The sequence below is a fragment of the Pseudomonas sp. GM102 genome (assembly GCF_000282555.1).
In the GTDB taxonomy this organism is placed as follows: Bacteria; Pseudomonadota; Gammaproteobacteria; order Pseudomonadales; family Pseudomonadaceae; genus Aquipseudomonas.
The window spans coordinates 1-171,108 of sequence record NZ_AKJB01000045.1; the positions used below are offsets into that span (position 1 = coordinate 1).

At 58.9% G+C, this 171,108-nt stretch carries 157 protein-coding genes, 5 pseudogenes and 1 riboswitch; of the genes and pseudogenes, 92 read left to right on the plus strand and 70 right to left on the minus strand.

The features are described 5' to 3' along the window. Nucleotides 1-14: 14 nt before the first annotated feature. Entirely contained in the window at nt 15-650 is a 636-nt protein-coding gene (locus tag PMI18_RS21655) for a TetR/AcrR family transcriptional regulator (protein WP_007897682.1), read from the minus strand. A gap of 225 nt (nt 651-875) precedes the next feature. Continuing rightward, on the minus strand, nt 876-2,252 hold the full coding sequence (locus tag PMI18_RS21650; RefSeq protein ID WP_007897683.1) for a glutamine synthetase family protein: 1,377 nt from the start codon (nt 2,250-2,252) through the stop codon (nt 876-878). A 278-nt stretch (nt 2,253-2,530) separates the two neighbouring features. Between PMI18_RS21650 and PMI18_RS21645 the strand changes: the two genes are divergently transcribed. The 8 genes from PMI18_RS21645 to PMI18_RS21610 all read left to right on the plus strand — a co-directional run bounded on the left by PMI18_RS21645 (nt 2,531) and on the right by PMI18_RS21610 (nt 11,761). After that, the gene (locus PMI18_RS21645) at nt 2,531-3,307 is read left to right on the plus strand and encodes a gamma-glutamyl-gamma-aminobutyrate hydrolase family protein (protein ID WP_007897684.1); all 777 of its coding nucleotides are present in this window, start codon (nt 2,531-2,533) and stop codon (nt 3,305-3,307) included. A 37-nt stretch (nt 3,308-3,344) separates the two neighbouring features. After that, on the plus strand, nt 3,345-4,703 hold the full coding sequence (locus tag PMI18_RS21640) for a glutamine synthetase family protein (RefSeq protein WP_007897685.1): 1,359 nt from the start codon (nt 3,345-3,347) through the stop codon (nt 4,701-4,703). A 58-nt stretch (nt 4,704-4,761) separates the two neighbouring features. Then, nucleotides 4,762-6,126, plus strand: a complete 1,365-nt coding sequence (locus PMI18_RS21635; protein WP_007897687.1) for an aspartate aminotransferase family protein — start codon at nt 4,762-4,764, stop codon at nt 6,124-6,126. A gap of 182 nt (nt 6,127-6,308) precedes the next feature. Continuing rightward, nucleotides 6,309-7,406 (plus strand): polyamine ABC transporter substrate-binding protein, encoded by a 1,098-nt coding sequence (locus PMI18_RS21630; protein ID WP_033036089.1) that lies wholly within the window; start codon nt 6,309-6,311, stop codon nt 7,404-7,406. Nucleotides 7,407-7,655: 249 nt separating this feature from the next. Further along, complete coding sequence (locus PMI18_RS21625) at nt 7,656-8,753, plus strand: polyamine ABC transporter substrate-binding protein (RefSeq protein ID WP_007897690.1); 1,098 nt, start codon at nt 7,656-7,658, stop codon at nt 8,751-8,753. A gap of 61 nt (nt 8,754-8,814) precedes the next feature. Then, on the plus strand, nt 8,815-9,957 hold the full coding sequence (locus PMI18_RS21620) for an ABC transporter ATP-binding protein (protein WP_007897692.1): 1,143 nt from the start codon (nt 8,815-8,817) through the stop codon (nt 9,955-9,957). Between the two features lie 35 nt (nt 9,958-9,992). Beyond that, nucleotides 9,993-10,874, plus strand: coding sequence for an ABC transporter permease subunit (locus tag PMI18_RS21615; protein WP_177319017.1), 882 nt, complete (start codon nt 9,993-9,995; stop codon nt 10,872-10,874). Next, the gene (locus PMI18_RS21610; RefSeq protein WP_007897694.1) at nt 10,871-11,761 is read left to right on the plus strand and encodes an ABC transporter permease subunit; all 891 of its coding nucleotides are present in this window, start codon (nt 10,871-10,873) and stop codon (nt 11,759-11,761) included. The genes PMI18_RS21615 and PMI18_RS21610 overlap by 4 nt, the downstream gene beginning before the upstream one ends. A 123-nt stretch (nt 11,762-11,884) precedes the next feature. Here PMI18_RS21610 and PMI18_RS21605 read toward each other — a convergent pair whose 3' ends face one another. Continuing rightward, nucleotides 11,885-12,526, minus strand: coding sequence for an HD domain-containing protein (locus PMI18_RS21605; RefSeq protein ID WP_007897695.1), 642 nt, complete (start codon nt 12,524-12,526; stop codon nt 11,885-11,887). Between the two features lie 323 nt (nt 12,527-12,849). Between PMI18_RS21605 and PMI18_RS21600 the strand changes: the two genes are divergently transcribed. After that, the gene (locus tag PMI18_RS21600; protein WP_007897696.1) at nt 12,850-13,815 is read left to right on the plus strand and encodes a GlxA family transcriptional regulator; all 966 of its coding nucleotides are present in this window, start codon (nt 12,850-12,852) and stop codon (nt 13,813-13,815) included. A gap of 144 nt (nt 13,816-13,959) precedes the next feature. Here the strand turns inward: PMI18_RS21600 and PMI18_RS21595 are convergent, their stop codons facing one another. Together PMI18_RS21595 and PMI18_RS21590 are read right to left on the minus strand one after the other, a co-directional pair. Then, on the minus strand, nt 13,960-16,371 hold the full coding sequence (locus PMI18_RS21595; RefSeq protein WP_007897698.1) for a penicillin acylase family protein: 2,412 nt from the start codon (nt 16,369-16,371) through the stop codon (nt 13,960-13,962). A gap of 103 nt (nt 16,372-16,474) precedes the next feature. Beyond that, nucleotides 16,475-17,053 carry a DUF6436 domain-containing protein gene (locus PMI18_RS21590; protein ID WP_007897701.1) on the minus strand — a complete coding sequence of 193 codons (579 nt, stop codon included), beginning with the start codon at nt 17,051-17,053 and terminating at the stop codon, nt 16,475-16,477. Between the two features lie 97 nt (nt 17,054-17,150). Here PMI18_RS21590 and PMI18_RS21585 point away from each other — a divergent pair, with 97 nt between their 5' ends. After that, nucleotides 17,151-18,098: an alpha/beta hydrolase gene (locus tag PMI18_RS21585; protein WP_007897703.1), complete on the plus strand. Its 948-nt coding sequence runs from the start codon at nt 17,151-17,153 to the stop codon at nt 18,096-18,098. 102 nt (nt 18,099-18,200) lie between these two features. Here the strand turns inward: PMI18_RS21585 and PMI18_RS21580 are convergent, their stop codons facing one another. Beyond that, complete coding sequence (locus PMI18_RS21580; RefSeq protein WP_007897705.1) at nt 18,201-18,953, minus strand: DUF2059 domain-containing protein; 753 nt, start codon at nt 18,951-18,953, stop codon at nt 18,201-18,203. A 133-nt stretch (nt 18,954-19,086) separates the two neighbouring features. On the opposite strand from PMI18_RS21580, the gene PMI18_RS21575 reads away from it, so the two are divergent. Further along, a complete protein-coding gene (locus tag PMI18_RS21575; RefSeq protein ID WP_007897707.1) occupies nt 19,087-19,719 on the plus strand; it encodes a 2OG-Fe(II) oxygenase in 633 nt (210 codons plus the stop codon). 2 nt (nt 19,720-19,721) lie between these two features. Continuing rightward, on the plus strand, nt 19,722-20,207 hold the full coding sequence (locus tag PMI18_RS21570; protein ID WP_007897710.1) for a DUF523 domain-containing protein: 486 nt from the start codon (nt 19,722-19,724) through the stop codon (nt 20,205-20,207). A 123-nt stretch (nt 20,208-20,330) separates the two neighbouring features. On the opposite strand, the gene PMI18_RS21565 is transcribed toward PMI18_RS21570, so the two are convergent. Then, nucleotides 20,331-20,918: a transporter substrate-binding domain-containing protein gene (locus PMI18_RS21565; RefSeq protein ID WP_007897712.1), complete on the minus strand. Its 588-nt coding sequence runs from the start codon at nt 20,916-20,918 to the stop codon at nt 20,331-20,333. A gap of 135 nt (nt 20,919-21,053) precedes the next feature. Here PMI18_RS21565 and PMI18_RS21560 point away from each other — a divergent pair, with 135 nt between their 5' ends. Then, complete coding sequence (locus tag PMI18_RS21560) at nt 21,054-21,479, plus strand: DUF4399 domain-containing protein (RefSeq protein ID WP_007897714.1); 426 nt, start codon at nt 21,054-21,056, stop codon at nt 21,477-21,479. Nucleotides 21,480-21,570: 91 nt separating this feature from the next. Here PMI18_RS21560 and serA read toward each other — a convergent pair whose 3' ends face one another. Continuing rightward, entirely contained in the window at nt 21,571-22,800 is a 1,230-nt protein-coding gene (serA, locus tag PMI18_RS21555) for a phosphoglycerate dehydrogenase (protein ID WP_007897715.1), read from the minus strand. Between the two features lie 204 nt (nt 22,801-23,004). Here serA and PMI18_RS21550 point away from each other — a divergent pair, with 204 nt between their 5' ends. The 4 genes from PMI18_RS21550 to PMI18_RS21535 all read left to right on the plus strand — a co-directional run bounded on the left by PMI18_RS21550 (nt 23,005) and on the right by PMI18_RS21535 (nt 27,310). After that, complete coding sequence (locus tag PMI18_RS21550) at nt 23,005-24,399, plus strand: FAD-binding oxidoreductase (RefSeq protein WP_033036092.1); 1,395 nt, start codon at nt 23,005-23,007, stop codon at nt 24,397-24,399. A 37-nt stretch (nt 24,400-24,436) separates the two neighbouring features. Next, nucleotides 24,437-25,102, plus strand: a complete 666-nt coding sequence (locus PMI18_RS21545) for a fumarylacetoacetate hydrolase family protein (protein WP_007897718.1) — start codon at nt 24,437-24,439, stop codon at nt 25,100-25,102. Between the two features lie 263 nt (nt 25,103-25,365). Then, on the plus strand, nt 25,366-26,295 hold the full coding sequence (locus PMI18_RS21540; protein WP_007897719.1) for an SdiA-regulated domain-containing protein: 930 nt from the start codon (nt 25,366-25,368) through the stop codon (nt 26,293-26,295). A 97-nt stretch (nt 26,296-26,392) separates the two neighbouring features. Beyond that, nucleotides 26,393-27,310: an SdiA-regulated domain-containing protein gene (locus tag PMI18_RS21535; protein ID WP_007897720.1), complete on the plus strand. Its 918-nt coding sequence runs from the start codon at nt 26,393-26,395 to the stop codon at nt 27,308-27,310. Nucleotides 27,311-27,435: 125 nt separating this feature from the next. Here PMI18_RS21535 and rpiA read toward each other — a convergent pair whose 3' ends face one another. Then, nucleotides 27,436-28,110, minus strand: a complete 675-nt coding sequence (rpiA, locus tag PMI18_RS21530; protein WP_007897721.1) for a ribose-5-phosphate isomerase RpiA — start codon at nt 28,108-28,110, stop codon at nt 27,436-27,438. 276 nt (nt 28,111-28,386) lie between these two features. On the opposite strand from rpiA, the gene ilvA reads away from it, so the two are divergent. Both ilvA and PMI18_RS21520 read left to right on the plus strand, forming a co-directional pair. Next, nucleotides 28,387-29,901 (plus strand): threonine ammonia-lyase, biosynthetic, encoded by a 1,515-nt coding sequence (gene ilvA / locus PMI18_RS21525; RefSeq protein WP_007897724.1) that lies wholly within the window; start codon nt 28,387-28,389, stop codon nt 29,899-29,901. A 39-nt stretch (nt 29,902-29,940) separates the two neighbouring features. Beyond that, complete coding sequence (locus tag PMI18_RS21520) at nt 29,941-30,369, plus strand: DUF2269 domain-containing protein (protein WP_007897726.1); 429 nt, start codon at nt 29,941-29,943, stop codon at nt 30,367-30,369. Between the two features lie 99 nt (nt 30,370-30,468). Here the strand turns inward: PMI18_RS21520 and PMI18_RS21515 are convergent, their stop codons facing one another. Then, nucleotides 30,469-31,125 (minus strand): HAD family hydrolase, encoded by a 657-nt coding sequence (locus tag PMI18_RS21515; RefSeq protein ID WP_007897728.1) that lies wholly within the window; start codon nt 31,123-31,125, stop codon nt 30,469-30,471. Between the two features lie 143 nt (nt 31,126-31,268). Here PMI18_RS21515 and PMI18_RS21510 point away from each other — a divergent pair, with 143 nt between their 5' ends. Further along, the gene (locus PMI18_RS21510) at nt 31,269-31,748 is read left to right on the plus strand and encodes an RNA pyrophosphohydrolase (RefSeq protein ID WP_007897732.1); all 480 of its coding nucleotides are present in this window, start codon (nt 31,269-31,271) and stop codon (nt 31,746-31,748) included. A gap of 22 nt (nt 31,749-31,770) precedes the next feature. Next, nucleotides 31,771-34,050, plus strand: a complete 2,280-nt coding sequence (ptsP, locus tag PMI18_RS21505; protein ID WP_007897733.1) for a phosphoenolpyruvate--protein phosphotransferase — start codon at nt 31,771-31,773, stop codon at nt 34,048-34,050. Between the two features lie 159 nt (nt 34,051-34,209). On the opposite strand, the gene PMI18_RS21500 is transcribed toward ptsP, so the two are convergent. Beyond that, nucleotides 34,210-34,956: an NRDE family protein gene (locus PMI18_RS21500; protein ID WP_007897736.1), complete on the minus strand. Its 747-nt coding sequence runs from the start codon at nt 34,954-34,956 to the stop codon at nt 34,210-34,212. Nucleotides 34,957-35,090: 134 nt separating this feature from the next. On the opposite strand from PMI18_RS21500, the gene PMI18_RS21495 reads away from it, so the two are divergent. The 10 genes and pseudogenes from PMI18_RS21495 (at nt 35,091) to PMI18_RS21450 (ending at nt 46,050) form a co-directional block, all read left to right on the plus strand. After that, nucleotides 35,091-35,873, plus strand: a complete 783-nt coding sequence (locus PMI18_RS21495; protein ID WP_007897738.1) for a sulfite exporter TauE/SafE family protein — start codon at nt 35,091-35,093, stop codon at nt 35,871-35,873. A gap of 82 nt (nt 35,874-35,955) precedes the next feature. Next, nucleotides 35,956-36,762 (plus strand): prolipoprotein diacylglyceryl transferase, encoded by an 807-nt coding sequence (lgt, locus tag PMI18_RS21490; RefSeq protein WP_007897739.1) that lies wholly within the window; start codon nt 35,956-35,958, stop codon nt 36,760-36,762. A 64-nt stretch (nt 36,763-36,826) separates the two neighbouring features. After that, a pseudogene (thyA, locus tag PMI18_RS21485) lies at nt 36,827-37,495 on the plus strand (thymidylate synthase); the annotation flags it as partial. Nucleotides 37,496-37,870: 375 nt separating this feature from the next. Next, nucleotides 37,871-38,869, plus strand: a complete 999-nt coding sequence (locus PMI18_RS21480) for a tyrosine-type recombinase/integrase (protein WP_177319016.1) — start codon at nt 37,871-37,873, stop codon at nt 38,867-38,869. After that, nucleotides 38,866-41,214 (plus strand): site-specific integrase, encoded by a 2,349-nt coding sequence (locus tag PMI18_RS21475; protein ID WP_007897742.1) that lies wholly within the window; start codon nt 38,866-38,868, stop codon nt 41,212-41,214. The genes PMI18_RS21480 and PMI18_RS21475 overlap by 4 nt, the downstream gene beginning before the upstream one ends. Then, nucleotides 41,211-43,292 carry a tyrosine-type recombinase/integrase gene (locus PMI18_RS21470; RefSeq protein ID WP_007897743.1) on the plus strand — a complete coding sequence of 694 codons (2,082 nt, stop codon included), beginning with the start codon at nt 41,211-41,213 and terminating at the stop codon, nt 43,290-43,292. Before PMI18_RS21475 ends, PMI18_RS21470 begins: the two co-directional genes overlap by 4 nt. Further along, complete coding sequence (locus PMI18_RS21465; protein WP_007897744.1) at nt 43,289-43,795, plus strand: hypothetical protein; 507 nt, start codon at nt 43,289-43,291, stop codon at nt 43,793-43,795. Before PMI18_RS21470 ends, PMI18_RS21465 begins: the two co-directional genes overlap by 4 nt. Continuing rightward, complete coding sequence (locus PMI18_RS21460; protein ID WP_007897745.1) at nt 43,792-44,625, plus strand: thymidylate synthase; 834 nt, start codon at nt 43,792-43,794, stop codon at nt 44,623-44,625. The genes PMI18_RS21465 and PMI18_RS21460 overlap by 4 nt, the downstream gene beginning before the upstream one ends. 133 nt (nt 44,626-44,758) lie before the next feature. After that, nucleotides 44,759-45,742 (plus strand): hypothetical protein, encoded by a 984-nt coding sequence (locus PMI18_RS21455; protein WP_007897746.1) that lies wholly within the window; start codon nt 44,759-44,761, stop codon nt 45,740-45,742. Nucleotides 45,743-45,858: 116 nt separating this feature from the next. Next, nucleotides 45,859-46,050 carry an MbcA/ParS/Xre antitoxin family protein gene (locus tag PMI18_RS21450; protein ID WP_007897747.1) on the plus strand — a complete coding sequence of 64 codons (192 nt, stop codon included), beginning with the start codon at nt 45,859-45,861 and terminating at the stop codon, nt 46,048-46,050. A 72-nt stretch (nt 46,051-46,122) separates the two neighbouring features. On the opposite strand, the gene PMI18_RS21445 is transcribed toward PMI18_RS21450, so the two are convergent. Together PMI18_RS21445 and PMI18_RS21440 are read right to left on the minus strand one after the other, a co-directional pair. Then, nucleotides 46,123-46,278, minus strand: coding sequence for a hypothetical protein (locus tag PMI18_RS21445; RefSeq protein WP_157221666.1), 156 nt, complete (start codon nt 46,276-46,278; stop codon nt 46,123-46,125). Between the two features lie 54 nt (nt 46,279-46,332). Then, nucleotides 46,333-47,163: a hypothetical protein gene (locus PMI18_RS21440; RefSeq protein ID WP_007897749.1), complete on the minus strand. Its 831-nt coding sequence runs from the start codon at nt 47,161-47,163 to the stop codon at nt 46,333-46,335. 156 nt (nt 47,164-47,319) lie between these two features. Here PMI18_RS21440 and PMI18_RS21435 point away from each other — a divergent pair, with 156 nt between their 5' ends. Further along, complete coding sequence (locus PMI18_RS21435; RefSeq protein WP_007897750.1) at nt 47,320-47,991, plus strand: HNH endonuclease; 672 nt, start codon at nt 47,320-47,322, stop codon at nt 47,989-47,991. A 259-nt stretch (nt 47,992-48,250) separates the two neighbouring features. Here the strand turns inward: PMI18_RS21435 and serS are convergent. From serS to PMI18_RS21410, 4 genes and pseudogenes are all read right to left on the minus strand, one after another. Then, nucleotides 48,251-49,533 (minus strand): annotated as a pseudogene (gene serS, locus PMI18_RS21430) (serine--tRNA ligase). A 507-nt stretch (nt 49,534-50,040) separates the two neighbouring features. Next, nucleotides 50,041-50,505 (minus strand): DUF6957 family protein, encoded by a 465-nt coding sequence (locus PMI18_RS21420; protein WP_007897754.1) that lies wholly within the window; start codon nt 50,503-50,505, stop codon nt 50,041-50,043. A 392-nt stretch (nt 50,506-50,897) separates the two neighbouring features. After that, nucleotides 50,898-51,233, minus strand: coding sequence for a hypothetical protein (locus tag PMI18_RS21415; protein ID WP_007897756.1), 336 nt, complete (start codon nt 51,231-51,233; stop codon nt 50,898-50,900). Nucleotides 51,234-51,256: 23 nt separating this feature from the next. Next, nucleotides 51,257-51,985, minus strand: coding sequence for a metallophosphoesterase (locus tag PMI18_RS21410; protein WP_007897757.1), 729 nt, complete (start codon nt 51,983-51,985; stop codon nt 51,257-51,259). A 192-nt stretch (nt 51,986-52,177) separates the two neighbouring features. On the opposite strand from PMI18_RS21410, the gene PMI18_RS21405 reads away from it, so the two are divergent. Then, nucleotides 52,178-52,645 (plus strand): transcriptional regulator, encoded by a 468-nt coding sequence (locus tag PMI18_RS21405; protein ID WP_007897758.1) that lies wholly within the window; start codon nt 52,178-52,180, stop codon nt 52,643-52,645. A 150-nt stretch (nt 52,646-52,795) separates the two neighbouring features. Here the strand turns inward: PMI18_RS21405 and PMI18_RS31490 are convergent, their stop codons facing one another. Beyond that, the gene (locus PMI18_RS31490) at nt 52,796-53,218 is read right to left on the minus strand and encodes a hypothetical protein (RefSeq protein ID WP_007897759.1); all 423 of its coding nucleotides are present in this window, start codon (nt 53,216-53,218) and stop codon (nt 52,796-52,798) included. A 100-nt stretch (nt 53,219-53,318) separates the two neighbouring features. Then, the gene (locus PMI18_RS21395; protein ID WP_238542594.1) at nt 53,319-54,479 is read right to left on the minus strand and encodes a TauD/TfdA family dioxygenase; all 1,161 of its coding nucleotides are present in this window, start codon (nt 54,477-54,479) and stop codon (nt 53,319-53,321) included. Between the two features lie 75 nt (nt 54,480-54,554). On the opposite strand from PMI18_RS21395, the gene PMI18_RS21390 reads away from it, so the two are divergent. The 7 genes from PMI18_RS21390 to PMI18_RS21360 all read left to right on the plus strand — a co-directional run bounded on the left by PMI18_RS21390 (nt 54,555) and on the right by PMI18_RS21360 (nt 65,082). Next, nucleotides 54,555-55,520: a hypothetical protein gene (locus PMI18_RS21390; protein ID WP_085985575.1), complete on the plus strand. Its 966-nt coding sequence runs from the start codon at nt 54,555-54,557 to the stop codon at nt 55,518-55,520. Between the two features lie 2 nt (nt 55,521-55,522). Beyond that, on the plus strand, nt 55,523-58,828 hold the full coding sequence (locus tag PMI18_RS21385; RefSeq protein ID WP_007897762.1) for a UvrD-helicase domain-containing protein: 3,306 nt from the start codon (nt 55,523-55,525) through the stop codon (nt 58,826-58,828). 174 nt (nt 58,829-59,002) lie between these two features. Beyond that, entirely contained in the window at nt 59,003-59,803 is an 801-nt protein-coding gene (locus PMI18_RS21380) for an abortive infection family protein (RefSeq protein ID WP_007897763.1), read from the plus strand. Nucleotides 59,804-59,857: 54 nt separating this feature from the next. Next, nucleotides 59,858-60,973, plus strand: a complete 1,116-nt coding sequence (locus tag PMI18_RS21375) for a hypothetical protein (RefSeq protein ID WP_007897764.1) — start codon at nt 59,858-59,860, stop codon at nt 60,971-60,973. A 150-nt stretch (nt 60,974-61,123) separates the two neighbouring features. After that, the gene (locus PMI18_RS21370; RefSeq protein ID WP_007897778.1) at nt 61,124-61,837 is read left to right on the plus strand and encodes a hypothetical protein; all 714 of its coding nucleotides are present in this window, start codon (nt 61,124-61,126) and stop codon (nt 61,835-61,837) included. Nucleotides 61,838-62,265: 428 nt separating this feature from the next. Further along, entirely contained in the window at nt 62,266-64,302 is a 2,037-nt protein-coding gene (locus PMI18_RS21365) for a PIN-like domain-containing protein (protein ID WP_007897779.1), read from the plus strand. Nucleotides 64,303-64,536: 234 nt separating this feature from the next. Beyond that, nucleotides 64,537-65,082 carry a sce7726 family protein gene (locus PMI18_RS21360; RefSeq protein WP_007897780.1) on the plus strand — a complete coding sequence of 182 codons (546 nt, stop codon included), beginning with the start codon at nt 64,537-64,539 and terminating at the stop codon, nt 65,080-65,082. On the opposite strand, the gene PMI18_RS21355 is transcribed toward PMI18_RS21360, so the two are convergent. After that, nucleotides 65,079-66,143, minus strand: a complete 1,065-nt coding sequence (locus tag PMI18_RS21355; protein WP_007897781.1) for a beta family protein — start codon at nt 66,141-66,143, stop codon at nt 65,079-65,081. The genes PMI18_RS21360 and PMI18_RS21355 overlap by 4 nt on opposite strands. Before the next feature lie 253 nt (nt 66,144-66,396). Continuing rightward, nucleotides 66,397-67,455, minus strand: coding sequence for a hypothetical protein (locus tag PMI18_RS21350; RefSeq protein ID WP_007897782.1), 1,059 nt, complete (start codon nt 67,453-67,455; stop codon nt 66,397-66,399). 237 nt (nt 67,456-67,692) lie between these two features. Between PMI18_RS21350 and PMI18_RS30145 the strand changes: the two are divergent. Further along, nucleotides 67,693-68,010: pseudogene (locus PMI18_RS30145) on the plus strand (thymidylate synthase); the annotation flags it as partial. A gap of 114 nt (nt 68,011-68,124) precedes the next feature. Here the strand turns inward: PMI18_RS30145 and cadR are convergent. Continuing rightward, nucleotides 68,125-68,574 carry a Cd(II)/Pb(II)-responsive transcriptional regulator gene (cadR, locus tag PMI18_RS21340; protein WP_007897786.1) on the minus strand — a complete coding sequence of 150 codons (450 nt, stop codon included), beginning with the start codon at nt 68,572-68,574 and terminating at the stop codon, nt 68,125-68,127. Between the two features lie 84 nt (nt 68,575-68,658). On the opposite strand from cadR, the gene PMI18_RS21335 reads away from it, so the two are divergent. From PMI18_RS21335 to PMI18_RS21310, 7 genes and pseudogenes are all read left to right on the plus strand, one after another. Then, nucleotides 68,659-70,917, plus strand: coding sequence for a heavy metal translocating P-type ATPase (locus PMI18_RS21335; RefSeq protein WP_007897789.1), 2,259 nt, complete (start codon nt 68,659-68,661; stop codon nt 70,915-70,917). A 16-nt stretch (nt 70,918-70,933) separates the two neighbouring features. Then, nucleotides 70,934-71,797: a LysR family transcriptional regulator gene (locus tag PMI18_RS21330; RefSeq protein WP_007897791.1), complete on the plus strand. Its 864-nt coding sequence runs from the start codon at nt 70,934-70,936 to the stop codon at nt 71,795-71,797. 238 nt (nt 71,798-72,035) lie between these two features. Next, a complete protein-coding gene (locus PMI18_RS21325; protein WP_007897795.1) occupies nt 72,036-73,112 on the plus strand; it encodes a putative 2-aminoethylphosphonate ABC transporter ATP-binding protein in 1,077 nt (358 codons plus the stop codon). Then, complete coding sequence (locus PMI18_RS21320; protein ID WP_007897805.1) at nt 73,112-74,836, plus strand: putative 2-aminoethylphosphonate ABC transporter permease subunit; 1,725 nt, start codon at nt 73,112-73,114, stop codon at nt 74,834-74,836. The genes PMI18_RS21325 and PMI18_RS21320 overlap by 1 nt, the downstream gene beginning before the upstream one ends. 37 nt (nt 74,837-74,873) lie before the next feature. Then, nucleotides 74,874-75,899: a putative 2-aminoethylphosphonate ABC transporter substrate-binding protein gene (locus PMI18_RS21315; protein ID WP_007897808.1), complete on the plus strand. Its 1,026-nt coding sequence runs from the start codon at nt 74,874-74,876 to the stop codon at nt 75,897-75,899. Nucleotides 75,900-76,024: 125 nt separating this feature from the next. Next, nucleotides 76,025-76,557, plus strand: a pseudogene (locus PMI18_RS30155) (FAD-dependent oxidoreductase). Next, on the plus strand, nt 76,557-77,114 hold the full coding sequence (locus PMI18_RS21310) for a phosphonate degradation HD-domain oxygenase (RefSeq protein WP_007897819.1): 558 nt from the start codon (nt 76,557-76,559) through the stop codon (nt 77,112-77,114). The pseudogene PMI18_RS30155 and the gene PMI18_RS21310 overlap by 1 nt, the downstream one beginning before the upstream one ends. A 147-nt stretch (nt 77,115-77,261) precedes the next feature. Here PMI18_RS21310 and PMI18_RS21305 read toward each other — a convergent pair whose 3' ends face one another. After that, nucleotides 77,262-78,638, minus strand: coding sequence for a GTPase/DUF3482 domain-containing protein (locus PMI18_RS21305; RefSeq protein WP_007897822.1), 1,377 nt, complete (start codon nt 78,636-78,638; stop codon nt 77,262-77,264). Continuing rightward, the gene (locus tag PMI18_RS21300) at nt 78,631-80,010 is read right to left on the minus strand and encodes a DUF2868 domain-containing protein (protein WP_007897824.1); all 1,380 of its coding nucleotides are present in this window, start codon (nt 80,008-80,010) and stop codon (nt 78,631-78,633) included. Before PMI18_RS21300 ends, PMI18_RS21305 begins: the two co-directional genes overlap by 8 nt. An 85-nt stretch (nt 80,011-80,095) precedes the next feature. Between PMI18_RS21300 and PMI18_RS21295 the strand changes: the two genes are divergently transcribed. Continuing rightward, complete coding sequence (locus tag PMI18_RS21295) at nt 80,096-80,608, plus strand: dihydrofolate reductase (protein WP_007897826.1); 513 nt, start codon at nt 80,096-80,098, stop codon at nt 80,606-80,608. A gap of 110 nt (nt 80,609-80,718) precedes the next feature. Here the strand turns inward: PMI18_RS21295 and PMI18_RS21290 are convergent, their stop codons facing one another. Then, nucleotides 80,719-82,110: an L-cystine transporter gene (locus PMI18_RS21290; protein WP_007897829.1), complete on the minus strand. Its 1,392-nt coding sequence runs from the start codon at nt 82,108-82,110 to the stop codon at nt 80,719-80,721. Between the two features lie 238 nt (nt 82,111-82,348). Between PMI18_RS21290 and PMI18_RS21285 the strand changes: the two genes are divergently transcribed. Beyond that, nucleotides 82,349-83,410: a hypothetical protein gene (locus PMI18_RS21285; RefSeq protein WP_007897832.1), complete on the plus strand. Its 1,062-nt coding sequence runs from the start codon at nt 82,349-82,351 to the stop codon at nt 83,408-83,410. Between the two features lie 157 nt (nt 83,411-83,567). Here PMI18_RS21285 and ilvD read toward each other — a convergent pair whose 3' ends face one another. From ilvD to PMI18_RS21260, 5 genes are all read right to left on the minus strand, one after another. Beyond that, a complete protein-coding gene (gene ilvD / locus PMI18_RS21280) occupies nt 83,568-85,409 on the minus strand; it encodes a dihydroxy-acid dehydratase (protein ID WP_007897835.1) in 1,842 nt (613 codons plus the stop codon). A gap of 258 nt (nt 85,410-85,667) precedes the next feature. Further along, nucleotides 85,668-86,876 (minus strand): Bcr/CflA family efflux MFS transporter, encoded by a 1,209-nt coding sequence (locus PMI18_RS21275; RefSeq protein ID WP_007897839.1) that lies wholly within the window; start codon nt 86,874-86,876, stop codon nt 85,668-85,670. Next, complete coding sequence (locus PMI18_RS21270) at nt 86,869-87,846, minus strand: diiron oxygenase (RefSeq protein ID WP_007897842.1); 978 nt, start codon at nt 87,844-87,846, stop codon at nt 86,869-86,871. The genes PMI18_RS21275 and PMI18_RS21270 overlap by 8 nt, the downstream gene beginning before the upstream one ends. After that, on the minus strand, nt 87,843-88,922 hold the full coding sequence (locus tag PMI18_RS21265; protein WP_007897845.1) for a SagB family peptide dehydrogenase: 1,080 nt from the start codon (nt 88,920-88,922) through the stop codon (nt 87,843-87,845). Before PMI18_RS21265 ends, PMI18_RS21270 begins: the two co-directional genes overlap by 4 nt. A 437-nt stretch (nt 88,923-89,359) precedes the next feature. After that, nucleotides 89,360-90,556 (minus strand): class I SAM-dependent rRNA methyltransferase, encoded by a 1,197-nt coding sequence (locus PMI18_RS21260; protein ID WP_007897847.1) that lies wholly within the window; start codon nt 90,554-90,556, stop codon nt 89,360-89,362. A gap of 385 nt (nt 90,557-90,941) precedes the next feature. Here PMI18_RS21260 and PMI18_RS21255 point away from each other — a divergent pair, with 385 nt between their 5' ends. From PMI18_RS21255 to PMI18_RS21245, 3 genes are read left to right on the plus strand one after another with little or no spacing between them, the layout of a single operon-like run. After that, a complete protein-coding gene (locus PMI18_RS21255; protein ID WP_162131369.1) occupies nt 90,942-91,754 on the plus strand; it encodes an HDOD domain-containing protein in 813 nt (270 codons plus the stop codon). Nucleotides 91,755-91,784: 30 nt separating this feature from the next. Beyond that, nucleotides 91,785-92,597 (plus strand): bifunctional DNA-formamidopyrimidine glycosylase/DNA-(apurinic or apyrimidinic site) lyase, encoded by an 813-nt coding sequence (gene mutM, locus PMI18_RS21250; protein WP_007897851.1) that lies wholly within the window; start codon nt 91,785-91,787, stop codon nt 92,595-92,597. A 54-nt stretch (nt 92,598-92,651) separates the two neighbouring features. After that, the gene (locus PMI18_RS21245; protein WP_007897853.1) at nt 92,652-92,975 is read left to right on the plus strand and encodes a hypothetical protein; all 324 of its coding nucleotides are present in this window, start codon (nt 92,652-92,654) and stop codon (nt 92,973-92,975) included. A 114-nt stretch (nt 92,976-93,089) separates the two neighbouring features. Here the strand turns inward: PMI18_RS21245 and PMI18_RS21240 are convergent, their stop codons facing one another. From PMI18_RS21240 to PMI18_RS21220, 5 genes are all read right to left on the minus strand, one after another. After that, complete coding sequence (locus PMI18_RS21240; protein ID WP_003195146.1) at nt 93,090-93,341, minus strand: YfhL family 4Fe-4S dicluster ferredoxin; 252 nt, start codon at nt 93,339-93,341, stop codon at nt 93,090-93,092. A 148-nt stretch (nt 93,342-93,489) separates the two neighbouring features. Continuing rightward, on the minus strand, nt 93,490-93,969 hold the full coding sequence (gene coaD / locus PMI18_RS21235; RefSeq protein WP_007897855.1) for a pantetheine-phosphate adenylyltransferase: 480 nt from the start codon (nt 93,967-93,969) through the stop codon (nt 93,490-93,492). A gap of 115 nt (nt 93,970-94,084) precedes the next feature. Next, complete coding sequence (locus PMI18_RS21230; RefSeq protein ID WP_007897860.1) at nt 94,085-95,680, minus strand: GMC family oxidoreductase; 1,596 nt, start codon at nt 95,678-95,680, stop codon at nt 94,085-94,087. A gap of 147 nt (nt 95,681-95,827) precedes the next feature. After that, the gene (locus PMI18_RS21225) at nt 95,828-96,373 is read right to left on the minus strand and encodes a hypothetical protein (protein ID WP_007897861.1); all 546 of its coding nucleotides are present in this window, start codon (nt 96,371-96,373) and stop codon (nt 95,828-95,830) included. A 28-nt stretch (nt 96,374-96,401) separates the two neighbouring features. Then, the gene (locus PMI18_RS21220) at nt 96,402-97,832 is read right to left on the minus strand and encodes a coniferyl aldehyde dehydrogenase (protein ID WP_007897871.1); all 1,431 of its coding nucleotides are present in this window, start codon (nt 97,830-97,832) and stop codon (nt 96,402-96,404) included. A gap of 146 nt (nt 97,833-97,978) precedes the next feature. Between PMI18_RS21220 and PMI18_RS21215 the strand changes: the two genes are divergently transcribed. Both PMI18_RS21215 and PMI18_RS21210 read left to right on the plus strand, forming a co-directional pair. After that, a complete protein-coding gene (locus tag PMI18_RS21215) occupies nt 97,979-98,650 on the plus strand; it encodes a TetR/AcrR family transcriptional regulator (protein ID WP_007897872.1) in 672 nt (223 codons plus the stop codon). Nucleotides 98,651-98,683: 33 nt separating this feature from the next. Then, a complete protein-coding gene (locus PMI18_RS21210) occupies nt 98,684-99,538 on the plus strand; it encodes a sulfurtransferase (protein WP_007897873.1) in 855 nt (284 codons plus the stop codon). A 185-nt stretch (nt 99,539-99,723) separates the two neighbouring features. On the opposite strand, the gene PMI18_RS21205 is transcribed toward PMI18_RS21210, so the two are convergent. From PMI18_RS21205 to PMI18_RS21185, 5 genes are all read right to left on the minus strand, one after another. Next, on the minus strand, nt 99,724-100,566 hold the full coding sequence (locus PMI18_RS21205) for an AraC family transcriptional regulator (protein WP_007897875.1): 843 nt from the start codon (nt 100,564-100,566) through the stop codon (nt 99,724-99,726). A 3-nt stretch (nt 100,567-100,569) separates the two neighbouring features. Then, a complete protein-coding gene (locus tag PMI18_RS21200) occupies nt 100,570-101,580 on the minus strand; it encodes a hydrolase (protein WP_007897878.1) in 1,011 nt (336 codons plus the stop codon). A 73-nt stretch (nt 101,581-101,653) separates the two neighbouring features. Then, nucleotides 101,654-102,271: a 16S rRNA (guanine(966)-N(2))-methyltransferase RsmD gene (gene rsmD / locus PMI18_RS21195; RefSeq protein ID WP_007897880.1), complete on the minus strand. Its 618-nt coding sequence runs from the start codon at nt 102,269-102,271 to the stop codon at nt 101,654-101,656. Then, a complete protein-coding gene (locus PMI18_RS21190) occupies nt 102,271-103,761 on the minus strand; it encodes a M16 family metallopeptidase (protein WP_007897883.1) in 1,491 nt (496 codons plus the stop codon). The genes rsmD and PMI18_RS21190 overlap by 1 nt, the downstream gene beginning before the upstream one ends. Continuing rightward, the gene (locus PMI18_RS21185) at nt 103,754-105,109 is read right to left on the minus strand and encodes a M16 family metallopeptidase (protein ID WP_007897885.1); all 1,356 of its coding nucleotides are present in this window, start codon (nt 105,107-105,109) and stop codon (nt 103,754-103,756) included. Before PMI18_RS21185 ends, PMI18_RS21190 begins: the two co-directional genes overlap by 8 nt. Before the next feature lie 344 nt (nt 105,110-105,453). Between PMI18_RS21185 and ftsY the strand changes: the two genes are divergently transcribed. From ftsY to PMI18_RS21160, 5 genes and pseudogenes are all read left to right on the plus strand, one after another. Continuing rightward, nucleotides 105,454-106,980 (plus strand): signal recognition particle-docking protein FtsY, encoded by a 1,527-nt coding sequence (ftsY, locus tag PMI18_RS21180; RefSeq protein WP_007897887.1) that lies wholly within the window; start codon nt 105,454-105,456, stop codon nt 106,978-106,980. Next, nucleotides 106,977-107,648, plus strand: coding sequence for a cell division ATP-binding protein FtsE (ftsE, locus tag PMI18_RS21175; protein WP_007897888.1), 672 nt, complete (start codon nt 106,977-106,979; stop codon nt 107,646-107,648). Before ftsY ends, ftsE begins: the two co-directional genes overlap by 4 nt. Next, nucleotides 107,645-108,673: a permease-like cell division protein FtsX gene (gene ftsX / locus PMI18_RS21170; protein WP_007897889.1), complete on the plus strand. Its 1,029-nt coding sequence runs from the start codon at nt 107,645-107,647 to the stop codon at nt 108,671-108,673. The genes ftsE and ftsX overlap by 4 nt, the downstream gene beginning before the upstream one ends. Before the next feature lie 113 nt (nt 108,674-108,786). Beyond that, on the plus strand, nt 108,787-109,641 hold the full coding sequence (gene rpoH, locus PMI18_RS21165) for an RNA polymerase sigma factor RpoH (protein ID WP_007897890.1): 855 nt from the start codon (nt 108,787-108,789) through the stop codon (nt 109,639-109,641). A gap of 121 nt (nt 109,642-109,762) precedes the next feature. Next, nucleotides 109,763-111,093 (plus strand): annotated as a pseudogene (locus PMI18_RS21160) (IS4 family transposase). Between the two features lie 177 nt (nt 111,094-111,270). On the opposite strand, the gene mtgA reads toward PMI18_RS21160, so the two are convergent. Then, a complete protein-coding gene (gene mtgA / locus PMI18_RS21155; protein WP_033036105.1) occupies nt 111,271-111,993 on the minus strand; it encodes a monofunctional biosynthetic peptidoglycan transglycosylase in 723 nt (240 codons plus the stop codon). A gap of 71 nt (nt 111,994-112,064) precedes the next feature. Between mtgA and PMI18_RS21150 the strand changes: the two genes are divergently transcribed. The 4 genes from PMI18_RS21150 to trmB all read left to right on the plus strand — a co-directional run bounded on the left by PMI18_RS21150 (nt 112,065) and on the right by trmB (nt 114,317). Beyond that, nucleotides 112,065-112,436 (plus strand): DUF423 domain-containing protein, encoded by a 372-nt coding sequence (locus PMI18_RS21150; protein WP_007897895.1) that lies wholly within the window; start codon nt 112,065-112,067, stop codon nt 112,434-112,436. A 90-nt stretch (nt 112,437-112,526) separates the two neighbouring features. After that, nucleotides 112,527-112,727, plus strand: coding sequence for a sulfur carrier protein ThiS (thiS, locus tag PMI18_RS21145; RefSeq protein ID WP_007897898.1), 201 nt, complete (start codon nt 112,527-112,529; stop codon nt 112,725-112,727). A 60-nt stretch (nt 112,728-112,787) separates the two neighbouring features. Then, nucleotides 112,788-113,582 (plus strand): thiazole synthase, encoded by a 795-nt coding sequence (locus PMI18_RS21140; protein ID WP_007897902.1) that lies wholly within the window; start codon nt 112,788-112,790, stop codon nt 113,580-113,582. Between the two features lie 9 nt (nt 113,583-113,591). After that, entirely contained in the window at nt 113,592-114,317 is a 726-nt protein-coding gene (gene trmB, locus PMI18_RS21135) for a tRNA (guanosine(46)-N7)-methyltransferase TrmB (RefSeq protein ID WP_007897906.1), read from the plus strand. A 131-nt stretch (nt 114,318-114,448) separates the two neighbouring features. Here the strand turns inward: trmB and PMI18_RS21130 are convergent, their stop codons facing one another. The 10 genes from PMI18_RS21130 to PMI18_RS21085 form a co-directional block, all read right to left on the minus strand. Next, the gene (locus PMI18_RS21130) at nt 114,449-114,772 is read right to left on the minus strand and encodes a DUF3392 domain-containing protein (protein WP_007897907.1); all 324 of its coding nucleotides are present in this window, start codon (nt 114,770-114,772) and stop codon (nt 114,449-114,451) included. 9 nt (nt 114,773-114,781) lie between these two features. Then, nucleotides 114,782-115,987, minus strand: a complete 1,206-nt coding sequence (hemW, locus tag PMI18_RS21125) for a radical SAM family heme chaperone HemW (RefSeq protein ID WP_007897909.1) — start codon at nt 115,985-115,987, stop codon at nt 114,782-114,784. Beyond that, nucleotides 115,984-116,580, minus strand: coding sequence for an RdgB/HAM1 family non-canonical purine NTP pyrophosphatase (gene rdgB / locus PMI18_RS21120; protein ID WP_007897921.1), 597 nt, complete (start codon nt 116,578-116,580; stop codon nt 115,984-115,986). The genes hemW and rdgB overlap by 4 nt, the downstream gene beginning before the upstream one ends. Continuing rightward, a complete protein-coding gene (locus PMI18_RS21115) occupies nt 116,577-117,011 on the minus strand; it encodes a DUF4426 domain-containing protein (protein ID WP_007897924.1) in 435 nt (144 codons plus the stop codon). Before PMI18_RS21115 ends, rdgB begins: the two co-directional genes overlap by 4 nt. Before the next feature lie 26 nt (nt 117,012-117,037). After that, complete coding sequence (metW, locus tag PMI18_RS21110) at nt 117,038-117,658, minus strand: methionine biosynthesis protein MetW (RefSeq protein WP_007897927.1); 621 nt, start codon at nt 117,656-117,658, stop codon at nt 117,038-117,040. Nucleotides 117,659-117,665: 7 nt separating this feature from the next. Further along, on the minus strand, nt 117,666-118,805 hold the full coding sequence (gene metX / locus PMI18_RS21105) for a homoserine O-succinyltransferase MetX (protein WP_007897931.1): 1,140 nt from the start codon (nt 118,803-118,805) through the stop codon (nt 117,666-117,668). Nucleotides 118,806-119,012: 207 nt separating this feature from the next. Continuing rightward, on the minus strand, nt 119,013-119,309 hold the full coding sequence (locus PMI18_RS21100; RefSeq protein ID WP_007897933.1) for a DUF167 domain-containing protein: 297 nt from the start codon (nt 119,307-119,309) through the stop codon (nt 119,013-119,015). Further along, nucleotides 119,309-119,896 (minus strand): YggT family protein, encoded by a 588-nt coding sequence (locus PMI18_RS21095; RefSeq protein WP_007897934.1) that lies wholly within the window; start codon nt 119,894-119,896, stop codon nt 119,309-119,311. The genes PMI18_RS21100 and PMI18_RS21095 overlap by 1 nt, the downstream gene beginning before the upstream one ends. 24 nt (nt 119,897-119,920) lie before the next feature. Beyond that, the gene (proC, locus tag PMI18_RS21090; protein ID WP_007897936.1) at nt 119,921-120,739 is read right to left on the minus strand and encodes a pyrroline-5-carboxylate reductase; all 819 of its coding nucleotides are present in this window, start codon (nt 120,737-120,739) and stop codon (nt 119,921-119,923) included. A 36-nt stretch (nt 120,740-120,775) separates the two neighbouring features. Next, entirely contained in the window at nt 120,776-121,462 is a 687-nt protein-coding gene (locus PMI18_RS21085) for a YggS family pyridoxal phosphate-dependent enzyme (RefSeq protein WP_007897937.1), read from the minus strand. 56 nt (nt 121,463-121,518) lie between these two features. Here PMI18_RS21085 and PMI18_RS21080 point away from each other — a divergent pair, with 56 nt between their 5' ends. Continuing rightward, complete coding sequence (locus tag PMI18_RS21080; protein ID WP_007897938.1) at nt 121,519-122,553, plus strand: type IV pilus twitching motility protein PilT; 1,035 nt, start codon at nt 121,519-121,521, stop codon at nt 122,551-122,553. 144 nt (nt 122,554-122,697) lie between these two features. Here the strand turns inward: PMI18_RS21080 and PMI18_RS21075 are convergent, their stop codons facing one another. After that, nucleotides 122,698-123,318: a C40 family peptidase gene (locus PMI18_RS21075; RefSeq protein WP_007897939.1), complete on the minus strand. Its 621-nt coding sequence runs from the start codon at nt 123,316-123,318 to the stop codon at nt 122,698-122,700. Nucleotides 123,319-123,568: 250 nt separating this feature from the next. Here PMI18_RS21075 and PMI18_RS21070 point away from each other — a divergent pair, with 250 nt between their 5' ends. Continuing rightward, a complete protein-coding gene (locus PMI18_RS21070; protein ID WP_007897940.1) occupies nt 123,569-124,000 on the plus strand; it encodes an NINE protein in 432 nt (143 codons plus the stop codon). Nucleotides 124,001-124,097: 97 nt separating this feature from the next. On the opposite strand, the gene PMI18_RS21065 is transcribed toward PMI18_RS21070, so the two are convergent. From PMI18_RS21065 to gshB, 7 genes are all read right to left on the minus strand, one after another. Continuing rightward, nucleotides 124,098-125,369: a dihydroorotase gene (locus tag PMI18_RS21065; RefSeq protein ID WP_007897941.1), complete on the minus strand. Its 1,272-nt coding sequence runs from the start codon at nt 125,367-125,369 to the stop codon at nt 124,098-124,100. Then, a complete protein-coding gene (locus tag PMI18_RS21060) occupies nt 125,366-126,370 on the minus strand; it encodes an aspartate carbamoyltransferase catalytic subunit (RefSeq protein WP_007897943.1) in 1,005 nt (334 codons plus the stop codon). Before PMI18_RS21060 ends, PMI18_RS21065 begins: the two co-directional genes overlap by 4 nt. A 27-nt stretch (nt 126,371-126,397) precedes the next feature. Then, nucleotides 126,398-126,901, minus strand: a complete 504-nt coding sequence (gene pyrR, locus PMI18_RS21055; protein ID WP_007897945.1) for a bifunctional pyr operon transcriptional regulator/uracil phosphoribosyltransferase PyrR — start codon at nt 126,899-126,901, stop codon at nt 126,398-126,400. A gap of 99 nt (nt 126,902-127,000) precedes the next feature. Further along, nucleotides 127,001-127,438 (minus strand): Holliday junction resolvase RuvX, encoded by a 438-nt coding sequence (gene ruvX / locus PMI18_RS21050; protein WP_007897947.1) that lies wholly within the window; start codon nt 127,436-127,438, stop codon nt 127,001-127,003. Continuing rightward, nucleotides 127,438-128,010: a YqgE/AlgH family protein gene (locus PMI18_RS21045; protein ID WP_007897948.1), complete on the minus strand. Its 573-nt coding sequence runs from the start codon at nt 128,008-128,010 to the stop codon at nt 127,438-127,440. The genes ruvX and PMI18_RS21045 overlap by 1 nt, the downstream gene beginning before the upstream one ends. Nucleotides 128,011-128,225: 215 nt before the next feature. Next, a complete protein-coding gene (locus PMI18_RS21040) occupies nt 128,226-129,125 on the minus strand; it encodes an energy transducer TonB (RefSeq protein ID WP_007897949.1) in 900 nt (299 codons plus the stop codon). A 106-nt stretch (nt 129,126-129,231) separates the two neighbouring features. Then, nucleotides 129,232-130,203 (minus strand): glutathione synthase, encoded by a 972-nt coding sequence (gene gshB / locus PMI18_RS21035; protein ID WP_007897951.1) that lies wholly within the window; start codon nt 130,201-130,203, stop codon nt 129,232-129,234. 234 nt (nt 130,204-130,437) lie between these two features. Between gshB and pilG the strand changes: the two genes are divergently transcribed. The 6 genes from pilG (at nt 130,438) to PMI18_RS21005 (ending at nt 140,396) form a co-directional block, all read left to right on the plus strand. After that, the gene (gene pilG / locus PMI18_RS21030; protein WP_007897954.1) at nt 130,438-130,842 is read left to right on the plus strand and encodes a twitching motility response regulator PilG; all 405 of its coding nucleotides are present in this window, start codon (nt 130,438-130,440) and stop codon (nt 130,840-130,842) included. Nucleotides 130,843-130,899: 57 nt separating this feature from the next. Further along, nucleotides 130,900-131,265 carry a twitching motility response regulator PilH gene (gene pilH / locus PMI18_RS21025; protein ID WP_007897961.1) on the plus strand — a complete coding sequence of 122 codons (366 nt, stop codon included), beginning with the start codon at nt 130,900-130,902 and terminating at the stop codon, nt 131,263-131,265. A gap of 10 nt (nt 131,266-131,275) precedes the next feature. Next, nucleotides 131,276-131,827: a chemotaxis protein CheW gene (locus PMI18_RS21020; RefSeq protein WP_007897964.1), complete on the plus strand. Its 552-nt coding sequence runs from the start codon at nt 131,276-131,278 to the stop codon at nt 131,825-131,827. Between the two features lie 123 nt (nt 131,828-131,950). After that, complete coding sequence (locus PMI18_RS21015; RefSeq protein WP_007897965.1) at nt 131,951-134,008, plus strand: methyl-accepting chemotaxis protein; 2,058 nt, start codon at nt 131,951-131,953, stop codon at nt 134,006-134,008. Between the two features lie 36 nt (nt 134,009-134,044). Beyond that, nucleotides 134,045-139,948 (plus strand): Hpt domain-containing protein, encoded by a 5,904-nt coding sequence (locus PMI18_RS21010; RefSeq protein ID WP_007897967.1) that lies wholly within the window; start codon nt 134,045-134,047, stop codon nt 139,946-139,948. Beyond that, nucleotides 139,941-140,396: a chemotaxis protein CheW gene (locus PMI18_RS21005; RefSeq protein ID WP_007897969.1), complete on the plus strand. Its 456-nt coding sequence runs from the start codon at nt 139,941-139,943 to the stop codon at nt 140,394-140,396. The genes PMI18_RS21010 and PMI18_RS21005 overlap by 8 nt, the downstream gene beginning before the upstream one ends. A gap of 243 nt (nt 140,397-140,639) precedes the next feature. On the opposite strand, the gene PMI18_RS21000 is transcribed toward PMI18_RS21005, so the two are convergent. After that, a complete protein-coding gene (locus tag PMI18_RS21000; protein WP_007897971.1) occupies nt 140,640-141,017 on the minus strand; it encodes a DUF6124 family protein in 378 nt (125 codons plus the stop codon). A 537-nt stretch (nt 141,018-141,554) separates the two neighbouring features. Between PMI18_RS21000 and PMI18_RS20995 the strand changes: the two genes are divergently transcribed. The 11 genes from PMI18_RS20995 (at nt 141,555) to madM (ending at nt 150,095) form a co-directional block, all read left to right on the plus strand. After that, the gene (locus PMI18_RS20995; RefSeq protein WP_007897972.1) at nt 141,555-142,139 is read left to right on the plus strand and encodes a nucleotidyltransferase domain-containing protein; all 585 of its coding nucleotides are present in this window, start codon (nt 141,555-141,557) and stop codon (nt 142,137-142,139) included. 7 nt (nt 142,140-142,146) lie between these two features. Next, nucleotides 142,147-142,611, plus strand: coding sequence for a hypothetical protein (locus PMI18_RS20990; protein WP_007897973.1), 465 nt, complete (start codon nt 142,147-142,149; stop codon nt 142,609-142,611). A gap of 224 nt (nt 142,612-142,835) precedes the next feature. Next, nucleotides 142,836-144,506: a malonate decarboxylase subunit alpha gene (gene mdcA, locus PMI18_RS20985; protein WP_007897974.1), complete on the plus strand. Its 1,671-nt coding sequence runs from the start codon at nt 142,836-142,838 to the stop codon at nt 144,504-144,506. Then, nucleotides 144,506-145,381, plus strand: coding sequence for a triphosphoribosyl-dephospho-CoA synthase (locus PMI18_RS20980; RefSeq protein WP_007897980.1), 876 nt, complete (start codon nt 144,506-144,508; stop codon nt 145,379-145,381). The genes mdcA and PMI18_RS20980 overlap by 1 nt, the downstream gene beginning before the upstream one ends. After that, the gene (locus PMI18_RS20975) at nt 145,381-145,680 is read left to right on the plus strand and encodes a malonate decarboxylase subunit delta (RefSeq protein WP_007897982.1); all 300 of its coding nucleotides are present in this window, start codon (nt 145,381-145,383) and stop codon (nt 145,678-145,680) included. The genes PMI18_RS20980 and PMI18_RS20975 overlap by 1 nt, the downstream gene beginning before the upstream one ends. Next, on the plus strand, nt 145,673-146,524 hold the full coding sequence (locus PMI18_RS20970) for a biotin-independent malonate decarboxylase subunit beta (protein WP_007897984.1): 852 nt from the start codon (nt 145,673-145,675) through the stop codon (nt 146,522-146,524). Before PMI18_RS20975 ends, PMI18_RS20970 begins: the two co-directional genes overlap by 8 nt. Further along, complete coding sequence (mdcE, locus tag PMI18_RS20965) at nt 146,521-147,324, plus strand: biotin-independent malonate decarboxylase subunit gamma (RefSeq protein ID WP_007897986.1); 804 nt, start codon at nt 146,521-146,523, stop codon at nt 147,322-147,324. The genes PMI18_RS20970 and mdcE overlap by 4 nt, the downstream gene beginning before the upstream one ends. Beyond that, a complete protein-coding gene (locus PMI18_RS20960; protein ID WP_007897988.1) occupies nt 147,318-147,938 on the plus strand; it encodes a malonate decarboxylase holo-ACP synthase in 621 nt (206 codons plus the stop codon). The genes mdcE and PMI18_RS20960 overlap by 7 nt, the downstream gene beginning before the upstream one ends. Beyond that, the gene (gene mdcH / locus PMI18_RS20955) at nt 147,935-148,846 is read left to right on the plus strand and encodes a malonate decarboxylase subunit epsilon (protein ID WP_007897995.1); all 912 of its coding nucleotides are present in this window, start codon (nt 147,935-147,937) and stop codon (nt 148,844-148,846) included. Before PMI18_RS20960 ends, mdcH begins: the two co-directional genes overlap by 4 nt. Before the next feature lie 66 nt (nt 148,847-148,912). Further along, nucleotides 148,913-149,329 (plus strand): malonate transporter subunit MadL, encoded by a 417-nt coding sequence (gene madL, locus PMI18_RS20950; protein WP_007897996.1) that lies wholly within the window; start codon nt 148,913-148,915, stop codon nt 149,327-149,329. A gap of 1 nt (nt 149,330) precedes the next feature. After that, complete coding sequence (gene madM / locus PMI18_RS20945; RefSeq protein ID WP_007897997.1) at nt 149,331-150,095, plus strand: malonate transporter subunit MadM; 765 nt, start codon at nt 149,331-149,333, stop codon at nt 150,093-150,095. A gap of 149 nt (nt 150,096-150,244) precedes the next feature. Here the strand turns inward: madM and PMI18_RS20940 are convergent, their stop codons facing one another. Beyond that, the gene (locus tag PMI18_RS20940) at nt 150,245-151,159 is read right to left on the minus strand and encodes a LysR family transcriptional regulator (protein WP_007897998.1); all 915 of its coding nucleotides are present in this window, start codon (nt 151,157-151,159) and stop codon (nt 150,245-150,247) included. 219 nt (nt 151,160-151,378) lie between these two features. On the opposite strand from PMI18_RS20940, the gene trhA reads away from it, so the two are divergent. Continuing rightward, nucleotides 151,379-151,996, plus strand: a complete 618-nt coding sequence (gene trhA, locus PMI18_RS20935) for a PAQR family membrane homeostasis protein TrhA (RefSeq protein ID WP_007897999.1) — start codon at nt 151,379-151,381, stop codon at nt 151,994-151,996. 111 nt (nt 151,997-152,107) lie between these two features. On the opposite strand, the gene PMI18_RS20930 is transcribed toward trhA, so the two are convergent. Continuing rightward, nucleotides 152,108-153,022, minus strand: coding sequence for a LysR family transcriptional regulator (locus PMI18_RS20930; protein ID WP_007898000.1), 915 nt, complete (start codon nt 153,020-153,022; stop codon nt 152,108-152,110). Between the two features lie 108 nt (nt 153,023-153,130). Here PMI18_RS20930 and PMI18_RS20925 point away from each other — a divergent pair, with 108 nt between their 5' ends. From PMI18_RS20925 to PMI18_RS20915, 3 genes are read left to right on the plus strand one after another with little or no spacing between them, the layout of a single operon-like run. Then, nucleotides 153,131-154,372 carry a D-amino acid dehydrogenase gene (locus tag PMI18_RS20925; protein ID WP_007898003.1) on the plus strand — a complete coding sequence of 414 codons (1,242 nt, stop codon included), beginning with the start codon at nt 153,131-153,133 and terminating at the stop codon, nt 154,370-154,372. Nucleotides 154,373-154,390: 18 nt separating this feature from the next. After that, nucleotides 154,391-154,741: a RidA family protein gene (locus PMI18_RS20920; RefSeq protein ID WP_007898004.1), complete on the plus strand. Its 351-nt coding sequence runs from the start codon at nt 154,391-154,393 to the stop codon at nt 154,739-154,741. Between the two features lie 27 nt (nt 154,742-154,768). Beyond that, entirely contained in the window at nt 154,769-155,671 is a 903-nt protein-coding gene (locus tag PMI18_RS20915; RefSeq protein ID WP_007898005.1) for a transporter substrate-binding domain-containing protein, read from the plus strand. Between the two features lie 124 nt (nt 155,672-155,795). On the opposite strand, the gene PMI18_RS20910 is transcribed toward PMI18_RS20915, so the two are convergent. Together PMI18_RS20910 and PMI18_RS20905 are read right to left on the minus strand one after the other, a co-directional pair. Then, on the minus strand, nt 155,796-156,515 hold the full coding sequence (locus PMI18_RS20910) for a 16S rRNA (uracil(1498)-N(3))-methyltransferase (RefSeq protein ID WP_007898006.1): 720 nt from the start codon (nt 156,513-156,515) through the stop codon (nt 155,796-155,798). Nucleotides 156,516-156,714: 199 nt separating this feature from the next. Further along, entirely contained in the window at nt 156,715-158,121 is a 1,407-nt protein-coding gene (locus PMI18_RS20905) for an adenosylmethionine--8-amino-7-oxononanoate transaminase (protein WP_007898007.1), read from the minus strand. 222 nt (nt 158,122-158,343) lie between these two features. On the opposite strand from PMI18_RS20905, the gene PMI18_RS20900 reads away from it, so the two are divergent. Next, nucleotides 158,344-160,119 (plus strand): flavin monoamine oxidase family protein, encoded by a 1,776-nt coding sequence (locus tag PMI18_RS20900; protein WP_007898008.1) that lies wholly within the window; start codon nt 158,344-158,346, stop codon nt 160,117-160,119. Nucleotides 160,120-160,201: 82 nt separating this feature from the next. Here the strand turns inward: PMI18_RS20900 and PMI18_RS20895 are convergent, their stop codons facing one another. Continuing rightward, nucleotides 160,202-161,131, minus strand: a complete 930-nt coding sequence (locus PMI18_RS20895) for a YncE family protein (RefSeq protein WP_007898036.1) — start codon at nt 161,129-161,131, stop codon at nt 160,202-160,204. A 284-nt stretch (nt 161,132-161,415) separates the two neighbouring features. Between PMI18_RS20895 and PMI18_RS20890 the strand changes: the two genes are divergently transcribed. Together PMI18_RS20890 and PMI18_RS20885 are read left to right on the plus strand one after the other, a co-directional pair. Next, nucleotides 161,416-161,967: a cytochrome b gene (locus tag PMI18_RS20890; RefSeq protein ID WP_007898037.1), complete on the plus strand. Its 552-nt coding sequence runs from the start codon at nt 161,416-161,418 to the stop codon at nt 161,965-161,967. A 32-nt stretch (nt 161,968-161,999) separates the two neighbouring features. Next, complete coding sequence (locus PMI18_RS20885) at nt 162,000-162,593, plus strand: YceI family protein (protein ID WP_033036109.1); 594 nt, start codon at nt 162,000-162,002, stop codon at nt 162,591-162,593. 248 nt (nt 162,594-162,841) lie between these two features. Here PMI18_RS20885 and PMI18_RS20880 read toward each other — a convergent pair whose 3' ends face one another. From PMI18_RS20880 to ahcY, 4 genes are all read right to left on the minus strand, one after another. Continuing rightward, nucleotides 162,842-164,701: a DEAD/DEAH box helicase gene (locus PMI18_RS20880; protein ID WP_007898039.1), complete on the minus strand. Its 1,860-nt coding sequence runs from the start codon at nt 164,699-164,701 to the stop codon at nt 162,842-162,844. Between the two features lie 222 nt (nt 164,702-164,923). After that, the gene (locus PMI18_RS20875; protein ID WP_007898040.1) at nt 164,924-165,739 is read right to left on the minus strand and encodes a substrate-binding periplasmic protein; all 816 of its coding nucleotides are present in this window, start codon (nt 165,737-165,739) and stop codon (nt 164,924-164,926) included. A 188-nt stretch (nt 165,740-165,927) separates the two neighbouring features. Then, on the minus strand, nt 165,928-166,773 hold the full coding sequence (gene metF / locus PMI18_RS20870; protein WP_007898041.1) for a methylenetetrahydrofolate reductase [NAD(P)H]: 846 nt from the start codon (nt 166,771-166,773) through the stop codon (nt 165,928-165,930). A 195-nt stretch (nt 166,774-166,968) separates the two neighbouring features. Next, entirely contained in the window at nt 166,969-168,378 is a 1,410-nt protein-coding gene (gene ahcY, locus PMI18_RS20865) for an adenosylhomocysteinase (protein ID WP_007898042.1), read from the minus strand. Nucleotides 168,379-168,401: 23 nt separating this feature from the next. Next, a riboswitch (S-adenosyl-L-homocysteine riboswitch) is annotated at nt 168,402-168,504 on the minus strand. Nucleotides 168,505-168,695: 191 nt separating this feature from the next. Here ahcY and PMI18_RS20860 point away from each other — a divergent pair. Both PMI18_RS20860 and PMI18_RS20855 read left to right on the plus strand, forming a co-directional pair. After that, nucleotides 168,696-169,100, plus strand: coding sequence for an acyl-CoA thioesterase (locus PMI18_RS20860; RefSeq protein ID WP_007898043.1), 405 nt, complete (start codon nt 168,696-168,698; stop codon nt 169,098-169,100). A gap of 225 nt (nt 169,101-169,325) precedes the next feature. Continuing rightward, nucleotides 169,326-170,213 (plus strand): formate/nitrite transporter family protein, encoded by an 888-nt coding sequence (locus PMI18_RS20855; protein ID WP_007898044.1) that lies wholly within the window; start codon nt 169,326-169,328, stop codon nt 170,211-170,213. Nucleotides 170,214-170,269: 56 nt separating this feature from the next. Here PMI18_RS20855 and PMI18_RS20850 read toward each other — a convergent pair. Continuing rightward, a partial coding sequence (locus tag PMI18_RS20850; RefSeq protein WP_007898045.1) for an MFS transporter occupies nt 170,270-171,108 on the minus strand: 839 nt, incomplete at its 5' end.

Genomic DNA, 171,108 nt, shown 5'->3' on the forward strand with positions numbered 1-171,108 from the left:
GAGCGTGGGAACGATCAAAGCACTTCGCGCTTGGGCAAATAGGGTGGCAAATACAGCCCCAGATAAGCATCAAACACCCGCATCCCTTCCTCGGCCATGCGCGGCGTGATCTGCCCATGCTGTTGCACCGAGCGTGCATACACTCGGTCCCCCAGCTCCATGGCCAGCGCAAACACATCGACGTCACTTGGCAGCGTCGGCAACTCGAAGTGGTGGTCGAACAACTTGTGCATCAGGTCGCCGAGTTCGATGTCGTGCTGGCGGTCGGCCTGGGTGACTTCGGTCAGGCCATGCTGGGCGAGGATCAGTTGACGGGCGGCGGCGTCTTCGTCGTAGATGGCGAGCATGCGTTGTTCCACCAGTCGCGACAGATCGCGCCAGCCGTTGAGGGCGTGGTGGTCGATGGGCGCTTGCAAGCAGGCGCGAAACGCGGCGTGGACGTCGGCGGTCAGGGCTTCGAGCAGGGCCGGGACGCTGGCGAAAAAATGGTAGACGGAGGAGGGCGGAATCTCCGCGCGTTCGGCGACGCTGTAGATCGACAGGCTGGCCACGCCCTCTGCGGCCAGCAGCGTGCGGGCGGCATCGAGTATCGAATCGATCCGGGCCTGACTGCGGGCGCGGGGTTTGCGAGTAGTGGCGGTGCGCGTCATTGAAGTCTCCTGCGGGGCAGCAGGCATTGTACGAGTCGAGTTGTGTGTTGTCTTCTCGGCCGCCATCGCGGGCAAGCCCGCTCCCACAATGTCATGCGTTGAATGCAGATATTGAATACGCAGACGATCCCTGTGGGAGCGGGCTTGCCCGCGATCCGCCGTAGGCGGCCATAAAAAAACGCCGCTCGGCCTTATCAGCCGGCGGCGTTTTTTTACTGCAATCGCTTACACGGTATGCAGGTACCAGTTGTACTCGAGGTCGGAGATGGAGTGTTCGAACTCCTCCAGCTCGCTCTCTTTACAGGCGACAAAAATGTCGATGTATTTTGGATCGATGTACTTGGCCATGACTTCGCTGTCATCCAGCTCGCGCAATGCATCACGCAAGTTGTTCGGCAGGCTTTGCTCGTTCTGCTCGTAGGAGTTGCCTTCTACGGGTGCGCCCGGCTCGATTTTGTTGGTCAGGCCGTGGTGCACGCCCGCCAAAACAGAAGCCATCAACAGATACGGGTTGGCGTCGGCGCCGGCGACACGGTGTTCGATGCGTACGGCATCGGAGGAGCCGGTCGGTACGCGAATGGCCACGGTGCGGTTGTCCAGGCCCCAGCACGGCGAATTCGGCACGTAGAACTGTGCGCCGAAACGACGGTAGGAGTTGACGTTCGGGCAGAGGAAAGCCATCTGCGCCGGCAGGGTCTCGAGCACACCGCCGATCGCGTGACGCAGTGCGGCGTTCTGCTCGGGATCCTCGCTGGCAAAAATGTTTTTGCCATCTTTATCAAGAATCGAGATGTGGACATGCAGACCGTTACCCGCCTGGCCAGGGTAAGGCTTGGCCATGAAGGTGGTGTCCATCTCATGGTCATAGGCGATGTTTTTGATCAGCCGCTTGAGCAGGACCGCATAGTCGCAGGCCTTGATCGGGTCGGCCACGTGATGCAGGTTCACTTCGAACTGTGCCGGGGCACTTTCCTTGACGATCGCGTCGGCAGGGATGCCTTGCTCTTTCGCACCTTCCAGAATGTCCTGGAGGCAGTCGACGTATTCGTCGAGGTCGTCGATCAGGTAGACCTGTGTCGAATGCGGGCGTTTGCCGGAGATCGGCGAGCGCGGCGGTTGTGGGCGACCGTTCACGTTCTCCTGGTCGATCAGGTAGAACTCCAGTTCGAACGCAGCGCAGATGGTCAGGCCCATCTCGTCGAACTTGGCTACGACTTGTCGCAGGACTTCGCGCGGGTCGGCGAAGAAAGGATCACCTTCGAGTTCGTGCATGGTCATCAGCAGTTGCGCGGTCGGGCGCTTCTGCCAGGGCTCATTGCACAGGGTGTCGGGGATTGGATAGCAGATTCGGTCAGCATCGCCGATGTCCAGGCCCAGGCCGGTGCTTTCCACCGTCGAGCCATTGATATCCAGAGCAAATAGAGAGGCCGGCAGGTTGATGCCTTTCTCGTAAACCTTGTGGAGGCTGGTGCGTTCAATGCGCTTGCCGCGCACCACACCATTCATATCCGCAATCAGAAGGTCAACGTACAGAACCTCAGGATGTTCCTTAAGGAACGCGTTCGCTTCGTTAAGCTGAACGGCACGCGGGGGTACCGACATGATGCAACACCTTTGTTGTTAAAAATATCAATCATTGATCTCTTCGGATTCCAGTCAACCCGAACGGCATGCCGAAGTCAAGCGAGGCCTTTTTTGCCCTAAAAAAGCACTCGCGAGGCATTTTTGAGGCACTTTGGGGCGTTTTTTTGCCTTCAGTCTTCTTGGCGCCCGCGAGCTTGAGCGGGCCGTGTTGTATTTTTTACGGGGGTGTTGTGTAAAAAAATGAACAAGGCTAAGCTCGATTTAAACCCATAACAGCAATAATACCGGGGTGCTTCATGTCTCGCCTGCCGTTAATCGGCGTCACCGCCTGCTCAAAGCAGATCGGTCTGCATGCTTATCACATCAGTGGCGACAAATACGTACGCGCCGTGGCATCAGCTGCCAAAGGCCTGCCGTTGATTCTTCCATCCCTGGCGGATCAGCTGGCGCCGTCCGATATTCTGGACGCTCTGGACGGCATTCTCTTTACAGGCTCTCCTTCTAATATAGAACCGTTTCACTATAACGGCCCGGCCAGTGCGCCGGGTACCGCTCATGATTCTGCACGCGATGCCACCACTCTTCCGCTGATCCGCGCCGCTGTCGAGGCCGGTGTTCCCGTGCTCGGCATTTGCCGCGGCTTCCAGGAAATGAATGTGGCGTTCGGCGGCAGTCTGCATCAGAAGGTCCACGAGGCCGGTCCATTCATGGATCACCGTGAAGACGACAGCCTGCCGCTGGAAGGGCAGTACGCCCCCAGTCACCCGATGCATGTCCAGCCGGGCGGTGTGCTGGCCGGGCTGGGCCTGGCGAGCGAGATTCAAGTCAATTCGATTCATGGCCAGGGTATTGAGCGTCTGGCGCCGGGCCTTCGTGTGGAAGCCGTGGCGCCCGACGGGTTGATCGAAGCTGTCTTTGTTATCGAAGGCAAGGCTTTTGCTTTAGGTGTGCAATGGCATCCCGAATGGCAGGTAAGCTTGAATCCGGACTACCTTGCGATTTTCCAGGCATTTGGCGATGCCTGCCGCAAGCACGCTCTACAACGCGACGCCGATGCGTCAAACAACGCCTGACTTATAAGAGTCAGGAAACTCAGCCTAAGAGGCATTTATGAGTAACAACCTCGACCAGCTCACCGATTGGTTGAAAGACCACAAGATCACAGAAGTCGAATGCATGATCGCCGACTTGACCGGGATTACCCGGGGCAAGATCTCGCCGACCAACAAGTTCATTGCCGAAAAAGGCATGCGCTTGCCTGAAAGCGTTCTGTTGCAGACCGTGACGGGCGACTATGTCGAAGACGACATCTATTACGAACTGCTCGACCCGGCCGACATCGACATGATCTGCCGCCCCGACCAGAACGCGGTGTTTCTGGTGCCCTGGGCCATCGAGCCCACCGCCCAGGTGATCCACGACACCTACGACAAGCAGGGCAATCCGATCGAGCTGTCGCCGCGTAATGTGCTCAAAAAGGTGCTGAAACTCTACGCCGACCACGGCTGGCAGCCGATCGTGGCGCCGGAAATGGAGTTCTATCTCACCAAGCGCAGCGATGACCCGGACTACCCGCTGCAACCGCCGATCGGCCGCTCTGGTCGTCCGGAAACCGGTCGTCAGTCTTTCTCGATTGAAGCTGCGAACGAATTCGATCCGTTGTTCGAAGACGTCTATGACTGGTGCGAACTGCAAGAGCTGGACCTCGACACACTGATCCATGAGGACGGCACCGCGCAGATGGAAATCAACTTCCGTCATGGCGATGCCCTGTCCCTGGCCGACCAGATTCTGGTGTTCAAGCGCACCATGCGTGAAGCCGCGCTCAAGCACAACGTGGCGGCGACCTTCATGGCCAAACCCATGACCGGCGAGCCGGGCAGCGCCATGCACTTGCACCAGAGCATCATCGACATCGAGACCGGCAAAAACGTCTTCTCCAATGAAGACGGGACCATGAGCCAGCTGTTTCTCAACCACATCGGCGGCTTGCAGAAATTCATTCCTGAGCTGCTGCCGTTGTTCGCACCCAACGTCAATTCGTTCCGCCGCTTCCTGCCGGATACCTCGGCACCGGTGAACGTGGAGTGGGGCGAAGAGAACCGCACCGTGGGCCTGCGGGTTCCGGATGCCGGGCCGCAGAATCGTCGGGTGGAAAACCGTCTGCCGGGTGCCGATGCCAACCCTTACCTGGCCATCGCCGCCAGCCTGTTGTGCGGCTTTATCGGCATGGTCGAAGGGCATAACCCGAGTGCTCCGGTCGTGGGTCGTGGTTACGAGCGGCGCAACCTGCGCCTGCCACTGACCATTGAAGATGCCCTGGATCGCATGGAAAACAGCAAGACCATCGAAAAGTACCTGGGCAAGAAATTCATCACGGGCTACATCGCGGTCAAGCGGGCCGAGCATGAAAACTTCAAGCGCGTGATCAGTTCGTGGGAGCGGGAATTCCTGCTCTTCGCCGTCTGATGCGCCGGGCGCCGCTGTTCCTGGCGGCGCCCTCCACTCGAATCTTAGGAGAATTCGCATGACCAGCAACAACCCGCAAACCCGTGAATGGCAAGCCCTGAGCAGCGATCACCACCTGGCCCCGTTCAGCGACTTCAAGCAGCTGAAAGAGAAAGGCCCGCGCATCATCACCAGCGCCAAGGGCGTTTACCTCTGGGACAGCGAAGGCAACAAGATCCTCGACGGCATGGCCGGCCTGTGGTGTGTCGCGATCGGCTACGGTCGCGATGAACTGGCTGATGCCGCCAGCAAACAAATGCGCGAACTGCCTTATTACAACCTGTTCTTCCAGACGGCTCACCCGCCGGTGCTGGAGCTGGCCAAGGTGATTGCCGACGTTGCGCCTGAAGGCATGAATCACGTGTTCTTCACCGGTTCCGGTTCCGAAGGCAACGACACCATGCTGCGGATGGTTCGCCACTACTGGGCGATCAAGGGCCAGCCGAAGAAGAAAGTCATCATCAGTCGCAAGAACGGCTATCACGGTTCCACCGTGGCCGGCGCGAGCCTGGGTGGCATGACGTACATGCACGAACAGGGCGACTTGCCGATCCCGGGCATCGTCCACATTGCCCAGCCGTATTGGTTCGGCGAAGGCGGCGACATGACGCCGAACGAGTTCGGTATCTGGGCGGCCAATCAGCTGGAAGAGAAAATCCTGGAAGTCGGCGTCGACAACGTCGGTGCCTTTATTGCCGAGCCGATCCAGGGCGCCGGCGGCGTGATCATTCCGCCAGACAGCTACTGGCCGCGCATCAAGGAAATCCTCGCCAAGTACGACATTCTGTTCGTGGCCGACGAAGTGATCTGCGGTTTCGGCCGTACCGGTGAGTGGTTCGGTACCGATTTCTACGACCTCAAACCCCACATGATGACCATCGCCAAAGGCCTGACCTCCGGCTACATCCCGATGGGTGGCCTGATCGTGCGCGACGACGTGGTCGAGGTGCTCAACGAAGGCGGTGATTTCAACCACGGTTTCACGTATTCCGGGCACCCGGTGGCCGCTGCGGTAGCGCTGGAAAACATTCGTATCCTGCGCGACGAGAAAATTGTCGAGCGCGTGCGCACAGAAACGGCACCTTATTTGCAAAAGCGTCTACGGGAACTGAGCGATCACCCGTTGGTAGGGGAAGTGCGTGGGGTCGGTCTGTTGGGGGCCATCGAACTGGTTCAGGACAAAGCCACCCGCAAACGTTACGAAGGCAAGGGCGTTGGCATGATCTGCCGCACGTTCTGCTTCGAAAACGGCCTGATCATGCGCGCCGTCGGCGACACCATGATCATTGCTCCGCCACTGGTGATTACACCGGCTGAAATCGACGAGTTGGTGACCAAGGCGCGCAAGTGCCTGGACCTGACCCTGAGTGCGTTGCAGGGCTAAGTGCTAGGCTCTGAGCGAGGTGTGAAGATTGCACTTCGCTCAGTGCAAACAAAGGATGGGTCTTTCCTTGAAAGCCTGCCTTGGATCTTGCCAGACTAACGGTTGTTCGGATGCCCGGTAACAGGCCGCTGAGCACGTGGTTAAAAAGAAAAATTGGAGCATTACCCATGAAGGCATTAGGTATGAAGATAGCTGGCAAGACCCTCCTCGCCATGTCCCTGATGGGCGTGATGGCGGGCGCCGTTCAGGCGGACGACAAAGTGCTGCACGTGTACAACTGGTCTGATTACATCGCACCGGATACCGTCAAGAAGTTCGAAGCCGAGTCGGGTATCAAAGTCGTCTACGACGTGTTCGACAGTAACGAAACCCTTGAAGCCAAGTTGCTGGCAGGCAAGTCCGGCTACGACATCGTTGTGCCGTCGAACAACTTCCTGGCCAAACAGATCAAGGCCGGCGTTTACCAGAAGCTGGACAAGTCCAAGCTGCCTAACTGGAAAAACCTGAACCCGGACCTGCTCAAAGCGGTATCGGTGAGCGACCCGGGTAACGAACACGCGTTCCCTTACATGTGGGGTTCGATCGGTATCGGTTTCAACGCCGAGAAGGTCAAGGCTGCACTGGGTGCCGATGCACCGACCAATTCCTGGGACCTGCTGTTCAAACCTGAAAACGCCGCCAAGTTGAAGTCGTGCGGTATCAGCTTCCTCGATTCGCCAACCGAGATGATTCCGGTGGCGTTGCATTACCTGGGCTATCCAACCGACAGCCAGGACAAGAAACAACTGGCTGAAGCCGAAGCGCTGTTCCTGAAGATTCGTCCTTCGGTGGGCTACTTCCACTCGTCCAAGTACATCTCCGACCTGGCCAACGGCAACATCTGCGTCGCCGTGGGTTACTCGGGTGACATCTACCAGGCCAAGGCTCGCGCCGCTGAAGCCGGTGACAAGGTGAAAGTCAGCTACAACATTCCCAAAGAAGGTGCCGGCAGCTTCTACGACATGGTCGCCATCCCTAAAGATGCCGAAAACGTCGAAGGCGCCTACAAGTTCATGACCTTCCTGCAGAAGCCGGAAATCATGGCCGAGATCACCAACGCCGTGCGTTTCCCGAACGGTAACGCGGCGTCCACCGCACTGGTCGATAAAGAAATCACCAGCGATCCAGGCATCTACCCGCCAGCGGCAGTGCTGGCCAAGCTGTACGCGATTGCCGACTTGCCGGCCGCGACCCAGCGGATCCTGACTCGCAGCTGGACCAAGATCAAATCCGGTAAATAAGTAATAAACCCAACCCTGTAGCAGCTGCCGAAGGCTGCGTCCAACCGCGCAGCGGTTGCGCTCTCAAGAACGCGGGAAGGTCCTTCGGACCTTAACGCAGCCTTCGGCAGCTGCTACAGGGTTCTGCATAAAAGTTTTGCTGGAACGGTTTTTCGAGGGTAAGTTGCGCGCCGGTTTTGTTGCCAGGCAGCCATGGCTGTCATGTAACGCGGGGCAACTTGGGCCCAACTAATTTTAGAGGACCTCCACTTGCCTATTTTTTCTTTGTTGCGCAATGCCCTGCTGGTCGGCGCCGGGCTGACACTCGCTGTCAGTGTTCAGGCCGCTGGCACAGTGCATATTTATAACTGGTCGGACTACATCGGTGAGACCACCCTGGCCGACTTCCAGAAAGAAACCGGTATCAAGCCGGTGTATGACGTATTCGATTCCAACGAAACCCTGGAAGGCAAGTTGCTGGCCGGGCGTACCGGTTATGACGTGGTCGTGCCGTCCAACCACTTCCTTGGCAAACAGATCAAGGCCGGGGCTTTCCAGAAGCTCGACAAATCGAAGCTGACTAACTATTCCAACCTCGACCCGGTGCTGCTCAAGCGCCTGGAACAGAACGATCCGGGCAATCAGTACGCCGTACCCTATCTGTGGGGCACCAACGGCATCGGTTACAACGTCGACAAGGTCAAGGCAGTGCTGGGCCTCGACAAGATCGATTCGTGGGATGTGGTGTTCGAGCCGCAGAACATCAAGAAGCTGCACAGCTGTGGCGTGGCGTTCCTCGACTCCGCCGATGAAATGATGCCCACGGTCCTCAACTACATGGGCCTGAACGCCAACAGCACCAACCCTGAAGACTACAAAAAGGCCGAAGCCAAGTTGCTGGCAGTGCGGCCTTACGTGACGTATTTCCATTCCTCCAAATACATCGCAGACCTGGCCAACGGTGACATCTGCGTGGCGATCGGTTTTTCCGGCGACATGTTCCAGGCCAAGGCCCGCGCGGCTGAAGCCGGCAAAGGCATGAACATCGCCTACTCGATTCCGAAAGAGGGCGGCGCGCTCTGGTTCGACATGCTGGCTATCCCCAAGGATTCCGCCAACGTCAAGGAAGCCCATGCCTTCATCAACTATTTGCTGAAACCCGAGGTGATTGCCCAGGTCAGCGATTCCGTAGGCTACGCCAACCCGAACCCCGGGTCGGACAAACTGATGGAACAGTCCATACGCACCGACGCATCGGTATATCCACCGCAAGCGGTCCTCGACAAGACATACGTATCCATCGAGTTGCCACCGAATATTCAACGTTTGATGACGCGCAGCTGGACCAAGGTCAAGTCGGGCAAATAGCTTCAAACTATCCAGGTTCGCCACGTTGAGCGAACTGCAAATTCTGTTGGGAGTTTCGTAAATGGCAGTTGCCTCCGGCGCCTATAAGAAAGCCCTCGAGGGCGACCAGACACCTAAACAGGTGCTGGTCAAAATCGACCGGGTCACCAAAAAGTTCGACGAGACGATTGCCGTGGACGACGTGTCCCTGGAAATCAAGAAAGGCGAAATCTTCGCCTTGCTCGGTGGCTCGGGTTCGGGCAAATCCACCTTGCTGCGGATGCTGGCAGGTTTCGAACGGCCCACGGAGGGGCGCATTTACCTCGATGGCGTAGACATCACTGACATGCCGCCGTACGAGCGGCCGATCAACATGATGTTCCAGTCCTACGCCTTGTTCCCGCACATGACCGTGGCGCAGAACATCGCCTTCGGCCTCAAGCAGGACAAGCTTCCTGCCGCTGAAGTCGATGCACGCGTGGCCGACATGCTCAAGCTGGTGCAGATGAGCCAGTACGCCAAGCGCAAACCCCATCAGCTGTCTGGCGGCCAGCGTCAGCGTGTGGCGCTGGCGCGTTCTTTGGCCAAGCGACCGAAGCTGTTGCTGCTCGACGAACCGATGGGCGCGCTGGACAAGAAACTGCGCTCGCAAATGCAGCTGGAACTGGTCGAGATCATCGAGCGCGTCGGTGTGACCTGCGTGATGGTGACCCACGACCAGGAAGAGGCCATGACCATGGCCGAGCGCATCGCGATCATGCACCTGGGCTGGATCGCCCAGATCGGCAGCCCGATCGACATCTACGAAACCCCGACCAGCCGTCTGGTCTGCGAGTTCATCGGCAACGTCAATATTTTCGACGGTGAAGTGATCGACGACGCCGAAGGCTACGCGACCATCACCTGCAAGGACCTGGACCGGCAGATTTATGTGGGCCACGGCATCAGCACTTCGGTGCAGGACAAGTCCGTGACCTACGCGATCCGTCCGGAAAAACTGCTGGTGACGCCGACCATGCCGACCTGCGAATACAACTGGTCCAGCGGCAAAGTGCATGACATCGCCTACCTCGGTGGCCACTCGGTGTTTTACGTCGAACTGCCGAGCGGCAAGATCGTCCAGTCTTTCGTCGCCAACGCCGAACGCCGTGGCCAGCGCCCAACCTGGGGTGACCAGGTTTACGTGTACTGGGAAGACGACAGCGGCGTGGTACTTCGCTCATGAACATGCGCAAATTCAAACGCCGGCTCAATCGAATAATTCCCGGTGGCCGTCAGTTGGTCATCGGGGTTCCGTTCATCTGGCTGTTCATGTTCTTCATGCTGCCGTTCTTCATCGTCTTGAAGATCAGCTTCGCCGAAGCCGACGTGGCCATTCCGCCGTACACCGAGATCTACAGCTTCATCGACCAGAAGCTCCAGGTGCTGCTTAACCTGAGCAACTACGCGATGCTGGGCGATGACGAGTTGTACATCGCCGCTTACCTCGGCTCGTTGAAGATGGCGCTGATCAGCACCGTCCTCTGTTTATTGATCGGCTACCCGATGGCCTACGCCATTGCCAGCGCCCGCAAAGAGCTGCAAACGGTGCTGGTGCTGCTGATCATGATGCCGACCTGGACCGCAATCCTGATCCGCGTGTATGCGTGGATGGGCATCCTCAGCAACAACGGCCTGCTTAACGGCTTTTTGATGAGCATGGGCTGGATCGACGAACCGCTGCAGATCCTCAACACCAACCTCGCGGTCTATATCGGGGTCGTTTACTCCTATCTGCCGTTCATGATCCTGCCGCTCTACGCCAACCTGGTCAAACACGACACCAGCCTGCTGGAAGCCGCGTCGGACTTGGGTTCGAGCAACTTCAACAGTTTCTGGAAGATCACCGTGCCGCTGTCGAAAAACGGCATCATTGCCGGCTGCATGCTGGTGTTCATCCCGGTGGTGGGCGAGTTCGTGATCCCGGAGCTGCTCGGCGGTCCGGAAACCCTGATGATCGGTAAAGTGCTCTGGCAAGAGTTCTTCAACAACCGTGACTGGCCGGTGGCGTCAGCGCTGGCGGTGGTGATGCTGGCGATCCTGATTGTGCCGATCATTCTGTTCAACCGTAGTCAGGCCAAAGAAATGGAGGGCAAGGAATGAAGCGCTTCCGTTTCTCAAGTTTCATGCTGGTAGCGGGTTTACTGTTCATCTACGCGCCGATGCTGATCCTGGTGATCTACTCGTTCAACGCCTCGAAACTGGTGACGGTGTGGGGCGGCTGGTCGATCAAGTGGTACGTGGGGTTGATGGACAACACCCAGCTGATGGGCTCGGTGGTGCGCTCGCTGGAAATCGCCTGCTACACGGCGATTGCAGCGGTGGCACTGGGGACGCTGGCGGCCTTCGTGCTGACGCGGATCACCCACTTCAAGGGCCGCACGCTGTTCGGTGGCCTGGTCACCGCGCCGCTGGTGATGCCCGAAGTGATCACCGGTCTGTCGCTGTTGCTGCTGTTCGTGGCCATGGCGCAGATGATCGGCTGGCCGCAGGAACGCGGCATCGTCACCATCTGGATCGCTCACACTACGTTCTGTGCGGCGTATGTGGCGGTGGTGGTGTCGGCGCGCTTGCGTGAACTGGACCTGTCCATCGAAGAGGCAGCCATGGACCTGGGCGCGCGGCCGTGGAAGGTGTTCTTCCTGATTACTATCCCGATGATCGCGCCGTCGTTGGCGGCGGGGGGCATGATGTCGTTTGCCCTGTCGCTGGATGATCTGGTGCTGGCGAGCTTTGTGTCGGGGCCAGGTTCGACGACGTTGCCGATGGAAGTGTTCTCGGCGGTGCGTCTGGGTGTGAAGCCTGAGATCAATGCCGTGGCCAGTCTGATTCTGTTGGCGGTATCGCTGGTGACGTTCCTGGTCTGGTACTTCAGCCGTCGTGCCGAAGAGATTCGCAAGCGTGCGATCCAGCAGGCCATCGAAGAAGGTGCCGCCGACTCCTGGAAACAACCGGACGTGCGCCGGGCGCAGGCGCCGGAAGCGGCTTGATCCACGCATGATCGTTCCCACGCTCTGCGTGGGAATGCCTCAACGGACGCTCCGCGTTCGGCTCTTGATGGGACGCGGAGCGTCCCGGGCTGCATTCCCACGCAGAGCGTGGGAACGATCAGGTCAAGCGACCCAAGGCGATTTGCGGATGATCTCGACGAAGTTCATCGGCTTGAAGCCCGGCTCGCTGTCCACCAGTACATCCGCGTTCACGGTGCCAAACGTGCTGTCCGGCTTATGTTTGAAGCCGTTGGCGAACGCACACAGGATGCACTCCTTGAACTCCTCACCCCGTGGATGCGCATGCACCACTGCTTCACGCTGCACGGTGGAATACGCCGCGTAGTCGATGCCCAGCACATCCATCTCGACGCCGGCTGTCACCAGCGCCACGTTGGGCCGCAGGTGTTGCGGCACGCCCGGTGTGGTGTGCAGGGCGATCGACAACCAGACCTGTTCGATATCGTCGTCAGACAAACCGTAGGGTTTGAGGAACGCTTTGGCTGCATTGGCACTGTCGACTTCGAAGCGCTCGTCATCGCTGCGGTGACCTTCCACCAGGCCCAAATCATGGAACATCGCGCCGACGTAAAGCAGTTCCGGATCGTAGGCCAATTGCTTGCGTTCACCGCTCAAGGCACCAAACAGAAACACCCGGCGTGAGTGATGGAACAGCAGGTCGGACTCGACGTCGCGTATGTATTCAGTGGTGGCCTTGGCCAGCGCGCTGTCGGGGATTTTGATACCGGCGATGATGCTGCTCATGGTGCTTTCCTCATGGGGAACGCCGTGGCGGCGCTGATGGGATCAGTCTGTTCGCGCAGCCGAAACCGGACAATCGATGCATGGCTGCGATCCCGGCCAATGAGCCTGCATATCGCGCCAACCTCGCTTGTTGGGCCTGGATTGGCTAGGGTTGAGCGCGGTGATTACGCTCTTGTGGCGAGGGGGCTTGCTCCCGTTGGAGTGCGCAGCACTCCCATCCCCGTACATGAACCTGAAATGGGGCCGCTGCGCAGCCCAACGGGGGCAAGCCCCCTCGCCACAAGTGAGTGTTAATCCTGATTAATTGAGGGTGGTTTCCTGCCATGCACAAAACCGTTGCCATCGTGGTATTCCCAGGCGTCCAGTCACTGGACGTCACCGGCCCCATGGATGTGTTTTCCGAAGCCAATCGTTTCCTGGCCCCGGAGGATCACTATCGGCTGGAGGTGATCGGTATCGAGCGTGGGGTGATGGCGTGTTCCAACGGTTTGTCGCTCAATGCCCACCGGCATTTCAGTGAAGCGCTAGAGGCTTATGACCTGCTGTTGGTGGCGGGTGGGCCGCAGTTGCCGTTCATCAATTTTGGTGCGGCGTTCGATACCTGGTTGCGCGATGCCTGCGGGCTGGCGCAACGGTTTGGCTCGATCTGCAATGGCGCCTTCATGCTCGCTCGGGCCGGATTGCTCGACGGGCGAACGGTCACCACTCATTGGGGCGACGCCGCGGCATTGGCGGATTTGTGTCCGTCGACTCAGGTCGAGGCTGATCGTTTGTACGTGCAGGACGGCGAGCTTTACACCTCGGCCGGGGTCACGGCGGGAATCGATCTGTCGTTGTATCTGCTGGCCCGGGATCACGGGCCGGACGTGGCACTCAGCGTGGCCAAGCGGCTGGTGGTGTTCACTCAGCGCTCGGGCGGGCAATCGCAGTTCAGCCCGTTCCTCACGCCCCACGCCGAACCGACTTCGGCGGTGGCGCTGGTCCAGCTCTACGTGCTGGCTAACCTCAATGGCGACCTGACCATTGCCGATCTGGCCAATTCCGCCAATATGAGCACGCGCAACTTTTCCCGGGTGTTTGCCAAGGAAGCGAAAATCACCCCGGCGGAATTCGTCGAACGGGCGAGGGTGGACGCGGCGCGGGTGATGCTCGAAAGCACCCATGCGCCGCTGAAAACCGTGGCGTACCAGTGCGGGTTTCGGGATGCCCAGCATATGCGCAGTGTGTTCAACCGCAGGCTGGGGGTTACGCCGCAGCAGTTCAGGTTGAATTTTGCGGTGATGGTTTAGCGGTAATTTGTGTTGCCTGTGCGGGCCTCATCGCGAGCAGGCTCGCTCCCACAGGATCTGTGGCAGACACAAAATTTATGTTCACTGGAGATCCCTTGTGGGAGCGAGCCTGCTCGCGATGAGGCTCGCAGTCACACCACAAAACTAATGAGCAGCCCTAGTCGGCAACAGCTTCAACGTACTGCGGGTATTGGCCGTCACTTCTTCATCATTGAAATGCGCCTGGTAGTAAACCCCTTCGATATACGCCTCAGCCTGGTCGGCATAGTGGCTGTCGAACGGCACGCCGCTCTGGCCGACCGGGTTGATGGTCAGGCTGTGGGCCGGGTCGGCGAAGTCGATCAGCCGCCGCGTCGACGGCCCATAAGTCACGGGCCACGGCGCCGGGCCGATCTTGGCCGAGAGGTTGTTCGGCACTTCGTGGGTGCCGGGTGCCGCGAAGGGGCCGACGTTGAAGATCCGCTCCAGCGGTTTCTGCATCCCCAGCGGATGACCGTGAGTCAGGGTGTGCGCCTTGCCCCACTGCCATTGCGCGAAATCGGCGCCCAGAGTGGTTTTGAGGTGAGCCATGCTCGCTTGCCAGGCCACCTTGACCGTATCGGCGCGGGTTTCCTTGCCGGGGGTGTTGCGGTTGTCCCACCACGGTGAATCGGCGGAGGCTGCCAGGCGCGGCAGTGCGGCATCGATCACCCGGGTCGGGAGCAGCGTTTCGAAGAAGTCATTGCCCAGTTCATCGCGCATCGCCGCATCGGTGAGGTTGAACAGAAACTGGTTGAACAGCGTGGCGTTGATGGAGTCCAGCGGGTAATCGCCGCTCCACTGCGCCAGTTGCTCCACCAGTTTGAGCTCGGCGGGATCGCTCACCACTTCACGCAGTACCGGTAGCAACGGCGCGAGCAAACGCGGACCGTATTCGGTGGTGGTGCCCAGTTGCAGCTTCTGGTTGGACTCGTTGTCCCACTTCACGTTTTTGTCGCTGAGTTGCCGATTGAGCTGCTGACCACGATCGGCAAGGTTGTAGTAACCGGGAATCTCCATGCCGGTCGGCGACACCGGCTGGAAGTTGGCCGAGACGATATAGCCTCGCGCCGGGTTCTCTTCCTGTGGGTTGGCGCTGAACGGGTAATAACCTTCCTTGTCCGCCTGAGGGGTGCTGCCGTCGAGGATGAAACCGGGCTTCACCCCGGCCGGGCGCTTGGGCAGCAGCGCCGAGGCCCACCAGCCAATGTCGCCCTTGGCGTTGGCGTAGACGATGTTCAGCCCCGGTGCCTGAACCTTGGCCGACGCGGCGCGGGCCTTGGCCAGGGTGTCGGCGCGGTTGAGCTGGTAGAAGCCGTCGAGGATCGGATTCGGCGTCTCGAGGAAGGCCCACCACATGGCGACCGGTGTCTTGCCGGCGGCGGTGCCGAGCGCATCGTTGATGATCGGGCCGTGGGGGGACTGGCGCAGGGTCAATGTCACCGGTGACTGACCTTTCACGGCGATCTGTTGTTCGCTGTTGATCATGTCGACCCACTGGCCGCGATACCAGACCTGGTTCGGGTTGTCCGGGTTGACCTTCTCGGCGATCAGGTCCAGATCGTCGTTCTGGAACATCGTCAAGCTCCAGCCGAAATCCAGGTTGTGGCCAAGAAACGCAAACGGCACCAGCGCCTGATGGTAGCCATACAGCTCGAAACCCGGCGCTGACAGATGCGCTTCGTACCACACCGACGGCACCGAGAAGCGAATGTGCGGGTCGCCGGCCAGCAGAGGCTTGCCGCTTTTACTGCGGTTGCCGGAAATCACCCAGGCATTGCTGCCTTCGAATTGCGGCAGGCCGTTGTCGGCCAGGGCTTGCTCACTCAAACGGGCGAGGGCATTCAGCCCCTTCCAGTCATTGGCGGTGAGGGTCGGCGCAGGGTTGGCGCGCCCTTTGGCCAATACGCCCTTGGGCTGCCAGTCGAGATCGAAGATGTTCAGGTACTCGGGGCCCAGTTGGTCACGCACGTAAGTCAGCAAGGGTTCGGTGCGAAACGCCGCGGCAAAGCTGTAGGCCATGTAGCCGGCGATGCTGATGCTGTCTTCGGCGGTGAAAGGGCGCTTGGGGATCCCCAGCACATCGAACTCTATCGGCGCAGCGTGGCTGTCCTGATATTGATTGATACCGTCCAGGTAGGCTTGCAGGGCCTTCCACGCCGGCGACTGACGATCCAGCGCGGCGACGTAGCTTTCAGCCCGCTCGCGGATGCGCAGGCTGCGAAACAGTTTGTCGGTGTCGACCAGTTTCGGGCCAAGGACTTCGGCCAGCTCTCCACGGGCCAGGCGCCGCATGGCTTCCATCTGGAACAGTCGGTCCTGGGCATGCACATAGCCGAGGGCGCGGTAGAGGTCGGTTTCGTTTTCGGCGCGGATATGCGGCACGCCGCGCTCGTCGTAGCGCACGGTCACCGAACCTTGCAGGTGCTGCAATGCCACCTGGCCCTGGCGCGTCGGTTGCTTGCTGTACACATACCAGCCGCCCCCGGCGGCGAGTACGACAATCAGCAAGGCAAGTACGGTCAGGACGCGTTTCATGGTGACTCCTTGTTCTTTCGGGATTGCCGCCTGTGGGGGCTGCAAACGTGTAGCACAGACCTCCTGTGCCGGGCATCGCGGTCCTGGAAAAGTCAGGAATGCCTTACTTCACCTCAGCAGGCCACGGACAGTAGCAACCCACCGCCAGCGTGTGGGTGGCGTTTACCGCGCGGCCTTCATTCAGCGTTTGCAGAATGGGCTCGATAAAGCTGTTGCTCGAATTGCAGGTCAGGCCTTCGCTGTACGGCCCGAAATACGCCAGCTTGCCACTGCGGTCCCAGATCGCCACCGCCGGGCTGGCAGGGATTTGTTCGGAACCTGGCAGGACAGTGATGGTTTTAAGGCGACTCAACGTGCCGGGCAATTGGCCGTGGCTGCCGGGTTTTTGGACCGCATAGAACTCGACGCCCTGCGGTACATACTGCTCGACCAGTTCGGTCAGGTGTTGTTGGTTGCCGACATTGCACGGGCAGGCCGGGTCCCAGAAGTGCACCAGGCGAATGGCGCCGGGGCCGGCAAGTTCGTCTGGCAGGCGCAATGGGTCGCCGGAGAACACCGCAGTGTGCGAGCTGAAGGCGCGCAAGTAGCGCCCCTGAAACCAGTCATAGGCGGCCCACAGCACGCCGGCACACACAAGGGCGAGCAGGCTGGCAAGCAATGTGGTGCGGTAGGCCGGACGCATGGGTTTCAATCCTCGAAGGTCGGCTAGCTTGCCATGCTTGCCGCGACAGATGAATATCGCAGGCCCATAAAGTCCGTTTCGCGCTCTGGAATAGCCCATGTCTGTCACTTTCGACCCCGATCATTTGCGTGCCAGCCTGCGGCCATTGGCCGAGTGGCAGCCGCTGTCGACGGAAGCCATGGCCTATCAGCATTTTTATGGGCTGGATTTTCCCCGGCGAACCTTGCGCAGTGGCCTGGGGCGTTTCGAGGTCGATGGCTATGAAGTGGTCAGCCAGCTCTGGTGGCCCGAGCGGGCGAAGGCGACGCTGTTTTTGTTTCACGGTTTCTATGATCACACCGGGCTCTATCGGCATGTGATCGAGTGGGCGCTGGACCAGGGCTTTGCGGTGATCGCCTGTGACCTGCCGGGGCATGGCTTGTCCAGTGGCGAACGGGCGAGCATCAAGGACTTCGCCGAGTATCAGAGCGCGCTGCAAGGGCTGTTGGCCGAGGCGCAATCGCTGGGCCTTCCACAGCCCTGGCACCTGTGCGGGCAAAGCACTGGCGGGGCGATCGTGATCGATCATGTGCTCAATCAGGGCGCGAGCAGTCCGGCCCAAGGGCAAGTGATTCTGCTGTCGCCACTGGTGCGACCGCGAGCCTGGGGCTGGTCGCAGCTCAGTTATTACCTGCTCAAGCCGTTCGTCAAAGGCATCGCCCGGCGTTTCAGCGAGAACTCCAACGACCCCGACTTCCTGACGTTCCTGCAAGCCGATCCGCTGCAGCCGCTGCGTCTGCCGACGGCTTGGGTCGGTGCGCTGGGGCGGTGGATCAAGCGTATCGAAGCGGCACCAAGCAGCCCACGGCGGCCGTTGATTGTGCAGGGGCAGGCGGACATGACGGTGGATTGGAAGCACAACCTTGATGTATTGCGGGGCAAGTTCGATCGGCCTCAGGTGCTGATGCTGCCTGAGGCGCGGCATCATCTGGCGAATGAGTCAGCGGGATTGCGGCAGGAGTATTTCGGGTTTTTGAGCAAGCGGATGAGTCGGGATCGGCGGTGACATTTCGATTGGCTTCGCGGGCAAGCCTCGCTCCTACAGGAATTACGCTATCCCTGTAGGAGCGAGGCTTGCCCGCGAAGGCGATTTCGCAGACGCCAAAAATTACTGGGCAAGGCTCGACGTACTCTGCCCCACCGCCAACCCCGCCCGAATCGCCGCCAAGGCCGCTTGATAGTAAGCCTTGCCTTCAATGGACTCGGCAAAGGTGGCGAACTCTTCCAGCTCGTCATCCGACAGGTCGCGATAGACATACAGCAGCGTATTGTTCAGGTCAGCCCCGATCTGCTCCATCAGGCGCTGGCGCTGGCCGTTCAGCATGCCTTGTGCCTGACCGCCACCGAGCAGGCCGGGAATCATCGAGCTCAGGCTGTCGGCCGCCACGCCCGCAATCGCCAGACTGACTTCAGCACCGGCCTCGCGAGCGGGCAGGGCCTGGGCGAGGTGGCCGATGATCAGCTGACGGGTATCGCTGGCCTGCATTTTCGGCAAGCCCTTGGCGTTTTTCGCCAATTGATCGCGACGGGTCGCCAGCAGTTCGGCAGCGACGATTTTCTTGCCCAAGGGCGATTGGAAGAAGGTTAATGCAGGTTTCGGATCGGCAAGTTTTTTGCGCAGCTGCGCTTCGGCACGCTGGTCCATGGCCTTGGGGGCGAAACGCTGATTACTGTTGTTGACCAGGGCCTGAAACACCGCCGGCGGCAGGCTATTCTGGTAACGCTGTTGAGCGGCGGAGAGAGCATCGTTGAAATGCGCGCGTTGTTCTGGCCAACCGGCGACCTTGTACAACTGGTCGTGGCCGTCCGCCCAGGCGGGCAAAACACAGAACATCAGCAGTGAAAAAAGCAAACGGCGCATAGGGACTCCTGTCAGCAGGCGACTATTCTCCGTGCGGCATTCGTACTTGTCGAGAATTCGTATCAGGTTGCGTACCTTATCCGACCAATACTCCGCTGCGCGGCTCTGTCGGATTTGCGGGCACAGGAATACTATGCGCGCCATGCAAATATCCTCTGATCATCCGCTGCTGTTACGTATCGTCGACGACCTGGCTGAGCGCGGCTGGTCGCAGCAGAATATTTTCCTGCCTCTGGATCTGACCCGGGCGCTGGCGGCCGAGTGCCGCAAACGTGCAGCCGAGGGTGAGCTCGCCCCGGCCGCCGTGGGGCGCGGGCCGTTTTCGGAGATCCGCGAGGGCATTCGTGGCGACCATATCCAGTGGCTCGAACCCGGTCAGGTCGAGGCCTGCGACAGTTATCTGGGGTTGATGAACAGCCTGCGTGAGGCGATGAATCGCAGTTTGTTTCTGGGCCTGGAAGATTTCGAAAGCCATTTCGCCCTCTACCCACCTGGCGCTTTCTACCTCAAGCATGTCGACCGTTTCCGCGATGACGACCGGCGCATGGTCTCGGCGGTGATCTACCTCAATGACAGCTGGCTGCCCGAGCATGGCGGTCAGTTGCGCATGTACCTAGACGAAGGCGTCGAACACGATGTGGTCCCCTCCGGCGGATGCCTGGTGGTGTTCCTGTCGGGCGAAGTACCTCACGAAGTCCTGCCCGCGACCCGAGATCGCCTGTCGTTGACGGGCTGGTTCCGGCGCCGTGGCAATGAGCCGTTCTGATCATGCAAAAGATTCTGGTAAGCCGCTGTTTGCTCGGTCACCGCGTCCGTTACGACGGCGGCGCCAGTGGGCCGTTCAATCTGTTGGAGCAGTGGATTGCCGAAGGCCGGGTGGTGCCGTTGTGCCCGGAGGTTGCCGGTGGTTTGCCGACGCCAAGAGCCGCGGCGGAGATTCCGGGCGGGCAGGGCGGTGAAGTGCTTGATGGCCTTGCATCGGTCATCACCACCGAGGGCGAAGACGTCAGTGCCGAGTTTCTTTCGGGGGCTTATCAAGCGCTGGAGCTGGTGCAACAGCACGGCATCCGCATTGCCGTGCTCAAGGCCAACAGCCCGTCTTGCGGGAATCTGTTGACCTATGACGGGACGTTCAGTGGCGTGAAGGTCAGTGGCGAGGGGGTTACCGCGGCATTGCTCAAGCGTCATGGCGTGCAGGTTTTCAGCGAGCTGGAGTTGGCTGAAGCGGCGCAGGCACTGGCAACCCTCGACTAACGACTAACCCAAATCCACTGTGGGAGCGAGCCTGCTCGCGATAGCGGTCTTACATTCAACATCAATATTGACTGTTATGACCCCATCGCGAGCAGGCTCGCTCCCACAGGTTTCTCCGCGATTTCAGGGTTTCGGCGCCACACTCGTATCCGCCCCGAACCATTTCTGTTCCAGCGTCTCCAGCCGGCCATCAGCCTTGATCCGCTGCAAGGCGTTCTCCAGGCTGGCATGAAACGCCGGGTTACCCTTCTGAAACGGAATGGCCAGGCTCACAGCCGGGGCGGCTTTCGGCTTTTCCTCCGTCAGCGACTGCACCAACAGGATTGATCGCGGTTGCTCTTCTTTCTGCGCGATCAACTGCGCATTGGTGTGAATGTAAGGCTCGCTGAAGTCGAAACGATCCTTCAGGTCCGGAGTTGGTGCTACGTGATTGATGGCGACGTCGTATTTGCCGCTTTCGACGCCGGTCAACAGATCGTCGGAATCGGTGACGACGAAGTCGGCCCGCACATCCAGCTCATCGGCCAGCAGTTGACCCAACTCGACTTCGAAGCCGGTCAGTTTGTCGTCGTCCTTGAAATTGAAGGGTGGTGTATTAGCCTCAAGGGCAATGCGCAATTCGCCGCGGTCGTTTACATCGTCAATCAGTTCGGCATGAGCCAAAGGGCTCAAAAGGGGTAGCAGGCAGATCAGGCCAGGCAAAAAACGCATGGTCACTCCTTTGAATTCATTTATCGCGACGCGCTGTTCAGGCTCGCTTTGCTATGGTTGTCGTGTGCCTTCGACAACGAATGGCCGTGAAGTTGTCACGGTCGAGCGAATTTTACGGAAAAACTGGAGAAGAGAATGAAAAGCTTTATGTCACGTGCAGCGTTGGCTGGCCTGTTGCTGGGTGCATCGATGCTGGCAACGGCTGCTACACCGGCTCCCAAAGGTGCAGAAGTGTTCATCGTTTCTCCTGCGGACGGAGCCACGGTTCCGCAAACCGTCGTCGTCAAGTTCGCTGTTGAGAACATTGCGTTGGCTCCGGCGGGCGATGTCACCAAGAACACCGGCCATCACCATTTGCTGATCGATGTCGATAAGCTGCCAGCCGCTGGCGCCCCGATTCCGAATGATGCCAACCATTTGCACTTTGGCAAGGCGCAGACCCAGGCTGAAGTCAAATTGACACCGGGCAAGCACACCTTGCAGCTCGAGCTGGGCGACAGCGGTCACATGCCGTTCGATCCGCCAATCGTTTCGAAGAAAATCACCGTGAATGTGAAATAACTTTTCCACCGGCATGAAAAAGCGGCCATGAAAAAGCAGCCGTAAAAAAGGGAGCTCCGAGGAGCTCCCTTTTTTGTCGCTCAAGTAGCGATCAGAACAACACGCGGCAACGAATGGTGCCGTTGATGTGCTGCAGCTTCTCTTGCGCCATTTCCGAGTACTCGGCGTCGACGTCGATCACGACGTAGCCGACTTTCTCGTTGGTCTGCAGGAACTGACCGGAAATGTTGATGCCGTTTTCGGCGAAGACCTTGTTGATCTCGCTCATCACACCCGGAATGTTCTCGTGGATGTGCAGCAGACGGTGCTTGCCAGGGTGAGCCGGCAGGGCCACTTCCGGGAAGTTCACGGACGATACCGACGTACCGTTGTCGCTGTACTTGACCAGTTTTTCCGCCACTTCCAGACCAATGTTGGCCTGCGCTTCAGCGGTGGAACCACCGATGTGCGGGGTCAGGATCACATTGTCCAGGCCGCGCAGCGGGCTTTCGAACTCTTCTTCGTTGGAGCGCGGCTCCACCGGGAATACGTCGATGGCCGCGCCGATCAGGTGCTTGTCCTTGATCGCGTCCGCCAGGGCGTCCAGTTCAACCACGGTGCCGCGAGCAGCGTTGATCAGAATGCCGCCCTTCTTGATGGCGCGGATTTCCTTCTCGCCGATCATCCACTGGGTGGCTGCGGTTTCCGGAACGTGCAGGGTGACGATGTCGGACATGCCCAGCAGCTCGTGCAGGTTGCCGACCTGGGTGGCGTTACCCAGTGGCAGCTTGGTCACGGTGTCGTAGAAGTACACCTGCATCCCCAGGCCTTCAGCCAGAACCGACAGTTGGGTGCCGATCGAGCCGTAACCGACGATACCCAGCTTCTTGCCCCGGATTTCGAAGGAGTTGGCTGCGCTCTTGATCCAGCCGCCACGGTGGCAGGAAGCGTTCTTCTCAGGAATGCCGCGCAGCAACAGGATCGCTTCGGCCAATACCAGCTCGGCTACGGAGCGAGTGTTGGAGTACGGCGCGTTGAATACCGCGATGCCGCGTTCGCGAGCCGCGTTGAGGTCGACCTGGTTGGTGCCGATGCAGAAACAGCCGACAGCCACCAGCTTCTTCGCGTGATCGAAGATCTCTTCGGTCAGTTGAGTGCGGGAGCGAATGCCGATGAAGTGAGCATCAGCGATCTTTTCCTTGAGCTGGGCTTCCGGCAGAGAACCTGTGAGGTACTCGATGCTGGTGTAGCCCGCCGCCTTGAGGACGTCGACAGCCGATTGGTGGACGCCTTCGAGAAGAAGGAACTTGATCTTGCTCTTATCGAGAGAAGTCTTGCTCATCTGCGTAAACCTGTATCCCGGAGAAATTTGGCAGGAAATGGTCAACAGATGCTGACCCGGACGGCAAGAAAGCCGTCGCCGCAGGACAGCCGTTGGGCACTATGCTGCGGGGTCGATATGCTAGCATATGCACCCCGCTAAACACTCATTCCTGCGACGTGAAGCGTTCTCAGGATGACCATGAATTGTTCGAGAGTTCTATCGATGACCAATCCTGCGCTGATTGATGAGCTGAAGACCCTGGTTGAGCCTGGCAAGGTGCTGACCGATGCCGACTCCCTGAATGCTTACGGTAAGGATTGGACCAAGCATTTTGCCCCGGCCCCGATGGCCATCGTGTTCCCCAAGACCACCGAGCAGGTCCAGGCCATTGTCCGTTGGGCCAATGAACACAAGGTGGCGCTGGTGCCGTCTGGCGGTCGTACCGGGCTTTCGGCTGCGGCCGTGGCAGCCAATGGCGAAGTGGTCGTGTCCTTCGACTACATGAACCAGATCCTCGACGTGAACCTGACTGACCGCACGGCCGTTTGTCAGCCAGGCGTGGTTACCGAGCAATTGCAGAACAAGGCTGAAGAGCACGGTCTGTACTACCCGGTGGACTTCGCGTCGGCAGGTTCCAGCCAGATTGGCGGCAATATCGGCACCAATGCCGGCGGGATCAAGGTCATTCGCTATGGCATGACCCGCAACTGGGTGGCCGGCATGAAAGTCGTCACCGGCAAGGGCGATCTGCTGGAACTGAACAAAGACCTGATCAAGAACGCCACTGGCTACGACCTGCGTCAGCTGTTCATCGGCGCCGAAGGCACGCTGGGGTTTGTGGTCGAGGCCACCATGCGTCTGGACCGTGCGCCGAAAAACCTCACCGCAATGGTTCTCGGCACCGCCGATTTCGATTCGATCATGCCTGTGCTGCACGCATTCCAGAGCAAACTTGACCTGACTGCCTTCGAATTCTTCTCCGATAAGGCTTTAGCCAAGGTTATGGCTCGTGGCGATGTGCCGGCACCGTTCGAATCCGATTGCCCGTTCTACGCGCTGCTGGAATTCGAAGCGACTACTGAAGAAGTGGCCAACCACGCCCTGGAAACCTTCGAGCACTGTGTGGAGCAGGGCTGGGTGCTGGACGGCGTGATGAGTCAGAGCGAAACACAGTTGCAGAACCTGTGGAAATTGCGCGAGTACATCTCCGAAACCATTTCCCACTGGACACCCTACAAAAACGACATTTCGGTCACTGTCTCGAAAGTCCCGGGGTTCCTGAAAGAAATCGATGCGATCGTCGGCGAACACTACCCGGATTTCGAAATCGTCTGGTTCGGCCACATCGGCGACGGCAACCTGCACTTGAACATCCTCAAGCCGGACAACCTGAGCAAGGACGAGTTCTTCGCCAAGTGCGCGACCGTCAACAAGTGGGTGTTCGAAACCGTCGAGAAGTACAACGGTTCGATTTCCGCCGAACACGGCGTTGGCATGACCAAGCGTGACTACTTGACCTACAGTCGCTCGCCGGTTGAGATCGAGTACATGAAAGCCGTCAAAGCAGTGTTCGACCCGAACGGCATCATGAACCCGGGCAAGATTTTCGCTGTTTGACTTTTGAATTTAAGAGCTACGAAACAGGAGTCGGTCAATGAGCTATCAGCACCAGTATGTCGACGGTACGCGTATTCATTTCCCGCTGGGGAAAGTGGTGTGCATTGGCCGTAACTACGCCGAACACGCCAAGGAACTGGACAATCCGGTGCCTACCGAACCACTGCTGTTCATCAAGCCGGGCAGTTGCGTGGTGCCGCTGGAAGGTGGTTTCAGCATTCCGACCGAGCGGGGCTCGGTGCATTACGAAGCGGAAATCGCCGTGTTGATTGGCAAGCCACTGTCGACCAAGCCGAGCCGTGAAGAAGTGCTGGATGCCATCTCCGGCATCGCCCCCGCCCTGGACCTGACCCTGCGCGACAAACAGGCCGAGTTGAAAGCCAAGGGCCTGCCGTGGGAAATCGCCAAATCCTTCGACGGTGCGGCGGTCATTGCGCCGTTCGTGGCGGGCAGTACCTTTGCCGACCTGACCGACATCGGTATCCGCCTGACCATCAATGGCGAAGTCCGCCAGGATGGCAACAGCAAGGACATGCTGAATCCGATCGTGCCGATGATCCAGTACATGGCCGGCTGCTTCTCGCTGCAGGCCGGTGACGTGATTCTGACTGGCACGCCGATGGGCGTTGGTTCGTTGAATGTCGGTGACGAACTGGTACTCGAATTGCCGGGCGCCAGCCGCTTCACCAGCAGCGTGCGCTGACCCAACGCAAAACCCAGTGTGTGCGGGCTTGCTCGCGAAGAGGTCGTCAAATCCAGCATCAATGTTGGATGACAGACCGCATTCGCGAGCAAGCCCGCTTTGGTTTGTGATCCTTCCTGGGAATCGCATCTGCCCGCAAAGGGCAATCCCGCCATTTCCCGTTTTTTTCACATTTTGTCCGGATAATTCTTGGGCTTCTGGCGTCTGAGCCAGTCCCAATTGTGCTATTACCCATAGCCTGAATTTCTGGAACGTATCCCTGCATGACCACCCAACCGCTGCCCAAGCTGAAAACTGCCCGCCGCTCGCGCTTTGTCATGCGTTGGTATTCCTGGCTTTTGCTGGTGGCTGCTGCTGTGTATGGCCTCGTGTTTGCGATGCACTGGGACGATCGCGGCGTGCTCTGGGTGATGGAGCGTTTCGAAAGCCCGGCCGAGCGAAAAGAGAGTATCTGGCTGCCGGATTACCGGGCGGTGATCGACGCCAAGTTGCTGCCGGGTATGGAGAAGGACGAAGCGTCAGACGTGTCTTATGACCCGCAGACCAAAACCCTGTTTGCGGTGATGGGCAAGAACCCGTTCCTGGTCGAGCTGACGTTGCAGGGCGATGTGTTGCGCAAAATGCCTCTGGTGGGTTGGAGCAACCCGGAAGGGGTGACGGTCATGGGCAATGGTTTGCTGGCGATCACCGATGAACGCGCGCACCTGCTTTCCATCGTCAAGGTCGACGCCGATACCCGGGAACTGAATATCGCCAGTTTCCCGAAATACGACCTGGGCCCGTCGAAAAACCAGAATAAGGCCTTTGAGGCGATCGTTTGGGATGCGCGCAACCAGCAACTGCTGCTGGGTGAAGAGCGTCCACCGGCGCTGTTCAGCTGGAAAAGCGACGGCAGCCAAATCCTCAAGGGCGACAAGCAAAAGCTGTCCAGCGACGAATTGGATATCCGCAATCTGTCGGCCCTGGCCATCGATCCGCGCACCGGCCATACCTTGGTGCTGTCCGCCGATTCGCACTTGCTGCTGGAATTGGACGAGAAAGGCGAACAGGTCAGCTTCATGACTCTGCTGGGTGGCTTCAATGGTCTGAAAAAAACCATTCCCCGTGCCGAAGGCGTGACCATGGACGAAGCGGGCACGCTGTACATCGTGAGTGAGCCGAACCTGTTCTATCGCTTCGAAAAACAACCGTAGGAGTTCGGTAATTGTGGTCGAAGGCCACTGGCCATTAAGCTTGAATTCATGCTGCCATGGTATTTCATCCTCCCGTCTTGTTTCCGAGCTCGCCTGAATGCGCCGACTTGCCCGTCCCAAACCCCTGATGCTGATCTTGTCGGTAATTGCGCTGATCGTGCTGATTGCCGTCGGCCAGTACCTGCGTCTGTTCGAGCGCACCTGGTTCAATATGCAGGCGTTATGGCAGCCGCTGAATGCCCAATCCATTGGCCTGGATCAGTATCAGGTAGCGATCGAGGCGCAAGTTATTGACGGTCTGGACGACGATGTTTCGGCGCTGACCTTCGATCCCGTGCGTAAAAGCCTGTTCACCGTCACCAACAAAAATGCCGAACTGATCGAATTGTCCCTGGAAGGTAAGATCCTGCGGCGTGTGGCGCTGGTCGGGTTTGGCGATCCGGAGGCAGTGGAGTTCATCAGCGCTGACACTTACGTGATCACCGACGAGCGCCAGCAACGGCTGATCAAGATTCATCTGGAGAAGGACACGACGTTCCTCGATGCCGCGGACGCCGAGCAGATCACCCTCGGCGTGCACATGAGTGGCAACAAGGGGTTTGAAGGGTTGGCTTATGACTCGGTGGGCAAGCGCTTGTTTGTCGCCAAGGAGCGCGATCCGATGCTGATTTACGAAGTGCAGGGCTTTCCGCATTACAACCCGGAGAAATCCTACGCGGTACACGTGGTGAACAACCCCAAACGTGATGCCGGGATGTTCGTGCGAGACCTGTCGAGCCTGCAATACGACGAGCGCAGCGGCCATTTGCTGGCGCTGTCCGATGAGTCGCGACTGATTCTGGAGCTGGATGTCGACGGGCGACCGCTGACCACCCTGTCACTGAGCAAGGGGCGTCAGGGATTGCAGAAAACTGTACCGCAAGCGGAAGGCATCGCCATGGACGACGACGGCACCCTGTACCTCGTCAGCGAGCCGAACCTTTTCTACGTCTTCAAAAAACCACTGCAACCCTGACCAACACCCATACCCCTGTAGGAGCGAAGCTTGCTCGCGAAGGCGGCGTATCAGTCGACATCTCTACTGACTGATGCGCCGCCTTCGCGAGCAAGCTTCGCTCCTACAGGGGTTTTGTGTTTGGCTTATTGGGCGCGCAGGGTTTTCACGCCTTCGCTCGTGCCCAGCAGCAGCAAATCAGCCGGGCGGGCTGCGAACAAACCGTTGGTGACCACGCCGACGATGGCATTGATCTGTGTTTCCAGCTCCACCGGGTTGGTGATCTGCATGTTGAACACATCGAGGATGATGTTGCCGTTGTCGGTCAGTACGCCTTCACGGTAAACCGGGTCGCCGCCGAGCTTTACCAGTTGACGGGCTACGTGGCTGCGGGCCATCGGGATCACTTCCACCGGCAACGGGAACGCACCGAGCACCGGCACCAGTTTGCTGGCGTCGGCGATGCAAATGAAGGTCTTGGCCACGGCCGCCACTATCTTCTCGCGGGTCAGGGCCGCGCCACCGCCCTTGATCAGGTTTAGGTGCTCGTCGCTTTCGTCGGCGCCATCGACGTAGAACTCCAGGTCGCTGACGGTATTGAGCTCATACACCGGAATGCCGTGGCCTTTGAGGCGGGCGGCGGTGGCTTCGGAGCTGGCGACCGCGCCATCGAACGCGCCTTTGTGCTTGGCCAGGGCATCGATGAAGCAGTTGGCGGTGGAGCCGGTGCCGACCCCGACGATGCTCTTGTCGTCGAGTTTCGGAAGGATGAAGTCGACGGCGGCCTGGGCTACGGCCTGTTTGAGTTGATCCTGGGTCATGCGGGCTCCGAAGTGCCGAAAGGGGAACGAAAGGCCGGCATTATAGGCCTCGCGATGGGGAAGGTCATTGCCCGATTGGCGGGTCAAATGCACGCACCAGACAACTGATTCACTGTAGGAGCGAGGCTTGCCCGCGAAGAGGTCGTCACATCCAGCATAAATATTGGCAGTAAGATCGCTTTCGCGGGCAAGCCTCGCTCCTACAAGTGTGGTCGCCCGCCCAAAAGCCGGGTTAGACTCCTTGGCCCTGCCCAACCCGCTCAGTGATGCTTTCCGATGCTCGAACAGTACGTCAAAAAGATCCTCACCTCGCGCGTTTATGACGTTGCCGTAGAAACCCCATTGCAGACTGCCCGCCAGCTCTCCGAGCGGCTGGGCAACGATATCTGGCTCAAGCGTGAAGACTTGCAGCCGGTGTTCTCGTTCAAGATTCGCGGCGCCTACAACAAGTTGACGCAATTGAGCGATGAAGAGCGTGCTCGCGGCGTGGTCACCGCGTCGGCGGGCAACCATGCGCAAGGCCTGGCCCTGGCGGCCAAGGTTCTGGGCGTGAAAGCGACCATCGTGATGCCCAAGACCACCCCGGAAATCAAGGTCGAAGGTGTACGCTCGCGTGGCGGTAAAGTGGTGCTGCACGGGGATTCGTTCCCGGAAGCCCTGGCCTACTCGCTGAAACTGGTCGACGAAAAAGGCTACGTCTACATTCACCCTTACGACGATCCCCACACCATTGCCGGGCAGGGCACGGTGGCCATGGAGATTCTGCGCCAGCACCCGGGGCGTCTGGATGCGATCTTCGTTCCGGTGGGCGGCGGCGGGCTGATCGCCGGGATTGCGGCGTACGTGAAATACCTGCGCCCGGACATCAAAATCATCGGAGTCGAACCGGATGACTCCAACTGCCTGCAAGCCGCCATGGCCGCTGGTGAGCGCGTGATCCTGCCTACCGTGGGCTTATTCGCCGACGGCGTGGCGGTGGCGCAGATCGGTCAGCACACTTTCGATATCTGCAAAGACTACGTAGACGAAGTCATCACCGTCAGCACTGATGAGATCTGTGCGGCAATCAAGGATATCTACGACGATACCCGCTCGATCACGGAACCTGCGGGTGCCTTGGGCGTGGCCGGGATCAAGAAGTATGTCGAGCAGTGCGGTGTCACCGGCCACACCTTCGTGGCTATCGATTCCGGTGCCAACGTCAACTTTGACCGCTTGCGCCACGTGGCCGAGCGCGCTGAACTGGGCGAGGGTCGCGAAGCCATCATCGCCGTGACCATCCCCGAGAAACCGGGCAGTTTCAAGGCGTTCTGCGAAGCCATCGGCAAGCGCCAGATCACCGAATTCAACTACCGCTACAACACCGGCAGCGAAGCGCATATCTTTGTCGGCGTGCAGACGCATCCGGAAAACGACCCGCGCAGTGCGCTGCTCGCCAGTCTTACCGAGCAGGGTTTCCCGGTGCTCGACCTGACCGACAATGAGCTGGCCAAGTTGCACATCCGCCACATGGTCGGCGGGCGTGCTGTCCATGTGGTCGATGAAGTGGTGCTGCGCTTCGAGTTTCCGGAGCGTCCGGGTGCGTTGTTCAACTTCCTCAATAAGCTCGGCGGGCGCTGGAACATTTCGATGTTCCATTACCGCAACCACGGTGCGGCCGATGGCCGTGTGGTCGCGGGCCTGCAAGTGCCGCACGACGAGCGTCATCTGGTACCGGCCGCGCTGGAAGAAATCGGCTACCCGTACTGGGACGAAAGCGACAACCCGGCCTATCAGCTGTTTCTCGGCTGAGCGGCTACGCTGATCGGCAGGCCATAAGGAAATCGAACAATGGAAACGTTAACCGCCCTCAAAATCGCTCATGGCGTGGCGACGGTGTTGCTGTTGATCAGCGCACTGGGGTTGGCGATCTGGGTCTGGCGCGCCCGCCGTAACGGCGACGCGACGGCTCACACTCGTACCTTGCAACGACCACAGGTGTTCATCTGGCTATTGATGGGCCTGGCACTGCTGAGCATGCCGTTCACCGGTTGGTGGATGGTGCATCTGGTGGGTTGGCCGTTGGGGCAGACCTGGCTGCTGGCGTCCAGTGTGCTCTACACCGTGGCGGCGTTGGGCTGGTTCTGGCTGGTGATGCGACTCAATCGGCTGCGCAAGGCGCCCGCGGGGGGGAATGGGAAGTTTACATTTGCGTTGGCGTTGTTCAGCTTTGTCTGCTTTATCGCCATTGCGGGGTTGATGGGGGCCAAGCCGGTTTAAGGCTTCAGACCGAGTCGGCCCCTTCGCGGGCAAGCCTCGCTCCTACAGTACAGTGTTCAGTCGCTTTTGTAGGAGCGAGGCTTGCCCGCGAAGGCGATCTTAATCGCGCAACGAAATTACCGGCCAGCCACGCTTCTCGGCCTCGGCCCGCAAATTGGGATCCGGATCGACAGCGATCGGATTCGCCACCTGTTCCAACAGCGACAAGTCATTCATCGAGTCACTATAGAAATAGCTGTCTTCCAGGTTATGGCCGGTTTCGTCCAGCCAACGATTCAACCGGGTCACCTTGCCTTCACGGAAGCACGGGACATCAGTGCTGCGTCCGGTGTAACGGCCGTCGATCATTTCGCATTCGGTGGCGATCAGGGTTTCAACGCCCAGACGGGCTGCAATCGGCCCGGTCACAAAGCGGTTGGTGGCGGTGATGATCACCAATTTGTCGCCGGCCTCGCGGTGTTTGGCCAACAGTTCGATGCCCTTGGGCAGCACGATCGGTTCGATGCAGTCGCGCATGTAGTCCAGGTGCCATTGATCCAGCGTGGCCATCTCGGTGCGGCCGAGAACTTCGAGGCAGAAGTTCAGGTACGCGTCGTTATCCAGCTTGCCGGCCAGGTAGTCCTGATAGAACTCGTCGTTGCGTGCCTTGTAGGCGACGGCGTCGAGGAAACCGCGTTCGCACAGATAATCGCCCCAGGCGTGGTCACTGTCACCGCCCAGAAGCGTGTTGTCCAAGTCGAATAAAGCCAGCCGCATTGCAGTTACTCGCTGAAAAGTCTGTAGAAAGGTGTCCAGAATACGGACTTTTCACAAGAGTGCACATAAGGTAGGTCGGCTCGTTGCTGCTTTCACAACCTTTGTGGAACAATGCGGCGACATGCGTTTGCGAGGTTGTTGCCGTGATCGACCCCGATGGTTTCCGCCCCAATGTCGGGATCATTCTGACGAATGATGCTGGCCAGGTGCTATGGGCTCGCCGTATCAATCAAGATGCCTGGCAGTTTCCACAGGGCGGGATCAACCCCCAGGAGACGCCGGAAGACGCCTTGTACCGCGAGTTGAACGAAGAAGTGGGCCTGGAGCGCGAAGATGTTGAAATACTCGCCTGCACCCGGGGCTGGTTGCGCTATCGTTTGCCGCAACGTCTGGTCAGGACGCACAGCCAACCGCTGTGCATCGGCCAGAAGCAGAAATGGTTTCTCCTGCGCCTGATCTCCAACGAGCAGCGGGTGCGGATGGATTTGACCGGTAAACCGGAATTCGATGGCTGGCGCTGGGTCAGTTATTGGTATCCGTTGGGCCAGGTGGTGACATTCAAGCGCGAGGTTTATCGCCGCGCTCTCAAAGAGCTTGCCCCGCGCCTTTTAGCGCGCGACTGACGACGGAGTTCGACCCCGAGCCATGCTCAATACGCTGCGCAAGATCGTCCAGGAAGTTAACTCCGCCAAGGATCTCAAGGCGGCGTTGGGGATTATTGTGTTGCGCGTCAAAGAGGCCATGGGCAGCCAGGTCTGCTCGGTCTACCTGCTTGACCCCGAGACCAATCGCTTCGTGCTGATGGCCACCGAGGGCTTGAACAAGCGCTCGATCGGCAAAGTCAGCATGGCACCCAACGAAGGTCTGGTCGGCCTGGTCGGCACGCGTGAAGAACCCCTGAACCTCGAAAATGCCGCGGATCACCCGCGCTACCGTTACTTCGCCGAGACCGGTGAAGAACGCTACGCCTCGTTCCTCGGGGCGCCGATCATTCACCACCGTCGCGTCGTCGGCGTGTTGGTCATTCAGCAAAAAGAACGCCGCCAGTTCGATGAAGGTGAAGAAGCCTTCCTCGTGACCATGAGCGCGCAACTTGCCGGCGTTATCGCCCACGCCGAGGCCACCGGTTCGATCCGTGGCTTGGGCCGTCAAGGCAAAGGTATCCAGGAAGCAAAGTTCGTCGGTGTACCGGGTTCGCCGGGCGCGGCGGTCGGAACCGCGGTCGTCATGCTGCCGCCGGCCGATCTGGACGTGGTGCCGGACAAGACCATCACCGACATCAACGCCGAACTTGGCCTGTTCAAGACCGCCATCGAAGGCGTACGCGCCGACATGCGTGCCTTGTCCGCCAAGCTGGCGACCCAGCTGCGGCCTGAAGAACGGGCGCTGTTCGACGTTTACCTGATGATGCTCGACGATGCCTCGCTCGGCAGCGAAATCACCACGGTGATCAAGACCGGTCAGTGGGCTCAGGGCGCGTTGCGTCAGGTGGTCACCGAGCACGTCAACCGATTCGAATTGATGGACGACGCCTACCTGCGTGAGCGCGCCTCGGACGTCAAAGACCTCGGTCGGCGCTTGCTGGCTTACCTGCAGGAAGAGCGGCAGCAGACGCTGGTCTACCCCGACAACACCATTCTGGTCAGCGAGGAACTGACGCCGGCGATGCTCGGCGAGGTGCCGGAAGGCAAGCTGGTCGGTCTGGTGTCGGTACTCGGTTCCGGCAACTCACACGTGGCGATCCTGGCGCGCGCCATGGGTATTCCGACGGTGATGGGCCTGGTCGACTTGCCGTATTCCAAGGTCGACGGCATCCAGATGATCGTCGACGGCTACCACGGTGAGGTCTATACCAACCCGAGTGACGTGCTGCGCAAGCAGTTCGCCGAGGTGGTCGAGGAAGAGAAACAGCTGGCCCTCGGTCTGGATGCATTGCGGGACCTGCCGTGCATAACGGTCGACGGTCACCGCATGCCGCTGTGGGTCAACACTGGCCTGCTGGCGGACGTGGCGCGGGCGCAGAAGCGCGGTGCCGAAGGCGTGGGTCTGTACCGCACCGAAGTGCCGTTCATGATCAACCAGCGCTTCCCGAGCGAAAAGGAGCAGCTGGCAATCTATCGCGAGCAGCTCGCGGCGTTCCATCCTCAACCGGTGACCATGCGCAGCCTGGACATCGGCGGCGACAAGGCGCTGTCGTACTTTCCAATCAAGGAAGACAACCCGTTCCTCGGCTGGCGCGGCATTCGCGTGACCCTCGACCACCCGGAAATCTTCCTGGTGCAGACCCGCGCCATGCTCAAGGCCAGCGAAGGCCTGAACAACCTGCGTATTCTGCTGCCGATGATTTCCGGCACCCATGAACTGGAAGAAGCCCTGCACCTGATTCACCGGGCCTGGGGCGAAGTCCGCGACGAAGGCACCGACGTGCCGATGCCGCCGATTGGCGTAATGATCGAGATCCCGGCGGCGGTGTATCAGACCAAGGAACTGGCGCGACAAGTGGATTTCCTGTCGGTCGGCTCCAACGACCTGACCCAGTACCTGCTGGCCGTGGACCGCAACAACCCGCGGGTGGCCGATCTCTACGACTACCTGCACCCGGCAGTATTGCAAGCCTTGCAGAACGTGGTGCGCGACGCCCATGCCGAAGGCAAGCCCGTAAGTATCTGCGGCGAAATGGCCGGTGACCCGGCGGCGGCGGTGTTGTTGATGGCGATGGGCTTCGACAGCCTGTCGATGAACGCCACCAACCTGCCGAAAGTGAAGTGGATGCTGCGTCAGATCAACCTGAGCAAGGCCAAGGAATTGCTGGCTGAGCTGATGACCATCGACAACCCGCAAGTTATCCACAGCTCGCTGCAACTGGCGCTGAAGAACCTTGGGTTGGCGCGGATGATTAATCCGGCTTCGGTCAAAACCCTTTAAAGGCCGAGGGCCTGTGGCGAGGGAGCTTGCTCCCGTTCGGCTGCGAAGCAGTCGTAATCCGGCCGATGCGATCTTTCTGAAAGAACGCATTGGCCGGATCGGGAGCGCTTCGCACTCCAGCGGGAGCAAGCTCCCTCGCCACAATTAATAGCCCGAGCTTCAAATCCTGATCTCTACCTCCCCCAAATGCCCCCCATACGGCCCGAAACTCCTTTCGACCATATGCCTTCCCCCATCCGCCTGAACAATCAACGCCGTACTCGCCCGTGTCCCGTAAGTCGGGCTCTTGATAAACACGCTCGACAACAACGTCTCGGTGGCCTGTCCCACGCCAGTGTCCGGCAGTTCGGCAAGCGGCGCCGTCTGCGGGTCGCTCAGCAAGGCTAACAGCGCCTGCGGCTGCGGATCGCCCAATACCTCGTTCAATGCTGCCTTGGCCTTGAGCACTTTCGGCCACGGCGTATCCAGCCCCGCGTTCGATAACCCATAAATGCCCGGTGGGAGCATGACCGCCTCCGTCTCCCGGGCATTGAAGTGCCATAGCTCGTTGGCATTGCCAATCAACAGATTAAACCCGGCATATTCAGGCGAACGTCCGACAACGTCCGTTAAATAGTCGTCAATCGACATGTCTCCGCTGAGAAACTGCGCCACCAGTTCGCCTCGCGACTTGCGCGCCGGCGGCTGAAGGGGATCACGGATGTTGGTCAGCGCGGCGAAGCGCCCATTGGCGCCGACCCCGAGCCACGTACCGCCAGCCTCAAGGTCGCGACCGGCATACACGTGCGGGGCTTGCGGCCATTGCGCCAGGGGCAGGCTGGGCCGGGCATAGAATTCGTCGCGGTTGGCCGCCACGATCAGTGGCTGGGCATGACCCGGTCGCCAGGCAAAAACAATCAGGCACATAAGGTGGTCCTTGTGTGTTTTTTGCTCACTCTACGCAGACATCGCTCATCGATCCATCGCCATCCACAGTGGAGCCCGAGGCCATGCTTCCGTTACCATGCCGCTCCTGATTCGGGATGCTTGGGGATGCGGCCATGGAATTTCTGCTCTATCTGGCGCTGGGCGCCTGTGCGGGCGTGCTGGCTGGGCTGTTCGGGGTAGGCGGCGGGATCATCATTGTCCCGGTGCTGGTGTTCAGTTTCACCTTGCAGGGATTTGATGCGTCGATCCTGACGCATCTGGCAGTAGGCACTTCGCTGGCGACGATCATCTTTACGTCGGTCAATGCGGTTCGCGAGCACCATCGCCGCGGCGCCGTGCGTTGGCCGATTTTTGCCTGGATGACGCTAGGTATTCTGATCGGTGCCGGTTTTGGCGCGCTGACCGCCGAAGCGATTTCCGGGCCGAATTTGCAGAAGATCATTGGTGTATTTGCGCTGATCATCGCCGTTCAACTCGCTTTGGACTTCAAACCCAAGGCCAGCCGAACGGTGCCGGGCAAAGTCGGTCTGACCGTGGCTGGCAGCGTTATTGGCTGGGCCTCGGCGATTTTCGGGATTGGCGGCGGCTCGTTGACCGTGCCGTTCCTGACCTGGCGCAGCGTACCAATGCAGCAGGCGGTGGCCACTTCGTCGGCCTGTGGCCTGCCAATCGCCTTGGCCAGTGCATTAAGTTTCATGATTTTGGGGTGGCACGATCCATTGCTGCCGGCCCATAGTCTCGGTTTTGTTTATTTGCCGGCGCTGCTGGGGATTGCCCTGACCAGCATGGTATTCGCCCGCCTCGGTGCGCGACTGGCCCACAGGCTATCGCCGCGCTTGCTGAAAAGACTGTTTGCCGCTTTGCTGTTTTGCGTCGGCTTGAGCTTCTTGCTCTGACGCGTAGCGCAATCCTGGCTTAATCCTGGCGTGACAGCGTCGCCCGGGAATTTGAAGGTTTCAACTCTAACGAGGAGTCGCAATGCTGCCTTACCCGCAGATCGACCCGGTGGCCCTGGCCATCGGTCCGCTGAAAATCCACTGGTACGGCCTGATGTACCTGATCGGCATCGGCGGCGCGTGGTGGCTGGCATCACGCCGGCTGAACCGCTTCGACCCGACCTGGACCAAGGAGAAACTCTCCGACATGGTGTTCTGGATGTCGATGGGCGTCATCGTTGGTGGACGTTTGGGTTATGTGCTGTTTTACGATCTGAACGCCTACCTGGCCAACCCGACCCTGATCTTCGAAGTGTGGAAGGGCGGCATGTCGTTCCACGGCGGGTTCATCGGCGTGATGTTGGCGGCGCTGTGGTTCGGTAAAAAGAACGACAAGTCGTTCTTCCAGCTGATGGACTTCGTCGCGCCGATGGTGCCGATTGGCCTGGGTGCCGGGCGCATCGGTAACTTCATCAACGCCGAGTTGTGGGGCAAGGCCACCGATGTGCCGTGGGCGATGGTCTTCCCGACCGATCCGGCGCAACTGGCGCGTCACCCGTCGCAGCTGTACCAGTTCGCGCTGGAAGGCGTGGCGCTGTTCTCGATCCTCTGGCTGTTCTCGCGCAAGCCGCGGCCGACCATGGCGGTGTCCGGGATGTTCGCGCTGTTCTATGGCATCTTCCGCTTCATCGTCGAATTCGTTCGCGTGCCGGACGCGCAACTGGGTTATCTGGCCTGGAACTGGCTGACCATGGGCCAGGTGCTGTGCGTACCGATGATTGTCGGCGGATTGTTCCTGATCTGGCTGGCTTATCGACGCGCCCCGGCGGCCCCCGCAGCTGCTGTATAAGAAGCAGGCGCTATAAATTCGAACCCCGGGGCGACGGTCCCGGGTTCAAGGACACAGGTAATTCATGAAGCAATATCTCGAACTGGTCGCCCACGTCATCAAGAACGGCACCAAACAGGCCAACCGCACCGGCGTGAACACCATCAGCTTTCCGGGCGCGATGCTGCGCTTCGATCTGCAGGAAGGTTTCCCGGCGATCACCACCCGCAAGATGGCCTTCAAATCCGCCATTGGCGAGATGTGCGGTTTTCTGCGCGGGGTGAACAACGCCGCCGAATTCCGTGCACTGGGTTGCAAGGTCTGGGACCAGAACGCCAACGAAAATGCGCAGTGGCTTGCCAACCCGTTCCGTCAGGGTGAAGACGACCTCGGCGAGATCTATGGCGTGCAATGGCGCAAATGGCCGGCGTACAAGCAGATCCCGGTCAGCAATCAGGCCGCCATCGAGCAGACCCTGAGCCAGGGTTATCGTCAGATCGCCGAAGGCGAAGAAGACGGTCAGGCCTACGTGGTGCTGTACAAGGCGATCGACCAGATCCGCCAGTGTGTCGACACCATCATCAAGGACCCGGGCAGCCGTCGCATCCTGTTCCACGGCTGGAACGTTGCGCAGCTCGACGAAATGGCCTTGCCGCCATGCCACTTGCTGTACCAGTTCCACCCGAATGTCGAGACCAGGGAAATCTCCCTGACCCTCTACATCCGCTCCAACGACCTGGGCCTTTTATACCCCCGCGAAGAATCCGCACATTACGCAATGGCTGCGTAATAAGGCTTTACCTTCCAAGCTCATTTATTGTGCCCTGGTACAAATTGCACATTGTGTATAGTACGGGCCATTTTGAGGAGAGTGGAAGCATTGAAGGTCATCGCAGTTAGGGGCAAACCCCTAGATTTCAGAGAGTCCCCAACCAGGCGGGACGCCCCATCCGAAGAACCTCAAGTCCAGGAAGCCGTGAAGGTTACGGGGGCAGCCGTCTTTGATGACGATGAGCGCCTAATGCCTTTGATCTCGGGCTACTTATCCCACGCGCTCCAGAACGCTCAGATTTCCCAGCTGACGGCTATTACCTACGGTCGCAACCTTGGGTATACCTGCGAGTACCTAATGAACCGTCGTGAGTTTCGTGATTGCGAGCGTGACTCAGCGTTCTTGGAAATCCGAACCCATGTCATCGAGGAGTACTTCGCTCACCTCCGCGAGGCAGAGGAACTCTCTAAGAAGACGGTGCGCAACCGGGATTCTTCCTTGATGGCGTTTTTCAATGATTTTCTGTGCAAGGGAGTGGATGACCTATCCGCACCTCGTACCGCGCCTAACCCCTACACTGCCGGCTATCTATCCCCCCGTCCCAACAAGAACCTGGTGGTGGCCTGCTCCCTGAATGACCTCAGAGAGCTCATCCTGGCCACGCAGAGTGAGCGTGAACGCTGCTTGCTGCAGTTCATGTATGACGCAGGCCTGCGACGCTCAGAAGTCCCGCGAGTGACCCTCAAGGCCATTGATGATGCCCTTCGTTTCCAAGATACGTTGTTCATCTCGCCAGGTGTGTCTGAGGCAATCAATGCTGACTATTGCCCCCTGCATATCGACGGTAGCAAAGGCCCTGCAGACTCCATTAAACCCCGTCAGACATTGGTCAGTCGCGCCACTTTGCTGCGTGTGAAGAAGTATCACGCTTCCCCGCTGTACAAGATGTACAAGCGCCAATTCTCCGGAGCAGAGAACACCCCAGCCTTCCTGAATGCAGAAGGGGGTGAATACACCAGACGCTCGATTTCCAAGCTCTTGGAGCGCACGTCCACGCGTGCTCTGAACCTTCTGAAAATCGACAAGATGATCTCCCCGCACAAGTTGAGGCACGGGAACGCCTATGCCCTGCTGAGGACGCCTGACATCGGTAGTGATTACCTTGATCGACTGGTGGCCGTGCAAAAGACCTTGGGTCACTCGCACCTCAATACCTCGGAAACCTATACCCAGATCCCCTACGATCTCTACCAGAAGCTCGTACGCCCCGGAACTGAGGCCAAGACGAAAGCAGGTGAGATGGCTGAGCTTTCCCAACAGACGCGCCTGAAAATTGATGCGGGAGTTATGAAATGAGTCGGCTTAATAGTGCTGAGGTAGGCGCCGTTATCGAGTCGTTTGTGGCCCGCGTTACTGATGATCGTGAGTCGTTGCTGAAGGTATGTCTCAGCAGGGGCGAGGAATTGGCGCTGGATCCTAAATACGTCGTCGAACAGACCAACCTAAGCCCAAGGGCTATCCGGAAGCGCATCTCTTACTTTGAGCCTATCTTCGATGCCATGTGTGCGGAAGGAATTATTGTTCCCGGTCATTCGTCGGGCGCCTGCGATTGGCGTCGTAAGCTGCTTGCTTGGTATGAGGGCATGCCTATAGAGGAGAAGTTGGCCATTCCGGTGTTTGGCAATAGCATCAAGGATCGCGGCTTCCTGAGCGAGATTCCTGAATTAGCAGGCCTCAGTTGGGGGAGGACGAAACATGAACTCGTGAGGATCACGTTTGGGGAGATCCTTGATGATCTTCGGGAGCTCGGCGTTCTTGATCCTAGCTACCAAACCGTTGAACAACGCGTCGCCTCGAAAACGGAGAACGAACCATCCGAATCTCTCCGAGACGCCTTCGGAGCTTTGCGTTTAGTCCGCATCCATCGCCTGTCCGACCTCGCGAGCCCGGAACCGGAGCGTCCCTTCCAACATCTGCTGCACCTCTTCAGTGCTTCATCAATGAAGACCAGTAGTGCGTCAGGGCAGTCGAATTTTATCGAGGCTTTCAAATACTACCGAGCCTATCTCAAGGAAGCGAGCTACACGGGGTTGGAAGAGATCCAGGTGCTCGTAACCCCGTACTCCCTGCCAAAGTTCAGGGGATATCTCCAAGACAAGATTCTTGAGCGTTCGCTGTCGACCAGCCACTGCAGTGCGATGATGAGCTCGGCTCGGAAAATGTTAGAGCGTGCAGTCCAGATCGAAGGACTAGGACTGACCAGTTTCGTTGGCGCTGCGGGGTTCGATGCTGAACGTGAAACTGACCAATACAAACCCTATCCCAAAGCTGTGCGAAACCGCATCTCGCAGGTCATTGAGCAAGAAATCGAGGAAACCAATCGCCTGGCCCAGCCTTATGTCCTAAGCCATGTTGGAGAAGACCCGTTGGACGATGATGGAAGAGTGCGCCGAGGCTTCAGTACGCTCAATAATGCCCGGTGGATTTTTGAAAACAAACTCGATTGCAAACCTTTGAGTTTCGAATCTGTAGATCGAGATGACCCTTACCAGCGGGGGTTCATGTCGATTATTTCGAGTTCGCCAATTTCGATTTTCGAAATCTATAAAAGCTGGGGTGTGCAGTATCAGGTTGATGGTCGAGCTATTGCTCCGTACATAGCTCGGCTTGCCCAAGTTACTGGTATGAACGCTGATTCATTGCTGGCACTTGAACTGGATGATTTTATCGAGCGTCATGATTTAACCGATCGCCCTTGCTTGCTCTATTGGAAGGAACGGTCAGAAGGCGCGAAGATACTTCATCTTGATATTTTCCATGCGGAAATATCCTGGCTAACAACCTCTCAAGGGCTAGCGGTCAAGCAGATTTTTGATGATGTGAGGTTTCTGACCCGTGATATTCGCCTGAACGCGCCCGTCGAAGCTCAGAATAAGCTCTTCATCTATCGGTCAAGCTCTCCCAGGAAATACGGTGTCGTGAATTCCTTTGAGAACTCTGGCCGTAACCAGCTCAATAAGACCCTGGATAAGTTCTCTCAGGATCACGGGCTGCTTGACGAAGATGGCAATCCTCTCAAGCTCTCACCGTCACGTTTCCGACCAAGTTTCGTAAGCGAGCTGATTGAGCGCGGTGTCTCTCCACGCGAGATTCAGGTGCTTCTGGGCCATAAGAGCCTAAGCACCACCATGGCCTATCTGGATCAGATGGACTTCAACCCCATGGCGCGCCGGATGCTAAATAAGGTTCTCCATGAAATGCAGCAGGACACTTTGGATGAAGCTCCAAAGCTCATTCCAACCAAGACCATCGAGTCCACGCCAGAGAGGATCCCGCTGCGTTCTGGCTTGGTGACCTGCATGAACGTGTTTGACCCACCAGATTTCATCAAAGCTTTGGCAAGCTACGACCCCAGCAAGCCCTGTACGCTGTTCAACAAGTGCCTTTCATGCAGCAACAGCATCATCACGGTGTCGCATCTGCCAGAGCTCTTTGCCATGCGGCGCGACTACCAACGGATGATTGAGGTCAACCGGGTGATTGATACTCCCTACGGAGCCGTCATCCTGGACAACCTCGATGTGCTCAGCAACATCCTTGACCCTGAGACTTCTGACTTTTCCGAGGAAGAGCTGACCAAGGCTGAGCGTCTCTCTGAAAACTTGCAGGTCAGTATTCTGGCCGAGGGAGTAACGCTATGAGCCACGCTCTGATCCCTGAACTCGCAGCTTACAAACAGTGGCGGACAGCTGCTCACACTCTCCTACTGGAGTTGCACAACAACGTTGCCGATCCGACCCCTGTGTCGCTGGAAGCGCTCTCTTGGTATCAGGCGCTGATGGCGCTGCCTGTCAGTAAGACATCCGTCCTGGGTGACCCAGTCTGGGACTTCAACGACGATCATCCGAATGCCGCTAGGAACGTCAAAGGAGCCAAGCTGCGGCTCAATTTTGAATCGTATCCATTGCTTAACCAGTCGGCGGCATTAGAGGTCAAGGTAGCCCTGTATTGCTGGCTTAAGATGCCGTCGGCACTGCGCACGTTTGCCTCGCCAAGAAACATCAAAGCCAATACTGCCATTTCATGCATTAAGGCGGGCTTGAGCTTCCTGGACACGATGTCTGGGCAGGCGCGGCAGCTCATGACGGATGAATTCTTTGAGGTTGGGTACCATGGTCTGACGTACTTCGACGCGGGTATGTATCGCGAGGCAGCACTCATTCATCCCTATGCTTTTGGCCCTAATCTCAAGAAGTTCTTCACCCTGCTCAGATCGCCATTTTTTCAAGAGCAGATTTTCGACGAGCCATTGCCTTACGTTGAGCTGGAGTCACTGGCTTGGGCTAAGGTGCTCAAGCACGTCCAGGATTCCGAGCGAACGTACCGGATTCTCCCGAACGACGTCTTCGAAAAGGCTTCTCGCGAGGCTTCGTTCGCAGTTGTCGATTTCCTAAGTACCCTCGGGGAGCCCGTAGATGACCTGGTAGCCCTGACCCGCCAAAACAACAGTGGCTACTCGCTAGCCAACGCTCAAGAGCTGTCGCGTTACAATTTCGAGTTGTATGTCGCGTTGAGGCTGCGGAGAAAAGGCTATGGCTCCGATGCGATGGCGGATGCTCTGTCCGCAGCGTTTGGTCACGTTCCACCAGCGTTCCAGTCCGGCTCTGGTCAACATGATTTCAAGGCGACCGAAACGTTGCTCAAACTCTCAGATTCTAAGCTGGACGATGATTTCCGTCGGTATATCAACTTTGTATCATACAGTGCGTGCTATCTCGTGGCGCAGTACACCGGCATGCGGCCCTCCGAGCTCTCTGAGATCCTGGTTGAGTCGTGCATGGAGCGAGAGAGCGATTACTGGTTGCTCATCAGCAACGTGATCAAACACCGGCAGGGCTTGGCCAAGCTATTCGATGACAAATGGATCGCCATTCCCGTCGTCCGTGATGCTATTCGAGCGGCCCGTCTCATCGCCAAGGTTAAGCAAAACCCTTACCTGTTCTCCAGCGTGGATACGGTTGCACAAGGGGCGGAACCAGCTTCTATGAAGTCACTAGGAATCGCCTATCAATTCAGTGCATTCTTCGAAGAGATCCTCACCGACGAACAGTTTGAAGTCCTCCAGTTCTCGCCCTACACGTTGCGGCACACCCTGGCGTACCAGATGGCCAGGGCTGAGCTTGGGCTCCCATTCATCTCTCACCAACTGAAGCACTTTGGCGACCTCATCGGTGGGGCGGGTCAGAACAAGGCGTTCAGTGCGGTGACGCTTGGGTACGGTGCGATCGCTGAGATCTTGTCCAAGGGTGGGCGCTCCTCTGGCAAAACGCCGACGCAAATGGCAGAGGAGGAGTACATCCAGAGCTACTGCGATCCTGACGGTAACTACGCCGGCCCCAACGCGGAGAGCCACAAGGCGCGGATGAAGAAGGTGTTCAGCGGGTACATGGCTGCTGGCTATACCAAGGAGCAGATCATCGCTCAGATGGCCAAGAAGCGCATGGCGATCATTAACGTGGGACAAGGCTTCTGCTACGGCAGTCAGCGCGAGGCATTTGATGAGTCCCTACCTTGCATCGGATCCCTGCGTTGCAATCCGAATCGCTGCAAAAACGCCGTGGTCACCAAGGTTCATGCCCCTAAATGGCGGGAGATCTATGTGCAGAACAACTTGGCATTGGGCTCTCCTAACTCTGCAGGTGTTGAGGATGAGTTGAGAGCGGCGATGGAGGAAGCCAAAGGCGTGCTGGAGCATCTGGGCGAGGAGGTCGAGGTATGACGGGCCAGGCGTTTGATGTCAAAAATAAGCTCGACTACGAAAAAAACACTGAGCTGCTGGCTCAAGGGATCCTACAAATCTCCTCCGACCCAAATTTGAAGCCAACGATGGCTGAGCTCAGCCGCATTACTGGCATTCATCGCAACACCATCCGCCAGCGAGATTTTCCGGCGGAGCGCCTTGAGGCGATCAAGGAGAGCCGCCGCGTTGCAGTGCTTGCTCAGAGGGTGAAGGCAGAGAAGAAACAGGATCCCAAGACGATTCTGCTGCAACGCCTTGAAAAGAGTCGATTGGAAGTGCTTTATTGGTTCAATAGGTATCAGGAATCTGAGAACTCTTGCGCCACGCTCGACAAGCGGTTAGTCACCGTCCGCGAGTCTAGGGATTACTACGTCCAGGTCGCAGATGAGCTGCGTCAGAAGATCAAACAGCAAGATACTGAAATTTTGAAATTGCGTGACGCGCTGGATTTGGTCAGCGCGAACCTTGAGGAACCTAAATGAAGATGTACCACGATTTGCTGGCCGACGTGCTGGAGAATGGCGTCGAGAAAGGCGATCGCACCGGCACAGGCACGCTGAGTGTCTTTGGTCGCCAATTCCGCCACAACCTTGAAGATGGCTTCCCGCTCCTCACCACCAAGAAGCTGCATTTCAAGAGCATCATCAACGAGATGATTTGGTTCCTGAACGGTGACACGAACACCAAATGGCTAAAGGAGCATGGTGTAAGTATCTGGAATGAGTGGGCGACTGAAGACGGTGACCTCGGCCCGATCTACGGCAAGCAGTGGACGGCCTGGCCTACCCAGGATGGCAAGACCATCAATCAGATCGACTACGTCGTTAATACGCTCAGAACGAACCCGAACAGTCGTCGCATCCTCTTCCACGGATGGAACGTCGAGTACCTTCCCGATGAGTCGGTGAGCCCACAAGAGAATGCAAGTAACGGGAAAATGGCTTTGCCGCCTTGCCACCTGTTGTACCAGTTTTATGTGGCAAATAATAAGTTGTCTGCGCATCTATATATTCGGTCTTCCGACCTACTGTTGGGCAATCCGTACAATCTAGCTGGTGTAAGTTTTTTAACACATATGCTTGCGCAGCAGTGTGATTTAGGGGTTGGGGAAGTTGTAGTTACTATGGGTGATGCGCATATTTACTTGAATCATATTGAGCAAGTAAAACTGCAGCTGACTCGTGAGCCTCGTCCTCTCCCGAAGTTGGTATTCAAGCGTAAGCCAGAGAGTATCTACGACTACAAATTCGAGGACTTTGAGATCGTAGGCTACGACCCACATCCTCATATTCCTGCTCCTGTATCGATCTGATCTGTAGGGGGATCGAGTCCGCCGTTACCAGCGCTTCAAGCGCTTGAGACCAGCTACCGGGCTCTTTCCCTCCTTCCTCAAACGCCAGCTTCTCGGGCGTAAGCTTGAGCACACCCATTAGGATTTCCACGAGATGGATCTGGTCGATACTCTGCGTAACAAAATTTCGGCACTGGGCGATGAGGAATGTGTTCCAGGGCTCAAGGCTGTGCTCCTCCACATAGAGACCGCGTTTGGTCATCTGTCGAGGGGGCAGGAGGATGGTGAGGATACCGCCTTCACAGATTCAATCTATCGTACCAACCAAGCATTCGAAGGCAGCATTAAGGAAGCGTATCGAGTTCTGGCCAACAAGGATCCTGGCCGAAAAAAACCGTACGAGATTGAGAACTACCTTGAAAAAAACGGTGTGTTCAAACCTCGGGTTCTGTCCCAGCTAACGACCTACCGCACAGAGTGGCGGAATCCATCCTCTCACGATTACAAACTGAATTTTGACGAGAGCGAGGCCTTCTTGGCCATCGTGTCCGTCTCCGCATTCTCATGTCTCTTGTTGGATCAGATCACTGAGCGCGTTGCTTACAATGCGGCTCAGGCGGAAGCAAAGCGTGAAATACAAGCTGCTATTGAGAGTATCAATGCTGCGAAGGAAGCTGGTCTTCTGGAATGGGTGGCGGAATTGTTTTTGCGTTTTTTGTCCCATTCTGAAGTGGATATGAAGTCAGGCCCAGCGCGTCGGCAAGCACAGTTCATCGGCGGTCTATCTGGGTATATGGCTACCGTTGCCCCTGAGCTTGTTGTCCAGACAAACGTTCCCTTAGGACGCATGAGTGCAGATTTTATAGTTGCTCATGGGGATGAGCAGGTCATGGTTGAAACCAAAGGCCGATACAGTTCAGAAACCTTTCGTTGGTCGTTAACGCAGTTGCACGAGCTTCTGAGGGCCCACAGAGGTGCCCTCACCAAAGGTCTGATCATTTTGGGTCTAAGTGGTGATATGAGGCAGTTACGACTTCCTTCTGCCTTGCCAGGGGTCGAAGTTATCGTTCTGATACCAGCGGATGCACGCGTGCCAGAGGATCTGATGACTCGTTTCTCGCAGGGCAGTCTGCTGTAGCTGGCCACTCACGATTCTCCGCATAGCCTGTGCACCTCTCCCTAGGGCTGCAGCGGATCAGTCAGGCAGATCCTTGTGTCAGTTGCGCCCACCGACAAACATCATGAGAGCCCTCCATGAATAACGTTGAGCTGATCCAACAAAAAGCTGAGTTGGTTTTTGGCAACAAAACGAAAGCAAATGACTGGCTGACTCAGCCCAAAGTCGCTCTGGGTGGTCAATCACCGATTGAGCTCGCCCGCAAAGAAGCTGGGTATCTATTGGCCAAGGATGCACTTGAGCGAATCGACCATGGATACACCGGCTAACAGGGTCAAGTGATGGGAAGAACATCAGATCGCAACAGTACGCGAGCTGATGGCCAACTCCGCAGGCATGCGTCAGTCGTTGAAAGCGAGCTTTTCAGCCAAATCAATCACCTGTTTTCGAGCGTATTTGTTCAAGCTGTGAAAGCACAGCAGCAGATGCGCCGTCTCGTCATCCTCGCAATAGAAATAGGGCACTGGCAGGTTCAGGACAGCAGCGATCTGCTTCACGATGCTTTCACCCGGCTGGTGAACGCCCTTTTCGTATTGAGACAAGCATGCAACTCAGTAGCCTATGTTCGTGCATGCACCTTTCTGTTGAGCAGCCCCGACCACAGCATTCCTTAGGGCTTCAGCTGTCGTGCCTGCCTTAGGGCGACCAATCTTGTCGAACTCGATCGGCCCGATGGCGAGGGGGGATCCTGGTGAAAGAACTCTAAGCAAAGGATCCTTATCAACATCTTTCGGCCAGGATGACATCTTGAAGATCTTCGCCTCCGAACAGACCATACGAAGAGGTGCGACCTCAGGCGATAGCGGATTCACTGGATCGAAACCATTGAAAGGAACCTCGTCTTCGTATACGAATGCGACGTACCAAGGACTTCGATGCGAAGCGTCGCTCGGCGCTGAATGCAGCTCGAACCGGATGGGTATGTCCGTGTCCTTCGGTAGTTGAACGAGCTCCGGAGTGTTTGAGTCCATGTAACCGAAATTTGTTTCCTGGGAAAGCACAACCCAAACTCTTCGTGCGTCACGAAGACCACTGTTTCTTAACGTGATGGTGACTGCGTACTCCTTCACCGTCTGATCTGAATAGAAGGTATCTGGCCTTTGCGAACTCAGAGACGTCTCCCCTGAAAGTACAGAAATCGAGGGGCGACCAAGCGCGATTTGATCGATATAGACTTTCTGGGCGAAGGCCTGAGAAGCCTTTGCAACACTGTTCGCGCTCTCCGCCGCTTCCCACGTGAACCAGGCCGCTACCGCCGAAGCCACCGTGGCAATGAACGTGAACCCTCCCAGAACGCCCACTTTGCAAGCAAGACGCCATACGGCCCGAAAAGAATCAAGAATCCCTTCCCACAGCAGCTGCAGATTCCACAAAATGTCCACCTGAACGCCCTACCAATTAGTCCCGTCACGGTATCGGCCAAGGGGGCATCGGCATGAGCTCAAGCACCCTTCCACGGGTTCGCTCCCCCAGGGAGTGAAAAATAACGGTTAACGACGCATTCTTCTGACGAACAATCCAAGGACTGGAACTGCATCATGATCAATCTCTACGCACACAAACTCTGGTCAATATTCAGAGAGCAGATCATTGCTCTTGATGGCGGGCTATGTGTTGACTGCGGAAGAGGCAAGGATGAGGTCGTTCTGCAGGTTCACCATAAGCACTACATCAAGGGCCGCAAGCCTTGGGAGTACGAAACACTCGATTGCGAAACGCTCTGCAGGGGCTGTCACGCCAGAGAGCACGGAGAAATCCAGCCAGACAGCGGGTGGGAGTATATCGGCGAGGAAGATCTGGGAGACTTGAGTGGAAACTGTGAACTGTGCGACAACGGCATCCGCTATGTTCACTACGTAATACATGAGCACTGGGAGCAGATGGGCGTCGGCACACATTGCTGCGACAACCTCACCGGAACGAAAGAGGCTACAGAAGGAAGGCGACGCCTGGGGCGATACAGGCGATTCATGTCCGCGACGAAATGGACTGGAGACAACAACTGTCTGAAAACCAAACATGGTGCCCTCACTGTCGCAGTTATCCCTGACCAGCAAAGCTTCCAGTTGATCATCAATCAGGCGCCAGGGCGAAAGAGATTCGCGAGCATGCTGGACGCGCAAAATTTTGCCTTCACTTTTATTGATAGCGGTGAAGCTGCGCAATTTGCCCAAAAAAAAAAGGCAGAAAACAAGAAACTTCGAGTCTAGCCCCCTGGATGGATGATCAGGTACACCCTGGCCAATCGTATAACGCGGATCAGAGCCGCTAGCCTCCCGCTTTCGCTCACAGACAAGTGCCCTGCACCTGCCGTCCTCGATAGCGTGCAAGTAGGCATCTAGAGGTACTTGCCTAACACTGCTCCGCCCAACGACAGCACCTCAGCCACTTGCTCAAACAAGCTGACCGGTAGGCAGTAGTCCACGAAGCCGTGATCCACTGTATCTGCCAAAGCTAGATTTAAGGTCTTCAACGTATGATGTCGACGCCGCCCATGAACTGCTTAAGAACAGCCGGCACGCGGATCGAACCGTCAGCCTGCTGATAGTTCTCCAGTACCGCCACCAGCGTACGACCGACTGCCAACCCGGAACCGTTCAAGGTGTGCACCAGTTCCGGCTTGCCGGTTTCCGGGTTGCGCCAACGCGTTTGCATGCGGCGGGCCTGGAAGTCGCCACAGTTGGAGCACGAGGAGATTTTGCGGTATTGTCCTGGCTCGGAATCCATACTTCCAGGTCATAACTCTTGAACGCGCTGAAGCCCAGGTCGCCGGTGCACAGCGCCAGGATGCGGTAAGGCAGGCCCAGCAGCTGCAGGACTCTCTCTGCGTTGGCAGTTAGGCTTTCCAGCGCTTCCATCGACGTCGACGGCTCGACGATCTGTACCATCTCGACCTTGTCGAACTGGTGCAGGCGGAGCATGCCACGGGTGTCGCGACCCGACGCGCCGGCTTCGCTGCGGAAACACGGGGTATGGGCAACAAACTTGAGGGGCAGTTGTTCTGCATCGAGAATCTGCCCCGCCGCCAGGTTGGTCAATGGGACTTCGGAGGTAGGGATCAGGTACAGATCGGCTTCGCCGTCGCGCCCGATCTTGAACAGGTCTTCCTCGAACTTCGGCAGTTGACCGGTACCTTGCAGCGCCGATGCCCGCACCAGGTACGGGGTGTAGGTCTCTTCGTAGCCGTGCTCGCTGGTGTGTAGGTTGATCATGAACTGCGCCAGGGCGCGGTGCAAACGGGCAATCGGGCCGCGCAGCAGAGTGAAGCGCGCACCGGATAGCTTGGCGGCGGTTTCGAAGTCCACCCAACCGAACTTCTCGCCAAGTGCGACTTGGCCCTTGATCTCAAAATCAAAGATTCGTGGAGCACCCCAGCGGCGTACTTCGACGTTATCGTCTTCGTCTTTGCCGAACGGCACGGACTCGTGCGGCAGGTTGGGAATACTCAGTAGGATCGCCTCCAGCTCGGCTTGGATCTTGTCCAACACAGCCTTGTTCTCGTTCAGCTGGCTGCCCGTGTTCTCGACACTGGCCATCAGCGGTGCGATGTCTTCGCCGCGTTGCTTGGCCTGACCAATACTCTTGGAAATCGCGTTACGCTCAGCCTGCAGTGCTTCGGTGCGGGTCTGGAAGGTCTTGCGCTGTTCCTCCAGCGCTTCGATGCGCGCAACATCTAGGATGAAATCACGGGAGGCCAAGCGATCCGCCACTTCCTGAGTATGACCGCGTAGTAACAGCTTGGGATCGAGCATAGGAATATCTCGCAGTGTTGGAATATGTCGCTTCGCATAGGGCTGGGTTGATCGATGATTCGAACTTGATCTGAAACCGAGATCAGTTGCCCAGAGGCAATCCTAATTTAATCAAGGCATCCATCCCCGTGGTGTCATGGATGTGTGCGTAATGCTGTGGCGTCCAAGTCGCAATTTCCGCCCGGAACACCTCCATAGATTTAAAAGGCATGGTGGCCGTGGCATCGAGCATTCCGACGCGTTTGTTGCTCCACCGATCGACGTCGTCCAAGCGAAGAAAGTAGGCGTTGATACCTGGCGCATAAACCATTTCGGCGCGAGCGCTCAGGCATAAAAACTCCTTCAGAAGTTGTAGAGCGGCCCCCGTCCCCAAACAGCCTCAACCGCTGGTATGTAGTGGCTGGCACACAAGGGGAGCTCGTTGCGTGGATCAAACATTCACAATATCCGAAGTGAGTAATGGGGAAGACTCTGGAGAGTGTTCGCGAACGAGGAAGGCAGTTACGATCAGCGTGCCTTACTGTATGCATTTAGCGCTTGAAAAGCCGGCAAGCTCACATGCTTGCGAAAGCCTCTGCCGGACAAGATGTAAAGGGCGTCTTCGCTTTCAAAAAAACATCCGTGGAGGTCTTTTTGAAATCCAGTGATGAACCTGTCGCGTGCTGCAATTCGCCCTTCGCTGTCGAATACTGCTTCGTGGACAAGCAGAACTGAAGGTTGCAGGCCTCGTTTTCTGACGTCCCTCTCTTCAGTTTCAGGGAGCAAGATGTCTAGGAGCATCCAGTTTCGAACGATGCAAAATGGTTGGCCATCGAACTCCTCGCGTGCCAGTCTGATCAGCTCGTCATCCTCTAATCGCGATCCCCCTATCATCCTTGCCGGGCCATACAACACATCTTCAATCAATTCGGTTTGCACACTGCTGCCTAGTTCTTTGAAAATTTTAATGCTGCACGAAAGGCTTCCAGACATCTGCTGGCCTTGCGTCGTGAGTATTGTTTTAGCTTCGCCTGAAGATTGGAAACCTAAGCTTCGTCAATGAATTATGTTGAACGCGGGCAAGGCACCATTTTCATACCACCAGTGACAAATCAAGTATCGGCTCCCGCTGAACGTCTCACAGAGCTGATACCCCTTAACCTGGAACACTCTTTCGAGCTTGGAACTACGGATCGTTTTACCATCCGCAAACCGCCCTCGCGTTTCTGAAAAAAACACTCCAATCACGCAGGGAGGTTGAAACTCGGCGCAACATAGATACCCACTAATCGGCACACCGAAATCGATTTTCTTTGCGTCCCGCACACATTGTGGAAGCCCCATTCCCCTACCTTTTTTGCCTGCAAACGCCACCGAAGGCGACATCAGTGAACTCGGTCAAAACGGTCTAAAGCGCCATTTTCATGCAGCCAATGAGCAACGACGAAAATCCCGCCATCGATTATCGTGAAAAGGTCGTAGCCTGCACGCCGACACCGGTTGATGACCGGCAGAGCATGGATGGGCAGACCTTCCGGGTACTTTTTTGCCGGGTCGAAAAACAACAGACCTGTGATTTTTGGAGGTCGCTCCAAGGCGCAGAGCAAGTACCCGGCAACATCCGGATCAGTAATGGCTTCACGTGCTCTCTCAATGACTCTTGGATATCTGTGAAAGTGGAGATCCGAAAGTCCGGCACCATAAGTCTTTATCCAGTACATCCTGGCTACCTTCCTTAAATGGGTCAGATTTCAATCGTGAAATCCGGAATGAATCCTGTGTCTTCCCGTGGATAACCTCTTGGATTTGAAATAAACCGGCACCCATCCAGCTCGACATCAACAGCGCGATGCGTATGCCCAAAGATCCAAACGTCCACCTGTGGCAGAAGCGAGTGCCATCGATTTGTGTAAGCCGCGCTGAGATCACCTTCATGCTTGTCTCCCTCAACTTCCGGGATCGGACAATGGTGCGTAACAACGACCGTTGAACCTTCAAACGGCTTAGCGAGTTCATCGCTCAGGAAGTCATACGCAACCCGGTTTCGCTCAATCACGTCATTAGGGCGTAGTCGGCGAAAGCTCTCCTCCGCTCTGATCACCTGGAAGTCATTCATCCATTGGCCACACGTCTTCGTCGCTGCCACAACATCTCCGGTGGATGAGAAATCCGTCCACCCCGTTGTGGCCAGGAAGCGCGTTTGGTTGCAAACAAAAACCTGGTTTTCCAGGACGTGAATATGCGGTGAAGCGGCCTCTCGCATTTTGCGTAGCGTGTGGTCGATGTGGCCTTTGTAAAACTCGTGGTTGCCGGCGCAATAAATGACGGGCTGGCTGAACACCTCGTTTGCCCAGCTAACGCCTCTCACCTGGGTGTCGATGTCGCCCGCCAAAATGACCAGGTCGGCGTCAGTCGAGGGCGGTTCAAATGGGGCGAACTCGTTGTGCAGGTCTGAGTAAACTCGAATCCTCATGGGCTCGCTCGATCTCGATTTAAACCTATATTGATTAGACCCTAGGCACAGCTTCACGCGTGGTGAGTGCGACCTGCCTTCCTGACGGAGCAGATGCGCAGGGTTAAAAAGCCAGAAGTTCCGATACTAGCACTAAATTGCATTTATCGGAACGGCTGCGATGTGGCCCCATCCTTGTCTTTTGGGACGAACATGTCGCTCACTAAACAGCTTGCCGCAGCGATCAGAGTGATTCGCAGGCAACGTGGACTCGGGTATGAGGATCTGGCCGACGTCAGCGTGCAACGCCATATCAGTGCGTTGGAGCAGGGCAGTGCCAACCCCAGCCTTGGCAAGCTGATGAGTCTTGCCGCCGCTTTAGACTTTGATCCCGTGGCTCTATTGGCGATATGCGTTGCCTTGCGAGATGGCAATACTCCCGATCAAGCACTCGAACGCGCCCATGCCCAACTGAGTGACTTCAAACACTTGGGAGGTATCAAGCAGCTGGAGAGCGAATATGCCGGAAGCGAACTGGTCAAGCGCCGCTCTGGGAAACCGACCAATAACGAAAATGCTGACGCGGTCAAAAAATTAAAATCTGAAGGGTTAAGCCAAGCAGAAACCTGCCGGATTCTTGGATTATCGAAATCAACAGTGCATCGCTACTGGCAAAAATGATTGAATGATTTGAGGCGCTACCGAACTATCTTTACGGCGTTAGATAAACGCAAAGATGTAAGCATGATCGAATACGGGGCGCGCTGGAGGTCTGCCAAGATCGACATCGGCACTCGATGATCACCGCCGGAGCTCACGCTTAACGGACACTCAAGCTGCTGGAGAAACAAGCCCGAGCTCAATCAGCGCCTTCACTTCCTCCGCCTCTACAACCCTAGAGATATCCGATGGTGTCCAAGTCGAAATCTCTTGCCTAAAAATTTCGCTTGAGCGAAAAGGCATCGTCGACACCGCATCGAGCATTCCAGCTTTTTTGTTCTCAAAGCGATCGACGTCGTCTAGCTGTAGGAAATAGCATTCCGCATATGCAGAGTAGGCGAGCCCAGCAGACGGACGAAGATGCAGACGCTCGCGCAGCAACTCCAGGGCAAAGCCTGCGCCCCGGACAGCTTCAATTACAGTGATCAAGCGATTTGGACACAGCGGTAAATCATGTCGAGCTGCTCCTTGGATGAGCTCACTCGACGACTGGCGCTCATCGCGATCGATCTCGTCTACCCCAGGCTCTTCCATACTTCACCTCGGCCTTTGAACCATCATGACCTGAGGTGCTAGAGAGGTAAATCCCCCCGCGAAACCGGACAACCCTGCAGAGATGCCTTCTTTCCAATACCTAGGGATACAGCATGAAAGCGTTGCCTTCATGCCACTGGCTAGGATCGATATCCGTGATATCTAGCCCGTAGGTACGTAGCAGCCAGCGTGTTTGCTGGCCGTGATCACTTCCAGGCTCACTGCGACCGTGAAGCGCGATCCGATTGTTTACGAGGGCGATATCACCTGGTTGCAGAGCTACAGCGATCGCACAGTCAGCACATGCGTGCTTCAAGGCGTCCATTGCCTCCTGCGCGGATTTGTGGCCAATGTCAGCAATCTGCGTAGTGCTGTGGCTGAACCGGATCCACCAGCTCCCATTCATTTGGAATAGAAGCTGCGCATCATCGACATCAAGTTCGTCGCCCAGGATGTCTACCATTCCATCACGGAAGGTCAGTTGCGAACCAATGATGTACTGGGGCTTCTGGAGCTCTTCGATATGCTCTTGGCTCAATCGCGCCATGAGGTGGTCGAGGGGCATCACCGTAGTCGGAACTTGCTTCGGGTTACGCAGTGCCGACAAGCACACGAAGTCTGGAGACGGTGCAATGCGGTCATTCAGAGGGTCGCGGTACCCCCGCAACGGGAAGGTCACGCCATCCGTGTGCCCGCTCATCTTGTCCGCCGATTTGACTGTGAATTTACCTCGGCCAGGCGGGAACACCACCAAGTTCACGAACAGGTCGCCTCCGTTCTCGGAGCCGTAGGAAACTGTGGCGGAATTGATAGCCGCAAGGCATGCGATCGCAGTAACTCGGGCAAGGACTGTTCCTTCTGCTTCGGGCACCGGGCAAAAATCAATAGGGGTGTCGGGTAGGTCGCCTGGCTGGAAAATAGCCTCCAGCGTCAGGCAAGGCTGTGCCCACGCAAAGGCTTGCACCTCTGCACAACTGCTCCCCCGGCTTTTGAGCTCGCGTTCGATCGCAGGCTGCAGCTCACGCCCCAGATCGCCTGGGCGCGCCAGGTACTCAAGCACTTGCTCATAGGTCACGTTCGCTCGCCATTCGCTGACTGCGACACGCACTGCTTCTGAAAAGATTGCCTGGATCAATTGTGTCCCTACACGCGCGAGTGATATAAAAGTGATGTACGTCAGCGTGATTATCACGCACGATCCCACCAGCGACCAAATCCGTCTATGAAAATGCCCAAGCTTCAGCCTGCCGATTATCTCCAAGGGTGCGCTAGTTTCCTAGCCTGCCTTAAGCCATTCATGCACTTGCGGGAGACCTCCCAGGGCATTGAGTGTGAGATGACTCTGGCTAATGGCCGGCCTGTGGTGGTCACTGGCAAGGACGAGCCGCATCTGCTGCTTGGCTTGATGTCCGTACTCGTCGAACTGATTCCTCAAGTTCCCGCTGACGAACGGTCAGCGATGGCACCTGTCTCACGCACAGCGCCTGCTGATAAGCAGACTTTGGAGACGACCATGCAACCTACCGCTATTACCAAAAACACCAATGAACGAACCCAAGCTGCCCGCTTGCAAATTGGTTTAACTACCAAGGTCTCGCTTCACCAGTTGGTAAGGGGCGTAGCAAAACGCCGTGGGGTATCGCTATCGATCGCTGCGCGTGATCTGTTGCAGGATGGGTTGACTCGATTCGACAAGGAATCAAGGATAGTAGACCCGTCGGAGCTGCTGACTGATTACGAGCGCACTGCCAATGATTACGAAGGCGCGGATTCGGAAAGTTGGATTATCCGGGCTGACAGACGGCTGGTGATGAGAACGCGTTTACGCGCAGGCGAGTATGAGCGCTCGTTGTCTTCCTTTACCAACTTCCTTCTCGCCGACGCGTTGATCCATTGCCCTCACGCTGCCGCTGTGCGTGAGGCGATGACTAGTTCGAATACCAGTGATGAGGCTGTCGTAGAGGCTATCAGGGCGATCGAGCAGACCAGTGGGGTCAAAGCTCGTGCTCTCGCTCCTCAGATCGATCTAGGTGAGCAACGCGGCCTGACCAACATGATCCTTGGTGGTTCGGTACTGGCACCTGCGCGAGTCCTGGCGAAGCTGGCCGCCGCTTTGAAGATGCCTCTGGACGTTTTGTCGGTAGCCTTAGAGCGTCGGTTCGCCACCCAATGCGTTCCAGCTTTTAAAGCGACTGATGGAAAACCAACCGTGCAAGCGGAACGCAAGGCTTGGAGTGTTGCAGTCAAAGAGCTTCAGCTACCAGCTGAGGAGCAACAGCGTCTCCTGAATCTAGAGGGCTAAGTGTGAATCCATTCGACCGGGCACGTCGGCAAGCATTCGAAACCCGAGAAGCCCTGGTCGGATTGGCCGACTCTCTAGGTGGGGTCAGATCCTCTGAGCTACTGGCTCATGTTGAGGACACGCTCGAAATCGCAATCGAGCGGTTGCCTTTCGGGCACCCAGAGCTGGGTGGCGGCAGCGGGGTGCTCAAGCGAGAAATTCAAACCATCTACATCCGCAACGACGTTTCTCCAGGAGAAACCGCCTATCTCATCGCCCATGAGTTGGGCCATTGGTACCTCGACGGCGATCGCCCTGCACAGACTGTTGCTCATCTGACTAGCATGACGGATTCCTACGGGAGTCAGGCTACAGTGGCGGTGGAAGCATACGGTGCTCGTGAGCGCTTGGAGCTTCAAGCCAACGTATTTGCCCGTGAGCTGCTGCTGCCACGTGGCGTCGCAAGCCACCTGTTCCATAATGGTAATGGTGCTAAGGCCATCGCGGTCACTCTGGAGGTACCGCTGGAGATCGTTCGTCTTCAGCTGTTCGACGGCATTTTGCTCCCAATATTGCCTCCCGCTCCACCTCCGCCTCTGCCGCTTATGACGCAGGGGCAGCACGATGCCGCTACCGCGTCCGAAACCTTCGTCAACGTTGTTGCCGGGCCGGGTACTGGTAAAACGACAACACTGATCCATCGCATAAAACACTTGGTAGAGCGCGGTATCCCTCCTAGTCAAATCTTGGTGCTTACTTTCACGAACAAGGCAGCTCATGAATTGGTGGAGCGCCTGAAGGTATCTGGCATCGCCGGAGCCGCCGACGTGTGGGCCGGAACTTTCCATGCATTCGGGCTCGAATTCCTTCGCAAATACCATCAGATTTTCGGCCTGGAGTCCGACGTTCGGCTCGCAGATCCGCTGATGCAAGTTCGCCTGATGGTGAGCACGCTGCCCAAGGTGCGGCTCAAGTATTACCTGAGGCTACAGAACCCGTACGATTGGTTACCTGGCGTTCTGGGCCATATCAAACGACTCAAGGAAGAATGCCTCACCGTTGCCGACTACCGAGCACGTCTGGCTGCACTGCCGCCCTGCGAGCCGGATGTAGCCAATGAGCGCGAAGACATCGCCACACTTTTTGAAGCCTACGAAACAGCAATGCGGGCTGAGCATTTAGTCGACTACGTTGACCTCATTGCCCTCCCTGCATCCCAGGCCAAGCGGGATCGCACGAGCGTTGCTCAGTACATCGACCATTTCTCGCACGTGCTCGTGGATGAGTATCAGGATGTCACCGAGGTAATGGTCGACCTCCTTCGTCAATTGGCTCTCAATGCTCAATCATTCTGGGTCGTTGGCGACGTGCGCCAAGCCATCCACCATTGGCGAGGCGCATCGATCCGTAGCTTGATGCACTTCGACGCCACGTTTTTGAGCACCATTCCAGGAGCAACGGTGCGCCGTTACGCTCTCGACCTGAACCGGCGAAGCACCCCTGAGATCCTGGAGTTATTTTCCTGCGCAGGCATCCATCATGCACTGAGTGACCGGATGCCTCTGGAGCCAGTCACGGCGTATCGTCCCTCAATCGGGGTCATACCTACCCTGTATGAATGCGACTCCAAGCTTTCCCAAGCCGTCACGATCGCTCAGCGCATTGATGGGCTGGTGCAGAGGGGTGTCCCGTACAGGGATCAAGTCGTGATCAGCCGTAAATCGGCAAACGTTGAACAAATTGTTGAAGCGCTTGAAAACCTGAATGTGCCAGTGCTGCACATCGGCGATGTCTGCCAGCGCCCTGAGATAAAGAAGCTGCTGTGCCTGATGGAACTGCTGTGTATGCGACAGCCGCGGTCTTTGGTCGGGCTGATCTCTGAGCCAGCGTTTCGGATGCCACCCCAAGACATTGAGCACCTCATATTCCTGACCCGCAAAGGCGCGGGATTGAGCATGCAGCGAGGCCGGTGGCTATGGCTACCTACGCCAGGCCTCTCGCCCGCTGGCCAGCAAGCCAAGTCAAATTTGGCGTTGCTGTTGAGAGGGCTCAAGCGGAATTCACGGCCTTGGGATTTTGTCTCCAAAGTATTGCTCGATCAGCGCTACGGTCTTCCAAACCCTGCTGATCAGACCATACAGGCTCATACCCAGCGCTTGGCAACATGGCTGTTCGTCTACGCCGTACGCAATGGTGACGGAGATATCCGCCAGGCACGGCTTTCCCAGTTCCTGCTTCGTGAGGAGCTACGCCGCAGGATCGGAGAAAAGCTAGGGGATCGTGGTTTACCGCCTGAAGCGCGAGTCCTGGATGCAGTGAGCGTCATGACTGTGCATTCCAGCAAGGGGCTTGAATACCCTGCAATTCACGTCACCGACGTTGACGACGCGTCCTACGGCGCCGATCGGCCCTTTGCATACGATGTGCGGGGGTTGGATCTCATCCCCCCGGAGGTGCTGAATAGCACCGGAAAAGAGTTCATGTTCGAAGAACGGGTGGAGCGCAATAACCTGCTCTACGTCGCCCTGTCTCGGGCCCGTGATTACCTGTATCTCTATGAGATCAGCGGGTGGCCACGTCCAGTTCCGCTCAATCGCGCTGCTGCCACGAGTCTGGTTAAGCGCTCGGGGGTGAAGGTACCGCCCGCACCCATCATACCGCTGCCGTTGGCTAGCAGCACCGTGGTACCCACTGTGAGCTATGAGGCGTTCCAGGCCTACATGAGCTGTCCCCTCCAGTACCACTATCGCTATGAGCTAGCGCTCACTGCCGAGCAGGAAATCGACGTCTCGATCCGTGCTCGCTGGGCGATTATGGACATGCTGTTGACCGTGGCGAGGGACGGCACTGACCCCAACACGGCATTTCAAGCCGCATGGGCGTTACACGGTCTACCAGATAGGACAGAAGATCCTGGCTTGATGGATGATGCGATTGCCGCCGCCAAGCGCGGGCTGGTAGTGGTTAACAGCGTCGGCGGCGCCGTCGAAGAAGGGATGGTTTCCGAAGTCAACGGGGTGCGCATTGAGCTCCCTTGGATGATCGCCGATAAAGGGCAGCTGCACTGGATTCGAGCTCAGACGGGGATCCAGTACACCCTCAGTCACCTACGGCCCATGATGCTGGATATCAATGGGTCTCGAAGGCCGAGTGCGAAGATCTATTCCATTATCACTGACCAGCACGTGATGGATGGGCCTTCCAGGCAGGTCGCAAGCACGTCCGTATACAAGATGGCTCAACGTTTTGCCGCAGGTGATCGATCTGCTTCCAGAGGACGGCATTGTGGGCGCTGCGCGTATCTGAGCATCTGTGCCCATATCCCCTGATTGACCTCCGTGGCCCCGGTCTTGAGTGGCTGGCTTGAATACGCTGCTCTCCTGTTTACCTGGCAATAGGATGACGATGTGATAGGCAACATTTTCAACGTTTTTTCTCGAAGGAAGGAAAACCAGTCTGTGGTTAGAAAACCACTTACAGAGGGATTCAGGCGTCGGACGCTCATGTTGCTACGCGACGCAAATGGTGGAAGCCTGTATGAAACCCTTGAGTTTCTTCACGGGAAACTGGCCTATTTGGTTGGGCGAGTTCCGCTGACTCAGACCAAGGTTGACTCCATTGTGGAGGACGCCATGGAGTTCCTGCGTACGTGCAGTGACGCCCATTTTCTCGATGCTGTTGAATACATTGTCCATTCAGACGCACACCGTTGCTTGGGCGGCCAGCAAGAGAAGGTCGTGGATAGGCTCAACGAATTTTTGAATGTTGACGATCTGCCTTATTTCATCACCAAGCAGATTTGGGAACCATGGCAGAGTGACGACTTTCGCGGCCAATCCATTCGGTTGCTCGAAGAGTCCAAGGTGATTCTGAAAGACAGCCAGGTTATTCATGAAACAGCGATCGAGCCTGCTCTTCAGTTGCTTCGGCAGCCCGCCTTCCGCCATGCCAATACTGAATTCATGGCTGCGCTAGAGGACTACAGACACCAGAAATTTGGAGACTGTGTCACCAAGTGCAACTCCAGTTACGAAAGCGTGATGAAGGTGATCTGTGGTCAGAAGGGCTTCGGGTATACCCAAGGCGACACCACCTCGAAGCTCTTGCGAACGATCATGGGGCAGACTCAAATGGATAGCTTCTGGGAGTCGCCACTGCTGATCGTGGGCACTCTCCGTAACAAGCTTGGCTCTGCCCATGGAGCAGGAGAAAAGGCGAAGGTGGTGCCTGAGCATGTGGCAAAGTACGCGCTCAACGTGACAGCTTCCGCCATGGTGTTCCTAAATGACCAGGCTTATAAATAAAATCTGATTTTTCCAATACTCAAACCCAAAATATCACTTGCACAAAGGATTGTTATGCAAAGCTATAAAGATACGGTTGAGAATTACATCAAGCGGCAGATCTTCTCGAAAACTGGTGAAGCGTTTCTCGACCTTTCGATTCAAGAAGATGTAATCTATTCTGAGTTCGATTTTCTCGGTCGAATGCTGTGTCAGAAGTATGTAGAGGGAAATTCGAGCTTCTATCTATTAGATAGCGCACAAGTCCAAGCTGCAGCTATTCACGGTCATCAGGCGGTTTTAGTTTGTAATGGCATGCTTGATCTGATATTTCGCACCTCCGCTATGATGGTGGGAGCAGAGCGGCGTCAGAAATCCCCAGAGGATGAATTCTACGAGCCCTGGATAAACAATCTCAGCTACTGGTTTAAGAACGCTGAATTCGATTGGTCAGATGAAAGGTATTGGTGGCTTCATCAGGACGACTACAGGAAAGCTTTCGAAATGCTTGCCGAAGGCATATTTGTATTCCTTGTGCTGCATGAAATAGGACATCTCCATAATTTGCACGGGGACAGACGAGCCGGGAATTCAAAATCTGCACCTCCTTCCTCGTCATCAAGCACTGATGAAATCTTTGTGCACGAGGCACTGAGTGGAGGTGAGGCGATGAGTGAGGCCGATAGGCTGGCTGCACACACTCGTGAGATCATTGCAGATACTTACGCATTTCAGTTCATGCTTGTCGAGCTCAGAGAAAGCTTGCTTCCGAAGTCGGAATATATTGGCTATGACGAAGGAGCACTCCGCTCAGTGCATTTCGGCGTATGTATTTATATGGTGGCTTCCTTGTTCTGGGCGCTTAGCTCCCAGCGGCCAATGCGGAATGATACCCAGGAAGATGATTACCCCTCTCATCTTTTTAGACTGCAAAGCATTGAGACCGCCTCTCTTGAAAATCAATTGGCTGGTGGTAATAAAGAAACTTATGACGGTATAGCGCTCGGAATACAAACTTACACCAAAAAGTTAATTTGTGCTGCTGGCGATGAGGGCTTTGTTTCTTGGCGTATGACAGCTAATCTCCCAGCTAACCACGAGCACTATCAGAAGATTTGTGAAATGACGGATGAGTGGTCAAATATTAAATTTGGTGTGCGCAACGAGGACTGGCTGCGCTGGCCGTTCTGAAGTCTCGTGCAGATAAGCCTAAATACCCTCACGTTATGATGGCATCACAAACGGCTACCCTCTGAGGTGAGGCATGTGCGGAAAGTTGCCAGTGGCTTTGGCCCGAGATGAGGCGGTAGCTAGGCCTATTACACAAGGAAAGTTGTGGTTATGACGTACATTAACTTGCCCAGTGATCAGCAAGCTGCAATCAGCGACGTCGATGAGACAGTGCTTCGGGCGGCAGTACGCAAGTGCCTGGATGAAGAGCGCATAGGGCCGATTCATGGCCTTGGTCTCAGTGACTGTGGGCCTTACGTGGCTACCAAGCTACACGGGTTCCAACAAGCGATCGCTGAGTACAGCAAGGCCAAGGCCCATGCCAAGCGCGAACGCACTCGGCAGGATGCGCTGTACGCCGGCAATGACCTCATTCACGCGGTGCAGCAAATGAAAGGGCGGCTCGAAACTGAGCGCCAAGAGGGGGAGCTGTTCTTCATTGATGATCAGATCAGGCCGCCTTTTCTTCTCAGCAAGCGGCTTTCAGTGCAAGTGCCGTTTCGCTGGCGTGTGTCACCGTCTGCGGACTGGAAGCACGGGCAACTGACTTTCGTTTACGATTTCTCCCCTCAGCCCAGCTACACCCAGCTACCGCCCAAGCGCAAACCCAGCGCCGCCCAGGTTGCGAGGGATCTCGAAGATTGTCTGTACCGAGAATGGGAGCGCTTGAAGGCTCAGGCGCTCTTCTCTATGAGGGAGTTCTTCCGCGATGGTGGCGACGGTGATGACGTGCCTGATGTGTTCGCGGTGAGGCCTAGTCCCTATGGGGGAGGCCTAAATAACTTCAGCTGCAATTTTTGGCAGCCCGAGAGGCCGGCCCCATAAACCCGGCAAGCCATCAGCTTCGGTGCCGATGGCTGGTGCAAGTGATCGTCCGCTCACCACGTCTGCGCGATCGTCCCCTGCCTTGCGAAGCGCACGCCATTACGGACTGAGGTCGGCCAAGGGTAAGCTAGTAAAGCTAGGAAACCCTGGCCCAAGCTAACATCTGCCGCATACCCCTCAACCTTGTGCAAGGCAGGTAGCAGCAGGTGCCAGCCCTGTAGTGGCCGACGACCGGAAGCTTTTTTAGCGTGAGAAGCCTCAACTGTCTGTCGTATACGTCCGGCCAACACACCTTCCTGACCCCGACACCAAAGGGGATGGTGTCTCCTATGAACCCGTACCTCTTGGGTGTTGCAACGATTCTCTATGGATATGAGTAGGGAGTGGGGTTAAGCTCGGGCGGACATGAATACGCCAAGGAATAAGCGATGCTGCTCGGGCTCAATCTTCTAAAGAAAACCAAGGACGAATTTCTCACAGATCTTGCCAATCTGGCCAAAGCGAAAGACACCCTTATATTCATCGATACCAACATCCTGTCATACCTGTTCAAGCTCCACTCCGCTGCGAGGCAAGAGTTTTTTGACTGGGCGGTGGTGGCGATTAGCGAGCAGCGCCTTTATCTACCAGCGTGGTGCGCAGGTGAATATCTGGCAAGAGTTAGAGAGAACCTGCTTCACACTTACACCCCAAAAAGTAAGGGTGACGACCAGCCGAGGAAGGCCCTTGAGGCGATGCTCGATACTGCCTCACTGTTCGTAGATGACGCAGTACTCAGATCTACCACCTATTCCGGCAGCCGAACCGAATATTTAGCGGGCTTCCGGGAAGCCATAGACGGCCTCAAGCAATACACTCAGGCGTTCAAGCACCAATTTGACCCGGACAAAATCCACGCTGAAATTGAGGAGCATCTGGGGCCGGCTGTGCTTGAATCACCCATTGCCAAACTCTGCGACCGAGCGGCCAAAGAAGGGCCTTCACGGATTGAGCATCGGTTGCCTCCTGGCTTTCGGGATGAAGCGAAACCTGAAAACCGCTTAGGCGATTTGATCATTTGGTTGGAGATTCTTGAATATAGCCTTGTGCGAAAAAATGACTTTTCTCACGTGCTCTTTTTGACTAATGATGAGAAGTCGGACTGGGTATACGTGCCGGCAAAACGACTTGATATAACGCGCACCGGGCTAAAACCGATTCCAAACAATAATCCTAATCTGAAGATTATCGATCCTCGTCTGGTTTCTGAATTCAAACAGACGATCGGCCATCCGCATGTCTCAATTTGCACCCTATCTACCTTGGTGCAGGGCCTATCCAAAACTGACCCTACGACTGTCGCCCAGCTCGCCGCTGCGATCCAGATCGAATTGGTAGCAAGCGAAGGGCTAGCGGCTGAAATAAATACGTCCGTGCTGGAACAGCCAAATGCAGAAGTGGAAATCGAACCTGTACCGGCTCCCGAACCTGCACCGGTTCCGGTTCCCGAAGCAGTACCTGAAGTTGATCCTCTAGCGGAACAAGCAGCCGGTGATCATGGGATCGACGCAGCTAACATTGTGCCTAATGTTGCCCCAGAGCAGCCTGTCCAGGTAGACCCAGCCGTCCATGCGGCTCCCGACCCTGGAGATGAGATAGCAGGCGCCATCCAGTTGGAAGGATACCGAGATTCAACCTATCAGGCGGATGCCCCTGGTGAGCTCAACGACATAATCAGCTCTCTCCAATCACACAATTGGTATGTTCAGAATCCCGCTATAGAAAAGTTGAGAACGATCATCCACGAAGAGTTCCCCCCCACTTCTTGGTTTGTTTTAGGTCGCAATATCTATCAGGCCGCGTGTGGGAACGCACAGAAGGCTATGGATTTCATATCTAACCTGGATACTCGCCTTAAATGGTTCCCTCACCCCATCTCGAAATACGTCCTAGCAGGTATTGTTTTCGAAATTTATTTCGACAGCAAAGGCGCGCTGCGCGATTCGCCAAAAGCTGGCTACTTAGCCAAACCGTTATCCCTACTCGCCAAAGCTGACTATCCGGATGTGCGCGCATTTATCAGATCAAAGCTGGAGCTCGCTGGTGCGCACCTCTTCTTCTCCCCTGGTGACGACCAACAGCGTACGGTGGCCGTTCAGTCGGAACCAGTCGAAACTGAAGACGTTCTCGACGCCGGTAAGCGAAGACAATTGAGCTCGATTACCCTCGATGGGCGCCAAATTCTGGTGGATGCGCCGCCAGACGAGGATCGCTGGTCGACCCGCTATAGGATGACCTATAGCAGTACAGATATTCTGGAGGACATCTCCACCAGCCTGTCGATTCCTCGCTGGGCGCTCACCTTGGTACTGAACCCGGAAGTCGATGCCAACGTTCGATTCGTCCTCCCCGAGGATCGTTGGTTTAGACCTGGCATCGTGCTGGGAGCAGATGGCGCGGATAGAGCGGCTCAAGCCAACGACTGATCTTTCGGCTGTATTGGCTCAGCCGTTGGCATTCGGTATGAACTAGGCAAGTCATCGGCAGCGATTAGAGCATCTGGCTGCTGTTACCAAGCTCCAGCCTCTACCCATGACACCCCCAAAGGTTTTGTGCAACCTTTGGGGGGCAGTTCAAAAGAGGGTGGACACCATCGCCTTAGGCGTCGGTGTCACGAAGGTGTGTTGGCCGGACGCATACTGTCTGTCTATAATCCGCGCATGTTGAATCCGACCGAAATCCGCCCAATCCTCAAGCAATGGGTCGCGAAAGCGATGTCCCACGAAGAGAGTGACGTCTTCATTGAGGAGCTGTGCTTCATCGATAAGGCCAGACGCGCCGATCTCGTTCATGCCAATGGAAAGCTAACCGCTTTCGAGATCAAATCTCATGCTGACACCTTGGCACGCTGGGAGGGCCAGCAGCAGGCCTATATGGCGTGCTTTGACGAAGTCTGGCTATGCTGCCATTCAAAGCACTTGGTGAAGGCTCTTGAGTCTTGTCTTCCGCATGTTGGCGTACTCGTCGTCGATGACTATTCCGGCATGGCGATGATTCGAAAAGCGAAACCCAACAAGCTCCAGGATAAATTTCACCTTACGGGGTTCTTGTGGCGTAGCGAGTTGGACGCACTCGCGAGCCAGCATGGGGTGCTAACGAAAAGTCGCGACCTCATAAAAGAAGTGCGTCGCCAGCTGTGCGACGCCCTCCCCATGAGCGTGATCAGATCACATGTATTAGCTAGCTTGAAGCAACGTTACCGTTAGAGTAAGTCATCGGCATCAAGGTCATCGAAACCGTCAGTATCTACGATGGACTGGATCATGGCGCAGATATGCTGATTGATCCTGTACCCATTCCATGTTCCGTTGTTCCCGTAGCCGGTAGATGTGGCGACAATTCTGTTGTACTCACGAGTAGCCCAGCAAAAGTCGTCGCCGTGATAACCCGGCAGCCCTCTGATCTCTTGGGCGATTTCAATGTATCGCACAAATTCCTTATCCGAACCTTTGCGTCGTTGCCACCATTCCGTTGGCGTGTAATAGCAGCCAAAAGGAAGCACAGGCATGCCTCGTATGTATTCCATTGAGGCGGTTGGATTTGTGGCCGCATAATCCCCGTAGACAATATCTGACTCTATGCCACCGGTATCGACCCTTGCTTGCCACGCAACATCGTAACAGGCGGAGGAACGGGAGGTATTTGAGGCCGGCTTATCGATAGGGAAGGAGGTGCTCATCAGAACCAGATTCCGTATCTGATAGCTGTTGAGTTGACGCAGGGATACATTGAAATCCGAACCTGAGGCAGTATTGGCCGGAGCTGTGGCACCGAAGTCTAAAATTACCGTCGCGGCGTCCGGGCTTTCAAGAGCATCCAGGATTGATAGTAATCTGTTCCACGATGTCGCAGTGGGGTTTTCCGGACAGGTAACCCTGATAGCTATATGTGGAAAATCGCCTTGAAGAGCGAGTGCACTTTGGATGACTGCTCGCTGGGGATCATCATCAACCCAGGAGACCACTGGTATAACGTTCTGGTTGATGCCTGCCACATCTGAGAAGAATCGACGTTTGTTCTCAAACGCGCCATGAGGATTGTGCAGGTCATTCGTAGTAATGAAGGCTTCAGCAACGTCCTTTGTTACTCTTGAAACGTCCAGGAAAAAAGGATGCTCAGTCCAATTCGTCAGGAATGTTTGTAGGTGTCTGTCATCGTCACCTCGCATATCCAACAACGGAGCTACGACGTCCCGCCTGAAGTCTTCCAAGTTTATCAAAGCCTTAACGTCATTCTGACCAACTCGTAAACAAGCCAAGTATTGCATCTTGCACTCCTTGCATGCTGTGAAAAACGGCTCAGCCACACTGCTAAGCGCACAACGAGTTAAAGGCCTGACGGTTAGCGAGCTCCGACATGAAGAACATATCGGGGCGCGTTGCACAGCCACGGGCCTTTGTCATGCTCCCAGCGAGACGGCAGGTGGAGATTGGTACGATAGCACTTGGCCACTCAATAAAAGCCTTATAGCGTTGTTTTTTTGGGATGCGCGGTGCGCCTGTGTCCGATTACGCGGTGCGTTATTCATAGTGGAGCTCACCAAATAGTCCGATCATGAGATCACCGTCCAGGATCTCAAAAGGGAGGGTGACGTACTGGTCAGGATGCCGTGGTAGTGCCTTCCCGTCGTGGGCGGAGTTCTTGGTGTGACCTTGAACACGCTCGCCGTTTTCTTTGATGTACGGAAGCACCACGATCCGTCCATGGTTCTTTGACAGAATCGTGCCCTCATGCCAAAGGGTAGTGCCTTCGCCGCCGCTGGACTCGCCCCCCGAGCTTTTCACTACCCACTGGGGCACGCCGTCCTCTTCATACCAGAAGACAAAGCTCCCAATTACAAGCACGCTTTGTCCGCGGCTCCTAGCGTCAGCCAGGATTTGTCTGACGCTGGCCAGCTGCAGCAGCTTGTTTGCCCGAGGAAGCAATTGTTCGCGAATCTGCGCTTTGGTTTGGCCCCAGTGATCGAACCCTGATAAACCGTAACCTCTCGCCGTCAACTCACGAAAACAGGCCTGGGAGAGCTTCGCGTCCAGAGCGCCGTGGTATTCCCATTTCGATTCCGCTGTACGACGTAGACAGGCTTTGAAATCTGGAAATGCTGCGAGTTGAAGGTAAGGGGCAACATGAAGCTGCTTCGATAGCGGCTCGCGCAGGCGTGAAATACCCGAGGGTAGTTCGAGATCCTGAATGGCCGGACGAGGCAGGTGGGCATTTCGCTTGATTGCCTCACGCTCCATCAGCTCTTCTTCGTCACGGATTCGGCGCCCAGAAGTTAAGGCTTTCTCGACTTTGAGGATGGTGGAGGTCTGGAGCTGCGGATCACCCAGAACCTTTGTCACCAGGTCGTGTATGCCTTGATTGAACTCATCAGCAGCGCTCATGGCCTCGGCATAAGTCGAGAACACCGCCGTCCGTGCATGCCCGCTGCCGTTATCAAAATAGTGCCGCTTCCAGTCTAGATGGCCATCGGGGAACAGCTTCAAGGCACGCAGGTGCCAGACCCAGCCGATACGGAATTGACGAAACGGTTGTACAGCTAACGTAGGCGCAGAGTGGTAACGCATCTGATCGAGTCGCATGGCTTGCTCCTTGATTGGCCAGATCAAGGCTACCATTTCGCTACTATGGCCAGTAAATGTCTCAGCTTTGGGCTAATGAGCCTGCCGGGGAGGGCCATCACATCGCGGTTTAAATACTGTGTTTATTTACAGTTATAGCTTGTTTTCGTAATGTGCAAAAGCTATAATGCACATATACAAAGTTGCTTGGAAGGTATTATAGGTCATCGTAATGTGCAGTAAAGTGGGGGGACGAAGGGACTGGGCACGCCGTTCAACCTCACCGAAGGCGCCGCGCTGCTGAGCCTGATCGGTCGCCTGACCGGTTACGCACCGCGCTGGTTCACCTATTTCATCGGCGACGCCCACGTCTACGAAAACCACTTGGACATGCTCAACGAACAGCTCAAGCGCGAGCCGTTCGCCATGCCGAAGCTGAAGATATCCGACCGTGTGCCGGAGTTTGCCAAGACCGGTGTTTATCAGCCGGAATGGCTGGAGTTGATCGAGCCGAGCGATTTCTCGCTGGAAGGCTATGAGCACCACGCGCCGATGACCGCGCCGATGGCGGTCTGACACCCCCTGTGGGAGCTAGCCTGCTAGCGATAGCGACGGCACATCCAATAATGATGTGACTGAAAAACCGCTATCGCTAGCAGGCTAGCTCCCACATTGGGTTTTGTGGTGGGCTCAATGGCCGTGGCTGCGGCCAACATGGGAATGCTCAACCTCCGTCGCTACAACCCCGCCGCTGACCTCCAGCCGCTGCAAAATCCCGCACTGATCGATATCCGGCCCTTCGCTGCAGCGTTGGCGCAGGTCGAGCAATTGTGTCTGCAAGGCCAGTAAGCCGTCGATTCGAGCCTTCACATGGTGGATGTGCTCGTCGATCAACGCGTTGACGTTTTCGCATTGATCCTGCGGGCTGTCGCGCAGGGCCAGCAGGCTGCGGATTTCCTCGAGGGTCATGTCCAGGGTTCGGCAATTGCGGATGAAGGTCAGGCGCTCGGCGTGGGCCTGGGTGTAGACGCGGTAATTGCCGTCGCTGCGGGCCGGCTCCGGCAGCAGGTTTTCGCGCTCGTAGTAGCGGATGGTTTCCACGGCGCAGTCGGTGAGTTTCGCCAGTTCTCCGATTTTCATCGCGACAATCTCCAAAAGGGTGCTTGACCCTATAGTGGCTACAGGGTCTTTACTTGGCAACAGGCACCTTCATGGACGCGACCAATGAGCGATTCTCTTCACACCCATAAACCCGGGCACGATCACAGCCACAAGCTGCAGCCTGTGTCCAAGCATGAGCATGGCGGCCACGGGGATTCCTGCTGTTCCTCCAAAGCAGCAGCGCCGTCGCTGATCAAGTTGAGCGAAACGCCGACCGCCGGTGCGCGGCTGAGCAGTTTCCGCATCGAGGCCATGGACTGCCCGACCGAGCAGACGCTGATCCAGAACAAACTCGGGAAGCTTTCGGGTGTGCAGCAACTGGAATTCAACCTGATCAATCGGGTATTGGGCGTGACCCATGACCTGCCAGGCACCGCGCCGATCATCGATGCGATCAAGTCGCTCGGCATGCACGCCGAGCCGCTGGAGCCGGGCGTCGAAGCGCCAATCCCGGCGCCTGAGAAAAAGCCTTGGTGGCCATTGGCATTGTCCGGCGTTGGCGCGCTGGCAGCTGAAGTTATCCATTTCACCAACGCGGCGCCGAACTGGGTGGTGGCGGTTATTGCGCTGATCTCGATCCTCAGCGGTGGCCTCAGCACTTACAAAAAGGGCTGGATCGCCCTGAAAAACCTCAACCTGAACATCAACGCGCTGATGAGCATCGCAGTGACTGGCGCGATTCTGATCGGCCAATGGCCGGAAGCGGCGATGGTGATGTTCCTGTTTACCGTGGCCGAGTTGATCGAAGCCAGGTCTCTGGACCGGGCGCGCAACGCCATCGGCGGGTTGATGCAGATGACCCCCGAACAAGCCACGGTGCAGCAGGCCGACGGCAGTTGGGTCGCACAACCGGTTAAAAACATCGAACTGGGGGCGCGGGTGCGGGTGCGTCCCGGCGAGCGGATCGGTCTGGACGGCGAAGTACTGTCCGGCAGCTCGACCATCGACCAGGCGCCGATCACCGGTGAAAGCCTGCCGGTGGAGAAAGCCATCGGCGACAAAGTATTCGCCGGCACCATCAACCAGTCCGGTTCGCTGGAATACACGGTAACCGCGGCGGCGAACAATTCGACCCTGGCGCGGATTATTCACGCCGTGGAACAGGCTCAGGGGGCACGCGCCCCGACCCAGCGTTTCGTCGACAGTTTCTCGAAAATCTACACCCCGGCGGTGTTCATCCTGGCCCTGGCCGTGGCGGTGATCCCGCCGCTGTTCATGGATGCGCTGTGGTTCGACTGGATCTACCGGGCGCTGGTGTTGCTGGTGGTCGCCTGCCCGTGTGCCTTGGTGATTTCGACCCCGGTGACCATCGTCAGCGGTCTCGCGGCCGCGGCGCGCAAAGGGATTCTGGTCAAGGGTGGCGTCTATCTGGAGCACGGCCACAAACTCGATTACCTGGCCCTCGACAAGACCGGCACCCTCACGCACGGCAAACCGGTGCAGACCGACTATTTGTCCCTCGATCCAATCGCTGATGCAATTGCCCCGGCCATTGCGGCGGCACTGGCCGGTCGTTCGGATCACCCGGTGTCGCTGGCCATCGCCAATGCGGCTGCAGTTGTGGATAACCGGCGCGCCCCCGCTGTGGATAACTTCGAAGCCCTGGCGGGTCGTGGTGTGCGCGGCGAGATCAACGGTGAGCTCTACCACTTGGGCAACCACCGTCTGGTGGAAGAGTTAGGCCTGTGTTCGCCAGCGCTGGAAGAGAAACTGTTTGCTCTGGAGAAACAGGGCAAGTCGGTGGTGCTGTTGCTCGACAAGTCGGGTCCCCTGGCGCTGTTTGCCGTGGCAGACACCGTGAAAGCGTCCAGTCGCGAAGCGATCCAGCAGTTGCATGAGTTGGGCATCAAAACCCTGATGCTGACCGGCGACAACGTTCACACCGCCCAGGCCATCGCCGCCCAAGTGGGCATTGATCAGGCGCAGGGCGATCTGTTGCCGACCGATAAGCTGCAAGCCATTGAAAGGCTGTATGCCCAAGGCCATCGGGTCGGGATGGTCGGCGACGGCATCAACGACGCACCGGCACTGGCGCGGGCCGAGATCGGTTTCGCCATGGCGGCGGCCGGCACCGACACCGCCATCGAAACCGCCGATGTCGCCCTGATGGACGACGATCTGCGCAAGATTCCGGCTTTCATCCGCCTGTCGCGGCAGACTTCGAATATCCTCAAACAGAACATTGCCCTGGCATTGGTCATCAAAGCGATCTTTCTTGGGGTAACCTTCGCCGGGATCGCCACCATGTGGATGGCGGTGTTCGCCGACATGGGCGTGAGCCTGTTGGTGGTGTTCAACGGTTTGCGCCTGTTGCGCAAATAGACGATGAGGGAAGGGTGTGCTGAGTGCCGAGCTGAAGGCGTTTTACATGGTTGCCCGGTTGGGCAGCATTACCCTGGCGGCGAAAAAGCTCGGCCTGAGCCAACCGACGGTAACGACCCAGATCCGGCATCTGGAAAGCCAGTACTCGGTTGAGCTGTTCTACCGTGGCGGCCGCCGCCTCAGCGTCAGCGACGAAGGCGCGCGGTTGTTGCCGATGGTCAAGGCGCTGTTGCAGCAGGAAGCCGACATCGAGTTCTTCCTGCGCAACAGCGGTCAGGTCCAGGGCACGTTGCGCATCGCTGCCACGGCACCTTATTACATCCTCGATCTGGTGAAGACCTTTCGCGAGCGCTTGCCGCAGGTGGAGGTGTCGGTGGAAATCGGCAACTCCCAACAGGTGCTCGAAGCGCTGGAGGATTACCGGGTCGATGTCGCGGCGTCCTCGCAGTTGCTGGACGATGCGCGGCTGATCCGCCGAGTGCTCGGCAGCGATCCACTGGTGCTGGCGGTGCACCGCAATCATCCGCTGGCGGTGCATGATCATGTACCGCTCAGTGCGTTGGCGGGGCACACCTTGTTGATGCGCGAATCGGGCTCGACCACTCGGCGCTTGACCGAAGAGTTGCTGGCCGGCGCCGGGGTGAGTTTCGGGCCGCTGCTGGAGATTGGCAGCCGGGAGTCGATCCGAGAGGCGGTGCTGCGCAACATCGGCATCAGCATCATTGCTCGGCAGGAAGTGCCTCACGATCCGCAATTGCGGGTGCTGACCATCGAAAATGCACCGCAGATTCCCGAGTATCTGTATTGCCTCAAGGAGCGAAAAGGTGCGCGGCTGCCAGCGGCGTTTCTGGGGTTGGCGCAGGAAATGGCTCCGGCGTAGATCCCTGTGGCGAGGGAGCTTGCTCCCGCTGGGCTGCGAAGCGGCCCCCGCTTATCCTGAAAAGCAGGGGACTGCTGCGCAGTCCAGCGGGAGCAAGCTCCCTCGCCACAGGTATTCATCGCTCGTTCGATCCAACCCAAATCCCCGAATACCACTATCGGCCGTTTTTGCCTTGTTGCCACATGACGGACGCATTGCAAACCTAGGATGGCCCTCATCTGCTTGATGAGGTCTGCCCATGAACCACTCGACTGCAACTGCCCTGACCAACCCCGGTGCGCCGATGAAAGTGCGCGGCGTGCAGAAACGCTTCGGTGCGTTCACCGCGCTGGATAATGTTTCCCTCGACGTCGCGGCGGGTGAACTGGTGTGCCTCCTGGGGCCGTCGGGCTGTGGCAAAACCACCTTGCTGCGCTGCATTGCCGGCCTTGAGAAACAAGACAGCGGCGAGTTGTACCTCGGCGATCGCGACGTTTCCCACCTGGCACCTCAAGCCCGGGACTACGGCATTCTCTTCCAGTCCTACGCTCTGTTCCCCAATCTCAGCGTCGAGGCGAATATCGCCTACGGCCTCACCGGCAGCGGTCGCGATGAAGTGCGTCGGCGCGTCGGTCAGATGCTGGAACTGGTCGGCCTGATCGGCAGTGAGAAAAAATACCCCGGCCAGTTGTCCGGTGGTCAGCAGCAACGGGTCGCACTGGCTCGAGCCTTGGCGCCGGCCCCTTCATTGTTGCTGCTGGACGAACCGATGTCGGCGCTTGACGCCCGAGTCCGGGAGCATCTGTGCACCGAACTGCGCCAATTGCAACGCAACCTCGGCGTCACCACCCTGATGGTCACCCACAATCAGGACGAAGCCATGCTGATGGCCGACCGCATCGCCGTGATGAACAACGGCAAGGTCGAGCAGTACGCCACGCCGCAGGAAATCTACGACCGCCCGGCCACACCGTTTGTGGCCGAGTTCGTCGGTCAGGGCAACTGGCTGCCATTCCAACGGAGCAGCGACAGTCATGCCCAGGTCGGCGGGATGAACATGCGCCTGGCCGAAGGCAGCGCTAAAACTGCCTCGGGCCGTTTGTTCTGCCGCCCCGAGGCGATCAACGTCAACCCGCCGGTGCATGAAGAAAACCTGTTCCCGGCCAAGGTTCGCGAGATTACTTTTCTCGGCAACCGCTGTCGCATGAGCTTCGAACTCGATCAACTGCCGGGCCATGCGCTACTGGCAGAACTGGCGCCGGAAGCCATGCCGCGCCTCGGCGCGCAGCAGATCATGGTCGCCTTGCCGCCGCGCAGCCTGCAGGTGTTTGCCTGATGAGCGCGAACGTCGCGCTGCCGATACCGCACAAGCAGGTTCGGCAGACCTCCCGTGCCGAGATCGGCGATCGGCTATTCGTGGTCGGCGGCAAGGTTCTGTTGCTGGTGTTGCTTGGCGTTGCGGTGTTGATGCCGTTGCTGGCGATCTTCTGGCGCGGTTTCAGCTCTGAAGCCGGGCAGGGCGGTGGACTGATCGCCGCTCGCGAACTGCTGACCAGCGCCAATTTCCACTGGCTGCTGGGTAATAGCCTGAAAGTGTCTGTCAGCGTCGCGGCCATCGTCGTACCGCTGGCTTATCTGTTTGCCTACGCTCTGCAACGTACATTGATTCCCGGTAAAGGCATCTGGCGCGGCATGTCGCTGTTGCCGCTGATGGCGCCGTCGATGCTGCCGGGGATTGCGCTGGTCTATCTGTTCGGCAATCAGGGCCTGCTGCGCGGTTTGCTCTCGGACAACATCTACGGCTTCTGGGGCATTGTTCTGGGCGAGGTCATTTACACCTTCCCACACGCCTTGATGATTTTGCTGTCGGCCCTGTCCCTGGCGGATGCGCGACTGTTCGATGCCGCCTCCAGCATGGGCGCCAGTCCGGCGAAAGCTTTTCGCAGCATCACCTGGCCGGCGACCCGTCAGGCGGTGTTCGCGGCGTTCTGCCTCGTCTTCACCCTGACCATCACCGACTTCGGCGTGCCCGTGGTGGTCGGGGGCGACTATCAAGTGCTGGCGCTGGAAGCCTACAAAGCCGTGGTCGGCCAGCAACAATTCGGTCGCGGCGCGTTGATCGGCATGGTCCTGCTGTTGCCGGCGCTGTTCAGCTTCGGTGTCGACGCCTGGCTGCGTCGGCGCCATGGCGATTCCATGAGCGGGCGGGCGCAAGTGTTTCAACCGGCGCCATCGACGCTGCGCGACGCTTGTTATTTGGCCATCGTGCTGTTGATCTGCGCGGTGTTGCTGCTGGTGTTCGGCATGGCAGTGTTCTCATCGCTGGTGAAGTTCTGGCCGTACAACCTGTCGCTGTCGCTCAACCATTACCAGTTCAACGACACGGCGGGCGGCGGCTGGCTGGCCTACGGCAACAGCGTGAAGATGGCGTTGTGTACGGCGTTGATCGGCAGTGTGCTGATCTTCACCGGTGCTTACCTGATGGAAAAAACCAAGGGGCAGCGAGGACTGAATCTGACACTTCGCATGCTCAGTTTCGTACCGATGGCGGTGCCGGGTCTGGTGCTGGGGTTAGGTTACGTCTTCTTCTTCAACCTCAGCGGCAACCCGCTGCATGTGTTCTACGGGACCATGACCCTGCTGGTGGTCTGCACCATTGCTCACTATTTGACCACTGCGCAAATGACCGCCACCACCGCGCTGCGTCAACTCGATGCTGAGTTCGAAGCCGCCGCGCTGTCGCTCAAGGCGCCGCTGTACCGGCACTACCTGCGGGTCACCGTGCCGATCTGCCTGCCGGCATTGCTGGACATCGTGCGTTACCTGTTCGTCTCGGCCATGACCACCGTCTCGGCGGCGATCTTCCTCTACAGCCCCGACACCATCCTCGCGGCCGTAGCGGTGCTGAACATGGACGACGCCGGCAACGTCGGCGGCGCGGCGGCGATGTCGACCCTGATTCTGTTCACCTCGGCGGGCGTGTCCCTGCTGCTGGCCTGGGCTTCGCGCGGTTTGTTGCGTCGCTCCCAGGCCTGGCGGCAGACCGCGCCCAGTCATTGATTTGTCCCCCACACCTCAACTCAAACAGGAAAAGATCATGTTCAAGCCTTTGGCCCTGGCCGCTGCTGTCCTCACCGCTTTCAGCCTGAACGCCTTTGCGGCGAAAACCGAGTTGACGGTGTACACCGCCCTCGAAGCCGAACAACTGAAGACCTACAAAGAGGCTTTTGAAAAGGCCAATCCGGACGTCGAGATCAAGTGGGTGCGCGATTCCACCGGCATCATCACCGCCAAACTCCTGGCCGAAAAAGCCCGTCCGCAAGCTGACGCGGTGTGGGGCCTGGCGGCGTCAAGCCTGGCGATTCTCGATCAACAAGGCATGCTGCAAAGCTACGCACCGAAAGACCTCGGCAAGATCGGTGGTAACTATCGCGACGCGGCCAACCCGCCAGCCTGGGTCGGCATGGACGTCTGGGCGGCGACCATTTGCTTCAACACCGTCGAGGCCGAAAAGCAGGGCTTAACCAAACCCGTGAGCTGGCAGGATCTGACCAAGCCTGAATACAAAGGCAAGATCGTCATGCCCAACCCAGCCTCGTCCGGCACCGGTTTCCTCGACGTCAGCGCCTGGCTGCAAACCTTCGGCGAGAAGCAGGGCTGGCAGTACATGGACGACCTGCACCAGAACATAGGCCAGTACGTTCACTCCGGTTCCAAGCCGTGCAAGCTTGCGGCCGCCGGCGAATTCCCGATCGGCATTTCCTTTGAATACCCGGCTGTTCAATTGAAACGCCAGGGCGCGCCGCTGGACATCATCCTGCCGAAAGAAGGCCTGGGCTGGGAGATCGAAGCGACTGCCGTGATCAAAGGCACACCGCATGAAGACGCGGCGAAAAAACTGGCGGACTTCTCGGCGAGCCCGGCGGCGATGGAACTCTATAAAGAGAACTTCGCGGTGCTCGCGCAACCGGGTATCGCCAAGCCGCAGACCGAACTGCCGGCGGATTATGAGCAGCGCTTGATCAAGAACGACTTTGCCTGGGCGTCGAAGAATCGTGACCAGATCCTCACCGAATGGCGCAAGCGTTATGACGGCAAGTCCGAGAAAGTGGCTGCCAAGTAAGCACCACCGATCGTTCCCACGCTCTGCGTGGGAATGCAGCAAAGGACGCTCCGCGTCCCCTGTGACGCAGAGCGTCACGGGATTCATTCCCACGCGGAGCGTGGGAACGATCATTGGGGAACTCCATGACTCATCACAACGACATGCTAATCGTAGGCGCCGGCATTCTCGGCCTGTCCCACGCCTATGCCGCCGCCAAACGCGGTCTGAAAGTCACCGTTTTCGAACGCAGCGAAACGCCGCTCGGCGCTTCGGTGCGCAACTTCGGCCAGGCACTGGTCACCGGCCAGCCACCGGGCCCAATGCTTGAACTGGCCAAGGCCAGCCGCGACATCTGGGGCCAATGGGCACAACTGGCGGGCCTGCAACTCAAGCGCAACGGCTCGGCGACTCTCATCATTACGGCAGCGATCCATCACCGTTCAATGCCGAGCAGGTGGATGACTGGATGATTGAACTGGCCGAGCAGACGTTGGGCGGCAAGGTGCAAGTGGTCGAACGCTGGCAGGGCGTCTATGGTTCACGCGGACCGGGGCCGTTCTCCTTTCTGCGGCCGATGCCAGGTGTAAGCGTGGCGCTGATGCACACCGGTGTCGGCATGAGTGTCGGGCCGGCGCTGGCCGAACGTAACGTTGCGACTTTATTGGGAGACAGTTGATGGGCTGCCATGAGCAAGTGATCGCCGAGGTGTTCGGTCTGTACGAGCGTTTTGGCGACAACGACTACATCGGCGAACCGGTGTCGCAGATCGAGCACATGTCTCAGGCGGCGGAACTGGCGATGGCCGAGGGGTTCGATGATGAAGTGGTGCTGGCGGCGTTCTTTCATGACATCGGGCATATCTGCGCCGAGGGGGCCGAGAACATGGGTGGCTTTGGTGTGGTCAGCCATGAGCGTTTGGGCGCCGATTACTTGCGTCGGGTCGGCTTCAGCGAACGCCTGGCGCGGCTGGTGGAATATCACGTTCAGGCCAAGCGTTATCTCACGCTCAAAGAGCCCGGGTACTACGAGCGCTTGAGCGAAGCCAGTCGGCGCACGCTTGGGTATCAGGGCGGGGTGATGACGGCTGCCGAAGCTGAGGCGTTCGAGCAGGATCCGTTGTGCACCGTCAGTTTGCGGATGCGTCAGTGGGATGAATTGGCCAAGCAGATGTGGGTGCCGGTGATGGATCTGGCCATCTTGAAGGCAAAGGCGTTGCGGCTGTTGGCTGAGTAAAGCTTCACAATCGAGTCGCGCCCATCGCGGGCAAGCCCGCTCCCACAAGGTCTCGGGTGATACAGAGATTGCATGAACACCGAAGATCCCTGTGGGAGCGGGCTTGCCCGCGATGAGGCCAGAGCTGACACCGCAGATTGCGGGTCTTTAAAGTTGTTGCGCCAACACCTCAACCTGCTCTTGTCGCTCCCCCTGACTCAACTTCGAATTCGGATTAAGCGACGACCACTGCGGATGCGCCCGCGCCTTGTTCAGCGCTTCGGGCAGTTTGCCTTCGCGCCAGGTTTTGTCCTGCGGCGTGGCGACCTGAATGCTGTCCATCGCCGCATGCCCGCGCTGGTTCAGCGCTTGCAGCAATTGCCGCTGGCGCAAGGCCAACAACCGTAGCACGCCGTCGTCGACGGTCAGTTCTCGCTGTCCTTTGATCTTGCCCAGCAGACGGCTGCCGTAACTGCGGGCAGTTTGCAGGGCGCCGCCGGCAATTGCTCCGGCCAGTGCCGCGGCGCCGAGGGTCAGGCCGCCCACCAGCAGATCGACCCCGGCCCCGGCCGCCGCGCCAGCCGCGATGCCGCCGCCGACCCGCACACCGAGCTGTTTCAGGGTTTCCGGGTTGAACAGATCATCGCCCCAGCGGCCATCGAGCAACGGCAAGTCACTGGCCGCCGCATCCTGTGGGCGGAAAGCGTAGAGCTTGAGCAAGGCCTCGACACAGCGTTGTTCGCGCTGACGCACTGCTTTGCGCAGTTCGCTGATCGCTTGCTGTTCCTGCTCCACCTCGCTGACCACACTGCGGCGGCAGGCGGCGCAATCGATCAATAAATCGGCAATCAGCCGCGCTGCACTCTGCTGACGGGCCAGGCGTTGGGCCTGCTGGTCGGCGATCAAACGCTCCAGTTGTTCGCGGGAATTTTCCAGCAGCAGTGCGAGGCTTTCATAAAGTCGACGCTCGCCATCTTCCGGCGGCGCGACGCTGTCGAAACGCACCAGCGCATGCAAGCCCAATCGCGCCAGGGCTTCACGCCAATCAGGTTCGCGATGCTGGGCGCTGCTGACAAAATTCAGCACCGGCAGCAGTGGTTTGCCGCAACTGGCCAACACTTCCAGTTCGTCGCGGTACTTGGCCAGCACCGGCTCCCGGGCGTCGATCACATAGAGGCCGGCGTCCGAGGCGAGCAGTTGCCGCAGCACTTTGGCTTCCTGTTCGAAGCGCTGCCGGGCTTCGCTGCCTTCGAGGAATCGTGCCAGCCGTGCCGGGCCGTCAAGACGTTCGCCGGGCCGTTCCAGGCGCTCAAGGTAGTCGAGCAGGGCGATGGCGTCTTCCAGACCCGGCGTGTCGAACAGATCGAGCAACGGCTCGCCGTCTACCGACAATCGCGCGCCTTCGACGTGACGTGTGGTGCTGGGACGATGGGACACTTCGCCGAAGCCGACGTCGCGCGTCAGCGTTCGCAGCAACGAGGTTTTGCCGACATTGGTGTGGCCGACCACGGCGAGCTTCAATGGCTTATTCCAGGCATCAGTCATGACCCGTCTCCAGCCAGTTCAACGGCGCGCAATCGGCGAATGGCAGGTCAAGTTGTTGTAGCGCGACATGCCAGTCGCCCAGGCGTTCGGCATCCAGCGCTTCGCCGGGCGGTGCTTGCAACAACCACACACGGGTGGCGCTGGCGCTGCGGGCCAGTTCGGCGATCAGCGCCAGGCTGCCACGGTCCGGCGAACGCCGTGGGTCACAGGCGATAGCCAGCCGAGCCGGGGGGAAACGGCTCAGCTGTTCGAGCAGTTTGTGCCGGGATTCGCGGCTGTCGAGGACGCCGGCGTTGTTGACGTTTTTCGGCAGCTGCGGCGGCCAGGGACGTTGGTCGTCCAGTTCGATCGCCACCAATAGCGCGCCATCGCTTTGCAGATCGCTGGTGGCGCTTTCAACCCGATGAAGTTGTTCTGGCGCGGCATCGCTGATGCCCAGGCGTTCGCTGGTGGGCATCAGCCGTTCACGCAGTTGGGCGTAGCCGGGCAGGTTCAAATCCAGATGCAGGGCTGCTTGACCGGTTTTCCAGCGCCACTGGCAGAACAATGCGAGCAATAGGCGCGGCAAAACGCCGTACACCAGCAGCACCCCAACCAGCCACGCCGCCCAGGCCTGGCGGGCGCTTTCGATGTTCAGCGCAGCATCACCGCTGGCGCGGATCATCTCCACGCTGGGCACACTGAAACCGAGCAAGGCCGGCAGGGCGCCGAGGGCTTGGGTCATGGCGACGAAGGTGTTGCCGCCGAGAATGGTGGTCTCCCAGACGAAACCGTAGCGCCGGGTCGCCATCAGCGTCAGCACCATCACCAAAGCGCTGAGCATCACCAGCAACCACAACCCGTTGACCAGCACACCCAGCGCCCAGCGATTGAGTTTCTGCCGTTGCAGCAACAGCAACAGGGCCGGGGCCAGTTGCGCGGCGTTGGCATCACGGGCGAGTTTTTCACTGAGCCACAACCACAAGCGTCCAAGGGCGGCGCCTTGTTCTCCGGCGAACACCAGGCCCAAGGCCCAGCTCAGCAATAGAATCAGATTTAGCCCGAGCAGGCTGCCCAACGCCCAGAACACATTGACCGGGGCCTGGCCATCGCCCAGCGCGGCAAACGCCAGGCCGGCGCCGCTGATCACGGCCAGCACGGCCAGCACGATCAGCGCCAGTCGCGCGCCTTGCAGCCAGTGTTTGAGGGCGCGGGACTGTCCGTCACGCTCGGCCAGCCACAGGGCACGGCGTTGAATGCGCGTCGGCAGGTCGCCGCCGGCGCTTCGGGCGATTCGATTGGCTTCCAGATCGTCCAGCGGGCCTGCGTGTTCTTCACGCAGACGTATGGTTTCGCTCAGCCAGAGGTTTTGCAGGGGCGTCAGTTCAGTCACGCGGCATCCCGTCGCTTAATTGAGCGGTGAGCATAACCGCTGTGACGCTTATCGGGGTAAGGGAGGCTCTGGTATCCTCGCTGACATGACTAAATCACTCCCCCTCAGCCTGATCGCAGCCCTCGGTGAAAACCGTGTGATCGGCGTCGACAACAGCATGCCCTGGCACTTGCCGGGGGACTTCAAATACTTCAAGGCTACCACCCTCGGCAAACCGATCATCATGGGTCGCAAGACCTGGGATTCCCTCGGTCGTCCGCTGCCGGGCCGGTTGAACATCGTGGTCAGCCGTCAGGCGGATCTGCAGCTGGAAGGCGCGGAGGTTTATCCGTCGCTGGAGGCTGCCGTCGTTCGGGCGCAGGAATGGGCGAACGAGCAGGTCGTCGATGAGGTGATGCTTATTGGCGGCGCGCAGTTGTATGCGCAAGGGTTGGCACAGGCTGATCGGTTGTACCTGACCCGTGTGGCGCTGAGCCCGGAAGGGGATGCGTGGTTTCCGGAGTTTGATTTGAACCAGTGGAAGCTGGTGTCGAATGTTCCGAATCCGGCGGAAGGCGACAAGCCGGCCTACAACTTCGAGGTGTGGGAGCGCACGTAGATCGTTCCCACGCTCTGCGTGGGAATGCAGCCCGTGACGCTCCGCGTCACTGGACGCGGAGCGTCCCTTGAGGCATTCCCACGCGGGAGCGTGGGAACGATCAGTACGGGTTAAGCGTGAGCCAACTCCGAATGCTCATCCGCATTCAGCAACTCTTTATCCGTCTGCTGCATGATCTGGCTGGTAATCGCACCCGCCGTGATCGAACCACTCACGTTCAACGCCGTACGCCCCATATCAATCAGCGGCTCAACCGAAATCAGCAACGCCACCAGTGACACCGGCAAACCCATGGCCGGGAGCACGATCAACGCGGCGAAGGTCGCGCCGCCACCGACCCCGGCCACACCGGCCGAACTCAGCGTCACAATCGCCACCAACGTCGCGATCCACAGCGGGTCCAGCGGATTGATGCCCACGGTCGGCGCGACCATCACCGCCAGCATTGCCGGGTACAGACCGGCGCAGCCGTTCTGGCCAATGGTCGCGCCGAACGAGGCGGCGAAACTGGCAATGGACTGTGGAATCCCCAAACGGCTGGTCTGGGCTTCGATGCTCAGCGGAATGGTGGCGGCGCTGGAGCGGCTGGTGAAGGCAAACGTCAGCACCGGCCAGATCTTGCGGAAAAACCGTAGTGGGTTGATCCCGGCAGCTGACACCAGCAGACCATGGACCACAAACATCAAGCCCAGGCCAATGTAGGACACCACCACGAAACTGCCGAGCTTGATGATGTCTTGCAGGTTGGAGCCGGCGACCACTTTGGTCATCAGCGCCAATACGCCGTACGGGGTCAGCTTCATCACCAGACGCACCAAGCGCATCACCCAGGCTTGCAGGGTGTCGATGGCGTTGATCACTTTCTGACCTTTCTCGACATCATCCTTAAGCAGTTGCAGTGCGGCGACCCCAAGGAATGCCGCGAAGATCACCACGCTGATGATCGATGTCGGCTTGGCGCGAGCCAAATCGGCGAACGGGTTCTGTGGGATGAACGACAGCAGTAGCTGTGGCACGTTCAGGTCGGCAACCTTGCCCGCGTAATCGCTCTGAATGGTTTGCAGGCGAGCCATTTCCTGGGTGCCGGCGACCAGGCCTTCGGCGGTGAGGCCGAACAGGTTGGTTAGACCGATGCCGATCAGCGCCGCGATGGCGGTGGTGAACAGCAGCGTGCCGATGGTCAGGAAACTGATTTTGCCCAGCGACGAAGCGTTGTGCAGGCGCGCCACGGCACTGAGGATCGAGGCGAACACCAGCGGGATCACGATCATTTGCAGCAACTGAACGTAACCGTTGCCCACCAGATCGAACCAGCCGATCGAGGCTTTCAGTACCGGGTTGCCCGCACCATAAATCGTGTGCAGAGCGACACCGAACACCACGCCCAGTACCAACGCCAGCAGCACTTTTTTGGCCAGGCTCCAGGTGGTGTGACGGGTTTGCGCCAGGCCAAAGAGCAAGGCGAGGAACACCAGCAGATTTAGGATCAGCGGCAGATTCATAGAAGCTCCATAGACTTGTGCCAGCCACCTTCGTGTGTGACTGCGAACCGGCAAGCCTAACAGCTTGAAATGTAATGAATTAATATCAAAAACAGCGGTTGACTGTCGTTTTTGGAATAAGCCAGTGCCGCTGTGAGGAATGCAGTTGGCGGAATCAGGATGCAAGCGGTCGCGGGGAGGCGGGGACTGTCATGCGGATTTGTTAGCGTCGATATCTTTAAATCAGGGAGAAACGCCGATGAAGCTTGCACCGAAATTTCTGGCTGCCGCACTGAGTTTGGGACTGGGCCTTGCCGGCCAGGTTTTCGCCACGGATTTGAAGCATTGGCCAGCCGATCAGGCCAAGGCGCTGGACGCGATGATCGCGGCCAATGCCAACAAAGGTAACTTTGCGGTGTTCGACATGGACAACACCAGTTACCGCTACGACCTTGAAGAATCGTTGCTTCCGTTCATGGAAAACAAGGGCCTGATCACTCGCGAGTCACTCGATCCCTCCCTGAAACTGATGCCGTTCAAGGACACCGCCGACCACAAGGAAAGCCTGTTCAGCTACTACTATCGCCTCTGCGAATTAGACGACATGGTTTGCTATCCATGGGTCGCCCAAGTGTTTTCCGGCTTCACGCTTCAGGAACTCAAGACCAACGTCGACGAGCTGATGGCGTCAGGCAAACCGGTGCCGAGCACTTATTACGACGGCGACGTGGTCAAGACCATCGATGTCAATCCACCGAAAATCTTCACCGGTCAGAAAGAGCTCTACACCAAGCTGATGGAGAATGGCATCGAGGTCTACGTGATGACCGCCGCCTCCGAAGAACTGGTGCGTATGGTCGCCTCCGATCCGAAGTACGGCTACAACGTCAAACCGCAGAACGTGATCGGCGTGAGCCTGTTGCTCAAGGACCGCAAGACCGGCGAGTTGACCACCGCGCGCAAGCAGGTCACCGCTGGCAAGTATGACGAGAAGGCTAACCTGGGCCTCGAGCTGACGCCGTACCTGTGGACTCCAGCAACCTGGATGGCCGGCAAACAGGCGGCAATCCTGACGTACATCGATGAATGGAAAAAACCGGTCCTCGTGGGCGGCGATACCCCGACCAGCGACGGCTACATGCTGTTCCACAGCGTCGACGTGTCCAAGGGCGGCATCCATTTGTGGGTAAACCGCAAAGACAAATACATGACCCAGATTAACGGCATGATGGCCAAAAACGCAGCAGCCCAGGCGAAAGAAGGGTTAGCGGTGACGGCGGACAAGAACTGGGTGATCGTCAAGCCGGAAGAGATTCAGTAAGCACTGCGATGATCGTTCCCACGCTCTGCGTGGGAATGCAGCCCGTGACGCTCCGCGTCACTGGACGCAGAGCGTCCCTTGAGGCATTCCCACGCGGGAGCGTGGGAACGATCAGCCCCGCACTTGGCGGGGCATTTTTTTGTTTGACGGTTAAGTATTACAACCCGTCGAGCATCGCCTTGTTTCGTACCGCACCCTTGTCGGCGCTGGTGGCCAACAGGGCATAGGCTTTGAGCGCCGTGGTCACTTTGCGTGGACGCACTTCCACCGGTTTCCAGCCTTTCTTGTCCTGCTCGGCACGGCGGGCGGCCATTTCTTCATCGCTGATCAACAGGTTGATCGAGCGGTTCGGAATGTCGATCAATACCTTGTCGCCATCCTGCACCAGACCGATCGCGCCACCGGCAGCGGCTTCTGGCGAAGCGTGGCCGATGGACAGGCCCGAAGTGCCGCCAGAGAAACGGCCGTCGGTGAGCAGGGCGCAGGCTTTGCCCAGGCCTTTGGATTTCAGGTAAGACGTCGGGTACAGCATTTCCTGCATGCCCGGGCCGCCTTTCGGGCCTTCGTAACGAATGATCACGATGTCGCCGGCCTTCACTTCGTCGGCGAGGATGCCGCGCACGGCGCTGTCCTGGCTTTCGAAGATCTTCGCGTTGCCTTCGAAGACGTGGATCGACTCGTCGACGCCGGCGGTTTTCACCACGCAACCGTCCAGAGCGATGTTGCCGTAGAGAACGGCCAAGCCGCCTTCTTTCGAGTAAGCGTGTTCGACACTGCGGATGCAGCCGTTTTCACGGTCGTCATCCAGGGTTTCCCAACGGGTCGACTGGCTGAACGCGGTTTGTGTCGGGATGCCTGCCGGGCCGGCCTTGAAGAAGTGATGCACGGCTTCGTCGGTGGTCTGGGTGATGTCCCACTTGGCGATGCCTTCAGCCAAGGACTTGCTGTGCACGGTCGGCAGGTCGGTGTGCAACAGACCGCCACGGGCCAGGGAGCCGAGAATGCTGAAGATCCCGCCGGCACGGTGCACGTCTTCCATGTGGTACTTCTGGATGTTCGGCGCGACCTTGCACAGTTGCGGTACGTGACGGGAGAGACGGTCGATGTCGCGCAGGTCGAAATCGATCTCGGCTTCCTGGGCCGCGGCCAGCAAGTGCAGGATGGTGTTGGTGGAACCGCCCATGGCGATGTCCAGGGTCATGGCGTTTTCGAACGCCTTGAAGTTGGCGATGTTGCGCGGCAACACCGACTCATCGTTCTCGCCGTAGTAACGCTTGCACAGCTCGACGATGGTGCGACCAGCCTGCAGGAACAGCTGTTCGCGGTCGCTGTGGGTGGCCAGGGTCGAACCGTTGCCCGGCAATGCCAGGCCCAGTGCTTCAACCAGGCAGTTCATCGAGTTGGCGGTGAACATGCCGGAGCACGAACCGCAGGTCGGGCAGGCGCTACGCTCGTACTCGGCGACTTTCTCGTCGGAGGCGCTGGAGTCGGCGGCGATCACCATGGCATCGACCAGGTCGAGACCGTGGCTGGCCAGTTTGGTCTTGCCGGCTTCCATCGGGCCGCCGGACACGAAGATCACCGGGATGTTCAGGCGCAGGGAGGCCATCAGCATGCCTGGGGTGATCTTGTCGCAGTTGGAGATGCAGACAATGGCGTCGGCGCAGTGGGCGTTGACCATGTATTCGACGGAGTCGGCGATGATCTCGCGGCTCGGCAGCGAATAGAGCATGCCGTCGTGGCCCATGGCGATGCCGTCATCCACGGCGATGGTGTTGAATTCTTTGGCGACGCCGCCGGCCCGTTCGATTTCGCGAGCGACCAGTTGCCCTAGATCCTTGAGGTGCACATGGCCCGGTACGAACTGGGTAAAGGAGTTGGCAATGGCGATGATCGGCTTCTTGAAGTCGTCATCTTTCATCCCCGTGGCGCGCCACAGTGCGCGGGCACCGGCCATGTTGCGGCCGTGGGTGGATGTTTTCGAGCGGTAATCAGGCATGAAGCACTCCGGGCGGCTAATCAGGTATCAAAAGGGAAGTGAGCTTCTATTGACGTCTGGAACACTCAGAAATGGCCGTGTGTCCGGAAGTTGCCGATGACTTTGCGGGATCGCCGCGCGCTTCAGCTTGAGCTCATAAACCCGCCGGGGGATGACTGGCGATGAATCTCGCGATTCTACACCGCTGGCGTCAGGAGGGAATGCCGGAAAGTGTTGAACCAGCGCTGATGGAGCGTGTGGGGTGACGATCGGCGGGTATCAACCCACCTTCAGCGCCAGATGTCGCCGTGTGATCAGTACATTCAAGCCAAGACCCGTAGCACTCAAGGTCAAGAAACACAAGGCGAGCGCCGTGGTTAGATCCTCGGAAGCGAGATTGATCACCACGCTGATCACTCCACCACACATGAAAATCAACACGCCGCCGACCGAGGTGGACGTTCCGGCACTCTGCGGGTAGAGACTCATGGCTTTGGAGTTGGCGATAGGTCTGGCAATGGTGGTGCCTGCTGTACAAATCAACATGGGTATCAGTACCGCCACCGCGGAGAGCCCGAACTGATCCGCCAACCACAGCATGACCAACCCTGACAGAGCGATCAGACCCAGACCGATGACTATCTGCGTATTGGCCTGCAGGTGTCGATGCAGAGCGCTGGCGACCATCCCGCCAAACACATAGGCGACGCCATACAGCAATAACGCCCAGGAAAATTCGTATGGCGAAAGTGCCAGACGCTCCATGAAAATGATTGGTGAAATGACAATGAATGAAAAATGGCAGGCAAAGGCCAAGGCTGAAATTAGCCAGTAACCCATGAAGCTCAGATCCGAGCACACTCGCCAATAGGCACTGAACAATCGTCCGTGCGACGCTGTATGACGGTGGGGGTTTTCCTTGAGCAGAAAGTAGGCTTTAAGCCAGACAATAACAGCCAGCGTGATAAACACATAAAAGCTGCCCTGCCAGCCTAGCTGCAACTGCAACCAGGTCCCCAGCAGGGGCGAAATCGAAATGAACACCCCGCCACCCGTTATCATCCAGATTCTGATTTGCTCCTGCTCCTTGGCGATGAACAAATCCTGAACCAGTGCCTGTGACAACACGAAGGATCCGCAACCAATCGCCTGGATCACGCGAAAGAACAAAAACCAGTTGTACTCGCTGGAAACCAGGCAACCCGTCGCACCGACCGCCGCGATTGCGATACCTGCCAACAACAGCTTCTTGCGCCCCCACAAGTCTGACAACGGTCCGACCAGCACCACGGACAACGCCAGACCAATGGCGAACACGCTGACGGACAGGGCAATCTCGGACGGCGAAGTCTGAAAGTAGTCAGAAAGATCGGGAAAGGACGGGAGTACCACATCGAGGGGGAAGACGCCGAGCAGCGTCATAGTCATCAAAAGAATGACCATGGCCCGATGTTTTTCGACGCGGGGTACATCGTTTCCTTCACCCATCGACAAGTCCTGCCTTGATGAACAGTTGCTGGTTGTAAGGCAGATCGAAAAAACCGGCCTTTTTCAAAGCCTGAAGCGTCGCCCCGGCACCGGATCGCGCACGCTGAAGGGTGGTTTGGGGGCTGGTCAGTTCGCCGAGAATTTCCGTGACGGCGGTCTCGCCGATACCCGCGCTGTGCAGGCTTTCCCGCAGCCATCGCTCATCGGCCTCGAAGAAAATCCGGATGCTGTCCAGCAGCAGCCTGGCGGCGAATATGCGTTGGCGGCTGTTCAGCGTCAGCCACAGGTAATGGAACACTTCAGAGAAATAGCGACTGTGACGCGCCTCGTCCGCGAGATGATCCCTGAGCATTGCCTGGACGCTGGACACCAGGTCGTCACGGCAGACGTCGAGCAATTCCCTGGCAATGATCGTCTCCGACACAAACCCGACGAGAAACCAGGCCAGCGCCCGGTGTTGGTCAGGTGCGCGCTCGAGCAGGGTGCTCAATCGCGTGATGCGCTGCGGCATGACTGGGCGCAGGTTGATCCCGTAGACCCCGGCAATCTGCTCGGCAAGGCTATTGGAGAACAGGGCGTGATAACCCTCGTCGGTATAAAGCTGAAGCGCAGCGGTCTTCATCCGTGGGGGAATGTTGACCTTCAATTCACCGTGGATGATGGTCTCCACGGAACGGTTGACGATGCGGTGTTCGAGCACGGTGGTGTAGTCGAGGAAGTGCACCAGATGATTGGCCGACAGCCGATGGATGACGGTTTCCCCCAGCGCTTTGATAGCCGGGTGATTCAGGTAAGCCAGCAAGCCTGGGGGAAACCAGTGACGTGTTACCAGTTGCTGCTCCAGGTCTGGCGGTAATAGATAGTCATGTTCGCTGGTTCGCACCGACGCGCGGGTATTCCAGTCGCCGAGGGTGAAACGCAGCGCCCAGGAAAGGGGGTGGTCTACCGGCGCAATGATGGGGGCGGTCATTGTTGCGGCTCCCGACTGCTCAGCAGAGCCTTCAATTCCTTGCACATCACTTGTCCGTCGCTGTGGCCACAGCCAACAAAAAACAAGGGTTGTTCTGCGTTGTTCTCGAGCCCCAGCAATGTTTCGACCTGATCGTCCGTCAGTGCTCCGGTCAGCCACGTGTTCAACCCCAGTGCAGTGGCCACCAGCTGAAAGGTCTGGGAAATATGCCCCGCCTCCACGAAGGCCATTCGGTAGGCTCGTGAGTGTTCATATTTCCACCACAACTTGTCGAAGCGAGCGGTAATGAACAGGCCCACGGGCAGGTTATTGATGAAATGTTGCCCACACAGCAACTGCCCCAGAGGCGAGTCAGGTGCCGGGTTGATGAAGCTCAGTGCGTGGTTAGTGGGATGGTAGGCGTAGAGCCCGGGTTTCAGGCCGCTGACGTTTTGTACATGAAGAAAGCCTTCGCAGGCATTCAGACCGCCGCCGGACGGGCTGCTGCGTCGGGCACCGAGACCTTCGACAATGGTTTCGTCGACGTCATTTTCGCGCTCATGCAAGTAGCCCAGGGACAGGTAAAGCAGTGTGCCGACAGCTTCCAGCGAGACCGCTTCATCTGTGAAGGTGCGGCAGGTTTTTCGGCCGGTCAGGACGTTGGCAAGGGAGGCCTCCTGCAGGCAGGAAGGTTTTGGCAGGGCGATCAGCTCGCATGCCTGGCGTTCTGTGAGCCTGGCGTCCGGCGCGGGTGCGCCCAGTACTTCGGTGCAATGATCCAGATAGTATCTCGACCATTCATGAATATTCCGAGGAACATGTTCGCAGGGAATGTTCTTGGTGCCGATATGGAATATTTTAGACAGTTCATCCCAACCCCATTCAATAGGGTCTTGTATTGAGGTGGTCAGTATTCCGGAGTTCAGAAGTTGAGTGTCTATTCTGTTGTTGTCGTTATACAGTTCGGGATTGTGGATAAGTTGTGTAAGCCGGGTTGAATATTCCAGATTAAGTTCAAATTGTTTGTGGTTTTTGTAATCCCAGACTATTTGTCCGGGCGTACGGGGAAGTATGAACAGGTATGGATTTATCTGCATGATGGACGGTTCGCTCTGGACATAACTATAGAAAACGCTGGGTAGCCGGCACTCCCCAGCGTTTCATTTACTTAGCGGGTTTTTGGCGCAACCAGAAAAGCCAGGTTAGCGATTTTGTTTGTTTCCAGAGTAATTGCTTTCATGTTTTTGACTCCTTGTCATTGATAGTGAGTGTCACTTCGCGGTGACAACTTAATCATAGGCGGTAATGAGTTCTTATCAAGTGGATATTAAGTAGGAATATTCTAGTAATTTTGTCGGAGCGATCTGGCGGTAGGCGCAAGTTTGTAAGTTATATTCTTTTAAATAAAAGATGCAGGGAAACGTCCTGCAAGTCAGTAGGACCGCAAGAGTAAGAAGCAGAGGCTGAAGAGTGGATCGTGTGGCGTTAAAACGGCTGACGGAGAGCCTGTTGGCTCCCCGTCAAACCAGCGTACTCAGCTGTTTGGCAGCAGACGGCAGGTGATGCTCTTGATGTAGCGAGTCTCGGCAATCGCTGGGTGTACCGGGTGATCCGGGCCCTGACCGCCGCGTTCCAGCATCTGGATGTTGCGGTCCAGGTGACGGGCGCTGGTCAGCAGGATGTTCTGCAGATCGTCTTCCGGCAGGTGCATCGAGCACGAAGCGCTGACCAGGATGCCGTCCTTGCTAAGCAGGCGCATGGCTTGCTCATTCAGGCGACGGTAGGCGCCTTCACCGTTTTTCATGTCTTTCTTGCGTTTGATGAAGGCAGGAGGGTCGGCCACGATGACGTCGAAACGCTCTTCGCTGGCTTTCAGTTCCTTCAGGGCTTCGAACACGTCGCCTTCGATGCAGGTCATTTTTTCGGCGACGCCGTTCAGTGCGGCATTGCGCTCGACGCCGTCGAGGGCGAAGGCCGAAGCATCGACGCAGAACACTTCACTGGCGCCGAAGGCAGCCGCTTGAACGCCCCAGCCGCCGATGTAGCTGTACAAGTCCAGTACACGTTTGCCTTTGGCATAAGGTGCCAGGCGTGCGCGGTTCATGCGGTGGTCGTAGAACCAGCCGGTTTTCTGTCCCTGGATGACTGGCGCTTCGAATTTCACGCCGTTCTCTTCCAGCGCGACCCATTCCGGCACCAGGCCGAATACGGTTTCGACGTAGCGGTTGAGGCCTTCGGCATCACGGGCAGCGGAGTCGTTCTTGAACAGAATGCCGCTTGGCTTGAGCACTTGGGTCAGTGCCGCGATCACGTCATCTTTGTGAGCTTCCATGGTCGCCGAGGCGATCTGGACGACCAGGATGTCGCCGAAACGGTCGACCACCAGGCCTGGCAGCAGGTCGGAGTCGCCGTAGACCAGGCGATAGAACGGCTTGTCGAACAGGCGATCACGCAGGGACAAAGCAACGTTCAGGCGATGCACCAGCAGCGACTTGTCCAGCGGCAACTTGATGTCACGCGACAGCAGGCGGGCGCAGATCAGGTTGTTCGGGCTCATGGCAACGATGCCCAGCGGCTTGCCGCTGGCGGCTTCGAGGATCGCCTGGTCGCCGGCCTTGAAACCGTGCAAAGGCGTAGCGGCTACATCGATTTCGTTGCTGTAGACCCACAAGTGGCCGTTTCGCAGGCGACGGTCGGCGTTGGCTTTGAGGCGCAGGCTAGGCAGGGACATGACGTCGCTCCGGAAAAAAGAGCGGGAGTATAGCGTGTTGAGATCCCGGATAGGCCGGCGAGTGGACATGTGGCGAGGGAGCTTGCTCCCGCTGGATGGCGAAGCCGTCCCATAAGCGGTAGTTGCAGTGCACTCGGGCAAACCGCATTCGCTGGATTTGCGACTGCTTCGCAGCCGGACGGGAGCAAGCTCCCTCGCCACAGGAGGTTGCTTTGTACCCGGGAGAGGGCCTGAGCATTTGCTGATGAAACTTCAAGCGATGTGCCGGCCAAAGGTGTCAGATCCATCTTCTTAAGGGTTAGAATCCCCGCCTGACCCGGAGTGTGTACTTATGTCCCAAGAGTTGACGACCGCACAGATTCAACAGTCCCTGCAAGGCATCAGCGTGCCGGCCCAGCCGCAGATCATGGTGGATCTGCAGATGGAGCAATACATGCCCGATCCGGACCTGGAAGTGATCGCGAAGCTGATCTCCCAGGACCCTGGCCTGTCCGGCGCCTTGCTGAAAATCGTCAACTCGCCGTACTACGGCTTGAGTAACAAGATCACCGCGATCCAGCGGGCAGTGAACCTGTTGGGCAGCCGTTCGATCATCAACCTGATCAATGCGCAGTCGATCAAGGGCGAACTGAACGACGACGCGATCGTCACCCTCAACCGTTTCTGGGACACGGCGCAGGACGTGGCGATGACGTGCCTGACCCTGGCCAAGCGTGTCGGTGTCCAGGCCGGTGATGAAGCCTATGCGCTGGGCCTGTTCCACGATTGCGGCATCCCGTTGATGCTCAAGAAATTCCCCGACTACATGAAAGTGCTGGAACAGGCCTATGGCAATGCCAGCGCCGAATGCCGCGTGGTGGATACCGAGAACAAAAAATACAATACCAACCACGCCGTGGTCGGGTATTACACCGCCAAGTCCTGGCGCCTGCCGGAACATGTCACCCAGGCCATTGCCAACCATCACAACGCCCTGGCCATTTTCAGCGATGAATCGTCACGCAACACGCCGCTGAAAAACTTGCTGGCGATCCTGAAGATGGCTGAACACATTTGCGCCTCCTTCCGGGTACTGGGCAACCAGTCCGAAGACCACGAATGGAACAGTGTCGGGCCCCTTGTGCTCGATTACATCGGCCTATCGGAATACGATTTCGAAACCCAGAAACAAGAGATTCGCGACCTCGCCACGCGTTGAGTGTCGAACCTCGCCTGATTCGAGAGCCCCATGCCAGAACTGCCGGAAGTCGAAACCACCCGCCGCGGGATTGCACCGCACCTGGAGGGCCAGCGCGTCAGCCGGGTGATCGTGCGTGAGCGCCGTCTGCGCTGGCCGATCCCCGAAGACCTGGATGTGCGGCTGTCCGGTCAGCGCATCGTGCTGGTGGAACGGCGCGCCAAGTACCTGCTGATCAACGCCGAAGTCGGCACGCTGATCAGTCATTTGGGGATGTCGGGGAATCTGCGGCTGGTGGAAGTCGGCCTGCCGGCGGCCAAGCATGAGCATGTGGATATTGAACTGGAATCGGGCCTGGCCCTGCGCTACACCGACCCGCGACGGTTTGGCGCGATGCTCTGGAGCCTCGACCCGCTCAACCATGAACTGCTGATTCGCCTCGGGCCGGAGCCGTTGACCGATCTGTTTGACGGCGATCGGCTGTTTCAGCAATCGCGCGGGCGTTCCATGGCGGTCAAGCCGTTCATCATGGACAACGCGGTAGTGGTCGGCGTCGGCAACATTTACGCAACCGAAGCGCTGTTTGCCGCCGGCATCGACCCGCGCCGCGAAGCCAAGAGCATTTCCCGGGCGCGCTATTTGAAGCTGGCGATCGAGATCAAGCGCATCCTTGCCCTCGCCATCGAGCGCGGGGGCACCACGTTGCGGGACTTTATCGGCGGCGATGGTCAACCGGGTTACTTCCAGCAGGAGTTGTTCGTGTACGGCCGTGGTGGTGAACACTGCAAGGTCTGTGGCACAGGGTTGCGGGAAGTCAAGCTTGGGCAGCGCGCCAGCGTCTTTTGTCCGCGCTGTCAGAGCTGATACCGGCTACGGTCTATAGTCAGTGTTCTCACTGCCTAGCCGAAGGACCGTGCCATGAATCTGTTTCGAACCCTTGTCGTTGCGTTGTTGCTGAGCGTCGGTGCGTCCGCGCTGGCGGCTGAGAACGGCAGCGGCGATCCTCGTTACACCATCCAGAACCCACCGGCCTACGCCATGCTTGGCGATTTACTGATTGCTCGACCTTTGTTGGTGGCGGCGACGGTTATCGGTGCCGGGGCATTTGTGCTGTCGTTGCCGTTTACCGCACTGGGCGGTGGCATTGGCGATGCGGGGCAGGCGTTGGTGGTCGATCCGGCGAAAGCCGCATTTGTGCGGTGCCTGGGGTGTATCGGGGAGGGGTTTGAGCAGCGGGAGTGACTTCTAAGAGCTTCGCGGGCAAGCCTCGCTCCTACAGAGTGCCATCGGTGGGACGACGCGGACCTGTAGGAGCGAGGCTTGCCCGCGAAGGCGCCCTGACAGGCGCCGGATGACTCAAGCCTTACCGGTAATCTTGCGGTACTTCTCCATCAACTGTTCTTCAGTCTCCGGATGAGCCTCGTCCAGCGGGATGCAATCCACCGGGCAGACCTGCTGGCACTGCGGTTCGTCGTAGTGGCCGACACATTGTGTGCACAGGTTCGGGTCGATCACGTAGATCTCTTCGCCCTGGGAGATGGCGGCGTTCGGGCACTCGGGTTCGCAGACGTCGCAGTTGATGCAATCGTCGGTGATGATCAGGGACATGCTAACTCCAGCCGGGGCGGCAGGCCCGGGCGCAATAAATCAATGCGCACAATTGTGCCGCATTGGCGCCCGCAGTGCACGCGGGCGCGATCAAGTGCAGCGATCGAAGCTTGCGGTAGCCGTAAAAGATCGCAGCCTTCGGCAGCTCCTACTTTTTAAAGCGCAGGGTGAGAGCGTCGGCCACCGCCGGGTGGACGAACTTGGTGATATCGCCGCCCAGGGCCGCTATTTCACGCACCAGCGTCGAGGAAATGAACGAATAACGCTCGGACGGGGTAAGAAACAGGCTTTCCACATCCGGCGCCAGTTGGCGGTTCATGTTGGCCAGCTGGAATTCGTATTCGAAGTCCGATACCGCGCGCAAACCACGCAGGAATACGTTGGCGTTCTTCTCTTTGGCGAAGTGCGCGAGCAGCGTCGAGAAACCGACGACTTCAACGTTCGGCAGATGTTTAGTGACCTCGCGGGCCAGCTCCACACGTTGTTCCAGGGGAAACAGCGGGTTTTTTTTCGGGCTGGCGGCGACGGCGATGATCACATGATCGAACAGGCGCGAGGCGCGTTCGACCAGATCGCCATGGCCCTTGGTAATAGGGTCGAAGGTACCTGGGTACAACACTCGGTTCATCGCGTCGTCCTGGCGGGAGTCCGTTGGGGAGTCGGATGGTATCGCAGCCTTCCCGGTCGGCCAAGTCGCCTGTTGGGTAAGAAAGCACTATAGACGATGGGAATATTCCGCGTTTTCATGGGTTTTTCAAACGTTCAGCCAGCGAAGTCGCCAATTGTGCCGTCAGTCCGTAGACCGATAATTGGGGGTTTGCCCCAATGCTGGTGGGGAAAAGCGAGCCGTCATGAATCGACAGATTGGCGAGTTGGTGATGTTGGCCGAGGCTATCGGTCACGGCGTTTTTCGGGTCTTCACCCATGGCACAACCGCCCATCACATGGGCACTGCCCAGGCGTGTGCGATACAACTCAAGGCTCAGGTCATCAATCAGCGTGCGCGCTTGAGCGAGGGTTTTCACGTAACGAGCGTCGGCGTGCATCGGCATCACTGCGTTGGCGCCACCGGCGAACTGGATCTCGGCCATGCTGTGGAAAGCCCGGCGCAACCCGTCCCAGGCGTAGGGTGAAACCTGATAGTCGAGCACCGGTGTGCCGTCACCGCGCAATTCAACGCTGCCGCCAGGGCTGTCCGGGTGAAAACCATCCCGCAGCAACGCCAGCATAGCGTGGGTGTGCGGCAGGTTTTCCATATGCCGGGCGCTTTCCGTGCCGAAGCCGCCCAGCAGGGTGCTGGCCAGTGCCGGGTGCAATGGCGGGACTTCCAGTTTGTAAGACATCTTGCCGGTGGTGCCATCCTGCCACTGGAAATGGTCGGAATAGATCGACTGCGGCGCGCCGTAGAACGGGTTGATCACCTCATCAAACAGCCCGGCGGACATGTTTACCAGGTGCAGGAATGTCCGTTTACCCAGCCGCTCATGTGGATCCGGCGCCTCTGAGCGCAACAGCAGCGCCGGGCTGTTGATCCCGCCACCGGCCAGTACGTAATGCCGCGCCTTGACCGTAATCGTGCGTCCGGTGGGCGCAACGCAACGCTCATCCATCGCCACACATTTCAGCCCCGTAACCCTGCCGTCTTTGATCGACAGCTTTTCTGCGCGGGCCAGATAGAGCAGCTCGCCACCTTTTTCCAGGGTCGCCGGAATGGTCGTGACCAGCATCGATTGCTTGGCATTGGTCGGGCAACCCATGCCGCAGTAGCCGATATTCCAGCAGCCGCGCACGTTGCGCGGAATCACATGCCAGGCGTAGCCGAGTTTTTCGCAGCCTTTGCGGATGACGTCGTTGTTGGCGTTGGGCGGCACTCTCCATGGCGCGACACCCAGGCGTTGTTCCATTTTCTCGAACCAGGGCGCCATCTCGGCCGGCGTGTGGCCTTTGACGTCGTGCTCTTTGGCCCAGTGTTCCAGCGTCGGGTCCGGGGTGCGAAAGCTTGAGGTCCAGTTGATCAGCGTGGTGCCGCCCACCGCCCGACCCTGGAGGATGGTGATCGCGCCGTCCTTGCTCATGCGCCCGATGCCTTCCTGATAGAGGCTGGTGTAGGCCTGGTCTTCGAGCATCTTGAAGTCGCTGCTGGTCTTGAGCGGGCCTTCTTCGATCAGCAATACCTTGTAGCCGGCGGTGCTGAGGATTTCGGCGGTGGTCCCGCCGCCGGCACCGCTGCCGATGATCGCCACGTCCGCTTCGAGGGTCAGGTCCTCGGTCAGTCGGGCGCCGTTGTAGGTTTTCCAGCCACGGGCCAGGCCTTCGCGGAACGGATCGGGTACGGGCATGTTCGGGTTCTCTTATTATTTTGGATTCTGTGGTGAGGCGGCCGACGTCTTCGCGGGCAAGCCTCGCTCCTACAGGTTTGCCCACCCTTTGTGAACGACTCAAACCCTGTAGGAGCGAGGCTTGCCCGCGAAGGCGTCGCCACGATTTCAAACGGTGGGCGGCCCGGGATACCCACAATGCGCCCACGACCCCGCCCGGCTGTACCACGCCATCATCACCATTTGCAGCAACGAGCTGTGGCCCATGCGCAGCAGGCTCAACGAGCTGTTTTCCCAACGGTCGAGAAAGTGCCGGATCTGTTCGCTGCTGGCGTTTTCCCAACTGCCCCAGATTCCGGTCAATGGGCCGCGAGTAATGCTCATCCCCAATACATCGAACAATTGCCGGGTCAGTTTGAGCATTTCCGGCGACAGGTGATTCAGGCCGTTATCCAGGCAGTGCAAGGTCTCGGCGACGGCGGCCGGCATTTTTTCGATGGTCACAGCACCGTCGAGCATCACCGGAATCACTGCTCGCAGAAACAGCAGGTCGCCGCTGCGCAGAATCGCGAAACCGCTGGCCGGCGTATTCGACGAGCAGCCGCTGAGGCTCGCGCCTAATCCGGCCGTGGCCAGAAAAGCGCTGGCGCCGAGGCTGAATTTAAGCAGGCCGCGCCGTGACAGCGCGGGTGTATCGGACAGGCTTGGGCTCATTATTGTTATTACCCGGCGGTGATGATCGTTAGCGGATAAACAGTTTCTGGATCAGTTTCTGAATGGATTTACCGTAGGGCGGATAGATCAGTTTCGCCGCATTGAAGCGCTGTTTGATCAGCACGCCTTTGGCCTTGCTGAAGGTCAGGAAGCCCTCGCGGCCGTGGTAGTGGCCCATGCCCGAGGCGCCGATGCCGCCGAACGGCATGTCGTCCTGAGCAACGTGCAGCAAGGTGTCATTGAGGCAAACGCCGCCGGAATGGGTTTCGTGGAGGACGCGGTTTTGCTCGCGCTTGTCGTAGCCGAAGTAATACAGCGCCAGTGGGCGAGGGCGTTGGTTGATGTAGGCAAACGCTTCGTCAAGATCCTTGTACGGCACGATTGGCAGCAACGGGCCGAAGATTTCGTCCTGCATCACCGTCATGTCGTCGCTGACGTTGAGCAGCAGGCTATGACTCATGCGCCGGTCCTGGCCCTGGTCGAACAGTGGAATCAGCAGCGCGCCCTTGCTGGTGGCGTCGCTGAGGTAGCCGTTGAGCCGTGCCAGCTGCCGGTCGTTGATGATGGCGGTGTAGTCCGGGTTGTCGGCCAGCGTCGGATAAAACCCGCGAACCGCCTGGCGATAGGCTTCGACGAAAGAGCCGACGCGGTCTTCCGGTACCAGCACGTAGTCCGGGGCGACACAGGTTTGCCCGGCGTTGAGGGTCTTGCCGAAAGCGATGCGTTCGGCGGCGTCCTTGAGCGGCACATCGCGGGAAACGATGGCCGGGGACTTGCCGCCCAGTTCGAGGGTCACCGGGGTCAGGTTCTCGGCCGCCGCGCGCATCACGTGTTTGCCGATGCTGGTGGCGCCAGTGAACAGCAAATGATCGAAACGCAGCCGCGAGAACGCCACACCAATATCGGCCTCACCCAGCACCACGCAGACCAGGTCCTGGGGGAAAACCCGGCCCAGCAATTCCTTGAGCAGCAAACCGGTGGCAGGGGTCGATTCGCTGAGTTTGAGCATCACCCGATTGCCCGCCGACAACGCGCCCACCAACGGCCCGATGGCCAGGTAAAGCGGGTAGTTCCACGGCACGATCACCCCAACCACGCCTAACGGCTGATAAACCACTTTGGCTGACGCCGGTTGAAAGGCGAGGCCGACTTTGCGTCGCGAGGTTTTCATCCAGTCTTTGAGGTGCCGGCTGGCGTAGTGAATGCCGTGCAGGCTGGGCATCAGTTCGGCGAGCAGGGTTTCATCGGCGCTGCGGTGGCTGAAATCCTGGCTGATCGCATTGATCAGGGCCTGGCGCTCATTGCTCAGCAGGTCCTTCAACGCCTTTAGCCATTGCTGGCGCTGAGCTGCGGGTGGCATCGGGTTGGCGGCATACGCCGCGCGTTGAGCATCGAACAGGGTTTGGAGTTCGTCCAGAGGCTGCTGCAGGTTCTTCAGGTAGGCAATGTCTGCAGGCATGGTCGGCTCCGGATTTATTGTAATGAGGGACTTTCTAGAGTCTATGCTCTAGAAAGTCAAATGGCGCTCTGGTACAGCTTTGTTTTATCCATGCGCGGATAGGTCGTAAGATGCCCCTCATCGCACTCTGAATTAAAGCTCAAGCCATGGCCCCTCGGATCAAAACCAGCGAGCGCATCGTGCAGAACAGCCTGGAGCTGTTCAATCAACAGGGCGAGCGCAGTATCAGCACCAACCACATTGCTGCCCACATGGAGATTTCCCCGGGCAACCTGTACTACCACTTCCCCAACAAGCAGGCGATCATCGCCGTGTTGTTCAGTGAGTACGAAAACCTGGTGGACAGCTTCCTGCGCCCGCCCCAGGGGCGCGCCGCGACGGTTGAAGACAAGCGCTTCTACCTCAAGGAACTGCTCGCCGCCATGTGGCAATACCGCTTCCTGCATCGCGACCTCGAGCATTTGCTCGACAGCGATCCTGAGCTGGCTGCCCGTTACCGGCGTTTTTCCCAGCGCTGCCTGATCCAGGGCACACACATCTACGCGGGTTTCGTCGAGGCTGGCATTCTGTGCATGGACAAGGTTCAGATCGAATCCCTGACCCTCAATGCCTGGATCATTCTCACCTCGTGGGTGCGTTTTCTGTGCACTACGCGCGAAAACTCCAACCATTTGAGCGAACAGGCGATCAAACGGGGCGTGTATCAGGTGCTGGTGCTGGAGGCCGGGTTCGTCACCGATCAAGCTCACGATGCGGTGAATGCACTGTTCGAAGAGTTTTATGTGCCGCTGGCCCAGGCGCTGGAAGAAGTGCAGTAGGATTCGAGACAGACAAAATCACAGGAGCCCGTTATGCCCATTGCGCAACTGATCAGCCCGCAAGCGTTGGACCTGAAGAAGGAGACGCCGGGGCTGGTGATTCTGGATTGTCGTTTTGCCCTCGAAGACCCTGATTACGGTCAGCGCAGCTACGCCGAAGGGCATATTGCCGGATCGAGCTTTGCCGATCTGGAGCGTGATTTGAGTGGGACAGTGGTCAAGGGGATTACCGGGCGTCATCCATTGCCTGAACCCGTCGACTTGATCGAACGCTTGCAAACCTGGGGCATCAACGCCGACAGCGAAGTGGTTTTGTACGATGACGGTCCAGGCGCCTACGCGGCGCGGGCCTGGTGGTTGCTGGCGTGGCTGGGCAAGCGCGATGGCGTGTTCATTCTCGATGGCGGGCTGAAAGCCTGGCACGCCGCCGGATTGCCCCTGAGTCTTGATCCGCCGTCGATTGCCCGTGGCACCTTCACCGGGACGCCGGATGCTTCGTTGGTGCTCAGCGCCCAACAGCTCCAGCAACGTCTAGGCCAGCCCGCGTTGACCTTGCTCGACGCCCGCGGCTTGCCGCGCTTCAAGGGTGAAGTGGAGCCGATCGATCCGATTGCCGGGCACATCCCCGGCGCACAATGTGCTGCGTTCACCGATAACCTGGGCAGCGACGGGCGGTTCCTGCCGGCCGAACAGCTCAAGCAGCGGTTTGCCGCGAAGCTCGGTGATCGTTCACCGACAGAGCTGGTCGCGTATTGCGGTTCCGGCGTGACCGCCTGCCACAACCTGTTCGCCCTCTGCCTGGCGGGTTATCCGTTGGGGTCGTTGTATGCCGGGTCGTGGAGCGAGTGGATCAACGATCCTGCGCGAGGCGTCGCCAAGGGCGAATAATCCCCAATCCATTGTGGGAGCGAGCCTCTTGTGGCGAGGGGGCTTGCCCCCGTTCGGCTGCGAAGCAGTCGCAGATCGGGACGGTCTAACTGAAAAACCATATCCGCTGGCTGCGGGAGCGCTTCGCACTCCAACGGGGGCAAGCCCCCTTGCCACAAAAACTCGCCACATTTGGATCTTCGTTGTCATCCATGGTCGGGCAGCTGCCGCGCGCTGCGATACGCCCCTGGTCCCACGCCGTAAACCTGCTTGAATTGCCGACTCAGATGGCTCTGGTCGGCAAAACCCAGTTGCGTCGCGACTTCCAGCGGCAGGCAGCCGCGTTGTAACAACGCCCGTGCCCGAGCGATGCGCTGCTGCATCAACCAGGTGTGTGGCGGCATGCCGGTGGCTCTGCGAAACACTCGGGCGAAGTGGAAGGGCGACAGGTTCACCGCCGCCGCCAGTTCTTCCAGCGAGGGCGGCGCCGCCAAGCGTGATTGCAGCAGTTCCTTGGCCAGGGTTACCGCCCGGTGTTCCTTGCCAGGTTTGCTGGCGGTCGGGACCGCTGCGTGACGTTGCAACAGCGACAGCATCATTTCCCGCCAGGCCGTTTGCTGCTGCAGCGCCGTGGACGGACTCTCCAGCAAACAATGCAGTTGGCAAAACCCCTTCACCAGATCCGGATCGCGATACAACGTGGCGCCAAACGCCGGCAAGGTATCGGTCGGCAGTTCGAGCTCGTCCAGCAGTGAAAGAATCTGCCCGCTGTCGGGATAAAACGCCCGGTATAACCAACCGTCTTCCGTACCTTTGTGGCCGGTGTGCAGTTCATCCGGATTGATCAGCACCAGCGTGCCGCTACCCGCCAGATGCTCGGCACCTCGATAGCGATAACGCTGGGCGCCGGCCATGATCATGCCGATCACATAGCCGTCATGTATATGGGGGGCGAAGCGGTGTTCGATGTAGCGTGCGGACAATAACTCGACCCCGGCCAACGGCGCCGTTTGCCAGAAGTGAATCGATTCGCCCTGATCCGAACCCATGCTCTACTTGCGTCCTGTGGTGGCGAGCCATTGGGGAATGCGCCTTTCCAGGTAGTAACCCGGTTGCCGGAACGAGCCCTCGACGAAGCCGACATGCCCACCCTTGGCCTGCAATTCGAATTGGGTGGAGGCAGACAATTCGTCGGCATGCGGCAGGCTATGAGGAAAGACAAACGGGTCATCGGCCGCCTGGATAATCAGGGTCGGTGTGCGAATCTCCCCAAGGAAATAACGACTCGAAGCGCGGCGATAGTAATCCGCGGCATCGGCGAAACCATTCAGCGGTGCGGTGACCCGGCCATCGAAATCCCAGAAGGTGCGCATGTTCTCCAGCGAGCCCAGCGCCGCCAATGCCGCCAAGCCATCCTGATGCCCTTCATGCTGGAACCTGCGCTGCTTGTTCTTGATGTAGGCGACCATCTCCCGCATGAAATGCGCTTGATAGAATTTGGAAAAACCCTGGCTGATACGATCGGCACACTGATCGAGCCGAAACGGCACCGACACCGCCACCGCACCGAGTACGCCGCTGTTGCTGCCGGTTTCGCCCAGATGCTTGAGTAAAACGTTGCCACCCATGGAATAACCGACCGCATACAGCGGCGCGAGAGGGCGCTGGGTTCGCAGGTGTTTGATGGTTTCCGCCAGGTCTTCACTGGCCCCGGAATGGTAGCTGCGCGGCAACAGATTGGGTTCGCCGGAACAGCCTCGCCAGTTCAGCGCGACGCTGGCCCAACCCTGGGCGCCCAGCGCCTTCTGCACACCGGCCACGTAAGGTGAATTCGATGAGCCGGTCAGGCCGTGCAGCACCAGCACCAGTGGCACATTTGCGCTGTGGGGGCCGTGCCAGTCCAGGTCAAGGAAGTCGCCGTCTTCGAGCCATAAACGTTCGCGCTCGCGGTCCAGGTGTGTGGTTTTGCGCCATAGCGGTCCCCACAAGGTTTGTAAGTGCGGATTGCCCAGGCCGTAGGCGGGGCTGAATTGGGGGGTGAAACGTTCTGGCAGATGGGACACGATTGCTCTCGATGCAGCGGTGCTTACCCGCAGCGTTAACTGACTGAGCTTCGCACCGTTTTTACAGGCCGGACTAACCGGCGATCCCTGCCATACGTTGCCACAACGCGTAGTACACCCGTCCTGATTTTTGCTCCCGATGCAGGCGCCAATTTTCTGGCAAACCCAATATCGACGGTGCCGTTTCGCTTTCAGTGTAGACCCACGCATCGTCACTCAGCCACTGACGCTCTTCGAGCAAAGTGCAAACGGCCGGCAACAGATTCTGATTGAACGGCGGATCGAGAAACACCAGATCGAACGCCGTAGCCGGTTGGGTTTCCAGATAGCGCAAGGCGTCGGCAGTCTGTACCTGACCGGTTGTGCAGCGCAGGGTGCCCAGATGTTCCTTGATGCTCGCTACCGCAATGTTGCTGGCATCCAGTGCCTGGCCCATTGCTGCGCCACGGGACAAAGCTTCCAGAAACAGCGCACCGCTGCCGGCAAACGGATCAAGTACCTTGGCCCCGGCGACATAAGGCGCGAGCCAGTTGAACAGGGTTTCACGGACTCGGTCCGGCGTTGGACGCAAGCCTGGCGCATCGGGGAAGCTCAGCTTTCGGCTGCCCCATTCACCGCCGATGATGCGCAGTTGATTCACACCGTTATGCACGTTGTGAACAGGTTTCTTTGGACGCGATGGACGGGCCATTAATGCTCCGGAACCCCGAGCGGTTGCTCGGCAGGTTTGTCAGTAGGGGCCGGCAACGGCTTTTGTGGCACGGTCGGGCCAGCGCTGACGATGACCAGTTTGTCCGTGCTCAGGTGTTTGTTCAATGCGGTTTTGACTTGCTCGACGGTCAGGCTCTGGGACTGCTGCATGAAGTCTTCCAGGTAGCTCAGCGGCAAGTTGTAAAAACCCATGGCGCCGAGCTGCCCGACGATATCGGCGTTGCTGGCGGTGGACAGCGGGAAGCTGCCGGCCAGTTCTCGCTTGGCGTCGTCGAGTTCTTTCTCGGTGGGGCCGGTTTTAAGGTAGTCGGCGAGCACGTCCTGCACCAGTTTCAGCGTGCCTTCGCTCATCTCTGCGCGGGTTTGCAGGTTGATCATGAACGGCCCGCGAGCCTGCATCGGACTGAAACCCGAATACACGCCATAGGCCAGGCCGCGCTTCTCGCGCACTTCGCTCATCAACCGGGTGCCGAAGCCACCGCCGCCAAGGATCTGATTGCCCAGCGACAGCGCTGCGTAATCCGGATCGTCACGATCGATGCCCAGTTGCGCGATCATCAGGTTGGTTTGCTTGGACGGAAACTCGATGTGGCCGATGCTGGACTTGGGGTCGGTCGGTTGTTCGATTTTCGCCAGGGCCGGCCCTTTGGGCAGGTCGGCGGACACTTGTGCGGCAACCGCCTCGGCCTCGGCGCGCGACAAGTCGCCCACCAGTGCAATCACCACATTGCCAGCAGCGTAGGCTTTCTGATGGAAGGCCCGCAACTGCGCCAGGGTAATCGGTGGAATGCTTTTCGCCGTGCCATCGCTGGAGTGCGCGTACGGGTGATCGCCATACAAGCGGTTCATCAGCTCCAGGCTGGCGAGTTTGCCGGGGTTCTGTTTCTGGTATTCGAAGCCGGCCAGCATCTGGTTCTTGATGCGTGTAAAGGAATCGGCGGGGAGGGTCGGTTTGCCGACCACTTCAGCAAACAGCTTCAAGGCAGGCTCGCGTTTATCCGCGGCACTGAGGCTGCGCAGCGAGGCAATCGCCATGTCTTTATAGGCGCCGTTACCGAAATCGGCCCCCAGGCCTTCGAAGCCCTGGGCGATAGCGCTGACATCCTTGCCGGCCACACCTTCATTGAGCATGGCATTGGTCAGCAGTGCCAGGCCGGGAGCATCGCCGTCCTGGCTGCTGCCGGCAGCGAAGATCAGGCGCATGTCGAACATCGGCAGCTCACGGGCTTCGACGAACATTACCTTGGCGCCTTCGGCGGTGTTCCAGGTCTGCACGTTCAGTGAGCGATGGCTTGGGGTCTTGCCGTCGAGTTCCGCCAACGATTGCAGTTTCTGGCTCGCCTTGGCTTTGTCGAGGGCTTCACTGGCACTGGTCTCGTCAGACTTGGACAAATAGAAGGCGGCGGATCCGAGCAGTGCAATGACGATCAGGCCGATCAGGGCCAGGCGCGGTTTTTTACGCTCACTCATGAGTCGTCTCCTGTGGCAGTACATGGGCGACGCTGAGACGTGCGCGAGTGAAATACAGCTTGGCGGCCTTCTGGATGTCTTGCGGGGTCACGCTTTCCAGTTCGGCGAGTTCGGTGTCCATCAGTTTCCAGGACAGCCCGACAGTTTCCAGTTGGCCAATGGCGGTGGCCTGGCTGGTAATCGAGTCACGCTCGTAGACCAGACCGGCAATGACCTGTGCTCGTACGCGCTCCAGCTCTTCAGTGGAGGGCGCGGTGGTTTTCAGCTGTTCAAGCAGTTTCCACAGGCCGGCTTCCGCCTGGGCCATGGTTTTCTTCTTCTGGGTGTTCGGCGTGGCCGACAAAGTGAACAGACTGTCGCCACGGGTGTAGGCGTCGTAGCTCGACGAACCGCCGGACACCAGCTCTTCGCCGCGTTCCAGTTGCGTCGGGATCCGGCCGCTGTAGCCGCCATCGAGCAGTGCGGAAATCAGGCGCAGAGCGTTCACCGAGCGCTTGTCTTCGGCGGTAGCGATGCTCGGCACGTTGAAGGCCAGCATCAGGCTCGGCAATTGGGTCTGCACGTGCAGGGTGATCTTCCGTTCGCCGGGCTCGGCCAGTTCCAGCGGGATTTTCGCCGGTGGCACATCACGCTTGGCGATCGGGCCGAAGTAACGCTGGGCCAGGGTTTTGACCTCGTCCGGGGTGACGTCACCGACGACCACCAGGGTGGCGTTGTTCGGCACATACCAGGATTGATACCAGTGGCGCAGTTCTTCGACCTTCATGCGGTCGAGGTCCGCCATCCAGCCGATGGTCGGCGTGTGATAGCCGCTGGCGGGGTAGGCCATGGCCATGAAGCGTTCGTAGGCCTTGGACATCGGCTTGTCGTCGGTGCGCAGGCGACGTTCTTCCTTGATCACCTCGATCTCGCGGGTGAACTCGTCGGCTGGCAGGCGCAGATTGGCCATGCGGTCGGCTTCCAGTTCGAAAGCGACGCCCAGACGGTCACGGGCCAGCACTTGGTAATACGCGGTGAAGTCGTCGCTGGTGAAGGCGTTCTCTTCGGCACCGAGGTCGCGCAGGATCAGCGACGCTTCGCCGGGGCCGACTTTCTCGCTGCCCTTGAACATCATGTGTTCCAGCGCATGGGACAGCCCGGTCTGGCCCGGGGTCTCATAGCTTGAGCCGACCTTGTACCAGACCTGGGAAACGACGACCGGCGCACGATGGTCTTCGCGCACAACGACCTTCAGGCCATTGTCGAGGGTGAATTCGTGGGTGGGTTGTGGATCGGCAGCCAGGGCTGAAAGTGGCAGACAAACTGTGCTGAACAGCAGGCCTGCAGCGCGGCGGGCTAGAGCATTCATTCGTTTTTAAACCTGTTGGGCTGCCCGCTTGGTCTTAGCGTCGGCGGGCGAGAGGGTGCTAGGATACTGATCCGTTTTACTGGCGGCCACGCCTATCAGGCCTTTACGTTTGATCAGGTTGTATGGGTTTACGGCAGAAGGCTGGGTTTTATCGACTAAACTCTGCTTTTTCGCCGATTTTGCCGCTTCAGTCCTTCGTGAAATCGTTTTTTGCAAGGTGCCGTTTGCACCTCGATAAAATGTTGCGCGTGAACAAGCTGGATGAATCGCAGTCTGTTCTGCATCGAATTATTTATTGCCGAGGCGCCCTTTGGCGCGTCGCTACCGTGAGATAGCCGTCCTCCATGTTTGGTTCCAACGACGACAAGAAGACCCCAGCTGCGGCTGGCGAGAAGAAAAGCCTGTTCGGATGGCTGCGCAAAAAGCCGCAGGAACCCGTTGTCGAACAGCCACAGCCAATTCCTGAGGCAACACCTGCGCCGGTCATGGAGCAAGAGCCTGCGCCGGTTGTCCTGCCGATCGCCGAGCCGGTACTGCAATCCGCGGCCGAGCCTGCGCCTGAGCCTGAAACCGTGGTCGTGGCCCCGTTGCCGCTGACGCCAGCCGCCGAGCCGTGGCTGACGTTGCCGGTGGCGGAAGAGCCGGTGGCGTTGGTCGAAGATGAACAAGCAGCTCACATCACTCCGCCGATTCCAGCCCCGGCCGCGTTTGCTCCTGAGCCGATTCGCGCACCAGTGGTTGAGCCGGTCGTTGAACCTGTGTTCGTGGCCGAGCCTGCGCTGGTTGCTCCAGAACCTGTAGCGCCTGCATTTGTTGCTCCCGCTCCGGTTGCTCCGATTGTTCAAGCGCCTGCACCTGCACCGGTTATCGCTCCTGTCGCCACCACTCCCATCGCTCCTGTCGAAACACCGGTCGAGCCGGTGCGTACCGAGGAGACCAAAGCCGGCTTCTTCGCTCGCCTCAAACAAGGCTTGTCCAAGACCAGCGCCAGCATTGGCGAGGGCATGGCCAGCCTGTTCCTCGGCAAGAAAATCATCGATGACGAGTTGCTCGAAGACATCGAAACCCGCCTGCTGACCGCCGATGTCGGCGTCGAAGCGACGTCGGTGATCATTCAGCGCCTGACTCAGAAAGTCGCCCGCAAAGAGCTGGCCGATGCCGACGCGTTGTACAAATCCCTGCAGGCGGAACTGGCGGCGATGCTCAAGCCCGTCGAACAGCCACTGAAAATCACCTCGCAGAACAAGCCGTTCGTGATTCTGGTGGTGGGCGTCAACGGCGCCGGCAAGACCACCACCATCGGCAAACTGGCGAAGAAACTGCAACTGGAAGGCAAGAAAGTCATGCTCGCCGCCGGGGATACTTTCCGCGCCGCCGCAGTGGAGCAATTGCAGGTCTGGGGTGAGCGCAACAAGATCCCGGTGATCGCCCAGCACACTGGCGCCGACTCGGCGTCGGTCATCTTCGATGCCGTGCAGGCCGCCAAGGCCCGTGGTATTGACGTGCTGATCGCCGACACCGCCGGTCGTTTGCACACCAAAGACAACCTGATGGAAGAACTGAAAAAGGTTCGCCGGGTGATCGGCAAGCTCGACGCCGATGCGCCGCACGAAGTGCTGTTGGTGCTCGACGCCGGTACCGGCCAGAACGCCATCAATCAGGCCAAGCAATTTAACCAGACCGTCGAACTGACTGGCCTGGCGCTGACCAAACTCGATGGCACCGCCAAGGGCGGGGTGATTTTCGCCCTGGCCAAGCAGTTTGGCTTGCCGATTCGCTATATCGGTGTCGGCGAAGGCATCGACGATTTGCGTACTTTTGAAGCAGAACCCTTTGTCCAGGCATTGTTTGCCGAGCGGGAGCGTTCATGATTCGTTTCGAGCAGGTCGGTAAACGCTACCCGAATGGTCACGTCGGCTTGCATGAGCTGAGCTTTCGAGTCCGTCGGGGCGAATTTTTGTTTGTTACCGGCCATTCCGGCGCCGGTAAAAGCACCTTGTTGCGCCTGCTGCTGGCGATGGAGCGTCCGACCACCGGCAAATTGCTGCTGGCAGGGCAAGACCTGAGCACCATCAGCAATGCGCAGATTCCATTCCTGCGCCGGCAAATCGGCGTGGTGTTTCAGAATCACCAGCTGCTGTTCGATCGCACGGTGTTCAACAACGTTGCGTTGCCGCTGCAGATCCTTGGTCTGTCGAAGGCCGAAGTCGCCAAGCGCGTGGACTCGGCCCTGGAGCGCGTGGCGCTCTCGGACAAGACCGATCTCTACCCCGGCGACCTGTCCACCGGCCAGCAACAGCGCGTCGGCATCGCTCGCGCCATCGTTCACCGTCCGGCCTTGCTGCTGGCGGACGAACCGACCGGTAACCTTGACCCGCGTCTGGCGGCAGAAATCATGGGCGTGTTCGAAGACATCAACCGTTTGGGCACCAGCGTGCTGATCGCCAGTCACGACCTGGCACTGATTGCCCGCATGCGTCACCGCATGCTCACCCTGCAGCGTGGCCGATTGATCGGCGACGGGGAGGCTGGCGTATGAGTGCAACACGTAGCCCCAAGGTTTCCGAGCGCGTGGCCCCGAAAGCCGCCGATCCGCAACCGCAGTCGCAGAAGAAAAAGCGCGACGATGACGATGGCCCGGATTTCCCTACGCTGTTCCGCGCCTGGATCGAAAGCCATCGCGCCAGTCTGCTAGACAGCTTGCGCCGCTTGGGCAAACACCCGATCGGCAGCTTTTTCACCTGCATGGTGATGGCAGTTGCCCTGAGTTTGCCGATGGGCCTGTCACTTTTGCTAAGTAACGTCGAGCGTCTCGGCGGTTCCTGGCAGCGTGCGGCGCAGATTTCCCTGTACCTGCAACTCGATGCCAGCCCTGAACAGGGCGAGGCGTTGCGCGAGCAGATCAAGGGCATGCCGGGCGTGGCCGACGCCGAATACGTGGGTCGCGATCAGGCGCTGGAAGAGTTCCAGCAGCAGTCCGGGCTAGGCGAAGCGCTCAAGGAACTCCCGGAAAACCCGCTGCCGGGCGTGGTCCTGGTGACCCCGAACGAGGTCGACAAGCCCGCGCTTGAAGCATTGAGACAAAAACTTTCCGAATTGCCGAAGGTACAACAGGCGCAACTTGATCTAGTCTGGGTCGAGCGTCTGGCAGCCATCCTCAAGCTGGGCGACCGATTTGTCTTCGGTCTGACTGTGCTTTTGGTTTCTGCATTACTTTTGGTGATAGGCAATACCATTCGTCTTCATATTGAAAACCGCCGCACAGAGATAGAAGTGATTAAACTCGTCGGCGGCACTGACAGCTATGTGCGCAGGCCCTTTCTGTATATGGGTGCGCTTTATGGCTTTGGTGCGGGGATTCTTTCCTGGGGTGTATTGGCGTTCGGCCTGAACTGGCTGAACGACGCGGTGGTTGGACTGGCCGGTTTGTACGGCAGTGATTTTGCGCTGGCCGGAGTGCCAGTTGCCGACGGTCTATCGCTCTTGCTTGGCGCGGTGCTGTTGGGGTATATCGGTGCATGGATTGCAGTCGCACGCCACCTGCGGGAGCTTGCGCCAAAGTAATATCATTTTGCTCGTATTGACCTTTCAGCGTTTATGGGAACTTGTCTTTTGGTTTCCGGTCAATTTTCGCAGTGCTGAACTGCACGAGTTATGTAAGTCGGAGGTTTTTTCGTATGACCAATTCTTTGCAGCCTGCATATGCTCTGGTCCCGGGTGCGAACCTGGAGGCCTATGTGCACACGGTGAACAGCATTCCATTGCTGACACCGGAGCAGGAGCGTGAACTGGCCGAGAGTCTCTATTATGAGCAGGATTTGGGGGCGGCTCGGCAGATGGTGCTCGCCCACCTGCGTTTTGTCGTACACATTGCCCGTAGCTATTCCGGCTACGGCCTGGCCCAGGCTGACCTGATCCAGGAAGGCAACGTCGGCCTGATGAAAGCGGTCAAGCGTTTCAACCCGGAAATGGGTGTACGCCTGGTGTCCTTTGCGGTGCACTGGATCAAGGCGGAAATCCACGAGTTCATCCTGCGCAACTGGCGAATCGTGAAAGTCGCGACCACCAAGGCCCAGCGCAAGCTGTTCTTCAACCTGCGCAGCCAGAAGAAACGTCTGGCCTGGCTGAACAACGAGGAAGTCCATCGCGTGGCGGAAAGCCTCGGCGTAGAGCCGCGGGAAGTGCGCGAGATGGAAAGTCGCCTGACTGGCCATGACATGGCTTTCGATCCGGCCGCGGAAGCGGACGACGACAGTGCATTCCAGTCGCCGGCCAACTACCTGGAAGACCACCGGTACGATCCGGCCCGTCAACTGGAAGACGCCGACTGGAGCGACAACTCCAACCACAACCTGCATGAAGCGCTTGAAGTGCTGGACGACCGCAGCCGCGACATCCTCTACCAGCGCTGGCTGGCAGAAGAAAAAGCCACGCTGCACGACCTGGCGCAGAAGTACAACGTGTCGGCCGAGCGTATTCGTCAGCTCGAGAAGAGCGCGATGAACAAGCTCAAGTTGTCGATCGCCGCATAACCTGCGCGCCGGCAATAAAAAACGCCCCGATCATTGATCGTAATGCTGTTCACTTAAGCATTTGAGTCTCAGCAGGGCTTACTCGAAAATCCGATGCCAGACCTCTGGCATCGGATTTTTTATGTCTGTTCAACAAGACCTGCTCGACCTTGGCGATCTTTTCAACTTCTGCGATCTGAGTACCTTTACCCAACATATTCCGGTTGAGTGGGTAGCGTCTGCACTGGATCTCTCCAGCCAGGCGACCATTCGCCGACGTCGCTTGCCCGCCGATCAAGTGCTTTGGCTGGTACTCGGCATGGCGCTGTTTCGTGACGAGCCGGTTCACGAAGTGGCCAGGCGTTTGAACATTTGTGCCCAAGGCCTGGCCTCTGACCAGCTATTAGCCCGAAGCGGTGTAACCGAAGCGCGTAAGCGGCTCGGTGCCGATCCTGTTGAATGGTTATTCCGCAAGACAGGTCATCAATGGGGCGCGGAGCGTTATACCGATGACACCTGGCAGGGCCTGCAAGTGTTTGCGGTGGACGGAGCGCTTTTGCGCACCCCGGATACGCCCGAACTTCGAGATCATTTCGGGTCGGGAAACACCCGGACCGACCGCCAGACTCCGTTTCCCATGCTGCGCTTGGTGGCGTTGATGAATGTGCGTTCGCACGTAATCCTGGATGCCCAATTGAGCCCTTACCGACGCAGTGAAATGCGCTTGGCCGACGAGTTTTTGCAGCAGATTCCCGATCACTCGGTGACGTTATTCGATAAAGGGTTCTGGGGCGCCGAACTACTGTCGAGCCTGAATAAAGCCGGCACTCATCGGCACTGGTTGATTCCGGCCAAAAAAGGCACGGTTTGTGATGAAGTGGCTCGTTACAACCCGCACGATCGTCTGGTGCGCATGAAGGTCTCACCGCGAGCCAGAGCCCGAAATCCGGCCCTTTCAACACATTGGGAGGCCCGCGAAGTCAGCTATGAAATTCAAGGCAAACTCAAGACAGTCATGACGTCACTGCCGGCGAGCACCTACAGCACCGAAGCCGTTGCCCGGCTTTATCAGGAGCGCTGGGAGATCGAGTTAGGCTTCAGAGACATCAAAAGCTCAATGCAACAGAACGCAGTGACCTTGCGTAGCAAAAAAGTCGACTTGATCTATCAGGAAGTCTGGGGACTGTTGCTGGCTTACAACGTGGTTCGTCGGGAAGCCAGTCAGGCGGCAGTTGCGTTTGGTCGCCCCCCTCGGACATCCGCTTCAAACCAGCCTGTCAGTACATCGCGGTCCAGCTGATCGTGATGGCAGCAGCCAATCCGATTTCAGCGACAGGGAGGCGGTTATCAGAGTTAAGGGCAGGTATTGGAGGATTGTTTCTGGATCACCGCCCAAGGCCTTCGAGGCCCAGGACGGTGAAGATTTCAAAGACCCGGTTTCCCGTGGATCGTAAGGCTGCTCCACTTAAGTGAACAGCATTACGATCATTGATCGGGGCGTTTTTGTTTGTGCCCGCTTGCACCGAATCCTTGTAGGAGCGAGGCTTGCCCGCGAAGGCGGTGTGTCATTCAGCATTGATGTGTCTGACACATCGCCTTCGCGGGCAAGCCTCGCTCCTACAGGGGGTCGGGTTCAGGTTCTGCGTCGAGTTACTGAGCCCAAGGTGCCCGGCGCGAATCGTTGAGCCCGAGCAGATAGCTATCCCCGCCCAACTGACTCATCTGCTGCCGAATCCACCCGGCCCGTCTTGCAACGTAAGAGGTTGGATGGCTGACGCTCCACACCCGCGGGTTTGGCAGTACCGCAGCCAGCAAACTTGCCTGCTGTCGGGATATCGAGCGAGCGCCCACACCAAAGTGATGCCGAGCCGCCGCTTCGGCGCCAAATACGCCTTCATCCCACTCGACGCTGTTGAGGTACACCTCAAGAATCCGCTGTTTGGGCCAGAGCACCTCGATCAGCCCGGTAAACCAGGCCTCCAGGCCTTTGCGCAGCCAGCTGCGGCCAGACCACAGAAACAGGTTCTTCGACACCTGCTGGCTCAGGGTGCTGGCGCCCCGAATCGAGCCGCCGCGTTCGTTATGCGCAAACGCCGCCTGAATCGCGCCGATATCAAAGCCCCAATGCTCGGGAAACTTCTGATCCTCGCCGGCAATCACTGCGACTTTCAGGTCGTCGGAGATTTCATCCCAGGGTTTCCAGGTGCGCTGCAGGTCAATGGGTTCGCCGTCGAACCAGGATTCGACCTTGCGCTCGACCATCAACGCGGTTCCCGGTGGCGGTACCACGCGAAAGATCAGCACCAGCAATACGCTGCCACCCGCGAACCAGAGCAGGGCCTTTGTGAAACGACGGAAAATTAACTGCAGCATAGAGAGCTTGGCCGAACCCGTTGAGCCGGCCATTATACAGACCCTGTTGATCGAGTCTGACTGGAGTTCTCATGTTGCGTGGCTTCCTGATGCTGGCTGCTTTTTTCGGCTTCACCGGTGTTGCCTTGGGCGCATTCGCCGCCCATGGCCTGAAAAGCCGCCTGAGCGCCGAGTACCTGGCGATTTTTCATACGGGCGTCACCTATCAACTGGTGCACACCCTGGCATTGCTGGGTGTAGCGCTGCTGGCCACGCAGATTCCCGGTCGACTGATCACCTGGGCCGGCGCATCCTTTGCCATCGGCATTCTGTTGTTTTCCGGCAGCCTGTACCTGCTGACGATGACGGGCATCAGCAAGCTCGGGATCGTGACGCCCTTCGGTGGCCTGGCGTTCCTGGTCGGCTGGGTTTGCCTGGGGCTTGCCGCCTGGCGGTTGAGCTGACCACGCGGTCCATTTCGTGACGAATGGCTTGGGTCGGCCTGACTGATCGGGCTAGAATGCCAGCCCCTAAAAATGATGGCGGCATTCGGTATGCGCATTCAATTGAACGGCGAATCCCTTGAACTGCCCGACGGTGAAACCGTTGCGGCCCTGCTGACCCGTCTGGAACTGACCGGGCGCCGGGTGGCGGTCGAGCTCAATCTGGATATCGTCCCGCGCAGCCAGCACGCTGAAACCACGCTGAATGACGGTGATTCCGTCGAGGTGGTACACGCCATCGGCGGCGGCTAGTCGCCCGGCCCTGATGGGCACAGAATTCTGCAAGAACCTCACCCCTACAGAGGATTTCCCATGAGCATCGTTCGTAGCGACAAGCCCTTCGTCCTGGCCGGTCGTACTTACCAGTCGCGTTTGCTGGTAGGCACCGGCAAGTACCGCGACATGGAAGAAACCCGCCTGGCCATCGAAGCCTCGGGTGCCGAGATCGTCACCTTCGCCGTGCGCCGCACCAACCTCGGCCAGAACCCGGGCGAACCGAACCTGCTCGAAGTCTTGTCGCCGGATCGCTACACCTTCCTGCCTAACACCGCCGGCTGCTTCGACGCTACCGAGGCTGTGCGCACCTGCCGCCTGGCCCGTGAGCTGCTCGGCGGCCACAACCTGGTGAAGCTGGAAGTGCTGGCGGACCAGAAAACCCTGTTCCCCAACGTGATCGAAACCCTCAAGGCCGCCGAAGTGCTGGTCAAGGAAGGTTTCGACGTGATGGTTTACACAAGTGATGACCCGATCATTGCCCGTCAACTGGCGGAAATCGGTTGCATCGCAGTGATGCCGCTGGCCGGTCTGATCGGCACGGGCCTGGGGATCTGCAACCCGTACAACCTGCAGATCATCCTCGAAGAAGCCAAGATCCCGGTGTTGGTGGATGCCGGTGTCGGTACTGCCTCCGACGCCACCATCGCCATGGAACTGGGCTGTGAAGCGGTGCTGATGAACTCGGCCATCGCCCATGCCCAGCAGCCGATCATGATGGCTGAAGCCATGAAACACGCCATTGTTGCAGGTCGCTTGGCCTACCTCGCCGGCCGCATGCCGAAAAAACTCTATGCCAGCGCCTCCTCGCCGCTGGATGGTCTGATCAAGTAAGAGCCATTGATGACTGAATCAAACGACACGCCAATCCAGACGGAAGAAGGCGACGAGCGCCAACACCGCCGCATCAAGAGTTTCGTGATGCGCGCCGGGCGCATGACCGAAGGCCAGCAACGTGGTCTGGACCAAGGTACGCCGCTGTTCGTACTGCCTTTGGCCGACGCGCCGGTGGACTTCGATCAGGTATTCGGTCGCTCAGCGCCGCGCTCGCTGGAAATCGGCTTCGGCATGGGCCATTCGCTGCTGGAAATGGCCGCGGCCTCGCCGGAGCAGGATTTCATTGGCGTTGAGGTTCACCGTCCAGGTGTCGGCGCGCTGCTCAATGGCGTGCTGACTCAGGGCCTGACCAACCTGCGCGTCTACGATTGCGATGCGATCGAAGTGCTCAACCGTTGCATCGCCGACAACAGCCTCGACCGCCTGATGCTGTTTTTCCCGGACCCGTGGCACAAGAGCCGTCACCACAAGCGCCGTATCGTTCAGGCGTCGTTCGCTGAGCTGGTGCGCAGCAAGTTGAAGGTCGGCGGTGTGTTGCACATGGCTACCGACTGGGAGCCGTACGCCGAGTACATGCTGGAAGTGATGAACGTCGCGCCGGGTTACCGCAACCTCGCCGAAGACGGCAAATGCGTCCCGCGCCCTACCGAACGCCCGATCACCAAGTTCGAACGCCGCGGCGAACGTCTTGGGCATGGCGTGTGGGATCTGAAGTTCGAAAAACAGTCTTAAGTACAACGCTGTAAAAACTGTGGGAGCGAGCCTGCTCGCGATGGCGTCATAACATTCAACATCTTTGTTGACTGTCAGACCGCTATCGCGAGCAGGCTCGCTCCCACAGTTGTTTTCGGTTGTAACTGAGATCAGCGGCGATCGGCTACGACGCCGATCAACACCAGCACCACCAACAGCACCGGTGCCAGGCTGTAGTTGTTGAACTGGCTCAGGCCTTTGATGATCCATGGCGTGGCATAGATCAGCGCCACGCCGCTGCCGACCATGCACAGCAGGGCCATCAGCGGGACGCGCAAGGCGCCGGCGATGCTGCCCAGGCGTTGGTCGACCCAACCTTTTATGTCGGCGCCAAACAGCACCAGCAAGCAACCCACCAGCGCCAGAGAGATTTCCGACAGGTTGCTACGGCTCCAGCGGGACACGGTGGCGAGCAGGTCGAGTACCAGATCCATTCGATTTCCTTAGGTCAGAAATTTCTGCAGCAAGTCATTGAGAAAGAGTTGTCCGCGCAGCGTGGCCGCCAGACGTGACGGTTCGACCTGCAACAAGCCACTTTGTTCGGCCTCGCGACGGCCTTCGGCGAGGCTTTCCAGGGGCAGCCCGGTGCGCTCTGGATACAACCGCGCTTCGACGCCCTCGGTCAGGCGCAAGGCGTTCATCAGGAATTCGAACGGCAGCTCTTCGTTGGTCAGGGCTTTCTCGCCGGCCAGGAAGCTTTTGGCCGGGTTGAGATAGTCCTTCGGTAGACGGGTCTTCCAGGTACGGACGATGCGCCCGTCCGGATGGCTGAGTTTGCCATGGGCGCCGGCACCGATGCCGATGAAGTCGCCGAAACTCCAGTAATTGAGGTTATGCCGCGCCGGACGGCCGGGCAGGGCATAGGCCGAGACTTCGTATTGCGCGTAACCGTGTTCGGCCAACAGCGCCTGGCCGGCCTCCTGAATGTCCCACAGGGTGTCGTCTTCCGGCAGCGTTGGCGGCTGATTCCAGAACACTGTGTTCGGCTCCAGCGTCAGTTGATACCAGGACAGGTGCGTCGGCTTCAGGGCAATGGCCTGGCGCAGGTCGTTCAGGGCGTCGTCCAGCGACTGATCGGGCAAACCATGCATCAGGTCTAGATTGAAGTTATCGAAACCGGCCTGACGCGCCATGCCGGCGGCACGCACGGCTTCATCGCCGTTGTGAATCCGCCCCAGGGCCTTGAGTTTCTCTTCCTGAAAGCTCTGGATGCCGATCGACAGGCGATTGATGCCCAGCGCCCGGTAAGCGACGAACTTTTCCTGCTCGAAGGTTCCGGGGTTGGCTTCCAGGGTGATTTCAATGTCGCTGGTAAACGGAATTCGTTGCTCGACACCCTTGAGCAAGCGACCCAGTGCCTTGGCACTGAACAGGCTCGGCGTGCCGCCACCGAAGAAGATCGAACTCAGCTCACGGCCATAGACCGCATGCAGGTCTTGATCGAGGTCGGCCAGCAGGGCATCCACATACTCTTCTTCCGGCAACACGGGGCTGGCAGTGTGGGAGTTGAAGTCGCAATAAGGGCATTTGCGAACACACCACGGGATGTGGATGTACAACGCCAGGGGCGGCAGCACGGGCAGGGCCGCTCGAGGCGATTGGGCGGCGCCGCCGAAGATCAGCGGCGACGCGGACGAGTCATGGGTCATTTCAAGCCCAGACGCTGGCGCAGCAGATCCATTGCACGGGCGCGGTGACTGATCTGGTTCTTGTCGCTGGGCTTAAGCTCGGCGCTGGAGCACTCGCGCTCCGGCACCCAAAACAGCGGGTCGTAGCCGAAACCGTGTTCGCCGCTGGCCTGGGTCAGGATGCGCCCATGCCACAGGCCTTCGCAGAGAATCGGCAACGGATCGTCGGCATGACGCACCAGCGCCAGCACACAGACGAACTGCGCGCCGCGCTCGGCTTGCGGCACGTCTTTCAAGACGTCGAGCAGTTTGGCGTTGTTCGCCGCATCGCCTTTACCGTCGGCGTAACGGGCCGAATAAATGCCCGGCGCACCGCCGAGGAAATCCACCGCCAGCCCCGAATCGTCGGCCAAGGCTGGCAGCCCGGAAATGCGCGAGGCATTACGGGCCTTGAGAATGGCGTTCTCGACGAACGACAGGCCGGTTTCTTCAGGCTCGACGCTGCTGAACTCGCCGATCGAGCGCAAGTGCACCGATTCGCCGAGCATGGCCTGGAGTTCCTTGAGTTTGCCGGCGTTGTGGCTGGCCAGTACGAGTTGGGTGAAATTCATCATTGGCCGGGGAAAAGCTCTTGTTGGAAACTGATGGTGTTGGTTTTGTCGCCGGTCTGCACCTTGATGTCAAAGGTGCGGATTTCCTGCTGATCCACCGGGAACTGGGCGATGTAGTACACCGCGCCTGTTTCAGTGATCTGTTTGAACTTCAGCGGGATGCTTTGGCTGGTCAGGTCTTTGACCGTGCCGCTGACGTTGGCGACCAGCGGTTTGCCGTCCTTGATCACCGAGACATTGATCACGCCCTGATTCTTGCCACGGGTCAGCTCGGCCGCTTTGGCAATGTCCGGTGTCAGGAAGGTCGAGTTGAAGGTGTTGTAATGCACCGTCACATCGCCAAAGGTTTCCTTGCGCTCGCCCTTGATGACATCGGCGGCCATGGCGGTGACGCTCAGGCAGGCAGTAAGTAAAAACAGCGCTAGACGACCCATGATCGTTCTCCTCGAAATGTCGTGATTCAGACCGCGACCTTGTGGTCCTGCAGCCCGGGGCTGCTGACTCGGTAAATACCGATTTCACCTAACAGATTAGGCCATAGCTTACTGGCCCACCCGTGCCGATGCTGTTGATCCACGGCAAGCCGATCAATGACCTTGGCTTCACGTTCGCGACACAGCGCTTCAAAGTCTTCGAAAGTGCAGAAGTGGATGTTCGGCGTGTTGTACCAGGTGTATGGCAGAAAATCCGAAACCGGCATCCGGCCCTTGCTTGCCAGGTACCAGCGGCAGCGCCAGTGACCGAAGTTGGGGAAGGTGATGATGCACTGGCGACCGACCCGCAGCATTTCGTCGAGGATCTTGTCCGGGTAGTGCACAGCTTGCAGGGCCTGGGTCATGACCACGATGTCGAAGCTGTTACTGGCAAAGTTGCCCAGACCCTTGTCCAGATCTTGCTCGATGACGTTGATACCCTTGGCCACGCACTCGGCAATGTTATTCGGGTCGTTTTCCAGGCCATAGCCGGTAACCTGTTTGTGGTCGCGCAGCCAGGTCAGCAACTCGCCGTCACCGCAACCGAGGTCGAGCACGCGGCTGCCGGCGGGGATCCATTCCTGGATGATTTCCAGATCGGCTCTCATGTCTTCCTCAAAGCGCTATACGGTTCATGTAATTGCTGAAGGCCTGCAAATAACGCGGGATCGGAATCAGGAAGGCGTCGTGGCCTTGCGGAGCATCGATCTCCAGGTAGCAGACGTCTTTCCTGGCCGCCATCAGCGCGTCCACCAGCTCGCGCGAGCGGGCAGGGGAGAAGCGCCAGTCGGTGGTGAAGGACATCACGCAGAACCTCGCCTGGGCATTGGCGAAGGTTTTCGCCAGGTCATCGTCGAAGTTTGCCGCCGGGTCGAAGTAGTCCAGTGCCTTGGTCATCAGCAGGTAGGTGTTGGCGTCGAAACGTCCGGAAAACTCTTCGCCCTGATAGCGCAGGTAGCTTTCGACCTGAAACTCGACGCTGTGGAAGTCGTAGTTGAGCTTTTCGCTCTTCAGGCCGCGACCGAATTTCTCGCCCATGGAGTCGTCGGACAGGTACGTGATGTGCCCGACCATCCGCGCCAGCATCAGCCCGCGCTTGGGGATCACACCTGCTTCCTGGAACGAGCCGCCGTGGAACTCCGGGTCGGTGAGGATCGCCTGGCGTGCGACTTCGTTGAACGCAATGTTCTGTGCCGACAGCTTCGGTGCCGAGGCGATGGCCAGGCAGTGCCGCACGCGGTCCGGGTAGGTGATGGTCCACTGCAAGGCCTGCATGCCGCCGAGGCTGCCGCCGATCACCGCCGCCCATTGGCGGATGCCGAGCAGGTCGGCGAGGCGTGCCTGGCTGTGGACCCAGTCTTCCACGGTCAGTACCGGGAAATCGGCGCCGAATGGCTTGCCGGTTTCCGGATTGACACTGCTGGGGCCGGTGGAGCCATTGCACCCGCCGAGATTATTCAGGCTGACCACGAAGAACTTGTTGGTGTCGATCGGCTTGCCGGGGCCGATGCAGCTGTCCCACCAACCGGGTTTGCGGTCGTCGGGGCTGTGGAAGCCGGCAGCGTGATGGTGACCGGACAAGGCGTGGCAGATCAGCACGGCGTTGCTCGCCGTAGCGTTCAGCGTGCCATAGGTTTCGTAGATCAGGTCATAAGCGGGCAGCGAACGTCCGCAGGCCAAGGCCAGGGGTTCACTGAAGTGCGCCACTTGCGGCGTCACCAGACCAACAGAATCGGGGGGGAAGGCAGCTGGCATCGACCCTGCTCTCATTGAAATGAGGCGTAAGTCTAAAGACCGCTGTGGCTAGCGGCAAGCAAAGGCCGGGCCTGATTTCATTCAGTTAGACCGAGGTGCGCCATTCGCGGGCAAGCCTCGCTCCTACAGGTTTGAGATCATTCCCAAATTATGTGAACACCCCAAACCCGTAGGAGCGAGGCTTGCCCGCGAAGAACGATGACGCGGTCAGTCTGCCGGGCGCAGCAGATCCGGCAAATCCGGCAATTTCTTCGGCGAACAAATCCGCACCCGTTTCTGCCGGTTCAGCTCTCCGCTGATCAAACTCATCTGACTCTTGGAAACCCCGAATGCCTTGGCCAGAAACGCCATCAGGTATGCATTGGCCTTGCCCTCGACCGGCGGTGCGGTCAGGCGGATCTTCAGGCGATCGCCATGCAGCCCGCAGAAATCATCGCTGCGGGCCGCCGGTTGCAGGTGACATTCCAGAATCAGGTCATCACCGTCCCAGCGAAAGTAGCTCATCAGATCAGGCCGAGCAGCCCCATCGGCATGAGGGCGAAGTTCGCAAGGCGCGGGATCAGCCAGCTTTGCAGTAACTGGATCACGATGAACGCGAAGATCGGCGAGATATCGAGGCCGCCCAGGTTCGGAATGATCCGACGGAACGGGGCGAGTACCGGTTCAGTGATCTGAGCAACCAACTCTGCACCCGGGTTGTGGCTCCCCGGGGCGACCCAGGAAAGAATCACGCTGATGATCATCGCCCAGAAAATAATATTCAAAAACAGCGAGAAGAGCGCGATCAGCGCCCACGGCACCAGGAACAGCCAGTCGACCATGAAGCCTTTGAGCAGCAGGATCACCCCAATCAGCAGCATCTGAATGATCAGCGCCAATACCAGTGACGACATGTCCAGCCCGAACATGCTCGGGATGACCCGGCGCAGCGGCTTGAGCAGCGGTTGAGTGGCTTTCACGGCGAACTGGCAGAGCGGGTTGTAAAAGTTCGCCCGAACCAGTTGCAGGATGAAACGCATCAGCACGATCAGCAGGTACAGGCTGCCCAGGGTTTTAATTATGAAAATGGCAGCGTCATTGAGTCCGAGCATCATTGATTCCTTTGTAAGAGCTGATTAGCGGCCAAGTTGCTCAGCCATCTCGGCCGAGCGGTGCGCAGCGGCGCCGAGTGCTTTTTCTACCAGGGCTTCGAAGCCGCCGGCCTGGAACGACTTGATTGCAGCTTCGGTGGTGCCCGCAGGCGACGTCACGCGACGACGCAACTCAGCCGCGTCGACATCGCTTGCGACCGCCATGTGGGCAGCACCCAAAGCGGTTTGCACGGTCAGTTGTGCGGCGATGTCCGCTGGCAGGCCGAGCTTCACGCCCGCGGCGGTCATGGCTTCGATCAGCAGGAAGAAATACGCCGGGCCCGAACCGGAAACGGCCGTGACCGCGTCCAGTTGCTGTTCTTCGTTCAGCCACAGGGCAATGCCAACCGCCGACAGCAGCTCTTCAGCTTGCTGGCGTTGTTCGGTGCTCACTTCGCTGGTGGCGAACAAACCGCTCACGCCCTGACGCAGCAGCGCCGGAGTGTTAGGCATGCAGCGCACGATAGGCTGGGCGCCAAGCCAGTTTTTCATGCTGGCGCAGGTGATGCCGGCCGCAATCGAGACCACCAGTTGATTCGGCGCAAGGCTTGGGCGAATGGCTTCGCAAACGGCTTTCATCGCCTGGGGTTTGACCGCCAGCACGATCACGTCCACGCCCTGAATGGCGTCGGCGTTGTCGGCAAACACTTCGATGCCGTGTTCGGCGCTCACGCGGGCACGGGTTTGTTCACCCGGATCGCTGGCGCGGATTTGCGCGGCGTCCAGACCTTTGGCGCGCAGGCCGCCGATCAGGCTGGCGGCCATGTTGCCGGCTCCGATAAAGGCAATACGAGTCTTGCTCATGTCAGGTCCTTATAAAGAGAGGTGTCAGCCATTGTTTCAAGACTGGCCGTAGTCGCGGGCACCAAACAGGGCCGTTCCGATACGGACCCAAGTGGCGCCCATGGCAATGGCCGACTCGAGGTCGTGGCTCATGCCCATGGAAAGTGTGTCGAGTGGCAGGTTCAGGCTGGCTTGCAGGCTCTGCACGGCAGCAAAAGCAGCGTCCTGGGCGGCGCGATCTTCAGTCGGCTCGGGAATCGCCATCAGCCCGCGCAATTTCAAACGCGGCAGCGCGCTGATGGCATTGGCCAAGGCGGGCAGATCGGCCGGGGTGCAGCCGGACTTGCTGGCTTCACCACTGACGTTGACCTGGATGCAGATGTTCAATGGAGGCAAATCGGCAGGACGTTGTTCGGACAGGCGTTGTGCGATTTTCAAGCGATCCACGGAATGCACCCAGTCGAAATGCTCGGCGATAGCGCGAGTCTTGTTCGATTGAATGGGGCCGATGAAGTGCCAGATCAAGGGCAGGTCGGCCAATTCGAGCTGTTTGCCCAAGGCTTCCTGCAGGTAGTTTTCGCCAAAGTCGCGGATCCCGGCGGCGTAGGCTTCCCGTAGGGCTTCGGCGGGTTTGGTCTTGCTCACGGCTAGCAGCTGGATGCTGTGCTCGTTGCGCCCGGCGGCGAGGGCGGCAGCACGGATGCGTGAACTAACCTGAGCGATGTTGTCTGCTATCGTGGACATCAAGAGGCGCCAGCGGTCTGAAGGTTCGCGGCATTCTACTGGAATTGAGGAGCGCTATGGATATCACTGAGCTGCTGGCGTTCAGCGCCAAACAAGGCGCGTCTGACCTGCACCTGTCCGCTGGCCTGCCACCGATGATTCGTGTCGACGGCGATGTGCGACGCATCAACCTGCCGGCCCTGGACCACAAGGAAGTGCATGAGCTGATCTACGACATCATGAACGACCTCCAGCGGGTGGACTTCGAGAAGCATCTTGAAACCGACTTTTCCTTCGAAGTGCCCGGCGTGGCGCGTTTTCGGGTCAATGCCTTCAACCAGAATCGGGGTGCGGGCGCGGTTTTCCGGACCATCCCGTCCAAGGTCCTGAGCATGGACGACCTGGGGATGGGGGAAGTGTTTCGCAAGATTACCGAAGCGCCCCGGGGGCTGGTGCTGGTGACCGGCCCGACCGGTTCGGGCAAGTCCACCACGTTGGCGGCGATGATCGATTACCTGAACAACCATCGCCATCACCACATCCTCACCATCGAAGACCCGATCGAGTTCGTCCACGAGTCGCGCAAATGCCTGATCAATCAGCGCGAAGTCCATCGTGATACCCGCAGCTTCGCCACGGCGCTGCGCTCGGCCCTGCGCGAAGACCCGGACGTGATTCTGGTGGGGGAAATGCGTGATCTGGAGACTATTCGGCTGGCATTGACTGCCGCCGAGACCGGTCACCTGGTATTCGGCACGCTGCACACCACGTCGGCGGCGAAAACCATCGACCGGGTGGTGGATGTGTTTCCGGGCGACGAGAAATCGATGGTGCGTTCAATGCTCTCCGAGTCGTTGCTGGCGGTGGTGTCGCAGACATTGATCAAGAAAATCGGCGGCGGTCGAATTGCGGCCCACGAAATCATGCTCGGCACTTCGGCGATCCGTAACCTGATCCGCGAAGACAAGGTGGCGCAGATGTACTCGTCGATTCAGACCGGAGGGTCGCTGGGGATGCAGACACTGGATATGTGCCTGAAAGAGTTGGTGACCAAGGGGGTGATCAGCCGCGAGCATGCGCGGGAGAAGGCGCGCTCGCCAGATAATTTTTGAGGTTGGAATGCGAACCTGTGGCGAGGGAGCTTGCTCCCGCTGGGCTGCGAAGCGGCCCCAAAAAACTGCGAGCGCTGCGCACTCGAACGGGAGCAAGCTCCCTCGCCACAAATGCCCACCTTCGAAAGGTGGGGGGATTTCAAATCAACGCTGAACAACCCGCAACGCGTTCTGTTCTTTCGGCAGAACCCGCTTGGCAACCACGTAGTGGCTTTCCCAGTACGGTTTCTTCAGGGTGTCGATGGTCACCGACTTGCCACGCCGTGGTGCGTGGATGAAGCGGTCGTTGCCCAGGTAGATGGCAACATGATTGACCCGACGGCTCTTGATGTTGAAGAAAATCAGGTCGCCTGGCTTCAGATCGTTGCGATCGACCTTCTCGCCATGACCGCTGGCCATGGCGTTGGAGGTGCGTGGCAGGTCAAACGTGGCGTCGTTGAACGCGTATTTCACCAGACCGCTGCAATCGAACCCTTTACTTGGGCTGCTGCCACCCCAACGATAAGGTGTACCGAGCACGTTTACCGCGCGGCTCAGTACGTTGCTGCTTTCCTTGGTCGCCATCGGCGGGACCAGCTTGCTGTTTACGCTGCTCAGTTGGCTGGAGCGTTTTACGGTCTGTTTGTTTTTGCTCGAAGGAGCAGAAGCATGGGATTTGGGGGTGTAACCATTAACGTTGGGAAGACGTTGCTCACGATTGGTGGCGTGGGCGGCCAGGGGCAATAATAGGCAAATGGTTAGCCATGTCTTGAAAAATGGACGCATTAGGCAAGGCTCATATGGGTGAACGCGCAACTTTATAACAGCTTTTTTGGCCCTTCCGAGGCCGTTGGTCGATTCAAACGGCGGGCCACGGAACTAAATAAGCGGAAAAATTGACGCGGTTGTCGGACAAAAGTCAGGTATTACAAGGCTTTGGCAGGAATGAAGTTAGCATTTGCCGTATGTCGGCCGCCTGTAAAAAAGTCACAAAGAATTCAAGAATATTTCTCTATCGTGTGAGTCGAGGTCATCCATGAACACCTATCAACACCCCGTTTCAGAGCAAGACACACACAGCAAAGTGATTGGTTACCTGTTGTGGATTTTCGGTTTTACCGGGGCTCACCGCTTCTATTACGGCAAGCCGGTGACCGGGACAATCTGGTTTTTTACCTTCGGTTTGCTGGGTATCGGCTGGTTGATCGATCTGTTTCTGATCCCCTCCATGGACCGTGAAGCGGACCTGCGCTTTACCGCTGGCCCCATCGAATACAACGTTGCGTGGATTCTGCTGACGTTTCTGGGGGTATTCGGTGTGCACCGGATGTATCAGGGGAAATGGATCAGCGGTTTGCTGTATCTGGTGACAGGCGGGGTGTTTTTTCTGGGGGTGTTGTATGACTTCTGGACGTTGAATGACCAAGTGTCGATTCGCAATGCCCAGAATAGAGGCGCCTTCCAGTAAGTTGTGGCGAGGGAGCTTGCTCCCGCTGGGTCGCGAAGCGACCCCAAAACAGGTCTGCTGCGCAGCCCAGCGGGAGCAAGCTCCCTCGCCACAGGTCTCACGCCTGGTGACTGATCCGCCCATCCACCAGGGTGTAATGCACCACACCCGGCAGGCTGTGGCCAATGAATGGGCAGTTTTCGCCCTTGGACAACCAGGTTTCACCGGCCACGGTTGAGGCGGCAGGGTCGAACAGCACGATATCTGCCGGCCCACCTACCGCCAATTTGCCCGCTGGCAGACGCAATGCTTCGGCAGGGCCTGCGCCCAAGCGTGCGAGTAGCGTTGGCAGATCCAGCAAACCGTCTTCCACCAAGGTCATTGCCAGCGGCAGCAGCAGTTCAACACTGCTGATGCCCGGCTCGGTGGCACCGAACGGTGCCAGTTTGGCATCGCGTTCATGGGGCTGGTGATGGCTGGAGATGGCTGACACCACCCCCGACTTCACCGCTGCCCGCAGGCCGTCGCGGTCGGCGCGGGTGCGCAGCGGCGGCTGGACGTGATAGAGGCTGCTGAAGTCGATCAGCGCTTCGTCGGTGAGGATCAGCTGATACAACGCCACGTCCGCCGTGACCTTCAGGCCACGGGCCTGGGCTTGGGCGATCAGCGCCACACCGCGGGCGCTGGTGAGCTGGCTGAAGTGTGCGCGTACGCCGCTTTGCTCGACCAGCAGCAGGTCCCGGGCCAGGGCTACGGTTTCAGCGGTTTCCGGAATGCCCGGCAAACCGAGGAAACTCGCAGTCGGGCCTTCGTGAGCCAGGCCACCTTCGGCCAGATCATGGTCCTGCGAATTGAAAATCACCGTCAGGTCGAACGTCGCCGCGTATTCCAGCGCCCGGCACAGGGTGCGGGTGTTGCGAAAGCTCTCCAGACCGTTGCCGAAGGCCACGCAACCGGCATCGCGCAGCGCAACGAGTTCGGCCAGCTGTTCGCCATCCAGGCCTTTGCTCAGAGCGCCGATCGGGAAGACTTTGGTGTTGCCGGCTTCGCGGGCGCGGTCGAGGATCAGTTCGGCCACGGCGGAGGTGTCCAGCACCGGTTTGGTTTTTGGCGGGCAGCACAGGCTGGTCACGCCACCGGCAGCGGCGGCACGGGTTTCGCTGGCGATCGAGCCTTTGCGGCTGTAGCCCGGCTCGCGCAGGGCGACGTTCAGGTCAACCAGGCCGGGGGCGGCAATCAGACCTTTGGCGTCGATGGTGTCTACTGCAACGAAACCCGCTGGAGCGGCGCCAAGGGCGACGATCTTGCAGGCTTCAACGTGGATATCAGTCACTTGATCCAGGCCGCTGGCCGGATCGATAACGCGTGCGCCGAGAATGCTGAGCTTCACTGGGCGTTCTCCTGCTCGAATTGGCGCTGGGCTGTTTGCCCGCTCATGGCCATGGACAGCACAGCCATACGAATCGCGATGCCGTAGGTCACCTGGTTGAGGATCACCGAGTGCGGGCCGTCGGCCACCGCCGACTCAATTTCCACCCCGCGGTTGATCGGCCCCGGGTGCATGACGATGCAATCCGGTTTGGCCCCGGCCAGGCGCGCGGTGGTCAGGCCGAACAGGCGGTAGAACTCGCCTTCGCTCGGCAGCAGGCCGCCGGTCATGCGTTCACGCTGCAGGCGCAGCATGATCACCACGTCGACGTCTTTCAGGCCTTCGGTCATGTCGGTGTAGACCTTCACGCCGTACTGCTCGATGCCGATCGGCAGCAGGGTTTTCGGCGCAATCACGCGGATGTCCGGGCAGCCGAGGGTTTTCAGGGCCAGCATGTTCGAGCGCGCTACCCGCGAGTGCAGGATGTCGCCGACGATGGCCACCGAAAGGTTTTCGAAGCCGCCCTTGTGCCGACGGATGGTGAGCATGTCGAGCATGCCCTGGGTCGGGTGGGCGTGACGGCCGTCGCCGCCGTTGATGATCGCCACTTGCGGGCAAACATGCTCGGCGATGAAGTGCGCCGCACCGGAATCACCGTGGCGCACGACGAACATGTCGGCGGCCATGGCTTCCAGGTTGCGCAGGGTGTCGAGCAGGGTTTCGCCCTTGCTCGCTGACGACGTCGACACGTTCAGGGTGATCACGTCGGCCGACAGCCGCTGGGCCGCCAGTTCGAAGGTGGTGCGGGTGCGGGTGGAGTTCTCGAAGAACACGTTGCACACGGTCTTGCCGCGCAGCAACGGGACTTTCTTCACCGCCCGGGCGCCAACCTCGAGGAACGAGTCGGCGGTGTCGAGGATTTCCGTCAGTAGCTCGCGGCGCAAACCGTCGAGCGAGAGGAAGTGGCGCAGCTGGCCCTGATCATTGAGCTGCAGCGGGCGCTTGGTTTCTAGAGGCGTCATCGCGAGGGGGACTCTCAATAGGGCAAATTAAAGGGCGAGGTCTTGAAGTTCGAGCTTGAGTTCCGGGCCGGACAGTTTCACTCGTTCGTGGGCCGCCAGCGACAGCGTCGCGCCAACCACGTTCGGGCGGATCGGCAGCTCACCGGCGTCCAGGTCCAGCAGGCATACCAGCGTCACGCTGGCCGGGCGGCCGTAGTCGAAGAGCTCGTTCATCGCAGCGCGGATGGTCCGACCGCTCATCAGCACGTCATCAATCAGCACCAGATGCTGGCCTTCGATCTCGAATGGCAGCGCCGATGGGCGTACTTGTGGATGCAGGCCGTTCTGACTGAAGTCGTCGCGGTAGAACGAAACGTCCAAAGTGCCCAGTGGCGAATCGCTGCCCAGTTCATCGAGCAACGCCTGCGCGACCCAGACGCCACCGGTCCGAATGCCGATATAGCGCGGTTCACTGATGCCACGGTTTTCCAGATAAGCCTTGAGACGGATCGCCATCTGGCTGATCAGTTCGGCGGGATTGGGCAGGCTCATGGTTTGCTCCTTCTTTGTCCCGAGCCGGATGCCGCTTGAGTGGTGGCTCGGGTTGTAGCTAAGGGAGACGCCGCAGCGGCTCTTCAGAATTAGGTGCGGTCAGGATTCGAACAGCGCGGTGTTTTCGTCGAGCCAGCCTTGCAGCAGCAGGGCGGCGGCGATGGCATCGACCGGGTTGTCGCGGTAACTGCCTTTCTGGCCGCCACGGACCAGGCGTTCGCCCTTGGCCTCGAAGGTGGTCAGGCGCTCGTCGTGAGTATAAAAGGGCAGGTTGTAGCGGCCGTTCAAGCGCCGGGCGAACTTCTCGGCCCGCAGGCACATGTCGCTCGGCGTGCCATCCATGTTCAGCGGCAGGCCGACCACCACAGCGTCGGGTTTCCACTCTTTAATCAGCGCTTCGACCTGATTCCAGTCAGGGATGCCGTTTTGCGCCTTCAAGGTGCACAGCTCGCGGGCCTGACCGGTAATCACCTGACCGACCGCAACGCCGATCTGTTTGGTGCCGTAGTCGAAACCCAAAATCAACCGCAGGGCCATCAGGCGTGCCCCGCCTGGCTGGTGAGCAGGCTGAGATTGACGCCCAGGTGCTTGGCTGCTGCTTCAAGACGTAATTCGCTGCTGGTGTTGAACAGGATGTCGGCATCGAACGGGCAGGTCAGCCAGGCGTTGTCGGCCAGTTCGGCTTCTAATTGCCCGGCTTCCCAACCGGCGTAGCCGAGGGTGATCAGGCTTTTCGCGGGGCCGACGCCGTCGGCGATGGCGAACAGCACGTCCTGGGAGGTCGACAGGGACAGCTCGCCTTCCAGATCAACGGTCGCCTGAAAAGATTTGCCCGATGGGTGCAGGACAAAACCGCGATCGGTTTGCACCGGGCCACCCATAAAGATCGGCACATGCTGGCAGAGCACGGGCGGTTCGATATCGGGGCGCAATTGCTCGAGGATATCGGCCAGGTTCAGGTCCTGCGGGCGGTTGACCACCAGCCCCATGGCACCATTGGCCGTGTGCTCGACGATGTAGGTCAAGGTGTGCGCAAAGTTCGGGTCGGCCATGTGAGGCATGGCGATCAGGAAGTGATGCTTGAGGTAGCTGGGGCTGACGTTCTTCATGAGCGCTAGTGTGGCGTTGGAGGGGCGAACTGACAAGCCGAGGATGCACAGGAAATGCCTGCGCGGATGTCTTTTTGATGTGGTTTTGCTTGAGGGCGCCTTCGCGGGCAAGCCTCGCTCCTACGGGCCATTCGCCATTTTCGTGGTGCACACCAAACCTGTAGGAGCGAGGCTTGCCCGCGAAGGCGTCGGCTCAATCGCCGCAAATCAATCGGTCAATTACTGGACAACCGGTCCCCACGCGCAAACTTCCACGTCCGAATAATTTCCAGGCGGTCGATGTCTGACAGATCCCCGGTAAACGGTGCAAACGGTGCCGCGAGGCGCACGATGCGCTGCGCCGCCTGGTCCAGCAGCGGCTGGCCGGAAGACTCCAGCACCAGCACTTCATACAGCGAGCCGTCGCGGTTGATCGAGACCATCAGTCGCAAATTGCCGTAAATCTGTTTGCGCCGTGCCTCGTCGGGGTAGTTGAGGTTGCCGATGCGCTCGACCTTCTTGCGCCATTCATCCTTGTACCAGGCACCCTTGTCGCGCATGGTCGATGCGGCGCTCAAACGGTGGATGCGCGGGCGCTTGGCGTACAGCTGTTGTTCGTTGGCCAGTTCGGCTTCCAGGCTGGCGATGTCGCTGGACAACTGCGAGCTGTCGAACGTCGGTGCCGCCACTTGGGGTTTGGCTTGGGGCTTGGGTTCTTCAGTCTTGGTTGCGGCTTTTTTCGGCTTCGGCGCGACGGTGGTCACAGACGCCTTGGGCGCGGCTTCCTGCACTTGAGGCTTGGCCGCCGGCGGTGGGGTGACTTGCTGCACCTTGTTGTCCTGGAATGGCGCGACCTCGGTGGTCTTGGGAATTGCCTTTTTATCCAGGGTGCCGCTGCCTTCCTGGTTTTCCTGGGCGAGAAAGTCAGCCTTCTCAGGCTTTTTCTCGCTTTTGAAGGTGGCGAGGGTGATTTCCAGGGTTTTGCTGATTTGCTGGGGTTCGACCATGGAGAACCCGACGCCCAACAACAAGGCCAGATGGATCAGCGCCGCCAGAAACAGGGTAAAACCGAGGCGATCAGCCGGACGCACGCCACGGTGGGCGAGTTCAGGGGGCAGATCGGACGGGAGTGTCATAACCAAAAACCAACATAGAGTTTTTCACGAGCCCGGCATGATAACGCAATGTTGGTTTTTAGCTTCAAGCTACAAGTTTCAAGCGACAAGCTGTATGCCGCGAGCTTCAAGCTTGCGGCTTGAGGCTTGCAACTTGCAGCTTTTTCTCTATGGCATCCATCAGAAGGCCACCAATGTCGGTGCCGAACGCGTTATCGATCTCGCGAATGCAGGTCGGGCTGGTGACGTTGATTTCGGTCAGATGCTCACCGATCACGTCGAGACCGACGAACAGCAAGCCCTTCTCACGCAGGGTCGGGCCGACTTGCGCGGCGATCCAGCGATCTTTCTCGGTCAGCGGTCGGGCTTCGCCACGGCCACCGGCGGCGAGGTTGCCACGGGTTTCGCCCGCGGCCGGAATCCGGGCCAGGCAGTAATCCACCGGCTCGCCGTCGATCATCAGGATGCGTTTGTCGCCATCAACGATCGCCGGCAGGTAACCCTGGATCATGATCTGCTGCCGGCCATGCAAGGTCAGGGTTTCGAGGATCACCGACAGGTTCGGGTGGCCAGCGGTGTGACGGAAGATCGACGAACCGCCCATGCCGTCCAGCGGCTTGAGGATCACGTCACCGTGATGGTCGGCGAATTCACGCAACACGTCCGGGCGACGGCTGACGATGGTCGGTGGCGTGCACTGCGGGAACAGCGTGGCGAACAGTTTTTCGTTGCAGTCACGCAGGCTTTGCGGCTTGTTGACCACCAGCACGCCGGCATTTTCCGCTTGTTCCAGCAAATACGTGGAATAGACGAATTCCATGTCGAACGGCGGATCCTTGCGCATCAGGATCACGTCCAGATCACTCAGCAGTGCATCGCTTTCGGCACCCAGCTCAAACCATTTTTCCGGGTTGGCGAACACCTTCAGCGGACGCATCCGCGCGCGCGCTTCGCCTTCAGCCTGATACAAGTCGCGCTGTTCCATATAGAACAGTTCCCAGCCACGCTTTTGCGCGGCCAGCAGCATGGCCAGCGAGCTATCCTTTTTATAGGAGATGCTGGCGATAGGATCCATGACAATCCCGACGCGAACGCTCATGGGGTTTTCCTCGAAATTGGGGGTGGAAAGTGTTGTGAAAAAGTGGCGTCAGAGTGGCGCTGAGTGGGTTCCCGGTCAAGGGAAAACCACCGCCAGGGTCGCCCGATAGATTGGATGGGGAGACTGTGCTAAAAAGGCTGCCATGCCCTGTTGGCCCTTAAGTATCAAGGGTTTCGAGCCAGCGATGAGCGGCAAACGGACAAATTGATTCACAAAGGCGACGGTAGAGCCACTATGGAACAGCATTCCAGCGCCTTGAAGGTCATGGTGATCGATGATTCGAAAACGATTCGTCGTACCGCCGAAACGCTGTTGAAAAACGTGGGCTGTGAAGTCATTACCGCAATCGATGGTTTCGATGCCCTGGCCAAGATTGCCGACAATCACCCCGGCATCATCTTTGTCGACATCATGATGCCGCGTCTGGATGGTTATCAGACCTGCGCTTTAATCAAGAACAACAGTGCGTTCAAGTCCACGCCAGTGATTATGCTGTCGTCCAGGGACGGGTTGTTCGACAAGGCCAAAGGCCGGATCGTCGGTTCCGACCAGTTTTTGACCAAGCCTTTCAGCAAGGAAGAACTGCTGAACGCGATCCAGGCCCATGTACCGGGCTTCGCAGTCGTTTCGCCGCAGTAGGACACGCACAGTGACGCTCGGCCATGGGGCCCGGTGTCGACAAGAATGGGGAAGACCATGGCACGTATTCTGATCGTCGATGATTCGCCGACTGAAATGTACAAACTGACCGGCATGCTCGAAAAGCACGGTCATGAAGTGTTGAAAGCCGAAAACGGCGCCGACGGCGTGGCCCTGGCCCGTCAGGAAAAACCCGACGCGGTGCTGATGGACATCGTCATGCCCGGCCTCAACGGTTTCCAGGCGACCCGTCAGCTGACCAAAGACCCGGAAACCGGGCACATCCCGGTGATCATCATCACCACCAAGGATCAGGAAACCGACAAAGTCTGGGGCACGCGCCAAGGCGCCAAGGACTACCTGACCAAACCGGTCGACGAAGACACCCTGATCAAGACCCTGAACAACGTGCTGGCCGGTTGATCGTCCGGCCATGACCGAGTCGCTGACGGCTTTCGAACTGCTGCTGCAGATTGACCAGCGCTGTCGTCTGCTGGCGGCGGACCTGCCGTCCCAGCCGACCCGACAGGACAGCTGGAGCGGCATCGGTTTTCGCTTGGGTGAGCATTGGTACGTCGCGCCCATGGGTGAAGTCAGCGAAGTCCTGCACGAACCGCGTGTTACCCAATTGCCGGGGGTCAAGCCCTGGGTCAAGGGCGTGGCCAACCTGCGCGGGCGATTGCTGCCGATCATGGATTTGAGTGGCTTCATCGGTCATGAACTGTCGAATCTGCGCAAGCAGCGGCGGGTTTTGGTGGTGGAGCACAACGAGGTGTTTGCCGGGTTACTGGTCGATGAAGTGTTTGGCTTGCAGCACTTTGCCCAGGACAGCCTGGAACCGGTCGATACCTTGAGCGGCCCGATTGCACCGTTCATCAAAGGCCGGTTTCAGCGTGAACAGAATTGGCAGGTGTTCAGCCCGTTTGCGTTGGCGCAGTCACAGAGCTTCATGAGCGTAGCGCGGGGCGACGCCGCAATCCTGTAGGAGCGAGGCTTGCCCGCGAAGAACGATAACGCGGTAATCCTGCGGGACCGCAGCGCCTGCTTCGCGGGCAAGCCTCGCTCCTACAAGGGCATTGGGTGAATTAAGCAGTACAGGCGAGGACCGATGATAAAAGCTAAAACAGACAAGCCAGAAGGGTCGCGCAGCCGGTCGCAGATCATTGCGCTGTTCATCGCGTTGATCGTCTTCATCATGCTGCTGTTCGCCAACTTCGCGTACCTCAACACCCAGGCGAATTACGACAAACAGTACATCGGCCACGCCGGCGAGCTGCGCGTGCTGTCCCAACGTATCGCCAAAAATGCCACCGAAGCCGCCGCCGGCAAGGCTGCCGCGTTCAAGTTGCTCGGTGATGCGCGCAACGATTTCGCCCTGCGTTGGAGCTATCTGAAGAAAGGCGATCCTTCCACTGGCCTGCCGCCGGCACCGTCCGCCGTGCGCCCGGAAATGCGCGCCGTGCAGCTGGATTGGGAGCGTCTGCTGAAAAACACCGACGCCATCCTCTCCAGCGAGCAGACTGTGTTGTCTTTGCATCAAGTCGCCGCAACGCTGGCCGAAACCGTGCCGCAGTTGCAGGTCGAGTATGAGAAGGTCGTCGAAACCCTCCTGCAGCGTGGCGCCCCGGCCACTCAAGTGGCGATGGCCCAGCGTCAGTCGCTGCTGGCCGAGCGGATTCTTGGTGCGGTGAATACCGTGTTGTCCGGCGATGAAAATTCGCAGCAGGCGGCCGACGCTTTCGGTCGCGATGCGGCGCGTTTCGGCCTGGTGCTCAACGGCATGCTTCAGGGCAATGCGGCACTGAAAATCAGCCAGGTCGAAGACCGTGATGCACGCGCCCGGTTGACCGAGATTTCCGAACTGTTCGAATTCGTATCGGGTTCGGTGGACGAAATCCTCGAAACCTCGCCGGAGCTGTTCAAGGTCCGCGAATCGGCCACCAACATCTTTACCCTGTCGCAAACCCTGCTCGATGAAGCCTCGCACCTGGCCAGCCGTTTCGAAAACCTCGCCGGCGGGCGCAACACCGATACCATCGGCGGCTATGTGCTGGGCTTGCTGGCGCTGATGTCGATCATCCTCATCGGCCTGGTGATGGTGCGTGAAACCAACCGTCAGCTGCGTGAAACCGCCGAGAAGAACGAGCGTAACCAGAACGCGATCATGCGTTTGCTGGACGAAATCGAAGACCTCGCCGATGGCGACCTGACCGTGACCGCCTCGGTGACCGAAGACTTCACCGGCACCATCGCCGACTCGATCAACTATTCCGTCGACCAACTGCGCGATCTGGTGGCGACCATCAACCTCACTGCCGGCCAGGTCGCCGCCGCCGTGCAGGAAACCCAGGCCACCGCCATGCACCTGGCCCAGGCCTCGGAGCATCAGGCGCAGCAGATTTCCGAAGCCTCCACGGCCATAAACGACATGGCCCAGTCCATCGATCAGGTCTCGGCCAACGCCGCCGAATCCTCTGCGGTGGCCGAACGCTCGGTGGAGATCGCCAACAAGGGCAATGAGGTAGTGCACAACACCATTCATGGCATGGACAATATTCGCGAGCAGATTCAGGACACCGCCAAGCGCATCAAGCGGCTGGGTGAGTCTTCTCAGGAAATCGGCGACATTGTCAGCCTGATCGATGACATCGCCGATCAGACCAACATCCTCGCTCTTAACGCGGCGATTCAGGCGTCCATGGCCGGTGACGCCGGGCGCGGTTTTGCGGTGGTGGCCGACGAAGTACAGCGTCTGGCCGAGCGTTCATCCGCGGCGACCCGGCAGATCGAAACGCTGGTGCGGGCGATTCAGGCCGACACCAACGAAGCGGTGATTTCCATGGAACAGACCACCACCGAAGTGGTGCGCGGCGCGCGTCTGGCGCAGGATGCCGGGGTGGCCCTGGAAGAAATCGAAGGCGTATCGAAGACCCTCGCGGCATTGATCCAGAGTATTTCCAACGCCGCGCAGCAACAGACTTCGTCGGCCGGCCAGATTTCCCTGACGATGAATGTGATCCAGCAGATCACCACGCAGACCTCGTCCGGCTCCACCGCCACCGCCGAGAGCATCGGCAACCTGGCGAAAATGGCCAGCCAGCTGCGGCGTTCGGTGTCCGGTTTCACCTTGCCGGCCGCTAAAGCGCAGGCTGCGGACAAAGCTTGAACCGCCTCAGGGCGTATGCATTTGATTGGAGTAGTTATGGGTGATCGGCACGACTATGTGGCCCTCGAGTGGGTCAAAGGCGAGATTGCCGAAACGCTGAAACAGGCTCATCAGGCGATCGAAACCCTGATCGACGATCCACAGGCGACGCACACGCTGAGTGAGTGTCTGGCCTGTGTCCATCAGGTTCACGGTAGCTTGCAGATGGTCGAGTTCTACGGCGCGGCCTTGCTCGCCGAAGAGATCGAGCAGTTGACCAGCGCCTTGCAGCAAAACCGCGTCAGCCATCGTGACGAGGCGATCCATCTGTTACTGCAAGCCCTGGGGCAATTGCCGACTTACCTCGACCGGGTGCAAGGCGCCCGTCGTGACTTACCGCTGGTGGTGTTGCCGCTGCTCAACGACCTGCGCAGCGCCCGCGGCGAAAGCCTGTTGTCGGAAACCAGCCTGTTCAGCCCGCAACTGCCGGAGCTGCTACCTCTGGGCCCAGAGGCCTTGGCGCTGCTGGAGCCGTCCGACTTGCCGAATGTGCTGCGCAAATTGCGGCAGATGTTGCAGATGGCCCTGGTCGGTTTGTTGCGCGAACAGGATGACGAAACCCACTTCGGTTATCTGGCCAAGGTGTTTGCGCGCCTCGAAGTGCTGTGCGACAACGCGCCCTTGAGCCCGTTATGGCAAGTCGCTTCAGCACTGGTCGAAGGCATGCGTAATGGCTCGATCGCCAACAGCCCGGCGTTGCGCAGCCTGTTCAAGGATGCCGACAAAGAGCTCAAGCGTTTGCTCGAACAGGGCATGCCCGCAATCAATCAACCGGCACCGCCGGAGCTGCTCAAGAGTTTGTTGTTCTATATTGCCAAGGCCGAACACCCCACCGGGCAGATGCTGACCATGAAAGATCGCTACTCACTTGACGATGCGCTACCCGACGGCGCGATGGTCGATGAAGAACGGGCAAGGCTGGCCGGCCCTGACCGCGACGCCATGCGTTCGGTATTGGCGGCACTGTGCGAAGAGCTGGTGCGGGTCAAGGAGCGCTTGGACTTGTTCGTGCGCAGCGACCGTCAGCACACCTCGGACCTCGAAAGCCTGCTGGCGCCCCTGCGGCAAATCGCCGACACCTTGGCGGTGCTCGGTTTCGGCCAGCCGCGCAAGGTCATCATCGATCAACTGGCAGTGGTGCTGAGCCTCGCTCAGGGCCAGCGTGAACCTAACGACGCGACCCTCATGGATGTCGCCGGGGCCTTGCTTTACGTCGAAGCGACCCTGGCCGGCATGGTCGGTACCGTGGAGCCGGAAAGCCAGGAAGACAGCCGTCTGCCGACCACCGACCTGACGCAGATCCATCAGATCGTGATCAAGGAAGCGCGCATTTGCCTGCAACAGGCCAAGGACATGATCGTCGACTACATCGACGCCGACTGGGACCGCCAGCATTTGCAACCCTTGCCGGCGTTGCTGACCCAGGTGCGCGGCGCGTTGGCGATGATTCCGCTGGCCCGCGCGGCGAGCCTGGTCGAGACCTGCAACGGCTTCATCCGCGAACATCTGCTGGTGGACCCGGGCCAGCCCGGCTGGCAGCAACTGGACAGCCTGGCCGACGTCATCACCAGCATCGAATATTACCTGGAGCGCCTCAGCGACGACCCCGAAGCGCCGGGGGAACACCTGCTCGACGTCGCGGAAAAAGGCCTGGCCTCGCTCGGCTTCTTTCCCATCGAACAGCAGGTGCCGATGCTCAAGGATGTGCTCAGCCCCAGTGAAGCCCTGGTCATGCAGGACATGCAGGAGCTGGACGACCCCGAAACCGTTCAGTCTCTGGCCGATGTGCTGGCCAGCCCGGTGTCGTCCGTCAACCCGCCAGCCCTGACCACGCCGGGTAGCCTGTTGCCGCCGCCCACCGGTGAAGAACCGGTGGACGATGAGCTGCGGGACGTCTTCCTCGAAGAGACTGACGAGGTGCTGGAAATCCTCGAGGAGTATCTGCCGCGCTGGTCGGCCAGCCCCGACAGCACATCGGTCTTGAGTGAATTGCGTCGCGCCTTCCACACCCTCAAAGGCAGTGGCCGGATGGTCCGTGCGCTGGTGCTGGGTGAGTTGGCCTGGGCGGTGGAAAACCTGCTCAATCGCGTGCTGGAACACAGCGTTGCACCTTCGCTTGCGGTGCAACAACTGGTGGGTGATGCGCTGAAGCTGCTGCCGGAACTGGTGGCCGAGTTCGCCGCTAATACCCAGCGCCAGCGCAACGATGTCGATCAATTGGCCGCCCGCGCCCATGCCCTCGCCAAGGGTGATAAGCCGGTATCCGATGAAGACGTGCAGGATGTCGCGGCGCTCGATCCACTGTTGCTGGAGATCTTCCGCAACGAAGCCGAAACCCATTTGAGCAGCCTCAATCGCTTCCTCGACCAAGCTTCCGAACACGTACCGCTTCAGGCCAGCGACGAGTTGCAGCGGGCGTTGCACACGCTCAAGGGCAGCGCCTCGATGGCCGGCGTGCTGCCGATTGCCGAGCTGGCGGCGTCGCTGGATGAACTGGCCCGGGAGTACAAGGCGCACCGGATTGCCCTCGACCTGGACGAAGTTGAATTGCTGCTGGAAGCCGAAGGGCTGTTCCGCCTTGGGCTGCGACAACTCAAGAGCGACCCGCTGGCTGAAATCCCCGATGCCCGCTCGCTGATCGAGCGAACCCACGCAGTGCTGGTCGAGCGTCTGCAAAGCCTGTTGAGCACGCCCAATACGAAGCAGCGCATCAAGCGCGATCCACAACTGATCAACAATTTTCTTGCCCAGGGCATGGACATCCTGCTGGACGCTGAAAGCCTGTTGCAGCGCTGGCAGCAGCATCCCGGCGAGCGGCAGGAACTCAGCGCGCTGCTCGACGAACTGACCACCCTCGGCGAAGGCGCGCACTTGGCCGATCTGCATCCGGTGGATGAACTTTGCGAAGCATTGCTCGACCTGTATGGCGCAGTGGAAGAAAGCAGCCTGGCGGTCAGCGACCGATTTTTTCATGAGGCGCAAAGTGCCCATGAAGCGCTGATCAACATGCTCGACGAACTGGCCGCCGGCCAGGAAGTCACTGCCCAACCGCAGCGGGTGCGGGCCTTGCGCGGCTTGCTCGATGAGAGTCTCGATCCATCCGCCATGGGCCTGATCCGCAGTGACGGCAGCCGCACCCTGAGCATCCGGGAGCTGGGCAGCGCCACCGCCGAGCTGGAGCAGAGCGCGACGCAGGTGGAGCTGGACGACGAAATCGTTTCGATCTTCCTTGAAGAAGCGGTGGATATCCTCGAGAGCGCTGGTCAGGCTTTGCAGCGCTGGCTGAGTGACCCGGACAACGCCGCGCCGTTGTTGTCCTTGCAGCGCGATTTGCACACCCTCAAGGGCGGTGCGCGGATGGCCGAGGTCGAACCGGTCGGCGATCTGGCCCATGAACTTGAAAGCCTTTACGAAGGCCTGGTGGACCGCCGTTACAGTCACAGCGAAACGCTCGCGCAATTGCTGCAACAGAGCCATGACCGACTGGCCGCGTTCCTTGATCAATTGCAGCACAACCGTCCATTGGGTGATCCGGGCGAGTTGATCGCGGCCATTCGTGAGTTTCGCCAGGGCAATGCTGGCAGCGCCGAGGTGATCGAACCAGCGGTCAGCCATGACTCGGCGGGCCATGATCCCGAGCTTCTGGAGATCTTCCTCGAGGAAGGTTTCGACATCATTGAAAACTCCGGCGCGGCACTGTTGCGCTGGCAGGCCGAGCCGTCGAATCGCCAGGAAATGGAAACCCTGCTGCGCGACTTGCACACCCTCAAGGGCGGCGCGCGAATGGTGGAAATTGCGCCGATTGGCGACCTGGCCCACGAACTGGAATTCCTCTACGAAGGCTTGTCGGCTGGCGTGCTGCAACCCACCGCCGAGTTATTCTCGTTGTTGCAACGCAGCCATGACCGACTGGCGCAGATGCTCGACGCCACCCGCGCCGGTCAGCCATTGCCGCCGGCCGATCGGCTGATCGATGCGATCAAGAATTTCAGCCATCCGGCGGTGCCCGAAACATCGGCACCCGTGACGCTGCCGGTAGCGCCTAAAGCTGAGCCAACCGCGCTGCAACCGGAAGGCACCGATACGGTCAAGGTCTCGGCGGAATTGCTCGACGACCTGGTCAATCTGGCCGGGGAAACTTCAATCTTCCGTGGCCGCATCGAACAACAGGTCAACGACGCGAGGGTGGCCCTGAGCGAGATGGAAACCACCATCGAGCGCATGCGCGACCAATTGCGCCGCCTCGATACCGAAACCCAGGGGCGGATTCTCAGCCGTCAGCAAGTCGAAGCCGAACGCCTGGGCTACGAAGAGTTCGACCCGCTGGAGATGGACCGTCACTCGCAGCTGCAACAGTTGTCACGAGCGCTGTTCGAGTCTGCCTCCGACCTGCTCGACCTCAAGGAAACCCTCGAGCGGCGCAATCACGACGCGGAAAACCTGCTGCAACAACAAGGCCGCATCAACACCGAATTGCAGGAAGGTCTGATGCGTACGCGCATGGTGCCGTTCGAGCGAATGCTGCCGCGTTTGAAACGCATCGTTCGGCAGGTCGCCAGCGAGCTGGGCAAGGACGTGGACTTCGTCGTCGGCAACGCCGAAGGCGAGATGGACCGCAACGTCCTCGAACGCATGGCTGCGCCACTGGAACACATGCTGCGCAATGCCGTCGACCATGGGCTGGAGTCGGCCGAGGTGCGTATTGCGGCGGGTAAACCGGCCCAAGGCAAGATCACCCTGGACTTGTCCCGAGAGGGTGGCGACATCATTTTCGACATCCGCGACGACGGCGCCGGCGTGCCTTTGGACGCCGTGCGGCGCAAGGCGATCAAGCGCGGGTTGCTCGACCCGGACAGCGACATCAGCGATCGCGACGTGCTGCAATTCATCCTGCAACCGGGGTTCTCCACTGCCGAGAAAATCACTCAGATCTCCGGGCGTGGCGTCGGCATGGATGTGGTTCACGAAGAAGTCCGGCAGCTCGGCGGCAGTATGACCATCGACTCGGTGCCAGGACAGGGCGTGCATTTCCGGATTCGCTTGCCGTTCACCGTGTCGGTCAACCGCGCGTTGATGGTGCAATGCGGGGAGGATCAATACGCGATCCCGCTGAACACCATCGACGGCATTGTTCGTGTGTTGCCCAACGAACTCGAAGGGCATTACCGGCTCGATCCGCCGACCTACGAATACGCCGGGCAACGTTACGAGTTGTGCTATCTCGGTGAACTGCTGAAAACCAGCACCCGCCCAAAACTGCTGGGCCAGAGCCTGCCGTTGCCGGTATTGCTGGTGCAATGCAACGAGCGGCATGTCGCAGTGCAGGTCGATGCCATGGCCGGCACCCGGGAAATCGTGGTCAAAAGCCTTGGCCCGCAGTTCGCCGCGGTGCAGGGGTTGTCCGGCGCGACGATTCTCGGTGATGGCCGTGTGGTACTGATTCTCGACTTGCTGGCGCCGATCCGCGCGATGCAAGCACAGGTGCCGAAGCGGCCTGTGACTCAAGACGTAGAGCCTGAGCCGCAACGGCCGTTGCTGGTGCTGGTGGTCGACGATTCGGTCACCGTGCGCAAGGTCACCAGCCGTTTGCTGGAACGCCACGGCATGAACGTGCTGATCGCCAAGGACGGTGTCGACGCCATGTTGCTGCTCGAAGAACACATGCCCGACCTGATGCTGCTGGACATCGAAATGCCGCGCATGGACGGCTTCGAAGTAGCAACCCAGGTACGCGCCGACGAACGCTTGCGGCATCTGCCGATCATCATGATCACCTCCCGTACCGGCCAGAAACACCGCGACCGCGCCATGGCCATCGGCGTCAACGACTACCTCGGCAAGCCATACCAGGAATCGGTGCTGCTCGACAGCATCGCCCGGTGGAGCAAAACCCATGCATGAACACCGCTCCAGCAACCTCACAGGGCTTTTATTGCCCTTGGCTGATCGCAACCTGATCCTGCCCAACGTCGCTGTCGCCGAACTCATCGACTATCAGCCGGGGGCTTTCGATCTCGATACACCGCCGTGGTATTTGGGGCGGGTGACGTGGCGGGAGAGGCAAATTCCGTTGCTCAGTTTCGAATCGGCATGCGGCAACAAAGTGGTGATCGGTGAGCGAGCACGGATCGTTATCCTCAACGCCCTCGGCGGGCGGCCTGAGCTGAAGTTCATTGCGCTGCTGGTGCAGGGGATTCCGCGGTCTTACAAACTCGACAGCCAGTTGAGCTATGTGGATGTGCCGTTGTGTGCGCTGGAGCAGGCGGCGGTGCAGGTGGGGGAGCAAGTGGCCAAGGTGCCTGACTTGCTCGCGCTGGAGGAACTGCTTGTAAACGCGGGTCTGGTCTGACCGGATCGCCCGTGGCGAGGGGGCTTGCCCCCGTTGGGTTGCGAAGCAGCCCCAAAACCTGCAACCGACGTGTATCAGGTACACCGCATGCATTTTTCTGTGGCGAGGGAGCTTGCTCCCGCTGGGGCGCGAAGCGGCCCCAAAACCTGCAATCGAGGTGTATCAGGTACACCGAGAATAATGGTTTTACGACTGCTGCGCAGCCGAACGGGAGCAAGCTCCCTCGCCACGGGGGTTTCTGCGTTAAACCCCGGCCCGAGCCTTCATCTGCAACGACTCATGATGATCCAGCACCCGCTCCACCAACAACTGCACGCCATCGGCCAAACGGCTGAGCGCCAAGGCTACAGAGCGGCGTGAGCCTTCCACATCGTCTGCCAGATCGGCAGCAATGGCGCTGATGGACAGCAGGTCTTCGGAGGCATTGGCCAGAAGGGCTTCGGTGTCGATATCGGGGGAGACGGTGAAGAGCTGGGATTTACGGCGTTTGGCCGGTTTTTCGTGGGATGGCGGGAAGTAATGGGAGAAGGCGCGGTCAGCGGCTTCCTTCATTTTTTCTGCATCGAGGGATGCTTGGGAATCGGTCCCGGATTCTGGCGGGTTGGGAGTAGCTTTGAACATTGTGCATCTCCAGTAATGAGTTTCAGCTGCTCCATCGGTTCCACGCGAAGGGGTGGCAGCTGTACGCAGGTTGGAACCCGAGGTGGAGAAAACCCGGCAGACCCGAAGGTCTCCCGCGTACAGCCGCCATAACGGAATACACACATTAAAGGTGCGCAAGCATACGTCATGAGGGGCGCTTTTGCGCCTTCTACACCTCGGGGTTCCAATCCCGGTCGCTGGATTGGCAGCGACACACAAACGATAAAGATCAACGCAAAACCGCACCAGTCAGCGGGTTCCGGCATTGCTGTAGGCAGCGACGCCAGACTGCGTAGCCTCTCACCGTTCCTGCGGACAAACTTTTAAACACAAAACCTCAAGCTGTCGGACTTCCCTGTGGCGAGGGAGCTTGCTCCCGCTGGGTTGCGAAGCAGCCCCAAAACCTGCAACCGGGGTGTATCAAGTACACCGAGAACAATGGTTTACGCTGCGCAAGGTTGAAGATTCCCAAAAAGGGACCTATCGTTCCTTTTTTGGGACTTATCGGTCGTTGCCGTGAAAAACCTGTCATTGAGCGAAGCCTTGTTCACCACCACCCAGCAAAAAGTGCTTGGCCTGCTGTTTGGTAAACCCGACCAAAGCTTTTACGCCAACGAGATCGCCCGCTGGGCTCAAGTGGGTAAAGGCAGCCTCATGCGCGAGCTGGATCGGTTGCAGCGGGCAGGCGTGCTGACCATGACCCGTCAGGGCAACCAGACCCACTATCAAGCCAATCCCGTCTGCCCGATCTATACCGAATTACTGGGCATCGCCCGCAAAACCTTTGGCATTGCCGAGCCTCTGCGTCAGGCGCTCCAACCCTTTGCCGAACAGATCACCTGGGCATTTGTATACGGCTCTATCGCCAAGGATCAGGCAAACGCATCCAGTGACATTGATCTCATGCTGATCGGCGAGGGCCTGCACTACAGTGAAGTGATGGAGCGGCTCATGCCGATGGAGGAGCAGTTGGGCCGCGTCCTCAACCCGACGTTCTACACCCCCGACGACTGGGCCGCCAAACTGCTGGCTGAAAATAGTTTTGTCGTGCGGGTAGCGCAGCAGGACAAGATCAATCTGATTGGGGGAAACCCTTTGTAGTCCAAGGATGGGCAGCAACGAGAACCTGGAAAACCTGTTACGTAGCGGTGGACTGAAAGCTGAGCCTCCGGATCGCAAGGAATGCGAAGGGCTGATGCGTTCGGCTGTGGACCGATTGAAAGACGCGCAAACGTCTTCGCTTTCCTTCGCGAGTCGTTTCGACCTGGCTTACAACGCTGCCCATGCCCATGCCCATGCCCATGCCCATGCCCTTGCACTGACGGCTCTACGCTTGTGCGGCTACCGTTCAGACAAGCGATATCTGGTGTTTCAGTGCCTGGTTCATACCGCTGATGTTGGCAAAGTACAGGTTCGGCTATTCGCCCTGTGCCATGAGCGACGAAACCTGGCGGAGTACGAAGGCTATATGGATGAAGATCCGGCGTTGTTGGCGCAGCTATTGGAAAGTGCTGAACAGCTCCTGATTCGAGTGCAGGAACAGATGGCGTCCTTCAGTTCATCGCGGACCTGATCGTTCCCACGCTCTGCGTGGGAATGCAGCCCGGGACGCTCCGCGTCCCATTCGAGAGCTGGAACGCGGAGCGTCCCTTGAGGCATTCCCACGCAGAGCGTGGGAACGATCGGGACGGTGTTCGATCATTACGGTCAGCGTAACGATCCGTCCCTCTGCTTGATTGATGCCCCCACCCAACGCTTCTAAGGTGACCCCCACGACAGCGAACCCGTGGAGTGGTCATGACAACAACAATATCCCCCGACTCGCGATGGACGCGGCGGCGCAGCGAAAAGCAGCGGCGCCTCGAATGGGTGAAGGGGCTTGCCGACGGTGTGGTGTTGCCCACCGACAAGATCGTTGCGGCGCTGGAGGCATTGATCCTGCCCGGCGACCGTGTGGTGCTGGAGGGCAATAACCAGAAGCAGGCGGATTTCCTCTCCCGTTCCCTGGCCAAGGCCGATCCGGGCAAGCTGCATGACCTGCACATGATCATGCCCAGCGTCGGGCGTTCCGAGCACCTGGACCTGTTCGAGCGCGGCATTGCGCGCAAGCTCGACTTCTCTTTTGCCGGCACCCAAAGCCTGCGCATCAGTCAGTTGCTCGAAGACGGCCTGCTGGAAATCGGCGCGATCCACACCTACATCGAGCTCTATGCGCGGCTGGTGGTCGACCTGATTCCCAACGTCGTGCTCTCGGCCGGTTTCATGGCCGACCGCGCCGGCAACATCTACACCGGCCCGAGCACCGAAGACACCCCCGCATTGATTGAGCCGGCCGCGTTCAGCGATGGCATCGTCATCGTCCAGGTCAACCAATTGGTGGACGACGTCAGCGAACTGCCCCGTGTCGACATCCCCGCGTCCTGGGTCGACTTCGTGGTGGTGGCCGACAAACCGTTCTACATCGAACCGCTGTTCACCCGCGACCCACGCCACATCAAGCCTGTGCACGTGTTGATGGCGATGATGGCGATCCGCGGGATCTATGAAAAACACAACGTCCAGTCCCTGAACCACGGCATCGGTTTCAACACCGCCGCCATTGAACTGATCCTGCCGACCTACGGCGAATCCCTCGGTTTGAAGGGCAAGATCTGCCGCAACTGGACCCTCAATCCTCACCCAACCCTGATCCCGGCCATCGAAAGCGGCTGGGTCGAAAGCGTGCATTGCTTTGGCACCGAACTGGGCATGGAAAACTACATCGCTGCCCGGCCCGATGTGTTCTTCACCGGCCGCGACGGTTCACTGCGTTCCAACCGGATGTTCTGCCAATTGGCCGGGCAGTACGCGGTGGACCTGTTCATCGGTGCAACCCTGCAGGTCGATGGCGACGGTCACTCCTCCACCGTGACTCGTGGACGGCTGGCCGGTTTCGGGGGGGCGCCGAACATGGGCCACGACCCGCGCGGTCGCCGTCACGGCACGCCGGCCTGGCTCGACATGCGTCACGACGACGCGCCCGAAGCGCTGCTGGAGCGCGGTAAAAAACTTGTGGTGCAAATGGTCGAGACCTTCCAGGAGGGCGGCAAACCGACCTTCGTCGAAACCCTCGACGCGGTGGAAGTGGCGAAGAAAAGCGGCATGCCGCTGGCGCCGATCATGATCTACGGCGACGACGTCACCCATCTGTTGACCGAGGAAGGCATCGCCTATTTGTACAAGGCCCGTTCCCTCGAAGAACGTCAGGCGATGATCGCCGCCGTCGCCGGGGTGACCGCCATCGGCCTGCGCCACAACCCGAAAGACACCGCCCGCATGCGCCGCGAAGGCCTGATCGCTTTGCCCGAAGACCTCGGCATCCGCCGCACCGACGCCACCCGCGAGTTGCTCGCAGCGAAAAGCGTGGCCGATCTGGTGGAGTGGTCCGGTGGTCTCTACAACCCGCCCGCCAAGTTCAGGAGCTGGTAATGCACGCATTCAACCTGCAACCGAAACCTTTAACCCTGACTGAGCGGCTGGCGGATCTCGCGGTGGACGCGCTGATCGACGAAGCGGACTTGTCGCCGAAACCGGCGCTGGTCGACCGTCGCGGCAATGGCGCGCACACCGATTTACACCTGAGCCTGATGCACGCCTCGGCGCTGTCGTTGTGGCCGGCGTTCAAGGCAATGGCGGACGCGGCCAGCGAATGTGGCGAAGTCGGTTTACCCCTGCGCGAAGCCCTTGGGCGGATTGGCCGCGACGGTGAACAAACGATGCTCGCCACCACCAACGGTGTGAATACTCATCGTGGGGCGATCTGGGCGTTGGGGCTGTTGGTTGCCGCCGCTGCGCTCGAACCTGAATCCCGCACCGCCAGCGGCATCACGTTGCGCGCCGCACGCCTGGCCTTGCTCGATGACCGCTACGCCCCGCGTCCCCTAAGCCATGGCGCTCAAGTGGCCCAACGTTATGGCGCTCGCGGTGCCCGTGAAGAGGCGCAGCTTGGTTTTCCGGCGGTGATTCAACGCGCTCTGCCGCAACTCAAGCGCAGCCGCGCCGCAGGTCATGGCGAACAGAACGCCCGGCTCGATGCCTTGCTGGCGATCATGACGACGCTGGCCGACACCTGCGTGCTCTACCGCGCAGGTGAAACCGGCCTGCACACCATGCAACTCGGCGCGCAAGCGGTGCTCGATGCCGGCGGCAGCGCCAGCCTGGCCGGTCGCCGCCGTTTGCATGAGCTGGACCAACAATTAATCGCATTGAATGCCTCGCCCGGCGGCGCTGCGGACTTGCTCGCAGCCTGCCTGTTTATCGACCGCATCGAGTCGGGCGCCGGCGTCCTCCAGGGAGCGTTTTGATGGAAACCTTATCCTTTGAATTCCCCGCCGGGCAGCCGCCACGGGGCAGGGCGCTGGTGGGCTGCGTGGGCTCGGGCGATCTGGAAGTGCTGATCGAACCGGGGCTGGCCGGCAAGCTGACGATCCAGGTGCAGACCTCGGTCAACGGCAGCGAACAACGCTGGCAGCATCTGTTTGCGCGGATGTTCGACGGCCAGACACCGCCCGCGATGGCGATCGATATCCACGATTTCGGCGCCACTCCCGGCGTGGTGCGCTTGCGCCTGGAACAAGGCTTCGAGGAGATCAGCCATGACTGACAGCGCAGCGCTTCTCAGCAAACATAGCTTCGTCGAACTCGGCGCCCGGCAACGAGCGAAAGCCCTGCTCGACGCAGGTACTTTCCGTGAACTGCTCGACCCGTTTCAGCGCGTCATGTCGCCGTGGCTGTTGCGCCAGGGCGTGGTGCCGCAAGCCGATGACGGCGTGGTGATCGCCAAGGGCAGCCTCGGCGGTTTGCCGGTGGTGATCGCAGCCATCGAAGGCGCGTTTCAGGGCGGCAGCCTCGGTGAAGTCGGCGGGGCGAAGATTGCCGGCGCGCTGGAACTGGCCGCCGAGGACAACCGCAAAGGCATTCCCACTCGCGCCGTGTTGCTGCTGGAAACCGGTGGCGTGCGTTTGCAGGAGGCCAATCTGGGGCTGGCGGCGATTGCCGATATTCATGCGGCGATTGTCGATTTGCGCCAGTACCAACCGGTAGTCGGCGTGGTCGCCGGCAGCGTCGGCTGTTTTGGCGGCATGTCGATTGCCGCCGGGTTGTGCAGCTATTTGCTGGTGACTCAGGAAGCGCGCCTTGGCCTCAACGGCCCTCAGGTGATCGAACAGGAAGCCGGTCTTGAGGAATACGACTCCCGCGATCGCCCGTTTATCTGGAGCCTGACCGGCGGTGAGCAACGTTTCGCCAGCGGTCTGGTGGACCGCTATGTCGCCGACGACGTGGCGCAGATTCAGCAGCAGGTCAGCGAATTGCTCAAGCAGGGTTTGCCGGCGCAGCAACGCAGCCGCCAGGCCGAATGGTTTCTGCAACGGCTGGCGCGTCTGGACGCTGAACCACAAATCGAGCCGGCAACGGTTCGCAATCTGTATCTAGGAGAGCGCTCATGAGTTCGTATTCCCTGAGAGGCTTGAACTGGTTCAACGCCTTGAGTGCCGGCGCAAAACCGGTCTCGGGTTTGCCGGCGTCGTTGAAAGTCGCCGATGGTTTATTGGGCGATCTACCCGTGCGGTTTATCGCAGTGGTGGCCGATCCCGACAACCGTTTCGTCCGCGCCCGCAATGGCGAGGTCGGTTTGCTGGAAGGCTGGGGCCTGGCCAAAGCGGTGGATGACGTCATTGCCGCGGATAACGACAAACCTCAAAAACGCGCACTGATCGCCATCGTCGATGTGCCGAGCCAGGCTTACGGCCGACGCGAAGAAGCCCTCGGCATTCATCAGGCCCTGGCCGGTGCGGCAGACAGTTATGCCCGCGCCCGACTGGCTGGGCATGCAGTGATCGGTTTGCTGGTGGGCAAGGCGATGTCCGGGGCGTTTCTCGCTCATGGCTATCAGGCCAACCGGCTGATCGCGCTACGCGATCCGGGCGTGATGGTGCATGCGATGGGCAAGGCGTCGGCGGCGCGGGTTACCTTGCGCAGTGTCGAAGAGCTTGAAGCCTTGGCCGCCAGCGTGCCGCCGATGGCCTATGACATCGATAGCTTTGCCAGCCTGGGCCTGCTCTGGGAAACCTTGTCGGTGGATCAGATCGAGCAGCCGACGACGGCGGATCTGGCGCGAGTGAACGAGTGTCTGGTTCAGGCGATTGAAGATGTCGGGGCAACTCGTCGCGATTTGAGCGGCCGCTTGGGTGCGAACAATCGCGCCGCGTCGAGCAAGGTTCGCCAACTGCTGAGAGAGCAGTGGTGAGCACGCTTCTGGCCCACGACCTGCTTTGGGGGATGGCCCCGGAGCAGCTGCCTGCGGATGCGCCTGCGTGGGCGATCGAGTCGGTCAGCACAGGTCAGCCGGTGGTGGTTCGGCGTGCGATGACTGCGCCGGATCAGATCGCGGTCGGGGTACGAGGACGCTTGCGTGAGCAGCGTTATGCAACGTCGATGGCGATCACGGCGATTTCACGTCGGGTAAGTCCGGAAGAGCTTTGTCATGTCGAGACGGCTCGGGATCTGCCGGCGTTGCGAGCACTGGTGCAGCTGCGGCCAATGCTCGATGCCTGCGGTTGGGTGTGGGGTGTCAGCGGCAGCGCCGGGTTTGAATTGGCCAGCGGTTTTGTGGCGTTGCATGAGCGCAGCGATCTGGACTTGATTCTGCGTACACCGCAACCGTTGAGCCGACTTCAAGCGCAAGAGTTGGTGACGCTTCTCGGCGCCGCTGAGTGTCTGGTCGACATGCAATTGCAGACACCTTATGGCGCTGTGGCCTTGCGTGAATGGGCCGGCCCGTCGCACCGGGTGCTGCTCAAAAACGCTCAGGTCGCCTGCCTGGTCACCGATCCGTGGAACCCGCAGGAGCAAGCAGCGTGAGCAGCTTGCTGGTGTTCCCCGGCCAGGGCGCGCAGCAACCGGGCATGCTCCATCGCTTGCCTCGGCAAGCGCTGATCGAGGCGAGCGAGGTGCTGGGTGAAGATGTTTTGTTGCTGGATTCTGCCGAGGCGTTGCAGTCGACGAGGGCGGTTCAGTTATGCCTGCTGATCGCTGGAGTCGCCGCTACACGCCAGTTGTCATTGAGCGCGGATTACGTGGCCGGATTGTCCATCGGCGCCTATCCAGCGGCGGTGGTCGCCGGCGCTTTGAGCTTCAGCGATGCGCTGCATCTGGTCAGCCTGCGCGGTGAGCTGATGCAGCAGGCTTATCCTCAGGGCTATGGCATGACCGCGATCATCGGTCTGGATCTGGCGACGGTGGAAGGCTTGCTGGCGCAGGTTCACAGCGTCGACACACCGGTTTACCTGGCCAATATCAACGCCGATAACCAGGTCGTCATTGCTGGCAGCGACGAGGCGATGAAAGCAGTTGCCGAGTTGGCGAATGGGCGTGGCGCCGGTCTGGCCAAGCGTCTGGCGGTCAGCGTGCCGTCCCATTGCCCGTTGCTGGATACACCGGCAAAAGCCTTGGCCGAAGCCTTCGCCAAGGTGCAGTTGAAGGCGCCGACCCTGGGTTATCTCAGCGGCAGCCGCGCCCGGCCTGTTATCAATCCGGAGGCGTTACGCGACGACCTGGCCTTCAACATGTGCCGCGTGGTTGATTGGCGCGGCACGGTACAAAGCGCCTACGAGCGCGGCGTACGTCTACAGATCGAACTGCCGCCCGGTGCGGTGTTGACCGGGCTGGCGCGCCGGGTGTTCGAGCAGGGCACCGTGATTGCCTTCGACGGTGCGCGGCTCGACACCTTGCAGGCGCTGTTGCGTGAGGAGGGAAGCCGCCAACCCTAGATCACCGACTCAGGCTGCGAACTACAAAAACAACAATTCCGACGATGCACTTTGAGGACTACAACAATGATTATTTACGGTGTGGCGCTGTTGGCGATCTGTACGCTGGCAGGGGTGATCATGGGTGACATGCTCGGCGCGTTGCTGGGTGTTAAATCCAACGTCGGCGGGGTCGGGATCGCGATGATCCTGCTGATTTGCGCGCGGTTGTGGATGCAAAAACGCGGCGGCATGACCAAGGACTGCGAGATGGGCGTCGGCTTCTGGGGCGCCATGTACATTCCGGTGGTGGTGGCGATGGCCGCGCAACAGAACGTCGTCACCGCCTTGCACGGCGGGCCGGTGGCGGTGCTGGCGGCGATTGGTTCGGTGGTGCTCTGTGGCTGCACGATTGCGCTGATCAGCCGGACCCACAAAGGCGAGCCCTTGCCCGATGAACCGGCGGATATAACGTCGGTTGGCGCACCGGCAGGAGGTCGCTGATATGTGGGATCTCATCGAGAAAGGTCTGGAACATAACGGTCTGATCACGGCATTCGCCTTCGTTGGCGTGATCATGTGGGTGTCGGTGGTGTTGTCCAAACGCCTGACCTTCGGACGAATTCACGGCTCGGCGATTGCCATCGTCATTGGTCTGGTGCTGGCCTGGGTCGGCGGCACCATGACCGGCGGGCAAAAAGGCCTGGCGGACTTAACGCTGTTCTCTGGCATCGGCTTGATGGGTGGCGCGATGCTGCGGGACTTCGCCATCGTCGCCACGGCGTTCGAGGTGCAGGCCACGGAAGCGAAAAAGGCCGGGATGATTGGTGTCATCGCGCTGCTGCTGGGCACGATTCTGCCGTTCATTGTCGGGGCGAGCATGGCCTGGGTGTTCGGTTATCGCGATGCGATCAGCATGACCACCATTGGCGCGGGCGCGGTGACGTACATCGTCGGGCCAGTGACCGGGGCCGCGATTGGTGCCACGTCCGATGTGATGGCGCTGTCGATTGCCACCGGGCTGATCAAGGCGATTCTGGTGATGGTCGGCACACCGATGGCGGCACGCTGGATGGGGTTGGATAACCCGCGCTCGGCGATGGTGTTTGGCGGGTTGGCCGGGACGGTGAGTGGGGTGACCGCAGGGTTGGCGGCGACGGATCGGCGGCTGGTGCCGTATGGCGCGTTGACCGCAACGTTCCACACCGGGCTTGGGTGCTTGCTTGGGCCTTCGTTGCTGTACTTCATTGTTCGCGGGATTGTCGGCTAACGAATGACTGCTTCTTGTGGCGAGGGAGCTTGCTCCCGCTGGGTTGCGCAGCAGCCCCAATTTCTGACACCGAGGTGTATCAGGTAAATCCGGTGGTCTGATTTTGCGGGCGCTATGCACCCGAGCGGGAGCAAGCTCCCTCGCCACACTCAAGCCTGCCGATTGGCATACATCCGGCACTCGGCCAACAACGCCAGCAAATTCGGGTCACGTTCCTTGGCCTTCAAAAACACCACGCCGATGTGCTGCTGTAACCGATACTTTTCCTGCAACGGAATCAGCTTCACCCGGTTCTCATACACCGCCGCAATCCTTCCCGGCAGCAACGCATAACCGACCCCCGAGCTGACCATGCTCAGCAGGGTGAAGATGTCGTTGACCTGCATCGCCACCTTCGGCTCGAACCCCGCCTGCTTGAACACCCGAATACCGTCCTGGTGCGTGGCGAAGCCTTGGGTCAAGGTGATGAATGTCTCGTCACGCACTTCAGCCAGATCGACTTCGGCCCGCTGGGCAAAGGGCGAATCAGCCGGTGTGGCGAGGAAGATGTCATCGGAAAACAGCGGAATCTGCTCGCAGTCCGGGTCGTTGACGCTGTCATCCAGCGACACCAGGATCGCGTCGACTTCCATGTTCTTGAGCTTGTACAACAGGTCGATATTCGAGCCAAGGATCAGGTCGATATTGAGTTCACTGCGGCGAATTTTCAGGCCCATTATCAGCTGCGGGACGGTCTTCACCGTCAGCGAATACAGGGACCCAAGCTTGAAACGCTCAGCGGAGAAGCCGGCAGCTTCGCGGGTCAGGCGCACGCTTTCGAGCACGTCCTGGATCAGCTTCTGCGCCCGTTCTTCCAGCACATAAGCGCTTTCGAGTGGGGTCAGGTTGCGGCCTTCGTGTTTGAATAGCGGGCAACGCAGGGCACTTTCCAGAGAGTGGATGGCGCGGTGCACGCTGACGTTGCTGGTTTGTAACTCGGCAGCGGCGCGGGTCAGGTTGCCGGTGCGCATGAAGGCCAGGAACACCTCGAGTTTTTTCAGGGTCAACTCTTCATCGATCAGCATGGGCCAGACTCTTATTCGAATCGTTCGATTGTGCCCAATTGGCTGAGGTTTGGCTCGATGGCTTTTGTAGGAGCTGCCGAAGGCTGCGATCTTTTGATCTTTGGCATCCTGAGATCAAGACCAAAAGATCGCAGCCTCGTTTCACTCGACAGCTCCTACACAGCTCCTACACCGGTCCGGCAGGGGCTTTGTGTTAATGAATTTTGAGGTGAGCAACGCATGTATCACGGGGAAAGATTGAACGCCTGGACGCATTTGGTCGGGGCGGTGGCGGCGTTTGTCGGCGGCGTGTGGCTGTTGGTGATCGCCAGTATGGATGGCAGTCCGTGGAAGATCGTCAGTGTGGCGATTTATGCGTTCACCTTGCTGGTGCTCTACAGCGCCTCGACCGTGTACCACAGCGTGCGCGGGCGCAAGAAAGCGATCATGCAGAAGGTCGATCACTTTTCGATCTACCTGCTGATTGCCGGCAGTTACACACCGTTCTGCCTGGTGACCCTGCGCGGGCCGTGGGGCTGGACGCTGTTCGGGATTGTCTGGGGGCTGGCGCTGATCGGCATCCTGCAAGAAATAAAACCGCGCTCGGAAGCGCGGATTCTGTCGATCGTGATTTACGCGGTGATGGGCTGGATCGTGCTAGTGGCGGTCAAGCCATTACTGGCGGCGCTGGGGCCAGTCGGCTTTACCTGGCTGGCGTCGGGCGGGGTGTTGTACACCGTGGGGATTATCTTTTTTGCCCTCGACCATCGTCTGCGCCATGCCCATGGGGTCTGGCATTTGTTTGTGATTGCCGGGAGCGTGCTGCACTTTGTGGCGATTCTGTTTTATGTCTTGTAGATCGCAGTGCAGCTATTTGCAAAACCTGTAGGAGCGAGGCTTGCCCGCGAAGAACGATGACGCGGTGTATCTGATATACCGCGGGGCCTTGTTCGCGGGCAAGCCTCGCTCCTACATTAGGGGACACAAGCGATCCAATTGCGCCTGCGCCCGTCGGCTGAACACCTGCAACAAGTCGCTCAAGGTGTGCGGCGGCGGTTCGTCGGCGCGGGTCACTGCGTACAGGGTGATTGGTAGCGCCGGCGCCAGGGGGCGAATCGCCGTGGTGGCGGGGGACGCGCCGAGCGCGGTGAACGGGTCGATTACCGCCAACCCGGCGCCGGATTCAACCATCGCCCGCGCCAGCGAATAGGTCTGCACCGCGATGCGTACCTTTGGCGGCGGATTGACCGCTTCAAGGTAGCTGTCGAGCCTGGCGGCCAGCGGGTCGGCGCTGGACAAGCCAATCAGCGGCGCACCGGCCAGTTCGATCAACGGCAACGGTTTACCGTGAGTGTCGTCGGCCCAAAAGCCTTTCGGCGCCAGCGCCACCAGCATCCCACAGGCCAGGGCCTGCGCCTTCAGGCCTGGATGATCGGGCAGTTGCAGCGTCAGGGCGACATCCACTTCGCGCATCAACAGGTTTTGCATCAGCTCGCGGCTGTGGGCGCTGGACAGTTCGCAGGCGATTTGCGGGTAGCGTTGCGTCCATTCGTTGATCGCCGGCGGCAGCAGCGACAAGGCCAGCGCCGGGATCGCGCCGATCCGTACACTGTGGCCCGGCTCACGTCGCAGGCTCTGGGCCAGACGTCGCACGCCTTGCAGGCTTTCGGTGACCTTATCGACCTCGCGCTCAAGCTCCAGGGCTTCTGGCGTCGGCTGCAATTTACCGCGCACCCGCAGGAACAACGCAAAGCCCAGTTGCTGTTCGGCGTGTTGCAGCACTTTGCTCACCGCCGGCTGCGATACGTGCAGCAACTGGGCGGCGCCACTGACCGAACCGGTCTGGCGAATGGCCTGGAAAATTTCGATGTGTCGCAGTCGCATGGCAAGTCCATAACCTTTGTTTATGGCTCAGGCATCTTTATGCATTGTTCAACGTCTGTCACCTGCTCCTAAGCTGAGGGCACGTTTCAACAACGCTTAAGGACTGACATGGCTCAGCGGGTTTGCATCATCGGTGGCGGCGTCATCGGGCTGACAACGGCTTACGCACTGGTTCGCGACGGCATCGACGTGACGCTGATCGAGGCCCGGGATTCGTTTGCCAGCGAGACCAGTTTCGCCAACGGCGGCCAGTTGTCCTACCGCTACGTCGCGCCACTGGCCGATGCCGGCGTACCGTTGCAGGCGCTGGGATGGATGTTGCGCGGTGACTCGCCGTTGAAGCTGCGCCTGCGCCTGGACCCGGCGCAATGGCGCTGGATGGCGGCCTTTCTGGCGGCCTGTCGGCGTTCGGTGAATCAGCGCAACGGCGCACACCTGCTGCGCCTTGCGCTGCTGAGCCAGGCCACGCTGCAAGGCTGGCGCGACGAAGACCGCCTCGACGGTTTCGACTGGCGGCGCAACGGCAAACTGGTGACGTTTCGCGAAGCCGCAAGTTTCGAGCATGCGTGCCACAGTCTGGCTGATCCGCGACAGCAGCAGATGTTGTCCCGGGCCGAGTGCGCACAGCTGGAGCCGGCGCTCGCCGATGCGCCGTTTGTGGGCGCGATCTACACGCCCGATGAAGAAGTCGCCGATTGCCATGCGTTCTGCCTGCAACTGGTGGCCCGGCTCAAGGCGTCGGGGCGTTGCGAGTTTTTGCCGGGCCGCACGGTCACCGGCATTCGCCACGGGGACGGCGCGGTGCAGGCCGTCGAAATGGGCGCGCAGGTATTGCCGGTTGAGCAACTGGTGATTGCTGCCGGTCATCGCAGCCCGGCGCTGGCGTTGCCGGGCATGAACCTGCCGCTGTATCCGCTCAAGGGTTACAGCCTGACCATGCCGATCCGCGCCGAACACCGCGCGCCAGAGCTGAGCATCACCGATTACAACCGCAAGATCGTTTACGCCCGCATCGGTACACAACTGCGAGTGGCGGCGATGGTCGACATTGTCGGTTTCGACCCGGCACTCGATCCCAAGCGTCTGGCGCTGATCAAACGCCAGGCGCAGGAAACCTTGCCCAATGCCGGCGATTATGACGCCGCCATCGAATGGGCCGGCATGCGCCCGGCGACCCCCAGCGGCGTGCCGTTGATTGGCGCCACGGCGTACCGCAACCTCTGGCTCAACCTCGGCCATGGCGCCTTGGGTTTTACTTTGGCCTGCGGCAGCGCGCGGCTGCTGAGTGAGTTGATTGCCCGGCGCGCACCCTCGATTGAAATGCAGGGCCTCGCCCCCCGCGTCGCCTGACTTGAAAAGGAAAAACCGATGAGCATCAAGCGTATCAACAGCAACAGCCGACTCTCTGGCGCGGTGACCTTTGGCGATCTGGTGTTTCTCTCGGGACAGGTTCCGGGTGACAGCACCGACGTCACCAGCCAAACCGCCGAAGTGCTGGCGAAGATCGATGCGTTGCTGGCCGAGGCTGGCAGCGACAAGGATCACTTGCTCAACGCGACCATTTACCTGAGCGACATTGGCCGCGACTTCGCCGCCATGAACGAGGTCTGGTCACAATGGCTGTCGCCGGACAAGGCACCGACCCGCACCACGTTGCAGGCGCAACTGGCCCGTCCAGAGGTCCTGGTGGAAATCACCGTGATCGCCGCCCGCCGCTAATCGCCTTACCCACAACGGAGAATAACAATGCAAAAAATCACGTTGATCGGCTGCACCCTCGGGCTACTGCTCGCCAGTCAGGTCCAAGCGAACGAAGCGCCGCTGACCGGCACGCTGAACAAGGTCGCCAATGCCAAGAGCATCACGCTGGGCTATCGCGATGCGTCGGTGCCGTTTTCTTACGTGGGTGATCACACGGGGCAGCCGATGGGCTATTCGGTGGACCTGGCAAGCAAGATTGTCGAGCGCATCAAGCAAAAACTCGAGCTGCCGGATCTGCAGGTGAAGTACAACCTGGTGACCTCGCAAACGCGTATTCCACTGGTGCAGAACGGCACGGTCGACCTTGAATGTGGCTCCACCGGCGTGACCGCCGAGCGCATGCAGCAAGTGGCGTTTTCCTATGGGTTCATCTACGTGAAGGGGCAGTTGCTCACGGCGAAGGACAGCGGCATCAAAAGCTTCGCCGACCTGCGCGGCAAGAACGTTGTGACCACCGCCGGCACCACCAATGAGCGGTTTCTGAAGAGCTACAACGTCGATCACAAGATCGATATGTTTGTGATCAGCGCCAAGGACCACGGCGAAGCCTTCCAGATGCTGCAGTCAGGGCGGGCGGCGGCGTTCTATATGGATGATGCGCTGCTCTACGGTGAACGGGCCAAGGCTCGTGATCCGCATAAGTGGGTCGTGGTGGGTGAGGAGCAATCGCGGGAAATCTACAGCTGCATGGTGCGCAAGGGCGATCCGCAATTTCTCGAGTTGGTGAACTCGACGCTTGCCGATTTGTATAGCTCAGGGGAAATCAATGGCATCTACAACCGCTGGTTCCAGCAGCCGATTCCGCCTAAAGGTTTGAACCTTGAGTTTCCGATGACCAGCGAGTTGAAAGCGATCATTGCGAAGCCGGTGAGTGATCCGGTGCAGTAGTTCCTGAAAGATCGTTCCCACGCTCTGCGTGGGAATGCCTCTACGGACGCTCCGCGTTCGGCTTTTGATGGGACGCGGAGCGTCCCGGGCTGCATTCCCACGCGGAGCGTGGGAGCGATCAAACCTAAAAGTCCCCCCACAACTGCTGAGCCACCGCCAACGCCACCACCGGCGCGGTTTCGGTACGCAATACGCGAGGGCCGAGGCGGGCGGCGTGAAAGCCAGCAGCCTTGGCCTGTTCGACTTCAGCGTCGGACAACCCGCCTTCCGGGCCGATCAGAAACGCCAGCGTCGCCGGTTTCGCATGGCTCACCAGCGGCTCGGCCACCGGGTGCAGCACCAGTTTCAATTCGGCTTCCGTCTGCTTCAGCCAATCGGCCAACAGCAGCGGCGGATGAATCACCGGCACCGAGGAGCGCCCGCACTGCTCGCAAGCGCTGATCGCCACCTGACGCCAGTGCATCAGGCGTTTGTCGGCGCGCTCGTCCTTGAGGCGGACTTCGCAGCGGTCGGTGAAGATCGGGGTGATTTCGCTGACGCCCAATTCGGTGGCTTTCTGAATCGCCCAGTCCATCCGCTCGCCACGGGACAAGCCCTGGCCGAGATGGACCGCAAGCGACGACTCGACCTGCCCGGCGAAGCTTTCATCGATATTCACTAGGACGCGCTTCTTGCCGACTTCCGCCAGGGTGCCGCGAAACTCATGGCCCGAGCCGTCGAACAATTGCACCGCATCACCCTCGGCCATGCGCAGCACGCGGCTGATGTAATGGGCCTGGGCCTCGGGAAGCTCGTGTTCGCCGATGCTCAAGGGGGCGTCGATAAAGAAGCGGGACAGTCTCATCTTGGGTCTCTGTAAAAAGTCGAATGTAGCAGCGTGCGCAATCAGCTTTTGTGGCGAGGGAGCTTGCTCCCGCTGGGTTGCGTAGCAGCCCCAAACCCGGCGACCGCATTTTGTCAGTTAAAACGCGCAGACCGGATTACGACTGCTTCGCAGCCGAGCGGGAGCAAGCTCCCTCGCCACAGGGAATCTATGTATGGCTTCAGCCCGGATCACGGTAGCCCGGATGAAAGTCCTTCGGCACCGCCACGCTGATGCTGTCGCGGGTGGCGATGTCGATGCCTTCGCTGGCCACCTCGGCCAGAAAATCGATCTGCTCCGGGGTAATCACGTACGGCGGCAGGAAATACACCACGCTGCCCAACGGCCGCAGTAAAGCACCACGCTCCAGCGCATGCTGGAACACTTTCAAACCACGACGTTCCTGCCACGGGTAAGCGGTCTTGCTGGCCTTGTCCTTGACCATCTCGATGGCCAGCACCATGCCGGTCTGGCGCACTTCGGCAACGTTCGGGTGATCGACCAGGTGCGCGGTGGAGGAGGCCATGCGTTGAGCCAGCACCTTGTTGTTCTCGATGACGTTGTCTTCTTCGAAGATATCCAGCGTCGCCAGTGCCGCCGCGCACGCCAGCGGATTGCCGGTGTAGCTGTGGGAGTGCAGGAAGGCGCGCAGGGTCGGGTAGTCGTCGTAGAAGGCGCTGTAGACCTCATCGGTGGTCAGCACCGCCGCCAACGGCAGGTAACCACCGGTCAAGGCCTTGGACAGGCAGAGGAAGTCCGGACGGATGCCGGCCTGTTCGCAGGCGAACATCGTTCCGGTACGACCGAAGCCGACGGCGATTTCATCATGAATCAAATGCACGCCATAACGATCACAGGCGTCGCGCAGCAACTTCAGGTACACCGGGTGATACATGCGCATCCCGCCGGCGCCCTGAATCAGCGGCTCCAGAATCACGGCGGCCACGCTGTCGTGATTTTTGGCCAGCGTCTGTTCCATGGCGGCGAACATGTTGCGTGAGTGTTCTTCCCAGCTCATGCCCTCGGGGCGCAGGTAGCAATCGGGGCTTGGCACCTTGATGGTGTCCATCAGCAGGGCTTTGTAGGTTTCGGTGAACAGCGGCACGTCGCCCACCGCCATCGCCGCCATGGTCTCGCCGTGGTAACCGTTGGTGAGGGTGACGAAGCGCTTTTTGTTCGGCTGGCCGCGGTTGAGCCAGTAGTGAAAGCTCATTTTCAGCGCGACTTCGATGCACGACGAACCGTTATCGGCATAGAAACACCGGGTCAGGCCTTCGGGCGTCATCTTCACCAGACGCTCCGACAATTCAATCACCGGCTGATGGCTGAAACCGGCGAGGATCACGTGTTCCAGCTGATCGACCTGATCCTTGATGCGCTGGTTGATCCGCGGGTTGGCGTGGCCGAACACGTTGACCCACCAGGAGCTGACCGCGTCGAGGTAGCGTTTGCCTTCGAAGTCTTCCAGCCAGACGCCTTCACCGCGCTTGATCGGGATCAGCGGCAGCTGTTCGTGGTCTTTCATCTGGGTGCAGGGATGCCACAACACCGCGAGATCGCGTTGCATCCACTGATTATTCAGGCCCATGTTCAGTCTCCTCGAGGCGGCTCGCTTGGTGCGCGGGCAAACAATCGCGCAAGCCTATGCAATGCGCGTCATCGGGACAACCCATTGTGTCGATTGAGCTACTTTGTATAAGGAGATAGACGTCGCTGGCGGCGTTTTGATGGCTGACGTATTCTTCGCGGTTCTTTGAGTCGTCTGACTCGTAAAACCGCTATTTCCTCGTGTATTTCCGGAGTTCGCTGAATGTCTGCTGGTTGGCTGCGCGCCTGTGCGCTGGTGATGTTGGGGCTGTTCAGCGTTTCGGCGCTGGCCAAGGATAAAACGGTGATCGTGGTCGGTGGCGGGCTTTCGGGCCTCACCGCGGCGTACGAACTGCAGAACAAAGGCTGGCAGGTCACCCTGCTGGAAGCCAAGCCGACGTTGGGCGGTCGCTCCGGCATGGCCACCAGTGAGTGGATTGGCAACGACAAGACCCAACCGGTGCTGAACAAATACGTCTCGACGTTCAAGCTGACCACCACGCCAGCCCCAGAATTCGTGCGGACGCCGAGCTACCTGATCGACGGTGAATATTTCACCGCCGCCGATCTGGCAACTAAACAGCCGGCCACCAGCGACGCGCTGAAACGCTACGAAAAGACTCTGGATGATCTGGCGCGTTCGATCGAAGACCCGCAGAACCCGGCCGCCAACAGCACGCTGTTCGCCCTGGATCAGATCAACGTGTCCAACTGGCTCGATCGCTTGAATCTGCCAGCCACTGCGCGTCAGTTGGTGAATCAGCAGATTCGTACCCGTTATGACGAACCTTCGCGCTTGTCGCTGCTGTACTTCGCACAACAGAGCCGCGTCTACCGTGGCGTTGCCGACCGTGACCTGCGCGCCTCGCGTCTGCCGGGCGGCAGCCCGGTGCTGGCCCAGGCCTTCGTCAAACAACTGAAAACCATCAAGACCAGCTCGCCGGTTTCGTCCATTACTCAGGACAAGGACGGCGTGACCGTGAAGGTCGGCAGTGTTGGCTATCAGGCGGACTACGTCGTGCTGGCCGTGCCGTTGCGGGCACTGAACAAAATCCAGATGACCCCGGCGCTGGATGCCCAGCACCTGGGCGCCATCAAAGGCACCAACTACGGCTGGCGTGACCAGATCATGCTGAAGTTCAAGACGCCAGTATGGGAAAGCAAGGCGCGCATGTCCGGCGAGATCTACAGCAACACCGGCCTGGGCATGTTGTGGGTCGAGCCGGCCCTGAAGGGTGGCGCCAACGTGGTGATCAACCTGTCCGGCGACAACGCGCGTGTGATGCAGGCCTTCGGCGACAAGCAGATGGTTGATCAGGTACTGATTCGCCTGCATGCGTTTTATCCACAGGCACGCGGTTCGTTCACCGGTTATGAAATCCGTCGCTACAGCACCGACCCGTCGATGGGTGGCGCTTACCTGGCCTTCGGCCCGGGCCAGATCAGCAAGTACTGGCGCCTGTGGGAGCGTCCGCTGCAACGTGTAGCCTTTGCCGGCGAACACACCGACGCCTTGTACCCAGGCACTCTGGAAGGCGCATTGCGCACCGGTCAGCGTGCAGCCAGTCAGGTAGAAGACCTGGCGGCAGGCAAATCGTTTGAGCCGGCGAAAGTTGTTCCGGCGGCGACCGCAGCAGCTGCAGGTGCAGTGGCGGCGAAGAAAGGCAACTTCTTCACCAACCTGTTCGGCGGTTCTGACGACAAACCGGAACCGGCCAAGGCGCCAGTACCCGTGGCACCGGTTGCTCCGGCACCCACCCCTGTACCTGCGCCGACTCCAGCGCCAGCACCGGTTGAGGCGCCGAAGCCTGCGGCACCGGTGAAAGCAGAACCTGCCAAGAAAGCACCGGTCAAAGCACCAGTGAAAAAGCCTGCTGCCAAAACCGAAGCCAAAAAAGCTCCAGTCAAGGCGACGGCGAAAAAGACTGAGCCGGTGAAGAAACCAGCGGTCAGTACTGCTGCGAAGACCCCGGCGACGACTGAAACCAAGACGCAGTAAGTCCTGGAATCAAAAAAAGCGCGGCAGTGATGCCGCGCTTTTTTTATGTCTTGCGTATGTCGCTGCTGATTTTGCTTTGACGCTAAGCTAGATCGACACTATGGACTTCGTCGCTTTGGTAGTCGCTGACATAGGCATGGTTATGTTGATCAAGAACCATGTCATACGGTTCGGAAGCACCAGGGATGGGCACCCGGCGAACGATTTCATACGTGGCGGTATTAATCTCCACGACCTCTTTTTTGATTTGATCAACGGCATAAGCGTTTTTTTCGCCGAACACTATTTTCCCTTCGCAAGTCACAAAATCGAAATGCCTGGTGGTCGATAACTTAGGGTCCAATACGGTCAGTTTTTGAGCGTCCAGACACACGATATACACTTCTTTGTCGTCGGGACTGACAGTAACTGCTGACGGATACTTTTCGGTTTTGATGATATCGAGGACTTTGAAAGTCTTGCTGCTGATGATCGTTAGTGCGTCCTGATAAGGGCCATCAGGAGAGTTTGTGCTGGAAATATAAAGACGCGAATCGTCCTGGCTGATATCCACACTTATGGAGGGAGAGGGTAATCCTCTCACTCTGCTCACCGCATAAGTGCGGGTATCAATAATTGCCAGCCACTCTTTATTTTGTCGAACGGTGACGTAAACATGCTTGCCGTCTCGGCTTACGACGATTCCCCGAGGATATCTTCCCACCGTGACGTTACCCACCGCATAGGTTTCAGTATCAATAACCGAAACCGAACTTGACCCGTAGTTGGTCACATAAGCTCTTTTCCCTCCATGGGCAAGAACGATGTTCTGGGGGTAATGCTCGACAGCGATGGTGTGGATTACCTTTCTGTTCCGGGTGTTGATCACTGACACATTGCCTGAAATGTAATTGCAAACAAAAACCCGTGATCCATCGTTGTTGATGGCTATCCCTCGCGGCCCTGCCCCTACGGGTATCGAATTGGATAGGTTTCCCGTAGTCGCGGGGGATGAACTCGAATGGTGACTCATGGTAGAACTCCTGTTCAGACGCTCGGGCTAACGCCCGAGATCAGGTTCATCAATGACCTGTAATGGTGACTACTGTCAGATATGACAGTTCTGACGAGTGGTAAAGACTTTTTGGAAGCGAGCATGGGACAGCGTCTGTAGGTTTTTTCTTCTGGTTAACACTCTCTTAATATCTCGACCCCAAGGTCTTGATCGTATTTTTCGATATTTCAGAGCGAAATTTTCCGCTTTAAATCGATAGATAACTCGATAGTCTTGGGCGCAGTTCTTACAGGATTTGGGCAATGCAGCTACGTAACTCTTCTTCCCGCTACGGTTGGATCAGCATCTTCGTGCACTGGGGGGTGGCGCTCGCGGTCTTCGGCCTGTTCGCCTTAGGGCTGTGGATGGTTGGTCTCGACTACTACAGTTCCTGGCGCAAAGATGCGCCGGATCTGCACAAGAGCATTGGCCTGGTGTTGTTTGCAGTCATGTTGCTACGGGTGTTGTGGCGCTTTATCAGCCCACCTCCACCGCCCCTGCAAAGTTATAGCCGCATGACGCGTCTTGGCGCCGTGTTCGGCCATGCCTTTCTCTATCTAGGGCTGTTCGCTGTGATGATTGCCGGTTACCTGATTTCCACCGCAGACGGTGTCGGGATCCCGGTGTTTGGCCTGTTTGAAGTTCCTGCACTGGTATCCGGACTACCGGACCAGGCAGACACCGCCGGTGTGATCCATCTGTACCTGGCCTGGGCGCTGGTAATTTTTTCCGGCCTCCATGCGTTGGCAGCATTGAAACACCACTTTATCGATCGTGATGCGACCCTGACTCGAATGTTGGGACGCAAAGCCTGATGTTCAACCTCGACTCCAAAGGAATAGAAAGCATGTTGAAAAAGACGCTCGCCGCTCTGGCAATCGGTTCTGCTCTGCTGTCGGCTAACGTGATGGCGGCCGATTACGTTGTCGACAAAGAAGGCCAGCACGCCTTCGTTGATTTCAAGATCAGCCACCTGGGTTACAGCTACATCACCGGTACCTTCAAGGATATCGACGGCAAGTTCAGTTTCGACGCCGCCAAGCCTGAAGACAGCAAGATCGAGTTCAATGTGCGCACCGCCAGCGTGTTCACTAACCACGCCGAACGCGACAAGCACATCTCCAGCGGTGACTTCCTGAACGTGGGCAAATTCGCCGACGCCAAGTTCGTTTCCACCAGCGTCAAATCCACCGGCAAAAACGCCGCTGGCAAAGACACTGCCGACGTAACCGGTAACCTGACCTTGCTGGGTGTGACCAAGCCAATCGTGGTCAAAGCCACCTTCCTGGGTGAAGGCAAGGATCCATGGGGCGGCTACCGTGCCGGCTTCGAAGGCACCGCCAGCATCAAGCGCTCCGATTTCGGCAAACAGAAAGACCTGGGTCCACAGTCTGACGCGGTCGAACTGTACATTACGTTTGAAGGTGTGAAAGCGAAGTGAATTTCGCTGCTTGAACAAAAACGCCCCTGATCTCGCGATCCGGGGCGTTTTTTGTTTCTGATGGATTAGGGCCGATCGGCACATGCCCCTGTAGGAGCCAGGCTTGCCGGCGAAGGGGGCGACTCGGTTTTTGCGGTGCAGGGGATGACGTCTTCGCGGGCAAGCCTCGCTCCTACAAGTTTTTTGTTGAGGCATAAAAAATGCCCCGGATCGTGAGATCCGGGGCATTTTTTCATGGCTTTGAAAACTCAGCGATTGCGGGTCAGCAAGGCTGGTTTTTCGCCGCGTGGACGGCCTGGGAGTTGATCAAGCTGCTCAGGTGTCGGGAAGCGATCGCTTTTCGACTCCTTGTGAATGATCTTCGGTGCCGGGCCGCGCGGGTTCTGCACGGCCGGTTCCGAACGAGGCTGCTCGTCACGGGCCGGACGGCGGTTGCGGGACTCCTCGCGACGGGCCTGGCCATCGCGTGGAGCACCGTTGCGTGGGCCGCTGCGCTTGGCCGGTGGGGTGCCGGTGGTTGCGCCGCTGCTGCTGCGCGGACCGTTTTGGCGACCTTGTGGCTGACCGGTACGCGGAGCACCTGTGCCTTGTGCCGGAGCGCCCGGACGGCGACCACGGCCTTGGGCAGGTTTGGCTTGAGGCACGTAGTCGACGCGGTTACCGAAGTTGTCGACATCGTCGTCCAGGAACTCGTCCGGAGCGCGGTCAGCGGCGGCGCGAGGAGCCGGGCGCTGTTGCTCACGCGCCGGGGTACCTTCGCGAGGCTTGTGTTCACGGGCAGGGCGATCGCCACGGCCAGTGGCAGCAGGTTTTTCCTTGCCGCCCTTGTCCTTGCCTTTGTCTTTACGACCGCCGCCGCCACCGCTGCCGTTCGGACCGTCGCCGCGCGGGCCACGTGGGTTGCGCGGATTACGCACATCCGGACGCTCGCGGACTTCAGGTTTCTCGGCTTCCACAGCGCTGGAGTCGAAGCCCATCAGGTTGCCGTCGGCAATCTTCTGCTTGGTCATGCGCTCGATGCTTTTCAGCAGCTTTTCTTCGTCTGGAGCAACCAGCGAGATCGCCTCGCCCGAACGACCGGCACGGCCAGTACGGCCGATACGGTGCACGTAATCTTCGTCGACGTTCGGCAGTTCGAAGTTGACCACGTGAGGCAACTGGTCGATATCCAGGCCGCGAGCGGCGATGTCGGTGGCGACCAGGATGCGCACTTCACCGGCCTTGAAGTCGGCCAGGGCTTTGGTGCGGGCGTTCTGGCTCTTGTTGCCGTGGATAGCAACGGCGGTGAGGCCGTGTTTGTCCAGGTACTCGGCCAGGCGGTTGGCGCCGTGCTTGGTGCGGGTGAACACCAGCACCTGTTCCCAGGCGCCGGCGGTAATCAGGTGCGCCAGCAACGAACGCTTGTGGCTGGCGGCCAGGCGGAATACGCGTTGTTCGATCCGCTCGACCGTGGTGTTCGGCGGCGTGACTTCGATGCGTTCCGGATTGTGCAGCAGCTTGCCGGCGAGGTCGGTGATGTCTTTGGAGAACGTCGCCGAGAACAGCAGGTTCTGGCGTTTGCTCGGCAGACGGGCGAGGACCTTTTTCACGTCATGGACAAAGCCCATGTCGAGCATGCGGTCGGCTTCGTCCAGCACGAGGATTTCCACGTGGGACAGATCGACGCTGCCTTGGCCGGCGAGGTCGAGCAGGCGACCGGGGCAGGCTACCAGCACGTCGACACCGCGGGACATGGCCTGAACCTGTGGGTTCATGCCGACGCCGCCGAAGATGCAGGCGCTGACGAACTTCAGGTCACGGGCATAGACCTTGAAGCTCTCGTGCACCTGGGCCGCGAGTTCGCGGGTTGGGGTCAGGACCAGTACGCGCGGTTGGCGCGGGCCGTGACGCTGGGATTTGTCCGGGTGACCGTTGGGGAACAACCGCTCCAGAATCGGGAGGGCGAAACCACCGGTTTTACCAGTACCTGTCTGTGCCGCAACCATCAGGTCGCGACCTTGCAACACGGCGGGAATGGCCCGCTGTTGCACCGGAGTAGGCTCGGTATAGCCCGCTGCCTCGATGGCGCGGACTAAAGCCTCGGAGAGACCGAGGGAAGCAAAGGACATGAGTAATCCTGTTTTAGTTAGGGCTTGGCCCAATGGGAGTCTTGCCTGGCGCGAATCGCGTTTAAGAGGACGCAATCCCGTCCGGTCCTGCTGGGCCTCGAAGGCTCGTCTGGAGCGCTCGCGCGGGCTGAAAAGCTGCGCTGTAGCGGGATCGAGATGCCTTGAACAAGTCCGAGCGTCCGGGCGTGAGCCTGGCGGGAAGGCCGGAGTATAACAGAGCAATCACTGCGCGCCGCTTTCCTGCTGCTCAACGGTTTTTCCGCCGGTTGTGGTGGCGCTGGTGGCTCGTGCTTCGGAGGCCGGGCCGGCGCCATAGCGGGCGCTCAGTTCGGCGTAGGCCGGCTCGCGCTTGAAGCGTTTGAGCTCGGCACCGAAACGCTGCACCAACAAATCCATCCCGGCATTGCGGCGTACCGCCAGAAACTGGCTTTGCTGGCTGATGATGATCGGGTTCTCGGTGATCTTGTCGCGGATATTCAGTTGATCGAGCAAATGCTGGCCAACCCGGCGATCGGTGATCAGCAGGTCGATGCGCCCGCGCACCAGTTTGCCGAAGTTGGCTTCATGGGTGGGGGCCGGCTCTTGGGTGAACAGCGTCGATTCGCTGAAGTCCTTGCTGTACAGGTAGCCTGGCGAGGTGCCGATGGTCAGGCCTTTCAGATCGTCCAGCGTGCGAAACGGATAGGGTCGCTCGTTGGCATAGAACATTACGAATTCGACTTGCGAGAGCGGTTCGCTGGGGTAGAGCAGAGTCGCGTCGCGTTCGTCGCTGTGGAAAATATCCAGCGCGCCATCCGCCTGGCCTTGCTCAAGCATCGACAGGCAGCGTTTCCATGGCAAGAACTGCCATTCGACGTCGATCCCGAGGCGTTTGAAGACGATGGCCGTGGTTTCGTAGTCCAGGCCCAGCGATTTGCCGTTTTCCTCGTACACGTAAGGTGCCCAGGGCTCGGTGACAATACGCAACTTCTCGCCCCGGGCGGTGAGGCTCAGGCAAGTGAACAGAAGCACGGTCAGTAACTGAGCGATCAGGGGCATGGATTGAGATTACGACGAGAAATCATAAAGAGCCAGAAACCGGATCCAGAAGCTCTATCTCAGGATATGACTGCACAATAAAGGGGCGCCGCAAAGCAAAAAATCGCAGCCTTCGACAGCTTCCACAGGCGCGTAGGAGCTGCCGAAGGCTGCGATCTTTTGATCTTGCCTTTGCTTTTGCTTTGCTTTTAACGCGGCAACTTCAGGTTATTCCACACCGCCAGACTCGGCTCAGCCTGGTTCAGCGTGTAGAAATGCAACCCTGGAGCGCCACCCTGCAGCAGGCGTTCGCACATCTCGGTGATGATTTGCTCACCAAAGCCTTGAATGCTCTGAGTGTCGTCGCCGTAGGCTTCCAGTTGCTTGCGGATCCAGCGCGGGATTTCCGCACCGCAGGCGTCGGAAAAGCGCGCGAGCTTGCTGTAGTTGGTGATCGGCATGATCCCCGGCACGATCGGGATGTTCACGCCCTTCGCCCGTACACGCTCGACGAAGTAGAAATAACTGTCGGCGTTGAAGAAGTACTGGGTAATCGCACTGTTGGCGCCGGCGTTGGCCTTGCGCACGAAGTTGTTGAGATCGTCTTCAAAATTGCGCGCTTGGGGATGCATTTCCGGGTAAGCGGCGACTTCGATGTGGAAATGATCGCCGGTTTCTTCACGAATGAATTCAACCAGGTCATTGGCGTGACGCATCTCGCCGCTGGCCATGCCCATGCCCGAGGGCAGGTCACCGCGAAGCGCAACGATACGCTTGATGCCGGCTGCCTTGTACTGGCTCAGCAGGCCGCGCAGGTCGTCCTTGCTGTCGCCCACGCAAGACAGATGCGGTGCGGCAGGGATTTTGACTTCGCTTTCAAGCTGCAACACGGTGTTGAGGGTGCGATCACGGGTCGAACCGCCAGCGCCATAGGTGCAGGAGAAGAAGTCAGGATTGTAGGTCGCCAGATGACGGGCAGTGGCGATCAGTTTTTCATGCCCAGCATCGGTCTTCGTCGGGAAGAACTCGAAGCTGTAGCGGCGGTCTTGGGACATGGTCATATCCTTGGAAGCGTATAAGCCTTGCAGGACGCTACGTTCTCTGTAGGAGCGAAGCTTACTCGCGAAGCAGGCGCCGCGGCGTTTCAGAAACGCCGTGGTGAAGCGTTCGCGAGCAAGCTTCGCTCCTACAGAGCGCGCGTGGTTCCTGCATGAGTCCGCTCCCCTTGAGGAAGCGGACAGCAGGACCGATCAGTAGCGGTAAGCGTGCGGCTTGAACGGGCCTTCGACGGTCACGCCGATGTAGTCAGCCTGTTGCTTGGTCAGTTGAGTGACCACGCCACCGAAACCGCGGACCATTTCCAGGGCCACTTCTTCGTCGAGTTTCTTCGGCAGTACTTCAACGGTCAGGCGCTCGGCTTTCTGGGCTGGCGACAGGTCGGCATACTTCTGGCCGAACAGGAAGATCTGCGCCAGAACCTGGTTGGCGAACGAACCGTCCATGATGCGGCTTGGGTGGCCAGTGGCGTTGCCCAGGTTAACCAGACGGCCTTCGGCCAGCAGGATCAGGTAGTCGTCGTTCTGAGCGTCGAAAGCGCCCGGGCCGGTACGGTGAACCTTGTGAACCTGTGGCTTCACTTCTTCCCATGCCCAGTTCTTGCGCATGAAAGCGGTGTCGATTTCGTTGTCGAAGTGACCGATGTTGCAGACCACAGCGCGCTTCTTCAGGGCTTTGAGCATGTTTGCGTCGCAAACATTGACGTTGCCGGTGGTGGTCACGATCAGGTCGATCTTGCCCAGTAGTGCTTTGTCGATGCTTGCTTCGGTACCGTTGTTGATACCGTCGATGAACGGCGAAACCAGTTCGAAACCGTCCATGCAGGCTTGCATGGCGCAGATCGGGTCGACTTCGGACACTTTAACGATCATGCCTTCCTGACGCAGGGACTGGGCCGAGCCCTTGCCCACGTCACCGTAACCGATGACCAGCGCTTGCTTGCCGGACAGCAGGTGGTCGGTACCGCGCTTGATCGCGTCGTTCAGGCTGTGACGGCAGCCGTACTTGTTGTCGTTCTTGCTCTTGGTCACCGAGTCGTTGACGTTGATGGCCGGAATTTTCAGCTCGCCCTTGGCCAGCATGTCCAGCAGGCGGTGAACGCCGGTGGTGGTTTCTTCGGTGACGCCGTGGACGCGGTCCAGGATCGCCGGGTATTTCTTGTGCAGCAGCTCGGTCAGGTCGCCGCCGTCGTCGAGGATCATGTTGGCATCCCAAGGCGCGCCATCTTTCAGGATGGTTTGCTCCAGGCACCACTCGTACTCTTCTTCAGTCTCGCCTTTCCAGGCGAAAACCGGGATGCCGGCAGCAGCGATAGCGGCAGCGGCCTGGTCTTGAGTCGAGAAAATGTTGCAGGACGACCAACGTACTTCGGCACCCAGGGCAACCAGGGTTTCGATCAGCACGGCAGTCTGAATGGTCATGTGGATGCAGCCGAGAATCTTCGCGCCTTTGAGCGGCTGCTCGGCGGAGTATTTGCGGCGCAGACCCATCAGGGCTGGCATTTCGGATTCAGCGATGATGGTTTCGCGACGGCCCCAGGCAGCCAGGGACATGTCGGCGACTTTGTAATCGTTAAAATCTACAGGCGTGATAACAGCGCTCATGATGAGCCTCCATTCGTAATGTATGCGAATGGGCGCCGTTGTGCGTTTAGTGATCGGCCGATCATGGCCAGTCAACGCCCCATCCGAGCCTGACAGGTCGAACCTGCTGCAGCGCCCCTCGGACAGGTGGCGGGAAAACGGTAGGAGCCGTTTTGAAATCGGCGGTGATTATAGCTTTCTTTATCCGGCTCGTGGCAAGTGACAAGCTACAAGCGGCAAGCAAACGCAGATCGGCTTTTAACTTGCAGCTTGTCGCTTAAAACTTGAAGCTGGGGGCTATAACCCTATCGCCCAAACAACTCAACCTCGGAGCCCCCATGAATTTCCACACCCGCAAATGGGTAAAACCCGAAGACCTCAACCCCAACGGCACGCTGTTCGGCGGCAGTCTGTTGCGCTGGATCGACGAAGAAGCGGCGATCTACGCCATCGTCCAGCTGGGTAATCAGCGCGTGGTCACCAAGTACATTTCCGAAATCAACTTCGTCAGCGCCTCGCGCCAGGGCGACATCATCGAGCTGGGCATCACCGCCACCGAGTTCGGTCGCACCTCGATCACGCTGACCTGCGAAGTGCGCAACAAGATCACCCGCAAGAGCATCCTGACGGTGGAGAAGATGGTTTTCGTGAACCTGGGCGAAGACGGCCTGCCCGCGCCGCACGGCCGGACCGAGATCAGGTACGTCAAAGACCAGTTCAAGGATGAAGACATCGGCGAGTAATTGCCGTTCTGTGGCGAGGGAGCTTGCTCCCGCTCGGCTGCGGAGCAGTCGTAAGCTGATAGTGAAGTCTGTCTGAACGAGCCCGATGGCAGATTTCAGGGCCGCTTCGCGCCCCGACGGGAGCAAGCTCCCTCGCCACAGGGGTTGCTTCGTTTCGGCGGGTAGTGAACAGCTCCGAACCCCACGTGTCGTAATTAAACGACCCACCACTGGTTCAGGAGTTTTATGGACACGCCCCAAGACGGCAAGACCCCGGACCTCTCGGCGCAAGAACAGCGCGAGGTCGACAAGAGCCAGCCACCGCGCGCGGCGGTGCTGCACGAAATCATTCGCACCCAAGGTAATCAGGAACTCGAGCGTAGCGTTGCGGCGCTGTGGTGGTCGGCCCTGGCTGCCGGCCTGACCATGGGCTTGTCGCTGATGGGTATGGGGCTGCTGAACTCGCGTCTGCCGGACGGCGAAGGCTTCAAGGTGATCGCCAGTTTTGGTTACTGCGCAGGTTTTCTCGCGGTGATTCTCGCCCGTCAGCAACTCTTCACCGAAAACACCCTGACTGCCGTACTGCCGATCATGAGCAAGCCTACGCTGGGTAATTTCGGTCGGTTGTTTCGGCTGTGGTCGGTGGTTTTGGTGGGCAACCTCTGCGGCACCCTGCTGGTGGCGTACGTGATGCTGCACCTGCCGATTTTCGACACCAAGACCGATCTGGCCTTCCTCGACATCGGGCGCAAGGTCATGGAGAACGATGCCAGCAAAATGTTCGCCAAAGGCATCATCTCTGGCTGGATGATCGCCACCATGGTCTGGATGATCCCGTCCATGGAAAGCGCCAAGATGTGGATCATCATCCTCATCACCTATTTCATGGCGCTGGGAGATTTCACTCACATCGTGGTTGGATCGGTCGAGGTTTCGTACCTGGTGTTCGCCGGCGAGTTGCCGTGGAAGGATTTCTGGCTGGTGTTTGCAGGTCCCACGCTGGTGGGGAACATCATCGGTGGCAGTTTTATCTTCGCGCTGATCAGTCACGCGCAGATTCGCAGTGAAAGCGGACCACCGAAGACCTCTGCGCAGCGGGACCAAGAGCCCGAACCGCAGAAGATCAAAAAATGAAGGGTAAAAGTACCTGATGCCAGTCAGTTCAAGACGTAAAACCTGTGGGATTGCGCTTAGCCGGACACATTGACCGTGACAGCACTACGACGCTGCAGGTAGATGAAGAAAAGCGCCGCCAGCACCGTCAACCCACTGACCAATGCGCCGGTCCACGGCAAGTCCGCCAGATCCGCGCCACTGGCCACAACCAGCCCGCCAATCCATGCACCGGCTGCGTTGCCGAGATTGAATGCGCTTTGATTCAACGTCGATCCGAGGTTCGGCGCTTCATGAGCCTGATCGATGATCAGCAATTGCAGAATCGGGCACAGCGCAAACGCGAAGATGCCCCACAACACAAGCGTGATCGCCGCCGGGATCACTGAATGACTGGTCTGACTGAAAGCGGCCAGCACGACGACCACAGCCAGCGCCATGCCCACCAGAGAAGGCAGCAAACGACTGTCCGCCAATCGGCCGCCAAGTATGCTGCCCGCCGTCAGGCCGACCCCGAACAACAGCAACATGATCGTCACGCCATGCGGGCTGACACCGGTGATGTCTTGCAGGATCGGCGCGATATAGGTGAACACGCTGAACAGACTGGTGGACGCCAGCACGCTCATGCCCAGCGCCAGCAGCACGTTGACCTTGCCCAGCACTTTGAACTCGCTGGCCAGGTTGGCCTTGTCCATGGGGATTTCCTTGGGCAGCCAGACCCACTGTGCGATGGCCGCAATCACACCAATCACCGACACGGCCCAAAACGTCGAGCGCCAGCCGGCGTATTGCCCGAGCGCGGTGCCCAATGGGACGCCCAGCACGTTGGCTAGCGTCAGGCCGGTGAACATCATGGCAATCGCCTGGGCTCGTTTGTTTGGTGCCACCAGACCGGCGGCGACCACCGAGCCGA

What these genes read in the sequence shown, in the direction of transcription:
- PMI18_RS20990 (WP_007897973.1), top strand. Translation starts at nt 142,147, where the DNA reads ATGGGCAGCAACGAGAACCTGGAAAACCTGTTACGTAGCGGTGGACTG.
- ilvA (WP_007897724.1), top strand. Translation starts at nt 28,387, where the DNA reads ATGCTCGAACAGTACGTCAAAAAGATCCTCACCTCGCGCGTTTATGAC.
- PMI18_RS20970 (WP_007897984.1), top strand. Translation starts at nt 145,673, where the DNA reads ATGACTGACAGCGCAGCGCTTCTCAGCAAACATAGCTTCGTCGAACTC.
- pyrR (WP_007897945.1), bottom strand. Translation starts at nt 126,901, where the DNA reads ATGAGCCTGCCCAATCCCGCCGAACTGATCAGCCAGATGGCGATCCGT.
- PMI18_RS21500 (WP_007897736.1), bottom strand. Translation starts at nt 34,956, where the DNA reads ATGTGCCTGATTGTTTTTGCCTGGCGACCGGGTCATGCCCAGCCACTG.
- PMI18_RS21415 (WP_007897756.1), bottom strand. Translation starts at nt 51,233, where the DNA reads ATGTACTGGATAAAGACTTATGGTGCCGGACTTTCGGATCTCCACTTT.
- trmB (WP_007897906.1), top strand. Translation starts at nt 113,592, where the DNA reads ATGACTGAATCAAACGACACGCCAATCCAGACGGAAGAAGGCGACGAG.
- metW (WP_007897927.1), bottom strand. Translation starts at nt 117,658, where the DNA reads ATGAGAGCCGATCTGGAAATCATCCAGGAATGGATCCCCGCCGGCAGC.
- PMI18_RS21630 (WP_033036089.1), top strand. Translation starts at nt 6,309, where the DNA reads ATGAAGATAGCTGGCAAGACCCTCCTCGCCATGTCCCTGATGGGCGTG.
- PMI18_RS20875 (WP_007898040.1), bottom strand. Translation starts at nt 165,739, where the DNA reads ATGCCCCTGATCGCTCAGTTACTGACCGTGCTTCTGTTCACTTGCCTG.
- PMI18_RS21005 (WP_007897969.1), top strand. Translation starts at nt 139,941, where the DNA reads ATGCATGAACACCGCTCCAGCAACCTCACAGGGCTTTTATTGCCCTTG.
- pilG (WP_007897954.1), top strand. Translation starts at nt 130,438, where the DNA reads ATGGAACAGCATTCCAGCGCCTTGAAGGTCATGGTGATCGATGATTCG.
- PMI18_RS21460 (WP_007897745.1), top strand. Translation starts at nt 43,792, where the DNA reads ATGAAGATGTACCACGATTTGCTGGCCGACGTGCTGGAGAATGGCGTC.
- PMI18_RS21480 (WP_177319016.1), top strand. Translation starts at nt 37,871, where the DNA reads ATGAACCGTCGTGAGTTTCGTGATTGCGAGCGTGACTCAGCGTTCTTG.
- PMI18_RS20940 (WP_007897998.1), bottom strand. Translation starts at nt 151,159, where the DNA reads ATGCTGATCGATGAAGAGTTGACCCTGAAAAAACTCGAGGTGTTCCTG.
- proC (WP_007897936.1), bottom strand. Translation starts at nt 120,739, where the DNA reads ATGAGCAAGACTCGTATTGCCTTTATCGGAGCCGGCAACATGGCCGCC.
- PMI18_RS20910 (WP_007898006.1), bottom strand. Translation starts at nt 156,515, where the DNA reads ATGAGACTGTCCCGCTTCTTTATCGACGCCCCCTTGAGCATCGGCGAA.
- PMI18_RS21080 (WP_007897938.1), top strand. Translation starts at nt 121,519, where the DNA reads ATGGATATCACTGAGCTGCTGGCGTTCAGCGCCAAACAAGGCGCGTCT.
- PMI18_RS20900 (WP_007898008.1), top strand. Translation starts at nt 158,344, where the DNA reads ATGTCTGCTGGTTGGCTGCGCGCCTGTGCGCTGGTGATGTTGGGGCTG.
- PMI18_RS20980 (WP_007897980.1), top strand. Translation starts at nt 144,506, where the DNA reads ATGCACGCATTCAACCTGCAACCGAAACCTTTAACCCTGACTGAGCGG.
- ahcY (WP_007898042.1), bottom strand. Translation starts at nt 168,378, where the DNA reads ATGAGCGCTGTTATCACGCCTGTAGATTTTAACGATTACAAAGTCGCC.
- PMI18_RS21565 (WP_007897712.1), bottom strand. Translation starts at nt 20,918, where the DNA reads ATGCGTTTTTTGCCTGGCCTGATCTGCCTGCTACCCCTTTTGAGCCCT.
- PMI18_RS20930 (WP_007898000.1), bottom strand. Translation starts at nt 153,022, where the DNA reads ATGCGACTGCGACACATCGAAATTTTCCAGGCCATTCGCCAGACCGGT.
- PMI18_RS21070 (WP_007897940.1), top strand. Translation starts at nt 123,569, where the DNA reads ATGAACACCTATCAACACCCCGTTTCAGAGCAAGACACACACAGCAAA.
- PMI18_RS21375 (WP_007897764.1), top strand. Translation starts at nt 59,858, where the DNA reads ATGCAAAGCTATAAAGATACGGTTGAGAATTACATCAAGCGGCAGATC.
- PMI18_RS21620 (WP_007897692.1), top strand. Translation starts at nt 8,815, where the DNA reads ATGGCAGTTGCCTCCGGCGCCTATAAGAAAGCCCTCGAGGGCGACCAG.
- PMI18_RS21225 (WP_007897861.1), bottom strand. Translation starts at nt 96,373, where the DNA reads ATGAGCCCAAGCCTGTCCGATACACCCGCGCTGTCACGGCGCGGCCTG.
- ftsY (WP_007897887.1), top strand. Translation starts at nt 105,454, where the DNA reads ATGTTTGGTTCCAACGACGACAAGAAGACCCCAGCTGCGGCTGGCGAG.
- PMI18_RS20925 (WP_007898003.1), top strand. Translation starts at nt 153,131, where the DNA reads ATGGCTCAGCGGGTTTGCATCATCGGTGGCGGCGTCATCGGGCTGACA.
- PMI18_RS21390 (WP_085985575.1), top strand. Translation starts at nt 54,555, where the DNA reads ATGACTCTGGCTAATGGCCGGCCTGTGGTGGTCACTGGCAAGGACGAG.
- madM (WP_007897997.1), top strand. Translation starts at nt 149,331, where the DNA reads ATGTGGGATCTCATCGAGAAAGGTCTGGAACATAACGGTCTGATCACG.
- PMI18_RS21350 (WP_007897782.1), bottom strand. Translation starts at nt 67,455, where the DNA reads ATGCGACTCGATCAGATGCGTTACCACTCTGCGCCTACGTTAGCTGTA.
- PMI18_RS21405 (WP_007897758.1), top strand. Translation starts at nt 52,178, where the DNA reads ATGTCGCTCACTAAACAGCTTGCCGCAGCGATCAGAGTGATTCGCAGG.
- PMI18_RS21645 (WP_007897684.1), top strand. Translation starts at nt 2,531, where the DNA reads ATGTCTCGCCTGCCGTTAATCGGCGTCACCGCCTGCTCAAAGCAGATC.
- PMI18_RS21290 (WP_007897829.1), bottom strand. Translation starts at nt 82,110, where the DNA reads ATGAATCTGCCGCTGATCCTAAATCTGCTGGTGTTCCTCGCCTTGCTC.
- PMI18_RS21095 (WP_007897934.1), bottom strand. Translation starts at nt 119,896, where the DNA reads ATGCTCGGACTCAATGACGCTGCCATTTTCATAATTAAAACCCTGGGC.
- PMI18_RS21585 (WP_007897703.1), top strand. Translation starts at nt 17,151, where the DNA reads ATGTCTGTCACTTTCGACCCCGATCATTTGCGTGCCAGCCTGCGGCCA.
- ptsP (WP_007897733.1), top strand. Translation starts at nt 31,771, where the DNA reads ATGCTCAATACGCTGCGCAAGATCGTCCAGGAAGTTAACTCCGCCAAG.
- PMI18_RS21650 (WP_007897683.1), bottom strand. Translation starts at nt 2,252, where the DNA reads ATGTCGGTACCCCCGCGTGCCGTTCAGCTTAACGAAGCGAACGCGTTC.
- PMI18_RS21040 (WP_007897949.1), bottom strand. Translation starts at nt 129,125, where the DNA reads ATGACACTCCCGTCCGATCTGCCCCCTGAACTCGCCCACCGTGGCGTG.
- PMI18_RS21370 (WP_007897778.1), top strand. Translation starts at nt 61,124, where the DNA reads ATGACGTACATTAACTTGCCCAGTGATCAGCAAGCTGCAATCAGCGAC.
- PMI18_RS21205 (WP_007897875.1), bottom strand. Translation starts at nt 100,566, where the DNA reads ATGGGTTCGGATCAGGGCGAATCGATTCACTTCTGGCAAACGGCGCCG.
- metF (WP_007898041.1), bottom strand. Translation starts at nt 166,773, where the DNA reads ATGTCCCAAGACCGCCGCTACAGCTTCGAGTTCTTCCCGACGAAGACC.
- PMI18_RS21305 (WP_007897822.1), bottom strand. Translation starts at nt 78,638, where the DNA reads ATGACTGATGCCTGGAATAAGCCATTGAAGCTCGCCGTGGTCGGCCAC.
- PMI18_RS21230 (WP_007897860.1), bottom strand. Translation starts at nt 95,680, where the DNA reads ATGCCCGTACCCGATCCGTTCCGCGAAGGCCTGGCCCGTGGCTGGAAA.
- cadR (WP_007897786.1), bottom strand. Translation starts at nt 68,574, where the DNA reads ATGAAAATCGGAGAACTGGCGAAACTCACCGACTGCGCCGTGGAAACC.
- PMI18_RS21575 (WP_007897707.1), top strand. Translation starts at nt 19,087, where the DNA reads ATGCGCGCCATGCAAATATCCTCTGATCATCCGCTGCTGTTACGTATC.
- rdgB (WP_007897921.1), bottom strand. Translation starts at nt 116,580, where the DNA reads ATGATGAATTTCACCCAACTCGTACTGGCCAGCCACAACGCCGGCAAA.
- PMI18_RS21635 (WP_007897687.1), top strand. Translation starts at nt 4,762, where the DNA reads ATGACCAGCAACAACCCGCAAACCCGTGAATGGCAAGCCCTGAGCAGC.
- PMI18_RS21470 (WP_007897743.1), top strand. Translation starts at nt 41,211, where the DNA reads ATGAGCCACGCTCTGATCCCTGAACTCGCAGCTTACAAACAGTGGCGG.
- ilvD (WP_007897835.1), bottom strand. Translation starts at nt 85,409, where the DNA reads ATGCCTGATTACCGCTCGAAAACATCCACCCACGGCCGCAACATGGCC.
- PMI18_RS21240 (WP_003195146.1), bottom strand. Translation starts at nt 93,341, where the DNA reads ATGTCCCTGATCATCACCGACGATTGCATCAACTGCGACGTCTGCGAA.
- PMI18_RS21420 (WP_007897754.1), bottom strand. Translation starts at nt 50,505, where the DNA reads ATGTCTGGAAGCCTTTCGTGCAGCATTAAAATTTTCAAAGAACTAGGC.
- PMI18_RS21245 (WP_007897853.1), top strand. Translation starts at nt 92,652, where the DNA reads ATGAATCTGTTTCGAACCCTTGTCGTTGCGTTGTTGCTGAGCGTCGGT.
- rsmD (WP_007897880.1), bottom strand. Translation starts at nt 102,271, where the DNA reads ATGGCCCGTCCATCGCGTCCAAAGAAACCTGTTCACAACGTGCATAAC.
- madL (WP_007897996.1), top strand. Translation starts at nt 148,913, where the DNA reads ATGATTATTTACGGTGTGGCGCTGTTGGCGATCTGTACGCTGGCAGGG.
- lgt (WP_007897739.1), top strand. Translation starts at nt 35,956, where the DNA reads ATGCTGCCTTACCCGCAGATCGACCCGGTGGCCCTGGCCATCGGTCCG.
- PMI18_RS21515 (WP_007897728.1), bottom strand. Translation starts at nt 31,125, where the DNA reads ATGCGGCTGGCTTTATTCGACTTGGACAACACGCTTCTGGGCGGTGAC.
- PMI18_RS21605 (WP_007897695.1), bottom strand. Translation starts at nt 12,526, where the DNA reads ATGAGCAGCATCATCGCCGGTATCAAAATCCCCGACAGCGCGCTGGCC.
- rpoH (WP_007897890.1), top strand. Translation starts at nt 108,787, where the DNA reads ATGACCAATTCTTTGCAGCCTGCATATGCTCTGGTCCCGGGTGCGAAC.
- PMI18_RS21520 (WP_007897726.1), top strand. Translation starts at nt 29,941, where the DNA reads ATGGAAACGTTAACCGCCCTCAAAATCGCTCATGGCGTGGCGACGGTG.
- PMI18_RS21545 (WP_007897718.1), top strand. Translation starts at nt 24,437, where the DNA reads ATGAGCTATCAGCACCAGTATGTCGACGGTACGCGTATTCATTTCCCG.
- PMI18_RS21655 (WP_007897682.1), bottom strand. Translation starts at nt 650, where the DNA reads ATGACGCGCACCGCCACTACTCGCAAACCCCGCGCCCGCAGTCAGGCC.
- PMI18_RS21335 (WP_007897789.1), top strand. Translation starts at nt 68,659, where the DNA reads ATGAGCGATTCTCTTCACACCCATAAACCCGGGCACGATCACAGCCAC.
- mdcE (WP_007897986.1), top strand. Translation starts at nt 146,521, where the DNA reads ATGAGTTCGTATTCCCTGAGAGGCTTGAACTGGTTCAACGCCTTGAGT.
- PMI18_RS21610 (WP_007897694.1), top strand. Translation starts at nt 10,871, where the DNA reads ATGAAGCGCTTCCGTTTCTCAAGTTTCATGCTGGTAGCGGGTTTACTG.
- rpiA (WP_007897721.1), bottom strand. Translation starts at nt 28,110, where the DNA reads ATGACCCAGGATCAACTCAAACAGGCCGTAGCCCAGGCCGCCGTCGAC.
- PMI18_RS21220 (WP_007897871.1), bottom strand. Translation starts at nt 97,832, where the DNA reads ATGCCTGCAGACATTGCCTACCTGAAGAACCTGCAGCAGCCTCTGGAC.
- PMI18_RS21540 (WP_007897719.1), top strand. Translation starts at nt 25,366, where the DNA reads ATGACCACCCAACCGCTGCCCAAGCTGAAAACTGCCCGCCGCTCGCGC.
- PMI18_RS21410 (WP_007897757.1), bottom strand. Translation starts at nt 51,985, where the DNA reads ATGAGGATTCGAGTTTACTCAGACCTGCACAACGAGTTCGCCCCATTT.
- thiS (WP_007897898.1), top strand. Translation starts at nt 112,527, where the DNA reads ATGCGCATTCAATTGAACGGCGAATCCCTTGAACTGCCCGACGGTGAA.
- PMI18_RS21450 (WP_007897747.1), top strand. Translation starts at nt 45,859, where the DNA reads ATGAATAACGTTGAGCTGATCCAACAAAAAGCTGAGTTGGTTTTTGGC.
- PMI18_RS20880 (WP_007898039.1), bottom strand. Translation starts at nt 164,701, where the DNA reads ATGTCCTTTGCTTCCCTCGGTCTCTCCGAGGCTTTAGTCCGCGCCATC.
- PMI18_RS20860 (WP_007898043.1), top strand. Translation starts at nt 168,696, where the DNA reads ATGAATTTCCACACCCGCAAATGGGTAAAACCCGAAGACCTCAACCCC.
- PMI18_RS21365 (WP_007897779.1), top strand. Translation starts at nt 62,266, where the DNA reads ATGCTGCTCGGGCTCAATCTTCTAAAGAAAACCAAGGACGAATTTCTC.
- PMI18_RS21535 (WP_007897720.1), top strand. Translation starts at nt 26,393, where the DNA reads ATGCGCCGACTTGCCCGTCCCAAACCCCTGATGCTGATCTTGTCGGTA.
- serA (WP_007897715.1), bottom strand. Translation starts at nt 22,800, where the DNA reads ATGAGCAAGACTTCTCTCGATAAGAGCAAGATCAAGTTCCTTCTTCTC.
- PMI18_RS21590 (WP_007897701.1), bottom strand. Translation starts at nt 17,053, where the DNA reads ATGCGTCCGGCCTACCGCACCACATTGCTTGCCAGCCTGCTCGCCCTT.
- PMI18_RS21100 (WP_007897933.1), bottom strand. Translation starts at nt 119,309, where the DNA reads ATGAGCTACTTTCGCTGGGACGGTGATGACCTGATTCTGGAATGTCAC.
- PMI18_RS20885 (WP_033036109.1), top strand. Translation starts at nt 162,000, where the DNA reads ATGTTGAAAAAGACGCTCGCCGCTCTGGCAATCGGTTCTGCTCTGCTG.
- hemW (WP_007897909.1), bottom strand. Translation starts at nt 115,987, where the DNA reads ATGACCCATGACTCGTCCGCGTCGCCGCTGATCTTCGGCGGCGCCGCC.
- PMI18_RS21010 (WP_007897967.1), top strand. Translation starts at nt 134,045, where the DNA reads ATGGGTGATCGGCACGACTATGTGGCCCTCGAGTGGGTCAAAGGCGAG.
- PMI18_RS21045 (WP_007897948.1), bottom strand. Translation starts at nt 128,010, where the DNA reads ATGAAGAACGTCAGCCCCAGCTACCTCAAGCATCACTTCCTGATCGCC.
- PMI18_RS21190 (WP_007897883.1), bottom strand. Translation starts at nt 103,761, where the DNA reads ATGAGTGAGCGTAAAAAACCGCGCCTGGCCCTGATCGGCCTGATCGTC.
- PMI18_RS21185 (WP_007897885.1), bottom strand. Translation starts at nt 105,109, where the DNA reads ATGAATGCTCTAGCCCGCCGCGCTGCAGGCCTGCTGTTCAGCACAGTT.
- PMI18_RS21600 (WP_007897696.1), top strand. Translation starts at nt 12,850, where the DNA reads ATGCACAAAACCGTTGCCATCGTGGTATTCCCAGGCGTCCAGTCACTG.
- PMI18_RS21550 (WP_033036092.1), top strand. Translation starts at nt 23,005, where the DNA reads ATGACCAATCCTGCGCTGATTGATGAGCTGAAGACCCTGGTTGAGCCT.
- PMI18_RS20915 (WP_007898005.1), top strand. Translation starts at nt 154,769, where the DNA reads ATGCAAAAAATCACGTTGATCGGCTGCACCCTCGGGCTACTGCTCGCC.
- gshB (WP_007897951.1), bottom strand. Translation starts at nt 130,203, where the DNA reads ATGAGCGTTCGCGTCGGGATTGTCATGGATCCTATCGCCAGCATCTCC.
- PMI18_RS21595 (WP_007897698.1), bottom strand. Translation starts at nt 16,371, where the DNA reads ATGAAACGCGTCCTGACCGTACTTGCCTTGCTGATTGTCGTACTCGCC.
- PMI18_RS21455 (WP_007897746.1), top strand. Translation starts at nt 44,759, where the DNA reads ATGGATCTGGTCGATACTCTGCGTAACAAAATTTCGGCACTGGGCGAT.
- PMI18_RS21075 (WP_007897939.1), bottom strand. Translation starts at nt 123,318, where the DNA reads ATGCGTCCATTTTTCAAGACATGGCTAACCATTTGCCTATTATTGCCC.
- PMI18_RS20890 (WP_007898037.1), top strand. Translation starts at nt 161,416, where the DNA reads ATGCAGCTACGTAACTCTTCTTCCCGCTACGGTTGGATCAGCATCTTC.
- PMI18_RS21310 (WP_007897819.1), top strand. Translation starts at nt 76,557, where the DNA reads ATGGGCTGCCATGAGCAAGTGATCGCCGAGGTGTTCGGTCTGTACGAG.
- PMI18_RS21210 (WP_007897873.1), top strand. Translation starts at nt 98,684, where the DNA reads ATGCCCATTGCGCAACTGATCAGCCCGCAAGCGTTGGACCTGAAGAAG.
- PMI18_RS20905 (WP_007898007.1), bottom strand. Translation starts at nt 158,121, where the DNA reads ATGGGCCTGAATAATCAGTGGATGCAACGCGATCTCGCGGTGTTGTGG.
- mutM (WP_007897851.1), top strand. Translation starts at nt 91,785, where the DNA reads ATGCCAGAACTGCCGGAAGTCGAAACCACCCGCCGCGGGATTGCACCG.
- mdcA (WP_007897974.1), top strand. Translation starts at nt 142,836, where the DNA reads ATGACAACAACAATATCCCCCGACTCGCGATGGACGCGGCGGCGCAGC.
- PMI18_RS21580 (WP_007897705.1), bottom strand. Translation starts at nt 18,953, where the DNA reads ATGCGCCGTTTGCTTTTTTCACTGCTGATGTTCTGTGTTTTGCCCGCC.
- PMI18_RS21215 (WP_007897872.1), top strand. Translation starts at nt 97,979, where the DNA reads ATGGCCCCTCGGATCAAAACCAGCGAGCGCATCGTGCAGAACAGCCTG.
- PMI18_RS21015 (WP_007897965.1), top strand. Translation starts at nt 131,951, where the DNA reads ATGATAAAAGCTAAAACAGACAAGCCAGAAGGGTCGCGCAGCCGGTCG.
- PMI18_RS21260 (WP_007897847.1), bottom strand. Translation starts at nt 90,556, where the DNA reads ATGTCCCTGCCTAGCCTGCGCCTCAAAGCCAACGCCGACCGTCGCCTG.
- PMI18_RS21320 (WP_007897805.1), top strand. Translation starts at nt 73,112, where the DNA reads ATGAGCGCGAACGTCGCGCTGCCGATACCGCACAAGCAGGTTCGGCAG.
- mtgA (WP_033036105.1), bottom strand. Translation starts at nt 111,993, where the DNA reads ATGCTGCAGTTAATTTTCCGTCGTTTCACAAAGGCCCTGCTCTGGTTC.
- PMI18_RS21315 (WP_007897808.1), top strand. Translation starts at nt 74,874, where the DNA reads ATGTTCAAGCCTTTGGCCCTGGCCGCTGCTGTCCTCACCGCTTTCAGC.
- PMI18_RS21495 (WP_007897738.1), top strand. Translation starts at nt 35,091, where the DNA reads ATGGAATTTCTGCTCTATCTGGCGCTGGGCGCCTGTGCGGGCGTGCTG.
- PMI18_RS21475 (WP_007897742.1), top strand. Translation starts at nt 38,866, where the DNA reads ATGAGTCGGCTTAATAGTGCTGAGGTAGGCGCCGTTATCGAGTCGTTT.
- ftsE (WP_007897888.1), top strand. Translation starts at nt 106,977, where the DNA reads ATGATTCGTTTCGAGCAGGTCGGTAAACGCTACCCGAATGGTCACGTC.
- PMI18_RS31490 (WP_007897759.1), bottom strand. Translation starts at nt 53,218, where the DNA reads ATGGAAGAGCCTGGGGTAGACGAGATCGATCGCGATGAGCGCCAGTCG.
- trhA (WP_007897999.1), top strand. Translation starts at nt 151,379, where the DNA reads ATGTATCACGGGGAAAGATTGAACGCCTGGACGCATTTGGTCGGGGCG.
- PMI18_RS21435 (WP_007897750.1), top strand. Translation starts at nt 47,320, where the DNA reads ATGATCAATCTCTACGCACACAAACTCTGGTCAATATTCAGAGAGCAG.
- PMI18_RS21295 (WP_007897826.1), top strand. Translation starts at nt 80,096, where the DNA reads ATGACTAAATCACTCCCCCTCAGCCTGATCGCAGCCCTCGGTGAAAAC.
- pilH (WP_007897961.1), top strand. Translation starts at nt 130,900, where the DNA reads ATGGCACGTATTCTGATCGTCGATGATTCGCCGACTGAAATGTACAAA.
- PMI18_RS21560 (WP_007897714.1), top strand. Translation starts at nt 21,054, where the DNA reads ATGAAAAGCTTTATGTCACGTGCAGCGTTGGCTGGCCTGTTGCTGGGT.
- PMI18_RS21465 (WP_007897744.1), top strand. Translation starts at nt 43,289, where the DNA reads ATGACGGGCCAGGCGTTTGATGTCAAAAATAAGCTCGACTACGAAAAA.
- PMI18_RS21115 (WP_007897924.1), bottom strand. Translation starts at nt 117,011, where the DNA reads ATGGGTCGTCTAGCGCTGTTTTTACTTACTGCCTGCCTGAGCGTCACC.
- PMI18_RS20975 (WP_007897982.1), top strand. Translation starts at nt 145,381, where the DNA reads ATGGAAACCTTATCCTTTGAATTCCCCGCCGGGCAGCCGCCACGGGGC.
- PMI18_RS21000 (WP_007897971.1), bottom strand. Translation starts at nt 141,017, where the DNA reads ATGTTCAAAGCTACTCCCAACCCGCCAGAATCCGGGACCGATTCCCAA.
- PMI18_RS21380 (WP_007897763.1), top strand. Translation starts at nt 59,003, where the DNA reads ATGTTGCTACGCGACGCAAATGGTGGAAGCCTGTATGAAACCCTTGAG.
- PMI18_RS21140 (WP_007897902.1), top strand. Translation starts at nt 112,788, where the DNA reads ATGAGCATCGTTCGTAGCGACAAGCCCTTCGTCCTGGCCGGTCGTACT.
- PMI18_RS21275 (WP_007897839.1), bottom strand. Translation starts at nt 86,876, where the DNA reads ATGGGTGAAGGAAACGATGTACCCCGCGTCGAAAAACATCGGGCCATG.
- PMI18_RS21265 (WP_007897845.1), bottom strand. Translation starts at nt 88,922, where the DNA reads ATGCAGATAAATCCATACCTGTTCATACTTCCCCGTACGCCCGGACAA.
- PMI18_RS21130 (WP_007897907.1), bottom strand. Translation starts at nt 114,772, where the DNA reads ATGGATCTGGTACTCGACCTGCTCGCCACCGTGTCCCGCTGGAGCCGT.
- PMI18_RS21325 (WP_007897795.1), top strand. Translation starts at nt 72,036, where the DNA reads ATGAACCACTCGACTGCAACTGCCCTGACCAACCCCGGTGCGCCGATG.
- PMI18_RS21150 (WP_007897895.1), top strand. Translation starts at nt 112,065, where the DNA reads ATGTTGCGTGGCTTCCTGATGCTGGCTGCTTTTTTCGGCTTCACCGGT.
- PMI18_RS21355 (WP_007897781.1), bottom strand. Translation starts at nt 66,143, where the DNA reads ATGCAATACTTGGCTTGTTTACGAGTTGGTCAGAATGACGTTAAGGCT.
- PMI18_RS21360 (WP_007897780.1), top strand. Translation starts at nt 64,537, where the DNA reads ATGTTGAATCCGACCGAAATCCGCCCAATCCTCAAGCAATGGGTCGCG.
- PMI18_RS21285 (WP_007897832.1), top strand. Translation starts at nt 82,349, where the DNA reads ATGAAGCTTGCACCGAAATTTCTGGCTGCCGCACTGAGTTTGGGACTG.
- coaD (WP_007897855.1), bottom strand. Translation starts at nt 93,969, where the DNA reads ATGAACCGAGTGTTGTACCCAGGTACCTTCGACCCTATTACCAAGGGC.
- PMI18_RS21270 (WP_007897842.1), bottom strand. Translation starts at nt 87,846, where the DNA reads ATGACCGCCCCCATCATTGCGCCGGTAGACCACCCCCTTTCCTGGGCG.
- ruvX (WP_007897947.1), bottom strand. Translation starts at nt 127,438, where the DNA reads ATGGCCCTGCGGTTGATTTTGGGTTTCGACTACGGCACCAAACAGATC.
- PMI18_RS21085 (WP_007897937.1), bottom strand. Translation starts at nt 121,462, where the DNA reads ATGTCCACGATAGCAGACAACATCGCTCAGGTTAGTTCACGCATCCGT.
- PMI18_RS20855 (WP_007898044.1), top strand. Translation starts at nt 169,326, where the DNA reads ATGGACACGCCCCAAGACGGCAAGACCCCGGACCTCTCGGCGCAAGAA.
- PMI18_RS21640 (WP_007897685.1), top strand. Translation starts at nt 3,345, where the DNA reads ATGAGTAACAACCTCGACCAGCTCACCGATTGGTTGAAAGACCACAAG.
- PMI18_RS21020 (WP_007897964.1), top strand. Translation starts at nt 131,276, where the DNA reads ATGACCGAGTCGCTGACGGCTTTCGAACTGCTGCTGCAGATTGACCAG.
- ftsX (WP_007897889.1), top strand. Translation starts at nt 107,645, where the DNA reads ATGAGTGCAACACGTAGCCCCAAGGTTTCCGAGCGCGTGGCCCCGAAA.
- PMI18_RS20920 (WP_007898004.1), top strand. Translation starts at nt 154,391, where the DNA reads ATGAGCATCAAGCGTATCAACAGCAACAGCCGACTCTCTGGCGCGGTG.
- metX (WP_007897931.1), bottom strand. Translation starts at nt 118,805, where the DNA reads ATGCCAGCTGCCTTCCCCCCCGATTCTGTTGGTCTGGTGACGCCGCAA.
- PMI18_RS21570 (WP_007897710.1), top strand. Translation starts at nt 19,722, where the DNA reads ATGCAAAAGATTCTGGTAAGCCGCTGTTTGCTCGGTCACCGCGTCCGT.
- PMI18_RS20895 (WP_007898036.1), bottom strand. Translation starts at nt 161,131, where the DNA reads ATGAGTCACCATTCGAGTTCATCCCCCGCGACTACGGGAAACCTATCC.
- PMI18_RS21060 (WP_007897943.1), bottom strand. Translation starts at nt 126,370, where the DNA reads ATGACGCCTCTAGAAACCAAGCGCCCGCTGCAGCTCAATGATCAGGGC.